The sequence below is a fragment of the Gilliamella apicola genome, assembly GCF_000599985.1.
Lineage (GTDB): Bacteria > Pseudomonadota > Gammaproteobacteria > Enterobacterales > Orbaceae > Gilliamella > Gilliamella apicola.
In genome coordinates this window covers 1,267,536-1,498,221 of the sequence record NZ_CP007445.1, presented here as the reverse complement: position 1 = coordinate 1,498,221, position 230,686 = coordinate 1,267,536, and the positions used below count along the sequence as shown (strand labels likewise).

The window sequence follows — 230,686 nt, the reverse complement described above, 5'->3', positions numbered from 1 at the left end:
ACTCAATTGAAACGGGTGGAGAAACTATCCTTCAAGAGGTCGGTGAAATTCCTGATGGTTTTACTGAATTAAAACCAGCCAGTGAATTTGATAGCTGGGATGGGAAAAAATGGCAATTTGATAAAAATAAACAACATCAATATGAAGTCAATCAAGCTTTAACTAAGAAAAATCAATTTTTTGCTGAGGTAGCTTCACAACTCAGTTATCTACAAGATGCTGTTGATTCACAAATTGCTAGTGAGCAAGAAGCACAATTACTCGTTGAATGGAAAAAATATCGAGTGCTAATAAATCGCATTGATATCGAACTAGCGCCAAATATTGAATGGCCAAACCAACCAAAATAAAGTAACTAAAAAGCAAAAACCTTAGTAATTGAAGTGTCCAACTTTATGGGGCACTTCAATTTAACTAAGGTTTTTTATTTACATCTTATATTTATAACGTTTTTTTATCTCAGCTGTTTGTAATAATTTTTCTTACAAATCCATCCATTAACTAACTTTTTTATACTGTGTCATTATCTTTAGCAAGCCATTTTATAAAATGCAAATCTAATGCATTTTATAAGGTATTCGTAATCTAGACATTTAAAATAAACACAATCAGCTCATTCGCTCGCCCTATAGGCGATTTGAATTTAGTTTATAGAGTAAAAATATGAGTCAAAAATTTTATACGTTAATTACCCAACAAGGGCAGTATTACTAGCCAATGCTACCGCTTTAGGTATTCCACTCAAATTAAATACGAAAACCATTTTGGCACAACTATCCATTTAATCGATACTATGAGAATAATACTATGAATCAAGCATACAATACAATTTTAACACAAAAAGGAGTAGCATTGTTAGATAGTGCTACGTCACAGGGCTTTCAACTTAAAATAACTCAAATGGCTGTGGGTGATGGCAACGGTAATATTACTACACCTGATGCAACTCAAACCGAATTAGTTCATGAAGTTAGACGTGCAGCTATCGACAAATTATTTATCGACAGTGAAAACCCTTGTCAAATTATTGCAGAACAAGTTATACCTGAAACGGATGGTGGCTGGTTTATTCAAGAAATTGGCTTATTTGATGATGAAAATAATCTGATCGCCGTAGGTAACTACCCTGCTACTTATAAGCCCAACTTCATTGAAGACAGTAGCCGAACACAAGTGATTAGAATGGAGTTCATTGTCGATAACACAGAAGCTATTGAGCTGAAAAACGAAACAATCGAAGTGTTTGCTGCGCGGAAATACATTGAACCAAGAGCCGACGCTACTCAAACGACTGCAACTCAAAAATATGTTAATGATACAATTACAGCAAAAATCACTGCTCATGAAAAATCAACCAATCACCCAGATGCCACCACTAGTGCCAAAGGTTTTGTGCAACTGAATTCAGCAATTAATTCTAAGCTCGAAACTCAAGCCGCAACACCACGAGCGGTCAAAAAAGTGTATGATAAGGCAGTAAAACGTGCTGGTGACACAATGACGGGTCAATTAACATTATCAAGTAAAGGATTGAAAATAAACAATGATAACAATGATTCAATGACATTGATGACTTCAAGCGATAGATATTCACATGTGTTTTATAATGCTAAAACTAACAGATCGGAAAGAAAATTAGACTACGATTCAACCGAAAACATTTGGCAATTTAAAAATGTAAAAGATGTAACTATTAACGATAAATCAGTTCTAAAAGCAGGTGATTATGGGATTGGTGAAAATTTCGGTGCTCCATTGAGTGATCCAGAAAAACCATTGTTAACCGGTTTCTATGGTATATACACACCTGATTACGAAAGTACGTCTAAAATAACACCAAGTGGTGGTCCTGGAACGCTGGCAGCGTATCGTAGTAGCTATCATTTCAGTCCTTACATTGAGCAATTATACGTTGTTGGGTATTATAAACCAAAACTATTCAGTCGTTGTAAATACTGGACTCGTCCTCCAACGGATTGGTATGAGACTGTCACAGAAGCTAATATAGATCGTTTTGTAATGCCAGTTGGCGCACCAATACTGTGGCCTAGATCCTTTGCCCCAGAAGGCTATTTAAAGTGCAACGGAGCTAGTTTTGATACAAAAAAATATCCGAAACTAAGTTATGCGTATTATGATGGAAAATTACCAGATTTACGAAACTGGGATAACTCTAGAAATAAAGATCGTCCTGATAGTGAAGATATTTCATTTATCTATATAGTAAAAGCAGAATAATTAGGATAAAAATAATGAAATATCAAATACAACCAAAATCAGCAGTATTAGATAATTGAAGTGACCCCATAAAGTTGGACACTTTTATTAAGCGGCTTGTAAGGCCTGATTTCGATATTCAACCGGAGTCAGGCCTTTTAATTTGGCTTTAATCCGTTTGGTGTTGTAGTATTCTATATATTCTTCTATTTTTTCAATCAATTCATCTGCATCTTGAAAGCATTGTCCATGATACATTTCTGATTTTAATAGACCAAAAAAGTTTTCAGCTACCGCATTATCTAAACAATTTCCTTTTCTGGACATACTTTGTTTGATGCCATTATTAGCTAGTAGCTTCTGATAATGGCAATTTCTATATTGCCAGCCTTGGTCACTATGTAGTAACGGTTTTTCATACTGTTTTAATCGTGATATCCCTTTTTGAAGCATATCTGTCACCAACGTTAAACGTGCATTTTTAGCCACTTTATAAGCGATTACTTCTTGATTATACAAATCGATAATGGGGGATAGGTAAATTTTCTGTTCATTTACCTTAAATTCTGTGACATCCGTTACCCATTTTTCATTCGGTCTCGATGATTTAAAATCTCTTTTAAGATAATTAGCTGCTGTTTTACCTGTCTCTCCACGATAAGAACGATATTTTTTAGGTCTTACTGTCGATTTGAGATTAAGCTGACCCATTAATCGTTGTACCGTTTTATGATTGAGCTTAATTCCTTCATTTATCAACGCTAAATGAATTCGCCGATAACCATAGCGCCCTTTATGTTCATGGTAAATCGATTCTATACGTTTTAACTCATTTTCATAAGCAGACGGAGTTTTCAACCTATTAACATGATAATAAAAAACACTTTTTGCCAGTTTTGTTGCTGATAGCAAATGTTTTAAGGAATACTGATATTTAAGAGCTAAAACAACTAACGTTTTTTCTTTGTTTGTTGACGTTTTGCTTGCTTCAGCTCTTCCAACTTTTTTAGAACAGCATTTTCTGCTCGTAGATAAGCAATTTCCTCTTTTAATGCTTCAATTGTTTTTTCATCATCACAGTGAGTGGGTTCAATACGGGGTTTCTTCATACATGGTCTTCCTCTGGAATGATATTCAAGCCCTCGGAAACCTTTTTTATGATATCTATCAAGCCAAACAAATAGAAGCCCGGGGGAACTTAAATTAAGCATAGCACTAGTGTGCCCGAGAGACCAATCATTTGTCCACATTAATTTTAGTGCTTGTAATCTTGCTTCGGCATGACGTAAATGAGGTGTTGGTTGAAAGGCGCTATCACCATGAATTGCAACCACTTGGGACCAATATCGAATCTGACGAGAAGATATCGCATATTTTTTTGAAAGAATTTCCGATGATTCTCCTGATAAGAATTCATTAGCTATGATAATTTTTAAATCTCGACTATATTTTGACATAAAAAGACCCCCTGTAATTGGTTGTCCAACTATTGGGGGTCACTTCATAATAGCGGTTTAACAATTTCAGCTGGTTGGGCTGTTATTTATCTCGTTGACGCTAAAGGTGAATTTTTACAAGCAACCTATCAATATTTACCAATTGGTGTTGGTTTACCGGCTAATGCTTATTTAGAAGCACCACAAAGCGTTAAAGATAATCAGGCAATCATTCATGATGGTCAACAATGGACTTATCCTAAAGATTTACGTGGCACTAAGATTTACTCAATTGAAACAGGTGCAGAAACTATCCTTCAAGAGGTGGGTGAAATTCCTGATGGTTTTACTGAATTAAAACCAGCCAGTGAATTTGATAGTTGGGATGGGAAAAAATGGCAATTTGATAAAAATAAACAACATCAATATGAAGTCAATCAAGCTTTAACTAAGAAAAATCAAATTCTTGCTGAAGCAGCTTCACAACTCAGTTATCTACAAGATGCGATTGATTCACAAATTGCTAGTGAGCAAGAAGCACAATTACTCGTTGAATGGAAAAAATATCGAGTGCTAATAAATCGCATTGATATCGAACTAGCGCCAAATATTGAATGGCCAAACCAACCAAAGTAAAGTAACTAAAAAGCAAAAACCTTAGTAATTTTTTACAAATCCATTAACTAACTTAGTTGAATTATTTAACTATTTTTAGCTAGATAATGAGAATTCTAACTAAAAAATAAATTTACCCATAAGAGTGGCTAAACTAGAAATTACGATTGATTAGTCAACTAACAACCTAAATATCATTACAAATAATAAACATAAGGTTATAGTGAAAGCAAACATAAAAAATAATTTAACATCACTAAAGTTGCTCATTCTGGTGCATCAGATATCATAGCTATTAGAGGAACTGTTGTCGATATATTCTAAGAATTAATAGATACTCAACAAGAACAAATGTATAACAATATTACTATTGATAGTTTAGTATCGACTATTACTAAAAGAAATAATTTCTATCATTGCTCTAAAGAATTCGGTTTTATACGCATATCCCACATTCACCAAACGAAAAAATCAAATAGAGCCTTTGTTACTCAAATAATTGATAGTAAATCAAACTACAGCTTAACCAAAAATTACAGTCATTTAATAAAAAACAATACAAAATTAAATAAAATTAAAATAGAAAAATGCTGAATTTAAGTTTAAATTAATATAAAATTAATCTACACTTAATAAAAGAGGTTCACTACATGAAATGTCCACATTGCCGGAATAAAACATTTATAAGATCGAGTGAAGAAATTAGTAACTTAACCCGCAAACAGTATTACCAATGTTCCAACATATTTTGCGGACATACTTTCACTGCAATGCAATCAATATCTGAAACTATTGTACCAAGCGCAATCCCAGATCCAAAAGTTAACATACCAATATCACCATACAGCCGTCACGCCAAAAAAGCCTAAAACATTACCAGGTTGAATCACAAACCAACCTGGTCCCCTATACCTAGTACAACTATTAACAGTTTATTTTTACAATCTACTATCTCTATTTTGCAAGATAAAAAGATTAAATTAAAAAAATATCAATCGCCATTTTATCGCCACAGTCAAAATCACATGATAAATTAAACGTTATAAAAAAGAATAGTCAATTGAATTTAAAGAATTTTGATGGTGGCCCCTACTGGACTTGAACCAGTGACCAATCGATTATGAGTCGACTGCTCTGACCAACTGAGCTAAGGGGCCATTTAGATGTGCTACTGACTTAGTAGGATTGCGATTATAATAGAGTTAGAGGAAATTTGCTATAGTTAAATTATTAAAATAAGTTGGTTTGCTTGTTTATTAAACTGTATTTTATTGGATTTTATTCAATTATAAGATCTTATATTATTTGTTTAATTATCCTGATACAATAATAAGAGCTATTTTTATGCTTCATTGGTTGAGGGAATATTATGTCTTTAAAAAAATTATTAATTATTAGTACAACCATTTCAACAGCATTATTTTTAAATGCCTGTAGTGGTTCTAACTATCAACCTACGGCTGGTGGTAGTCAAGTTCAGTTTATTGACACTAAGCCTGCCGATAACTGTCAATTTTTAGGAAAAGCAGAAGGTCGTCGTGGTACTTTCTTTTCTGGTTTGAAGACACACAGTGAGCTTATTCGCGATGCGGCATCAGAACTTAGGAATAATGCTGCTGCAATGGGTGGCAACGTAATTTATAATGCACAAGATACTTCACAACAATATATTTCTGATATTGCACCTACGGATGCGGTAATGGTTGGCGAAGTTTATAGTTGTAAATAAGTTTTTTAATAAAAAAGGGAGATCCTATTCTCTCCCTTGTTTGAAATAGATTTAAACTTTATTTAACCATTTTGTTTTTCAAAATGTTTCATAAAATTAATTAAGTAATTTATTCCTTCAATATCCATAGCATTGTAGATCGATGCCCGCATACCGCCTGCAATTCTGTGACCTTTAATACCAATGATGTTTGCTTTGGTTGCTTCGCTAACAAATTTTTTATCGAGTTCTTCATTTGGCGATAAAAAAGTAACATTCATTATCGATCTGTTAGCTGTAGCAATAGTATTTCGATAAAAATCAGATTGATCGATAAATTGATAGAGCAATTGCGCTTTAGCTTCATTACGCTCTTGCATTGCGTTCAAACCACCAAGACTTTTAATCCATTTAAAAACTAATCCTGACATATACCAAGCAAACGTTGGAGGAGTGTTAAACATAGAATCATGATCTTGCAAAATTTTGTAATTTAAAACCGATGGTAAGATATTTTGTGCATAACCAATAAGATCCTCACGAACAATAACAATTGTAATACCCGATGGACCAATATTTTTTTGTGCTCCAGCATAGATTATGCCATATTTACTTACTTCAATTGGTTGCGACAATATGCAAGATGAAAAATCAGCAACGACTGTTTTATCACCAAAATTTGGTTCTTCAAATATTTCAATTCCGTCGATAGTTTCATTTGGGCAATAGTGAACATAAGCAGAATCATCGCTTAATTCCCATTCAGACATAGGTTTAACAGAGGTTAAACCGTTTTCCTTTATAACAATATTTTGTTCCTTTATTTGACAGTATTTGCTTGCTTCTTTGGCGGCACATTGGCTCCAGTAACCGCTATTTATATAATCGGCGGTAGTGTTATTACCTAGGATATTTAATGGTACAGCGGCAAATTGTGCACGAGCACCTCCTTGGCAAAACAAAATTTTATAATTTTGTGGTACGTTTAGTATCTCACGTAGATCATTAGTTGCTTCAATAGCACATGCATCAAAATCTTTGCCTCTATGGCTTAATTCCATCACAGAAGCATCGGTATTATGCCAATTTAAAAGTTCATTTTGTACTTGCTTTAATACATCACTTGGTAATTTAGCTGGGCCAGCACTAAAGTTATAACTTTTACTCATTATAATTCACTTCAATCCATTAAAAAAAGAATTCTATTTTTACACTCTCTTAAAAGATATACAATCATATTATTTGTAAAAATATTTGTTTAATAGCTAGATTTGCATAAATATGCCGACTGGTTGTCGGCAGGATATGAGATAATTAAAAAAATAATTCGGATGATTAGACTAACTGCTTTTTTGCGTTTTCAATAGCAATTTTAACTTGTAGTGGCGATACACCACCTTTAGCTGAACGTTTGGCTAAACAAGATTCTAAAGATAGCACTTCGTAAACATCATTATCTATAACTGGGCTAAATAATTTTAATTCTTCTAATGAAAGTTCTTCTAATGCTTTTTGTTTAGCGATTGCACCAACAACTGCTTCACCTACAATATGATGAGCTTCGCGGAAAGGTATGCCTTTTGCGACTAAATAATCAGCAAGTTCAGTTGCATTTGAGTAACCTTGTTTTGCTGCTTCTTGGCAATTCTTATAATTGATTTTGATGCCTTCTAAAACTAAAGCTGCCATATCTAAACATTCTTGCCAAGTATCGATAGCATCAAATAAATGTTCTTTATCTTCTTGTAGATCTTTATTGTAAGCCAAAGGTAGACCTTTAAACGTCATCATAGCCCCAGCTAATGCTCCAGCCACACGCCCTACTTTACCGCGAATCAGTTCTAATGCGTCAGGATTTTTCTTTTGTGGCATAAGCGACGAACCAGAAGTTACTCGATCGGATAATTCAACAAAATTTGCTTCACCACTATTGAAAATAATAAGGTCTTCTGCAAAGCGCGATAAATGTACCATACCAATTGAAGCATTATTAAGTAATTCTAGAATATGGTCACGATCGGATACAGAATCTAAACTATTATTGGTTGCTTGTGCAAAACCGAGCCAATGTGCCAATTCTTCGCGATCCATTGGATATGCAGTACCAGCTAATGCCCCAGAACCTAAAGGGCTGACATCTAAACGTTTTAATGTATCTTGTAATCGACTTATATCACGGGTTAACATTTCAAAATAGGCTAAGCACCAATGTGCAAAAGTTATCGGTTGAGCACGTTGTAAATGTGTATAGCCAGGCATAACGGCATCTTGATGTTGTTCAGCGGTTGTCAATAGTGCTTGGCGTAGATGATTAATTGCATTAATTAATTGTGATATTTCAGCTTTGCACCATAACTTAAGATCCGTGGTTGATTGATCATTACGACTTCGACCTGTATGTAATTTTTTACCTAAATCACCAACTCTTTCAATTAATTTTTGTTCTACCCAGCTATGAATATCTTCCGCATCACTCTGTAAAATTTGCTGCGGGTCTTGTTGAACTGAATGAAGCAATTCATTTAAAGCTTTTTCTAATTTTTTCTGTTCATCATAAGATAAGACGTTAACAGTAACCAATGCTTTAGACCAAGCAATTGATCCAATGATATCTTGCTCTGCAAGACGATAATCAAAACGCAATGAATCATTAAATTTTTTAAATCGCTGATCTGCTGCTTGGCTAAAACGCCCACCCCATAATGCCATAATTACCTCAATACTATCTTTAATTATTTGTACTACGATTTTTATTTATCGTTGTTAACTAGTTATAGTTTTATAATAAATCTAAATTTAATCAACAGTAAAAGCAATATATACAGGACATTGCCTGTATATATTGGTTACTTTATTTAATTTAACTACGAATCAGAAATTACTTTTTCGCTTTGGATTTAGTTTTGACTTTAGTTGTCGCTTTTTCCTTATCTTCTGCTTTAGTTACAGTTTTTTTAGCCTTTTTGGCTGGTTGTTTTTGCTTTTCTTCATTTAAAGCACGAATTCGTGACGATAATGAGAATAGACGAATAAATCCACCAGCATGGCTGTGATCATAAACTTCATCTTCACCAAATGTAGCAAATTCTTCATTGTATAAGCTATTTGGAGATTTCTTTTGTACAGCAGTTGCACTGCCTTTATAAAGTTTTACCACAACTTCACCAGTCATATCTTCAGCTAAAACTTCAGCAGCAGCTTGGATTGAGCGACGATATGGGGCAAACCAGCGACCATCATAAACAACATAAGCCATTTCTAAACCTAATTGTTCACGCCATTTAAAGCTGTCACGATCTAAAATTAATTGCTCTAAACCACGTAATGCGGTCATCATGATAGTTCCACCTGGAGTTTCATAACAACCTCGAGATTTGATACCTACTAAACGGTTTTCAATGATATCAACACGACCTACACCATGTTTTGCACCAATTTTATTTAATGTTGCAACGCAGTTATAAGGAGATAATTTTTTTCCATTGACAGAAACAACTTCACCTTTTTCAATTCCGATAGTAACAAGTTCTGGTTGATTTGGCGCATCTTCTGGTGAGACAGTCCAAGCCCAGCAATCAGCATTAGATTGATTCCAAGTACTTTCAAGAACACCACCTTCTGTAGAAATATGCCATGCATTTTCATCACGACTGTAGATCTTTTCAACGGTTGCTGTGGTAGGAATTTTACGAACTTTTAAATAATCAATTAAAGCTTCACGCGAACGTAAATCCCATTCACGCCAAGGGGCGATTACTTTAAGTTGTGGGGCAAGAGCTGTATAGGTTGTTTCAAAACGAACTTGGTCATTACCCTTACCTGTTGCGCCATGACAAAGCGTGTCTGCACCAACTTCTAAAGCATATTCCACTTGAGCTTTAGCAATAATTGGTCGAGCCATTGAGGTACCTAAATAATAAGTACCTTCATATAAAGCCCCTGTTTTTAATACTGGATAAACATAATCTTTAACAAATTCTTCTCGTAAATCGACGACTTTACAAGCTACCGCACCCGATGCTTTAGCCTTTTTTTCGACATCTTTTAATTCTTTCGGATCTTGACCAACATTAGCCACAAACGCATAAACTTCACATCCGCCATAATTCTCTTTCAACCAAGGAATAATCGCTGATGTATCCAAACCACCTGAATAAGCCAATACAACCTTTTTTGTTTTACTCTTTTTCATGCTATACCCTTTCTAAATTAACTTACGATAAGTAAATGAGCTAAAGTTTATATGTTTTCAATATTTTAAATAATGGTAACTAGCCTAATATATTGTTTGTATTTTATTTAAGCAATAATTCTTGTGCCAGTTACAACTGATTTTCCATTAAATAATTCAATTAATTTATCTGATTGTTTCCAACTTGCAATATCAATAGGTCGTCCTAATGCTGTTGCTGCTTCGAAAGCTGAATTAACTTTGACAACCATACCATCGGTAATAACGCCATTTGCAATAAGCTGATCGGCTTGTGCTCTTGTTAAAGATTCAATTAATTGTTTGTTTTCATCAAGAACACCAGCCACATCAGAAAGCAAAATCAAATCTGCATTTAAAGTTTTGGCTAAAGCTACCGCAGCATGGTCGGCATTGACATTCATCATTTGTCCATCCACAGTAATACCAATTGAACTGACAATTGGTAAGTAACCTGCATTTATCAATAAATTGATTAAAGTCGGATCACCTGCTTTAGCTTCACCTACATAACCCAAGTCTTCAGAAATTTGTTTAACTTCAACGCTATTTCCATCGGCTAAGCAAAGTCCAACAACAGCTATTTGTAGTTTTTTTGCTTCTGATAATAATCGGGTATTAGCACTACCAGCGAGACTACCAACAATAACATCAATCTGGTCTGCAGGCGTAACACGTAAACCATTACGACGAACAACCGGCATGGATAGGCGATCCATTAATGAGTCAACGAGACTACCGCCGCCATGAACTATGATTAATGGACGACGGAAATTTTTTTTATATTCATTAATAATAACAAATAGATTACTTAAAGCATCTTTGTTATCAAGTAATACACCGCCTAGTTTTATAATTAATGGTTTCATTTTTGCTTCCTATTAGTTTTAAATTAATTATCCAATAATTATATTTATTTACCTAAACTTCAAAATAGTAATTAAATATTATATATCTTTTATAATAACGATAAAGTTTGTTCGTAACCAAAGCGAATATTCATACATTGCACAGCCTGAGCTGCAGCACCTTTTAGTAAATTATCTTCAACTGAAATTAGAATCAAATGACGATCTTTTAAAGCAAAACCAATATCACAATAAGGCAGATTTACCACTGCTTTTAAAGAAGGCCAATCTTTTTCATACACTCGAATTAATGGTTTATCTTTATAATATTTATTCAACGCATTAAGGATATCTTGAGCAGTTACATCCTCTTTAACTCGACATGTAATGGTTGCATGAATACCCTGTTTAAAACAGCCTAAATGTGGTGTAAAGATAACCTGCTGCCCTAAATGTTTTACAATTTCGGGTTGATGGCGATGAGTAAATAGCCCATAAGCATGTAAACTTACCTCACAAAAACTATTGTTATGTGTTGATTTTCGCCCCGCACCACTCACACCACTAACCGCATTGATGACTGGCCACTGAGTATTATCTAATAAATTTTCTTCAATTAAAGGTTTAAGCGGTAATTGTGCAGCTGTAGGGTAACAACCGGGAACTGCAATTAATTGAGCTTGTTTAATCTTTTCATAATTCCATTCAGCTAGACCATAAACAGCTTTATTTAGCCATTTTTGATGTTGATGGGTAAAACCATAATAATCGGTATAAAACTCTGGTGAATTAACACGATAAGCACCAGACAAATCAAAAACAGTACAACCTTGTTCTAAAAAATAAGGAGCAATGTCATGACTAACGGAATGTTCCGTTGCTAAAAAAACAATATCAACATCATTGATATAAGAAGAGTAATCAGACGTGGCAATAAGTGGTAGGTCAATCACCCCTTTTAATTGAGGGTGTAAATTATTATCAGAAATAAGTTTACCGCCGTCTTTACTATTTTCCGATACAGTTAAAGCGATTAATTCAATATGTGGATGCTTATTTAAATAATAAGCTAACTTTGCACCTGCATAACCACTCGCTCCAATAATAATTGCCTTTAACATGTCTGTCCTAATTTATTTCAGTGCAACAATGTTATATATAGTAGGTTATTTATCAAATTAACTCAAGCAAAAAAAATGAATTTTTATTCACTTTTTATGAATTTATTTTCAATAAATATTGTTTGTATTAAAGCTAATACAAAGTAAAAAATTAAAACAGAAAAATAAGTTAAATTTGCCTGCTATTAAATATTAGCAGGCATATAAAATGAATAGTTTATTTCAATTGAGCCGCAGATTTTAATATCGCTATAAGTAACTCCCAATATCGAATAACACTTTGAATATTTACTTTTTCATCTGGAGAATGAGGCGATACAATTGTTGGGCCGATTGATATCATATCCATATTAGGATAAGTTTGCTTAAACAATCCACATTCAAGTCCTGCATGAATCACCATAATCTTAGCCTTTTGTGAAAATATTTCGTAATATTTATCTTTAGCTAATTGTAAAAGACTCGAATTCAAGTTTGGTTCCCAGCCAGAATACCCACCACTGATTTCATAATTGGCATTGGTTAACTGACTAAGCGATATTAAAGTTGAAACAACTGCATCTTTTGCACTATCAACTTGTGAACGAATTAAATAATGAGTATTTAATTGATTTTCTAAAATATTAACAATGCCTAAGTTAAGTGAAGTTTCCACAACACCATGTAACTGATCGCTCATACGAACAACACCATTAGGTGCAGAATGCAAATAGTTAATTATTTTATTTTGATGTTCAATCGTCAAAACACGTTTAACTTTATCTGAAGTTACTTCTGATAAAGTTATCTGTATCGAAGGTTCAACGTGACCTAATTCATTATTTAAAGTTGTTTGATATTGCTTAACTATAGATTTCAATTGAGGTAAATCTTGTTTATTTAAAGTCATTTCAGCAAAAGCTTCTCTAGGGATGGCATTACGTAACGAACCACCTTTTATATCAGCTAATCTAAATGAAATATCTTGTGCATATTCAGCTAAAAAACGAGCCATTAATTTAATTGCATTACCACGACCTAAATGAATATCGCAACCAGAATGCCCGCCTTTAAGGCCTTTAAGCGAAACACTAATATAACAATCATGCTTTTCAGGAATGACAGCATAAGCAACTGCAAAAGTTGAAGTAAAATCAACGCCACCCGCACAACCCGTAAATATTTCCCCCTCATCTTCTGAATCGGTATTAATAAGATAATGACTTTTTAACCAATTAGATTGAAGACCGAATGCTCCATGCATCCCTGTTTCTTCTGATGTAGTAACTAAAACTTCAATAGGACCATGTTCAATAGTGGGATCTATTAAAACTGCTAATGCTGAAGCCAATCCTATACCATTGTCCGCACCTAAAGTTGTACCTTTAGCTTTTACCCATTCACCATCAACATAAGGTTGAATTGGGTCGGTAGTAAAATTGTGAACGGTCTCTTCATTTTTTTGTGGCACCATATCCATATGAGCTTGTAGAGCAATAGATGGGCAGTTTTCCATTCCTTTAGTAGCAGGTTTGGTTAATAAAATATTACCAACTTTATCAAGCTCACAATGAATGTGATGAGTATTTGCAAAATCAACGATATATTTAGTAATCATTTGTTCATGATGAGATGGGTGTGGAATTTTACAAATATCATTAAAAATCTGCCAAATAGATTTTGGCTTTAAAGTAGAAAGCATAATTTAACCTCAATATTGTGTCAGTAATAAATTAATGAGTAGTTTTTTTCGTGTAATCGCTTTATAATAAGGTGCAATTTTACATCTATTTTTAGTCCATTAATATTAATTTATTATATTCGTATATTCGATTAAAATTGCAGGTTACTCATGTCAATAGAACAAACTTTAACAGAAGAAGAAATCAAAGCCCAAAAACAGCATAAAGCAGAACTTATCGCTGAAAAAGAAAAATTCAATGTCACTTGGGAAATGTTACAATCTTACGGGCGTCAACTATCCAAACGTTTATTACCTGCAAACCAATGGAAAGGTATTATTGCTGTTAGCCGTGGTGGATTAGTTCCAGCTGCTATTCTAGCTCGTGAATTAAGTATTCGTTACGTCGATACGGTTTGCATTTCAAGTTATGATCATGATCATCAACGTGAAAAGTTAATCTTAAAACAAGCAAATGGCGATGGCGAAGGCTTTATTGTTGTTGATGATTTAGTCGACACTGGCAACACCGCACATACTATTCGTGAAATGTATCCAAAAGCTCGATTTGTTACCATTTTTGCTAAACCAGCAGGTAAACCGCTTGTTGATGACTATATTGTTGACATTGAGCAAGACACTTGGATTGAGCAGCCTTGGGATACAGGTGTAATGTTTGTTAAACCTATTAGCGATCATCAATAAGGATATTAAACACAATTATGACTACTACCGAAAATTTATCTGCTCAGATTTTTAAACCACAATACGATTATCCTGAAACATCAGCGCTTATTAATCGTGTTGATAGTAGCGACGGTAGTAGTATAAGTCCTTTGGATGGTGAAATTGATTCAAGATGGTATCGGATCATTAATCCTTTTTTATGGATTTGGCGAGGATTACCTAAATTAGAGGTTGAAGAACTTCTATCTAAAATTGCCGCCTCAACAAAACATCATACCAATGAAAAATGGTTAGATACCGTTATCGGTTATCAATCAGGTAATTGGGTTTATGAATTTTTAAATCAAGCTGCATTGTGGCAATCTAAAGCTGATTCAATTGGTCAAGAAAACCTAAGTGATGAAGATAAAACAAATTTACACAATTATTTTCTTATCGCTAGCGAATATTCAAGCATTGCTAGTTATCCACATTTTAAAAATGATGAACTAGCTATGTATGCACAAACTTGTGCTTATCAAGCTTATATGAAAGCGCTCAAATATTCTCCTTTTACAGTCAAAGAGCTGGAATTTAAAGTTGATAATCGTAATGTTAAAACGTTTTTGCACTTACCAAAGACGGACAACACTTGTCCTGTTGTATTAATATGTAATGCGTTGGGCAGTTTACAAATTGATTATTATCGTTATTTTAAAGAATATTTGGCTCCTCGTGGATTTGCTATGTTAACCGTTGATCTACCAACTGTGGGATATAGCCGTAATTTTGCTTTAACTCAAAATAGCAGCCAGATTCATCAAGCAATATTGGAACAACTTTCATCAGTTCCATGGGTTGATAATAGTCGCGTTATTTTAGCTGGATTTCGATTTGGCTCTCATCTTGCAACACGGTTAGCTTATTTGATGCCAAATAAGATTAAAGGTTTATTCAATTTTACACCTTTTGTTCATCAAATATTTGTAGATAAAGATTTGCAAAAAAATCTACCAACTAGCTACAAAGATATGTTGGCTAGTCGTCTTGGTTTACCTTCCATATCTAATTTACAATTAGCAGCAGAATTAAATTACTTTTCACTTAAAAATCAAGGATTATTAACTCATGGTTGCCCAGTGCCTGTAATGAATATTATTTTTGAAGAAGATATCTTAAGTAATTTAAATGAAGTAAAATTGATTCGTTCAATTAAACAAAATAAATTAGTAACCATACCTAAAACACCATTACAAAAAAGCTTGCATGATGCGTTAACTCAGTCTGTAAATTGGATGGAGTCGGTTTTGTAAGATCTGATTTAAAATAAGAGTATGTTATGACCATAAAAAAACAACAAACTGTCGTTGTTAAATTAGGTACCAGTGTATTGACCAGTGGCACCAAACAGTTAGATCGAGCACAAATCGTAGAACTGATTAGACAATGTGCTATTTTACATCAAGATGGACATAAAATTATTATTGTTACATCTGGCGCGATTGCCGCAGGTCATGAATATCTTAACTACCCTACTCTTCCCAATACCGTTGCATCAAAACAGCTACTTGCATCAGTTGGTCAAAGTAAACTAATACAACTTTGGGAACAACTCTTTTCAATCTACAAAATTTACATTGGTCAAATGTTGTTAACACGTGCTGATCTTGAAGATCGCGAAAGATTTTTAAATGCGCAAGACGTTTTAAAAGCCATGTTAGACAATCACATTATTCCCGTTATCAACGAAAATGATGCAGTAGCAACTGCTGAAATTAAAGTGGGTGATAATGATAATTTATCCGCCTTAGCGGCTATTTTAGCTCAAGCCGATAAATTAATTTTATTAACAGATATTGCAGGTTTATATACAGCCGATCCAAGATCAGATAAAAATGCTAAATTAATTCATGAAATCGACCATATTGACGATAAGTTACGTAGTATTGCTGGAGACAGTGTTTCTGGACTTGGTACTGGTGGCATGGGCACCAAAGTACAAGCGGCTGAAGTAGCAGGAAGTGCAGGGATTGAAGTTATTATTGCGGCAGGTAATAAGCCTAATGTCATTATTGATTCTGTAAATAATCAATCAGTTGGCACACGTTTTATTCCACCAAAAACACCCTTAGAGCACCGTAAACATTGGTTATTCGGCGCACCTAAAGCAGGCAAAGTTTTGTTGGATGATGGCGCAGTAAATGCCATTTTAAATAATGGCAGTTCACTTTTACCCAAAGGTATTTTACAAGTTGAACAAAATTTCTCACGTGGTGAGGTCATTGATATTTGTGATAAAACAGGTAAGAGTATAGCTCGTGGAGTAAGCCGTTATAATAGCGACGCATTAAAACAAATTGCAGGACATCACTCACAAGAAATTAATCAAATCATCGGCTATGAATACGGCTCTGTCGCCGTACATCGTAATGATATGATTATTAAATGATCACTTAAGGATAATAAAGATAAAAATGAAATTGGAAAAACCAAAAAAAATTTATGCCCGTCGTTTTGTGATTTTACGACTCATTATTTTAATTGTTGCGGCAATATTTCTTTATGAGATTGATCCAGATTTATGGATTAATTTTGTTGTTTTTATATTTGTAATATCCGTATTAATTATCAGATATTTCATGGTATATGTCACAATATATGAAAATTCTATTACATTCAGACCAATAATGATAGATAGCAATATAAATGTACCATTTGATTTAATAAAATCGATAAAATATGAACCCAAAAAAGTTTTTATAAACTACATTGATGAGTTAGATGGAAAAGAATCAACCTTAACAATATCTTTAGAAAAGTTAGATGGAAATTCTAAAACAGAATTGCTAGATATTTTGAAAACAGTTTTGAAAGATAAAACTTTATTATAGATTAATAATTTTTAACGTAATGAAGAATAGACTTATAAAAATACAATTTAGAGACAATAACAATACTTTGGATTATATAGTGTTTTTTATATCGAGTTATCACCATTAACAAAAAATAGAATTAGGGTTATATTATAGTAATAATTTTACACTAATATATTATACTGGATTCAATTAATAAATCTTTATTAAGAAAGTCCAATTTATTCAGAGCGATTTGTGAATCAAATTAATAAAGGTCTAAAATGATAAACCAGATTGGAAAAGAAGCAAAACTTGCTTCTTATCAATTAGCACAATGCCCTACTACAACTAAAAATAAAGTTTTAGCTGTTATTGCTGATTTATTAGAAAAACACAGCGCAACAATTCTTACCGCTAATGAAAAAGATATCCAAGCAGCCAAAGAACAGGGATTAAATGAAGCGATTTTAGATCGTTTATTATTAACACCTGAACGATTGTTATCAATTGCCAATGATGTGCGAAAAGTGATTTCATTAACCGATCCTGTTGGCCAAATTATTGATGGAGCTACTTTAGAAAATGCTTTAAAGTTACAACGTCACAGAGTGCCATTAGGTGTAATAGGTGTAATATATGAAGCTCGTCCTAATGTGACGATTGATATTGCCACACTTTGCCTTAAAACGGGTAATGCAGCTATATTAAGAGGTGGTAAAGAAACCATCCATACCAATCGTGCAACCGTAACCATTATCCAGCAAGCACTTGAGCAAGCTGGTTTGCCTAAAACAGCAATACAATTTATTGATAATCCTGATCGAAAATACATCAATGAACTACTAAAACTTGATAAATATGTTGATATGATTATTCCTCGTGGAGGTGCAGCTTTACACAAACTTTGCCGTGAACATTCAACCATACCTGTTATTACCGGCGGAATTGGTGTTTGTCATATTTTTGTCGATGAAAGTGCCGATTTTGATAAAGCATATCCAATTATTTTAAATGCTAAAACTCAAAGACCAAGTACGTGTAATACTCTGGAAACATTGCTTGTACATACTAAAATTGCTAAAACATTTTTACCCAAACTTAGTCAAATTATGGCTGATAACCAGGTTATATTACATGCCGATACAGAAGCGTTTAAAATTTTAGAAACAGGAGTAGCAAATGTGTTCCCTGTTGAAGATCAAGAATTACGTCAAGAGTGGCTATCTAAAGATTTAAATATAGTTATTGTTGACTCACTTGAGCTAGCGGTTGAACACATTCGTGAATACGGCAGCGGTCATTCTGAAGCAATATTAACACGTGATTTAACAAACGCTGAAAAGTTTGTCAATTTAGTCGATGCAGCGGCTGTTTATGTCAATGCATCTACTCGCTTTACCGATGGTGGACAATTTGGTTTAGGTGCTGAAGTCGCTGTTAGCACACAAAAACTACACGCACGTGGACCGATGGGACTTGAAGCATTAACAACGTATAAATGGATCGGTTATGGTGATGATTTGATTCGTCAATAATAACAATTAAAGTAACTGTTCGGTGAAGCCGAACAGTTTTAATTAATTTCTAGACTAATCGAAGTTCCTCATCAATAAGGCATAATTCAAATCAATCTCTTCAGGAATTGGAATATAAACAATATGCCCATCCCCGAGTCCTGCTGGCACAGGTTGTCCTTTCTTATTTTCCATACGTTCAATAATAAAAGTCGTATTACCTTTAGGTGTCATCATCTCTACACTGTCACCTACTGAAAACTTGTTTTTAACAATAATTTCAGCCAAACCATTTAAACGTTTTCCACTAAACTCACCAACAAACTGCTGTCTGTCTGATACTGAATGGCTATGCACATAATTTTGCATATCTTCATGTTTGTGACGACGTAAAAATCCTTCGGTATAACCACGGTGGGCTAAAGATTCAAGCTCAGTTAACAAACGAGGATCAAAAGGTTTCCCCTCACTTGCTGCATCGATTGCTTGACGATAAACTTGAGCCGTTCGAGCACAATAATAAAAAGATTTAGTACGGCCTTCTATTTTTAATGAATGTACCCCAATTTTGGTTAAATCACCAACTAATTCAACCGCTCTTAAATCTTTAGAGTTCATTATATAAGTACCGTGTTCATCTTCAAAAGCCTGCATATATTCGCCAGGACGTCCTGATTCTTCTAACATGAACACTTTATCCGTAGTGGAACCTATACCTAAAGTTGGCTCCACTTGCTGAACGGGAATCGGTTCACACTTGTGTACAATTTGCCCTACTTCGTCTTCTTTGCCTTCCGCAATTTTATATTCCCAACGGCAAGCATTAGTACACGTACCTTGGTTTGAATCACGTTTATTGATATAACCTGAAAGTAAACAACGTCCAGAATATGCCATGCAAAGCGCACCGTGAATAAAGACTTCTAGCTCCATTTCTGGTACTTTTTCTCGAATTTCAGCAATTTCATCCAATGACAATTCACGCGACAAGACCACTCGAGTTAATCCGATTTTGTGCCAAAATTTTACAGTAGCCCAGTTAACGGCATTCGACTGTACGGATAAGTGAATTTCCATTTTTGGAAAATGTTCACGGACTAACATAATTAAACCAGGATCGGACATGATAAAGGCGTCTGGTTTCATGTTGACAATAGGCTCTAAATCTCGAATAAAGGTCTTTAATTTTGAATTATGTGGAGCAATATTAACAACAACATAAAACTTTTTACCTTGCGCATGGGCTTCGTTAATACCAATAGCTAGATTTTCATGATTAAATTCGTTATTACGAACACGTAAGCTATATCGAGGTTGTCCAGCATAAACTGCATCCGCACCATAAGCAAACGCATAGCGCATATTTTTAAGGGAACCAGCAGGAGAAAGTAACTCTGGTTTTGCATATAAAAGTGTCATTAAAAAATGCCTCTGATTTCAAGTCAGTATTACAGTATTGTAATAGGTTAAGCAAAAATAGGCTGGCATTTTACGCTTAAGCCTAGCGATTGGCAAATTTATTGTATCAACAATGTAAGTCATACAAAGCTTTATTGCATCAATTGAACATTAATGTTGCATAATGTGATTAATTTATTATAAGTTTGAAGTAATGCGTGATTAAAAATTTTTATAATTACCAATTTATATAATCTAATCACTCAAAAAATCATTTAGAAACCAATTTAGTTGTATTGGTAAAAACGAGATAAATAGAATTTTTTTTAGCGGTATTGTTTGTTTAATTAACATTTAATAATCTAAAAATTTTCACTCTTCTTTAGCGCTATTTAGTAATGGCAAATATTCTTGCCAGCGATATTCTCGAATCGGCATAGGATTTGCTTCATCAAAATAAAGGACTAATGCTGGCTTTATGCCATTCCAATTATCTACAAACTCATACCCAACCAAATGACCATCCTTAATTAATCTTTTTGCTTTCGCATGATAATTAAAATAACTCATAATAGGCCTTAATAAAAAATTTAAGAATTAAATGAAATCAAGTTATAAGTTGCTTAGTACTTGTGCTTTTTCCTTCTTTCTTATAAAAACTCAGCAATCATTATCCACAAAATCCCTGAATAAATTTGTGGATAAAAAAGGTAAATCATTAAAAAAATTTATTTTATTTGACAGATCAATCTCTAACCAGCTTTCACTAAAAGTAAATTATTCATCTCTTTTCTTACGTCCTTTTAGATAACTACACTATGGTTCATTCTAAAATAACATCATCGATTATGAATAAATTCACTTTAATTGAGCATTCACATTGATTAGTCCATGTTTATAATTAATCAAAATAGTAATATCTTACTTTAAAATATGTGCAATAGTATTTACATAAAGAACGATTGAAATGCTAGTAACAAAATTAATTATTAATCAATATGATTTTCAATTGAGAATTGAACTTTTCATTTTCATTTTACATTAGAAAAGCATAAAGTAATCTAACTATTTTAAGCATTATTAAATATGTGAACTCACCAAAATTCACCTATTACCATAGCCACATACTTATTCAAATAGTTATCAGCAAAATTTGCATTTTTGGTGCGTAAAATGATTACAACACTAGTTCCCAATAAAATAGTCAAGAGGCAATTTTCATAACTCTTATACCATATCATCACTTTATCAAAATGTAAGTTCGTTGAATTAAAACACTAAAGAATTTTGTTTATACTTTTGCTAAGGTTTTAATAACATTTATCATAACTACAGATTAACTAAAATTTTAAGTATTTTTGTAAAAAATATTCAGAAGTCTATATCATTTCATAAGAATTAAAATGATATAAGAATATGCTATCATTAATAAATAAAATCAAATAATTTATCCGTAAAAACTTTTTGTATATCCATATTTTCTTTCTTATTCAATAATCAGTATTCATTTAGGAGCAGTTTCCGTAATCAACATATTTTCCGGTTTTTTCATCCAAAACGCACCACTCTAATCGGCTTTCTAAAATGTCTTTTTGTACGGAAAAAAGGATAGCTATTCTTTGCGCTCATCTTCAAGATTATCATCCAGTTCAGTATCAATCTTGGTAAGATTATCTGGTTCAGCTAATAAATCATCATTATTTTTTTTACAAAACATTTCTGGATCATAATAGAAGAAATACCAACCCGCTCCCGATTTCTGCGGTCTAATATATAAATTGGTGTTATCTTTACAGTCAAGCGAATATTTATCCTCATCAATCAATTTTTTTACTTGCATTTTACTGATTGAAATTAAATCAATATTCCGAATATTTTGCCAATTCAATGTGCTAAAAATTTGCTCGGCTAATTTTACGTGAGTGTTTATTGAGTTTTTGTATAAAATTAAAATTGCAGGTAAATATAGTACCCCTACACCAAAATAAGCAGAAATTAAATTATCTAAAGTAAAATCACCAAAAAAATAGACCAACCCCATAGTAAATAGTATGTATGTTAGTAATAGTGGTATATGGTAGCGTTTTAAAGCGTGTTTACGTCCGGCATAACAAGGAGGAATAATAGAGATAATTTGTTCACTGGGTTTAAGCATAGCATACACTTCATAGTGATCAGCATGTTTTTCGGCTATTACTTCAACATGATCGCCATCGTTAAATTTATAAAATCCCAACCAACCTTTTAATATAACGTCATTATTTAATTTGGCAGTTATATATTGCGCCTGAAAATAATTACTACGATGAATACTATCACCATGTCCTAATGCCGCTAACCCTGCTGTACTATTACCAGATAAAGTGGCAAGCGCCGCTCCACTTCTTACTTTAGCTTTCTGCTTTTTTCTCTCTTCTTTACTCATATAAGCGCCATCAAATAATGGCGCATTACAAAAAATCCCTTTAAATTCTGAAAGTGTACCAGTTAATTTTATTAAATTTTTAGCTGGTAAAATGGGATCTGTAATATTGATACCTGTTTTTTTTAATAACTCTTCTTTATCATTATAAATAATATCTGTTCCATCGTATTTTGCGTAGGGCATAATTGACCTTCTTAATTTTTATTATTACTTCTTTTCTCGCTTTCATATTCAATAATCAGTATTCATTTAGGATCAGTTTCCGTAATCAACCTATTTTCCGGTTTTTTCATCCAAAACGCACCACTCTAATCAGCTTTCTAAAATGTCTTTTTGTACGGAAAAAAGGATAGCTATTCTTTGCGCTCATCTTCAAGATTATCATCCAGTTCGGTATCAATCTTGGTAATATTATCTGGTTCAGCTAATAAATCATCATTATTTTTTTTACAAAACATTTCTGGATCATAATAGAAAAACCCAAAACCATATCCTCCTTTATGAGGTCTTATAAAACGATCAACATTATTATTCCACTCTAATGAATATTTACCTTGCGCAATTAATTTTTTCACCTGCTTCTTACTTATATCAATTAAATCAATGTTAGTAACATCTTGCCAACCCAATACCGAAAAAATTTGTTCTACCAATTTAATATTGGTAGTTATCATTTTATGATATAAAATTAAAATTGTAGGTATAACAAGTACAGCACTTCCAGTATAAGCTGGAATTAGATTATCCAAAGTAAAATCACTAAATAGATACACTAAGCCTGCTACAAATAATAAATAAATTAACAATATTGGGATAAAATCGCGTTTTAAAGCGTGTTTACGTCCGGCATAACAAGGAGGAATAATAGAAATAATTTGCTCACTCGGTTTAAGCATAGCATACACTTCATAATGGTCAGAATGCTTTTCGGCTACAACTTCAACCAAATCACCTTCATTGAATTTATAATAACCCAGCCAACCTTTTAATTTAATTGTATTATTTAGTTTAGCTGTAAAATATTGTGCTGGAAAATAATTACTTACATGTATACTATCATCATGCCCTAATGCTGCTAAACCAGCACTGTTATTTCCAGTTAATGTTGCAAGCGCCGCTCCACTTCGTATTTTAGCACTCCGTTTTTTCCGCTCTTCTTTACTCATATAAGCATCATCACCCACAGGTGCATAACAAAATATTCCTTTAAACTCCGAAAGTGTACCCGTTATTTTTACTAAATTTTTAGCTGGTAAAATGGGATCAGTAATACTGACCCCCGTTTTTTTTAATAACTCTTCTTTATTATTATAAACAACATCTTTTCCATCGTATTTTGCGTAGGGCATAATAGACCTCTTATCTAATTTGATTAATTCAAAAAGTATGAGTGAAAATGGTTCCCCACTCACCAGAAGTAAATACTGGTTTATTTTTTTCCATCTCTCTTTGTTGTCGCTCTTGTTGAGCTTCTTCCCACTCTTTTTCGTATTTCATAAAAATCGCCTTTAATGCTTCAACTTCTTCTTGCTGAGATTTATAGCGATAGTATCTTTTTTCATGTAAACCGCCTTGAAATTCGCCAAAACGGCTGCGTTCTAACCATTCTTCTATTTCATCAGGTTTATTAAATTCATATATTGCTTGGCAGATAAATAGTCCTAAACTTACCCATGGATTTAGTGCTAATATAAATAATAGCATTACACTTCTACCAACAATGAATACTAGTCTATTTAAAATAAGGTTTTCAACAACAGCTAAAGTTATTAATTTAAGGCTGGTATCAGTAATTTGAAGTAAACTTTTCTTACCTAATTGCAAGAATATATCAACGACACTAATAATAGATGTAGTAAACCCTATTATATAAAAATCTTTTTCTATTTTTGTTTTATTTGACGTATCCTCATTCCAACTTATCGCAAGTTGGGTGATACTTGAAATCAAGCCAAAAATGTTACCAAAAAAGCCAAAATTCTTAAGTGTTTTTTCATTTAGCCGATTATTTTCACCATGAACAATAGCAAATTTAAAACCTAACGAGATTATTCCGGTTGCCGCCATTACGAGTTTATAATTCGCTTCAGATTGTTGTGCTTGAGTTTTATAACGATCATCTGAAATTATTTCATATAAAGTTTTTAGTTGATAGAACGCCATAAAACCAATTAATCCCTTGCCGGCTGTTGTGGTACTTAATATACTGGTTATTTTTTGATTGATATTTTGATAAGCAATACTTAACTTTGTGCCTGCATTATTAAAATCATTAGCTACTGATTTTTTAATGCGATTTGACCAATCATAATATGCTTCCATTTTTCTTTTTAAAGCCGATTTAGATATCTGAGGAGATGGATTACTAGCAATAAAAAAAGCTTCAGCAAAAGCAGACGAAATTTTACCGCCTTTGAGTTGCAAATATTTTAGTAAAACCACAGATGTAGAAAATATATTTTCTTTAATAGGTTTTATATAAGCAGCCGTAATTTGGGCATCGGTTGAATTGTCATCTAATAAAAAATCACGTTGACTATCAAATAAGCTTGCTAATTCTTTACTTAAATCAAGTGAATAAGATTCATTTTCTTCGTCTAAAATGCTAACATCGAAGTTAGTCATCGCATTAGCCCAAGCTTCAAATATTTTGCCTTCTTCAGATTCTTCTTGAGAAAAGCTCAAAACTGTTGCCAATTTATCTAATAATTGCCCATAATCTTCTCGATGCATTGGTGTTGTTTTATCTAAGCTATGCATCAGATTAATGTATTTTTGTTGTTGCTCTTTAGTTAATTTTCGTTTGGCAAATACTGCTGACCAGACTATATTATGTGCATCTAAGGTTTCATCAGTAACGAATTGTGTAAATAGATCAACAACTCTATCATTATTAATATGTGATCCTAAAGTCATTAAAATATCGTTTGCAAATGCAAGATAATCATCACTATCTTGTGCAAAATCATCGGCAGCTAATGATATTGGGTGTTTTTCCTTTTGTTTAAAGCAATCGATCCATTTAATTAAATCTTCAATCAGTCTTTGAACATAATTTCCACTTTCTTGTAAAAATTGATTATATTTTTTTTTGTAATTGTCATAAGCTACTGAGCCAGAGTTATATTGTAATAACCTTTTTTTATACTTACGCCAACGTTTTTCACCCGATTCCTCAGTTTTGTTTTTTGCATGCCAACTTGCTTCATAACCTTTAGCCTTTACTTCAAACTCATTTCGAATTAAGCTGCATTGATTACTTAATTTTTCAATTTCATTTCTATGTGATGTATTATTTAATTTAAATATATCTTCAATAATACTTGCATACCTATCCTCGCCCAACTCTTTTAATAAGTAGTTTTCCTCTGTAAAATTTACCAATGCTTTTGCATCCCATTTACAGAAATTTACATGTTTCTCTAAATCAGATAAATAGGGGTTTTGATAAGGACTGTTGGGATCATAGGCAGTAAAATTTTTTGCCTGATTGACAATTCTAACTACTCTTTCCCCTTTTATTTTATCTGCACTAGACCATCCAGGTATTCGTCTTGTAGAAGACGGTAAACCAAGTACGCTTGGAGAATTTATTGGCTGTCTATAATATTCAACATCCGAAAGATAATCTCTATTTTTTTGTTGAATATGTTTTTTAAAATTTTGCTGATTATTAACCAAATCATTATTTTTAATAAATTGTTCAAATAATTCAATACTACTACATGTGGAGTTTTCCCATTGTCTTTCTGTAATAACTTTTTTAAATGCTGCAAGAGCGCTATTACCCCAACTACTTAATTCAGCAGCAATTCCAATACTATCCATCAAGGCTACCATCATTGCTGGACATTTGGTACTATTACGTTGGCTTGATTCCATTTTACGATATATATAAGACGAGTAATTTTCTTTAAATTGATATGATTCTTTAGGATAGTTTGATAAATTCAGCCAAGGAGTTAATGTTGTTCTTATTTTGAACAAAGATTTATTATATTCAAATACTCTATTCTCATCGACTGTACCAATTGGACTTGTTGAAATCGGCGAATCTTTAACAGGTTGACTATATAGATAAGGAAATGTTACAGGATATTTACCATGAAATATGCCAGTTATATTTTGTTCTAATAAATAATCATTATATTGACCTTCCATTGTACTGGCTATCGCTTCTTTAGTTGCGCATGTGATACCATTTGCACTTTCTTGTTTTTGTATCCACTCTTTAGGTTTTATAACTTGCATACGAATATCACGTTTATCTTCTTCATAAAGATACTTTCTTAAAGTATTTAGACTCCATTTATGTTCGCTATAAGCTAACCATGCTTTATCGCATTTATCAGGTTTGGCAAGCACAATAAATGCAATATTGCTTGATTGATGTGCGCCGTTACTGCAACTGGTTTCAATTTCATTTAATGGAATGGTCTGTTGCTCATTGTTTGCATTTTTTACATTATCTCCAAATCTTAATAAATCTAGCTCTTTGCTAATATCTTGCTGCCAAAATCCACCTTTTTCATCTACTTTATATACTGAAACGTCTAAATCTAATCCATTATCTTCATATTGACAAAAAAGATATAGATAACCTTTTCTAGTTGTTCTTAGTACATATTTACTATCTTTATTTAAGGATAGAAGTTCTTCTTTTTCTGCCCATTGTGGTAAATTAGCACCCATCTGTTCAGGAGATACAGCATAACGAACAGGATAAATAGGTAACCCACAGGAACGACATTTTTCACACAGACTCATTTTTTCTTCCCTTTTTATTCATATTTAAATCATCTTTAACTTTATTCCATTGTGACGAGGTAACATTTTTTAGTTGTGCAACCAATGATCGATTATCATTTTGTTTAATAACTTGAGAAATACTATCATGGTCTATAAATTGAGGATGGATGATTAAACTGTAATAAGCGTATTCTGATAGATCATTTTTATTTTTATATCCTCTTCTTTCAGCATTTTCAAAAGCTTCCAATATAATTGGATCTGCTTCATTTTCTAATATCGTATATTGAGGATGAAAAAAATGGTAACGAGCAAGTGTTTGATTACGACTTTCAATCCAACCAATTTGCTTCCATTGCTGTTCACTAATAATACAATTAAAAATTGTATGTCGACTAATATTTCTAGGATTTTTTTCGATAATTAATTGTCTATCACTATTTATATATAACCAAAAATAGAGGAATTTAACTAGCATGTTTTTTTGATTATCAGAAAAAATATTCAATAATACAGGTAGTACTGCTGGATCGTAATAACGTAACAGCTCAGTACTTTCATTATTCTGCTGAATAGCCACACTACCCATATCTCTGACTAACATCTCAATCTTCAATGGTGAAAAAATCCAACCATATACACAGCGAGGTTTGGCAAATAACGTATTTTGAGGAGCTACTTCTAAATAAAATTGCTCAATGCTTTGTCGTAATATAATTCGATCTTGTTCTTTAGCTAAATTAAGTTTAATTAATCCAGGTGTAGGTTTAATGTTGTAATTTATATATTGAAATAATACTAACCCTTTTTTTGCGATTTTATCTTCAAAGTCTGTTTTTTTATTATTAGATTGATAGATAAGATAAAAATATCCATCAGTTTGTGATGATAAATCTATAATCTTCTGAAAAATTTCCTTAATTCTTTCAGAGTCATCTGTTGTTATTACTTGATTATTACTATTCATTATTTATCCCAATGTTACGTTACCTTTTTGTAAATTACTTGCTTCTTGAATAGATATTTCACACCCAGTAGGTAACTTAGGATTTATTTGTTCACTTGCCGGTCCCATTTTCTGCATAGCATTACTTTTTATATAAACATTATCAGCCGTGCCCAACTCTATCCCTTCACTACTGATTTTGATGTATGAACCACCACACATTAAGATGATCTCTTTTGCCGCTGACCAATCAATACTGCCATCTACACTGTCTATTTTAATATCTTGCTTGGCGGCCATATTCAGGTTGGCATTTTGCGCCTGCACCTCAACATCACCTTGGTTGGCAAAGACTTTCATTCCTGATTTATGGGCAAATAGACCGATGGATTCACCTGATGAGACGGTAATGTTTTTTAACGCATTGATGTCAGTTTGGTTTTCACTGGTTACTGAAACGCTATTTGACGTTGACAGTTGGATGTTTTCAGGACTGGTTAAAGCAATGCCTTCTTGTGCATAAGCAAGAATACCACTTTGAGCTAACTCAGTTAATGTTGTTTTAAGTTGTTCTTGACTGTCGGTATCTGCACCATGAGCTTCAGAGGCAGTTGCCGCATTTTGCAGTGCTTTGGCAATTGATAACGCATTTTCAAGCTGGGTAATGGCAGCTTGCATATCAAGCTGTTTGCCCTGTGCTTTAGGCTCGGTCTGACTGGTTAGGTATAAGCCTTTATTGGCAGCAATTGCGCCCCACTCATCAGTGCGCAGTTCAAACCCTTCACCTCGCTGGGTTTTATTTTGGTCAACTAAATGCCCAATGTTAAGCTGGGTTTTACCATATTCGGTCGCTAACTTGATGTGCTCTTGTCCGCGTTTATCATCCATCCGTAACTTATTATTCGCCGGTGTGCGAATTACATTACGGTGTTTGTTTATGGTGGTCACATGGTCAGGGTGTTGACTGTCATGCATCGCATGCGCAATATAAGGTCGGTCTGGATTACCATTAGTAAAGGCAACTGCAACTTCTGTGCCGTCAATCAGTGGAAAGTGAAAACCATAGGTACTGCCGGCATACGGTTTAGCCAGCCTTAGCCATAAGCTCTCTTCACCGTTTCGCCACTCTTTTAAATCAAAGTTAAATTTAACCCGATAGCGCCCTTGTGTATCAATATAACCATAGGTGTCATTATCCGGACTGGTTACCCGTGCCGGTAACGTGCCATCAATGGTTGGGAAAGGAATCGGCTCCGGGCGGTAAGGTTTTAATGGCTGGTAAGGTATCGCGGTAAAACTCAGTTCATAAGCATCACTGCGGTTTCCCTGACCTTGCACCGTTAATATCATTATGCCTTCATCTATTCCAGCAATTATGCTACCTTTTATGCGGATATGTTGACCCGGGGCTAAATTGGCCTGATTGCTTTTACCTCGGATAAGGATTTGACGGCTAATCGCTCGCTCATGACGAATACGGGCATACCATTCACCACTTTCAACACCATTACCCGCATTACCAGAGTTAGTACTAATATCATTGTTGTTATCGCGACTATTATCGTTATTATTGCCGTTACTGTCGTCGGTATCGATATCGTCACGATTGCTATCATGATTATTTGTGTCACTATCAATATCGTCATCATTATTACTGTTGTAATTATTTATATCATTGTTATTGACATTACTACCATTACTATTTAACCCTTTATAGTGCTCATCATAACGGTAATCAGTGCCATAAGTAGTGTTATCTTTCTGTTGGCTATTAACTTCACCCAGTAAATTCGCCTGCGCATCTCGGTAGTTATAATCTTGTACTGTTACTGAAGCTTCCACCATTTGACTGTGCAAGGTCATATCCCAGACACTTTCAACGCCGTTATCCAGTGTGCCACTCGGTTGTTTGTAGACAATATCAGCCACCTGATGATAACCTTGTTCATAATCACTGATGACCATCACATCACAATTGTGTTCGCCATGGGTTTCAAATCGGAAATAGACACCTACATCAGCAAGCAGTCTTTGAATAAACTCAAGGTCACTTTCTTGCCACTGGGTGATAAATTCACGTTCAGGGTATTGCTCTTTAAGTGCTAAACGATAATCAATCCCTGTATAACCATGACCGCGCAATACCTCTTCAACCACACTGATAACGCTCTGATTTTGAAAAATAGCACAGTTATGACTTAATGCCAGTTTGGCTAATTGCGATGACAAAACCACCTGATAACGAGCTTCGTCATTACTCACCGATAACTGACTGAACTGGGTTATCACACCATAAAGAGTGCGTGAGCCACCTTGAGATAATAATGAGTTTAACGGATTAAGCGGATTAAACTGGGTTAAAGAGTTAAGTGAATCAAGTGGATTAGATTGTGTAAACTTATCTAACTGTTTTAATGGCTCGGACTGTTTTAATGCTTGTAAAGGATTGGCGGAGGTTAAAGAATTGAGCGCATCAAGTCCTTTCGTTGCAATATTACTTAAATGGTTAGAATTAGCCGGGTTAAAACTCAAACGGGCATTTTGATTAAGAAATGACTCAACAAGAAGATGTTTATTCGAGCTGGTAAAAGTAATCGTATAGTGCCAAGGCTGGTTAAGTTGCTCATTACCCTCAACCTGTAAAATTGAAATCTCAGCAGGCAAACCGTCCATATTTAATGTATAGCGATTGTGACCCGCGCCATTAACCAAACCATTCTTTAAACCACGACTTAAATCATTGCCCAACTGACTAATCAGATTAGTTAGTCCTTTATCCATGTTATCCTCGATATATTTCATATATATAGCAAATACAACTTTGCTTTATTGAACTGTGTTTATTGTTATTAATAATTATTTAGTGTTATTTTTTACTAATGATTTTATTATTTTATAATTTATTATCATAAGTAAAACGCTTTAATGAATTCACGTTAAAAAACAACCTAAAAAAGAGTATAAAAATACCCTATTTTGCGCATTTTGCAACCTTTTTTTGAAATTTTCTTAAACTTGAATTAGATAGGTAACTTACTGATATCATTGGTTAATTAACAAAATATAATTAAAATATATTGCTTAAGAATTATCAAAAAAGGATTTATATAATTTAGATTTTTCAGATTTTTTTATTGAGTATTTTGCAAAGAATTTTTATTAATAGTCATATCTAAAAAATTCTTTTGATTGAAACATAGCCACAACCTCAAACTTTTTGACAAAATGACTGACTGTACAACGATAAAAATTATTTTTTAAACTATCGATAAAATAGTGAATAGAATTTTAGTGTGATATAAATAATATAATTAACTTAAGTTTAAAAAATTAATTATATTAATGAGTTATAATTTATTTTGTAAAAAATATTCAGGAGTCTATATCATTTCATTAAATATATACTATAAATCGTGTTAATGAATGGTTGCTGGGTTTAAGAATATTACTGAAAGTCGTCTTTTTTGATTCATTTGCGGTTAAACATTCTTATTTAACAAAGTTAAGACAAAACTAGTTTTTGATTAAAAAACGACTCAATGACAGAAATTTATCATTACTAGTAAAAGTAATGGTATAGTGTCATAATAGCAATGTCACATAATCAATATTGAGTAGTTGGCTTAAAATTAAATTAGTTATTTTGCTAGAAATTTAACTTATTGTATCAAATATAGAAAAATGAAACAGAAGCATATTCAGCAAATATTAGCTGTCTTACCTAACAATATTACCTTAGTTGATGAAAAAATAGATTATTTAGATTATCAAACAATTGCCATAGCAAAAAATATTACGGCACTTGATGCTTATAAAATAATGACATCTTATCAGCCTAAATGGTTAGAGTTTCTATTTAAAATAAGAGATTTTTTAGTTAGATTAGTTGGAATTAAACCTGTTCATGGATTTAATAAGCCTGAGCTACACCATCACAATCTTGAAACTTCAAATACCCTCCATTTTTTTACAATTATTGAACAGACTCCAGATAAACTCACATTACAGGTAAAAGATTCGCATCTTGATGTTTGTCTATGTTTACGGATTATTAATAATAGTGAGGATTCAAATATGTTGTATCTTATTGCTTCAGTTAATAATCATAACTTTTGGGGAAAATTATATATGATGCCAGTTTCTGTTCTTCATCCTTTTATAGTTAGACAATTATTTCGCAATTTTAAATAACAAAATGATTATATTTAATTTTCGTCATTTAGTGTTGTCCTTTTAGTTTTAGTCACAAATAAACTAAAAAATTCTGACCACATTTATAATGTATTTTATTTTTAATAAATAACTTAACGATATGAATAAAAATATAAATAAAATTAAGAAATAGCAATTTTTAGTAATGATAAAATCAATAAAAAAGCCCCATTTAGACGAGCTAAATGAGGCGGTTCGGATCGATTATAAATGCTTATTGCACACCTGGAATGGTATATTCCATGATAAGTAATAATGTTGGTAATATAAAAATTGATAATACTGTTGAAGCAAAGAAAATGCTTGATGCATGTTCTTGTTCAACATTCCAGTTATAAGCCAAAATAACCGCTGTTGATGCCGTTGGCATTGCAAGTAAGAAGACTAACTCTTCTGCTTCCATTCCTGTGATACCAAATAAATGTACAGCAATTAACGCAACAACTGGCGTAAAGAAGCTTTTTAAAACTACGTTAATCATAAGTGGTTTTGACATTTTTAATTTAACACCGTAAATGCCCACACCTACTGCAATTAACGAGATGAAGTTACAAGCATTAGACATTATATCAAAAGTGTTAAATATGAAGTGTGGCATCCAAGTAGTACCATCAGTCACACTCACCACTAAACCAAGGATAACGCCTAAGAACATTGGTTTCATAAGTGAACTTTTTACTGCACTAAAGACCATTGCACCCGTTACTTTACCTCCTGATATTTTGGTGTCACATAATTCTAATAGAAAAATAGTCATAGGAATTAACGACAATGCCACAACAAAGTTAGCAACTGCAACAGAAATTGTGGATGAGGCACCTAACATTAAAGTTAAGAATGGAACACCCATTCCGCCCATATTTGGGAAACAGCATAGCATTGAACTCATGGCTGTTGATTTTAGATCTTTATGTAGAACGTATTTATTCACTAAAAAGCAAACGATCCATAAAAATGACATCGTGCAGAAAAAGGCAATCATCCAAATACCATTGAATATTTGCGATGGTTTAGCATGTGATGTATGCACAAATAGTAATGCTGGGAATACAAAGTTAGATACAAGTCCAGATAATAATTTTTTAGAATCTTTCGTAAATATTCCTTGCTGTACACACAGCCAACCAAGAAAAATAAGTAAAAAAACCGGAAGACAAGAACTTACTACTTGTCCAACTGCAGACCAGATTAGATTCATTTTTTTAAAACTCCTAAAATAATATTACTTGAAATACAAATTCGGTAATTGTTCGGTAATTTTTGATTAGATATTTTTTAGACCGAGCTAAAGCGGATAACAAAGTTGAATATATTTATTACATGTAAAAAGGCATGTTTGTTTGTTGAAATTCTATATTGCTAAATGTTGTTTTACATGATGTAAGCTTAACTGAATACATTGTTAATATGTCAACCTTTGTTATTTCAAATGGAAAATTCTGTAAATTGCGCGGTATTATACTTATTCTTTTTTAACTTGTGTTAAGCAAGGTCTGCAACCTATCTTAAAAAGAATAAAAAATCATTCAATTTTGATTTGATGGGTCTAAATAAAGAATTTTTATTTTATAAAAATCAATAAATAAAGTCATGAAGAAAATGCGTGTTAAATTATGGTAAAAGTTAATTTACCCATTAATCCTTTTGTTTTGCTGCTTTTTATAACACTTTATTAACAATAAAAAGCTACTAATTTTATAGTTAAAAAACTGATTTAATTTGTTTATATAAAAGCATGACAACAACACATGATTACTGCTCTTTATATTATCAAGATAAATAATTAACATAATAGATAGTGAATTATGTTTTTAAACTATAAATGAATAATTAATTCAATGTAAGCAATCTATGTGACATGACAAAATCAATAATGTCATTTTGACTATTGTTAAGTTAAAAACTGCTTATCTTTGCCCTACTATTTTTAATCCCATAAAAATTGGAAATTCCAAAAATGTTAGCGGTGGCTTAATATCAATTGCGTTTTTTTGCTCAATTTCTATTTTTTTACAATCAAAAATTTTTGAATCAGCTATTTTATACTGTATATTTATACATATATTGGTTTTTTAATATCTCTATAACCCTATGTCCATAACACAACGAAGTAGATTTATATGTTAATTTTAAGGAGAACGTACTTGCGTAATAATTGTATGGTACTTGGCATGGTTAATACTGCCGATAAAAATTACTTAACTTTAATTGATACACCAGTAAGAGCTGGATTTCCTTCCCCTGCGGATGACTATTTGGAAACTAAACTTGATTTGACTGAACACTTAGTAAAGCATCCTAGCGCAACATATTATATTAAAGCCGTAGGCGATTCTATGATCGATTATGGTATTTTTAGTGGTGATTTATTAGTTGTTGATCGTTCTTTGGAGCCTAAAATTGGTGATATTGTAGTAGCCGCAGTTGATGGTGAGTTAACATGTAAATGTCTTGGAATATTTGACAACCAACATCATTTATTGTCAGGTAATTCTCTTTATCCACCAATTCCCTTAGTGGGTAAAGATGTTCATATTTGGGGAATTGTTATACATACCATTCATTCACTACGAAAAAGAGCACATGTATGATTGGCCTAATTGATTGTAATAATTTCTATGCTTCGTGTGAACGCGTTTTTAATCCCAAATTAGAAGGAAAACCCATTGGGATCTTGTCCAATAATGATGGCTGTATTATTGCCCGTTCAAACGAACTGAAACCATTAATACCTATGGGAATGCCTGCTTATCAGATCCCATCTAAAATTCGTAAACAAATTATTTTGCTAAGTTCAAATTATGAACTTTATGGTGATATGAGTCAGCGAGTATTTGATACAGTACAAAACCATACCCCTAATATTGAACTCTATTCTATTGATGAAGCTTTTATTAGATTAGATGGATTTGCAGATATAACAGCACATTGCTTAAAAATAAAAAATGTTGTAAAACGAGATACGGGTATTCCTGTTAGTATCGGTATTGCACCAACGCGAACCTTAGCAAAGTTAGCTAATCATATAGCCAAAAAACAAGCCATTTATCAAAATATTTATTGCTTACCCACGGATGAAAAATCACTAAAAAATATATTAGAAACATTTTCAATTAATAATATTTGGGGCGTGGGTCGACATATTGCAAACAAATTAAACAGAATCAATATTCATACTGCATGGGACCTGCGTCAAGCTAATCTAAAATATATTAGGAATAACTTTTCGGTAACATTAGAACGAACAGTATTAGAATTACAAGGTATTAATTGTATTAAGTTAGATGACCTATCCACTGCAAAGAAAAATATCATGATATCACGCAGTTTTGGTCGTTTAACTAGTAAATTATTTGATTTACAAGAAGCGATTCGTCTGCATGCGAGCCGTGCAACTGAAAAGCTTAGACAACAACAATCTGTCGCTAGTGCTATTCTGGTTTTTTTAAAAACTAATCGCTTTAGTGACAATTCAAACCAATATCATCCATCAATTGTAGTACCACTTTCTTTTCCAACCGATGACTCACGATTAATTATTAGAGCAGCACAAAAAGGTTTGTTGGCAATATATAAGCAAGATTTTCTATTTATGAAATCAGGGGTAATGTTGCTGGATCTTAAAATAAAAAACCGCTATTCTCAATTAGACTGTTTTGCTACTCCATTAGCAAATCCATCACTGCATAAAAATGACAAACTTATGAAAACACTTGATACCATCAATCAAAAAATGGGTAAAAATACGATCCAATTAGGAGGAATACAAAAGTCAGCTCCTTGGCAAATAAAACGTCAATTATTGAGTAAGCGTTATACTACTGATTGGAATGAATTACCATTAGTGAAATAAATAACTAAAAATAATAACAGTTATTATATATAATACGAGCAAGAGTAACATATATTCTAGCATTGGATATTGAATATCCTCAATAATTGACCATAACATAAGAACGGATTGATTAGGATGAAAAATACAGAATTAGAAATAGAAAGACTCAAAACTTTAAGTACTACATTGGATGATAAAAAATGTGTTTCAACTTATAAATCAAGGCTACAACAGGATCTGTCTAATATACCAATATTAAAACCACTGCTTGTTGTAGTATTAAATGGTTGTAAAATCGTTGGTAACGAAACTAAAGTCGCGTGCAATGTTGGTAATTTTGTTTTTTTTACTGATGTACAAACAATGAATATGCGAAATATTCCTGCCAATACCAATTATCTTGCGGTACTCGTTGAATTTGAATTTTCTGATTTTGATAATAATTCAATAAATAATAATACTAACAAATCTGAAACATACACATTCGGTAACGCTAATAGTTCTTTATACAAATGCATATCTCAACTTATTGAATGCTTAGATTGGGCGACAGAAGATATAATAGAAAACCGAAGAAAAGAGATCATCAACTTATTAGTTAGTTCGGGTTATCAAAACTTAGCTCACCTGCCTAATCAAAAGGAAACAACCCAAAAAGTTATCGAGATATTTAAAAAAAATGACAATAAAAAAATTACAATAGATGACGTGAGTAAAGAAATCTGCATGAGTAAAGCGACGTTATATCGCAAATTAAAATTTGAAGGGGAAAACATCCAAAAAATAAAAGAAAAAGTGCTAATGGGACGTGCGCTTCACTTATTACAAACATCAAGTCTTTCAACAGAACATGTTGCCACAATGGTTGGCTATTCATCTACTGCTCGATTTTCTCAACGATTTAGAGCTTATTTTGGATTATCACCAAAAGAGTTAAAAAATACTAAGCGGCATTAATCGTTTATTAATATAAAAATACTTATTAAATTGGTAATTTTTTTAAAATGGTATACTGTTTTGTTGGATAAAGTTAGACCAATTAAAAATTTGTATCATTTTAAAAAATTAATATTTTTGAGATAAATTTTCAAATACACATTGATAAATGTAACACAGTTATCAATAAATTAGTCTATTAAAGTAAGATTTTGAGGATTTATTTTAAGAATAATTAATATTAGAGTTCTATACAAAAAGCATCAGTGGAATCAAGACCTGGACAAGAAAAATTAATAACGTTAAAACAGCTAAGTTGGAGTTTGCAATAATGCCTTCCATGGCAAAATTGCAAAGGTTTTTAGTGATACCAAATCTTCCATGAGTAATAAGCCAAAAATGACCTTTACTTTGATTCCACCTAAATCAGATATTTTTTATTAGAACTATTTCCCTTTAGAACTAATTCTTTTTAGAACTAATTCCTTTTAGAACTAAAAAGATCAATACTGATTTTTTTTAACTATCAAAATATCCATAAAATGATAGTATTACTGTAAATACCTAATCTCAAACTACTATGTTGGTATTATTTAATACTCACCTCGTTTGTGGTATGTGGCAAATTATAACAATTAATTTTACAAAAAAAATCACAATTAAATTCATTTTATTAACAAATCATTTCAATTTACTTACATAACTTTAATAATTAAATTTAACAAGATAGTATTAGAGCTTGAAATTATGTTAGGATTTGTACCATATCCTTAATTATAATTAATTGATAAATAAAAAATAATGTGTAAATCCATTTATTTGAGTGATACCAGAGATTGTCCTTTTCATTTCTAATTTATAAAAATAAGTAACATTTCTATTCACATAATGATTCATTTTTTCAAAATAAACATAAATGATCTATTTATATTGAATATTATTGTCTAGCTCTAAAAGATTATATTTTGGTTTTTTATTAAAGATATTGTACGTGTTGTTATGAAAAATTCCTGCGTTATATTTATATAACCATATAACTTAATGTGATTTTTTATTATATTATGAAATGAATAGCTGATTTTATAATTTTATAAATCGAATGGGTTACTTTAACATTGCCGAAATCTTATTCAGTGTAGATACTTTTAATTTAAATAAAAAAGATGTGTCTATTACAAAAATAAAGATGAAAAAGAATAACAAGTCAAAAAGATACAAAATGAATCATTTTGTCATATTATGAAAATATGGGATCTTATGATCCCATATTAACAATTGAACTACGGAAACGTTTAAGGGCAATAAGAAAGAACACACAACCAATGGCTAATAACCAAGCATAAGAAGTCCAAACTACACTTAAGCCCGCACCGCGGTATAAAATAGCTTGCCCTAATTCAACAAAGTGAGTAGTAGGCGCAAACAACATAATATTTTGAACCATTTCAGGCATACTTTCACGTGGCGTACTACCACCAGAAAGCATCTGTAATGGCAAAAGAATCAAAATGAATAACATTGCAAACTGTGCTGTTGATTTGGCGACAGTAGCCATAAAGATACCAAGTGACGTTGTTACAAACAAATGCAGAGCAGCACCAATCAAAAATAGTGTTATAGAACCCTCAATTGGTACATTCAACAAACCCTGAACAACAACTAAAAGTGCGCCCCACGTTGAAACAAGAACGACAAGCCCCATAGACCAAACTTTAGATATCATAATTTGAAACGGTGTAACAGGCATTGAAAGCAAGTGATCGATAGTTCCATGCTCGCGTTCTTTCATTAATGCTGCACCAGTCAAAATAATCGACAAAGTAGTGACAATATTAATAATTTCAACAACCGAACCAAACCAAGATCGAGTTAAATTTGGATTAAACGCAGCGTGAACTTCAATATTAACTGGCAAACTGGTCGGTTTATCTATTTGATTAAAATATTTTGTTATTTCGTTATTCACAATTTGAGTAATGTAGCCATTTCCAACAAATGCCTGTGCCATTCGTGTTGCATCAACATTAAGTTGAATTTCAGGACTTTGATTATTTAATACATCGCGTTGAAAATTAGGCGGTATATTTAACGCGAAGGTATAAGTGTCGGTATCCATACCACGGTCAACAACATCCATTGAATTTAATTTGATGGGTTTGTTAAACATTGGAGGATAAAACGCTGCAATAATTTGTCTTGATAAAGGTGAATCATCTTCATCAACCACAGCAATCGAAGCATGATGAAGCGAATCAGAAGTCGCTGTTGCAGCAGAATAAATATCAACCGAAAAACAGTAGGCGATTAAAAACAGCATGATTGGATCACGAATTAATCCCCATAATTCTTTAATACCTAAGCGATAAATATTAATAAAACCTTGCATAATATCTATCCTTCTTGTTTCTTAAGGAGGAATATACTTGCACCAAGTATAATCGGAATAGTAATGAGTAATATAAATATCGAATTATGTAAATCAAAAAGTCCTAATGCTTTATTAAAAACGCCTCGCGCAATAACAAGCATATGACTTGTTGGATAAACTTCTCCTATATATCGCCCAATACCCTCTAAGGATGCTACTGGATTAAGTAATCCTGAAAACTGTATTGCAGGTAACATGGTACCAACCGTGGTCAAAAATATAACCGCAACTTGACTACGTGTTACTGTCGAGGCAAGCAATCCAAACCCTGTTGCAATAATGCAATAAGCTAATCCAGCTAAACATAATGTCAGGAAGCTTCCTTTTATCGGTACATCAAATATAGTGACAGCCATAATCAAGAGTAATAAGAAGCTAAGCATAGAGATAACAATATAAGGAACTTGTTTACCTAATAAAAACTCAGTTCTTGTTACAGGAGTAACATATAAATTGATGATTGAGCCCATCTCTTTTTCGCGAACAACGGATAATGCCGCTAACATGGATGGAATCATTAATAATAAAATTGGAATTACAGCCGGAACCATTGCTTGTAAACTTTTAACATCTGGATTATAACGATATCGAGTTTCAATGTTTGCCAATGAGCTCGATTCCGTTCCAGTTGTTGTTTTTATCTTTTCACTTAACCAAGCAAGATGCATACCTTGCACATATCCTTTAACCGTATCTGCTCTAGACGGCATAGCACCATCAATCCAAATTCCGATATTAACGGGATCTCCACGTTGTATATCACGTCCAAAATTAGGTGGTATCTCGATAGCTAAAGAGATCTCATTACTTTTCATCCTTCGATCCATATCATCATAATCAAGGATCGGCGGTTTTTCGATAAAATAGCGCTTAGAGCCTGAAAGATTAAGGGTATAATTTTGACTGGTAATACTTTGGTCACGATCTAACACAGCAAATCTTAAATCCTGTACATCCATGGTGATACCATAACCCATAACCAACATTAAAATGGCCGAACCTAAAAAGGCTAATAAAGCACGCAAAGGATCTCGTGATAATTCTAATGTTTCGCGCCACAAACAGCCAACCATACGAGTTAAGCTAAATCCTTGTAAATGATGGGTATCTTGTTGGGTTACCTTAACTTGTTCATTAGGGACAGTTTTGGATGTTTCACTTTCTTTTTCATCCATATTTGTATCATCTGCACCGGCATCAACTAAATAACGGATAAACGCTTCTTCAAGAGTGTTGGCATTTTTGGAATGAATAATATTGTCAGGCGTATCGCTGGCTAATACTTTACCAGCGTGCATTAATGAAATTCTATCGCAACGAGCGGCCTCATTCATAAAGTGGGTGGTAATAAATACGGTTACTTTATCTTTTCGAGAAAGCTCAATAATCAAACGCCAAAAGTCATCACGAGCAATAGGATCGACTCCTGATGTAGGTTCATCCAGAATAAGAATTTCAGGATTATGAACCACTGCAACTGATAAAGAAAGTCTTTGCTTAACACCTAAAGGTAGGCTTTCTGGTAAACTTTTTACGTCATTTTCTAAACCAAAACGCTTGAGTAATTCATTCACTCTCGCTGGTATTTTACTTTCTTCAATACCAAATAGGCGAGCATGTAAAATTAGATTTTGTTCAACGGTTAATTCACTATAAAGCGAAAACGCTTGAGACATATAACCTAAATGACGTCTAACATTAATATCACTGGCATCGACCGGTTTACCAAACAACCACGCTTCACCTGATGATATTGGTAATAATCCAGTTAACATCTTCATGGTTGTTGATTTACCGCAACCATTTGATCCTAAAAAGCCAAATATCTCACCTTGTTTTATTGAAAAATTAACATGATCAACTGCAATAAAATCGCCAAATTGTTTGGTTAGGTCTTTAGCTTCAATCGCTACTTGCAAATCTTGATTTAAATTCAATGGAGGGATTTCGACAGCTTCATAACCTTCTCTCGCATCTTCGGGCATTAACTGAATAAAGGCATCATCTAAATTATCTTTACCCGTTTTGGCTAATAATGCTTGTGGCGTGCCCGTTTCAAGGATTTTACCGCCATACATTGCCACCAACCAATCAAAGTTTTGCGCTTCATCCATATAGGCTGTTGCGACAATCACGCTCATTTGTGGTCGTTGTTCACGAATCTTATTAATCAATTGCCAAAATTGCGCGCGAGAAAGTGGATCGACACCCGTTGTCGGTTCATCAAGAATAAGCAAATCAGGGTCGTGAATCAGAGCAGAACATAAGCTAACCTTTTGTTTCATACCACCAGAAAGACGACCTGCTGGTCTGGATAAAAAAGGATATAAGCCTGTACTTTTAGTTAAATCATCAATACGGCGTCGTCTTTCTGCTGCATCATTACCAAATAAACGAGCAAAAAATTGTAAATTTTCTTCAACCGAAAGTGTAGGATATAGATTTTTACCTAATCCTTGTGGCATATAAGCAATACGTGTACAAACGTTTTTTCGATGTGATTTATCTTTCATATCACCATCGAGAACGTACACTAATCCTTCTTGGATAACATGTGCCCCAGAAATTAATGATAATAGACTGGATTTACCAACCCCATCCGGCCCAATCAATCCCACCATACATCTTGGTGGGATTGCAATACTGATATCATTTAGTGCACAGGTATTTTTATACTTTAATGTTACATTACTAACATTTACTACAGCATCATCAAGGGTTTTACCTTCAGCTAGTAAGGCTAAATCCTTTTTATCAGATTCTGACATTTGCTATCTCCAATTATTGTGTTTGGCATTTCGCAACATCAGATAACTTTGAAGGCCACTCCGTATTAGGATCAAGTCTTACCCAAGCAACACCAGGAAGACCTGTTTTAACGTAGGTAATATAACATCTTAAAAGTTCAGGGCTTAATTGTGCTTTTACTCTAAACATCAATTTTTGACGTTCATCTTTTGTTTCTACCGTTTTAGGAGTAAATTGTGCAACACTTGATACAAATGAAATTTTGGCAGAAATAGCTTTATCTGGTAAAGCATCAAGAACTAATCGAACTTCATCACCAATACCGACTTTACCTACAATAGTTTCAGGTAAAAAGAATGTTAAATAAACATCTGATAAATTTACCAAGTTCAAAACTTTACCACCTGAAGGCAAAACTTCGCCAAGTTGGGCTATACGATATTGAATACGTCCATCAACAGGTGCGGTCAAAGTACTGTCATCTATATCCGCTTGAATTTGTTTAATATTTGCTAAAGCAACGTTTATTTCTGATTGAGCACTTTCAACACCCGCTTGCGCAGCTTCTATTGCTGCATCGGCAGCCGCTACTTGGGATTTAGCAGAATCTAAAGCGGCTTTCGCGCTATTGACTTTGGCGGTATCATCATCAAATTGTTGAACCGAAATAGCGCCTTTTTGGTAAAGAGTAGCTGTTCGTTGTAAATGTTTATTCGCAATATCTAAATCACTTTCTTTTTGAGTAACACCTGCTAACGCAGCTACTTTGTCACTCATTTTTAAGGCAACTTGAGCTTTTGAAGTGGATTCATTACTCATTGCTTGACGATGTTGAGCTTGAGCTTCATTTAACTTAGCTTGCAAAGTATCAGTTTGCATGATAACTAGAGGCTGACCTGCTGTGACAAATTCACCTTCATCAACATTTATTTTTTCAATTCTACCTGCTAGTTTGGTAGATATGTTGATTTCGGTTGCTTCTATACGCCCATTACCACTTATGAAATCGGCTCCATAACCATCGGTTTTGAATTGTTGCCACAAAACAAACCCAAGTACGACAACGATAAGGGCGATAATGATCCATTTCTTGCTAATTTTTTTCATGAAGAATGCCTTGTTTGAATATAATTAATTTTATAAAGACTAAATGAATAATAAATTTTTGCAAACTATATCCATATGGTTTAAATAATAACAAAAGTTTTTTATAAATAAAATAAACGCAATTGCTAACAGCAAGAAATGTTAAAAATTTGAATTTAAATTATTATTTTAAATACCTTGATATGCAATTAATCATCTAAGTGCTATTCTTATAAAATCATTAAAGGACATATTGACTATTTTTTAAAGGTGATTTTTATGGCTCTTCCATCTTTTTTAACACTTTATAATGAACTTATCTCAACCCCGACAATTAGCAATGTTACTAATGAAAAATTAGATTACTCCAATAAGCTACTCATCGATAAATTAGCATCGTGGTTTTCGGATTTGGGCTTTACTATTGATATACAACCTGTTCCAAATACTCGTGATAAATATAATATGCTGGCGACATACACAAATGATGAAAATAGCACACAAGGTGGATTATTACTCAGTGGCCATAGTGACACTGTCCCTTTTGACGAGGGACAATGGACAAAAGATCCTTTCAAATTAACCGAAGAAAATAACAATTTATACGGGCTTGGTACGGCTGATATGAAAGGATTTTTTGCTTTTATTTTAGATGCATTACGAGATATAGACCTAAAAAAACTGACTAAACCAATTTATGTACTTGCCACTGCCGATGAAGAAACTTCGATGGCGGGCGCATCGTTTTTTGCCCAACAAACACAATTACAACCCGATTGCACCATCATTGGAGAACCAACTTCATTAATTCCCATTCGTGCCCATAAAGGATTTTTATCTAATTCGATTAAAGTTATTGGTAAGTCTGGGCACTCAAGCGATCCAGACAAAGGCATTAACGCTATCGAAATTATGAATTTAGTCATTGAACGTTTATTACTGCTTAAACAAAAATTTAAAGAACAATATCATAATGAAGGATTTAGTGTGCCCTACCCAACTCTAAATTTAGGTGTAATTCATGGTGGTGATGCAGCCAATCGTATATGCGGATGTTGTGAATTGATTATTGATATACGCGTATTACCAGATAATGATGTTGGTTCGATTCATAATGCATTATGCGAAGCATTACAGCCGGTTATGGATAAGTACCCTAATCGTATTGCTATAGAGTATGAAGTATCACCAATTCCAGGCTATGAGTGTAAAAAAGATCATCCAGCATTACAACACATTGAAAAATTAGTCGGTCATCAAGCACAAACTGTCAATTACAGTACTGAAGCCCCCTATTTAAATCAAATTGCTCCAACCATTGTTTTAGGACCAGGATCGATTGAACAAGCTCATCAACCTGACGAATTTATTTCGATGGATTTTATAAAACCAACAAAATTAACTATTGAAAATTTAATTAAAGATTTCTGTCTTTAGTCATATAAATACGCCGACCATGTCGGCGGATAAAGTTTTTTCAGATTATGATAATGGGTCATCTTTATGATTATTTCCCCATTGGCAAAGCATATCTAAAATAGGAACTAAAGATTTACCTCGTTCTAATAACCCATATTCCACTTTAGGTGGAATTTGCGGATATTCTTTTCTAAAAATTAATTTATCTTTTTCCATCTCTTTTAGGGTATTACTCAGTGTTTTAAAAGAAATATTATTAATGCTTCGTTTAAGTTCATTGAATCGCATTGTTGGCTGATTCTCGTTTAACCAATAAAGAATCACAATTTTATACTTACCTCGAATCATTGAGAGTGTGTAATTAAATCCACTATTCTCAAAATGCTCTTCGGCACAATGATGATTTTCCATGTTGACACTTTCCATAAAGATAGTACATAACAGTAATTACCGTACTTCAAAATTAATCGTATTAATATTAGTATGACTGAATTATTGATAATAATATAGAAGGAATATTTCACAATGAAACGCACTTTAGTGATTGTTGCCCATCCACATTTAGCCTCTTCAAGTGTTAACCGATGCTGGGTTAAAAGATTAAATCAGTATCACGAACAAGTAACCATACATGATCTATATTCTTATTACCCTTCTTATAAAATAGACCCTAGTTTCGAACAAAACTTAATTGAAAATCATCAAAATTTGGTAATTCAATTTCCGATATATTGGTTTAATTGTCCGCCATTATTAAAACAATGGTTGGATGAAGTTTTCACTTATGGATGGGCATTTGGTGCCTTAGGTGATAAATTAAGAAGTAAAAAGGTAGGTTTAGCTGTTTCCGCAGGTATAAAGAAAGCAGACTATTCGCAAACAGGACATTATAAATATACCCTTGAGCAAATTCTAAAACCTTTCGAATTAACAATAAATTACGTTCAGGCTGATTATCAGCCCATTTTTGCAATTTATGGTGCAAATAATGAGCCAGACTATCCAGATAAAATTACACAAACAGATATAGATAAAAGTGCAGATGATTATGTGAATTGGATGAAAAAATTGGGAATGCTAATTTAAAATAGGTCATTAAAGTTCATTCATGCTTATTACTAAATAAATCTACTGTGGACTGTGGACTAAAAACTTAATAAATATACTGCATATTTATTAAGTTTTTCTAATGTAATTGGTATTTAATGATTTTATTCTTAATAAAAAATTAAACAGTATAGACTCCTGAATAATTTTTACAAATTTCTATAATTCTTAGGCTCAATTACCTTTTCTTGCGAAATTTCATTACTAATTGAAACACCAGCAAACTAGCCGATAATGTCGGCATACTTTTCTATACTTGGAACGAGGCAAAATCAGTCGCGATTTCAGTATGGCTAAAAATACCCTTAGCTTCATTAACTAATTTGGCATTGTCATTGAGGGAATATCGAGGGCTTATATGCGTCATAATCAATCTTTTAGCATTGGCTTGTTTAGCAATCATAGCCGCATGAACGGTGGTAGAATGACCGCGTTCAATTGCTTTTTGTTCTAATGCATCTTCTTGTGTTGCTTCATGCACAAGTACATCAACCTCTTTAGCTAGTTCAATAGAAGCATCACAAGGTATTGTATCGCCTAAAATAGCCAATTTTTTCCCTTGTTTAAAATCACCAAGATAATTACGACCATCAATGACACGACCATCGGCGAGTGTTACTGTTTTACCTTCTTTTAAATAGGCATAATGTGAACCAGTATTAATATTATCTTTGTGTAATTTTTTGATATTTAAGGTAGGTGGCAAATCCTTTTCAATAACACGATAACCAAAAGATGGTACTCGATGCGCTAATAATTTAGTTTCGACTTGAAATTTAGTATCTTCAAATACTAAACCATCTTGCTCAAGTTCAATGATATTTAAAGGATAAGTTAGACAAGAATAACTAATATCAATCACAGTTTGAATAAATTGTTTGATGCCTTTAGGGCCAACCAAAGTTAGTTCCGATTGATTTTGGATTAATGAACGTGTAGTTAAAACACCTGGTAAACCAAATAGATGATCGCCATGCAAATGTGTTATAAAAATCATCTCTAATTTGGATAAACTAAAGTTTGCCTTTTGCATTTGAGTCGCCTCACCGCAATCAAAAAGCCACAATCGCCCTCTTTCTTGTCTGACATCAAGCATAATACTACTTACATTACGCTCATCTGTTGGTTTACCTGCGCTTGTTCCTAAAAAAGTTAATTTCATAATTATTTCAATCTTTTGTTGCATGCTTCACTATAGCGAGAATAAGCTACATAACTTTTGGTCATTCAGTTATAACAATGATTAACTCAGACCGATATAGATCAAGTAGTTTTGCTCGTTGAAAATTTAGTTCAGTTAGGCAAGAATACGTGATTTTATTTAAACCAATTGCTCCTCCCCCTAACGAATGAGCAAAATCACACTCTCTATCACGATATTTAATAAATTCTTTGTGAGACTTTTTAAGTTTATTTTTAGCACGTACAATGTAATCTCGACCTTCATCCCATTTAGAAAGTTCATTAAAAAGTTTCCATTGCGATTTATCTAACTCAGCTTCACTTATATAAAAAATCTTTTCTAAACAATAAGCTACATCTACTTGTGAAAAAACTTTTTCACCACAGTATCTACGTAATTCAGATTGATTTAAATTAGCATATTTCAAATTAGCAAAAACAGATAATGGTGTAATAATAATAAATAAAGTGATTAATTTCATTATTTTCATAAAACCTTAACATCCTATAGATAACACAAAATTTATTTAATCCTTAAAAAATTAATTTTATAACTAAATCAATCTTTCGTTACATGTCTCAGTAAATAGCGAGAATAAAAATACATAAGCTTTAATTATTCATTTATAACAATGCTTAATTGTGAACAATAAAGATCAAGTAGTTTTACTCGTTGAAAATTTAGTTCGGCCAGACAAGAGAATTTAAACATATTTAAATAAAGCACTATCAATTGCTCCACCACCTGACGAATAAGCAAAGTCACACTGTAAATCACGATATTTAATAAATTCTTTATTAGATTTTTTGGGTCTATTTTTAGCAATTACGATGTGCTCTTTGTCTTCATCCCAATTTGAAAGTGCATTAAAAAAAATTCCTGCTGTGATTTATCAAACTCGCTTGACTAGTATGAAAAAACTCTTCTAAACATTCAGTCAGCTCGCTTTCTAAAAGGAGTATTGTTACCACAGTAAAGGTGTAATTCAAATTGGTTTAAATCAGCTTATTTTGAATTAGCAAAAGCTAGTAGCGGCATAGAAATAATAAATATAGTCATTAATTTTATTATTTTCATAAAACCTTAATATCCTATAGATAACAGAAAATTTATTTAAATTCGTGATTTATGTGATAAATCAAACGTTTTTACGTTCGATAGTTTGCTCACCCCAAAAGAGCTTATCTGCTTTGGTTTTAGCAAAAGCGAGTTTTAATACTTCATCGCTACCTTCTTCCCAAATCTGTTCTGCTAGTTTTTCATCATCATTAGCTAATTCAAAAATAGCTTCGGCAATCTCAATAGAAGTTTCACGAACACTAGCCCAAGAACGAATATCATGTATATCTTTTTTGGTTGGATTCATTTTATCACTCCTCTTTTGGTTGATTAGGTGTAAAATAACCCCAAACTATGCAAATTACAATAGGCAATCGCTTATGCTAACGATTATTTCTCCTTCTAAAACGCTTGATTATCAAAGACCATTAATAACTCAAAAACATACTTTGCCACAATTTATTTCGTATTCAGAAAAACTCATCACTGACTGTAAAAAATTAACAGTTGATGATTTAGCGAAATTGATGTCTATTAGTCCTAAATTAGCTGAAATAAATCATGAACGTTTCCAAAATTGGCATTCTGATTTTAATTTAAATAATGCAAGGCAAGCGATATTAGCTTTTAAAGGAGATGTTTATGAAGGGCTTGATGTAGAAGATTTTAATGATAATGATCTTCAATTTGCTCAATCACATTTACGAATACTGTCTGGACTCTATGGTGTATTAAGACCGCTTGACCTAATACAACCTTACCGTTTAGAAATGGGCATACGTTTAAAAAATGGCAATAACAGCAACCTTTATCAATTTTGGGGCGATCATCTAACCGATCATCTTAATAAGGAACTCAGCAAATCCACTCATCCAACCTTAATCAATTTAGCGTCAAATGAATATTTTAAAGTTATTAAACCCAAACAGTTGAAAGCTACAATTATTCAACCCATTTTTTTAGATCAAAGCAAAGGCGAATATAAGGTGATTAGCTTTTACGCCAAAAAAGCACGTGGGCTTATGAGCCGTTATATTATAAAAAATGGCATTGATAAGAGTAATGATATTAAAGATTTTAATCTTTCTGGTTATCAATTTGACTCGAAACGGTCAACTGAATTAGATTGGTACTTTATTCGTAATCACCAATAAAATAATCTCTATGAATTTTTTGATAACATTATGGGCACAGTTTTTATCTACTCTGCCCTTATTTATTTTAATATTGCTTGGATTTTTAGCTGTAAAGTTAGGCCGATGGCAAAAAACGGTAACTGACAGTTTAACTAAATTTACCTTTTATATTGCATTTCCGATAATGTTATTTCAGATAATGAGTCACTTTTCTGAACAGTCAGAAATTGATATTAAACTGTTATTGGTATTTTTTGGTGGTTCGTTTATCGTATTTGCTATTGGTTGCTTAATTGCATCGAAAGTATTTAAACTAAATGGTTCTCAAAGCACATTATTTGCAATGGGAGGCATATACACAAATACTGTCTTTGTTGGTATCCCAATTATAAAAATGTTACTCGGCGATCAAGCTATCCCCATTGTCGCCATCATTGTTATATTCAATGCATTAATATTATGGACGTTAGCGACGGTATCAATTGAGTTTGTACAAATGGGTAAACTCTCTGGGCGCAGTTTTATAAAGGCACTAAAAAATGTATCAAAAAACCCGATTATTATTGGTATTTTCACAGGAATTGTAGTTAATTATATCGGTTTACCAATACCTAATTTTATCAATCAATCAACGAAAATGGTTAGTGATATGACTGCACCTTTATCACTTATTGTATTAGGTATGGGACTTGCGGAATATAAAATACGTGACCAGTTTTTGATCACTGGTTCGATCTGTATTTTAAAATTAGCGATTTTACCAATTGTAACCTATATTGTTGGTAAACTTTTAGGATTACCGACTTTAGAGTTACAAGTTGTCGTATTATTAAGTTCGGTATCCATTGCCATTAATTGTTATATGATGGCAAGGCAGTTTGAGGTATTGCAAGGTCCTATTGCATCAAGTTTATTAATATCAACGGCATTATCATCTGTGACAACTCCGTTGATATTATCCATTATGACCCATTTACCTTAGTTTGAAGAACGATTTTTAATTTTGTAGTGTAGGATTAATGCTAAAATAATAACTACACTACCTAATATAAAACGCCCCCAATCAAGTGACTGATGCCAAATCACTACATTAACTAAAATGCCAGTTGGAATGACAACATTATTCATAATTGCTAATGTTCCGGAATCGACTTTAGTCGCACCATAATTCCATAAAAAATAACACAATCCCGAAGCAATTACGCCAAGCCAAATAATAATGCCCCATTGTACATTAGTAGTTGGCAATTTAGATGCATCACCAAATAATAGCCAGCCAATTGTTGCAACAATAACCGCACCTAAATAGACCCACGCAAAAGCTTGATGTTGTGGTAATGGGTAAACTTCTATAATTCTTTTATAACCAACCTGCCCTAAAGCAAAAACGATATTGGCTCCCTGAATTAATAAAAATCCAATGATAAAATTTGTACTAATATGGTCATAACGAATAATAGCCGCTCCGATTACGGCTATAATGGCAGTAAAAAGATAACTCAACCGTAACGGATGATGTTGCAATAAATCATAGATAACTGTGACATAAATCGGTGTGAAAATAGTAAACAGTAACACTTCAGGTACAGAAATATATTGGAAGGAATTATAATAAAAAAAGTACATAATTCCTAATTGACAAGCACCAACGCCCATTAAAAGTAACATCGTTTTTAGTTGAATGTTTCTGAAGCGTAAAAAAGGCAGAAAAGTAATAAACGCAAGTAAAACACGCATTACGACCGCAAACCAAGTATCAACTTGACCACTTAAATAAACCGCTATAAAACTAAACGAGAATGACCAAACCAAAGTCACAAAGATAAGATAAAACATAATAAAATGAGTTAAATAGTAATAAATAGGCACGCATCGTAACAATTCATCTATCAGTTGTAAACCTTTTGAAATATAAATTGATTACAATGACTAAAAGGATTAATCATTCTATCCATATATTGATTCATTATTTTTTAAATATAGATATTAATAATTTGTAATATAAATAAACCTTAAGACATAATCGCCTAACTGATAACTTATGCAGTTAAAAAAATCAAAGTTCCTCAAAAAAGCTATTTTATGGCATAATGTGCGCCAAATCACATTTCAACGATTTTGCTTAAAGAGATAAATTTCTTTAAAGCAAAATATATTTAAAGCGAGAGAAAAGTTTAGTGTTAAGTACAAATAACATCACAATGCAATTTGGCAGTAAACCTTTATTTGAAAACATATCTGTTAAATTTGGCAATGGTAATCGTTATGGATTAATTGGCGCCAATGGAAGTGGCAAATCGACTTTTATGAAGATTCTTGGTGGTGATTTAGTACCAACATCAGGAAATGTTGCATTAGATCCACATGAAAGATTAGGTAAATTACGCCAAGACCAATTTGCTTTTGAGGAATATACTGTTCTTGATACTGTGATAATGGGGCATACTGAATTATGGCAAATCAAACAAGAACGTGATCGCATCTATGGACTTCCAGAAATGAGCGAAGAGGATGGTTTTAAAGTCGCCGATTTAGAAACTCAATACGCCGAAATGGATGGTTACAGTGCTGAAGCCCGTGCGGGTGAATTACTGCTGGGAGTCGGTATTTCAATTGAGCAACATTATGGATTAATGAGCGAAATCGCGCCAGGTTGGAAATTGCGAGTACTTTTAGCCCAAGCTCTGTTTTCTAATCCGGATATCTTATTATTAGATGAACCAACCAATAACTTGGATATTGATACCATTCGTTGGTTAGAAGATACCTTAAATGAACGTGAAAGCACAATGATCATCATTTCACATGACAGACACTTTTTAAATATGGTCTGTACTCATATGGCGGATATGGATTATGGCGAGCTTCGAATCTATCCAGGTAACTACGATGACTATATGACTGCATCCACGCAAGCTAGAGAACGTTTATTAGCCGATAATGCCAAGAAAAAGGCTCAAATTAGTGAACTGCAATCTTTTGTCAGTCGTTTTAGTGCGAATGCATCAAAATCTAAACAAGCGACTTCTCGGGCAAGACAAATTGAAAAAATTAAACTTGAAGAAGTTAAAGCGTCAAGCCGACAAAATCCATTTATTCGTTTTGAGCAGGACAAAAAATTATTCCGTAATGCTCTAGTTGTTGAAAACTTAACTAAAGGCTTTGATAACGGACCACTATTTAAAAATCTAAATTTAATGGTCGAAGTCGGTGAAAAAGTGGCTATTTTAGGGACGAATGGTATTGGGAAAACAACTTTACTAAAAACACTAATGGGTGAACTAACGCCAGAACAAGGTGATATTAAATGGTCTGAAAATGCCAATATTGGTTATTATGCCCAAGATCACGAATATGAATTTGAACAAGATCTAACTGTGTTTGATTGGATGAGTCAATGGAAACAACCAACCGATGATGAGCAAGCTGTACGCAGTATTTTAGGTCGCTTATTATTTTCACAAGATGACATTAAAAAACAAGTTAAAGTCCTATCTGGTGGTGAAAAAGGACGTATGCTCTTTGGTAAATTAATGATGCAACGTCCAAATATTATTGTGATGGATGAACCAACTAACCATTTAGATATGGAGTCAATTGAATCATTAAATATGGCATTAGAGCTTTATCAAGGAACACTATTTTTTGTATCACACGACCGTGAATTTGTTAGTTCGCTTGCTTCGAGAATTGTCGAAATCACGCCAGAAAAAGTGATTGATTATACGGGTAATTATGAGGATTACTTGCGTAGTCAAGGAATTGAGTAAAGCAAAGGTATCTTTCAATAAAAATAGCCACATTTGTGGCTATTTTTAATTTAACGTTTAAAAATTAGAAATCTAATTCATCCCACCAAATATCAATTAATTCGCTAGTTTTGACATTTTTTAAGCCGTGGCTTTCAAGCCATTTAGTGACAACGTCACGGTTTTCTTCTGTGCAATTACCTAGTTTTTGAGTACAGACGATCCCTTTCCAGCTTAAATATCCACTTCCTTCATAAGCCAAGCCATTTGCTTGTATCGCTTCAATAATAAATTGATCGACAACATTATCAATGACTTCTTCACTAGTACCCTCGTCAAATGACCAACTCACAGTGAAACCTAACTCTTTAAACTCATCAATATGTAATTTTTTTCTTAAACGACGACTGCGATTTACCTTAGCCATAATAATATCCTTCTACTTTAGATAATTTAGTTAGTTTTAGAATATGTATGATGGCTAGATTGCTTCATACTATTCTGATTATTTTTGGAAGTCCGCGTTTTATCAACACGTCTTCTTTTTGCTGGAGCACCCTTTGCTATCGCTTTTTTTACCGGCTCCGCTTTAATTCGAGGATCGACTTCAAATCCTTGAGTAAAAATTTCTGGAATCGGTTTTTTAATCAATTTTTCAATTGATTTTAATTGAGCAAGCTCATCAATACAAACTAATGATATCGCTTGCCCCTGATTTTGAGCTCGCCCTGTTCTACCAATACGATGCACATAATCTTCTGCCACCTGTGGTAGCTCATAATTGACAACGTAAGGCAATAGTTCAATATCTAAACCTCTGGCAGCAATATCAGTTGCCACCAATGCCCTAATTTGACCATTTTTAAAGTCCGCCAAAGCTTTAGTTCTAGCGCCTTGACTTTTATTACCATGAATCGCTGAAGCTTTAATACCATCTTTGGTTAGCTGTTCAGCGAGATGGTTAGCTCCATATTTGGTTCTGGTAAAAATTAATACCTGTTGCCATTGGTTTTTACCAATCAAATAAGAGAGCAATTCACGTTTACGACGCTTATCTACCCGATGCACATACTGGGTAATTTGTTCTGATGCACTATTCGTTTTTGCCACAGCAACAGATTCAGGTGATTTTAAAATGGTTTGCGCTAAAGCTTTTATCTCATCTGAAAAAGTCGCCGAAAACATTAAATTTTGACGTTTTTTAGGTAATTTTGCAATCACGCGCCGAATATCGTGAATAAAACCCATATCTAACATACGATCGGCTTCATCCAATACTAACACTTTAACCGATGACAAATCTACTGCGTTTTGATGCACTAAATCGAGTAAACGACCAGGAGTTGCAATTAAAATGTCGACGCCACCGCGTAGTTTCATCATTTGAGGATTAATGCTTACGCCACCAAACACGATTAAAGAACGAATCGGTAAATATCGGCTGTAGTCACGAATATTTTCTCCAATTTGAGCTGCTAATTCACGTGTTGGAGCTAAGATCAAAGCATATAATGGACGTTTGCCTTTTTTAGGTTGAGAATGATTATTTGCTTTTGCTTGTTGTTCAACTAACTTCTGTAAAATTGGTAAGCCAAAGCCAGCTGTTTTGCCCGTCCCTGTTTGAGCACTGGCCATTAGATCTTTACCTGATAAAATAACTGGGATAGCTTGTTGTTGAATGGGTGTGGGTTCGGTGTAGTTTTGTTCGTGGATTGCTTTTAAAATCTCGGCATCTAAGCCAAGAGAGTCAAATGACATGTATTGATTCCTAAAATAAACGAAAAATGAATAATCCTAAGCATTATAAAGTAATTTGATAATAATTGTTTTATTATTTTTTTAAACGCTAGTTTTTATAAATGTTAATTTTTAGTAAGATTAACCACACAAAATGTGTTATTATTTACTTAAGATAAATTTACTACTCTGTTTGTTTTTAAATCACCTTGTTTTAAATGATATTGATTATCATTATCATTTGTTATATTATTCGCCCTCCTAAGAATAATTGTTTAATGGAATAGGTATGTTTTTCAATTTCTCTCATTTAAAAAAAATACTTATCGTTCTGATTTTTAGCTGCTGTAGTTTTAACAGTTTTGCTAAAGATGATATTACTTTCGCAAATTTTCGTGATATTCGTGATTTGAATCCGCATTTATACTCTGGTGAAATGTGGGCGCAAAATATGTTGTATGAATCATTAGTTCACTATAACGAAGACGGTACTTTTTCGCCTTGGCTCGCGGAAAGCTGGACTATTAGTAACGACGGTAAAACTTACACGTTTAAACTCAGAAAAGATGTTACATTTAGTGACGGCGTAAAATTTGATGCGCACAGTGCAAAACTAAACTGGGATGCCGTGTTATCAAATAAAGTCCGTCACACTTGGTTAGAAATGGTACGCTTAATTACGGAAGTGAAAGCGGTAGATGATTACACGCTACAAGTTAACCTTTCTGAACCTTACTACCCTTTCATGATTGAGATTGCCGTAACTCGTCCAATGCGGTTTATTTCACCTAACTCAATGATCGACGGTGAAACTAAAAATGGTGTTAAGTCTTACATTGGTACCGGTCCGTATGTTTTAGGTGATCATAAGAAAGATCAATATGCGGTATTTAACGCAAATCCAACTTATTGGGGAGCTAAACCAATACTAAAAAAAGTGACTATGAAAGTTATCGCGGATAATCAAAGCCGACTAATGGCATTGGAAAAAGGCGAAATCGATCTGATTTATGGTAAAAATATGGTTGATGCTGATTCGTTTGAACGTTTTTCTGCCATGGATAAGTTTCAAACCTTAATGTCTAAGCCAGTTTCAAGCCGAATTGTTCTAATGAATACAACTCGAAGCCAACTTAGTGATGTTAATGTGCGCCAAGCAATTGAACATATCATCAGTAAAAAAGATATCTCAGAGGGTATTTTCAATAACAGTGAAGCTCCTGCTGATACATTAATGGCAACCAATATTCCTTATGCTAATCTTAGTTTAAAACCTTATGTATATGACACTAAATTAGCAGAAACCCTACTTGATAAAGCGGGCTGGGTGAAAGTTAAAGGTCAAGATTATCGTCAAAAAGACGGTAAACCTTTTGAAATTACTTTATATTACGACAGTAATACCGCCTCTCAAAAAACAATTGCCCAATATATGCAAGATGAATTTGAACAAGTTGGATTAAAACTTAATATACACGGTGAAGAAGAACAAGGTTATCGTGATCGCCAAAAAGCCGGTGATTTTGATATGGTGTTTGATATCTCATGGGGTACGCCATATGATCCACAATCATTTTTATCAGGGATGAAATTACCTGTATATGGTGATTACATGGCGCAACAAGGCTTAAAAGAAAAACCACAAATTGATGCAAATATCAGTAAAGCATTAATATCAACTGATGAAAAAGAGCGACAAGATCTATTTCGTTACGTGCTAGAAACCTTGCATAATGAAGCAGTTTATATTCCGCTAACTTATGAGCGTAATCGTGCGATTGCGGTTAAATCTTTAAAAGGAATTGAGTTTGCTCCGTCTCAGTTTGATATTCCATTTGAGAAAATGCATTTTTAAAAGACTAATATTATTAACCAATAATGTTAAATTATATTATTAAACGTTTAACGATGATGATACCGATATTATTCGGTATCTCGTTTATCGCTTTTTTGCTTATCAATCTAGCGCCTTCTGATCCTGCTGAAGTTGCATTACGTTTAAACGAAATCATGCCAACCCCTGATGCTATTGAAAGTATGCGCCAAGAGCTAGGGTTAAATAAGCCTTTTTTTGAACGATATTTTATTTGGCTCTATGATGTTTTACATCTTGATTTTGGTCGTTCTTTTATTCATCGAGACAGACTCGTTTGGGATGAGATGATTCGCAGCTTAATTCCTACATTAGTTTTAGCAATGTCGTCATTTGCATTTACCCTCATCATCAGTTTAATTTTAGGCGTATTATGTGCAATTTTTGCTAATTCAGCTTTCGATCATATCGTTCGTATTATTATTTTTCTTGGCACGGCAATGCCGAGTTATTGGTTAGGTTTACTATTTATTTGGCTGTTTGCCAATTATTTAGATTTACTGCCTACCAATGGTTATGGCTCATTGCAAAATCTGATTTTACCAACTTTAACTTTATCGTTTGTTTATATCTCAACTTATATCCGTTTTATTCGCAATAATATGCTTGAAAATATGCATAATTATTCGGTCTTTTATGCTCGTTGTCGAGGTTTGAAAGAAAAAACTATTATAGTTAAACATGTGCTTGTTAATTCACTGCATACAACTATCACCGCCTTAGGCATGACCATTCCGCAATTAATTGCTGGCTCTTTTGTTGTCGAATATATATTTTCTTGGCCGGGGTTGGGTCGTTTGTGTATCGCAGCGATTATGAATCGCGATTATCCCGTCATTCAAGCTTATATATTGATTATGGCTATTTTATTTGTGGTATGTAACTTTATTGTAGATGTTATTCATCAATGGTTAGATCCCCGATTACGTGATAATGGTGGTGCTATATGAATCTAACTAAGAAACTTATTAACAATAAAACGGCGTTAATTTGCCTGATCATTATCATCACAATGATTATTTTAGGGATATTAGCACCTTATATTGCACCGTTTGATCCCAATAAAGTTCGCATCGTTCGTAAATATGCTGCGATATCGAGCGAACATTGGCTTGGTTGCGATCATCTTGGTCGTGATATTTTTTCACGACTCCTGTACGGTATTCGCTCAACCCTATTCTTATCACTGTTAACTATGATCATTACAATAATCGTTGGTAGTGTCATCGGCCTTATTTCTGGTTATCGGCGAGGTAAACTTGACGAATGTATAATGCGTCTTTGCGACATCATGCTCTCATTCCCTAGCCAAGTGATGATTTTAGCTATTGTTGGTGTGTTAGGCGTAGGTATCGAAAACGTCATTATTGCTAATATTGTAGTTAAATGGGCTTGGTACAGTCGGATGATTCGAAGTTCAGTGATAAAGTATAGCCGCAAAAATTATATTCTTTTTTCACGAGCCATTGGCGCACCACATTCTTTTATCATTTGTCGTCATTTATTGCCTAATATAATGGCAGAACTGGTTGTATTAGCAACGTTAGATACGGGTTGGGTAATCTTAAATATCTCGGCTTTATCTTTTATTGGATTAGGCGTCCAAGCTCCTACCGCTGAATGGGGATTAATGTTAAGTGAAGCAAAAAATGTAATGACGCAGCACCCGATGCAAATGGTCTTCCCGGGTATAGCCATTTTAATCGTTGTAGCAGCATTTAATATGTTGGGTGATTGTTTACGAGATATTTTAGATCCAAAGGAAAAAACTGCATGAGTAGCCCATTGTTAGCCGTAAAACAACTGACCATTACCCTTGATAATGGTAACAAGCTACTCGATGATATTTCGTTTACAGTCAATCATCATCAATGTTTAGGTATTGTTGGGGAAAGTGGCAGTGGCAAAAGTTTAACATGTAAAGCTATCATCGGCTTATTAGAATCTTATTTTAGTGTGACTGGGCAAATACTGTTTAAACCGCAAAATGCTAATTTAGCGTTCGATCTATTAAAACAGAATAAAAAGACGTTGAATCAAATGCGTGGTAGTGTCATTTCGATAATTTTACAACACCCAATGAGTGCATTTGATCCACTTTATTGCATTGGTAAGCAAGTGGTCGAAACCCTGCAAGCGCATCTCATTATTAACAAAAACGATGCTATTGCTAAAACGATAGCGATGATTGAAAATATAGGGCTCGAAAAACCCAAAGAGATTTATAAAAAGTACCCGCATCAGTTAAGTGGTGGCATGCTACAACGAATAATGATTGGTATGGCGTTAATGCTTGAGCCTGAACTTATTATCGCCGATGAACCGACAACGGCATTAGATTCGATTAGCCAGTTTCATATTCTAAAAATGCTTGGAAAGATCAAATCCAAAACGACCATGATCTTTATTTCTCATGATCTAGGCGTCATTCATCATATTGCCGATGAAATTATAGTGATGAACAAAGGTAAGATTGTTGAATCGGGGAGTCGTGATCAGATTTTTTATCATCCCAAACATGAATATACTCGTTACCTAATCAATACTCGCAAACAATTATTGAATAAATTTAATGCGGTTACTTATGCCAATCATCCAAACTTAATATTGGAGACAATTTAATGCCACCGTTATTACAAGTTGCTAATGTGAAAAAATCTTTTCTACAACCTAACCAACGTTTGTTTAGTAATAAAAAAACGACAGTTATTAAAGGGGTATCGTTTGATTTAAAACAAGGAGAGTGTCTCGGTATTATTGGTGAAAGTGGTAGTGGGAAAAGTACATTAGGAAAGCTAATTTTAGGCTTAGAAAAACCTGACAGTGGCAAAATTTATTTTAATGGACAAGATATGAGTACTCGCACATGGAAAAAATCAGCCATGCGTAAAAATATCAGCGCGGTATTTCAAGATTATAATGCTTCTGTTAACCCCTATTTTACTGCCGCACAGATTATTGCTGAACCGCTTGATATTTATGAAAAGTTAACTAAAAATGATCGAAAGAAGCGTATCAATGTTTTATTAGAACAAGTAGGATTAGATAGCTCTTTTTATGAGCGGCTTCCACACGAAATGAGTGGTGGTCAATTGCAACGCGTCTGCATTGCAAGAGCGATAGCCTGCACTCCTCAATTTATTTTATTTGATGAAGCAGTAAGTTCATTAGATATTTCGGTCCAAACCCAAATTTTAGAACTACTTGCCGATTTGCAAAAACAGCTAAAATTAACCAGTATTTTTATTACGCATGATCTAACCACAATCACTTACCTTTGTGATAAAATTGCTTTTTTTTATAAAGGTGAAATCGTTGAATTCATTGATAAAATAGAACAATTAAGTCAAGTTAAAAATCCTTATTCTAAACAGTTACTTGAATCAATTTTAGGTTTTTAAAAATGACCCATTCATCAACTACGAATCATCAATATCAGTTTAAAGATTATCTTAAGTTAGTTATTCCGTTTATTCTCTCAACTATTACCACCCCTTTACTTGGAGTGGTCGATACGGCTTTAGTTGGTCATTTGCCTAATCCTACCTTTATTGCTGGTATTGCCATAGGGACAGTAATATTTAATACCATTTATTGGTTATTTGGATTTTTAAGAGTCAGTACTACTGGTTTTGCCGCGCAAGCTTTGGATGATTGTTTATTATTAAGATCTTCTCTTATCAGACCTTTATTTATTGCTATCTTTTTAGGTTTGATATTTATTATTTTTCAAAAATTGATTTTTTGCGCCTCAATGCACATTATCCAACCTAGTCAAGATGTACAGCATTATGCGGATCTCTATTTTTCGATTTTAATTTTTGGAGCCCCTTTTGTTCTGATTAATTATGTCCTAGTGGGTTGGTTAATGGGGATATCAAAAGTTAAAGCCGTGCTATTTTTACAAGTCTTTATCAATCTATTGAATATTATAATGGCAATGCTTTTTGTTTGGTGGATGCATTGGGACATTCAAGGAGTGGCTTTTGCGACACTGATTGCCCAAATATGTTGTACTTTGGTCGGTATTTGGTTTATCTACCGATACTTACCCAAAACTAAGCAAAAAATAGATATAAAATCTATTTTGTCATGGCAATCATTAAAAGGGGTCATTTTAGTTAATACTAATTTAATGATCCGCACCATCTGTTTATTAACGGTAACTAATCACTTTATTTCGATTGGTTCAACATTCAATACCGAAGTATTAGCCGCTAATGCCGTTTTATTTCAGATTCATTATATGATGGCTTACCTATTTGACGGTTTTGCTAATGCTTCAAGCGTCTTTAGTGGTCGAGCTAAAGGAACTAAAAATATTCAACTTTATAATCAAACTTTACGATGGTCACTACAAGCTTGCATTATTTGCCCAATAATTTTGATTGCAATTTGGTTAGCCTTTGATACTGCAATTATAAAACTATTAACGAATCAAACTGAGATTATAACCCTATCGCTTCAGTATCAATCTTGGTTAATGATATTCCCTATTGTTGCAGCTGGAGGATTAATCTATTATGGCGTATTTTCAGGTATTAGCTACACCTCATCTATACGCGACTCAATGCTATTAGCGTTGTTAGTTTGGTTTATAGCACAATACTTTGCCGTACCAGTCTTTGGAAATAATGGATTATGGTTTTCTTATATTTTATTTAGTTTAGGCCGAACCCTGTTTTTAGTTATATGGATTAAACAATCCAAACGCTATGTTTTACTGTAATTTTATAGAGATAAATTGTATTAAAAATAAGATTTGAAAATTAATAATACTAAAAAGAACATTTTCAAGATTCATAAAATTGCATATAAATTACCAATTGATATAATATAACATATTGATTGAAATAGGAAAAATGGAAGTATGGCATACGATCTAACATCAAGACTGGTTATAGGTTTGGCATCTAGCGCTCTTTTTGATCTAGAAGAATCTGATAAAATTTTTAGAGAACAAGGAGAACAAAAATACCGGGAATTTCAAAGAGAACATGAAGACATCCCATTGGAAAAAGGTGTTGCTTTCCCATTCATTAAAAGACTTTTAACATTAAATAAATTATCTCCCAATGATCCGCTGGTGGAAGTTATTTTATTATCAAGAAATGATCCTGATACAGGATTAAGAGTAATGAAGTCAATAGAAAATTATCAATTAAATATTACTAGATCTGTATTTTTACAAGGTTCATCACCTTTAAAATACATTCCCGCTTTTGATATTGAATTATTTTTATCTGCAAATATGGATGATGTTACTAAAGCCATAAATGATAATTATCCAGCAGGAAAAGTACTTAAAGGGAATATTGAGGATGATCCAAATGATAATGAACTTCGTATCGCATTTGATTTTGACGGTGTGATAATCGATGATGAGCCAGAGAGTATATATCAAGCATCCAAAAATCTAAATGATTTTCATGAAAATGAAAAAACTAAAAAAGAAATACTTCACAACCCTGGACCATTAATTAATTTTATTCATCGTTTAGTTCAAATACAAAAAATTGAACATGAAAGAATAAAAATGGATTCTACATATAAAGCAATTTTAAAAATTGCTCTTGTAACAGCCAGAAATGCCCCTTCTCATGAAAGAGCTATAAGAACTCTAAGGGAATTAGGTATTGAAATTAATGAAGCTTTCTTTTTAGGGGGAATTGACAAAAATAAAGTTTTGGAAATTATGAAACCACATATTTTCTTTGATGATCAAGAGTTACATTTAGAAAAATGCTCCAAAATATTACCATCAGTACATATTCCATTTGGGATTACTAACAAAAAATAGAAATTCTTTTGTTTAGGTTTAGTAATATCATTAACTATAAAAAAATTAATCCAAATAAATTTATCATATTCCACTTTATTATTCAGTGGAATATGAACTAACAACTAGAATCGATATGAAAAACTAGCTTTAAAGTTACGCGCTAATCCATAGGTATTTTCACCTAAATAGAGTCTATAATCTTTATTAAATAGATTATCAACAGCTAACTTAACTTCCGCTTTCGGTAAAAATGTTGGTTGCCATGTTGCAAATAAATTGTGAATTGAATAGCCTGATGAACGCCCTAAACCATAAGCGCCCAGATCTTTAATACCATCATGATTTCTATCTTCAAGACCTGTGCGATCTTGTTTTCTCACAAATTGAGCATTCCAACCTGCCCGAACATTCCATTCAGGTATTTTAAAACCAGTAGTTAAGGTTGCTGTGCGCGGAGCAATCGTTGCCACATAAGTTTTGTTATGCATCCATGTTGCTTGCGGTGTTGAATCTCGTTCTCCTTTTTGGATAGAGTAAGTGGCACTGGCAAACCAATATCGGCTATCATAGAAAGCCTCTAATTCAAAGCCATGTATTACTAATTTCCCCGGAACATTATGATAATTGGATTGACCAAGCGGGCATGAATTACCAGGTCCACAAATTGAACCATTAAAGCCCCGTGTAACAAAAATTTCGTTCTTAACTTGCTGCCTAAATAAAGTATTTCTAATTTGTAATTTATCATTTTCTAATAATATATTACTAAAATCGAGGATATTACCTGCCCGAATTGATAAGTTACGCTCTTTTTCTAAATTACGACTCGTGGCACTGATTTTACCTGAACCACCATTTTTAGGGGTAAATTGCACTTCATATGTTTCATCAATTGTCGGAGCTTGCCAAGCATAACTAATATCACTAAAAAATCCGATATTTTGTGTTGTTTGCCAATAAGCTCCAAATCTTGGTGTCCAACCAGAATAATTCACGGGTGAATAGTCATGACCAAAGCGAGGATCTGGATCGTTGTAAGCTGAAGCATAATTTTGCTTACCATGATTACGAACATAATCATAACGAAGCGACGGCGTTAGAACAAATGTATCAATAGAAAGCTCATCTTGGATATAAAAACTATAATTTTGTTGTTTACCAGATGGCATATAAGCGGGTTGAAAATAACCATTATTATAGTTAGGTTTCTTTTCATAACCCTTATAATACATCAGGGTATCACGGTCGTGTAAATGTACTTGTGCACCTATTTTTAAAGCATTATCAATTGGTCCTGTAGAAAAGATACTGATATTTTCAAGTTCAACGGTTTTGTCTGTATAACTTACCCAACTTTCATTACCCATAGTACCCAAAGATGAAACGGGATTATATTTACTCGGACGCGTATCATGTTGTTTGGTTTTAGAATAAGTAGTATGTAAAGTAAAATTAATAAATGGATTATAGGTTGGTTGGTAATTCCATTTAAATTGTGCTGATTCATCAGTTTGATCGCGTTTGACTAATTTTCTTAACCACGCAGCTTTATAGCCATACTTTTTGATTTGATCAGCTGTTGGTGGTGTCATTTTTTCAACATATTTAGCTGCCCAGGGTTGCCATGAATCACGCTTAGAACGAATACCCGAAACAGTAAACGTGTGTTCTTCATTAGGCCTGAAATTTAACTTAGCCATATATGTATCCATATCGTCCTCTGAAAAGACGAATCTGGAACCGTCAGGTCGCTTAAAATTACCACTATTGCGATTGGTATAATAAACCAATCCATCGAACATATCATCTTGTGTTCGCCCGTAAACGGCACTTGTCACCATATTTTGATGATTATTAGAATGGAAGCTGTACTTCACCAAAGCACCAACATATTGATCAGGATCGAGCAAATCTATCGCATCTTTAGTTTCCATTTTAACCACACCGCCAAAGCCTCCATTACCAAACTTTACATCGTGTGGGCCTTTATTAACTTCAACTTGTTTAAGTAATTCAGGCTCAACAAACACAGAACCTTGCTGATACTTTTGAAAGCCTTTTTGCGCACCATCAACAATAATTTTGACATCTTCAACTTTGCCAAATCCCCAAATATTTAAAGTTTGTCCGCCTGGTCTTACTGAACCAGCAGAACTTACACCAGGTAATGTATTGAGTAATTCTGCCACATTGTCGGCTTGTTTTTGTTCAATTAGTCTTGAAGATAATGTAGAACGACCAGCAATAACACTATTAATCTTTTTCAGTTCATCTTGAGAATCCGACCGAGCAATAACGGTTATAACATCCTCAATATCATCATTTTGAATATTATTGTTAGCTGAATTAGGCGAACGAGATTTATTGGTTACTTGTTGTTTATCATCCTTATCAGGCGTAGGGTTCTTACCTATCAATGATTCCGCGTGGAGAGAGCAACTCATAAAGAGCAATAATAGACCTGTCTTTTTACATTTCATATTTAATTCCTTACATAACATTAATTGATATTTAAATGATAGATAATTATTTAATATTAACCACGCAATTAGTAATGATAATTATTATCAATTAATAGGCTGGCAAGTATATTGGGTTTAGTAAAAAATGAAAAGAAAAATATAGCGGCTCTCACTATTGTTGTTTCAGTCTGTTACATGAGTAGGGAGAATGTTTTTTATAAATCTAGCAAATAATTTGTATTTTCTATTTACGCTAAAAATGTTAAATAGTGAAAATTGAGGTAGTTGAAACAATTAAATATTGAAAGAATAATAAATAAAAGCACTAATTAAGTGCTTTTATTTAAATTGGACATTTATTAAGACGCCGTATTAATTAACACATCGTATCTTTTAAAATAATATTGGTTAAAGGCGAATACTCGTTAAAACATGGTATTAGAATTTACAGCATTTGCAGGCACATTTTGAATTACATCCCAGTGTTCAACAATTTTACCGTCCTTGACACGAAATATATCAAGTACCGCTTTACCAAGATCTTCTTCATTTTCTTTAGAATGAACGTGAAGCCAAACAAGATCTCCATCTACAGAGCTACGAACAATGCGCGCACTGGATTGAGGATGTTCTTTGAAAAATGCGGTAAAGTAGGTAACAACTGCCTCTCGACCATCTGGAACATAAGGATTATGCTGTTTATAATCCTCAGTAAGACTATTTATTGCTTCGCTTATTTGATGTTTATTAAAGAAATCATTATAAAAATTAACAACCAATGTTTTGTTCTTTTCTTCTTGGGCTATATCACGAGTTGCTTTGTCATTAGCAATTGCACCAGTTGCTATGAATAATAATGATATTGCTACAAAACTGTTTTTTAAAATACTCATATTCACTCCTAAATAGTCAATAAAACTCGAAAATCCGTGCAATCAATTTATATTAATCTATAATGTAGACTTATTAAATGGTAACAATAAAATTCAACCAAAACAATAAGTAACCATAGCGTAACTAGGTCACATCAATGTTACTTTTTTAAATATTATCAGAAAAATAGAGTTAAAATGACTAAACAATTTGATGATACTTCAAGCCAATTTGATCATCACTGCCCAATCCGTGATGTGCTTGATAGAATTGGTGATCAATGGAGTTTATTAATTTTAAAAACACTTGAAAACCGAACGATACGTTTTACTGCATTACATAAAGAAATTGGTGACATTTCTCGGCAAATGCTTTCGCGCACATTAAAAAAACTAGAAAAAGATGGTTATATTGTTAGAACCATCTATGCCGAAGCCCCACCACGTGTTGAATATGCTTTATCAGATTTAGGACAATCATTTTTAAAACCCATGAATGCTCTTATTACTTGGGCTAATGATAATCATAAAGCTATCAACCTTGCCAGAAGAAAAAGTTAACTTACATCATCTGCTAACTAAACGGTCGGATAGTGAATCTTTTATCTAATACTCTTTTCAAACTAAACCTTTTCAATAGAGTACTAATTTTGAAAAAGATGCTATTTAAATCTATTAATAAATTATTTTAAAAACACTACATAGCTAAACTTGGTGATTAAATTCATTATTCCTTAAATGATAAAAAATGGGCATACCGCCCATTTTTTATTGTTCTAATAATTTTAACTTAGCAATAACAGGTATATGGTCACTGACTAATGCCATTTGATGCCGTTCCATTCATTACCATCATTAGGTATAGTTAATTGCTCTACACTTGATTAGGACTGGTAAATATGTGATCAAGATCTAATCCTGGATTGCCTGCTGGCCAAGTACGAGTATCAACACCATCCTTTTTAACCCGATTCCAATATTTATCAAGTTCTTTAATCACTCTGTCACTTTCAACAGAATTAAAGTTACCTAACAAAATCATAATTCCCGTTGCTAAATTAGGAAACTCATCAGCTAAATCAAGATCATCAAAAACGATACTATTAATAAATCGAGCTTGTCTATTGAGAATGTTAACAGCACCATGAAAATGCTTATCAATACAGGTTTTTTGATTTTAAAAACTATTTTCGTATACCAAACATATACCTAAAAAGAAAAGTGACCGCTAAAATTGGGTGTTTTTAGTACTCGCTTATTTTTGATTTAAAGTTATTTTTCGCAGGTGTAAAAATCTGGTCAATTAGGCAGTACCCAAATTTGAGTGGTAAAGAAATTCCCCCATTAAAATAAAATTTTATAAAAAACTGTACATACTATACATGATTTATTATAAGCCATTATTGTATAATGGTTTGCGCTATGTATGGTCTACATTTTAACTATACATAACTCTACATTCGAACTATACATAAAAACAACATACCTCTTTCCTATAACTTAATTATTGTTATACTTTTTAAGCATAAAAAATAGTTGTATGTGAGGTGATTTTGGATATTAAAGTATTACGTTATTTTTTAGCTCTTGCTAGAGAGGAAAGTATCACTGCGGCTGCTGAGTATTTACATCTGACTCAGCCAACATTATCTCGTCAACTGGCTGAATTAGAGCAAGAATTTGGTAAAACCTTATTTATTCGAGGCAGTCGTAAAATTACCTTAACCGATGAAGGTATGCATTTACGCAAACGTGCTGAAGAAATTTTAGAATTAGTGCAAAAAACTGAATTAGAGTTTCAAACCTCAGCTGAGGAAGTCAGTGGCGATATCTATATTGGCTGTGGCGAAACCCATGCCATGGGATTAATTGCTGAGGTTGTTAAGGCATTACAACACGACTATCCGCAAATTCATGTGCATATTTATAGTGGTGATGCTGATGAAGTAACAGAACGTATCGATAAAGGCTTACTCGATTTTGGATTATTAATTGGTGCGGAAAATATCAGCAAATATGAGTCGTTACTATTGCCCGAAAAAGATACTTGGGGAGTGTTAATGCGTAAAGATAGTCCACTTGCGCATCAAGATGTGATTAGACCTAGCGATTTATGGAACTTGCCACTTATTATCTCTAAACAGAAAGAAGTTGATAACCGAATTACGCGCTGGTTAAAACGTGATTTAGATAAACTCAATGTGATTGGCTCATATAACCTACTTTACAATGCCTCACTGATGGTTGAAAAAAACATGGGTTATGCATTAAGTATTGATAAGCTGATTAACACAACTGGTAATAGTCATCTTTGCTTTAAACCTTTAGAGCCACAATTAATGGTAGATATTCACTTAGTTTGGAAACGTTATCAAATTTTTTCAAAAGCAGCTGAAATCTGTTTACAGCGAATGAAACAGGCTTTTTCTCAATAAATCCCTCTGAATATAGAAGTGAGCAAAATGATCCTCCTATTTTGCTGAGCTTATTCTTATGACTTCTTTTTATTGATATTAATGATATTAAATACAGCTTAACCTATGCTTTTAAGGCATAAATAACCATAAGATATAAGTAATTTACATATCTTTAGCTGCTATTTAAACTATGACCCATTCCATAACCATTCAATTCATTGGTCTTTAATATAATAATGGGATTAACCATGTCAGATAACTTATTAAATTCCCCAAGTACGGCGTATTGGGGAGCAATATTCTCGCTATTTATTGGGGTAACAAGTTTGATTGCCGCGGAATTTATTCCCATTAGCTTATTAACACCTATCGCACAAGATTTAAATATTACTGAAGGTCAAGCAGGCCAAAGCGTCACAATGGTGGGGATTTTTGCGGTAGTCACCAGTTTGGTTCTCGCACCCATGACCCAAAATATTAATCGTCGAGTAGTATTATTTACTTTTTCTATTTTATTAGTATTATCCAATTTGTTCATTGCTGTTGCGCCTAATTATTTCATTATGCTGATTGGTCGAGCGCTATTAGGGATTTGTGTTGGCGGATTTTGGTCAATGGCATCTGCTGTAGTATTACAATTAGCGCCGAGTAAAGATATTCCTCGAGCATTAAGTATTGTCTATGCCGGAGTGTCGGTTGCAACGATTATTTCACTGCCTCTTGCCAGTTATTTAGGTCATTTAGTCGGTTGGCGTAATGTGTTTTTTATTGCTGCGGCGTTAAGTTTTATCGCGCTAGTTTGGCAACGGCTTACCCTACCATCTTTACCACCGTGTGAAAGCAGTAATTTTAAAAATATGTTTGCCCTATTTAAGCAAAATTGGTGTTTTTTTGGCATTATCGGTACAATTTTTAGTTATGGAGGTTATCACCTCTTTTTTACTTATCTGCGACCGTTTTTAGAGCACAATTTAGCACTACAAGCCGGTCCATTAACCCTTATTTTATTGGTGTTTGGTATCGCTAATTGCATCGGAACCTTTGTTGCGGGTTTACTACTTGGCCGATTTTTTAGACCTGTGATGATCGCCATTCATTTAGTCTTAGCTGCTATAGCCATGCTCTTATTTATTAAATATAGGTTTTTAAGTTCTGATAATGTGACTATGGATACTACATTAGTGATTGCTTGGGGATTTATGTTTGGATTTATCCCTGTTGGTTGGTCAACGTGGATCACTCGAACGCTTGCTGATAAAGCTGAACTGGTTGGTGGATTATCGGTTGCCGCGATTCAATTTTCCATTGGTTTAGCGGCTGGTGTTGGTGGAATGACCTTTGACCAATTAGGGGTTAGTGGCATTTTTATCACGGCCACGATTATTTGTATTATGGGTGCCGTCATTACCGCCTTGTGTTTTAGTTTATATAAAAAAGTAACAGGCAACCTTGCTTAATCAATCTTATATAGATAAAAAGGATCACAAATGAAATTCAAGTTTACGACTTTAGTGTTTATGCTAACTTTTGTACAAACAACACTTGCGAACACGGCAGAAGTGGCTGTGCAACATTATCCAAATCTATCAACAGTGAATCAGTCATTACAACCTTTAGTCTCTGGCGCCCCCCCTTTTTGGAATGATCATCCTAAAATTAATGCCGAATGGCATCAATGGGTCGATACGATTGCTTCCCAAACATTAAAAACACTTCCTACGTTAAAAGAACGAATGCAAGTCAGTGTTACAGCTACGCAGCTTGGTAATGTTACTGCCTTTATGGTCACACCTAAAACGATTGCACCATATAATCAAAATCGTATCTTATTACATTATAATTCTCACTCTAGGCGATATCATCATGATAAATAGACATCTATTACGACAATTAAACTTGTTTATAACCGCATTTATTACACTTTTGATGAGTTTCTCGGCGTTTAGTCAAAAAACTGAAAGTACAACATTAGCAAAAATAAAACTGACTATTGACGATCAGCAAGTGATAGTCAATTTGCTCGGTACTCCTGCCAGTCATCAGCTACTGGCACTACTACCTTTAACACTGACTTTTAGTGATTATGTTGGTGCCGAGAAGATCGCTTATCTGCCACAACGCTTAATTACTCAAGGTATGGCAAGTGCCGCTCATATTTCTGGAGATTTTACTTATTATGCGCCTTGGGGCAATTTGGCTCTGTTTTATCAAGGTGTAGGAACAAATTCACAATTGTATACATTGGGTCATATTGAGTCTGGCCGATCGGTATTAGCAAATTTAAAACAGGATTTTGTGGCAACAATAAGTCGTGTGGAGTAAATTAAATAAGGCATTAAAATATGAAAAGTGGATTTATAAAATGGTGGTAATATTATTACTTTTATCCGTTGCACTGGCAATCACGGCATGGATTATTTTACGCGCTCCCAAATTTGGTCAATCGCCACAAGACGAACTGTTGGCACAAATCACAAGTTCCCCCCTAATTATACGAATGGTCAATTTCATAATCTTATTCCAACACAAAAATTAGCAAATGATTCCTACATCTTTTCCATTTTGTGGAATGATTTTTTTTATGGTAATAAAGAAACCGTCCGCAGTCAGAATTTGCCTGCAATAAAAACAGATCTTAATGCTTTAGCAAGTAACGAAGATTTGCTTATATGGCTTGGTCACTCCTATTATTATGTACAATTACATGGTAAACGTATCTTAATCGATCTGGTATTAAGTGATTATGCACCTCATTCTCTTTTTTTAAATAAAGCCTTTAGTGGCACAACATCATATCGTGTAATAGATTTGCCAGAGATTGATTATTTACTGATATTACATGATCACTGGGATCATCTCGATTATCCAACCGTGACTGGTTTATATAATAAAGTCAAACAAGCAATTGTTCCATTGGGTGTTGGAGCCCATTTACATTATTGGAGATATTCGAAAAATCGTATGACAGGTATAGCGAATTAACATTAGACAATGATTTTACGCATTATGTTTTACCTGCCCGCCACTATGGACCGCACTTTAAACAGATAGCGAATCTAATTAATGGCTTTGATTTGGTATTTTAGATAGTGGTCAATACGATGCGCGTTGAGCGGATATTCACATGACTCCTAAACAAGCCATACTTGCGGCTAAAGATTTACAGGCCAATGCGTTAATGCCTGCGCATGTAGGGCGTTTCTCAATCTCAAATCATCCTTGATATGAGCCATTTAAACGCATTACCGATAACAGTCAAGATCCTTAGTTTGACTTATTTACCCCCGATCATTGTCCAACCCATTTGGCTAGACGGACGAGAAAAGCATTTTACTCACTGGTGGAAACAGGAGTAATTCTTTAATTATGTTGATATTTAGTCATAAATAAAATGTTTAAAAACTTTTAAATAACTTATCGTAAAAACACAAAAGCCTCCAAATTTTGGTGGCTTTTTACAATGTGAATAAGCTAAATTGATTAAGTATGATTATTTCAAATTGTCTTTAAAGAACTGTTCAAATTTATCAAATGGAATTTTGTTAGTTCTATTGTCATATAAGTCAGTATGGCTAGCATCAGGAACAATGACTAATTCTTTATTTTGGCTACCAACCGCTTTAAAAGCATCTTCCGAGAAGTAACGAGAATGGGCTTTTTCACCCGCTACAATTAATGTTGCTGCACTGATTTCATTGGCATAGCTTAATAGTGGCATATTGGCAAATGAAAGCGGCATTGTTAATACCCAAGAACCATCGGGATTAGAATTAGCCGCTCGAATATGGAATCCACGTTCAGTGGTATAAAAACGGGAATAATCAGCCATAAATTTAGGTGTTTCATCGGTTATTTGATCTGCCGGAATGTTATTTCTCGGATTTTTAGTGGCATAACCATTTTTTGCATCATCCCAACGGCTATCATTTAAGGCTTGTTTCATAGCTAATCGTTGTTCTTTAGTCATGCTATCATTATAACCTTTTGATATAACACGACTCATATCATACATAACACTGGTGGCTACGGCTTTAATTCGAGTATCAATTGCTGCTGCATTTAACGCCATTCCACCCCAACCACATCCCCCTAAAATACCGATTCTGTTTTGATCAACATTATCGAGGGAGCCAAGATAATCAATTGCAGCACTAAAATCTTCAGTATTGATATCACCAGAGGCTTGATTACGTGGCAAGCCACTACTTTCCCCCGTAAATGACGGGTCAAATGCTACAGTAATAAATCCACGTTCAGCTAGCGTTTGTGCGTATAAACCTGATGATTGCTCTTTTACTGCGCCAAATGGACCACTCACTGCAACCGCCGGTAATTTGCCAATAACGTCCTTAGGAATATATAAGTCAGCGGCAAGTGTAATACCATAGCGGTTTTTGAAGGTAACTTTATGGTGTTCAACTTTATCGCTTTTAGGGAAAATTTTATCCCAATTTTGTTCCAATTGAATCGTTTGTGTCGGAATTTCAATAACAGTTTGTGAATGAATATCTGCCATAGCGGTTGCTCCAAATAAAGTTGTACTAAATAATAACGCTGAAGTAATGACTTTTAGTTTCATTTATGTTTCCTTTAGAAAAGAATGTGTTACCCATTTTGTTGCTAGACATAAATTATATCGGTTAATAATATAATGATAATATGCAAAAAAGTTCATATACTATTAACTTGGAGTTATTAGTAAATTTTACTACTGACTAATATCAAATGACGTCATTAATTACGATTTTTATGCTTAAACGTGAAAACTATAATGATCTACTTGCCTTCTTAAAGGTTGCACAAGAAAAAAATTTTAATAAAGCATCACAAAAACTGGGGATCTCTTCCCCTGCACTAAGTAAAAAAATTCATCAATTGGAACAGCGTTTAGGGGTACAGTTATTTAATCGTACGACAAGAAGCGTTTCGCTTACCCAAGTTGGCGAGCAGCTATTTCGCACTGTTGAAACAAGTTTTGCTAAAATAGATAACGAACTTCAACTGATTGAACACTATCGAAATTCACCATCTGGCTTAGTGCGTATTAACTGTGGACTACAAGTGATTGAAACGCTACTACTCCCTAAATTAGCCCATTTTAAGGACAAATATCCTGATATTCAGTTTGAGTTTATTAGTGATAATCGTTTTGTTGATATTGTTGCAAAAGGATTTGATGCGGGTATTCGTTTTGGTAGTGATGTTGCCGAGGATATGGTCGCTGTTTGCATTAGTCAACCTATGAAAATGGCGGTGGTAGCAACGGCTGATTATTTTCAAAAAAAGGGATTTCCTAGCACGATACAAGAGTTAACACAACATCAGTGTATTGGTTATCGTTTATCCAACGGACATCTTTTTCAGTGGGAATTTAAGTACTCAGGTCAAATTATTAAAATCACCCCACAAGGACAATGGATTTTAAATGATGATTATCCAACGCTCGTTGCCGCAAAAATGGGATTAGGGATTGCTTATTTACCCGAAGAACTGATTGCAAAGGAACTGGCTAATGGTCAACTCATCCGCATTTTTAATGAGTATAGCTATACTTTTCCACCTTTATACCTCTACTATCCACATCGCAATATATCATCCGCATTACGGGTTGTGGTGAATACGTTGAGGGTTTAAATTTTAATACGAAGATTTAGAGGATTGTTCAATTTTTAAGAAATAAAATTATAATCGTTATTAAGGCAAAGTTATAAAATCTATTTTTCTAGCCCTGTTATAGGACTCGAATAACTTAACTAATATGTTGAATAAAAAATAAAAAATTTAGTTAATGTCTTTTTCTGTATCCTGTTTGGTATCCGATTTAATGCTAGATTTGGGGTAATTTCATTGGATCAGCATTATTCTTTCTGAACATTTATCAGATAAAGAAATATTCGATTTACTTACCGAAAGTTATCACTTAACTCCAAAGTAATTTTAGCCTTAGCTTTAATATATTTGTTTATTTCCTTAAGTATCTATTTTGTATAATACAAAAAACCGCCAATCAAGGCGGTTAGAATACTCATAAAAAAAATTAAGCAGGCTTATCTGCTTTAGGTAACCAATTTATACAGCCTATTATGATTTCTAACTTTGTTCACATTCACCAAATTTTTTAATACAAAAATCAATAAAACATCTTAGTTTAGGTAAAACATGGCGATTAGATGCATAAAGAATATGCATGGGTCGGGTTGGTACATGATAGTCAGGTAAAAGATGAACTAACAGTCCTTTTTCTATTGCTGGTGTCACCATTTCGGCTGATTGTAACATAATACCTAATCCAGCAATGGCTGCTGGTAATAGTGCATCACCACTGTCGGTCATGAATCGCCCTGATACAGGCACAGAAAAATGCCCCTCAGCTCCCTCAAATTGCCAATGAGTTTGTAATGTTGTGTGAGAAAAACCTAAACATTCGTGATATTTAAGATCTTTTGGCGAATTAATCGGTGGCGAGGATTTTAGATATAAAGGAGCTGCACACAAAATCAATTGATAAGGTTTTAATTTTCTTGCAATTAGTCCACTATCAGGTAATTCGCCAACTCTGAAAACTAAATCAAATCCTTCATCAATTAAATCAACAATACGATTAGTAAGTGATAAATCAATGGAAATTTCTGGATAAGTGCTTAAAAACTCGGGTAACAGAGGTGCTAATGCATGAGTGCCAAATGTTGTTGGTGCACTAATCTTAATTCGCCCTCGAGGTGTGGCATTAATCTGTGCTGCAATCGCTTCTGACTCTTCAACTTCGGCAAGAATATTTTTGGCTCGTTCATAAAATGCACGTCCTACTTCGGTTAAGCTCTGGTGACGAGTTGTTCTATTTAATAAACGAACATTTAGGTGTTCTTCAAGCATGCGGACATGTTTACCAACTAATTGTGGTGACATATTAAATACGTTTGCTGTAGCCGAAAATGAGCCTAATTCAACGGCTTTCACAAAAACAGACATAGAAGTTAATCTATCCATTAGAAACAATTTGTTTTTAAATATGAAATATAACTGAAATTTATCACTTTTTATTTCTATTGTATAGTTTTATCAATTCATTCATAAACAGGAGATAAAAATGAAAATTGCTATTATTGGAACAGGAAATATGGGGACAGGACTTGCAAATGTACTTGCCACAACAAAACATGATATTGTAATTGCAAGCAGAAACTCAGCAAAAGCTCAGACTCTCGCAAAAAATATAGGCGCTGAAAGTGGTTGTATTGAAACCGCGGTAAAATCAGCCGAAATGGTGATTTTAGCACTACCTTATCAAGCCGTAAAAGAGGTATTACTCTCTTGTGGTGATTTAACCGATAAAATATTAATTGATATAACTAACCCAGTTACGGAAGACTTTAAAGAGTTACTGATTGGTCATGTCACATCAGGCGCAGAAGAAATTCAAGCATTGGCACCAAAGGCGAAAATCGTAAAAGCATTTAATACTATCTTTGCTCAATTATTACCTACATCAGCACGAACAAAACAAACTTTGCAAGTTTTTATTGCTTCTGATGATGATAACGCGAAAACCGTTGTATCAAACATTGCTAATTCAATTGGATTTGAACCGATTGACGCTGGTCCTTTGTGTAATAGTCGTTTTATTGAACCTATTGGTGCAATGAATATTCATTTTGCCTTTTTCCTTGGGCAAGGACCAACAGTAGCCCCGATTTGGGTCAAAGCATAAATACGAAAATAACAGCCAATTTTGTTATTTAATTTATAATGAACAAAATGATATTAAAATTAAAATTTATATTGCTAAATAATCGCCATGTACGGTCTATATTTTAACTCTTCATTCGTACTGTACATAAAAACAAAAAACCGCCAATTGAAGTGACCACATAAAGTTGGACACTTTTATTAAGCGGTTTGTAAGGCCTGATTTCGATATTCAACCGGAGTCAGGCCTTTTAATTTGGCTTTAATAGCATTAGCGACTAAATCTAGATCCATCTTGTGCTTTCTAAGTCCACCAGCAATATTGTAGTTAGCCACCGTTATTTGCGGTTGTTTACCTTCGGCATAGACTTAATTAGCCGAACTTTGATATTGTGTTTTTACCAGATCTTCATCTGCATAGACATTAAAACAGAGTGAAAACAGACCTATCAAACTAACTACAAAAAAATTTTTTCATCGTTATTTATCCTTTAAAAAGATTTAGCGAATTAAGATTACTAATTAATAATATTATTTTAAATCCTATTTTGTTTTTGAGAGTCCTATCACAGCCTGTCACTTTTAGCATTAAAACTGATGAATATAAAAAAAGCCATGCTATTGCAACATGGCTTACTTATTAAGTAGTTAAGTTGTTAAGTAGTTAAGTAGTTAAGTAGTTAAGTTATTAAGTTATTAAGTTATTAAGTTATTAAGTTATTAAGTTATTAAGTTGTATTGATATTATTTATTATGAATGATCATTTGCACTGGATAATGATCAGAATAGGTATCAGTAAATTCATCTTTCAAAACTTTAACATCAACGACATTATCTTTAAGTTTTGGAGAAACATAAATATAGTCGTAGCGCAATGGTGTTGATGCCTGATCATAAAATACTTTAGTCGGTGCTGTTGAAATAAATTGTTTGTTTTTCAGTTTTAAAGCATCAATATAACCCGCATCCAGCAAATTTTGTTGAACAGTATAACTTAATTGACCATTTACAAGATTATCTAAGATTGGACGTTTCTTTTGTTTATCTTTGATATCTTCCAATAATTTGCTATTGTCATATTCACTTTTGTCTGCTGGAGAGAACGAATTTAAATCACCGGCAATAATCCATTTTCCTTGTGGATCTGAACTATATTTAATTGAATCAATAATCAAGTTGATTTCGTCTATTCTTTTTGACGTCCAAAATGGATTCATATGGGTTATGACAAAATGATATTTACCCACATCCGCATATAATGCGCCATGCCACAGATTATCAACAACTTTATTTACATTAACGATCGGATACTTTGAAGTGATCGCAACAGGGAAAGAAGCGGGATCATCTGGTGCCTCTTTTAATAATACTGCATAATTGTGACCATAACTTGCTGCAAATTTTTCAAGTTTTTCACGAGTAAAAAAATTCATTTCTTGCCAAGCAATAATATCAGCATCTTGCATTTTCGCCCAATCAATAAATTTTTGCTTTCCTTCTGACTCATCCAATTTCATGCCATTGTAAACATTATAACTAATAATTTTTAAATCTTTTGCATCCTCAAGTGAAGCAAAAGCTGTCGAAGAGCTAAGAATTACAGCACCAATAATAGCGGCTAATTTTAATTTAGTTTTACCCATACGATATTCCTTTCATTTATTCTTTTGATAAATATTATCTTGAATGATTTATAAATAAACCTTTTTTTATAATTTGTGTGATATAGCTCAATAATTTTATTCGAATTACGTATGATTGGTTGTTTTACTGAACCTTCACTTAAGGTATTAAATTGCAAAATAACTTGTAAAGTAAAAAATGAATAAACGATTTTATCGTTATATAAGATTAAATAGGACTAGAAATACGGGCATAAAATTAAACTGATTTTATGCCCACTTAGTAAGTTTTTATGAAGCGTTATTAGGCTTCAATAATCCCTTTGGTCTATTAGGTAAAGATTCACCTATTCGGTAACATAGAAATTTATTTGTCTTAAACCATCCATTACGTCTTCAATTTCTCTGGTCGCCCATTGGTAAGTATGATTTGGGTCTTGGCCAGAACATAGTGAATGTTTTTTCTTGAAAGTTTCGTGTGAAGTCAACTGGTTATAAGTATCACCTGATTCACTGCCCTTAGTGGTAAAAAATTTATTCCAGTCTTGAAGTTGTGATGCCAGAAACTCGCGTCCCTCTTGGCATTCAATTTTATCTAAATCAATGGTTGGTAATACATATTTCGTGATTTCAGAAAATTTTTTAGGAGTATAAGGAAGACTCACTTTTTCATCGATATCTTCTGAATTTATGGTATCAAGAAAATCACTTTCGCGATACATTTTACGCTTGTGTGCTTGATATTGGTTTTCACCTCGAACCGTTACAGAATCAGGTAGTTCTTCATCGACTGAATAATCCCAAGAATTGCCATTTTTTTCGATAAATACATCATTAATAATTTTTACTGGTAATTCCATCTCAGCGGGTTCGCCGTTTACGGAAACTTGAATAATTTTGAGATAAGGTTTAATCATTTCTTCATAAACTTTATCACTGTTGGTATAGAAGGTGGTTAACAAAATATAATTACTTTGTGTTGGATTAATAAATCCAGTATTGTTTGATATTGAAGGTTTAGCCATAAAAGTAAGCGAATCACCATTATATTTTAAAGTGTGTTTGCCATACTCAAAGGCATATTTAATGCCAGATTTTGCAGGAATGGTGAGTTCTTTATCATCGATAGTTACTTTTATTTCGTTTGCAGTAGGATTGTCAATCCAGCGATCAACAGAGCTATTGCTAAAAGTAGAGTCGAAACAGCCAACTAAAGTTAAACTACAAATTAGAGTTAAAGTAGGTTTAAGTTTTTTCATCACATTCATTTGTTAATCTTGTTAAAATAAGGTGTAAATAATAACATGATCACTTACAAAGTTATAATGTTACTTAATGGTTTTAGAATAAAGAGCAAATATTCATCATACTATTATCTGATTGTTGATTGATTGTCTTGAATTTTTTTATCGTTTTTTAGATAACAAATTTTTAATGTTTAGTGGGTAAAATAGTTAATTTAATTAGTTGTCGGGTTATCTATCCAACGATCAAGTGAACTACTTTCAAAGCAGCCCACTAAACTTAAACTACAAGTAAAAAGTAAAGTATATTTTATTTTTTTCATAGCATTAAATTTTCAAATTATCAATGAGTTATTTAAATTTTATCATTAATATATATCTATTTTAAATGACTACTTTTTAATTACTACAGATATAAATAACTCGATACAAGCATTATATAATAAATATAAAACTCATTGATTAATAAATAGATATTTTTCTATTAATAATAATGTTATCACTTCAAAAAATTTCAATACAGCAATCTACTGTTGAGGCCAAATAAATCGACCTTTAGCATCTGGATCTTCGTTAATAAATCTTTTTAAAGCATCCGACTGATAAAGCACTTTGACATCTTTAGCCCATGCGGTATTTAAATTCTCTTTTTTTACAACGACCATTAATTCCAAATTAGTGGATAACTGTTCTTGAAATAAAACATTATCAGCGGGTATCTTGCTTAACCATGCTACACCTCCCGGCATAATGGCATAATCCACTTCGCCTAAAGTTCTGGGTATGATTTCTGATAATAATAATCTGAATTTTAAGTCATACTTATTTTCAGCAATATCATTGATATTTGCCGTACCAGATTTTGTATCTGGTTTAAGGGTGATCCAATTTAATTTTTGCAACAATAACAGCGCTCTAGCGGTATTAGAGGGATCATTAGGAATAGCAATTGTTTGATTTGGTGCGATCTCATTAACGGACCGATGCGACTGTGAAAACAGAGCAGCCGAAATGGATGGAATATGCACTAATGAGACTAAATCGTTATTCGTTTCTTTATTATAAACATCTAAATAGGCTTGATGCTGAGCCGCATTCATGTCAATACTACCTTCAACTAATGCAGTATTCGAATCTCTTAAAGAACTAAAATTAACCAATTTTACTGTGTAACCTTTTTGTTCTAATTCAGGTTTTACCACTCGCTCCATCAAAATATTGTGCATACTCGGCGGTAAACCAACAACGATCTCTTTTTTGTCAGTTTTATTGGCTGCTTCACTATCTGTTTTTTGCTCACAACCAAATAAAAATAGGCCGCTCAATATTAAAATAGTTAAATTAAAAATCCTTCGCATCATTAATCCTTAAATTTGAGTATATTAAATATATCTATACAATATTTATTATTTTTACCAATAACATTATAGTGACTAAGGTAGCAATCGTTTAATACAAAAAAATTATATCATTATGCAAATTGGATATATGCAAATAAGATTAATTAAAAAGTATTTTAGTATCAATAAAATCGAAATAGTACATAATCAATTGATTACTAATTACAAAAAAGTAGAACAAAAATTTTCACTGTTCATAACAGAAGCTAAAATACATAAATTATTCAATATGTTTTCGATTTGTTAGTACTAGGTTTCAAATTGAATTTTATAATTTGCCTTCCTTAAACTTAATATTAAATTAGATTTTATCTCTTATTAATTTTATTAAAATTAAATTAGAATTAACCTTAAAGGCTGTATATTACGAACTATGTATTAAGGATAATTTATTAATATCTTGTCATTAAGGATTATTAATAATAAGATTAATGGTTGTCATTAAATCAATTTTAATTGTATCCAATTCAACATCCTTTTGATTTTTCCCCATAACTACCCATATGCCTTCAAGCAAACTTACAATAATCAATGCTCTTCGTTGTATAGTATTACTATTTAATGTTGGATTTTGTAGCTTAATTATATGGGAGATTTTTTCGATGTAGTGTTGATAAAACAGATCAATAGCATTACGAGCTTCTGGCGTTCTTTCAGATAATGCCCAAATTTCCCACATTAATTGACAGTTATAGACGTTATCAAGCTCAGAGCAAACAATATCAATCAGTATTTTTAATGTTTCATCACTATAAGTCATAGCCTGATCTAATTTATCTTCAACCAACAGCAAAATGTTTGTTACTATTGCACTATACAATGTGTCTAGCGTAGGAAAATAGTATTGTAAATTACTTAATCGAATACCTAGTTCATCAGCCAATGTGCGCATGCTAAAGTTTATCCCTCCTTGTTTCACAAGTAAATTCGCGGCTGTAGTAAGTATTTTGTTTTTCTTTTGACTAATTTTAGCTGTCATAATTTTTTCTCAAATAGGTCACTTGACCAAAATTATTAAATTTCATATATTATATATCGTTTTATAAATTTAAAAGAGGAACTCTTCATGAACAACCAACTAATGGTATTATTAATTGGTGGTTATGGCATTGTCGGTAAACAAGTTGCAGTACTGCTAAATCAATATTACCCTGAAATAAATCTTATCATTGGAGGACGAAATTTAACCGCCGCGACACAATTTGCTAACTCGTTATCAAATGCAACTGCAATTAACTTTGATATTCACTCACCACAGCTACCGTCAAATGTTCAACCACAAATAATAGTAACATTGGCCAACGATCCTGATAATAAAGTATTACATTTTGCAATAGAAAATCAAATTGCTTATCTTGATATCACTCGCTGGACAGATAAATTAAAAACCGCGATTACCCATACGCATTCGTCCAGTCAACTGCATGCCCCTATAGTTTTTTCATCTTCATGGATGGCCGGAATCATTGACAATATAATTATCCAATATGCAACTAAATTTAGTCATGTGGAAAATATAGATATCAATATTCTTTATTCAATGCAGGATAAAGCAGGAATTAACTCGGTTGAGTATATGGACAGAATGTTGATTCCTTTTGAAGTGATAATTGACGGACATACACAAAGTTTTATGCCTTTTTCGGATGGTAAACAAGTAACTTTTAAAAAAGACAAACATTTTTGGGTGTATCGATTTGATACTCCTGATCAGTTAATATTACCACTGTTTATTAAAGCTAAGTCAGTATCCACACGAATTGGTTTCAATAATAATATGATAAATAGGTTTTTCCATTTTTTAATCAGGAGTGGTATCTGGCATCTAATATCTGGTAAAAGTTTCAACTCATTTCGCCAAAAACTCCTTTATAGTCCAGGGAAAGGTGATGAACACAATATTTTAATTGAGATTAATGGGTTAGATTCACTTAACAATCCAATCAAATCTACCTTATCAATTACTTCGCCTAAAGGTCAGTCTCATCTTACTGCTATTGGCACATTTATACAAATCCATTCAATACTTAACATGAGATTAACCAATCAGGTTTATTTTGGCGAAACACTGCCTAATAAAGATTTTGTTATCAAAATACTTAAAACAGAAGGGATAAACATCGATTTTAATTATGGTAGTGTTTAATTAAGGATTGTGGCAATGAAATTATATTTAAATGGTTATTAATGATATTAGACAATTAACTATTTCGCAGTTTAACTTTGATCGATCAATATTAAAGCTTTATCTGCCAATTTAGTTATTTTATCTATTAATTAGTTAAATTCTTGCCACCCTCTTGTTCGATCGTTATGTAACGATAACACTTGCCTAAAATACTATTACATAAAAAACAATGAACTAAAAAATGATATAAAAATAATATTAATCTAAAATTAACATTATCAATAATTCTATTATTACCACTAGTTTTAAAGAAGAAGATGTGATTGTACAATTGCCTCTTTTATGATGCATTTTAAATTAATATCTTTGCTAGTTTTCGCTATTATAACGTTCAACCATTGAACCAATATTTTCCTATCTATTTCAAGTTTTTTGATAATTACCCTTAAAAGGTTATTAGGCCATTTTAAGGGTAATAATTTTAATCACTCAATTTGAGTTATAAAGCGCCCACAATACGATGTGGCATGTAAAGTTGCTCAAGATAAGTAACATCTTCTTGCGTTAATTTAACCTTCAATGCCCCTACTGCATCGTCGAGATATTGAGTTTTAGTTGCACCAATTATAGGTGAAGCAACCCCTTTAGCAAACTGCCATGCTAAAGCCACTTGTGTCATAGTTACATTATATTTTTCGGCAATTTCATGAACTCTTTTTACAATATTAATATCGGTATTTTGGGTTCTGTCGTATTTAGAGATAGCGACCTTATCGGTTTTACTGCGTAATGTATCAGCTTTCCACTCTAAACGAGACAATCTACCTGCCGCTAAAGGGCTATATGGCGTTAATGAAACATTAAATTGCTTGCAAACTGGAATGAGCTCACGTTCATCTTCCCGATACAATAAATTATAATGATTTTGCATCGATACAAATTGTGTCCAGTGATTTTGCTGGGCAGCTAATTGCATATTATGAAATTGATAACCATACATTGCTGACGCACCTAATGCACGGACTTTTCCTGCTTTAACCAAATTATGTAATGCTTCCATTGTTTCGTCTATCGGCGTGCTAGAGTCAAAACGGTGGATAATATATAAATCCACATAATCAGTGCCAAGGCGTTTAAGTGATCCGTTTATTTCTGTTTCGATCGCTTTTTTGGATAGATGGCCTTCATTAAAGTAAACTTTAGTTGCAATAACAACTTTATCGCGGGCAATGTTTCTTTTTATTGCTCGTCCTACATATTCTTCACTGGTACCCGCCGAATAAGTATTCGCGGTATCAATAAAATTAATGCCTAAATCAAGAGCGTGTTTGATAATCGCTTCACTTTGATCAGGATCAAGTGTCCATGCATGCATTTGACTGGCTGGATCGCCAAAACTCATACACCCTAAACAAAATCGCGACACTTCAATGTTCGACGTGCCAAGTTTAATGTAATCCATAACTTCCTCCTTTCTTGCTGCTAAATTGACTTAGGTAAACGATTGCTTCAAAAAAACCGATCACAGTGTTTTTATATACTGATTTTAAACAGTAATTTTATTGAGATAAACAGGGTATTGATTTATAGTATGATGAATAAAATTCATTAATCCAACTCGATATGTATAACTTTAATGAACTAAATTACTTTATAACGATAGCCCAAGCGGGCAGTTTTGTAAAAGCGGCCAAATCTTTACAAATTTCACCCTCGGCACTGAGCCATAGTATGCGTAATTTAGAGAGCCGTCTTGATTTACGATTATTTAATCGTACCACCCGCAGTATGTCATTAACCGAAGCTGGCGAACAGTTATTTAAACAAGTTGCCCCCTTATTCAAATCGATTAATGACGAAGTTAATGCCTTAGCAAACTTTCTTGAAACACCGTCGGGAACAATCAGAATTAATTCGACCAGTCTTGCGGTAGAAATGATTCTCTATCCTAAATTGCGCGATTTTTTAACTCAATATCCTCAAATAAAAGTTGAAATTCAAGCTGACAATAGCTGGGTCGATATTGTTGAACAAGGTTTTGATATGGGCTGCCGTATCGGTGACGATCTCGCTAAAGATATGGTTGCAGTAAAAATATCAGAGCCGTTAAAAATGGCATTGGTTGCCAGCCCAGATTATTTAAAAAATACCACAAAACCTAAGCATATTAATGATTTAGATCATCATAAATTAATAGGATTAAGGATCTCTTCTCATCATGGTGCAGAATTATCATGGGAATTTAGCGATAATGGTAACACCCTAGTTTATCATCCTTCATCACAATTAATTTTTAATAATCACCTCCGTAAACAGGCAGCATTAGACGGTTTAGGTATTACTTGGGTGGGTCGGTTAGAAGTAGAAGAAGAATTAGCAGAAGGAACATTAGTTGAATTATTAGAGGATTTTGCCATGACCTATGAACCATTTTATATCTATTACCCAAGCCGAAAAGGTCATTCAAATGTATTTAAATTGATTTTAGAAGCGTTGAAATACTAATTTATTCAAGTTGAACAAAGAATATACTGTTTTACTTAACTCTATTTTTTTCTGAACTCCAAACATAAACTGACACTTTTTGACAAATACCCTTTTATCGATTCCGAAAAGTTCATTTTATTAAATCCAGTAAACAGTAAATAAGGCTTAATTAATCATAAATAGATAAACGGAAGTTAAATAATAAATCTTTTAATATTAACTAATTAATATTAAACATGTAAAAATTATTCAGATGTCTATATCATTTTATTTTTATAGCATTCCGATAGACAGTAAATAAGGTTTAATTACTGTTAAAAAGATAAATGGATGTTGAATGATAAATTTGATTAATTAAATAATTAACCTTAAACCTGTAAAAAATTATTGATGAATGTGATGCATCTCTTATCGTTATAGTTAATAGACTATCACCCAATTTTCCTCGCCATATCAAGTAAAAGTTTATAAGAACAAGATGGGTTAAAAATTAGAGCTGACTAGAGCCAATTTTTTGATAATTAGCATGTTTAATAAGTGACCACTTCCCTCTCAATGGTACTAAGGATTGGTTGTTCGTTTACATCATTTAAATCAAATTTTAGATTTTACGATTTTTATTAATTATTTTGTACTCAATTTATATCAAGTAATTGTGGCCTAAAATCGATTTTCTACTGAAACACATGCATGACTTAAAACTTTTTTACAAGAAAAATGCATCATTTTAAATCAATTTATTATGACTGCTGTAATTATAGTCTATTAAGCCTTGACGATTAATAAAGCCAATGCTACTATTTGCCACCTGTTGAGACAGAGCACTACGGCGCGTTGGCAGAGTGGCCATGCTGCGGATTGCAAATCCGTCTACCTCGGTTCGACTCCGGGACGCGCCTCCATAAACTTCTCAAAATAACCCATCGTTAATATCCACTCCCTTTTAAGTTATCGTTTATTTTCTCTATTCAAAATAATTAACCAATTAAATTTTAGATAAGCATTAATCTATTTTATTATTTAAACTATCACTGTTTTAAATAATAGGTTCAATGTTGATTTGTGCCTTCTTTAGATGCAATTTAAAATATTTTTCAATTTTTGAACTTATTTACTATACTGATGTTTAAGTATTTAAATTTAGAGGTAAGTTATGATTAACTTGAAACTCAGAGAAGTGAAAAATGATCTATCGATAAAAGAATTAGAGGTTGCGCAGTACATTATAAGCCATTCTCAAGCGGTAAAAAATATGAGTATTCAAACATTAGCTAAGCTTAATTATGTTAGTACTAGTACAATTTTAAGATTATGCAATAAACTCGGTTATAGTGGATTTAGCGATTTTAAAGTTGATCTTATTTCATCATCACCACAAAAATTTAGTACCGATATCTTACAAGATGATATTAACCTTAATGATACCTTGGAAGATGTAAATAGAAAAGTTCAGGCTATGGAAAAATCCTCTATCGATGAGACTCATTCTATCGTCAACCTTAAAGCATTGGATAACGCTATTGATTTGATTATAACGAGTAATAAGATCGTTATTTTTGGGGTGGGCAGTAGCGGTTTAGTTGGAAAAGAGTTGGAGTATCAACTCATTAAAATTAAAAAAGATGTTAACTGCCATTTTGATGCTCACATCAGTCGAAGTATTGTTAGCACACTCGGTAAAAATGATTTAATCATTATTATTTCACATTCAGGTGAAACGCCAGAATGTGTAGAGTTATTAAAACTTGCCGAAAGTTTAAAAGTTCCCTCTATTGCAATCACAAAAATGGGGCAAAGTCAGATATCTCTATTAGCAAACATTGTGTTACATACTACCTCGATGGAGCATGCTTCACGACTGATTCCAATTCGTTCTAAAATTTCACAAATATCGGTTATGAATATGTTACTGACAAATTTATTTATCAGAAAATATGATAAACATTTGCTTGAGCAAACTCAAAATCGTGAAAAACGTAAATACCCTCATCATAAATAATGACTCAAAGAATATTTTCATAATTTTTCTTAAAGATACATTATTGATTTTTACTCATTAGTCTTTAATGTTGTCGCATTTTTCTTGTCACTAAATTGTTTAAACCTCTCACATTATTAATACAATATCATGTTATTTAATGACTTTTTAAATTAAACATGATCCAGTTCACAAATTCCTAAAAATCTAAAAAAAAAAGATGACTTAATTTTCACTTAGATGTAATTTTATTACTAAATAATTTTTAATTTAAAGTAACATTATTACATTTAGTGATAATCTAGTTTGATAAAGGAAATTGAATATGGAACAACAATTACCCATTATTTTAGCCAGTCATGGGCCTTTTGCTCAAGGTGCGCTTGAGTGTGCGCAGATGCTTATGGGACAACAACAAGATATCAAAGTAATATCGGTTTTAGTGGATAGCAATATCGATAATCTACGCCAGCAGATGTCTGAAAGTTATCAGAGTCTGAATAAAGGTGACGGTGTCATTATTCTCGTTGATATTATGGGTGGTACACCGTGTAATCTTGCCGGTGAATTATTAATACAACATAGTGATGTATTGCTATTTAGTGGGTTTAATATTCCTGTATTGCTTGAAGTTTTAAATAATCGAGAAGGATCACTTAACGACGTTAAAGCTGCCATTGAAGAAGTTTTTCCGCAAAGCTGTGTTGACGTTGCACAAGTACTAAATTCTCAACGTGAACAATCTACTGATTTGTAAGGAGAACAATATGCCAATTAATGTAGCTAGAATTGACGATCGTCTTATTCATGGACAAGTTATCACCACTTGGGTAAAAAATTATAATATTGAACAAGTCCTAGTAATTAACGATAAAGTTGCCAACGATAAAGTTCAACAATCGGTATTAACCATGTCTGCCCCACCTGAATTAAAAGTTTTAGTATTTGGCGTTCAACAATTTATTGAAATTCTCAAAAAAACACCTATCAAAAAACGCACTATGTTGTTATTTACCAACAGTATTGATGTCGATGCTCTTGTAACAGGAGGATTAGAGCTAGAAAAACTCAACGTTGGAGGAATGCGTATGCAGGAAGGACGTCATCAATTATCACGGGCTGTTTCTGTCACGCCTGAAGAAGAACAAGCATTCAAAAATCTGATTGAAAAAAATGTGGTTGTTGAGGTTCAAATGGTTCCCAAAGATCCTGTTGTTTTACTCAAAACACTAATTAATTAGTCTTAATTAACTATTTATTAATTATATTTGGAGGTTAACCTATGTTAACACAGGCTATTCTTGTCGCCATTTGGGCGGGAATCTGTTCATTAGATGATGTTGGTCCACAAATGTTACGTAGACCATTATTAACAGGAACTATAGCTGGCATTATTATGGGCGATCTAGTTCAAGGACTTGCAATAAGTGCCACACTTGAGCTTATGTGGATGGGCATTGGTAATGTGGGAGCTTATTCCGCACCGGATATTGTTGCGGGTTCAATAATTGGCGTATCGTTAGGCATTGCCACTGAAGGAGGAATTGCTGCTGGTGTCGCATTAGCCCTTCCTGTTTCAATACTTTGCCAACAACTATTAATAATTTGGCGATCTTTTGCCTGTTTCTTAAATCCATTGGCTGAAAAAAGTATTCAAAATGGGAGTTATAAAGGATTAGTCAAAGTTCATTACTTTTCTACACCTGTTTGGTTTCTGATTCGTGCTGTACCTTGTTTCTTAGCAATCTATTTTGGTAGTGATCTTATCAAAACTATCTTAGATGCTATTCCAAAAGATATTATTACAGGAATGGGAGTTGCATCAAAATTAATACCTGCTGTGGGTATCTGTATTTTATTACTCATGCTTTTAAAAGGTACCATGTGGTTTTTCTTTTTACTCGGTTTTGTATTAACCAGTTATCTTAAATTACCGATTATCCCAATTACCTTCATTGCACTGGCATTTGCGGTTTTATATGACATGGCGTTTATGGCTGGTAAAAAGAATGAAAATTCAAATGGTAATACAGAGGACAAATCTACAGTGAATAATAATAGTGCAGTTGAAGAGGAGTATGATCTATGAATAACGAAAAGAAAATTACCAAAAAAGATCTAAATAGTGTCTTTTGGCGTATACAAACCATACCTTTTTCTTTTAATTATGAAAAATTACAAACCATCGGTTTTGCGCATTGCATGATCCCTATTTTAGATCGACTTTATAAAGATGCGGATAAAGAAACACGCATCCGTGCGATGAAACGTCACTTTGAGTTTTTTAACACCCAAGTTAACGCTGGTGCATTAGTATTAGGTGTAACTGCTGCAATGGAGGAAAAAACCACAGAAGAAGAAAAAGATGCAGTAATTTCTTTAAAAGCTGGATTAATGGGACCTTTTGCTGGATTAGGCGATAGCTTATTAAAATTCACTTGGATGCCAATTTGCGGGAGTATCGGTGCTGCTTTTGCTTTACAAGGTAATGTGATTGGACCGATATTGATGTTCTTTATTTATAACTTAGTCAATATTTTCACCAAATATTTCTTTGTTCATTATGGCTATAATAAAGGAGTTGATCTAATTGAACAATCTAAAAATTCAAATATTATTCAAAGAATTAGTAATTTAGCCAATGTTGTGGGTGTTATGGTGCTCGGTTCCTTAATTGCCACGACTGTAAAAGTTTCAACGCCCCTATTAATAGAAGTTGGTGAACAATCAATCAAAGTGCAAGATATGTTCGATAAAGTCATGCCAAATTTATTAACTATCCTTTTTGCTTTGGGGGTGTTTTATTTAGTCAAAAAATTCCAAGGGAAATATACCGTTTCATTAATTATAGCGGTAATGGTAATTGGAGTCATTTTTTCGATGTTGGGTATATTACATTAATTAGGTAAAAAACAATGGAAAAACAAAATAAAGAAGTTGTAACAGCGGTACGTAATAATCAAGGACAAATTGTCATAACATTTGATCCATTCGATCAACAATCTGTTGATCTTTATTGGACTCAAGAGGCTAATGCCCATACCCAAAATAAAACATTGATCGGCAAAGATGTACAAAGTCCGGTGATTTTTGATGATCCGTTACAAGCGAAAAAACGTATTTATTTCATTTTACACAAGGAAGGAAAACCACCATTAATATTTGGTGAAAGAACACTTCCAATACCAGGTTTGAATAATTTCCGTGATTTTGGTGGTTATGTTGGTGCTAACGGTAAACGTGTCAAATGGGGACAATTATACCGTTCCAATCACCTACATGGTTTAAAACCAGACGCACAACAATACATTACTTCATTGAATATTAAAACAATTATTGATTATCGTAGTGCTAACGAAATTAAAACCAATCCTAATTCATCAATTGGGGAAAATCAGACTTTTCATTTAGATGCATCAGCTCAAACCGCTGAACTTGCAGCTCAATTTGCAGCAGATCCAAGTAATGAAGATCAAGCATTAATTGAAAGTGTATTAAGAGATATTCCTCGGGAATTAGTTAATGGCGAAGGAATACAAGTCCTTGAACAATATCGTAACTTTGTTTTGAGTGAAAAATCTAAGAATGCTTATCGGCAAATGTTAAAAGTCGTTTTAGATGGCAATAATAGCCCAAGTCTTCAACATTGTCGTGGTGGTAAAGATAGAACGGGATATGGTGTATTATTGATCCAAATTATGTTAGGTGTATCTGAATCCGATATTATTTATGATTATATGCTGACTCATGAAAATCGTTTAGAGCGAAATAAAATCAAAATGGCAGCCTATCGTAAGATTACCGATGATGAAGATGTACTCGGTTATTTATTGAGTTTGATCGATACCCGAGTCAGTTTTATGATTGAAATTCTAGATACTATGAAAAAAGTTGCTGGCTCACCAGCGAATTATATTAAGCAAGAGTTAGGTTTTACCGATCAAGACTTTAAAACCATGCAAAATCTTTATTTAGAATAACAATTTACAGTGATCATTCTTTCAAAAGCGCAAATAAATTTGCGCTTTTTTTTAAATTAATCTAATTTTGTTTCAGTTGATTATTAACAATTCACTTGAATCATTCCTAGTAATGCTTGGATCGGATGTTTCATAATAAATTTATCAAATCGTTTAACCTGACTACGACAAGAATACCCAGTTGTCAAACAACGTTCTTTTGGATAGTTGGTCAATGCTTTTTGCCAAGATAACTCATACAACTGTTTTGATGTAGCAAGATTATTAACCTCATGTCCATAAGTACCCGCCATACCACAACACCCTACTCGAATTGGTTGTAAGTCAGTGCCAAACTGTTTAAAAATCTGTTGCCACTGCTGATTACTAGCAGGTAATTGCGTCGTTTCGCTACAATGCCCAAGCAAGTACCATTTTTCTCTATCTATTGTTTTTAATTGCGTGCTGTTTGGTAGATGGTCAGCTATATTAGTTAACCATTCATGTGAAAGTAATACTTTAAAATCACTGACTTTATCTTGAAGTATAAGTTTATATTCATCTCGATAGCAAAGTACCAATGCGGGATCAACTCCTACCATGGGTATACCCAATTGAGCAATTTGTGATAATACTTGTGAAGCTGTATGTGCTGTTTTGGCAAATTGCTTTAAAAAACCTTTTATATGTTGAGCTTTACCGTTTGGTACAAATGGTAAGACCACAGGTTTATATCCTAACGTTTCAATTAGGCAGACAAAATCATAGACTACTTTGGCATCATAATAACTCGTAAAAGGATCTTGAACGACTAAAACATATTGCGAACGTTCTTGTTCTGAAAATTTTTGTAATTGTTCAAGTTTGATATTCGCACTATTATGACCGACTAACTGTTTTTTTAATGTTGGCACGGACAACATAGGTAAACTAGCCATACCCACGGTTTTATTAGTAATATATTCTGTGACGGGCATCTTCATAAAAAAATTAAAAAAGCGTGGCGCTTTTGCCATTAAAGGTAGGTATGACTCTATATTTCCCACCAAGTAATCACGCACTGGCCTTAAATAACGGGTGTGATATAGCTGCAAAAAACGGGCTTTGAAATCTGGCACATCGATCTTAATTGGACATTGTGTTGAACACGCTTTACATGACAAGCAATGATTCATCGAATCTTTTACATCATGTGAAAAGTCATATTCTCCAAATTTTGCTTTGACGGTGTTAGCTATTTTTTTAGCAAAGGCAACTAAAGTACTGTGTTTTGTTGGTAATAGCGAATTAAGTTCTTGCTCCGTCACACCTGATTCAATCATTAAACGTAGCCATTCGCGCACTAAGGTTGCTCGACCTTTTGGCGAATAAACTCGATTACCTGATAACTTCATCGATGGGCACATGGGACTATTCACATCAAAATTGAAACAGAGGCCATTACCATTACATTCAGTTGCTCCGTGAAAAACTTCTTTAATACTCAATGGAATTTGGCGATCATAAAAGCCCCGTGTAGTAGAATTAACTGATAACATACCATCATCAACACCTAAAGGTGGACAAATTTTTCCTGGATTTAAACGATTATGAGGGTCAAAAGCAGTTTTGATTGTCCTTAACCCCTGATATAACTCTTCACCAAAAAAAGCAGGACTATATTCACTACGAAAACCTTTACCATGTTCACCCCATAGCAGTCCGCCATATTTAGCGGTTAAACCGACAACTTGATCAGAAATAGTTTTCATCAGTTTTTCTTGTTCAGGATCGCACATATCCAAAGCTGGGCGAACATGCAATACTCCTGAATCAACATGACCAAACATACCATAAGTTAAATGATAACTATCAAGCAAAGCACGAAATTCAGTTATATAATCCGCTAAATGCTCAGGAGGCACACAAGTATCTTCAACAAAAGGAATCGGTTTACGCGTTCCTTTAGCATTACCAAGTAATCCAACCGCTTTTTTTCGCATAGCATAGATCTTTTCAATTTCATCTAAATTTTCACACGTTTGATAGCCTATGATACCTAAGCAATGATTCATCATGAGTTTATCGATTTGCTTACTTAAGTTATCGAGTTTACCTTTAGTCAATTCATAATCGTTACCTGCAAACTCAACAATATTGATACCTTGCATATCATGCCCACTAACATTGGTAATTAACTCTTTAATTGATTGCCAAATAATATCTTCTTTAGCCAATCCTAAAACCTTTGAATCGACAGTTTCAACAGACAATGCTTCAGCTTTTACTAAAAAAGGGGCGTTAGACAATGCGGATTGAAAAGAATCGTATTTAATATTCATTAAAAAACGATACTTTGGCTTGGGAATAATATTTAATTTAGCTTCGGTAATGAAGGCTAATGAACCTTCACTACCAGTAAGAATACGCGTTAAGTCAAATTCGGTTAAATTATCATTAAATACATTTTTTAAATCATAACCAGTTAAAAAGCGATTTAATTTTGGGAATTTATTTAGAATGAGTTGGCGGTGATTTTTACAATATTCATATGTAGTTCGGTAACTTATTGAATTGTTTGCTATATTTTCAACTTCTGCAATGCTTTTTTTGCTCGTTTCAAGGATCTCACCATTAATTAATACAGCTTTAACACTTAAAACATGATCGGATGTTTTTCCATAAACCATTGAGCCTTGTCCAGAGGCATCGGTATTTATCATACCACCAATCGTGGCTCGATTACTGGTAGATAATTCGGGTGCAAAAAAGTAATCGTACTGTTTTAAATATTCATTAAGTTGATCTTTAATCACTCCGGCTTCAACTTTGACCCAGCCCTCTTCAATATTGACAGCTAAAATTCGATTCATATAACGAGAAAGATCAACTACGATACCACGATTTAAAGATTGTCCATTTGTTCCTGTGCCACCACCACGTGGCGTAAACTTTAAAGTTTGAAACGTGTCTTGATTGGCTAAATGCGTTATCAATTGGATATCCTCAGTTGAACGAGGAAACAATATTGCTTGAGGCATTAACTGATAAATACTGTTATCAGTTGCCATCGTCAAACACGAAGCATAATCACTTGCTATATCACCCGTAAAGCCAGAATCTTTTAGTGTATTTAAATATGTTTTTGTAACCTCATCAAGTTGAGGCGAATTTGATAGTCGAGGTATCATAATGAATCTAGTAAGTAATAAATCTTTTTCTTAGTGTAATCCAAGTGTTAAGCACGGTCAAAGTTTATTCGATTAATATTCAATGAGTTGTGATCTTATTTTGTTTAATAAACAATGCATCAATTTAATGTTGGATAATGATAGATCCAAGTAATATCAGGATGATTGGCAAAAGCACTCGGGAATAGATAGTCACCAGTAAAGAAAGGGAAATGGGTACGCTGCCATTGAACTGTAAAGTCTGGCTGGTACTTTATAATCGCGTCATAAAGCAATGTAGTACAATATAAATGAGGTTCCTCACGAGAAGCTAAAACAAAAGCTTGTCCTTGTTTAGTTAAAAGCTCATTAACGATTTGCTGGTTTTGAATTTCAGATAAAAAATTGGGTCTTGCTATCGCATATTTTTCAGCGAGTTCTGGTGTGATGAATTCATCAAAACTTGAAATAATGACTTGATTAGGGTAATTGTCATCATCGCTAGTAGTGGCATGAATAATTTTGATATCTGGGTTGATTGATAACACCATCCCAATATGGGAAAATTCACCTCCACTAAATTGATGAGCAATTAGGCTATCTACTTGTACTCCTTTTCTAAAAATCCAATCTCCGACTTTGATGCTATAAGATAAATTATCGTGTTGATGCGTAAATTGCTCCCTTTCATCAGCCCAAACTAAATTGACTAACAGAACAAAAATAATAGGAATAAAACGATAAGCTTTCATTAAAGTAATTTCCAAAATATAAAAGGGCAAAACTATTTTGCCCTTTTATTATCAATTATATCAATCAATATTATTCAAATATACTATCTATTTAAATTTTAAATGCTATTAGCCATTTACCATTAACTTTAACAAGAGTTGTTGCACCTCGTCCTTCATCTTTAGTACCATCTTTGAAATAAGTAGTAGCTTGAACTTTTGCTTCTGTTTTTTCTTCATTGGTATAGTTAACAAGAGTACATTCAATTTTATCAACCCCACCATGCCCTTTGCCATAATCTACGGCTTGATCTATAGCCATTTTCATTTTGCTTTTTACCATACCTTCCACTGATATCATATCAGAAGCACCCTTCTCTTCAGGAAAATAAAGCAAACCAGTAACTTTATCAATATCACCTTTATACATAGCAGAAATAAATTCTTTGGCGGCGGCTTCTGGACTTTCTTCTTGCGAAGAGCATGCTGTTATCATAAGTGCTAATAAAAAAACACTAAAAAATTTCATTAATAATTTCATTTTTATTTCCAATCGTGTTGTTATAAATTCATGTAATAGCTTACTCTCCCTTCAATAGAGATATCAAAAAGAAAGCGTTAGAATAATACTATGTATAAAAATATTTGCAAGCTAACTTTTATACAAATTCGATTTTATTAAATAAATTTCAAGAGGATATCTTGCCATTGCTGATCTAAATTAGCTTCTATGATAATTGGATCATGATTAATTGGATGAGTGATTTGTAACTTGCTCGCATGCAACATCAGTCGCTTTATAGAGAAGAACTCGGCAAATGCACGATTTTGATGTAAATCGCCATGTTTACTGTCGCCTAAGATAGGATGGAAAATGTGTTTCATATGTCGACGTAACTGATGTTTACGGCCAGTTTTAGGTTTTAATTCAACAAAGCTATATCGGGCGGTATCAAATTTGCCCACTTTTATTGGGATTTCAATTTTACTAATCCCTCGATAAGTAGTTACTGCGTCTTGAGCAGGTTTATTATTGTCAGAAAATTTATCCGCGATTTTATCAAGCTCTTCAACTAATGGATAATCAATGGTGGCTTCACCTTCAACATAACCACGCACAATGGCATGATATGTTTTTTCAATCTGCTTTGTAGCAAACTGTTCAGACATTAAACGAGCAATTTCACTCGATAGTGCAAAGAGTAATACACCAGAAGTAGGTCTATCAAGCCTATGTACTGGAAACACATGTTGACCAATTTGATCACGCAACGTTTGCATCACCACCACAGTTTCATGTTTATCTAACCAACTGCGATGCACAAGCCAACCACTTGGCTTGTTTATAGCAATTAAGTCATTATCTTGATATAGGATTTCAAACACAGCGTATTAATTATAAAAACAGTTTTTCAAGTTCTGCTGCAATACTCGGACTATTATTGTCACCTATTGCATAATTGGCTTGAGCTTTGACTTCTTCATCGGCATTACCCATCGCAATCCCTAATCCAGCAATTGATAACATACTAATATCGTTATAGCTATCGCCAAAAGCAACGATTTCACTCAATTTGATGTTTTCAAGATCAGCCCAATGACTTAGACCATTACCTTTAGTATTACCTTTTATTGCAACATCAGCACGGTTAAACCAAGACCATTCACATGAAAAACAACCTAGTGCATCAACCGACTTAGAAAATTCTTTTAACAAAGGAATGTTGTCACTACTGGTTGCAAATTTGTATACGGCTTTAGCTTCTTCAATAATGTTTTCAAAGCTCTCTACTTTACCAATTTTTGGCTGTAAAAAATCTGGTAATGAATGAACCCATTTAAAAAATCCTTCAAGATGATCGTCAAGCACTTCATATGTCATCATTCTATCGGTATAAATTAAGGTATTAATACCAAATTGATGAACTAAATTAAGTAGAGTTCTAGCTTGATCTTTGGTCATTGGTTTGGCCGCTAATGATTGTTGCTTTTCGAAATCATATAGATAAGTTCCATTACAACAGATCGCGGGTGTTGATAATTGAAGTTGATAATAATAAGGATAAATAGCACTATGGTGGCGACCAGATACTAATATAACTTTAACTCCTTTCGAACTGATTTTTTTTATCATTTCGACGGTTTCAGGTAATAAAAGCCGATCAGTTGTTAATAATGTACCATCCATATCGAACGCAACAGCTTTATACTTCATATAATCCCTCTTCTATCTTTTATATCGAACCAGCTAAACACATTATTGATAATTATTTAAACAATGCAAAAAGTTATCTTATTAATTATCGGGTTAAAATTCAATTTTTTGGCGACCAACAAATGAGTGTGATAAAGTTGTACCATCAACCATTTCAAGCTCACCGCCAACAGGTACGCCATGAGCAATTCTTGTTGCCACAACGTTAAATTCACCACACATTTGCGCGATATAATTAGCTGTAGCATCACCTTCAACAGTCGGGTTAGTAGCCAAAATCACTTCGTTAATCGCTTCTGACGCTAATTTTTTTTTCAATAAATCTAGCCCTATATCACTAGGACCAATGCCATCTAATGGTGATAGGTGCCCTAACAAAACAAAGTAACGTCCACTATACTGACCTGTTTGCTCAATAGCAACAATATCTGCAGGTGTTTCAACCACACAAAGTTGTCCACTGCTTTGACGTCGAACATTGGTACAAATCGTACAGGTTTCTTGTTCAGTAAAGGTTCGACATTCATTACAATGACCAATATTAATCATCGCTTCATGAAGTTCATGAGCTAATTTAATACCACCTTGACGATTGCGTTGTAATAAATGAAAGGCCATTCTTTGTGCGGATTTGGGTCCAACCCCAGGTAAACAGCGTAGTGCTTCCATAAGGGAGTCTAATAATGGGCTAATTTGCATGAATCTATTTTGTTACCATCTATTTTATTTAATATTAATGATACCTTGTTTCAATAATCTATAAAACAAGAAATACGTTATTATTTCAATTTAATTATGATTTTTTATAAAAAACCATTGAGATAAAATTATAAAAATTAAGTTGACCGTTAATCGCAAAATAACAAAAATAAAAAAACGTTACTAATGCTTATTAGAAATGATTTAACTATTTATTTTTTCTTTTGAAATGCAAACTTTTCGGTTCCTGCCCTCTAAAAAGTCGTATAACATTGCTACTATGACGAATTAAAATAACACAAGAGAGCATTGTAACAGGCAAAGTCAATTCTGGTTTAAACAGCCAAACAAACAATGGCGTAAAAAGAAAAGCAACAATTGATGCAACCGATGAATACCCCGTTACTAACACTGTCAATAACCATGTTAAAATAAAGCAGCCTGTGAAATCCAAACCTATTGGTATCATCATGCCCAATGCTGTTGCGACCCCCTTACCACCATGAAAATCAAAAAAACAAGGGAAAATATGCCCAAGGCATGCTGCAATTCCAACAATGCCAAGGAAAAAAGGTGAAATACCCATTTGATAAGCGATATAAACAGGTATTGCGCCTTTTAACATATCAAACACTAGCACCATAATAGCTGGAAGCTTACCATTAATTCGTAACATATTAGTTGCCCCAGGATTATGTGAACCATACTTCGATGGATTGGGCAAATGCATTATTCGACTGATAATTAGAGCGCCTGAAAGTGAACCAGTGAAATAGGCAATGATGATCATCAATAAAACTAGTAATGTCAAAATGTCCTCCTATAGTTCACTTATTTTATAATAATATTAAAGTTGATTTATATTATAGTTTCTCAAGTAACGGTTTTAAATATTGTCCAGTATAAGATTGTTTTGATTTTGCAACCTCTTCAGGTGTACCTTCTGCAATGATCTCACCACCACCATTTCCACCTTCAGGACCTAAATCGACAATCCAATCTGCTGTTTTAACCACATCCAAATTATGTTCAATCACAACGATAGTATTGCCTTTATCTCGTAGCGAGTGAAGTTGTGCAAGCAATTGTTTTACATCAGCAAAATGTAAGCCTGTGGTCGGTTCATCTAAAATATACAAAGTGCTACCAGTATCGCGCTTAGATAGCTCTTTGGCAAGTTTTACTCGCTGAGCTTCACCACCCGATAATGTTGTGGCAGATTGACCAATTGTAATATAAGCCAATCCTACATCAATCAACGTCTGCAATTTGCGGGCAATCATTGGTACAGCATCGAAGAATTCTCGACCTTCTTCAACTGTCATATTTAAAATTTCATTAATTGATTTGCCTTTATATTTAATTTCAAGCGTTTCACGATTATAGCGTGCACCATGACACTGATCACAAGGAACATAAATATCTGGTAAAAAATGCATTTCAACTTTTATTAAACCATCACCTTGGCAAGCTTCACAGCGCCCTCCTTTAACATTAAAGCTAAAGCGTCCTGGGTTGTAACCTCGAGCTCGGGCTTCGGGTACACCAGCATAAAGCTCACGAATAGAAGTAAAGAATCCCGTATAAGTGGCTGGATTTGAGCGAGGTGTACGCCCAATAGGACTTTGATCAATCGCAATAACTTTATCAAAATAATTCAACCCTTCAATAGCTTTATAAGGTGCTATGTCACTTTTTTCTGCGCCATTGAGTTCATTCTGTGCTAATGGATATAAAGTATCATTAATTAATGTTGATTTACCCGACCCTGATACTCCAGTAATACAGGTGAATAATCCAACGGGAATATTTAATGTCACATCTTTAAGATTATTACCCGTTGCACCAATAAGAGATAATATTTTTGTCTTATCGACTTTTGTACGATTAGCAGGAATTTCAATTTTTTGTTTTCCTGACAAATACTGCCCCGTCAACGATGATTTACACGCCATAATCTGTTTAGGGGTACCTTGTGCAACTACTTCACCACCATGTACACCAGCCCCAGGCCCAATATCGATAACATAATCTGCCGCTAAAATGGCCTCTTCATCGTGTTCAACTACAATAACTGTATTACCTAAATCACGTAAATGCGTTAATGTATCAATAAGTCGGGTATTATCTCGTTGATGTAAACCGATAGAAGGTTCATCAAGCACATACATCACCCCAACTAAACCCGCTCCAATTTGACTAGCTAATCGTATACGTTGCGCTTCACCACCTGATAATGTTTCAGCTGAACGTGAAAGTGTTAAATAATTGAGTCCAACATTAATTAAAAACTGTAAACGGTCGTTAATCTCTTTTAAGATTTTTTCAGCTATTTGTGCACGCTGTCCTGTTAATGATAACTTATCAAAAAAGTCTTTTGCCTGTTGAGTGCTTAAATCACTAATAGTTGGCAAATTGGTGTCATTAATAAATACATGTCTTGCCGTTGTACATAATCTCGATCCATGACAACAAGGACAAGGACGATTACTGATATATTTAGCTAACTCTTCACGAATGGTCTGTGATTCAGTTTCTTTGTAACGTCGTGCTAGATTATTAATAATTCCTTCAAATGGGTGAACGCGTTTGACAACATCGCCACGGTCATTTGAATAAGTAAATTGGATTTCAGTTTTACCTGATCCATTCAATAGAATATCTTTCACTTTTTCAGGTAATTTTTCGTATGGTTGATCGATATCGAATTTATAGTGATCAGCCAGCGATGTTAACATCTGAAAATAGTAAAAATTACGGCGATCCCAGCCTTTAATCGCACCTGCGGCTAACGAAACTTCAGGCATTTGAACGATGCGTTTGGCATCAAAATATTGTTGCACACCAAGACCATCACATTCTGGACAAGCTCCAGCTGGATTATTAAATGAAAATAATCGTGGCTCTAGTTCTGAAATACTGTAACCACAAATTGGACAAGCAAAATTAGCCGAAAAAAGATGCTCTTCAGCTTGTGGATCATCCAAATTAGCAACTTTAACAATCCCGTTGGTAATAGAAAGTACGGTTTCAATTGATTCAGCAAGGCGCAGTTTTAAATCATCACGAATACGAAAACGGTCAACAACAACTTCAATAGTATGCTTTTTTTGCAGTTCTAATGTCGGCGGATCAGACAGGTCATAGACATCACCATCGACCCTAACTCGAATATAACCACTCGCTGATAATTGCTCAAACAACTTAACAAATTCACCTTTACGTTCCGTCACGACAGGTGCAAGTAGCATATAACGGTTTTCGACAGGTAATTCCATGATGCTATCAACCATTTGTGATACTGTTTGAGCCGCTAAAGGTAAATCATGTTTCGGACAGCGTGGCTCGCCAATTCGAGCGAAAAGCAGACGTAAATAATCATAAATTTCAGTAATCGTTCCAACTGTTGAACGTGGATTGTGTGAAGTTGATTTTTGCTCGATCGAAATCGCTGGCGATAAACCTTCAATATGATCAACATCGGGTTTTTCCATCAATGATAAAAATTGACGTGCATACGCCGATAATGACTCAACATAACGTCGTTGCCCTTCAGCATAGAGAGTATCAAATGCTAACGAAGATTTACCTGATCCAGAAAGTCCAGTTATTACAACTAGTTTATCTCTTGGAATAATGACATTAATATTTTTTAGATTGTGCGTTCGCGCACCACGAATATCGATATCTTTGATTGACATAGATCTCTTCTTGTGTGTTTTAAACGAAATAAATTGGAAATAAACTGTATATTATACCAGTAATAATCGATTAAATATACCACATATATAATTGAACAAGCTATTTACTATTATATACTCAAACGTATAGTTAACCTGAAACTTTTTAACAAGATTATTTTAAAATAAAAACGGTCTTTAATGACCGTTTTAATCGTTGATATTAATCAATTAATTTCGGAGTTGCATCTAAAGGAATAATCGCACCACGGTATTGAATCACCGTACCAGCAACTAAATGGCCTTGTAATGCTGATTGTGATGGATTGCGCCCACTTAAGCGTGCACCAAGATATCCGGCACTAAATGAATCGCCAGCTGCTGTTGTATCGATGACTTTATCTTTGGCGATTTTATTAGCGGGTACTTCAAAGCGACCATCAGCACAATCAACAATACAGCTATCGCTACCACGTTTGATGATGATTTCAGTCACACCAAAGTTTTTAGTGCGCTCAATCACTTGCTCATAAGGCAATTTACCCCATAGTAAATCTTCATCATCTAGTGTTAAAAATGCAATATCGGTAAAACTAAGAATATCACTGTAAACACTTCGTGCTAAATCAAGACTACTCCATAAACGTGGTCGGAAATTATTATCGAAAATAACTTTACCACCGTTAGCTTTAACTCGTTTTAAAAGATCTAACAATTTATCAATACTTTCCGCATCTAAAATTGCAATACTGATACCACTTAAATAGACATAATCACATTGAGCAATCCGTTCGGCTACCTTGTCTGTTTCGGCTGTTTTTAACCAAAACTTAGCCGCAGCATCATTACGCCAATAATAGAAAGAACGTTCCCCCTGATCATCTGTAACAATTGTATACAGTCCTGGCATCTTATCCGACATTCTTTGTACTAAATCAGTTTTAATATGCTCTTTTTGCCAACTCTCCAACATCTCTTGGCTGAAAGGATCGGTGCCTAATCCAGTTACATAGTGAATTGCGAAATCTTTACCTTGTAATAAACGTGATAAATAGACAGAAGTATTAAGTGTATCACCACCAAAACTGCGTGTTGTCGAATCTTGCTTCATCGACAATTCAATCATACATTCGCCAATAATAGCGATATTTATAGTCATATTGTACCTATATCCTTGACTTAATTATAAATAATCCAATGCAATTTTAACCACAACTTTGTGAACCGTTGTAATCTTATTATTTATAGAACATAGCGGTTTATGGACCTCGTTGGGTAAAAATACGATAAAATCGTTCGACTGCAATATTAGCATAGTTTCTTCTGAGGGTGTTTCGATAAAAGCGATATCATTATCTGCTAATTTATCATCTAACACCTTAGTATGGGGTGGTAATGTGCTTACTGCCATCCCCTCTTGCCCTTCCAATACAACTTGTACATCAAGGTATTTTTTATGAAATTCAGGATTAGCTTCGTGAATATGACGCAAAGTACTATCAGATACCATAAAAAACATATTATCACCGTCAATATCATGGCGTCCTACTGGTGTATTGCTATTAACGTTATCTTTAATATATTCTATTGATTGCTTAATTTTGGCGGGTAAATATGGGACTAAATCCAAATGATTAATATTACCTAAAATCATACTCAATGATCCTTTACAAATTGATGAAAACAAATACGGGTAATTGAATTACTCACAACAAAAAAATGCTACGGTAAACCAATTAAATTGATAAATAGTATATACTTAAGTAGGTACTTTTTGTAGATCTTAAAGAATAAAAAAGCGTTTATAACCTTTTAGGGTTATATCTACAGTTCTATTTTAATAAATGAATAGTTCATCAACAGACGATAAAACGCACATGCCATTTCAGATAAGATGTGGTTAGTCTACTATAAGATTGAGAATATATGATACAAATTGCATATAAATTGAAACATTTTATTTCTCAAATAAGACATCAAAATTAGCTAAAAAACGTTTTTTGATAGACTCCAGCAAGTTTTAATATTTTTTATTAATAACTTTTTCAATTGATGTTTAATTATTTGAAGATAGTTTATTGCTTTTATTACAAATTCAGATACAACAATAAGAAATATAATTACAATAACAAATTATTTATAAAATGAATTCGTTTAATGTGATGAGGTTGTAAAAATTAAATATGAAAAAAGAATCACGCTTTTTTGCTACTACTATAAACTGTTATACCGAGAATGACGTCTTGATTGTTGGTATTGGCAACCATCCCATATCACCCGATCGTTATTTAATTATTTCGCGCTTTGATGATGGTGTAATTGATGATGCAATAGGTATACAAACTAATAATTCAACGATGGAAGTTGCTAATGCAATTAGTAATCTGTTTTTACGAAAAAATTCTCTAACAGTAGAAATTAAAGCGGATAAACAACATTTAGTGGGTGAGCAAAGGTTGACAGCTGAATTTACTGATCAAAACATTACATTGTTAACTGAATATATCAAAAAAATTTTTTTAGATAGTTCAGTCAATCTCTCGATTGATGTATAAAATGATGTATCAGTTTCGATTAACGAAAACATTTATCCATAATTAAAATATTCTAAATTATATTATTCAAGATGAAAGTATGGCCAAGATTTTCTTTTGGATAATCTAGCCAACATGAGAGGACTATCATCTATTTAGAATCATTAGACTACAATCAAGAAATGTAAAATGCGATAAATTTCATTAGCCTCAGTAAATTATACTACAAAATATAATTAATCATTAAATCATAACTTATATCACAAACGTTTATAATTTATGAGATATTAAAGCACTATAAAACATATCATTAATCAAAATTTGCTTAGCAACCGATAAACCAGATGAGTATGGTTTTATGTTTAATGGTCAGGTGATAATGAACATGGCATAAGAGTTAATTAAAATAACTCTCTGTGATTTAAGTGAACATGGATAAAATTTCTTTTTTATAAAAAAGAAATGTGTTTACCTCATGAAATTCAGATACTAAAATAAAGCGCTTTTTGCCTAAATCTTGCATCACTTTATGTGAAAAATTTAGATAAACAATAATGTTGAGTCATAATTATGAATGAATTAGAAAAACTGTGCCAAGATTTAAAAGTACCACTTGGTAATGGACAGGATTGGGAATATGAATTAGCGAACGAATATCGAACACCGCAATGGTTAGCTAAATATTTGTCTGCATATCTTCATAATAATTACTCAACATTTCAAAAACACATATTAATGAATTTATGTATCGATATTTGTAATGATTTATTCACCGCTGATCCTAATCAAAATCAATCTATTATTCGCCAAGTATTAAATATCCTTTATAACAATTATGCTCAGCATTGGCAACTTATTGATTATTGGGCATTACCCGATGAACCACTAGAGGATTGCTTTGAGATAACGTCAGAAATAAGAAAACTGAGGCAAAAATATCTTGCAAATGCCCATGAATGGCTTGCTTTAAATCAGGCTCAACAAAATTTATTGATTGCGAAACAGAATTTTCGACAATGTCCTGATTTTTTTATACAACTACAAATCGCTCTCAATTCTTCATCACAACAAACATACGCATTAACATTAATCCATGATGATGGATTGAATGATGATCAATTAAGCCAGTTACTATCCACTCTTATCAATATTGCTTTAGAAGGCAATGACGAACAGAGTGTTATTGCACATAAAATTTTAGTGAAAAACAAAAATAATCAATCTATTAATCAAAAAATCGCTAATTTATTACAAATTAATTATATTGATGATCTCAATTATTACGATGAGATTATCTATCGTAGAATGACTGAATTGTTGCATGATTTAAATAATTCTTTTTTGATCGAACAGTTTATAAATCAATGTAAAAACATTGATGATCCAGAAGTTGCTCAAAACTATCCTGTGTTTGCTGAGCAATTAATACCACAAATTAGCACTTTGTCAGAAGATGAACTAAAGCAAATTCAAAAAAGGAGTGACAATGTAACCTTTGCTCCATTGCAAGTGGATTTGGCGGCTCATGAGCATATTAGTAACAATTTTATTAGCCTTAGGTCAGAACAACAACGAAACAAAGATATCAAACTGATTGATGCAACAGATGCCGAGTATGATTTTATTGTACATGCATGCCAAGATATTCCTAAGTTGCTTAATGAAATAAGACGATTAAAAACAGTTATCAATAAAAAATAAATGGACTTAAAGATAAAAGGCTTTTAGAAATGCTTTAACTCTGAACAATAAATAAGATAAATGGCAATTTTGCGTTCGGACAGTTAAAAAAATAAATCAATTTAAATAAAAATTAAAAAACTCTATTTTAAATTTCGTCATTATAATAAACAACGAACCTATACTTTCAGTTTTTTAATATTTAATACAATTCGATTTAAAGAAAAGTTTATTATGAATCCTGTGTTGCCTTTTTCAGAATAAAAAAGGCAGTTTTCCACGAAAACAATTAAAGTAAATATCCTAATTTTTTATCCTACGCAAGTCGAAATACTTATATTACCAATATGAAATAATTGGCCGAATAATTTTACGAAATAAAGAGATCCAAACTAAGTAATGTGTCTTTTAACGAATATTTTTTATATTTTAATGCCCTGCTACTTTCGAAAAAAGATTAATGATGACAACGCCAAACATAATAAATCCCATCCCTATTAAAGCAGCAAGATCTAAAGTCTGTTTCATAAAAATCCAAGCAATTAAACTAATAAGCACAATTCCGATGCCAGACCAGATCGCATAGGCTATTCCAACAGGAATAGTTTTTAATGCTAATGAAAGTACATAAAAAGAAGCGCTGTATCCAATGATAGTAATGATTGAAAAAAACAAATGAGTAAAGCCATTAGATAGCTTCAATGAAGAAGTTGCAATCACCTCACAAATAATAGCTAGAAAAAGAAGTAAATATGAATTCATGCTAATACCCACAATTGTTTAAAACGATAGTCTTATTCCTAACTTTCAATAAATCAGGTTTAAAAGCTTGAATTGTTTAATTTGGTAAGCTTATAAGGTATAACATTAAAACCTGCTAGAGTTTTATATCTATATTATTTTTAATATGATTAGTAAAGTAGATAGCTGCTAACTCTTGAATATTACTGAAAAGGATGAATTTAATGGTGGGTTGTGAGGGAATCGAATTATAATGATAACATATTGATATGTAATGATATTATAAAAACAATATGCTAAACATATAACATAATGTATAACATTAAATATTGATGACCCACTCAACTTATCACCGATATGTAATATATCATCTATTAACAATAAAGTAAAAAGTTAAAAGAAAACTTCTTTTTTGTGATTTTATGACACTAACAACACTAATAAAATTTGTTATTAATAATCAATAAATTAATCTCGTGTTATTATAGTGTTGTATGTTGTTAATGACATAGTAAAATAAAATGATTATTTTTGATATAAGGAATGAAAAATGATAAAACCATTTAAAGAACAAATAAAAGGGTTACCTAAAATATGTTCAGACATTGTTGAAATAGTAAATAGTTCAACTGGAAGTATAGCTCTTACAATTATGTTTTACTACTTTACATTTAAACAAGTAGGATTTAGCAGCATTCCTATTTTTATCATTGAAATTCTTACTGTTTGGGGGATATGGGGATTTCATGCTTATAATAAAATTACATCAAGAAATCATGTGAAAAAAGAAGCTATTTCTATAGGATTGTTAATTATAGTATATGTATCTATTATTTTTATATTTACTTATGAATCTACAAAACAATCCCTTTAAAATTGTCTAATACTTGTTTTTGTTCATCTGATAGGTTGATATCTATCTCGCCATATTCAAGTAAGTAGGTACCGAATGACATGAGGAAAGCAACTGCAGGGTCTATCTTGTTGGCTGCTTTCTTTTTATTGGGCTTGATGTTGGCATTTGCATCTGTTTCCATTACTACATTACCTATAGCCCAAGCCAAAACAGGATCGCCATTATGTTTAATCCGTTTACGACTAATAAATACCTCAGCAGTTTTCGATGTTGGGCTATAACGTGCGTATGTTTGTGGGAACGGCTCAACGTCTAAGCCGATATTTTGTAACTGCGTTCTCAATTGTGTGGCGTTCCACACATCAAAGCCAATTAATTTGATATTAAATTGCTCACTGTCTTTTAAAATATCATCACGAATTTGGTCATAATCGATACAGTCGCCTTTAGTTACTCGTATCCAGCCCTGATTAACCCACTTACGGTACATTTCCCTATTTTTGTTAGCCACGTTAGTAAGCTGATATTCAGGAATGTAATGCCGTGTTAATAATCTTACCTCGGTTTCAAAAGGAAACGAATAACAGACGCTAGTAATATCACTAGTAGATGATAAATCTAATCCAGCATAGCAATCTAACCCTTTTAAATCATCTTCTGCATAATCAGCCTTACACGCAACCCAGCTACCAGTATTTACCCAAGGCGTAGCTCCATTACACCAAATATTGAAGCGTTTAGTGAGCATTTCGACCCACTGGGAGGGTATACCTCTGGCTTTCTTAATCGTGTCCTCTAAGGCGACCCTATCAACCGATATATCAAGGTTAGGATTCGCTTTTATCCATAAATCAGGGTTATCAATTTCATTTTCATCGTCCAATTCGTAAATAAGCACAAATTGCGATTCGTTAACTTCGTCACCTGCTAAAATCTGGCAACAATAATCGTAATGCTGTTTACAGGCTGATATGGTATTACTGCCAGCGGTGGTGATAGCAAATAAAATGCCCTCTGGTCTTGCTCCCATTCCTAATTCAAGAGCTGAATAAACGCCATTATCAGGGTGTAAGTGGTATTCATCTACAATTGATAAACTAGGATTAGTTCCCTCTATCGTTGAAGCTTTTGAGGCAAGTGGTCTTAATATACTATTACTTTTAGGATTAATGATTTTATGTTGTTGAATGGTGACTCTTTTCTTTATTGGCTTGCTAAGTATCGCCATTTGTCTAGCATCATCAAACACAATTCGAGCTTGATCACGGCTAACAGCTGCAGTATAGATATCTTGTTGACCTTTTTCCATGACTAAAAACCAGTTAGCAAGAATTGCTGCTGTAGTCGATTTTGCGTTCTTTCTCGGTACTTGCACATAAGCACTACGGTATTTGCGTAATCCTGTTTTAATGTGCTTAAATCCCAGCAGATTAGCAAATAAGAATTGCTGCCACGGCTCAAGCACAATAGGTTTAGCTCTTAAATGACCTTTAACGTGTGGACAGACTTTTGAGAATGAAACAAATTTAGTGACAATTTCACTATCAAAATAATAATTAGGATTATCCAAATCAATAAAATAGCGGTTTACTGCCTGTTTTAAGCGTTTACAAGCAGGAATATCACCATTTTTAACCGATAATGCGTAATTATGCCAATCGGTCAAGCTCATCTTCCTCATTCGCTTCAACTGGATTCTTACGACGACTTACAGGATCAAAGCCAAGCAATGAAGCCATTTTAATCATGATTTTTTCAGCTTCTGACTTTGCACTAAGTGCAGGATTGCGACTTTCAGTACCTTGTGAGTTAACAATTGAAAATCCACGCTTTGCAATATCTTCCATTGCTTTACGGTACATAGAATAATTAACACAAAACAATTCTAAATTAGTCCAATCGGCAGGCTGAATATCATCACGACTAGCTAACTGGTCTGCTCTAAGTTTCCATTGCTCCTTTGCCAATTTATCCAAATATTTAGGTGCTTTCATATTATTGTTTTCTCTCTACTTTCTAAAAAATCACTGTGCATAAAAATTTGAGGAGGGTGGTGGTCTTTTAGCTTTTTGAATTTCTTTGAACATTCCCCCCTACCCACTCATCATATCTGAGGACTGCTATCAGTTGTCTTTATTATGAAGATGACCCAAATCCTCGTTTATCGATTACTCTTGTCTTATAGCTATGACAATCACGGCATAATGGTTGATGATTACTTGCTTGCCAAAAGAGAGGATCACTTTGTCCATCCTCAATCGGTTTGATATGGTCTATCACAGTAGCAGGAGTGAGTAATCCTTTATCATTACACATCTTGCATAGTGGGTTATGCCTAAGGTACTCAGCTCGATATATTTGCCATCGATGATTATAGCCTCGTTGTGCTGCTGTTCCTCGTGCTTTATCTTGCTGTTTATCTCTTCTATGCTCATTACATCGCCCTGATTTAACACGGTTACGACAATTAGGATATGAACATCTCTTTAATGGTTGTATTGGCATCATTCACCTAATAGATAGCTGGGTCACGGTAGATACTCCACAATGAAGAAATAGCTAACGGCACTTCGCTTACGGTGTTAGTACTAACCATTTCTCGGTTCTCATATAGATGAGCTATATACATAAGACAACCTGCTTTGATTGCTGGCGTGAATTCCTGTATATCAAATGATTTTCCTATATGCTTTTGACAAACTTCAAGAGCAGCATCTATATAGATTTGAAGTAAGCTATCTTCTAAGGTGTCACTGTCATCAATACGGCAATGTAACTTAACTTCTTGTAAGGTAATATTAGCCATCGTTTAAACCAGCCTCACATAACAATTCTAAATAAGTTCTTTTGGCGTCAGGTAATACAGCTTTAATATTTAAATATTGTGAGCCAGCTATCAGGTACTTAATCCGCCAAGTGGTATCAATATCCTTACGGTAGCGAATATAAACCCTTATAGTGGTACCGCTCATCTCTTGCTGTGATAACATAAGCTCTTTACCAGTTACTGCTTTAACCTCAGCCCATACGTTTGCAATATCTTTCCATCCTTTAATAATTTGACCAAATGGATCTCGGTAGCTCTCAAATTTCTGTAAGATAATGCGCTGTCTTAATCGCCCTATAATCATTCAGCATTATCCTTTTTAACTTCTACTGTTTGCTTCCACGCTTGGCTAAATTCTTCTCCGCCCTCATAAGGTAGTAAACCCTCTCTTAATCTTGCTTCATTAGGATTCATTACTCCTGATTTAATCGCTATGTTATAGCTGTTAAAGCGATCTATTGGGCTGGTACGCATCAAGTCCGATGTATCAAACTCAATTAGATAACGGCTTTTATCATTGTTAATATCAATCATTAATGCGTCTTTTAATTGCTGTTCAAAATTGGTAAGCCATGGTCTAAGCGTTAAAGTTAAAAATGAACGTGTAGCTTCTGAAAAGTTACTATATGAACTATGGGAATATTCTTGTAGAAACATCGGGCTAATGTTAAATATTCGAGCTATGTCCTCAATAGTAAACCGTCTACTTTGCAGCCACTCGGCATCTTGATTGCTCATGCCTAACTGCTCGTATTTCATTCCTCCTTCAAGTATTGGTGTTTTACCTGCATTTTTTGCACCTTTGTAACGTTCTAATGCATTTAAGGCTTTTTTCCCTTTTGCATCATCCATCCATTCAGCCATAGAGACATAACCACTTGCCATTAGTCCGTTTTTCATGATAGATGAGCCATGGCGTTGCTGGGCAAGTCCTAATCCTATCGCTTCCCGACAAATAGTAACAGGAGAACGTCCGAGAAAACCGTCATCACTCGCATAACGTAAATGTAATACCTCATCTTGTAAGTAATTTGTGATATTACCATCCTCATCAATAATGGAGTAAGCATAACGCCCATTACCCAATCGTTTTGGAGTAACAGCATAAGGTGGGAAGCTTTCAAGCCCACTAGGTCGCCCGTCATTACCCCAGTGAATGACCGCATAAGCATTACCACCTAATAAACAGTGGCGCATCATCGTGCGTTTAAACTGGTAAGGTGTCTGTTTGGTGTTTGGCATCTCATTTAGCAAATATTCAACAGGATGGCTTGATATGCGTTCACGTTCGCCTTTTTTGTTGAGCTTGTAGAGATAACACGGCATTGAGGCAACAGCTTCACTGATTACCGTGACCGCATTCATCACGGCAGGTAATGCCTCGGCTGAGCTAGGCGATACATATTCGCCCGAATTTGTATTAGACAAGCCAAGGTAAGAGATTAACTCGTCCACCGTCATGCTTCGTTGCTCTTTCTTCTTACGGCTAAATAATCCCATGTTTATAACTCCATAAGGTCAAGCCATGCTTTACTTAAATCAGGCTGAAATTTGGCTTTAGCTTCAAGCATAGGACGTTTGGCTATTTGTATATCACTTTCTTGGTATGCCGGCATACTCGTGACAGTTATTTCAAATAGTTCAGCAGTATTTACCGTTCTTAAACATGGCTCTTGATTAAAATCCCATGATTCAGCTGTGGCTATAAAACCAAATGACATACCACGAATATCACCACGATCCACGCTAACGAGCAAATCACGCCCTAATTGAGTGTCTGGCGGTGTTAATTCAAATCGCAAACCAATATCATCCTCAGCCAGAATTAAGGTATTAGAGATAGTCCGACCTAATAGGGCTTTGTGGTCATGTTCAAATAAAGCGCGAATATCAGGATTATTACTCAATGATTGGCTAAATGCTTTTGGTGCGAACTGCTCATAAAATTCACCCCATATCAATTGTGAACGGCTATTCCACTTCACCACATAACCGACCAGCTTAGTATCGTCCCTAACGACTTCGGTACTTCTGATTTCATATTTTTTCTTATCCATATCAACCTCAAAAGGGCATATAGCCCTGTTATTATTTACCAGCAGATACTTCTAAGATTTTGATAGCGTTAGAATCGACTAAACCACCACCGAGATATTTATCAGTATGGACTTTATAGAATCCTGGTTCGGTGATGTTATCTGGGCGAGTTCTTACACCTGTTTCATGATCAACAATATAGTAACCGCGTTTAAAATCACCAACTGCAACAACAGCACCTTTATCATTCATATTTTCTAAATAATGAACAGGTTTACCTAAAAGCATATCGGGATCGCCAGCTTTCAAGCCATCACGCCAAATATAATCGCCATTACCATTTTTAAGTTTTTGTAATGTTGCTGCAGTATTTGAGTTCATTGTCCATACAGCATTTTTACGATATTTCTTTTTAAGTTTAAAAAGTAAATCAATTAAACTGTCTGCGGTGATAGCTGTTACTGTCATTTTTTCTAAAGTGCCAAATGGACGCTCTTTATCAGATTGTACCGCTTGTGGATATGATAAAAATCCCTTAGCTTTCTTGGTTCCATTACCACTAATAAGATCAATTTCTTCTGTTTCGACAAAAGTATCTTTGATTTCATCCGTTAACCAACTCAAAACATCTAAATCACTAAAATCTAGAATTTCTTGGGTAGTCTTAGGATAAGCGTAAATTGGATATAACTTAATTGATACTTCTTCAAGATTAGGTGTAGCCGTTTCTGTTCGTGCCGTTGCCTCTTCGCCGTGATTAACTATCGCACCACCAACTGATACCAACTTTTTATATTCATTTGAGCCGATTTTTTTAACGGTACAAATTGCACGCATTTCTGATTCATCAGATAACTGACGCATAATTTCTTTGTCTAATTCAGGTATTACTGTATAACCACCATCAGCAGGTACAGCAGTAGACAATGAACGAGCCTCACCAGTACGGATATAGTTGCGTAATTCTTCGTTAGTAAGCTTTTTATCTACTGGTTTGCTCTTATCTGCTAAACTTCGCTCTTCATTGGCTAAAGTTTCATAGTTAGAAATTTCAGTGTTCAACTCTTCAACTTTTGCTTTTATAGTATCAAATTGTGTCTTTTCTTCTGGTGTCATACTGCGGTTTTCTTGCTCTGCTTTGTCAAGCATTGAGCGCATTTCTGCTACTTTGGTCGCTTTTAATTGACGTAATTCAATAAGTTTTTTCATATCGTTATTATTTACCTTTATTTATTCTTTATTTACAGCGAGATATGAAAGGCTTTAAGTGGGAATAGCGATTAGGCTATGAAAGATGCTGCGCTTAGGTTTTAGACTGCCATATCTGCGCTAATTCGTGGTTATACTATTAACCCAAACTGCAGTCTAACAAAACAAAATAATATTGTTAATTCAATGAATTAGGTAAAATTAATCAGAAAGCATCAGAACAGAATTATTTTATTTGTATTAGCCAATAATCAATTCTACTTGGTATATCACTAACAATTCTCTTCATTTCGCCACTAGGTCTGGCGTTACTTTTTAGGCTATCTAATAAATAAAAATAAGCATCATCTAAAGCGGGGAAGATAAAATATTCCTCTAATTCAGTTAACTCATTATTAGTTCGTTTCCTATCCAAAATTTTACGCTGGTTTTGCACATACTTTTTTAGATTGCTAAATTCGTTTGTTATTTGATTTATTTTAATAGGATCATGCAACATTTCATCTAATGCAATCGCCATAATTTTAGTATCAATTAGTCTTTTCATTTTGTTACCTTTTATTATAGTTAATATTACTTTCTTCTAACGCAGCATCAGGGAACCAGTCATTACACTTGTCATAATCAAGATGTAAGTTAGTCCTACGTCCCTCACCATGCCTTGCCCTTATAATGACTTCCAAGCCGTACTCTTTCATTGCAGCAGGTAGAGCATTAACAAAGTTCCTAAGTGATAACGGATTTTTTAGATTATTGTTTTCGATAAATGTAATATAGGCATGATATAGAAATCTCTTAAATTGTACTGGCGTTGAGTATTTTCCTATCATCATGCCGTCAGGTTTATCGGTTGCAAAGAGATAACTACAAAAATCAATAAGTGGATTGGTTAATCGCTTAACTTCAATTGCCTCAGATGATTTTTGTTGCTCAATTAACAGTAATTTAGCTTTGTTATCATCTTCAAAATAATTGAATAAATGACGGATTATCACAGACAATTCACCACGTATTTTATCTTTTAGGATTGGGTCGCGTTCATTAGCAGGAACTGGCTCGCCAAAGTGAAAGATTACCCTCCGCCTAGATATTCCCCCGTCATCATTGCTAAATGTCATCGGGTTATTGTTAATCGCTAATATAACCCCCTGTATCTTAGTTGAATAAGGTTTCTTGTATTTTTCATCTATCGCCACATCGTCACCACCCGTAATTGCCTTAATACCGTTACCCTCACCAATATATTTTGCTTGATCCGGTAAAATAATTAACGACTGCCCAACAATAAGCGACCGTTCTCTTGGTTTTTCTAAGGCTTCCATATTGGCGGATACTGTATTGTTTTTACCAGCTAACATTGTGGCAATATCAGCAAAGACACTTTTACCGCTACCACCTGCGCCTGTTACTTCTAAAAATAATTGCCAGTCATAACGATTAGCCAATATCATATATAATGCTGCTTTTATAGCATCCATCTTGATAGTGTCTTTTTTAGCGGAACGTGACAACCATTGATAAAAATTAGGCGCATGATGCTCTAAATTTTCATTCGATACACTATCAATAAAATTAACATTGTTAATTGATTGTAACCAGTGATTTTTTGAATGAGATTTAAAAGTCCGAGTATCAAGATCAAATACACCGTTTTTAAAACCTATTAAATTTCTCGCTGGTTCGTTTTTTAATGGTATTTGAAGCTTCATTGTATCAATGGTCGATTTAATGCCTTTTTCTGAATAATGAGCATTTGATTGTCGAAACAACTGGACTAGTTCACGTTTAAGATCCATTTCAGAAATCATTTGCCAAACATTATCTTTATAGATATATACCTCATTTGTCACCATATCTAAGGATAGATTATTCTCATAATGCTCTATGAGTACATCAGCTTTCTGACTGGCTTGCATCTGTGATAAGTCGGGTATAGATTTTAGTTTAATTTCGGAAAAACTTCCCTTAAGTGAATTTTTGATATTGCTATCAAAATATTGCTTAACTTTTTCAAGTCCAAATTGTTGCCTATAATCATCCCAATCACATTTATAATCTGTATCAGGAACGGAGTAATAACCATTTACCGCTTGAGACGCTTCTATTGCTTTAGCTAAGCCCGTATTAGGGCTTTGACCAATATCGTTATCACCTGCGATAATGATTTTAGCAGTAGGATTTAACTCACGAATGCCTTTAGCTACATGAATAAGGTTGCCTGCATCAATGGCGGATATAACAATAGACTGCAGGCGGAATTCTGCTATTGATATCCCTGTAGCCAACCCCTCACAGATAATAATTTCATTATGTGCGAGCAAATTTGCGCACACCTCGGCAGGTCTGCTCAAAACTGAGCGCACTAATATAAAAGCACTTTTCTTATTTGAACCTTTCATTAAGTGCTTACTGCCGTCAGGTTCGATAAATTGACCACCTGCGTATTCATTATGAAGATTCAGCATAGGCGCAAAAATGCGCCCGTTATCTAACAAGGGTAAATCAAAGGTTAACCCTTTTTCAGTGAGGTAATCCGATTGACCTAATATTGCTTTAGATAGCAAATACTTAACCTTTTTACATACAGGATTCTCTGGTATGTTGTCTTGTAGGTCGGATTTCAAATCCGAGTTTGTGGAAGTGTTTCTTAAATTTAAGCATTCCGCTACTTTACTACTAGCTTCTTTAGCATCACAATGATAATAGTTTTTGATAAGATTTAAGCCGTCACCGCTACCGCATTGATTGCAGATATAAGTACCGCGCCCATTTTTATTATCAAACCTAAATCTATCTTTACCACCGCAGACAGGGCAAGGACAATGCTTACCATTGCCCACCACAATACCTAATGAATTAAAAATTGATTGCCATTTATCTACTGCTTGGGTTGTAATTTCATTGATTTTCATTTTTTCGACCTTTAGATTCAGTTTCACTACTAAATAGTTTCTTAGAATCAGTTATTAAGTCTGATATAGACCAAAGCACATATGAGCGTAACTCATTACTTAATTTGGTATCTTCATTACATTCACATATTAATAGGGTTGCAATAGCGTTAGCTTGATCGAGTTTAGAGTTGATAGTATCAACTGCATCTAAAGAAATATTAGGCATTATTCTCATCTCCCTTGAAATCGATATTTAATAGTTCCTTGTAAGCATCTTCGATTAAGTCACCAGCTGCCCAAAGTAAATTACCTGTATCGCAATGATCAATAAAAGGCTCATCTAATCCCTCATCTTTATAATTGTGATTATCCAAAATTACCTTAATCATGCTTTGTGCTTGTGCTAGTTTAGTTTCAATATTATTTATTAATCGGTGGTTATGAGCATTATTCATGACTGTAACCTCCCCAAGTTCTGACTCGTTCAATGATTGGCGTTATTTGAATTCTGGCAATAAAAATAAGAGATTGCTTGCCTAAATTTTTCCGTGCTTGGCGTTCGGTTGTTGCTGTAGTTTGGATAACTTGAGCGGTTGAAAGGTCATAGAATTTATATAGTTTGGATTGTCTTGCACGTAGGTGTGCGCTATCATAGCGGTTAGCCATAATCATTACCTCATTTAATGTTATTGTGGTTAGATCCCTCGATAGTGTTCCACCACTTCGAGGGATTGCTTTTTTGGTCGTTACCATTATAATGGTCGTTACCATGTAATTATAATAATATAGGGTAAGTACCATGTCAACACCAAAGGGAAAAAGATCACCACAATACCAAATGCGGTTAACTGAAGAATTTAGGCAACAACTAGAAGAAGAAGCTGCAAAAGATGGCGATACAAATTTAGCAACTTGGATAAAAAGAGTTTTAAGAAAAGAATTGCAATCAAGAGGAATCACTCCAAAAGCATAACTAAAATGCTCTCGAACGCTTCCGAAATCTACCCATTTTTTTAACACTGCGTTATTATAAGAACGTGCTTTAAACGTGTTACGCTTTGGCACAAGTTCAATGCTTTTGATTAGTTCTATTGACATTAATATACCTTAATTAATTGATTTTAGTGATTGAATATGGGCAACTGTGATAAGTTGCCTTTTTTATTAAATCAATTCTGGTTGATATTTTTTCCATAGTGCTTGCTCTTCTGCTATCAAATTAGCTTTCCATTTTTTACAAGCTTCTAAATTACGTCCTCTTTTGCTTGATTCAATAAGATATTCTTTTTCACGTTTAGCATGATCATTCAAGAAAGCCCAAGGCACACCATAAGCACCAGTTTTGCGAATTGCTGGAATAACTTCACCAAATACCCAGTTACTAAATCGATAAGCAAATGTTCCTTGTTGAATTGCTTTTCTGCTTCTAGCGATCAACTTGTAAAATCCTGATTCAGATACAGCTAACAATTTTCTTGCCCCGCCTCTTTTGCCTGAATGACTATAACTTAAAGTTAGGGTCATTAATTCAAGGCTATTTAATGATTTAATTGCTTTGGTTGGATTGCTATGCTCTAACGCCAAACACACATCGTTAGCAATAAACCAAGGTTCACCCAAATGAGTAATGATTCTTACATCGATGCCATCAAATTTAATTACACTCAATTCATCTTGTTTAACAATCATCTTAGTAGCTCCCATTAGCAAACCCTCGGCGTTTAGTCGGTTGATTTATCTTTTCAACTGTTGGCGGATTGTCGATCCAGTGAAGTAATTCCACTAATGACCAACCGCATGAGTTAGCACCTAATGATTTTCTTAATGGATATTTACCGTCTTTCTCAAGTTGCCATGCTGTTGAACGGGCGATACTAGTAATTTTGTATCTCTCATTTTCACGAACAAGGCGATCATATTGGATACCGTATTTATCCCTAATGGCTTTGTGTTGTTCAGGTGTGATTGAATATGACATTGAAAGCCTCCTACTGTACTCGGTTGCTTTCTAAGTAGGTTTTAACCTCAGCCATATCATAAACGACACGACGTTTACCTACTTTTAAACCTTTTGGGAAGTTTGGGTCATAGCGTAATGTGTTCTTAGCACAGCCTAAGATTAACGCCAGTTCATCAAGAGAATAGTATTTTGGAGTGTTTAATTGCATTGTTTACCTCATTAAGTTCGTTTGTGTTTAACTTAATGAGGAGTTTAGAATTTAAATCTTTTTATTTCAAATAGATAAACTCTTAATAAGACTATTTATCTCTTATTAAGACTATACCTACTTATCCATCCTGAAACTGTTTTTTCATTAAAAATTTTTTCACCAAAACCATGCTTGGAAGCAAGAAAATTTAATTCGTTTGTTAATGTTGTCGAATTTGAATTATTCCACATAAGAGTAAAGTGCTCTTTTAAATAAATTTGCCATAATATTCTTTCAGGATTCTGTATTCTTTCTTGTTTTTCAGCCATTATAGTTAATGGTATCGTTTTTTCATCGGTATTATTAGGTTTATCGTCAAATTCATCTTGTTTTATCCAATTAGGTAAATTTTGTGAATTTTTATTTATTTCGGGATTCAAGCGATCAATATGTCTTTTTGTAATGATTAAATCTTCGACATTTATTTCGAGTCCTTCCTCTGTATCAATTTCGTCGAATATTAAATAAAAATTATCAACATCATGGGATAAGAGAGCTACACCCTCTTTTCTTTCACTATTTTTAAAATGATATTCAGAAATTAATCTTATTTTTCTTTCTTTCAATTCTCTGGTAACTGAGCTAGGCAAAACTTTCCACAAACCATATGCAATACAATGATAACAGCGATTTGAAGGATATCTACTATAATCAAATGATTTCATCTTGTATAATTTTGATAATTTAGATGATGTGATATCTCCCGTTTCCTTAAACATTTTTTCAAAAGCCTCAGCAATAGGTAAAGGTTTATCACTTTTGTTTTGTCCAACCAAAATAGATTTTTTGCCATCCAAGCATATATGTAATTCTATAGTTCCGATTAACCACCAGTGAATTAAATCATCAATTTCACATCCTAATAACCGACTAGCTCTAGTTAAATTACAATACTCTAATGCTGGTAATGCCATTCGTCTCCCTCAAACAATAACCCTAATGAAGAAGTTACGCCAATTCGTTAGGGTTACGAATGTTCAGGAGCTACCCTAGACGTAACTAATTTAGTCAGTTAAACATTATTGAGCATTATTATATCATATACTGTATAAAAAAACATTAACCTAAATCCCACTAAATGGTGGTATTTAGCTAGCCAAAGGAAAGGCTCTTATTTAGAAATCAGCACGGATTTGAAATCCGACCTAATGACATGTTTTAATGTTATATATGTTATTACTTTCTTTTAATAACACTTAAAAAAATATATATAAATCAATTATATTATGTTATTAGTGTTGTTAGTGTTATTAAAATATATATATAAAGTATTTATTAAATAATAGGTAATAAAAAACCAGTCTAATTGACTGGCTTAAATCTGGTTCTATGAATAAAATCAAGAGGCTCATTTTTGAGCTGCTGACAGTGATAAATTTCCTTGGCTAGCTTGCTCTACAAAATCACCCCACCATTGCATCATGTCACGGCGTTTATCTAAATAGGTTGCTCTATTGTAAATTGCTCTTACTGCATTCCTATCGACGTGGGCAAGCGAGACTTCAATTAAATCATAATCAAAGCCATGTTCATTTAATGCTGTAGATGCTAATGATCTAAAGCCATGAGCAACTAACTCACCTTTAAAGCCCATTCGTTTTAATGCTGTATTGACTGTTTCTTTATTCATATGTTTATTGAAAGGTGCTTTTAATGTTGGAAAAACATGTTCACCATGACCGCTAATAGGCTTCATAATCTCAATTATCCTTATCGCCTGTTTATTTAGTGGGATAGTATGATCTCTTCTCATTTTCATTTTGTCTGCTGGTATCGTCCATAATTCATTTTTTAGGTCTATTTCGCTCCATAATGCAGATACTGCCTCAATTGGTCTTGTTATGGTAAGTAGTTGCCACTCAATCAAGCATCTTGTTTGTAATTCAATACTAGCCAAAGAAATGGCTTTCATTATTCTTGGTAACTCTGAAGGTGGTAAAGAGGGCATATTTTGCTTATGGGCAACTTTAAACACAGCTCCTATTTTACCAGCTGGATTATATTCAATCAGATCATTGTTAACAGCATAAGTCATTACTCTATTAATTCGTTGTGATATCCTCTTAACTGTATCTAGTTTACCGGCACATTCAAGAGGTTTTAAAGCTTCAATAAAATCTTTTGCTTTTAGCTGTGAGATGGGTATATCGCCAAGGCTAGGATAAATATAATTAACAAATGAATTTTTTATTCGCCTAATTGTTCCACTAGTGATATCTCTTGAGTTCTGTTGCTCAAGCCATCTTTCAGCCACTTTATAAAATGTATTATCTTTCTCTTTTTTTGATTGGTTTTGTATAGATTGTTTATGCTGTTGTGGATCTACTCCTTGAGATACTAAAGAACGATATTCATCTCTTTTTTGTCTTGCGTTAAATAATGTGATTTCTGGATAGCTTCCAAAGCTAACTAATGTGCGTTTTTTTGAATCAGGACTAATATAATTAAATCGCCAAATTTTAGAACCATTAGATTTAATTAATAAATATAAACCGTTGCCATCTGATAAAGTAAAATCCTTTCCCTTTGGCTTGGCTGACTTGATTTGAGTATCATTTAGAGGTTTTATAATCTTTGCCATGTTATACGAATTTAAGTTATATTTGAGCGTATAACATAATATATAACATAAAAGTTTGAATTTCGCTAAATCTTCTTGAACTTAGATAAACAGTAAATTAGTTAGAAAGCTTGTTATATAAAGGTTTTTTGAACGTTTTTGAATTTGGATGGATTAATGAATGGTGGGTTGTGAGGGGATCGAACCCGCGACAAATTGATTAAGAGTCAACTGCTCTACCGACTGAGCTAACAACCCACTAAAATATTTCCTATATTGTATCTAAGCTATAAGGTTAATGCAAGCTTTATATTTTATATTAATTTTGACCTATATCTCAGATTTATCAAATTTTTTGTGATATTATTAAAAAATTAAATGAGTTATAATCATCCTACAAATTCTTTAATTAGCTTAATATAACATCAACAAAAGTATGAATGGACAATTAGTTAATAAAAATTAATTAACGTCATATTCAATAATCATTCAATTATAGGTTATAAGGTAAAATCAGGAGGCAAAAAATGAAGATATCATCAGTTGCAATGCTTATTTCAATGGGGTTAGCTAGTTCAATGGCTTATGCACATCAAGCGAATGAAATAATAGTTCGTGGTGGGCCTGTATATGTTCATCCAAAAGATAAAAGTGATCATGTAAAAGTTGGTGGAGCAAAAAGTGATTTAAGAGCCAAAGCCGATAATGAAACTCAACTTGGTCTCAATTTTCAATATATGATAACGGATAATATTGGTATAGAGCTGTTAGGTGCAACACCATTTAGTCATCAAGTTAAACTCGGCGGTGGTAATTCAACTGGTTTGGCTGGCGCTCATCTTGGTAAAATTAAACATTTACCACCTACATTAAGTGCTGTTTGGTATCCACTTGATTCGAAATTTGAATTTCAACCGTATGTTGGTGTTGGGGTGAACTATACATTCTTCTTTGATGAAAAACTTAGCGGTGAGGCTAAAAAAGCAGGATTCCATGGTTTAGATTTAGACAGTTCTTGGGGCTTAGCTGCACAAATTGGTGCTGACTATTCCATTAATGAAAATTGGCTCTTAAATGCACAGTTACGTTATATAAATATTGAAACTAAAGCAACAACGCATTTAGGAAACACTAAAGTAACGGCTAATTATAAGTTAGACCCATGGGTTGCAATGATTGGTGTAGGTTATAAATTCTAGACTTTTGCTGAATAAAAAAATCTCTCGCTAATAAAATTAACGAGAGATTTTATATATCAATCTTATAGATTCTTGATTGCTACATACTGCTCTTGCAGTTTTGCTTTATCATCAATGTAACCTTGCTGTTTTTCTTTTTCTTTAGCAACCACTGCGGCTGGTGCTTTGTCAACAAAACTAGCGTTTGATAATTTATTTGTAATACGAGTTATTTCGCTATCAATCCGAGCAATCTCTTTTTCAAGACGAGCTAATTCATCTTCTTTATTGATTAATCCCGCCATTGGTATGAGTAACTCTGCACCATCAACCAATTTAGTTACAGACAATGGACTATTTTCACCTTCATCAAGTAAGACAATTTCAGAAAGTTTAGCCAAAGTTTTAATAAAAGTAATATTATCACTTACAATACGATGAACCGTAGGTGAAGCTTGACGAATTAATAATTGTAATGGTTTACTCGGTGCAATGTTCATTTCAGCACGGATATTACGCACAGCAATAACAGCATCTTTAATCCAATTAATATCAGCAACCGCTTCTTCATTAATATATTTTTCATCAAATTCTGGCATTGGTTGTAGCATAATTGTGTCAGCTTTAATATTCATTAGTCCTTTCACATTTTGCCAAATTGCTTCAGTGATAAACGGAATAATTGGATGAGCAAGGCGCAATAATGCTTCCAAAACTGTCACCAGTGTATGACGAGCTGCACGTTGTGCAGATTGTTCACCATTAGCTAATACAGATTTAGTAAGTTCTAAATACCAGTCACAAAATTGATTCCAAGTAAACTCATATAAAATATTAGCAGCTAAATCGAAACGATAAGTATCAAATGCTTCACGATAGGCTTTAACGGTTTGGTTAAATTCCGCTAAGATCCATTTGTCTGATAGTGAATAATCTAAATCTCCGCCTTTAAAGCCACAATCATGTTCTTCGGTATTCATTAATACGTAACGGCTTGCATTCCATAATTTGTTACAGAAGTTACGATAACCCTCTAAGCGTTTTAAATCCCAGTTAATATCACGTCCAGTTGAAGCCAGTGCCGCTAAAGTAAAGCGTAGTGCATCCGTACCGTGGGCTTCAATTCCATTTGGAAATTGCTTTTCAGTCCGTTTGGCAATTTTTTCAGCCAACTGTGGTTGCATCATATTGCCAGTACGTTTTTCTAACAAATCAGCTAATGAAATACCATCAATCATATCTAAAGGATCAATTACGTTACCTTTAGATTTAGACATTTTTTGCCCTTCTTCATCACGAATCAACCCTGTAACATACACAGTTTTAAATGGTACTTGAGGTTTACCATGCTCATCTTTGATGAAGTGCATCGTCATCATAATCATTCTGGCCACCCAGAAGAAAATAATATCAAACCCTGTTACTAATACATTAGTTGGATGAAAGGTCGCTAAATCATCGGTATTTTCTGGCCATCCTAAGGTTGAAAATGTCCATAGCGCTGATGAGAACCAAGTATCAAGTACATCTTCATCTTGTGATAATTCAATGTCGTCAGATAGGTTATTTTCACGTCGCACTTCTGCTTCATTACGACCTACATAAACATTACCTTGATTGTCATACCAAGCAGGAATTCGATGCCCCCACCATAATTGACGAGAAATACACCAATCTTGAATATCATTCATCCAAGAAAAATACATATTTTCGTACTGTTTTGGTACAAATTGGATGTCACCATTTTTTACTGCATCAATAGCAGGTTCAGCAAGTACTTTGGCACGAACATACCATTGGTCAGTCAACATAGGTTCAATAACCACTCCGCCACGATCGCCATAAGGAATAGTAAGATCATGTGGTTCAATTTTTTCGAGTATATCTAATGCTTCACATTGAGCAACAATGGCTTTACGCGCTGCAAAGCGTTCTAAATTTTGGAATTGTTCTGGAATCTCTGTCGTATAAATAGTGCATGCCTCGCCATTGGTATCAAATACTTCCGCTTGTGTACGAATATCACCGTCAAAAGTGAAAATATTGATCATCGGTAATTGATGACGACGCCCTACTTCATAGTCATTAAAATCATGAGCTGGTGTGATTTTTACACAACCTGTTCCTTTAGTCATATCGGCATGTTCATCACCAATAATCGGAATACAACGATTTACAAATGGTAATATTATATGTTTACCAATTAAATCTTTATAACGCGGATCTTCCGGATTTACTGCAACCCCCGTATCGCCTAAAAGTGTTTCTGGTCGAGTTGTGGCAACAACTAAATAATCTTTACCTTCTGCTGTTTTAGCGCCATCAGCAAGTGGATAGCGTAAATACCACATTGAGCCTTTAACTTCTCGGTTTTCGACCTCAAGATCTGATATGGCAGTACGAAGTTTAGGATCCCAGTTTACTAGACGTTTTCCTCGATAAATCAAATCTTCTTGATATAATCTTACAAACACTTCCTTCACGGCATTGGATAGACCTTCGTCCATGGTGAATCGCTCGCGATCCCAATCAACAGAATCACCTAGTCGACGCATTTGTTTAGTGATACTACCACCTGACTCTGCTTTCCATTGCCAAATTTTATCAATAAATGCTTCACGACCGTAATCATGACGAGTTTTGTTTTCCTCAGCGGCAATTTTACGTTCAACAACCATTTGAGTAGCAATACCAGCATGATCTGTACCCGATTGCCATAGGGTATTGTTACCCTGCATACGATGATAACGAATTAATGCATCCATGATGGTTTGTTGAAATGCATGCCCCATATGTAAACTACCGGTTACATTCGGAGGTGGAATGGCAATACAGTAACTTGGTTGAGATTTGTCACCATTGGGTTTGAAATAACCGCATTCTTCCCAATGTTTATAAATAGGTTGTTCAATTTCTTGTGGATTGTAAGTCGTGTTTTTCATAATTGATGAATAAATCCTAATTCAAGGCATAAAAATACCCTATATTCTACAGGAAAATAGCCAAACAATAAATTAGCAGATTAATAAACTCATTGATTTAATATATGATTAAAACTTTATTAGATTGATAATTGATATAAAAACCGCTTGTTAAAAAGCGGTATTAATTTATAAAGTTTGAATTTATAGTTAAATCAATCATGTTGATAAATAAAATTATCGATTAATCGTGTTTTACCAATATAAATAGCTAAAGCACATAAACTGTCTTGTGCAAGTAAATCAACTGATTTTAATGTAGCTAAATCTACAAACTCAATATAATCAACTTTTGCCAAAGGTTGTTTACTGATCAACTCTTGCATGGCTTGGGTGATCACATTAACTGACTTTTCACCTTTATGAATCATAGCTTTTGCACATTCAATTGCTTGGTAAAGACAAACCGCAGCCACCCGTTCACTTTCAGACAAATAACTATTACGAGAACTTTTAGCCAGTCCATCTGATTCACGTACAATAGGACATCCGATGATTTCAATATTAAAATTCAGATCCGTTACCATACGTTTAATTACCGCTAATTGTTGGGCATCTTTTTGCCCAAAGTAGGCACGATCTGGTTGAGCAATATTGAATAGTTTTGTAACAACCGTACAAACGCCTTTAAAATGACCTGGGCGTCTTTTGCCACATAAAGCTTCTGTTAACTCATTTACATCAACATAACTATTAAAATTAGGTGAATACATTTCACTGGCGTCTGGGCAGAAAATCAGATCGACACCCACTTGTTCGCAGGCGATTTTATCACGTTCTAAATCTCGTGGATAACTGGCAAGATCTTCCGAAGGACCAAATTGAATAGGATTGACAAAAATCGTTACAATAACTTTTTGATTATCTTGTTTAGCGGCTTGCATCAAACTTTGATGACCTTCATGCAAAAATCCCATTGTCGGTACTAAACCGATGCTATTATCAGCTTGTCGCCAAGCGTTAACTTGCTCACGCACCTCTCTAATCGTTGTTACTACTTTCATTATTTCATCCTTTTTTGTTATTCAAAAATTCACTTTTCAGATTTTGCATAATTTCATCATCCATCGCAAATTCATGAATCGATGCAGGGTACTGTTGTTGTTTGACTTCTTGGCAATAATCACCAAACGCTTTTTTCATTTGTTCCCCGACTGGTGCAAAAGATTTAACAAATTTTGAAGATACGCCATCATACATTGACAGCATGTCTTGATAAACCAATACTTGTCCATCACAACCAGCGCCAGCCCCAATACCTATAGTTGGAATATTGACAAGCTCAGTAATAAATTTAGCCAGTTTGGCAGGGACGCATTCTAATAAAATTGCAGCTGCACCAGCTTGTTCGACAGCTAAGGCATCAAGCACAATATTTTTAGCATTTTGATAATCTTTACCTTGAACTTTATAACCGCCTAAAGCTAAAACAGATTGCGGCATTAAACCGATATGAGCAACAACGGGAATTGAAGCTTGAGCAATCATTTTAATATGTTCACAAAATGCTTGCCCTCCTTCAAGTTTTACAGCTTGCGCTTGCCCTTCTTTAATTAATCGTCCGGCATTATAAACAGCATTATAGACGGAGGTATGATAAGACATGAATGGTAAATCAGTGATAACAAAAGCTGTTTTAGCTGCTTTTGCCACTGCTTTCGAGTGATGAATCATATCCTCCATAGTAACAAACACTGTACTTTCATAGCCTAGCATGACCATTCCTAAAGAGTCACCAACAAGTAAACAATCGACCCCACTTTCATCCATAAGCTTGGCAGTTGTATAATCATACGCCGTTAGCATAGTGATTTTTTGTTGATTTTCTTTACGTTGTTGTAAGGTTAAAATAGTTTTTTTCACGAAGACAGCTCCAATTCCAGTTGTCGATAATTTTTGTTCGGATGTTTTTTTCGACTAATATTAAGTAAAATAGTTGATAATTGTTTATAAATCGGTCTTAATTCATCTGGCATAACCATTATATGTTGTTTGATAGTATCAATATCACCGCGTTCAATCGGCCCTGTTAAAGCATTAATCACCCCTAGTTTACAAGTATTGTTGGCATTACCTAAAAATAACGGATGCCATGCTTGTTCACTAAACTCACTGTTTAAATCACATTGATTCAATAATTCTATTCCTATTTGTACTAAAGCAATCACTTGGTTACTAAGCATGACACAGGCTGCATGATAAAGAGGCTTTTTACTAGCTGAAAGGACTGCCAAAGGGTTTTTTAAAGATGTAAACACAGCTTGCAATTGGCAAATAACTTTAGGATTGGCTTCAAGCGTGAAAGAGACACCAGGCATGGCAGAATAGCAACCAAACCGATCATAAATGGCATATAGAGGATGTAAAGAAAAAGCTAAAGGATGAACAACCTTATTTTGGCTAAAGATATGAGATGTTAATAAACCACTACAGTGACCTATCCATTTATTCGCAATAGGTAGCTGGCACAGTTCTTGCCAAACAACTAATATTTGACTATCAGATACAGTAACAAATATGCAATCACAATCGTTAACTAAATCACCAAGTGATGAATAAGCTTTGCTTTGCGTAAAATCACTTGCTTCTTGTGCATGTTCATAAGTTCGACTAAAAAAACCAGCAATACGAAAACCACTCAATGAAAAGTACTTCGCTAACGTACAACCAACTTTACCCGCACCTATAAAACCGATAATCATAACTATTATATCTTTTTAAAAAAGATCGCATTATAGCCTAATCCGATTGATATTCAATTAGATTAATTCTGATAAAATTAACAATATTTATAATTTATCGGCGATTATTACTCTGTTGAGTAAAAATAAAATTTACCATTATTAAATAATGTTAGATCTTTTCTGTAGACTCCAATAGCGAATAAACTTGCTTTGCTTATAACCAATACAATATTTTTTTAGCTTGTCATCACCGCATTAACCCTGCGTAATATCGATCCATCACCAAATCTAAAAAGTTTATACCATTGCCTTTATATTATTTCGCAATGGTATAAATTTACTCGCAAGTCACGGGTATGGTTTTTAAATTGAATCCAGCTTCTTTATATAATTTATACCTTGTTCTTGCCAACTCTTTTAATCTTTCGTCTACTGGTACAAAATCAACAATATCAGAATACACTGCGGCAAATTCAGGAAACTGCTCTTGTAGATTAATCAATACATGCCGATTGCCATTACTGCGTTTTTGTGGCCAACAAATTTCGACGGGCGAACCACCTTTCATACCTTCACCAGCTAAATTATGTGGTACAAAATGGTCGGTATCAAGCTGCCAAAGGTATTCATCTATACGTTCAGCTTGTTGTTGATCTTGGCAAGCAACTAAGATTCTTTTATTTGCTTGCCAGATTTCAACAATTTTTTCACAAGCGAGTTTCTCATGGTATAAAACACCTGATTCATTCGCCGGTTTTTGGTTTTCTAAAAGATAAAAAATCACTTTTTTCATATAAATGAATGATCAACCTATTGTGTTAATAAGTATTCAATCAACATCGCAACTGGGCGACCTGTCGCGCCTTTTTTAGCGCCTGATTGCCAAGCTGTACCAGCAATGTCTAAATGCGCCCAGTGATATTTTTCGGTAAACCGTGATAAAAAACACGCTGCAGTAATTGTTCCACCATCACGACCGCCAGCATTGACAATATCTGCACAAGTTGACTTAATCTGCTCTTGGAAATCATTATCAATCGGTAATTCCCATGCTTTATCGCCAGCTTTATTGGATGCTAACATTAATTCATTAACTAAATTTTTGTTGTTACCCATCACCCCTGTATAGTGGTGACCTAATGCAACAATGCAGGCACCAGTTAAGGTTGCTATATCAATAACAGTTTTTGGTTTATAACGTTCAACATAAGTTAAAGCATCGCATAATACCAAGCGCCCTTCCGCATCGGTATTAATTACTTCGACTGTAGTTCCAGACATGGTTGTTAAGATATCACCTGGTCGATAGCTATTGCCATCAGGCATGTTTTCACAACCTGCCATAACCCCAACGACATTAATAGGTAGTTTAAGCTCTGCGACTGCCTGCATAACACCATAAACGGTTGCGGCTCCGCACATATCATATTTCATTTCATCCATACCCGCTGAAGGTTTAATTGAAATACCACCTGAATCGAATGTTAAACCTTTACCTACAAGCACATAAGGCTGGGCTTTTTTATCTTTTGCACCATGATATTCAATGATCGTCATTATCGATTCATTTGCAGAACCACGCCCTACCGCTAAATAGGCATTCATATTTAGTTTAGCTAATTCTTTCTCACCTAAGCATGAAATTTTTAAAGATGAGTGCTTTTTACCTAATTGTTTAGCCTGATCCGCTAGATATTGTGCATTGCAAACATTTGAAGGCATATTGGCAATTGTTTTTGTGGTACTAATTGCATCGGCAATAATTTGACCTTGTAATAATCCGTTTGTTAAAGATTCGCTTTGCTTTTTGTCATTGCAAATTAAGGTAATTTTATCCAAATTTGGAGTTGGCGATTTTTGGGTTTTGAATTGATCAAAACAATAGGTCATCTTATTGATAATTTGTGGAAGTTGCTTAACAATTTCAATATTTGCCGTTGATTTAACCGTTAATAAATCCCAATTCACACTTTTGACTTTTTTTGCCAATAATTCTTTGACTACCGCTTGGATAATTTGTTTGGATTGGTTGCTGTCAAATTCTTTCAACTTTCCACAACCAACAAATAATAGTTCTTGGTTTAATTTAGATGAACAGGAATATAAAAAAGTGGTTTTACCAAGTTCAGTACTAATGTCACCAGATTTGATCAGTTGACTGACCAACCCATTAGTCGCTTCATCAATTTCCTTTACTATATCTGACTGATTTTTATCTGAATTTACGGTAATAACTAAACATTCTGATTTTGGTTTTGTAATTGAATTACTGTTTTTGATTAAAATTTCCATAGATATTCTCTTTTTATGAAATTTATGATGATGAGTAACATTCTATCTGTTCATTTAGCGATAGCAACAAAAAGATAACTAAACAAAGCAAATCCTATTATAATAGTCCCATTTATAAAAATTGAAGATAGGTAAAATGTGATAATCCGTCGATATTTAGTGAAAGAAACATTAAAAACACAAGGTGCAATATTATTTATATTATTGCTAATTTTCTTTTCTCAAAAGTTAATTAGAATTTTATCTAGTGCGATAGAGGGAAATATTCCACGTGATTTAATCATGCCTTTGCTAGTATTAGGCGTATCAAATATGGCGGATTTGATTTTGCCATTAAGCTTATTTTTGGGCGTTTTAGTAACTTTTGGTCGTTTATATTCTGATAGTGAAATGGTAGCCATGCATGCCTGTGGTGTAAAAAAGAATTTGAATTACCAAGTAGTTTTTTTTCTTTGTATTCTCACTTGCGCATTAACGACAATCAATTGTATTTGGTTTGGACCTTGGTCAAGCTTAAAACAAGACCAGTTAGTTGAAAATGCCAAAATCAATCCAAGTTTAGCAGGTCTATTAGCGGGTCAATTTCAGCAAACACCAGATGGAAATTCAGTGATTTATATTAGTAATGTTGATAAAAATAATTTAGAAAATGTCTTTATTGCTAAAATTAATCCTAAGGACAATCAACGACCTTCAATCATTATTGCCAACAAGGGAAAGACTGGAAATGATGCACAAGGCAATCAAATTATCACACTTGATGATGCTAATCGCTATGAAGGGACTGCACAACTAAAAGATTTTCGCATAACTAACTTTCATAATTATATGGGTATTATTAAACCTAAAGAACTCGACTCAAATAATGATGAAATAAATGATGTTCAACAACTCGGTTTAACGGATTTGTATGAAACAAAAACAATCAAATCAGAAGCTGAGTTTTATTGGCGGTTAACCCTTATTATCTCTGTTCCTCTCATGGCATTTTTGGTTATTCCTCTTAGCGTGTCGAATCCTAGACAAGGACGATTGGCGCAAATTCTCCCTGCATTGTTGCTCTATTTGGTCTATTTTTTATTAGCCAGTTCGATTAAAGCCAATGCAGGCAAGGGGCGTTTAGATCCAGCTTTATGGTTTTATGTAATCAATCTAGGATATTTTATTCTTGCCATAATTTTAAATTGTTGGGATAACTTATTTATGCGTAAAATTCGTTTGAAATATATTGCATCATAAAGGAGAAAAGGATGTTTTCGATTTTAGATCGCTATATTGGTAAAACTATTATAAGTACTATTGGAATTAGCCTGTTTTTATTAATCAGCTTATCAGGCATTATCCGTTTCATTGATCAACTTAGAAAAATAAAAGTTGACTACGATGCTTTTGCTGTCGGTATCTATTCTTTATTAATGGTGCCGAAAGATTTAGAAGTTTTTTTTCCAATGGCAGCTTTACTTGGTGCTTTAATTGGATTAGGTATGTTAGCATCCCGTAGTGAACTGATAGTAATGGAAACGGCTGGATTCAGCCGTTTTAAAATTGCTTTAGCCGTAATGAAAACAGCATTACCGCTTGTGTTTCTTACTATGGCTATTGGCGAATGGATTGCGCCTATTAGTGAGCAAACTGCTCGAAATATGCGCTCAGAAAAACTCTACGGCAGTTCTTTAATGGCACAACAAGGTAGCTTATGGGCAAAAGATGGCAATGATTATGTCTATATCGGCCATGTTAATGGTGATAGTTCAATATCTAACATTGATATCTATTCGGTAGACAACAATAAATTATTGTCAATAACGCATGCCGATAATGGTATATTCAAAGATAATGTTTGGACGTTATCACAAATTGAAAAAAGTGATTTAACTCAAATTGATAAAATTCAAAGTAGTAATACTCTTACAATGGAGTGGAAAACAAATATTACCCCTGACAAGTTAAGCATTGTAGCATTTGATCCAGATTCTCTATCTGCTTCTGGATTATACAAATATTCACAATATTTAAAAAGCTCAGGTCAAGACACTAAAAATTATGATTTACTTTTTTGGAAGAAATTAATCAAGCCACTTTCCGTGGCTGTCATGATGCTTCTCGCGTTGTCTTTTATTTTTGGACCACTACGCAGCGTATCAATGGGAGTGAGAGTGATTATTGGTATCAGTTTTGGATTTATCTTCTATATTGCTGATAACCTTTTTGCTCAAGCCAGCATTGTAGTCGGGGTATATCCTATATTGGGCTCTATGGTAACTAGTCTGGTATTTCTTTTAATTAGCTATATTTTGTTTAAAAGAAAAAATTAAGTATATCATTGCATGCTGATGTTCTTTAAATAAATAGACAGTTAAAAATTTGAAATCATATACAGGCGTTCTTAATTAAATAATTAAGAATGCTTAATTGATAATAGCAGTAGTATTAGCCTAATTAAAATAGCTATGATCGGTTTATTTGAACGGCAAATATTTAAATAAATAATAATTAATGCATCCTAAACAATTTTTGGTATTGAGCAGATGAATTAAGTATTTTTAAAAAGTTTTAAATATTGACCATAACCGGCAGATTCAAGTTCTTCTCTAGGTATAAAACGTAAGGCTGCTGAGTTAATACAATAACGTAAACCACCCAACGCTTTTGGACCATCATTAAATACATGACCAAGATGAGAATCAGCTTTTGTTGAACGTACTTCAACACGGCTCATACCATGACTATGGTCAGCTTTTTCGATTATGTTGCCATTATTTATTGATTTAGAAAAACTTGGCCAACCACATCCTGAATCAAATTTATCAAATGAAGCAAATAATGGTTCACCAGATACAACATCCACATACAACCCTTCTTGATGATTATCATTGAATTCATTTTCATGTGGTGGTTCGGTACCATTTTGTTGCGTTACATAGTATTGCATGGGTGTTAATCGTGATATCGCTTTTTCTTTCAACGTATTATTCATAAATCACCTAACCTTTTTAATTTATTTAAGAGTCATCAATAAAACTAATTTCCTTTTAACATTGATTGTAAAACTTTATCTTTCATCCAAAAAAAATGATATGAAACACCTACTATATGTAAAATAAATAAAGTAGCTAATAAATATGAACTCATTTCGTGCACAAGATGAAATAATTGATGCATTGTATTTGTCATATCAATTGCTGGTATCGAAATAATGCCAAATACATTGAGTGAACGGCTACTCATTAAGTAGCCTGATAAAGGTATAATTATCAATAGGATATATATAAATCCTTGCACAGATTTTGACAAAATGCGCTGAAATTTTCGATCTTTCGGTAAAACATCAGGTACACCATATTCCTTGATTACAATAAAGCGCAAGATCGTTAACATTAAGATCACTATTCCAAATGATTTATGAAAAAGATAAATCATAAACATCCCACCCAAATAATGTGACAACCTCACTTCAAATGTCAACAAGATAATTTCTAAAAACACTAGTATAATAGTTAACCAGTGTAACCATTTTTGTTTGCTACAATACTCTGGGTAGTTTTCCATAAACAATATATCCTATTTATTTTTGGGCCAATGCTGAGCAATAAACTGGCTTCGCCCTGATCGTTGGTAATACTCATTATAATGCAAAGGCTTTTTTGTGTAATAATTTTGATGATAATCCTCTGCTGGATAAAAAGTCAACACAGGTTCAATTGAAACTTCTATTGATTTGTTAAATCGTCCGCTTTCTTGTAGTGCTTGCTTTGACGCCATAGCTTGCTTATGTTGAAATTCGTTATGATAAAATATAGCAGGTCGATAAGAATCCCCCCGATCAGCGAACTGCCCTTTACCATCAGTAGGATCGATTTGTTGCCAAAAGATATCGAGCAATTTTTTGTAGCTGATGACTTTAGGGTCAAACGTTATTTGTACAGCTTCGGTATGCCCTGTTGTGCCCGAACAAACTTGTCGATAAGTTGGATTTTCAACATGTCCGCCTGTATAGCCAGATACCACATTTATCACGCCTTCATACTGATCAAAAGGTTTTACCATACACCAAAAACAGCCACCGGCAAATGTTGCTTGTTCATATTGTTGCATAATAATCTCCTGATTAAATGATTTTTGACAAATTCATTCACTTTTAACCTGTATCAACACGATTAAGTCATGTTTTTAATTATACGTTAGTCATATTACTTGAAATAGATTAAAAAAACACCATATTTTCGATATAGTGTTACAGTTTTAGGAGGTCTATTTTATGGCAAGTGGATGGGCATCTGACGATGCTGTTAATCAACAAATTGAAGGCACTATTGCAGATGCCATTGAAATGGCTAGACGGCAATTAAATCATGGCACTATAAGTGCTCATTTTTGTGTTGAGTGTGGCGACTCCATTGCGCAAGCAAGACGAGAGGCGCTACCTGGCGTACAATATTGTTTGTCATGCCAACAAGAAATTGATAAACAATTAGCCAAATCAGCGAATCTATATAACCGTCGTGGTAGCAAAGATAGTCAACTTCGATGATTTTAATCAGAGGGAAATGTCTGTTCCCTCTTCTTTTCTTTTATGAAATAATTTTTTATGATTGGTGAGCTTTACTTTTTTTGCGAACATCGTCATAAGGATAAACCAGTAATTTATTATCAAACCATTCAGCACAAAAAATATCCTTGATATCATCATATCCTTGTTTTTTGATTTCATGCTTAAGCCATGTCTCGCTTTTATGTAACTGTTCAAGATTATCTTCACTAATCGCCCCATTTTCAATCACCAGCACAGCAATATCTTTATCCCCTTTTTTGATAATTGTTAATGAACCGTTCAATTCATACCAAACTTGCTTTAATTCGCTAAAGGCGCAAATACCTTGAATATTAATGAGCGTCTCAAAATCCCTGACGGGTAAATTAGCTTTAATAAAGTTGTCACTAATTAAGTGGCCATTTTTAACAAGTTGAATCGGTTCTCCATCAATGGCATCTCTTAATCGTGAGTTTTTAGATTTAATGAATCGAACTAATAAAAGTAGCCCTGCCCAAATAATAACTAAACCCGCAGATTGCCATGCTGAAACATTAGAATTAAGAAGCGCTCCCCCAACTAATGCACCAATAACCATACTACCAACTTGATCCAATTGTGACATAGGTGCTATTTGGCTTTTGCCCGATAATTTGACGTAAATAAGTAAAATAATAAGAGCAACTAAAAATTTTGGTGCCATTTCAAGTAAATACATTTCTAACCTCCAAGAATATATCCGTTTAAAATCTATAAAAAGTTTTGCAACAAGGTATAAGCAGATAAATGACAGTTAAAAAATAAGTATCACAAACGAACTAAATTTTTATCTATATGAAATCAATGATCATTAATTTTTGGATAGTGACTTGAACTTTGATGAAAGCAGTATTAATTTACTCTAAAACTGATTTTAAAAAATGTGAATAGTAAATGATATAGACTATTTAAATGATAAATAAACATTTGGAGACTTTATTTAATCACTTTATTATTAATAAACAATTTAATAATATCAATTAATCATAAATATTAATCGAAAACGAAACTATATCAATCAATAAAATTATTATCAATAATTGTTTTTTCTATCGAATCTAATATTAAAGTTATTTTATTGATTACTGATAAAATTGTTAAAAAAAATAATTAATTCTAATAATCTTCGTAAAACGCTCCAAAAGACATTATTGTACGTTCAAGAACTTTTAACCTAAGTGTACAAGATATCAATACAATTGACTGTAAAAATTAATACTATTTAATTGTAACATTATCAAAAATATTTTGAATTAAAGTGGTAAATTAAAGTAATTTTATGGTAAGCAACCATTGCATACCATAAATATTTTATTATTTGTGTATCAATCAAAAATTATTTGAATTTATATAGCAAATATTAATTACAATTTAATCATTATACCAGCACAGACAGATTAAGGTTCTTTTTTGCTATCAAATAAAGCCAACCAATAAATAGGCCAATGAGTTTTATTAAAAAGATTATTAACTAAATAAGCAATCATAACCAATATTACTGAGCCAGATAATACTGGAAATAATAGAAAACTAAAACCGTAATCTATTTTATCTGCGGTTAATAAAATGACTAAAGGATTAGCACCCGCAGGTGGATGCAGTGCTCGAAAATATTGCATAGAAACAATTGCAACACCGACAGCTAATGCAACAACAATAATATTAGTACCAAATAGTTTAAGAAAAACTAATCCAACAAAAGCAGCAATTAAATGCCCAAAAATGACATTCCTAGGTTGAGCTAATGGCGATTGAGATACCGCAAACAAAATTACGCAACTTGCCCCAAAAGGCGCCATTATAAAAGTGTAATGAGTAAACTGACTAAAACAAATAAGAAACAATATAGAAACAAAACCACCGACTAGGCTTTGCAATAATTCAATATTTCTGGGTTTTGGTGGCAACTTTTCCTTACTGAAAAAAAATGATTTCATTATTCTTTATCCTATTCGATGAGTGAAAGTATGAGTAAAAAACCAAAAGTGAACAATTCTGTTCACTTTTTATGTTAGTACAGATCTGTCCACATATCAAACACTTTAGATAAAAAATGTAAAAAACCTCTATATTAATAACAGATACCGCTAAGCAACTCTTTTATCAAAAAGGATTTTGTAATGTTAGGGATGATAAAATTAGAGATCAATTGGGATGTACTAAAACAACGTTATATAAATAGTTTGATAATAAAAGATTCACTTTCTAAACGGAAATTTACTGAAGTAATTGCTGATCTTGATCACTATGCGTCAATTATACAAATAGCATCTTGATTATTTCATCAAGTGGATTTTGATAGCTACTTATCGGTATAAGCAAAAGAAGAAATTCATAACAATTAGGCTGTGCTACAACTGTTGATTGAACATAAAAAATTCATATAATTATGACCTCTCAATAATTATTTAGTATGCATACTATTAAATTAGTTTAATAACTGAACATTGATATTTTTATCAAAATATCGAAATTATAAAGTCTAAATTTATAAGCCAAAATATTATGAATTTATTTCGCATCACATAAATTCTTTATCCAAAAATTATTTTATTTCACTTTTTAGATAACATTGTTTTATATGAACCTGTAGCAAGGATTACACCACAGATGACAATTAATGCTCCACTAATTTGTAGCAGATTAGGCACTGATCCAGTAAATAATGCTAAAATCATAGTAAATACAGGTACTAGGTTGAAAAATACGGCTGTATTGGCTGCCCCTATTTCTTTTATACCAAAATTCCAAAATAAATACGCCAGTACCGTACCACAAACGGCCATATATACTAATATTAAATGATTTTTTATTGTTATATTATTGAGCGATATAAGTAAATTGTTGTTATAAACAGTAAATAATAAGATCCCTATGGTACCAAATAACATTGTATAAGTTGTAGTTTGTAAAGGTGTCGAGTTAGAAATATATTTTCTTGAACCAACAGTGTAAGTTGCCCATGCGAGATTACCCAACATAATAATTAGATCGCCTGAACTGAAATTAAGCGAAATTAAATTCATTATTGAACCATTACTTACGACAATAACCACACCAAATAAGCTAATTAGCATACCGACAGTTTGGATTAGAGAAATTTTATGTTTATCGATCATTGCCGCCAACAATGCTGTTGTTATCGGAGATGTAGCCATTATCAATGATCCATTGATAGCCGACGTAGTTTTTAAACCAATAAAAAACGCTAAATTAAAGCCGGTTATACCTAATAAACCTAGAGCTATAAATGCAATCCAGTTCTTTTGTAACGCTATAATACTAGTACGATCTTTTAATAACATGAAAATCATTATAATTATCGTCGCAAAAACAAACCTTTCGGTTGCAACAACATAAGGAGATGCATCCGCAACGACTGATGCGCCAGCATTAAAATTAGATCCCCAAAAAAATGTGGAAAGAGTGACTGCTAGTAACACTAAATATCTATTGTTAGACATGAACTCTATCTCCATAAAAATGCATTAAGAATTGTCAAAAATAGATGATCTCTTTCTTGTAATAATCTAAAAGCCTTTTTATTACCAATCTCAATTTCAGTGCCTACTGTAAATACATTCATAATTAATATCCTTATGTTGATAGTATGATTGGTTTAAAATAATATTATTATCTCATTTATAGTACAATGAACATATTTTCAATACAGAATTCCAAAAATGAAAAAATCAATTTCTTTAAATGACCTCAATCTTTTTATAAATGTTGTTCAGGCAGGTAGCCTTACTAAAGCCTCAGAAAATCTTTCAATTCCTATGGCCACTATTAGTCGGCGCTTAACTCAATTAGAAGAATCAATAGGTGAACATCTGTTAAACCGCACTACCAGATCTGTATCATTAACTACATTAGGGCAAAAGTATTTTGACCAATGTATTAATCCTCTAACAGAATGTGTAATGGCCGTAAAACACTTAAATGACAGCCACTATCAGTTATCAGGAACGATAAAAGTAACAGCACCGAGTAATTTAACTCACAAATGGTTAGCGAATTGTATTTTTTCTTTTATGAAGCAATATCCAGATATCAAGATTGATTTAATGGTAACTAACCGTATTGTTGACCTAACTGCATTGAACATTGATATTGCAATTCGAGTAGGAAATTTAGATGATAGCAATTGGGTAGCAAAAAAATTGTTTCTATCAAAAAATATTTTATGTGCATCTCCTAAATATTTAGAATCGAATTCGATCCCTTTACATCCAGTAGATTTGAAGAATCACAAACTAATATGTTCTACCATTAGTAATGGATGGACACTGAAAAACACTAAGACACAAGAGTTGTATGTTACAGATATGACGTTTCACTTTGTTGTTGATGACACTCAGTTAATGATAAATGCATCTAAGCAGGATTTAGGCATTTGCTTTGTCCCTGAGCAATTCGTTTATTCTGACATTCAAGATGGGAAGTTAATCCCAATTTTACCAGAGTGGATTGGTAACTCAAGTCCAGTTTATATGATGGTTAGAGATAGAAGCTACATTCCTAATAGAGTGAAAATATTTAAAGAATACATAGAGCAATACATTCGAGATGAAAATCTAATTAATTATTAAACAACGAGCGTCGATACAGCTTTGTAGCATTATGTCGATGTCATTTATTAAGAAATTAAAGGTATATCCTTTTAAAGGATGATCTTGGATGATTGGTTAGGTTTTATTCCCTGTCACACTTTATATAGGTTTACAATATACGACCTCATTAAATGCTGCTATTTATTTGTCTGCGACGCCGGGTATGGTACTGGCGATTAATAAACTGATATTTAATAATCATATTTCAAAGAATAATATTTTTTGTATGTTACTAAGCACCTTAGGGGTTATTTATTTAATCTTTAAGGGCGATTTTACCAATATAGAAACACTAAAGAATCTCAATCAGGGAGATCTGTGGGCAATGGGTTCAGCGATTAATTGGGCTTTTTATTGTACTTTTTTAGGATAAAAGATAAGGTTATTTCGGGGAATGTGTTTGTAACAGTAAGTTCTGTATTAGGAGCATTGATATTATTACCCATTTCTATTATTTATTTTTTCTATTTCCTGTCACCGATTTTACTCCTTATCTACAATCAGATTTTATTTTAGGATTGTTATATTTAGTTTTGTTTCCATCATGGCTAGCTTATTTATTTTGGAATAAAGGTATCATGGAAATTGGAGCTACACGTGGTGAAATTTATACTCACCTAATCCCTCTATCCGGAGGATTATTTAGTATAGTATTTTTAAATGTAGAAATTAATTGGTTTCATATTGTTAGTGCTTTTTTAATCATTATTGGCGAAGTCCTCTGTTCTAAAAAATAATATCAATTAAGTTATTTAGTTATACAAAACTATCTTGTATATCAACATTATTGGTAAATTAGATAAAAAATACTAGTCTTTAACTATTAGGAATGATAATCAAATAATTATTTCAGCCATTATTCCGAAGTAGTAGAAAATTAATTAGAGCTAGCAAGTGATATTGATTTAACATAAATGTAAAAATAAAGTTGTTGGATATAAACAGTAAAATGTACTAGTTTAAGTTTTTTTAAGTAATTCTCGATAAGAAAAACTAAATCTGACAGCCAGATTTGAGCGCAGTACGTACATTTTATTTTTCTACATATAGAATGTAATTATCAAATAGCAAGATTCAGATTGTAATAGATAATAAAGTTTGTAAAATCAGATCATGAGAGAAAAAATTCGCAAAGAACTTCAAATAATAGCTGAAGAAAATTATCGAATCTTTGCTGCAAAGCTTATTCCCAACATTGATAATTTATTAGGTGTGAGATTACCTAAGCTGCGTAAAATAGCAAAAAAATAGTACAGCTTGATTATGAATACTACCTTGCAATGGATAATCATTTATACTTCGAGGAAGTGATGTTACAAGGTATGATTATAGGTGAAATTAAATTGCCATGGACTGAGCGTTCACGTTATGTGAAACAATTTATCTCTAAAATTGATAACTGGTCAGTCTGTGATAGTTTTTGTTGTGGTTTAAAGTTTGAGGTTTCAGAAAAAGAGCTTGTATGGCAATTTCTACAGCCCTATTTTGCATCGGATAAACCATATGATATTCGCTTTGCTGTGGTCATGTTGCTTTTTTATTTTGTAGATGATGAGTATGCGCAGAAAGCATTCACTTTGTTTGATCAAATAAAAAACGATGATTACTATGTTAAGATGGCTGTTGCATGGGCAATTTCTATTTACTTTCGTGACTTGCCTACGTTAACAATGTCATACTTGCAGAAAAATCAGCTAGATGATTGGATTTATAATAAAGCATTACAAAAAATAACCGAATCATTGAAAGTGGATTCTAGTACAAAAATCATCATTCGATCTATGAAACGTAAAATAAATAAATTATGATTATCAGTGCCAGCCGTAGAACAGATATTCCAGCTTTTTACTCTTCATGGTTTTTTAACCGACTAAAAGATGGGTTTGTTCTGGTTCCTAATCCAAGGAATTCAAAGCAATTAAGTCGCATTTTTCTATCACCCGATATAATTGATTGTATTGTATTTTGGACTAAAAACCCACTTCCCATGTTAAATAAACTGCCAAAGCTTTCTTGTTATCCTTTTTATTTTCAGTTTACATTAACAGCTTATCAAGCCGACATTGAAAAACATCTTCCCTCTTTGCAAAAACGAATCGCAATATTCAAGCAATTAGCTGAGCAAGTTGGACAAGATCGTGTTATTTGGCGATATGATCCTATATTAATAAATACACACTATACAGTTGACTATCACATCGATTTTTTTAATCAAATTGCTTCCTCTCTTCGCGGTTACACAGATACCTGTATCATTAGTTTTATTGATGATTATCCACACATACGACAGTCTTTAATTAAAGAACGAATCATACAATTAGAGTTAGCTGACATATTAAATCTATGCAGTTCACTATCTGAAATTGCTAGATTTAATCAACTAACTTTACAAACATGTGCTGAGGAAATAGAGTTATTGAATTGCAATATTTCTCATGGAGCTTGTATCGATAAAACACGCATTGAAAAGTTGACTGGTCGCTTATTGTTGGCTAAGAAAGATAAAAATCAGCGACCAACCTGTCAATGTATAGAAAGTATTGATATTGGAACATATGATACCTGCTCTTTTGGATGTGTATACTGTTATGCAACATCATCAAAGAGAAAAGTCCTAGCTAATAGACACCTACACAATAAATGTTCGCCTAAATTAATAGGTGATCTTCTTGAAACCGACATAATCAAAGATAAGACAATGCACTCATTATTTACTTTGCAAAATGAACTATTTTAATAGCAATATTCGGGTTTTTAATTGTTGAGATTTTAAATATTATAGGTTCTATCATTAATTATAATAAAAAAAGCATGAAAAGTTATCCAAAAGTGATTATTTAAAACTAGTTGATAGTGGTGCTAAAAAGCCAAATACTAATAAACAAATTCAAGTAACTTACATTGAAAAATTTAAGAAAAGAGATTGATTCTGATACGAATTTAAGTACTGATACGCTTGTTTTTTGTGAATATAATTTATTATTCCGAGGATTAAAACAGATTAGTCAATATTCAAATAAACAAGAACATTCCTACATTGCTTCACTGGCTAGTTGAAACGGAGTATTCATGATACAAAGACAAAAACAGATAGACTTTGCTCGAATAAGAAAAGCTATCGGATATTTGAGTGAAAACTATAAATCTCAACCGACACTTGAACAAGCAGCAGAGCATGTAAATTTAAGTTCTTATCATTTTCAACGTATGTTTTCTAACTGGGCGGGTGTTAGTCCTAAACAATTCCTAAGATACATCAATATAACTCATGCTAAAAAACTTCTAAAAGAGGATAAAGCTTCATTATTGGATACCACCTATGAGTTGGGATTGTCAAGTACGAGCCGATTACACGATTTATTTATTGATATTGAAGGTATGACTCCTGGAGAATATAAAAATGGCGGTGAAAACTTATCAATTAACTACAGTTTTGTTGAAAGTCCTTTTGGAAGGGCCATTGTTGCATCAACAATAAAAGGAATTTGTTATATCGCTTTTGTTGATAATGAAGAATCATCACTTAAATTATTGAAAAACCAATATCCTAATGCTCAGTACCAAAAACACAGAGATCAGATTCAACAAAATGCAATAATTGTATTTACACAAGATTGGTCAAGACTAGATAAAATAAAGCTACATATCAAAGGTACTGATTTTCAACTTAAGGTATGGCAGGCTTTATTGACAATCCCTATGGGCAAACTCTCAACCTATAGCAACATAGCAAACAAAATAAATAATCCAAAAGCTAGCCGTGCGGTTGGATCTGCTATTAGTGATAACCCAGTAGCATTTTTAATTCCTTGCCATAGAGTTATAAAATCAACAGGATTACTGGGGCAATATCATTGGGGTTGCGATCGGAAAGCCGCGATGATTGGTTGGGAAGGCGCTAAAACAGATGATTGACTACAATAAACTAGTAATAATTAAAGTGAGCTTTATAAAGAAGAAATAACTGAGGGTTTTGCAAGCACACCCTTTTAGCGTTACGATTATTTTGATCAGTATATAAACCAGTCGTTTGGTACTAAATTATACATTTTTTGGCGCTAATTTAGTTAGGTCATAATTATCAACAATCTCAACTCACTTCTTTCCATTTTAATTCAGTATTACTACCTACTTTAAAACTCGTTTGTAAGACTGTTTTTTTACAAGGTTAATTAATTACCATTGTTCTCACCTTATTTATTTTTTTCATAACAATGATCTAATAAAACCAATATTAATTAGTGCTACCTACCCAATTTTTTACATTATTGACAACAGTCATTTGAAACTTTAGCAAGATTCGGATTGTTAACAATGCTGAATGAATTTTACTATAACTTAAAAATAAACAATCGAGTAAACACAAAGAAAGGATAAATGGAAAGTGTTAAAAATAAAATTCAAAAACGCAGAAATTATAATATTTATGCAGTCAATTTTTCTATTGTAAAAGATAGACATGAATCTTTAATAGAAAATAAAAATGTATGGAAGCGATCATTAAGGTACCTATCCTTCCATACATAGATCTAATTAAAAGCTTACTTGCATATAGATGAACACGCGATTAACAGTAATATTGGCGATCGCAAATAATACATTTTTACTAAAATTTCTTATGGTAATTTACTAATAAATAATGGGAAGAGAAGATGAACAAATTGCTAATTCATAAGATTTCTTATTCAAATTTATGCGCGCAATTCTCTGAACAAATAATAATAGCCGTGCTGCCGATTATAGCAGTGCTATCTATGAGTGCTTCAGCAGCTGAAACCGCTTTTATACAAATGATAAATACTTTGCCTTTTCTATTACTATCGATTCCGATGGGAGTAATTGCAGATAGAGTATCTAGAAAAAAACTAATGATCATAATAGAAATAGTTCGAGCAACGGCTATATTTATATTATTTTATTTGACGTTCTCAGGGAGTCTATCAATCAATAAAATTGCATTATTCGGTTTTTTTATAGCCATGGGTACAGTTATTTACAGTGTAGCAAGTCCGGCTTTAGTGGCATCTTTTGTCATAAAAGAGCAACTTATTAATGCCAATAGATCAATAGAAATTGCCAAAAGTGTGGCTTTTACAGCTGGGCCAGCTTTAGGTGGTATTCTTGCTAGTTGTTTATCTGGCGGGTTAGCGTTCATCTTGGCTTTTTCGCTCTCAATAGTAAGCGCTGTTTTTCTAATATGTTTACCTAAAGAGCCACTTATAGAAAAATCTGGAAGAAATGTTATTCAAGAACTCTGTGATGGTTTGATTTTTTTAATAAAAAATAAATATCTTATGCCAATAACCATAACTGCCTTTGTGTTTAATCTATCGCAATACTTGTTATTATCTATTTTTGCTTATTATGTTATCAATAATCTATACTTTACTTCTTTTGAAGTTGGAGCTTCATTAAGTTTAATTGGTTTAGGAATGTTAATAGGATCATTTTTATACAAAATTATATCTAAAAAAATTAATTTTGGTTTGCAACTGTCTTTAGGGCCTATATCTGCTTTTATGGCTTCAATTTTGATGTTCTTAACTCTTATATATTCTGCCAAAATATTAGTTTTTGTAGCCTTTTTCTTTTTTGGATTTGGACCTATTATATGGACTATATCAACAGTATCATTAAGACAGCTAATCACGCCTAGTAATATGATAGCTAAAGTATCGTCGGTGATAATGACTGTTACATTTGGGGCTCGACCTTTGGGAGCAGCCATAGGAGTGTACATAAGTGCAAATTTTGGTGTGAAAAGTTGTATTCTTGCAGTGTTATGAAGTGACCCCCAATAGTTGGACAACCAATTACAGGGGGTCTTTTTATGTCAAAATATAGTCGAGATTTAAAAATTATCATAGCTAATGAATTCTTATCAGGAGAATCATCGGAAATTCTTTCAAAAAAATATGCGATATCTTCTCGTCAGATTCGATATTGGTCCCAAGTGGTTGCAATTCATGGTGATAGCGCCTTTCAACCAACACCTCATTTACGTCATGCCGAAGCAAGATTACAAGCACTAAAATTAATGTGGACAAATGATTGGTCTCTCGGGCACACTAGTGCTATGCTTAATTTAAGTTCCCCCGGGCTTCTATTTGTTTGGCTTGATAGATATCATAAAAAAGGTTTCCGAGGGCTTGAATATCATTCCAGAGGAAGACCATGTATGAAGAAACCCCGTATTGAACCCACTCACTGTGATGATGAAAAAACAATTGAAGCATTAAAAGAGGAAATTGCTTATCTACGAGCAGAAAATGCTGTTCTAAAAAAGTTGGAAGAGCTGAAGCAAGCAAAACGTCAACAAACAAAGAAAAAACGTTAGTTGTTTTAGCTCTTAAATATCAGTATTCCTTAAAACATTTGCTATCAGCAACAAAACTGGCAAAAAGTGTTTTTTATTATCATGTTAATAGGTTGAAAACTCCGTCTGCTTATGAAAATGAGTTAAAACGTATAGAATCGATTTACCATGAACATAAAGGGCGCTATGGTTATCGGCGAATTCATTTAGCGTTGATAAATGAAGGAATTAAGCTCAATCATAAAACGGTACAACGATTAATGGGTCAGCTTAATCTCAAATCGACAGTAAGACCTAAAAAATATCGTTCTTATCGTGGAGAGACAGGTAAAACAGCAGCTAATTATCTTAAAAGAGATTTTAAATCATCGAGACCGAATGAAAAATGGGTAACGGATGTCACAGAATTTAAGGTAAATGAACAGAAAATTTACCTATCCCCCATTATCGATTTGTATAATCAAGAAGTAATCGCTTATAAAGTGGCTAAAAATGCACGTTTAACGTTGGTGACAGATATGCTTCAAAAAGGGATATCACGATTAAAACAGTATGAAAAACCGTTACTACATAGTGACCAAGGCTGGCAATATAGAAATTGCCATTATCAGAAGCTACTAGCTAATAATGGCATCAAACAAAGTATGTCCAGAAAAGGAAATTGTTTAGATAATGCGGTAGCTGAAAACTTTTTTGGTCTATTAAAATCAGAAATGTATCATGGACAATGCTTTCAAGATGCAGATGAATTGATTGAAAAAATAGAAGAATATATAGAATACTACAACACCAAACGGATTAAAGCCAAATTAAAAGGCCTGACTCCGGTTGAATATCGAAATCAGGCCTTACAAGCCGCTTAATAAAAGTGTCCAACTTTATGGGGTCACTTCATTAATCGGTTTTTTAATTCAATTAATCATAATTCTTCTTTCAAAACCAGCCAAATTAAAAAATTTATCGGATGCTGAAGAATAAAAATAATATCATTTAAATAACAATATTATAAAGGTGAGCACTATCTAATATTTTGGCTAGGCTCACCATTCTGCCTTTAGATTTAATTATATCCTTAGGACTCAAGTTATAAATAAAAATACAAAACTACCTATTATTTAACTTATCCCATAAACTTGATTAATATTTTTTCTCAAACATAGCCATTAAAGTTATTGATACTTGAGTTAGAACTTCTTACCCACTGTAACCTTGTTTTAGGTATTGATCTATTTAGTCTTGGATGAAAACTAACGTAAACTATAAAGTGAAATATGTCCTTATTAACTTAATCGATAAGTACTTTTTTGCAAGTAGTTCAGGGTGTGTTTTAATTAGGTTTATCAATATTATTACTATCAATATTTTCAAAGACAATAGCAGTACCTGTTGCGAGCAATGTATATTTGATTGTGCCAGCAACTGCTAATGTGACAATAATGGTAGTACAACCAAATAGTTTAAAAAATTAATTCAACTAAAGCGACAATTAAATGAAAAAAATAACATTTCTGGGTGAGCTAATTGTGACAGGGATACTGCAAATAAAATTACACAATTTGCTCCAAAAGGTGGCATCATAAATGGTGTAATTTATAAAATGGCTAAAACCATTAAAAAAATATAGAACAAAAACTGCCAACTAAACTTTGCAATAATTCACTATTTTTTGATTTTGTTAGCAACTTTTCCTTGCTGAAAAGAATTGATTTCATTATTCTTTATTATACTAAATGAGTGAAAGTATGAGTGTAAACCTAAGAATGGACAACTATGTTCATTTTTGTATTAGTACGAATTTGTTCATATATCAAACACTTTGGATCAAAAATGAAAAAAACCTCTAAATTAATAGCTGATACAGCCGAGCAACTCTTTTATCAAAAAGGATTTGGCAATGTCGGGGTTGATGAAATCAGAGATCAATCGGGTTGTTCTAAAACAACGTTATATAAATATTTTGGTAATAAAGATAATCTGATTTTTGAAATTTTGAAAATAAGGGATTTACGCTTTAGACAAAAACTTACTGAAACAATTGCTAATCTTGATCATTATGAGTCAATTATGCAAATATTCAAATGGCATCTTGACTGGTTTAATCAAGTCGATTTTAATGGCTGCTTATTTGTAAGAGCAAAAGAAGAAATTCATAACGATCAGGCTGTACAACAACTGGTGATTGAACATAAAGAGTTTATCCGAAAACTGATTTATAAGCAGCTGCCTCATAGTCCACAACAGACAATTTTAACCAACCAATTAATGGTGATATTAGAGGGATTAATCAATATCAGCGTTGTTTATAAAGAAAATAAATCACTTTATAATGAACTGATTAATAATAATCTTGATTTAGTTTTAAAAATATTATCACAGCAGGACTGAATTTTATTGATAAATAATCACTATTACATTTAGTTTGTTAATGCATATTTAATGCTAAAATATAAGCCATTAGTTAAACTGCTTAGTTCCATCATATAAAGTAATTATTCTAATCATCTATTTAATACTCCAAGGAGTCATTATGAAAAGGGAAACGTTATTAAACTATGCCAAAAAGCAATTTCATGCAGAACCTAATTATCTTTGGAACAATTTTCCTAGGTATGCTGTATTACGGCATCACGATGATGGAGATAAGTGGTTTGCTATTGTGATGAATGTGCCTGGTACAAAATTAGGTCTCAAAGATGATAAAGAAGTGGATATATTAAATGTCAAACTCAGACCAGAATATATTGGATCGTTAAGAAAAAAACAAGGTATTTTGCCAGCTTATCATATGAATAAAGAACATTGGATTAGTATTGTTCTTTCTGGACCACTAACCGATAAAGAAATATTTGATTTTCTGACTGAAAGTTATAATTTAACTTCTCGTTAACCACTGCATCATTAACCTAATATAGAGATATAATACTCATTTTTATTAATAAAATAGTATGTTTTTATGACGAATAAAGAGCTAATTAAACAATTTTATCAGCACGTATTTATTAAACGGTGAAATTGATAAAATCCCTGAATATGTTATCGAAGATTATATCCAACACAACCCTAAAGTTGAAACAAGTCGTGAAGCTGTTATTAACTTTTTTAAAAATTTTCTTCAATTAAAACCTAAATTTGAAATTATTAATATGTGTAGTGAAGGCGATATGGTTTATCTATTTCATAAATGCACCCTCGCTGATGGCAGTGTGCATAAAGCATGTGATATTTTCCGCGTTGAAAATCATAAAATAGTCGAACATTGGGACGTAATTGAAAGAGGTGTAGAAAAAATTCAATCTATTAATAAAAATGGAATTTTTTAATAATTTTAATTAGGTTTTATAAAGATAGTAATTTACAGTTATTAACATCAATCATATAAATCTATAAAAAATTATTTTTAGCATATTTTTTTATAGATTTTGAATTTTCTTCTAGTTATTTCATTAAAGATGATGTTTAAAACTATCATTTAAAAATTTATGCAACTAACAAGATAAAATTTGAGTGATATGATTACATTTAGATTAAATATAAAAGAGAACTCGTTTTGAGTTCTCTTTTAATCATTTATTGTGAAATAAACAAGTTGAAAAACTAAATAGCATAATTAACATCTACACCACGAATATTATGTGCTCGGCTTCTTTCTATAGATTGAATTGCAGCGATGACATCACGGCCTTCTCGCATTCCATCAATTAATTTTCTTGCTTGTTTGCAATCACCAATTTGTTGGAATTGATAGTGGTTTTTATCTGCATGTTGTCGGAATTGTTCAGTAAATTCTGACACAGGGGTTAAACCTAAGCAGACAAAACCATAGTCGAAATCGAGCTCTTCAATTTGACCATTTCGAGAAACAATAAAGCGGTCTTCTTTAACTTCTTGTAATGTAGTTTCTAACATTACGTTGACGTGATTATCATCAATCATTCTCATCATTGATAAACGGCCAATCATATCTAAATCTTTTGCTAATGCCGACTGCATTTCAACAATAGTGGTGCTTTTAGCTTTATTTTCAGAGAAATATTCAACCACATCTAAACCGACAGCTCCGCCACCGATTACAACAATTTTTTTATTAGGAATATCAGTAAAGTATTCGAAATTATCCATCAGATCAAAAATTGAGAAGACGTTGCGATTCTCTTTTGCTAACTGTTCATGTAATCCTTTAATAGGAGGTAATAGAGCCTTAGCACCTGTGGCTGCGACAACCAGATCAGGGTGATGACTTGCTACCATCTCTGGTGTTGCTTTTGTATTTAAATGGATTGTGACATTGTCTAATTTGTTGATACGGTTGATCAAAAATTTTGGTAGATCCGCTATACGTCGTTTATAAGGAAAACGTGAAATAATGGATGATAATCCACCAAGAAATGGTTTTTCTTCATATAGGGTTACGTTACAACCAACTTCGGCTGCGGTGGCTGCAGCTTCAAGCCCAGCAGTCCCTCCACCTATTACCACTACATTAAGTGGTTCAGTTATTTGATAGCGTTTATAATCTTCATAACTGATAATATCAGGATTTACTGTGCAGCGTATTGGTTTAGATTTGGCAATTCGATGATCTGCACACCCGATATTACATGATATACAACGTCTTAATGTATCAATTTCGTTATTTTTAACTTTTTCAACCCAATAAGGTTCTGCAATTAATCCTCGCCCCATTACAACAAAATCGGAAACACCGTTTGCTATCGTATCAGCAATAATTTTTGGATCACGGAAATTTCCTGAGGCAATGGTTGGTTTGTTGAATTTGTCTTTCACTGCTTTCGCCATATATGATCGCCAACCATCGGGTAAGTTCATCTGATCGATTTGCATGAATAAAGTGTCATTTTGAGCCGCTGATACATCAAAAATATCAACGCCTTCGTTTAAATATTCTAGAATTTCTAGCGTATCTTCTAAGCTATTGCCACCTTCAATAAAGTCATCAGCACTAAAACGCAACATTATTAGAAAATTTGGTCCAACATGTTTGCGAATTTCGTCAATGACCATGCGAACTATTCGCGCACGGTTTTCAACGCTCCCACCAAATTCGTCAGTACGTTTGTTAAATATTGGAGATAAGAATTGACTAAGTAAGTAGGAGTGTCCTGCATGAATTTCGACAGCATCAAATCCTGCTCGTTGTACTCTTGATGCGGCTAATCCATATTGTTTCACAACATAATATATTTCATCAACTGACATAGGTCTTGGAGCATTGCCACCCGTTTTTGATGGAATATTTGATGCAGAAATAGGCTGCAAGCCATTCAGTCGTCCAAAATAAGCAGATGCACCTGCATGATTAATTTGTACAGCGACAGTGGCACCATGTTTATGCATACGTTCTGTGAATTTAAATAATCCAGGTATATACTGGTCATTATCAATCCGTAGTTGTGTTGTCCCATTAGTTCCATATGGGTAATCAATACAGACGTTTTCAAGAATAATTAATCCAGTTCCACCCTTAGCTCGTTGTTCATAATACTGTATGTGGTCATCAACAAATTCACCACTTAAGGTTGCAAAGTTAGTTCCAATCGGTGGCATTACAATTCGATTTTTAATCGTGGTGCGTTTAATTGTGATAGGTTGAAAAATTGAAGAGAAATCGCTCATGTTACTCCCTCATACCATCACACAACTCTGAAGTTGTGCTACTTTTAAATTTTAAATTGATATTCGATTAACTCTATTATACACAATTTATCAATAAATATATTCTTTATTTTCTCATTTATTCATTTATTTTTTCTATAAATTCTTATCATTTACCATTAATATATAAATGTTATAAATAAACATATTAAATATATTTAACAATGATAATACAGTATTAAATTAGTTTTATTTATTACTTTATTATAAATAATTAAATTTTAAATTTGAAAAATAATAATTATTAATAAATTAATTATTAAATTGATTTTAAAAGGAATTATTATTTATATATTATTTAAATTTTAGATGTTTATTATATTTTTAATTCATTTTTTAAATAAAAAAATACCACGTCTAAGTGGTATTTTGGTTGAAATGCGATCTGATTTTAATCTAGAAACAGACTTATTGATCGATTTTAGCTTTTATTTGCTTTACGTGAATTAATTGCAAACTGACGACGTCCACCTGGTCTTGGTACTAAGTCACCCAACATAACCTCATAACCACCGTCAACAACTAATTCAGTACCATTAGAATAATCTGAACGTTTACTGGCTAAATATAAAACAGCATTAGCGATATCAATTGTTTCACCAATACGATGGCTTGCAATCATTCGCGTACGACCTTCTTCTACTTCTTTATCTTCATAGAATTTTTTCGATAATGGTGTTTTAACAAAACAAGGGCAAACAGCATTACTACGTATACCAAATTGTCCCCATTCAGCGGCAATTTGTTTTGATAGCATTGAAATAGCAGCTTTTGTCGGACTATATGCACCACTATAGGTTTCTGGTGTATGCGAAGCAACAGTTGAGATATGGACCATGCGACCTGATTTCTGTTCGATCATCATACGACCAAAACGTTGAGACATTAGGAAATAACCTGTCATGTTGACATTAATAGTTAGTTGCCATTCATCAAGCGGTAAATCTTCTAACGGACAGAATTTTAAAATTGCCGCAGTATTGACTAAAACATCACAGCGACCAAATTGTTTTTTGACTAAAGCAACAGCATCGTCAACACTTTTTTCATCAGTTGTATTACAAGCCAACCCTATCGCTTTAATACCATATTCTTTGGCTAATTCAGCAGCATAATCTTGGCATTTGGTTTCATCAAGATCGATGAGTACTAAATTTGCTTTTTGTTTAGCAAATTCTCGGCAAATTTCGGCGCCCATGCCACCTACCGCACCCGTGATAACACAGACATCGCCTTCTAAACCTAACCAATTGTTATTCATACAGACTCCTAATATTATTTTTTATACTAATCGCTGATTATTTACGATTAATATTTTCAAATTAATAGTTTATATATTTGACTTTCACTGATTTAATTTGTATTCAATTTGAATTTTTATAAGAAAATTATAATTTTCAAGCTAAACTTTTATGTAATATATTTAAAATGTACCGCAGATCTTTTACATCAAGTTGACCAGGTGCAGATGCATGTTTTGCTGCGCCAAATGTGAGGTCAGATCCAAAAGTTTCGCCCGCAACCCGACTAATCGCGCCTTTTCCTGCCATTGACATAGTAATTAAAGGTGTATGCGCATATTTATCTTTCATTACAGCGGTTGCAGCAAGTAAGTTAATCACGTCTTCACGTGAACGTGGCATTACAGCGATTTTTGGAATATCTACGCCAAGATCCTGCATTTTGCGTAATCTTGCTATAATTTCATCTTTTGGCGGTGTTTTATCAAAATCATGGTTTGAGGCAATAACTAAAACCTTATTTTGATGAGCTAACTCGACAATTTCTTCTACATATTTGTCGCCTGTGAAAACTTCAATATCAACAAGATCAATCAATCCACTTTTAATCATCTGTTTATTCAGATTAATATAAAATTCTACCGAAGCAGGATAAACGCCCCCTTCATTAGCGGTACGAAATGTGAATAAAATTGGTTTGTGACCAATGATTGAGTTTAATTTGTTTGCTGTTTGTTTTACTTTTTCAATATCATCAACATGTTGAAAATGATCTACTCGCCATTCGACCATATCAAAGTCGATTTGAGTCAAAAATTCAGCTTCATTTACTAATTCTTGTTCTGTTTTACCCACAATTGGAACGATAATTTTAGGCGCTCCAACACCAATATCTAAATTTTTCACTGTAATTTTTGTCATCTAGTCACCAATAAATTTATTTTTTTATCCTCTCGATCAAAATTGAGAAAGAGGATAATTGATACTGTTATAAATATTAATATTTATATTAATTACAATATGTTAAATAAATATTTAGTCATTAAAACCCATTTTTTCTTTAACATAATCAATAGGAGCATCTTGTCCTGTCCAAATTTTAATTTGTGCATGACCTTGCCATAACATCATTCCGATACCGTTTAATATTTTACAACCTTGTGCTTCAGCTATTTCTAGTAATTTAGTTTTACGCGGACTATAAATACAATCGGTTACAACAAGATCTTTTCTTAACATACTAGGATCGGTAATTAAACTTTGTCCTTCTAAAGGCTTCATACCAACACCTGTTGCATTACATAATACTGTACTTTCAGCGATTTCTTGACGCAATTTGGCTTTATCTGCTAAATCATAAACTGTTGCTTTACAATTTGTTTTATCATTGATTCGTTTAGCTATTTCTACAATTTTATCAAAGCATTCGTCTTGTTGATTGAAAATAGAAATCTCTTTAACACCATCTAGAGCGGCTTGTACGGCAATAGCACTTGCAGCGCCACCACCACCAAGTAATGTCATTTTTTTTCCAATAATATCAACACCAGCCTCTTTTAATGAGCGCATGTATCCCATACCATCAGTGTTATATCCAGTCAGTACACCATCATCATTAGAAATGGTATTACATGCTCCAATAAGCTCAACTGCTGGAGTTAATTTATCTAAATATTGGCATACAAGTTGTTTATTTGGCATTGATACTGCACTACCACGTAAACCTAGTGCTCGTAAACCTTTTATAGCATCAGGTAATTTTTCTTGTGTCACTTCAAAAGCTAAATAGACATAAGGAACGTCTAGTTTAGAATAGATAATATTTTGCATCTTCGGTGATAAACTGTGTCGAATTGGATATGCCATTAGTCCAATTAATAAAAAATGACCATCAATATTTGCTCTCATACTTCTCTCCAATTTTTAATCATTAAGTTCAGCTACTTGTTTAAGTAATTGTTTTGTATCTTCTAAATACATTTTTGCTCGTTCAATTGGAGAATGACTCAATGCAAACTCATCATTACAACATTCAATTGAAATTGGCATTTCTGGTAAAGCTTTCAATAATGAAACTAAATCAATTCCACCACGTCCCGGTGATAAGCGATAATTTCTTGCTTGGTAAAGTAATCCTTCGGTATCTTTAGGTTTTTCTTTAGTTCCATCGCATAATTGCATATAACGCCAACAATCCTTAGGTACATTTTTCAAGTCTTCCAGTGTATTAGCGCCTCGATCAAAATGTAATGGATCAATAATCATACCTTGGTTATTTTGATTCGCGGCTTTAAGTAGTTCTACACCTGAATTGACGGTAGGAATATCAGTCCAAGGCATCGGTTCAATATTGATTGCGATACCTAATGGTGCTGCAATTTCACATAATTGTGCAAAATTGTCAGCCAAACGATTTCTATCAGGATCATTACCTGCTAACAATACTTGACTAGCACCTAAACGGGCTCCCGTTTCTAATACAGGTAAAAAATTGATGACACGTGTATCTGGTTTAAGTCGGAAAATTTCAATATCTAAAACTTTGATACCAGTCTCTTTTAATCGCCTCTCTACTTCCCTGATTAGTGGAGTGTCACCTACTGTCGCATAAACAGGTTCAGTAGGTGTGGCTGGAATAAGTCTTAAACCAACATGGGTATAACCAGCTTCAGCTGCCACAATGATTTGGTTTGCTGGAGATACATCTAATACTGTCAAGGCAGCAAGCCCAATAGGACGTTCAATTGCCATACAATCCTCCTGAAATTTTAAAAATTTATCTGAAATAAAAAAAATAAGTTGCTAATAATGTAAAACAATAAAATAATTTTATCTATAGATTTTGTTATTTTAATTTATTTTTTTAATAAATTTATTCATAATAAGCCAAATAGTCATAAAAATTATTTACGAATAATTCTTAATTTAAATAGCAAAAATGAACGTATTATTTTGATTTATAGATAAAAATAACTAATGCGAATTTGATACTAATAGATTTGATATAAATTAAATGACCTGTAAATAAAAAATATGATCAAAAAAATTTAGCCGATTTTAATAATTGGAATGAAATACAAAATTAAATTGTTTAACAAAGGATGCACTATGAAAAATAAATATATTCCTACCTCGATATGCTTATATATGAACTACTTTGTTCATGGTATGGGAGCAATCATTCTAGCCCAAAATATGGACTATTTGGCTAATCAATTAAATACCGACAGTGCGGGGATTGCTTATGTGATCTCTGGTTTGGGGATTGGACGATTAATTGTTTTGTTTGTTATGGGCGCACTATCAGATAAATTTGGTCGTAAACCTTTCGTATTTTTAGGTGGTCTATTTTATATAGGATTTTTGCTTGGCATTTTGATTAGCCCAAATCTACAAATTGCATTTATATTTGCTGTTTTAGGTGGTATTGCTAACTCAACACTGGATGCTGGTACTTATCCTGCATTAATGGAGTCATTTCCTAAGGCAACAGGTACAGCTTCAATTTTAACTAAAGCAGCCATTGCTGGTGGGCAATTTATATTACCGATTGTGATGACTATGATTATCGCCTCTAAAGCTTATTATGGTTGGTCATTCTTATTCTGTGTTGCTATTTTAGCTCTTAATGCATTAGCTGTGTTAAAAATGCCATTCCCAAATCATAAACAACCAGCAGCAGAAGAAATTGCAGATGAATCTATTGAGAAAGATACAAAGCCATTACCAAAATTAAAACAAAAAGCAAACTTTTGGATCGAAGGAATTTGCTTTATTATTATTGGTTATACATCAACAGCAACATTTTATTTAGTGTCAATTTGGTTACCTAAATTTTCCGAATCAGTTGCAATGATGAGCCCTTCTGCATCAGCTCAAACTATAAGTTATTATGCAATTGGTACATTAACAAGTGTTATTCTAACTTCAATATTAGTTAAAAGCTGGATTCGTCCTGTTTATGTTGTGTTCGTTTATCCTTGTTTATCAGCAATTATGCTGTTCGTTTTATTCTTATTCCCTTCACCAATGTTGTGTATGGCGGGTGGTTTTATCTTAGGATTTACAGCAGCTGGTGGTGTTCTTCAATTAGCTTTAACAACAATGTCAGAATTTTATCCGGAAGGTAAAGGTAAAGTTCTTGGTATTTTCTTCACTTCGTCTAGTATAGCAACTTTCTCTATACCGGTTATAACTGGAATTATTTCAAAAACCAGTATCGCTAATATCATTTTATTAGATGCATTTATTGCTGTATTAGGGTCAGTTTTAGCATTGGTAATTATTGCTAGATATCATAAAATTTTTGAACTACCGAATCGTAAATTAAGTTAAGTAATATTACTAAAGATAATTAATCAATAAAAAGCCACAAAAGTGATAAATTTCTTTTGTGGCAAATCTCTCTAAACTTTCCAAACATAATCTATTAAATAAAATACTATAAATATACAAATCGATAGATGATTCGTATTGATAACATAACAATTCCAAATGTTCAAACATAATAATCCGATGTATTAGTGTAGAATTGAGGTAAAAGTATCTTTTAGGTTTTTAGTTTGAGGTAATCGTTGCCCTAAGAAATTAGAAAAATAGCCATAAGTTTTTTTTAAAATCTAGTGTTAATACAAGACAAATATGAATATTCCATAAATTATCTTATAAGATCGGCATAAAAAAATAGGAACCAATTTTGGCATGCGAGCTATCAATAGGTTTGAAATCGGAATACTATTAGAGAGTATCCTTAGCATTACTGCCGAAACTAGATAGCTATCTAATAAAATATAAGGTTTTAATAATCAGAAGATTAGTAACGACTCTAATAATTATTTCACAGTGAATTAATTATGAATACTAAAGCATCTTATTGCAATAAGATGCTTTTTTATGCGGATAGTTATTAAATTTTCTTCATATCAATGACTTTCTTGAAACGTGAATAAACAATTAAGCCTAATATTACACTTGATAATGCAACGACAAGATCGACTAAAATTGCATAGCTAACATTTGTCATGGCTAATTTTGGTACTATTAGTGGGATTACAATAAATGATAAGCCACTTAAAGTATACATCGTTCCGACTGCAAAGCCTTTACGGTCAGGGAATAGCTGTTGCATAACAACCAAGGTAAGTTGTAATACACCACCTGCGGCAGTTAATCCCATTCCAATTGCCGCAATTAAACTCATGGTAGGATTAAGATTAAAGAGAAAAACCAACAAAGTTAACACTGAAAGTAAAGGCAATATAATAATACAAAAAATAGGTTTTATGAATTTTTTAACAATATAGGCTGTTGTAAAAACAGAAATTATTGAAGCCGTGCTGTAATAACTGATTAACTGTTTGGCCTCCATTTGATCCATCCCTATACCCTTTTCTGCAATTGCCGGTAACCATTGTAAAATGATCACGAAAGTTGCTGTAGTGGTAAAGCCCATAATGATTAATAAAATACCTTCAAAGAAAATATTAGGTTTACCAATAAAATAGTCATTATTCCCTTCATTACCACAGATAACTGTATTTTTAGAAGGAAATTTTCTTGGCGCGAGTAGTAACAAATTAAGAATGATACAAGCAATAAAGAATAGGAAAGCATAACCATACCACAAATGATAAGTATGAAATACAGTAACAATAAATGGTAAAACCAAGGTTCCCATTGAGATAAATGCTTTAATTAAAACGCTTGCTGTACCTGCTGATCTAGGAAAGCATTCGGTCAATGCTGGCATTGAGCCAGTGTCTAAAAAAGAGTTTCCTGCACCAATAAACATTGCTAAGTAAAAGGCGAAAGTTATATTGTGACAAAAAAGAATCCCAGAAAAAAAGATAATATAACAAAACATTCCCATTAAAATAAATGGTTTACGGCCAAACTTATCGGATAATATGCCACCGGCAAACATCAGCAATATTTTGCCAAATCCTATTCCTGAAGCCACAAAACCAACGCCAACTAGGTCAGTGTTAAGTTGAGCTGATATTTCCTCAGAAAATTGCATAATCACGATTAAAGCGATACTTTCAATAATATAATTCGCATAGATAGATCCTGCTATCGAATAAGAGTTATTATTATTATTGTTCATTAGTTAATACTCCATTATAAATTTAAAACCTTACAAAACTAACTGATTTAATATTAGCGGTAAAAGTCTCGGAATAAAAGAAAAATAACCTTACAAATAGCATCACTAATAACTTACTATTAATAAACAATAAGTTATTTGTCTACTATATTAGATTAGAATAGATGAAAATCATCATTTTGGAGATGACAAAAAATTTATAATGTAAAAAATTACAAATTCATTAATCAATATTGAGTACTTCTAAAAACTGTCCTAATATTTGCATCTCCTGACAATCTACATTTATTACATGACTTGCAGAATCCATATAAAGATGATGACGCTCTTCAAGTATTTTATCCATCTCATCAACAATTGATAATCCTGTTAATGAAGGGCGTTGTGCCATATTGGGATCTTTCATTAATCGTTCAGCAAGAATCTTTGCAGGAGCGGATAAGAAGAATACAATACCCATTTTTTGCATATGTAGGCGATTTTGGTCAGCTAGAATCATTCCACCACCTGTTGCAATAACTCGACACGGCTGTGTGACATCGATTAAAACTTGGCTTTCTTGTCTTCTAAAACCTTCCCATCCTTCTTTTTCAACTATTTCAGCAACTGTCCTTTTGGTGGTTTCATATAAGTAAACATCAGTATCAATAAATGAGTAATTTAATTTTTCAGCAAGTAAACGCCCCATTGTTGTTTTTCCTGACGCTCGGGCTCCAACAAGAAAGATTGTTTTATTCATTTTTATAATCTCACATCAATAACATAATACACTTATATGTTATTCTTAATATACACAAATGCAACAAATATTTACACATAATTAAAAATTTTTATAAATTATAAATATATCAAATAGTTAAATATCAAACGCATGTAAATATTTTTTTACATTAAAAACTATCTTATTAATAATTGTTTGCAATACATTTGAAATAAAAGTAATCTTAGCTTTCAATATCTAAAAAAATAGAAATTGACTAGATTAACTAGTAATGTAGTTATGAGAAATGATTTATAGGATAGGATTTTCTAGCAATAAGAGCGAAAAGAGTATGTAATCTATTATTAATAAATAGAATATCACTATTAATATTATTCTAAAAAATAATGCCTTATAGATTACACATCTAAAATTTTAAAAACCATTTTTCTGATAAACATTATCAGGGTTTGGCCCAGTTCTAAAATCTTCATTTAAACTATCAATTTGCTGCATTTCGGTGTCGGTTAATTCAAAATCAAAAATTTGCATATTTTCAGCGATACGTAGAGGATTAACCGATTTAGGAATGACAATAAGATCTTTTTGAACATGCCAACGTAAGGTTACTTGTGAAGATGATTTTTGATATTTTTGACCAATATCTATCAATAATGGTTCTTCAACAACACGCCCACGAGCCAGAGGACTCCAAGCTTCGATCGCAATTTGTTCTTTGTTTAAATATTCTATTAATTCTTTTTGTACTAAATAAGGGTGAATCTCAATTTGATTAATCATTGGTTTGATATTTGCACGAGTTTTCAACAATTCAAAATGGGATTGATGAAAGTTACAAACGCCAATTGCGCGAACCATTTTATTTTCATATAGTTGTTCAATGGCTTTCCATGTATCAAAGAAGTGATTTTTCAATGGCCAATGGACTAGGAAAAGATCTAAATAATCCGTTTGTAAATCTTTTAAGGATTGTTCAAAGGATTTTAACGTTTGCTCATAACCTTGATTAAGGTTACTTACTTTAGTCGTTAGAAATAGTTCTTGCCTTGCAACACCTGAATTGACAAAAGCTTCACCAAGTACTTTTTCGTTATTATAAAGCTGAGCAGTATCAAATGAACGATAACCATTACTTAAGGCTGTCATGACAGCGTTATTAGCTTCTTGCTGATCAACAATTTTAAAAGTGCCGAAACCTAACTGTTCGATTGATACACAATTGCTTAAGCTAATTTTTTTAATTAAAGATGCCATTTTTTTCTCATCAAATTATTTTAGCGACAGATATTAATCAATTTTTAAAACAATATATGTTGTTTTAAGTAGTTTATCATTTAACAAATATATTTAAATTATCTATACAAATAACAATATTTATTAAATAATCGTATGAATAGTAACATAAAATTAATTATTAAAAAAACTATCTCCACAATATTGGGTTAAAAATCGATAAAATTTTTGAGCGACAGGCATTAGCGGTCTATTTTTAACCGTTGCCACATAGATTTCTCGTTTTTGGCGATTTTTATTCATCGGTATTAATGAAACATTGGCTTGTTCTGGAACGGATACATTAATCATCATACCAATACCATAATTGATAGATACTAAACCAATCATTGCATTTTCACTTTCAACCCGACTAACAACATTAGTTAATTTAACACCTGATTCATTGATGATGTTGTCCAAATAACCTTTCATTCCACTACGTTCGGTATATAAAATTACCGGTTCATTAGCTATATCTTTTAAGTCCAGTTTTTTTCGCTTAGATAATGGATTCTCATTAGAAATAATAAATACAATTTCTTGCTTAGCTAAACGAGTGAATTCAATTTCTGGGTCATCATGCAAATAAGAGCATAATCCGATATCATAACGTTTACTTTTAAGTTCTTGAACAATATTTGCACTCAAATCTTCATAAAAGGAAAATGAAATATTTTTATATTCAGGTAAGCTAGTAAAAGCTTTAATAATCTTTGGTATATATCCCATACTTAATGAATAAACAAAAGCTAATCGAATATGTCCATGCGATATGCTAGTTAATTCTTTAATAAATTGTTCACCTTCATTTAGTGATTGTAATGCTTGATTAACGTAGATGAGATACTGTTCGCCTTCTTTAGTTAGTTCTACATTACGTCCCTTTTTTTGAAATAATTTGATACCAATCTCTTTCTCTAATTCTGCAATCGCATGACTAAGACTTGGTTGACTAATGGAAAAATATTCTGAAGTATAAGTGTAGTGTTGATTTTTAGCGAGTATCTGAAAGTATTTAAGTTGTTTGATATTCATGAATGCATTACTCTCTAATCAATAATTTGTTGATATTATAAAGTATTTATTACTAAAATGGAAAACAATAGGATTTCTAAAATTAAATTGCTTACTCTATGATTATTAATATTTTTATCTACAATATTAATTATAAATAGTAAAACATTGTCTCGTAAAAGAAAGAGACACTGAAAAAATATGATTTCTCAATAAAAACAAAATTTTTGATGACTTTTGTTTATTTTTAAAAAAAATATGACTGAATTAAACTTAACAGTATAACAACCAATTGCCGTACGATTTTTATTCAGATTAAAAAGTTAGTTAAGTTAGATAAAAACCCATAATTAGAATATTCAACTAGTAATATCTATATTAACTTCTTTAAAAGAAAAAACTAATACAATTCCAATTCATCAAAATGTTAATAAATTTATCCCTTTTATAAATTAATTTTGAAAATAAATTACATTTAGAATTAACATTGAAATGACATAGACTCCTGAATAATTTTTACAAAAATATTAAGTAAGTATTAAAAATATTTCTTATTCGTTTTATATTGAGTTTAAAAAATAATCAAATAAACCAGATGAAAAATTTTTATGTTTAAATCAAATTTAAATAATTAACCTATATGAAAAATTAGAATAAATAACTGATTATTTATTAAATTAAAAATAAGCTAAGACCCACTGTATAACGGTATTCTATGTTTATGTTTAGCTAAAAGACTTAACTTATAATATCAATTAAACTGTTATTTAAGGGCAAGTGGACTAATATCAAAAATTTTTCTCGAAAGCTATCAATGTTTATGGAATATATCTCTTTCATTTTATGACGTTTATTTAATTACCCTGTAATCGGGCTTTAATATATCTCCTAATCATGAGTTGCCTTATTATAGTTAGAATTATATTTGAATGGTCAGGCTTTTTTAAGTCGTCATCATCACTGAACCATTATTCTATAGTCTGTTGGTACTTTATTTATTACAAAGCTATAAAATTGGACAAAAGTCTGAAATCTCTTATAAAAAAATTACTTCATAAGTTTTTTTGCATTGGTTTTATTGAAAAATTTTATTGAATACAATTAATGAAATGGCTATAGGTGTTTTATTATGATGGTTATTTATATAAATAGAGTTGAATAACTTTTTAACATAATACTTATGTACAAAAGCCATTAACAACATTGCGTCAACATTTTATTGAGATATGGAATTTGAGACAATCAAAACAAAAATTATCATCATGTTATTGTCATTTATAATTATCTTCTTTTTTCGATAAAAGGATTGTATAAGTTAATATTTTTTAAATGCTGTTCACATTTATACCATTAATAATCTATTAAATTTCAGAATAACTAGGTAAAATAATTAAATTAATTTGCTATAAAATGAAGTAATACCACTATTTCAACTATTCAGGTAAAACGACAAATAGGAAAAGAAGTAGATTCAAGATCTGAAATAAGAATATAAAATGAAAAATAATTGCCAATTTAATACTGCTAAATTTTATCAATATGACTGCATTCCTCATGAAACTACTAATTGTTATCGTATTATTACTGATAACGGAGTATATTTTTTTTATGAATACCAATTTATTGATGTTAACATCTTAGATAATTTGGAAGAAGGTGATGTTATCCATATTGGCTCTCATGCACTTAATGATGGCACTTTTTGGCTTCACTGGCTAGTTTCATGGAAAGGGGACTTGGCTATTCGAGATAAATTACATTATTGTATTCCACACCGCTATACATTACTTATACCATTTTTTATCTTGGTAGGATTTTGGTTTGATCTTCAGTTAATAACAATACTTTTATCCTTTGGGCTAATTTTTATTTTGATGTGGTGTATTTGTAGAACTTTATTTCGTTTAATAAATTTGTTTTTACCTAAACAAATTTTTTTACGGAAGCGTTATCATAGACTAAAACAAAGTGATCTAAGTTTTATGAAAAGTCCGCTTTCAAAAAATCGCAAAACCTTAAGTTGTTCATTAACAGACTTACCTGTATATGAAGGAATTGCTACTAATATAGACTCATCATTAATTTCTCGAGGAACAAGGTTATCATTTGATTTCAACGGTGTTAGATTATCATTCAATGAATATGATTTAACTAATTATTTTATACCTGTTATTTATTATTTTTGCCATCCGACTTTTATTGCATCAGGAGATAAACTCAGCTTAATATTTGAAAATAACAAAATTCAAGGAATTTTCAATCATACCGACGGTTCAAGCTATTTAATTACTCATTGTGTTTGGATAAGTAAACAAAAAGCAAAAACTTTATTACGTTATTGGTATTTTTATAGCATCTCTGCACCAATTGCATTTATATTATTAGTAATACTACCATCTCAAAAACTTGATTCAATAATAAATGGTTTTTTATGGATATTACCGTTAGCACAGATTATTCCATTACTCTTTCTACTATTCTATACACTATTTTCATATCTTAATGATCGCTCCTATACTAAACGTGTTTTAAAGTGGTTATGTGAAACTACTGGGCATTGGCCAAAAGAGATCTGAATTATAACATGCTGTTATGGAGTAAATATTTTCAATAGTGTATTAATAGCTAAGTAGAAATAGGAATCATCTTGCAATCCTTTTGCTATAATATAAGCACCTTGCGAAGTAGACATAATAAGTGTAACGGCCTCTAACGGAGCGAGAATATTAGAGATAGTACCTTCAGAAATCCCAACTTTTATGATGCTTTCTAAAGTTTGTTTCATTGACTCAAATCCACGATTAACTTCCGCAGCTAAACCTTTATTTTCCATAATCGCTCTATCCCGAGCAAGTTGACCAACTAAACACCCTCTATCAATATTACGGGATTTTAATAAAAGATCTGAAAGTTTATCATATGCATTTTTATCAGAACTTAAAACTAACGTATTGAAATTAACTAATTGCTCTACATTATATTTTATTGCTGCTAGTGATAAATCTTCTTTACCCTGAAAATAATGATACAGGCTACCTTGACCAACTTCTGCTCGAGTCAAAATATCATTTGGGCTTGTATTGGCTAGACCTTTCTCTAACAAGAGAACAGCCATAGCTTTGATTAGTTTTTCTTTTGAATTTCGTTTTGTATTCATTTTTGCGACAGAATGACATACCACCCTAAGATGGTATGATCATATTAAATAATTATTTCATTTGCAATATTGTATCCACTAAACGATTTGAAAACCCCCATTCATTATCATACCAACTAACAACTTTGAGTAATTTACCATCTATAACTTTAGTCAGTTTAGAGTCAAAAATGGAAGAAGCTGGATTTTGAATAATATCAGATGAAACAATTTCATCTTCGGTGTAAACAAGAATACCCTCCATTTCTTCGGATCTAACAGCGTCCTTAATAGTATTATTTACTAATTGTGCTGTCACTTCTTTCTCTAGTTCTACTGTCAAATCTATCATTGAGCCTGTGATAACTGGAACTCGTATCGAACCACCATCTAGTTTTCCATTTAATTCAGGTATAACTATACCAATTGATTGTGCTGCACCCGTTGACGTCGGGACGATATTTTGAGCTGCACTACGTGCTCGCCTCATATCTCGATGTGGACCATCCTGAAGATTCTGATCTTGAGTATAAGCATGAATAGTAGTCATAAACCCTGATTTAATAACAAAATTTTCATGTATTACTTTTACTAAAGGTGCTAAACAATTTGTAGTACATGAAGCATTTGAAATGATGTGATGTTCATTCCTATTGTACATATGGTTATTCACGCCTTGTACAATAGTCAAATCAACATTTGAGGCTGGTGCGGAAATCAGAACCTTTTTAGCCCCAGCTTTTATGTGTGCTTGTGCTTTTTTTCCATCATTAAATTTACCTGTCGATTCAAGAACAACATCAATTTTATGTTTAGCCCATGGAAGATTTTCAGGATAACGTTCTTGGTAAACAACAATTTCGTGACCATCAATAACTAAATAATCTTTTTTTACTTCAATACTTTTAGTAAAACGTCCAAAAGCTGTGTCATATTTTAAAAGATGAGCTAGTTGCTCAATTGAGCCTAAATCATTGATTGCAACGACTTTGATATCATTCGAACTCTCTTGCAATGCACGTATAAAACTTCGTCCAATACGACCAAAACCATTAATAGCTACATTTGTCATCATTATCTCCTTTTAAATTAAAACATACTTAATAGTATGTTATTAATTAAATTATTTAATTACATTAAACTTAAATTATTACTATTAATCAATGCATTAAAATTAGTTTAATTTAATAGTGTACAAGCCTTAGTAAATCCATTAACTATACATAATAGTATGTATTTTTATTATAATGAAAAATTGGAAATTGTAAAATGAAAAAAACATCAATTTTAGATACAACGTCAAATGATAAGGAACAAACATCACAAAATGTGATGAATCTAATACATAAACCACTAATAACTCTAAAGTTAAAGTCACTTGGAGTTAATCATATCGAATAAGGATTTTCAGCTTCATCTATATTTGATTTTGAAGCAATAAAATTGATTTGTCGGAGCGTTACTTGGTCTGAAATTACAAGATTTTCTAGAGCATTGAATAAAGATCTTGAGCTTGTATTTGATGCTATTAGTAGAAGTAAAAATGGCACTATTGAGATCGTGGCTACAGATAATGATATTTGCCTAGCAAATAAATATAACATCACTTGCTGACAATCTATTGAAGAAATGATTAAACAGTTCACTTTATTAATCAAAAGTGTGATTTTTCTACTTGAGCTAAAAGGCATAACGAGTCGAGCAATAAAATTGCGTCATCTATAAACAGAATCTAAAACACTAAATTTAAACTATTAATTAAGGAAATATAAATATATGAATAAAACAAATAATTATCGTTGGTTTGTGCTTGGAATCGGAGTGTTGGCACAAGCAACATTCGCAATGGGGTTTGCTGGCATTCCTATAACTGGAATTTTAATGCGAGAATCTTACAATTTTTCATTGCATGAACTTGGTTTTGTATTAGGTTCAATGGGACTTGGTGTTGCAGCTTCTGAGATAGTTTGGGGAATTATCACGGATAATTTAGGCGATAAGACAGTTCTAATTTTAGGACTATGGTCATCAACACTAGTATTTGTCGTTATAGCATTATGGCTTACACCAGGAAATTCAAATAGTGGGATTAAATATTTACACTTAGGAGCTGCTTTGGCAATGGCTGGAGCATGTGGCGGTAGTATTAACTCGTCATCAGGTCGAACAATAATGCAATGGTTCGATGATAGTGAGCGGGGCTTTGCTATGAGTGTTCGCCAAACTGCAATTCCAGTAGGTGGGGCAATTGGTACTGGTTTACTTCCTTGGCTAGCTTATTCATATGGTTTTGAAGTGACTTTTTTAGCCTTAGCTGTAATAGGTTTAACTGTCGGTTTTGCTGTTTTGTTTTTTATTAACTCTAAACAAAATGAATTCCAAAATGAAAGAACATCTACTATAACCGTGTCACCACTGAAAAGTGCTGACGTCTGGAAAGTTGTTATCGCCGCAGGCTTTCTAACTGTACCGCAAATGGCAGTACTTACCTTTGGAGGCGTTTATATGAGAGATGTTCTCGATATCAATTTAACTTTGATCTCTATCACTCTCATTGGTGTTCAAATAGGTGGTGGAATTCTCAGAATTTGGTCAGGTTTTTATACTGACCGGAAAAAGAATCGTATTTCTTTATTAAAGCATTATGCCGTACTAAGTGGAATTGCTTCTTTTATACTTTGTTTAATGGTGAATAACACTTACTTGGGTGTCACTTTTCTTGTATTAACGGGTTTATTTGGACATGCATGGCACGGTCTTGCTTATACAGAAGCAGCTGTAAAAGCTGGTGTTGAAAGAGCAGGAACTGCATTGGGTATGGTTGGTAGCACAGTATTTTTTGCTTATTTTTTAACACCTATTCTAGTATCCAATATTGCACATAGCTATGGATGGGGAGCAGTTTGGGCGGTTGTAGCTATTTTAACATTTGCATCTTTATTGTGTTTCATTTCGCTATCAAAAAAGAAAAGAACTTCGACTTCCATTGGTTAAATATGATAAATCCTAAAACTATAACTAATTAAGAAAATTTAAAATTATATGATGTTGATACTTTATTACTAAAAGAAGTCTTTAGGTAGGAAGATTTATATATCTTTATAAAATTAATACCCATCAGTATTTGATGGGTAGAAAAAGTATAAAGGTTCTAAGAACTAATAGAATATTATCAACTGGAGTTCATGTTCATCCAGACAAAGGGGAAAGTTTGATAGTCAATTACTCAATCGTTGTTTTGATGTATTTATTGTAACTCACTTGTTAAGAAATAAACTATTCCCTTATGATGTTGAGGTTGATGAAGCAACATTTATAACTGAATTTATAAAAAAATTAGCAATACAAATAAATTACACCAACGTTTTCCTGCCTATGTGTATTGGTACAACATATATGACTACCACTTAATTTTGTTGTATGAAAAAGTGGTGATATTTCAAAAAATATAATCTTGTCAAGCAGTAGTAAAGCGTAAGTCAATCAATCTATTTAGCGATTAATGATCTTGATGATAACAAAATAAAGCCTCTATATTTACTAATAGTTCAAGATAATAGATTTTAATATTATAGCAATCAATGAATTCATTTATATAAAATGTGCTCTTGCTTAAAATACAATGGCACATTTATATATAGAATAACAAAATTATAAGAAAATTTATGACCAATATTCAACCTAATAGGCAACTACAAAAAACGGTTGGTTATTAGTTAAGATTTGATTTAGTTTAACTCATCATGCTTTCAACTATTTGGAATGAAACAAGAACAGAAACCTGTCATTGTGCTCATAAATATTTATTTTTGTAATCTATTTTATTTAATGGGAACTTTTTCTTTTCAATAAAAATAAGCTGACCAAAGAGATCATTCCACTAATAACGGTCAACATAACTAAGGTAACATTGAAAGCATTATGATAACTTAAAATTATATCATCAAGCATTATTGAATGCATATTTGTAGCAACATTAGTCAGTGGTGCAGTTAGATTTCCACTAGCCACAGAATTTATCCACTCTTCCATTAACTCACTTGACAAACTATATTTTGTCAATAAGTTTGGTAAATTTCTATTAAGATTAGTAACTAATAATGAACCATATAAAGCAACAGCTATTGCTTCACTACCCAAACGCAATGTATTCAATAAGCCAGCGGCCATTCCTGTCTGATCAGGCTCAACACAACTTAATGCTAATCCATCAACAAGCCCAGCGGTCAGACCCATTCCCGTGCCGATCATAAATAATGCAATATTGATCAGATATAGCTGCCCATCAATACCTCCAACTAAAAATAATAGAATTCCACCTAAAATCATTAATACTAGACTAATCAAAATAATAACTATTGCTGATACACCAAGTGAAACAATTTTTCCTGCTAATAATGGGCAAAATAGCACAGGAAAAGTCAATGAGATCATGATAATACCTGCATAAGAAGGACTGTACTGCATCACTCCTGTTAAATAGCTTGGATAATAGGTTAGTAATGTAACAAAACTAAAACTTGCAACAACAGGAACAAGTGTTAAACCTACATATCTTTTATTTTTTAATAGTTCTAAATTCAAGACGGGATTAGTATTATATTTTTCATAAATCACAAATATAACACCAAAAAGACAACTGATACCTAAAAGTATTAACGTTTTTAAATTTGACCAACCCAATTGTGTACTTTCAGTAATTGAAAACATTAATAGGAATAAAGCTATGGTAAAAACTATTGAACCAATTTTATCAAAATGATATTGGCGTTTAATGGGATTATCATTTCTAATAGTTGAAATCATAAATATTACGATAGCTAAAACGATTGTATGCAATATGAAAATAGCTCTCCAATTGAATAAGTCTAACAAAAAACCCGATATTGTAGGTCCAAATGTAATACCAATACCCGCCGTTGTTCCAAAAAATGCAAACACTTTGGTTCTTTTATCCCCATCAAATGTTTTGATTAATATCGCACTTCCACATGAAAATATAGCTGCACCGCCAACTCCTGCAAAACTTCTGGCAATATCAAGCATTAAAGGGCTAATGGCAATAGCGGATAATAACGAAGCTATCGTATAAATTGTTGCACCAATTATAAATGCTCTTTTATGCCCAAACGTATCTGCAAAAGATCCCCATAACAAAGTAAAACAAGCAAAAGTTAAATTAAAACTATTAACTATCCATTGTAGTGAAGTTGCATTAGCAGAAAGATTTGCTCCTATAAATGGTAACGCAATTGCTGTTCCTGAGATAGATGTTGGAACCACAAATACAGCAAGTAGTATTGAGATTAATACAATAACTGATTTAGGATTTTCAATTTTTGTGTTCATTTGTAATTTCTCTTAATAAATATTTTACTGTGCGTAAAAAAAGTAAATAAGTACAAGTAATGTATTTAAATATCTCAAAACAATTTCTTTGCTCCAAGATATATTAGTAATGATATTTCGGGTCTAATATCCGTTAGGCTAACAATGAAAGTAGTGTTTTAATAACAATATAAATCTCAAGTCAAATTGATTCCTTTCAAATTGAGTTATGTATGCCGTATAAAAATTGCAGATATTACTTGTAAATTTTAAATAGCAACGACTAGTGAAATATTCATATTGTTCTAAAAAGATTATTTAATATTCTAAATCTCACCCTATTAAAGATAAAATTAGTGGGTAATTTATATTATAAGAACGATTTGTAACACCAATTGATACTTGACTGAAAAGCGCCAATAATATAGCAACATCATAGTATTTGTTTACTTCATCATAGAAGTTTATATGAGTATTTGGCAGTTGATCAGCAATAACATAGTAACTGTAAGATAGTTGATTAATATTAGTTAAAAACAGTTCATGTATAATTAAGCAGTGAACAAGTTGCTTTTTAAGTATCTGACTATTTTCTGAAAAGGTATTTTGGGTTTTGACAACGTTGGTAATATCCATATTTATTCCTTTACGTTTCTAATAATATATTAAAAAATTAAGTTTTTTATAACGTTATAGAACGATTAATAATATCGTTCTATTAACACATTACGTTCGATAATCATCGAACATTCTATTATTAATATATTTTTTTATGGATGTCAATTTTTTTGATAAAAACTGTTATCATTTACCATAAATAAATTTAAATTTAATGAAAGAATAAAATGAATTTAATTCAAGTATTTAAAGCACTAAGCGATCCAAACCGCTTATGGATAATACAAAGTTTAATACAAGATGAACCTGGAGCAGAGCGTCATTGTACATCGTTTGGGTTGCAACTAACGAAAGCTACACGTTCACATCATTTTAAAATTTTAAGGGAAGCTGGACTCATATCTCAGGTAGATAAGGGTAATTGCTCTCTGGCAACTTTAAGAAGAAGAGAAATTGAAAAAGAATTTCCTGGCTTACTAGAGCTGATTTCTACTAAATGGAAAACTTTGTAAAAAGTGGAAATATCCTTGATTTATTATTAAGAAAATGTCAAATATTCTACTTTTAAGTGGGAGATGATTTTTATATTTCCCACTTATTTTGTGTATCTTTATGTATGCAAAAAATTTCAAAATTAACAATGCAGCATTTTTGAACTATTTTCGGAATTTTATTACTACATTATGATAAAAATTCGCTATTTTAAACATAGAAAAAATGGATAAAAAAATTCATTTAATTCCATTAAACTTTTATACAACAAGTTATATACATTAAGTGAGAATAATCAATTAAGTTCAAACTAATGATTTCTTCTGAACCGATATAATTTTGAAATGATTAAAATAGAAAACAGCAAATGAGTCGTGTAATCCTTTAATGATATATAATTTATCCTTTAAAACAAAATGATCTATTTAAAACTAATTTGACCTATAAGGAATTTGTCCTTTGGGTGTTATTCTTTCTGAAAAGAATCATAAGTAAAATAAAAATGAGATGACGTGATCCTTCAAATAAATGTTTACAAACAAGTCCTGCCGTTTACCGAAGTACTTTGGTAACACCAAAAAATTCCAGTTTAATTATTGATATTAACTATATGACAGATAAAACAATTTTATATTATTTGCTAGACTATATTTTAAAATATTTGCCTAGTATTCACTATTTGATTCAGGGAGAGAAATCACTCAATAGGATTATAGTTTGTAAATCAGTTTGAGAAGAAGGTATCAGACATTTTCATCATGTGAATGATAATATTATTACAAGTGATACTATAGTTCCGACATTAATTCTTTCATAAATTATAATAGAGCAAAATACTGTGAATAGTTATTTTACCTTTTCAATTATTCGTGTTGTTGGACTGATGAGAAAAAGATATTTCATAGTCATAATTATATTTTTAGGCAGTTATTAGATTGGTCTGTTTTAGATTGTTTTTTCATTTTTTTACTGTTTTCTTCAAATTATAGATTATAAAATTTCATGATATACCTCTAATTGCCTCTTGATTGCTCAAATCCATTAATACTTTAGCTAAGGTCTATTGTTGGTTATAGCATGTTTTAAGTTATAGCCAAAGAATAAATAGATGATTTCTTATCAGGAATTTATACATTCAATAAAGAAAATACAGTTATCGAAGAACCGATATAAGTGAATACAAACCACAGGAAATATTTAATAAAAATATATAGCTTTTGTGTAACTCAGTTTATTTTAATTGACAATTAATTGTGATGAAAATTTTTTATAATGCAATAAATGATTGGAATTATACAGTTATAAAACTATTTGTTAGCATGAATTCAATTTAATCTACCCCAAAATTTATAATATGAGTGAATTACATGGAAAGAACAAATAATATATTTCCCACATTGAGTCTTTTAGCTTTAGCAACAGCACTGTTTATTTCTATTCTGACTGAAGCGTTACCTGCTGGTTTTTTACTGTTAATAAGTGAAGATCTAAGTGTTACAGAAGCTCAAGCAGGACAATTAGTGACCCTTTATGCATTAGGTTCCCTGCTATCTGCTATTCCATTAACAATTGCTACACAAAGTTGGAATAGAAAAAAATTATTAATTATAGTTATCCTTGGCTTTGGCATTACTAATTTTATGACAGCCTATTTTTTATCTTTTACTCTGATATTAATAGCTAGATTTTTAGCGGGTGTTTTCGCTGGTCTTTTGTGGGCAATGGTAGCTGGTTATGCAACAAGAATGGTTAGTGATGATAAAAAAGGTAGAGCAATAACTATAGTTATGCTAGGAGTTCCGATAGCTTTGTCTATAGGTATTCCATTGGGTACATCAATAGGACAATTAGTCGGTTGGAGATTAACTTTTCATATAATTACTATAGTCTCTTTATTGTTGGTTATTTTTATATGTTTAAAACTCCCTAATTTAGCAGCTTTAGAAGCAACGAAAAAGAATCCTATTTTTTCCGTATTATCGATACCTTACGTAAAATCTATATTAGCAATAAATTTTATTTTTGCTTTTGGACATAATATTTTTTATACCTATATATCACCATATTTGCAACTTTCAGGCAATGAAGAAAATATCGATATTGTTCTGTTTATTTTTGGTGTTTCATCAATTATTAGTATTACTATTGTTGGAATATTTATAGATAACTATTTACGTAAATTAATTATTTTATCTCTCAGTTTTTTCGCCATATCTGGATTATTATTTTATGCTTTTGATAACTTTTATTGGTTAATTTTAATCTCAATTGTAATATGGGGATTGTCTTTTGGTGGTGGAGCTACTTTATTTCAAACAGCATCAGCAAAAATAACAGGAGAATCTGCTGATATTGCACAGTCTTTACTTGTATCACTTTGGAATTTGGCAATAGCTGGCGGTGGTTTTTGTGGCGGAGTATTGCTAAATGTTTTCGATGCAGAAGTATTACCTATGATAATGTGTGTTTTGTTAACAGTAGCTCTTTGTATTGTTTTATGTGCTGGAAAACTTGGGGTTGAAAATACAAGCGGGGACGATAAAGTATCTAACTGATCTGCATGGTTACACTTTGGTAAACTGTTAAAAATAGAGTCCAGTATACAAACTTATAATAATTACTATAATACAAAAATGAAAGTCATCTGGTTTACTGCTCATAATAAAGAACCGGATGATTCTTCTCATTGAGGGTATTTCTAATATATGAATTCAATATCCGACAAAATTATTAATATCATCATGTTATAATTATTAAAATATAATGAAAAATTTATTTACTTTTCATTTCATTAACAAATGTAAGAACATCAGTACCTGCTCTTGCTTCATTCCAAGACACCCCTATTTTCCATTTTGAACCTTTTCCCATAAGTTTTTCACATTTGAGTGTTGATTTAATATTATGAACTAAACTATTAGGTAATATCGTTACATTCGAATGTAAATTGGCCATAGATATAATGTTGTAAATATTATTTGTATAATATACGTTTGGATAATTTAATGAGTTTCTTGAAAGATATTTTGAAATTTTTTGAGATAGATCGACATTGGTTTCACAGTCAGGCAAACAAAGCGTATTTTTATCTAACATATGATTAATGTCTCTAAAATCATTAATAGGAAAATTTTCTTTTGAATTTGATATAAATAATAAATAATCTGAGCCTATTTCTTCATATTTTATCTGTTTATTGACAGGCTTTTCCATAAAAGCGATATCTAACTCACCAGATAATAACCTTTTTTCCTGTTCTAATGAAGATAATTCATGTAGCTGAATTTTTATCATTGGGTGGTGTTCGGTATAATTATTTATTATTTCCGGTAATATATTTATAAAGGAAAACGTATAGCCAATGTTCAAAACACCTGTTGTACCATTTTTTATTTTTTTAACAACACATAATAATCTATCTAATTCGTTGGTTAAACTAAGTGCGTATTTATAGATTATTTTACCTTCATCGGTTAGGTAACAGCCATGATTATCCCTAACAAATAGTTTAAAGCCGAATACATCTTCAAGAAGTTGAATTTGTTTTGTAAGTGTTGGTTGGGTTATATTCAGTTTGTCAGCAGCATCGCGAAAACTATCACTTGTAGCTAATACAATAAATGATCTTATTTTCTTTACATACATAAGGAAATCCTTCTCGTTAGATGTTGAGTATTATACTTAATTATCAGATTTTAATGTTCTAATAATTACACTTGTTCTAACGAATAAAGAATTAAATAGATGGTTAAAATCTATTAATGATGGGATCTAATAATTTTTCTAATCATGGTTTAATAACATATAAACGAATATTATTTATATGACACATTAATATTTATCATGCCATTTTTTAATGAAAAAGAGTTTTTATATTTTTTCCCACAAAATTTATCCATTTAAGGATACTTTATTTAACGGTTTTACTATCTTTATAAGGCTGTGCTTCAATAGATAATACACTTCATTTTATAAATATCTTGTAAATACCCCATTGTTAGCACACAAACCAAGTAGAAAATTATACTATTTGCTTCATGTTTCTATATTCAATTGGTGTCATATTATTTAATGCTTCATGCGGTCTTTCTGTGTTATACATTTCTAACCACTCTTCGGTTATTTTTCTTACTTGTTCCAGATTTTTAAATAAATACAGATCTAATACCTCCGTTCGATATGTGCGGTTAAATCGTTCTATATAGCCGTTTTGATAAGGACTACCTGGTTTAATATAATCTAGGGTTATTCCATGTGATTTTGCCCAACTTGTAAATCTGTTTGAGGTAAATTCTGTGCCATTATCAACGCGTATTTTTAATGGATAACCGTGATATTGAGCCAGTCTGTCTAAATAACGGGTAATTCTACCTGCCGATAAACTGACCGCAATATCAATGCCTAATGCCTCTCGATTAAAGTCATCAATAACATTAAAGGTTCTAAATCGGCGGTGATTTTGAGAACTATCACTCATAAAATCCATTGACCAACATTCTCCCAAACGACTTGGTACTGATAATGGCTCTGGATAACGTTGGGGCAATCGTTTATTGCGTTTAGAACGAATATTGAGTTTTAACTGACAATAAACTCGATAAATCCGTTTATGATTCCACTTATATCCCAGTTTCCTGATTCGATGAAAACACTTAGGAAATCCCCAACGTAAATGCTTGTCTGTTATTGACTTAAGTAATGAAATAATCATAGTGTCATCTGCCGATTTAGGTTGATAGTAGTAAGCACAGCGACTTAAATTCACAATAGTGCAACTCATTTTAATTGTTATACTGTATTGTGACTGTAGTGTTTGTGCCCAACTCTTACGAACTGCCGTCGGCACTATAGCTTTTTTATTATTTCTTGCTGGAGCTGAGAAGTTAAACTTAATTCAGCATACATCTGTTTAAGTTTACGATTTTCAGCTTCCAGCTGTTTTAACCGCGTAATGTCCGATGATTGCATACCGCCATATTTATCTCGCCATTTATAAAAAGTAGAAACGGCCATACCATATTTACGGCAAAGCTCTTTAATAGGGATACCAACTTCAGCTTCTTTTAAAATGGAGACAATTTGGTGTTCCGATAATTTTTTCATATTGAAATTCTCCTTAAAATTCTAATTAAAAATATTATAGAGAATTTTCTACTTTTTTATGTACTATTTTAGGGGATAGTTACAAGTTTTTTCTAGCCAATATCACTACAGAATTAAAAATAGAGAATATAATTTTAGTAAGATTAATTTTTGAAATTAATATTATTTATTACTTGGTGTAATAAATGATATTACAGAGGTAATAATGATCTTTCGCTCAAAACATATTATAAAAGTCAATGAAATAGATAATAAGTAAAATAAGGCTGGCTTTTATGAAAGATATTCGAATAAAAAACTATAGATATACATTATATTTATTAGTTACTGTGTTTGGCTGGGGTATTATGTATCCCGCCTCAAAACATGCTGTATCATCTGGCATAGATGGCTATTATCTTACTTTTATTCGCTACGTTCTTGGTGCTTTTCTTGTAAGCTTTGTTTTGCTTATCATAGAGGGTAAAAAAAGTTATCAAACGGAAGGAAAAGCTTTTCAATTGTGGCTTTTTGGAACTATAGGTTTTGCTGGATTAAACTTTCTTACTTTTATCGGTATTGGCTTTTCTTCTGCTGAACATGCAACAATCATATTGGCGTTAATGCCGACGTTATCAATGATTTTATCATCTATCCTTGATCATAATATACCTGATATTAAAACGATTTTGTGCATAGTATTAGCTTTTGTGGGAATTATTTTGGTTATAACTAATGGAGATTTTAATAATTTGATAGCCTCATCAAGCTTTCTAGGCGACTTATTATTGTTGGCTGCTACAACTTGCTGGGTTATTTATACCTATTTTGCAAATATGATGATTACAAAACACAAGTGGAGTGCATTAAGAGTAACAGCATTAAGTTCTTCTCTTGGTGTATTAAGTATTATTGCTATTACTTTTATCGCGTCTTTTTTTCACTTAGCAAGTCCTCCAAGTATGAATGCATTAATCACTAGTGGATTTGATATTTTTATACTTGTTATCACAGCATTAGTGATCATTACTTGGAATGCAGGCATTAATGGTCTTGGCGCTATCAATGGAATTCTTTTTGTTAATTTAGTACCTGTCATTTCTTTTATTATTGGCATCCATCAAGGTCATTCTATTTCATATACCGAAACGGTAGGGGCAATAATCACTATTATTGCATTAGTTCTTAATAATATTTATATGAGAACAAATAAAAGTAGTAAATAAAAAATATAAATTAAAAAATAATAAATTCATTAATTTTAAAAACAAGGAACATTTAATGAGAAATATATGATTTGTTGTTATGTGCATTCATCATATTTCTGAAATATGATCATAATATTGAATTTTTAATTAGATGAGTTAAAAACTACTCTCAAAGCTATTATCAATAATGGGTGGAGTGCAAACATAATATCAATAAAAGAAGATTAGATTAAAATTATACATTCTCAAAGAGAGTATACAAAAACACCTTAATATTTTTTGAATAAACAACTTTAATATATTCCTTTTGACACATTATATTGATTAAAAATAAGTTTTTCTTGTGACCAATTAATCTAAAATATAAAATATTCAGGTATTGTTATTTTTAATAAATAAAAGTAATCCGATGAAAAAACAGTTTAAAACTATGCATATCGCTAGCCTTGAATTATTTTTAGTAGCGGCTGAAAATGAGAACTTCTCAGTTACTGCTGAATATTTAAATATTACTCCAGCAGCTGTCAGTCGTTCAATTAAAAGACTTGAAGAAAGAATCGGATTTGAATTATTCTCACGTAGTACACGTCAAGTTAAATTGACTCCCGAAGGGCGTATCTACTATAAAAAATGCTCCGAGATATTAGATATGCTAATTAATGCTGGATATTCTATTAAAACTGAAAAAAATGTAATAGAAGGTAAATTAAAAATAAGCGTCCCAGAAACCTTTTTTAATTACAAAATATCACCTTATCTAGCTAACTTTTCTCAAGAATACCCTAATCTAAAACTTGATTTTCATGTAACTAATAGAAATGTTGATTTCATTGCTGAAGATTTTGATCTATCAGTTAGGCTAGTACAAAAAAATACTAAACTGGAGGCTTTTCTTATCAAAAAAAAATTGTTTGTTGCCACTACTGGATTATATGCCAGCCCCAATTATCTAGCAAAAAATGGCATGATTGCTTGCCCTAATGAATTAATAAATCATAAGTGTATTAATTTTAGCTCTAGTCAAAATAATAAACGATTTCACTGGTCATTTTTGAATAAAAATCTATGTAAAGATAATATTGAAAATAGCCAAATACAAATCTTTGATAGTATTCAAGCAACTAAATTTTTAGCTTTAAATGATGGAGGTATAGTTCAGCTTTTTAGTTTCTCTGTACAAGAAGAGCTAAAGAGAAAAGAGTTAGTTGAAATTTTATCTGAGTATAATAAAGAAAATGCTTGGGAGTTTTGCTTTCTTTATCCTTCGGCATATAAAAATTCAATGAAACTAAAAGTATTCATCAATTATTTAACTAAAAAGATTAGCTGATAGCGCTTATTTTTACATCACAAAATATATTCTTTGTATTAGTGAAAAAAGTGGACAATGGCTATTATTGATTGTTAATTAAGATAATAAATGCTAGTCGATGGTAGCCATAAAATTCGGTTAAGTTATTACAATAAAAGATTATTTTAATTGAAATGAGATAACAAGATTTGTAAGACAAATGATTTGGAAACTATTTGTTGCAAATATATAGCTTAATATGATTCATCTAAGATATTTAAAGCCATTCTGGCTGATTCCTTAATATCTTAATCTAATTAGAATATAGATTATAATAATTATATAATCATAAAATTACTAAGAATAATTACTTAGTATAGTTTAACTATAAGATAATTTTTTCAGTTATATCTCTAATTTGTAAATAATAGTCTGAAACATCAGTGGCTGTGAGATCTTTACCGTAATTACTAATTGTAAACATATCATTTTCAACAAAATGAACAAAAAATAAATACAGTGTATGTTCAAAAATAGCAAGTAGACTCTTAACCACCTCATCATAGTTATCACTTTTACCAAATTCGTGATACTCTTTCGCCAAACTATTACAATTATTTAGCAATATAGAAAATTTTTCTTTATCAAAATAAAACTCGTAATTAAGTTGATACAGAAATGTCTGACTATCTTTCGCTTGATATTCCTTCAAAATATATCTTTCAAGCTTTATACGTTTATTCATAATGCTATTATTACCACTATTAGAGATAAGAACTATAAAAAATTTAATTTTTTTGTCTTTTAAATTATCAAAATTAATAATATATGAAATTCATAAGTAGCTGTCTCATTTATTATTTCACATTCCAAATCGTTTATTATATTCATCCCAATATTCAATATGTCGGTGTTCTCCTACCAGTTTACAAAACCATTTACATGGTCCGGAGTTAAATGTATTAGGAATAATATATCCTTCAAAAACTATATAATCCCCTTCACCGATATCTTCATATAAATATACATAATCTCCTTCTTTTAAGACGAATTTATCACCCCTAAGGTTTTTTACTTCATCCGTCTTAGATACCATAACAATACCATGATACAAACACTCATTAGAATAATCACAATATATTCTTTCATCTATAGACTTATAAATTGTTGTTTTCATAAATCAACTCTCTCTTCCTTGTTATTTAAGTACATAATTCTTTATTGGAGGATGGAATAAATTTTCGCCCCATTGTACTGTTAATGCATCAATAATAACATGGTTATCTTTCATTGTTCCATTAGGTGAATTTAACTTAGCATTTAAGGTTATTCAACCGCACACAATTACTATTTCACCAATAATTACAATACGATCATTAGTGGTATTCCAGTCAATAATTCTACTTTTACAATTTTAATAATAGTTGCTATAAACTTGTTAAACACTGATATTTGCTTTAAAAATTATATAGTGCAGTTATAGGTACCAATTCAGTAGCTCAATTTGTTAAACTAGTGCTAATTTAATACCTAACTACATAATATCCGTAAAATTATTACTATTTTGCAACGAAAAATTCATCTACATAGTTAAAATCAAGGTCAGTCAAGTGTTGGTAGTAACCTAAATAAAAATCATTTTCGTCATATATATAAAAACATAATTGAAAAACAGGCTCTGTATTAAATCCTGTTAAAATTATGCTAAGCTGTTCTTTAAAAGAAAGATTTTTAATATCTTTTTTATATTTAATACCTAACTCCGTATAGTGTTTATTAAGAATTTTTTTTAAGCTAATACTTGCAATATCTTTTAATCGATGTTGTATATACTCAATATTACTTTCTTTTATATAGTCAGGTAAATTAATCATTTTTTATTCCTTTAATTTTGTAAAAAACAATATCACGATTTGATAGTTGCTATCCATATATTCTCGATTCACCATCTTTACCTAAAATTAGGAATTTATGGCTTTAATCATATTATGCTAAAGTTTTTGTACATTACAGTTAGGTTATTGTTAGTTTATCTTAGAGTATTGTGATTATCCCTTTCTCTATTACTTATTGGAATTTTATTTAGAATACAACATATTTCATACATTTCTTTATATCCAACTAGTTGGTTTGATGTGGGTATGTAATAAAGGATCTATTGATAAGTAAGTAACAAGTTGAATTTTCAATAACGATTATATGTCTATTGTATTATTTCATTTTTATTAATATATCTCCTGAATATAAACTAATTTTATTATTTTCGTGTATATATTCTATCCACAATTCTTTGTTATCAGATTCACAATCGTTTATTATTCTATATTCAGAATATCCAGTATTCATTTCAGTAAGTGGTATAATTTTATCTACTGTACCTTCTATCGTATTTTCAGATAAAAATAAAGCAATTTTCTTCAAAAACTTTAATTGATTTCGCAATTCAGGGTTATTGTTTTTTAACAATTTAATCTCGTTATCGATATATTTAATTACATTTAACATTTTTATCTTCCTATATAGTTTATAACTTTCACTTCGTTTGGTGTTATCATGTAAAAATGAGGAGCGGTTTGGCGTGGATAATCATTTAGTAAGCTCAAATACCTATGTAAAATATTATCTTTATCAAAGTAAAGTCTTCATAATCATATGATGTAGTTACCTGTTTTCAAATATTTTAATTGCTGATTTATTTCCCACACAACTTACTTTATGCACATCTGTTAAGCACAATACAATAATTAATCTACTTTTTTAAATGAACTAGTTATACATCATTATTAAAATGTACGTCTTTAATTCTGTTATTTAGATTGATAGTCCAAATGAAAATAATAATGCTAAAACTGATGCTTTTTTATTTTCAGAATCAAATTGTGAAGTATCTATATCAAATTCATACAAAAGTTCATCTTTATTAAGTAAAATAAAATCATAAGAATATAATATATTTATCAAATCAGAAAATTCTTGATATAAAACATCATTACAGGTAATTACTTTGTCTCCATGACATAAAAAAGCATATGTTGACACCAAAGATAAATATAAAAAAGAAGTTTTTTTGCAATGTTCAATTTGAATGGATATGCAAACATCATAATTTAGATCAGTATGATCTGTAATATTAAATAAAGAAGAAATATCATTTAATACACTTTGATATTTTAATGAGCGATATGACTTCATTGCAAAATGAAAATCTGGTTTTTCTAAATCTCCATATGCATTAAGAAGATCATGAAAAATTTTATTGAATTGTACATACATTCTTACCGATATTCCTTTCTTGTTGGAGGAGTAATGTGTTTTACCTCAAGAATCGACATACACTCTGATTTTTGTCAGCACTCCGTAATTAGAACAAATTTTAATCAGAGCACCAATTTCCACATCAAATTTACTCAGTTTATTCGGTACACTTTTTTTGTGAGTAATTGTATCACATACTAATTTATCGGTATTATCTTTACTATCAAATGCTGAACTTAACTAGATTTGGTTTGGATTGAATCACATTATTTTATATAATTATTTTAATGAGATATACCCTAAATATACATAGTTTTTATTGAGTGAATTTTATCTGTTAAGCAGCTTCAGTTCTGGAAATAAAACATCCATTTTACCCATAAATTCCGCAAAATATTACAGATACCTTGTATCTTTGATCCACAATTTAGTAATATCACTCGATAATGTTTATTTTAGTTTCACAGAATTTAACATTTCCAACATTTCCGCTACTGTTTTTTCATATGGAGGTTTCCAAAAAGATATATCTTTTTCTATCCATTCATTATATTCATCAGGATCCATTCTAGATTCTAATTCTTGATATAAGTATTTTCTTATTTTGGCTAACTTATCTAATACATTACATTGATTAAAGAAAAGCAACAAAGCTGTTGCCGTTTTACTACTTTTATCAAATCCAGAACCTATCTTATCTATTACTACAACAATCTCTTCTAAAAATATTAAAATATCTTTTAGTTCTTCCGTATTTTTAGAGTTGCACTCATTCATAACATTTACATCTTTTATAAAAATCAGTTCTTTTATTATTTAATTCAATATCAACCAATATTTTATATTTTTTGGCACCTGTATAATTTTTCTTAAACTTAACCGACTGGTACCTATATTAAAGCCTATATAATTTTTGGCATGATATAGCTAATTAATACTTAATTTATAGTTTTATTGGATAAAGTCTAACATTATCAGGGGTGGTAAAAAAGGATACGAATTCATTTATTTCACATGTGGCGGACGATTCTATAAGGACAATATCATTTGCAAGAGATAAAATTAAAACACCATCATCTTCGCAGGATATGACTTTTGCGCTAAAAAAAATTTTATTATCAATATGATTAATTCTTGGTTCATTTCTTTCTTCAATAGTAATATTTTTTTCCCATTCAAAAAAATCATCAATATCTAATTCAATATTATAGTGAGTATTTAATATTGGCGGTTCATTACTTTTCCAATAGGCAGTTCCATAACCTAAATTAGATTCGAACTCTACTATATGATCATTCAATTTTGCTGTTAGAATAATTTCCATTTTTGTAATGGTACTCCCTAATTATCGTATTATCAGAACTGATCAGATCTTAAACAGGATCATAATTCAATATTTTCTTAAGATAACAAATATTTTTTCTATCATCCTAATCCATTCTATCTGTGTCTGGCTTTCCTGTTTTCAGATATTTATTTGAATCACACCCTAGTCCTAAAATTCATCAAATTCTTATACTAGATTTTCCGTGATAACCGATCTTTAAACATGAGTTTCTTAATCGCTTCCTTGTTTGGATGATTTTTTGATTTCATCAGCAAACTTTCCCATTTTCCATTAGCTAAAATTTACCAACGCTCTTTTCTGTTTTTAGAAATAAATTATCAGTAAAAATTTTAAGGGATCCATAATTAAATCTATTAAAATTTATGATATCTATTTTCAATATACCATTTTCTTTATTTTCTGTCGTTAATGAAATGGGGATTTATATTTAGAATATTAATTCAACTCTGGTTTTTTGTTATCTTATTATTGATTGTATTATCTTTCTTATGTTTCCATTTTGGAATTCATTATCAAAGTCATTTAAAGGTGTGTTCTTAAGAGATATTGATCTGTTTTTACATTTTGTACATGGGTGACCATTTCTTTAACATTTTTCTTGATAAAGACAAAAGTTTATATTTTAAAATTTTTATCAGAAGATCTAACGTACTACACGCTTCAATCCATATTAATGTATTAGGTTGATATTGACGCAGATTAAAACGACCTATTAAGCCAATCGTAGTGGGTTGAGTAAAATAGCCCGTGTCTGAGTATATATTATAATATTTTAAATGATTATATCTGTAGTTTCTTATATTGATTTACACCATAATTGGAATCTTGCATACATTCAATTTTACTATCTTCATTATTCTATTCTTTTAGTTTTCCATTGACGTTAGAATAGAAGTAAATTGTTTTTTATATACTTAATATACATTATATAAATAAAAAAATAATAATTAATATTACTTCATGCCTTCATATTCCCAATAAAACATATTAGCTAATTTATCGTATGCTTGCAGCCCTTCATTAGGATGAATACTAGCGAGTTTTTCATCTATTATATTTCTAATTTGATTCCAGTCATATTTATAGATTAATAATATTTTGTATAACTCTGCTTTTTTAATAATTGCTTTATTTAAATCAAGTATACCTTCAGGTGTTGCAACAATAACTGAATAAATATCTCCCTTATTTTCTCCTGTAATTCCAATTGTCATTTCCAATAAATAAAAAACAGAATTATTTTCTGGATTCCATGCCCAAGGATTATAAATATCAGGTGACCAGTAATCTTTTACTTCAAATTTTTTTTTTTAATTTTCATTCTTTACTCCATATCTAAGTAAACATTGTTCGACCAGCAGTCCCGAGTAATAACCCTACTTTTTAATTAACTAGCATACAGGTTTCATCAAGGTTATCAGGTATTTTTATTGATATATTATTTAACAGAGTACTGTCTATAATGTCTTAATCCATCTTCGAAATTTAAAAAACAGTAAATAACTTTAATAATTGCAAAAATATCAGGCAGTATTTTCCATTTATAATGCTTTAGGTAATACTGTCTTTAATATTGATACAGCAATACTTAGCGATTGGATGAATACACTAATGCATTATAATAGGTTTCAATCTAGTCAAATAGTGCTTTATCAGCTAATGCCCTCGTTTTGTAACTTCCATCATGAATATATGGGTTTTAAACTAGAAAAAAATCTTTTGGCTACCATGCTATCACAACCTTTTATTTTTCGACAAACCCTTTTCTTAATTAATATTGCAATAATAAACGTTTAATATTATTACGGTTGTACTGACTTCCAGGGTCACTGTGAACTAACACATCTTTATAAGAATGACACCTAAATAACGCACATTTTAATACACAACAGACTAAATGTAAGTCTTTATAACGACACTCATTTACTAACCAATTACATGTAGTCCATACAAATCAATGACATACAGAGATATTGGTTTTGATGTAAGTGATATCAGTTACCTAAGCAATATTAGAAGGATAAAGTATCACCTTTTCTATATCTAACTAAACAAGCAACCGGAGGATCTAATGTAAAAAGAAATCATCAGTTAACTAATCGTCTTAGCGAGGAAACTACCAACGTTAATAAATGGAGCAGGCAATTTATACCGAAGAGCGTGACTTTAGAAAAGGAAATAAGAGAGCTAAAAATGGCGAATGATATTCTGAAAAAGACGCATGTATACTTGATCTACAATCCTAGTCAATGAAGTACCGCTATATAGAAACACATTTATGCATTATCCAATAATATTTGTCCATCATTATCTAATGTGAGTCAGTCAGGTTATTATGCCTGGCTAAAGAAACCTACTCAACCAATCTAACTTAAAAAGTATATTAAAAAGCAGTACTGATTGCATAAAGATCTTTTAGGTTTACCGAGTTTAATACATAATGCCAGAGATAGATAATATAAGGAATCAGAAAGAAGAGTAAGCCGAGTACTTCAAGGGCTACGATATAAAACAGTGCATAAATTCAAGTATAATACAGATATTGATACGCACAGTCATGCTGTTCCCAATACATTAACTAGCTAATTCAATCCCAACAAATCAACTATTGCTGGATAACTAATATCACTTACATCAAAACAGTGAAGGTTAATTATATCTGTATATGATCCAAAATATTAAACGTATGAAAGTAATCGTTTTTGAAGATATTCTAAAAAGTTACTGGCATATAATTGGCGATTATTCCCAATAGATATGTAGACTTTTTCCATATCATTAGTATCAAAAAAGAACTCTTCGTCAAAATCTGTATTGGACAAAGCAATCTTGTTTGATTGCAAATTATTATTAGCTATTGTATTTTGATAAACTATATCTCCACCGACGGCTTCATTAAATGGAAGGCAATAAATACTATATATTTCTTCCCCACAAATATCCCCACCACCATAATTATTTAGAAACCATTTATAATCAGCAGGAAAACTTACTAACAATGCTTTTTCAGCTGCATTAATCCAGTCGTTACCAGGAGCATCATCAGCTGTTCCCATGTTTATTAAATCGGAATATTCTTCAAAGAGTTCTATCAATTTTTCTCTATCCATATAAGTAACCACTCATTTTGTTTATCCAATATTGCCTACAACATTCATCAAATGCAATACTATCATTTCTAAAGGGATTGTGTTCGAATTCATATGCATCAATTCACTATTAGTATTATGCAATGTCTGACCTACTCCTGCAATTGGCCATTTTGAAATTGCCATATATAGTGCAAACTAACCGTATTTTCATCATATTCAACAGGTACACACCCCGTAGCTATTCGCTCAATGTTAATATCACCTAATACTTTCCCCTTATCACGTCAGATTGTTATCAAGTTAGCATCAAATGTATCATTTCGTTAATAAACTTTGTTTCATGTAAATTCTATTGAATCGTTTTCTAGAACTTTTTATTTTGCACAAAAACATTAAAATATTTTATATCCTATCGGCTCGATCTAGCTTAACGAATTCGGCACATATTAATAAATATTTAGTTAATCCACCAGTTTTATCAGATCCTGCGTGGTAAAGCGATTTATATCTGAATCATAGTACACGAAAGTATCGCGGTGCAGTCCTTTTCTATATCTAAACACGATTAGAATATTCCATGTCACTAACTAATATCACTATTTTAAAATATTTCTGTAATTAGGCGTGAAGCATTATCAATAAACATATATTCACACATTTAATATTAACCGCTTTTCTTTTATTAATTTTACTATCGATATACAGGCATTAGTTACTTTTGGGTGTTTTCTCTGTGATTTGTTTTCCTAAGGCATGTTTATTAATGCGAATAAGCTCACCATCAGTGCTTTTTATTCAACTTTATCATTTTCATCATCAAGAATACTAATAAGAAAACCGCGTATCTTTTGACTGAAATTTGAACATTCAGGTTCTTCAGGTAATACAAGACAGTAGTAAAATAAGCTATTAAAACGCATATCTATAGCGTAAGTAAAATCATCATCAATAGGTTCATCGTCAAATTCAAATAAAGTAGCTCTTCCTCTAAATTGCGCCTTTTTGGCTTGTATCATAAAACAACCTTCACCATCCATATCAATGTTATAGCCTTCTTCTAAATGATGCTCAAACATTTCTTTATTTTTATAACAAAAGAGAGTTTCCCAAATATTTTCCTTGTTATCAAGGCTATAATCATATTGATAATTAATAATTGACATTTTTTTTCGCCATTCCGAAAATACGAAATCTATGGGTTTATTAGTATAAAATCCATACCAATAGCCGGTCCATTCCATATACACCTCCATAATTATTTCTTTTTATAACCAGTTTGGACATATTTTACATCTGTACATTGTTCATTACTTTTTATCGCTAAATTTAACATCTTTTTTATAAAAAAAATTTATCAATAAATTATTCACTATTTCAACTTTCAAACTACCTATTTCAAATGAAAAAATTTTCCTACCAACATATAGATATTAGTTACTTTTTAGGTATTGTGTGTACTGTTTATTAGCCTATGATATGTTTATTAGCCTATGATATGTTCATTAGTACAACTAAGCTCACCATCAGTGTTTTTTATTCAACTTTATCATTTTCATCATCAAGAATACTGATAAGAAAACCGCGTATCTTTTGACTGAAACTTGAACATTCAGGTTCTTCAGGTAATACAAAACAGTAGTAATATAAGCTATTAAAACGCAAATCTATATCGTAAGTAAAATCATCATCAATAGGTTTATCGTCAAATTCAAATAAAGTAGCTCTTCCTTTCAAGTTTGCTTTTTTGGCTTGTATCATAAAACAACCTTCACCATCCATATCAATGTTATAGCCTTCTTCTAAATGATGCTCAAACATTTCTTTATTTTTATAGCAAAAGAGAGTATTCCAAATATTTTCCTTATTATGATAATTTTTCTCGTCATTATAATTTTCAAGACGATAATCATATTGATAATTAATAATTGACATTTTTTTCGCCATTCTGAAAATACGAAATCTATGGGTTTATTAGAATAAAAGTTATACCAATAGCCTGTCCATTCCATATACACCTCCATAATTATTTCTTTTTACAACCTGTCTGACCATATTTTACATCTGTACATTGTTTATTATTTATTGTTTATACTGTTTGTTAGCCTATGATATGTTGATTAATGCGACTAGGCTCACCATCAGTGCTTTTTATTCAACTTTATCATTTTCATCATCTAGAATACTGATAAGAAAGCCACGTATCTTTTGACTGAAACTTGAACATTCAGGCTCCTCAGGTAATACAAGACAGTAGTAAAATAAGCTATTAAAACGCAAATCTATATCATGAGGAGCACATTTAATATTAGAATCATCTTCAACAACATCAAATAAATTAGCTCTTCCTCTAAATTGCGCCTTTTTGGCTTGTATCATAAAACAACCTTCACCATCCATATCAATGTTATAGCCTTCTTCTAAATGATGCTCAAACATTTCTTTATTTTTATAGCAAAAGAGAGTATTCCAAATATTTTCCTTATTATCATAATTTTTCTCGTCATTATAATTTTCAAGACGATAATCATATTGATAATTAATAATTGACATTTTTTTTCGCCATTCTGAAAATACGAAATCTATGGGTTTATTAGTATAAAATCCATACCAATAGCCGGTCCATTCCATATACACCTCCATAATTATTTCTTTTTATAACCAGTTTGGACATATTTTATATCTGTACATTATTCATTACTTTTTATCGCTAAATTTAACATCTTTTTTATAAAAAAAATTTATCAATAAATTATTCACTATTTCAACTTTCAAACTACCTATTTCAAATAAAAAAGAGTGACCCTCTTAACCCTCACTTTGATTTCTTTCCGTACTTTTTTATCATTAAAAAGGTAATACGCCTGAAATTCAATCGGATCTAGCTGGCTAAAATAACTTATATCATATGTCTAAAAGTATTCATGTACAGTCAAATTTCTCTGTCTAAATAAGCATATTTTCAATTTATTTCTTTCGATAATCCGAAGAGATAAATCGCCACCCAAATCGACTTATCCTCAAGTACTATATAATAATAAAAGTATAGAATTTCTCCAGTTAATGGAAGGTCAATTTTATCAGCTCTCAATTTCGTATCAGAATACTCCATTCCACCTAAGTTTGAATTACTAATTTGAAATGTCTCTACAAGTTTACGCAGACTATTATCAATAGACATACATTTTCATCTTCAACATTGATTTTCAACGCATATTGAATAATATAATTTTGGCAAAGGTTGACTTCTTTCTTGGCTTTATTTAGACAGATATCTCTCTAAGAGTTGTTTATCAAATGATTTGTTGCCTAAAATTCTTTTTCTCTTGCTGAACACCAATTCCATATCTTTATCTGATAAAGACATATTGTGTTTTTTGATTAGGTATAAAATTGTCAAAAAAGGATAAGCGTAATAGTCTGGAAATAATATGATATCTTTTATAGTTTCAGGTTTTAACTCAATAAGATTGATAACTCTTGGCAAATAAATATCTCTCACCTTAGTATAAATCCATTCGCAAGCTTTTTTTCTCTCTTCTTCATTTCTTGGTAAATCCACGGTACCACCAAAGTTGGGAGCGAATGATTTAAAACTACCCTCCATTGAAGTATTCATTGCATAAACGATGCCTTTAGGTAACTTTGAGCTGTAGGGTGGGTTTACTTCATAAAAAAAATTAATCAACTCAGGAGAATAAGCTCCTGTATTGAGAGTGTAGCCAAAGGCATTATTTAAGAATCTGAAACCTATGCGACCACTTGCTTCATTATCTTTGGTTTTTTTTATGGATATTTCCTTTTTTAAACATTTGATATTCGAAGCACATACAAGATTTGCCTTCAAATAATTATACAACTCATTTTCAAACAATTTTCTTAATTCCGCTGTCACCGACATTTTTTACTCCTTAATAACTTAATATATGCAAACTTGTATCATGCAATTCTACTACGATCATTCAATTCACCCGGTACAGTTGGATTTACAATAGCTCAAATTTATCTTTAGTTCTTGATAGAATAATTGTTCATCCTCCGGCGGTATTCGATGGGCTATTAATATCTAAAATAATGGATTCAGCTTGGCTTTTAGTTAGTTCGCTAATACCTGTTTAGCTTGAAAGATGTGATAATTTTATGTTTATCAACTGCTACAAAATCCGCTCTTATTCAACTTCCATTAACTAAGGTGAGTTGGATGCCTATTTCTTAAGTAAATCAGAAAGCTATAATAGATTATTAGAGTATAATTTTACATTTTTATATGGTCGATTATGCAAAGAAAAAAATATATAAATTTATCTACAAACAATTAGAAAAAAATTTTTGTTTAATTCCTTATCAATTCTTAATAAATATTCAAATAATCATTTAACTATTCAGAAAATATTTATATATTTTATCAGGTTAGAGTTTTTTTATTGGATTATAAGAAGCAGTTAATCAACCATTTTTTAAATATCCAGAATTATAATCAGCTATTTTTAAACATGAAAAATCAACAATACCTTTTCGAATACAAGCACATAATAATTTGATTAAAAATAGCTGCCCTAATCTCTTCTATTTAAATCTATTTTTTTTAAAAGGTTAATATGATATGTGCAATCATGTATTACCTTTGGTGCAATAATGTCTAAACGTTCAAAAAATTGTTTTGCATGATCCAACATTGCTGATAAGAAAGCTTTTTTATCAACAATAATTTTTTTTCTTCTGAACCAATTTTTACACTAACTAATATATTATGGTTACTTTGAATAGGTTTAAATTTGACTTCTATAGGCTGATCGGGATAAGTGGTTTTAAATTCTTCTCCATCATAAACTACTGATAATCCGTCTGATAAATAACACCAGAGATCTACAATATAATCCCACACTGACCTATCAATAAGTTTTTTTCCGTAAATTAATAATTCTATAGAGCCTTCAATATAATCACGCTTATCTATATGACCATTAAAATCAAAAATATTAATGAAATCGTCACCAATTTTGATATAGGTATTTACAATAATTTGAGGATATGCATACATAAAATTGCCCTGTTTTGTTATTTTTAAGATCTATAACATATCTTATATTATTTGATACACTTTCAATATGATTTATCAATATTCTTTTGTTTATTAATAGATTTATATTTCAATTCTATACATCATCAATTTAATTAATAATATAATTTATTAAGATATTTTAGATAAAAAACTTTTTTGAGTTTTAGCTGTTTCATTTAAATACTATATGAAGTGGCACACTGAAATATGATTTTTTTCAGCACGATTTAATTTGAAAACTTGGTTACCATAGTGAAAATTTTTACCTGAAAATCTTTTAGTATCATTAATGACTTTTATATTAACGACTTTAGAAGAGCAACTTAACTCATAGGGTTAAACTTACATTAGTGCATTAAGTACAAGAGTTGTTTCCTAATAGCGGTAAGTATGCTTCTGAGATGATTTCACCAGCTTCTTCCTTCAGTTCCTTCGGTATGAACTGTTCAACGATGTATGGAAATAGTAGATGTGTTCTTACTGATTACCAATTCAGTCTATCGGCGTTAGCAGTTTATAGCTGTACTCATCGGTATTTAATGTTCATAATTTTATCGTTTCAATTGGTTGAAAGTTTAATATTAATTTAACTGATTGGTTAATTAAATCATATCCAATCAACAATAATTAATTTAATTTTTTAGCCAATTCATCAACGCATTCCTTTGCTAATTTTTTGTATATTACAGCGATTTCATCAGAATATTTTTCATCAACCATTTTTTCAAAACTTTCAAGAGAACCGAAAAAACCAACTGTTTGAATGGAAAACATCCGATTAACCCAGCATGCAAAAATGATTTTTGAATTATCCTTACTATTTTCTCTATAAACTATATTTTGTATTTTATCTATATCTAAATATATTCCACTACCGACAGATAAATTTTGTGGTAATAGCGTAACTTGAGTTGATTCAATATTTAAATACTTTCCGACAAATAAATTCTCAGGTAAAAGTTGAATTTGTGTTTTGGCTAAACTTAGATTTTTCCCTATAGATAAATTATCTGGTAAAGATCTTATATCTGTACCACGTAAATTTAAAGAACCATTAATGCAGATTTTTTTAGGTAGTTCTCGAATATTGGTATATCTTAAATCTAGATCTCCGCCAATTGATAAATTTTCTGGTAATGCTTGAATATTAGAATTACTTAAATCTAAATCGCCACCAATTGACAAATTTTCAGACAATTTGTTAATTTCACTATTGATTAAATTTAAGTTTCCACCAATTAATAAATTTCGTGGTAAGGTGTTAATTTTTGTATTTGCTAAATTTAAATCCCCTCCAACCGATAAGTTGTCAGGCAATACTTCAAGCTCCGAATAGGTTAAATCCAAATTATTACCCACTGAAAAATTATCAGGTAATACCTTAACAGCTGAATATGCTAGATCTAGATTGCCATTGATTGATAAATCTTTTGGTAATGTTTGAATATAATATGCACTAGTTAAAGATAGATCTCCACCAACATATAAATTTTCTGGCAATTCATTGATAAGTGTACCTGTTAAATTTAAATTACCTTTTACTGATAAATTTTTAGGCAGCATTTTAATTTTACTACCAGCCAAATCTAAATCACCACCTATTAAGAAATTATCGGGTAATACTTGAATGTCAGAGAATGACAAATTTAAACTGCCAGTAACAACCAAATTTTCTGGAATTTTTTGTATTTTTGTTTCACTTAAATTTAAATCACCATTAATAAACAGATTATCAGGTAATACTTTAATCTTTTTTTTCAAATTTAAATTTGAATTAATTATAATTTTATTATTTTCAAAATAATAATTTATCTTTTTTTTATCTAGTAATTCCCAAAAGTTTTCCATACTAATATATATCTTACTAATAACAGCATCTGTGATTTGTAAATTGCTGGCGATTAATACGAGAGAATATAATCACATTACAATTGTTGCTTATTCATATAATTTGACTTTTAACCAAATAAATCGCTAACATTAGAGTATTAAAATATAATGTTCATGTAACTATCCCCTAAAATAGTACATAAAAAAGTAGAAAATTCTCTATAATATTTTTAAGGAGAATTTCAATATGAAAAAATTATCGGAACACCAAATTGTCTCCATTTTAAAAGAAGCTGAAGTTGGTATCCCTATTAAAGAGCTTTGCCGTAAATATGGTATGGCCGTTTCTACTTTTTATAAATGGCGAGATAAATATGGCGGTATGCAATCATCGGACATTAAGCGGTTAAAACAGCTGGAAGCTGAAAATCGTAAACTTAAACAGATGTATGCTGAATTAAGTTTAACTTCTCAGCTCCAGCAAGAAATAATAAAAAAGCTATAGTGCCGACGGCAGTTCGTAAGAGTTGGGCACAAACACTACAGTCACAATACTGTATAACAATTAAAATGAGTTGCACTATTGTGAATTTAAGTCGCTGTGCTTACTACTATCAACCTAAATCGGCAGATGACACTATGATTATTTCATTACTTAAGTCAATAACAGACAAGCATTTACGTTGGGGATTTCCTAAGTGTTTTCATCGAATCAGGAAACTGGGATATACGTGGAATCATAAACGGATTTATCGAGTTTATTGTCAGTTAAAACTCAATATTCGTTCTAAACGCAATAAACGATTGCCCCAACGTTATCCAGAGCCATTATCAGTACCAAGTCGTTTGGGAGAATGTTGGTCAATGGATTTTATGAGTGATAGTTCTCAAAATCACCGCCGATTTAGAACCTTTAATGTTATTGATGACTTTAATCGAGAGGCATTAGGCATTGATATTGCGGTCAGTTTATCGGCAGGTAGAATTACCCGTTATTTAGACAGACTGGCTCAATATCACGGTTATCCATTAAAAATACGCGTTGATAATGGCACAGAATTTACCTCAAACAGATTTACAAGTTGGGCAAAATCACATGGAATAACCCTAGATTATATTAAACCAGGTAGTCCTTATCAAAACGGCTATATAGAACGATTTAACCGCACATATCGAACGGAGGTATTAGATCTGTATTTATTTAAAAATCTGGAACAAGTAAGAAAAATAACCGAAGAGTGGTTAGAAATGTATAACACAGAAAGACCGCATGAAGCATTAAATAATATGACACCAATTGAATATAGAAACATGAAGCAAATAGCATGATTTTCTACTTGATTTGTGTGCTAACAATGGGGTATTTACATTCATAAAAGCAATGTTGGCTTTCTCTATGTGAAATTTCTTTATTATATCCAAAAAAAAATATACCAAAGAGCTTAATATTGTTCCTCGACTGTAATTTAAAAATATTCACTACAGATGTGTTCTAAATCACGTAATAAATCTTTTGCATCTACAACTGGAGTATCACATAAGGTAGGAACAGGAAAAATGCCTACCAAAATTTGTTCCTTTGATAAATCAGGCAAGAATTCATTCATTAAATAATCAAGAGATAATGCTTTTGGTTTGTAATCTTTCCAATCATCAAAAGCACAATTTGCAGCATATTCGCGCGCTGACCATAACATGATTACTTCTTTGTCACTACCATTTTGACCACATAATGCGAAACCGTCATCATCTAATACCCAAGCCTGTTCTGAATCGACAATTCTTTTTATACAATAGATATATCTATCTTTACTTCCTTTTTTAGACATTGCTTCTATTTCTTTAGCTTGTAATTCCATAAATAATTATTCCTCAAATTTTTTGCTTAAGTGCTGTATATTCTTTCGACTAGAATTATTATATTTATATAGTTGTCTTTGTAAATCAGAATTCTATAATTCAGCACATTGATATCCTTAGCTTTTTGGTGATTTATAAGCACGAATATGTGCTACATCATAACCTATAGATTTCTATTTGTTTTTCTATTTTAATATATTTTTTGTCAGTGTTTAATTTTTAACAAACCTTTGATAAAATTAGGAAGCCTTGGATTATTCGCTCAAATTACCTCTGTTATTAGATTTACTAATTTTAGTATTCAAGCTGATATAATAAATATACTATTTAAAAATAGTAAGTCATTTTTTATTGATTTTTACTTTTAATTGAGTGAGTTCTAAATTTATAAAATCAATCTATTAAATTTTATATATAAATTATTCATACTGTTCTAACTCATTCTCTAGTAGATCTTTTAACTCTAAAGGAGTAATGATGATGCTCTCTTTTCCCATTACAGGGAAAATTGCTATATTAATTTTATCTTTTGTTAATCCATTTATCCATTTATCTAAAAAAGAATATAAATCCATTTTTTTGGGAAAATATTCATATTGATGAGTTACATTGTATTCATTAACAAATTCTTTTTCTGGCCAAAAAGGTACTATTTTTCTACCATTTTTATCAGATAATAGTAACCAACCACTCTCTCCATAACTACCCCAAATTACTTCACAATCCGTTACCTTTCTGATGAAGTAATCAAGTCTTTTAACTTGATTGAGTGATTGTACATTTAATATTTTCATATTATTCATAGTTTATTTATAACCTTTATACTTGTGCTCTAAAAGGTAGATATTATGGGTTTGCAGAACAGGATGTTCATAGGAATACTCATTTTTTGCTATTTTTCCTTTCATATGAGCTAATACTTTTTGGGAGTTTAGAAATTCTTGAATTCTCAGGCATTCGTATAATTTTCTATTGCCATATTTTATATGTCACATTTCATTATTTGGCAAACTTTTTATATGATTAGGTTGTTTTGGATACTTTACTAATTCAAACAATCTTATTTGTTCCCTATATGACCAGATATTAATCTCCGCTGTTCAATCCTATTTAATTCATTTGGCGCAAACAGAAAAAGATTAAAACTACTCAGCGATACCATTAAGTCTGGATGAGTAAAGCGACTTATATCAGAATCGTATTATTTAAAGTATTGTTGTGTAGCCCTGTTTCTCCGTAAACATACTCCCTTGAGACTATTTTTATATACTCAGACCATAATTTACTTATTGTATCAACAGCAATATCATTATAAATTTTGCAGGATTTGACATTAAAAATTACTGTTCTGTAATTAGAATCATCTGATAGCTTTGATTTTAATACAAACGATTTAATCCACTTCAATGTATTGCAACACACATAATAGGTATAATTTAAATGTGGTCAAATAACGTCAGTAATCATTCTAAATTTAACTGATTAAAATCACCTTTTTATAAAATATAAATTTGAATCAACTTATCATTTAGTAAAGTCTTGAATACGAGCGTGGTTCAATATCGCGTTTGCCAAGTTTGTCCACCTTTTCTAAAATTAGATCATAACAATAGGAAATTTCATCGTTTTGTTTTAGATGCACTCCTTCTAAACAAACCCTATATATCCCTTTAGGAATGTTAGAATTATGCCAACCAGTATATTCTTCCCATTCCCAAAAAGCTGCCATATCGGCAATATATAAACTACCTGTAACATTAAGAAAAAAATATTTATCACTGAATACAACATTTCGATTGTCATTACTAGGAATTTCATTTAAAAACAACCTAACTGTATACCCACCATCATCAATACCCATGATAGGTAGCGCAATACCCTTATCTAAAACCAAGTCTCCTTTATCTGTAGTTGTAAATTGTTGAAGTATATTCTCTCCATCATTTATTTTTCCATCAAAAAGACTCAGTATACCTGGATAATCAAAAATAATTATGCCATTAAAATCAACATCAACATCTATAGTTTTAACCACATTCACCACCCTGATTTCTTTACTTTTTGTTTATTATTAAACCATTCTAATAATTTATTATGAGCTTCCTTAGAAGTTTGTTTCTTGGACGATTTCACCTATTTCTTTCGTCAATCCAATCTTCCCTCTATATTTTATGGTTTTCAACTGGTATGGAGGTACAGTAAAATCATAAATTGCTTCGACTTTACCTTGAATAGCATCATCACCCGTTTTCTAGGATGATCAGCTAGAATAACTCCTATTCCCTTTATTGCATTATATCCTGCTTTACTCATATTAGATTGAGTAAACTAACCACTATCAGGAATGTAGTATCTGATAACACTTAAAAAGTGGTTTATATGGTTAGTAGTAGTTAAATTATTATAGTAGGTTTTGAAATTTATCTAACAAAAAAAGCCTAAATAATAAAATTCAGGTTTATATGGCATATTATTGCAAACTTTATTGCTATAGGAGTTCTTTTGTATTGTAGATATAGTACATAATGTAACATCGTATTGTTGAGTATTTCAGGAAACATGATTTCTATAGCTTTTAATACGACAGGTGACACCTTAGAAGCATTTACTATTGATTTTCTTTCTATTTTAATAATTGAAATATACTCAAGCTATCATAATGATATAGTCATATAGTTAAAACAATTATATTTAAGCTGAATATTTTTAAATAACCAATATTCTTTAATACTGCTAATCTTACTAACTATATAGATATACTATTTTCTTACATATATATCTTTAAATTGCTTTATTTTTTCTTTACACGAAGAAGTATTTTTGTAATTACTTAAATAGGCTTTATTTAATCTACTATATCCATGTTCATCCAGTGTATCTGTTTGCCAATAACAAACTGGGCATATTTCAAAAATAGAATCATCAAAATTTTCGTATACAATGTATCTACATGAGATACAAGAAATACCAGTAATTTCGCTGTCTGGATGATCAATTATTTTTATATCATTACCTGTAATTTCTTTAATTTTACTTTCTAAGTATATATTTTTAATTAAAGGAGAAATTTGATAGGAATACAAAATTTCTTTATTAAATATTTGCTTCTTAGACAATTCTGTAGATTCTTCATCGATGAATCCATCCTCATATAATGTAATTGTTCTATCTTCTAAATTTAAAGTAAATAGAGAGTTATAATTTAAAAAATTTACTACTTCACTATGAAGAAATTCTATACACATAATTTTTCTCGCGCTGAGTTAATTGCATCTTAGAACGGAACTATACTTCGCTTATCGTCGATAATAAGTTAAAATCTCACATTGTTTTAAATGACTTATAAAAATTTCACCACTATTTTTTATCATATTTGATTACATGATTACCAACTTTTTTTCCTGCATTGTCGAAGTTAAAGGTTTGGTAGCAAATTCTTTTGGTTTTATTAAATATTCATTTTAAGTAATATTACCAAACTCGTGTCCGTATTTCTCAAAATGTGTTTATAATCCTTTTTTTCTTGTTGATGATTTTTTCTTGAATTTAAATCTTTCCAATTTACAAAATTGATAAGACTATAACTTCTCCATGGATCAATCCAAGTCGATACATTTAGCGCAAATTGATAAAATTTAATACCGACCAGAAATCCGATCAAATCTGGCTGAATAAAGCGATCTATATCCCGATCGAAGTACCTGAAAATATTGTAGTGCAGTTCGATTTTTCTGTCCAAATACTATCCTTGATACCTCAGTTTATGTTGTATCTGTGTATGGGCAATTTTCTGTATCGGTTTGTCCCATAGCTGGTATGAGCATTCTCACACGATTTCACTGGCTTCGTTCGTCAGATCCTCTGGTATACAATTTAGGTTTATACGGAAGTGGTAGATCTGTTCTTCCTGATTGCCGCCCCGGTCTAGTCGGTGTTTTTTAATCCGCTGGTAGAGAGCATCGTAGACATAGCTGTAGCATTCGCTATGGTTCAACTGTTCGATGCAAACTTTGGTCATGCGATGGTTAGCATAACAAATTGTAATACTTATATCGCTGACGATATACCTATGGATATCGACCTAGTTAGAAGATGGCAATCGTTATGAAAATAAAAGATGTGCAGTGACGGATTGTTTATAATGTTAAATAATAAATCATTGAATTTCATTTTATTATTTTAATTAACTTTATTATATAAATTCCTTATTTTTTAATATAATATAAATAAATATCATACTCATTATCACTTAAGACAATTACTCTATCAGGAGACGTAAGTGCTAATGAAAAGTCATACGTCCTGTTTATCGAAAACAAGCTTAATAGAAAATCAGAAAAATTTTCAATATAAAAGGATATGCAAACATCCCCATAATAGAACATATTACAAATAGTATCTTTTTTTACATTCAATATAGTTTCTACTTCTCTCATCAGTACATTTCTATTTATAGGTAAATTAAAAACCTTTTTTTTGATATTATTATCAATTTTATTTATTTCCATTAGCATTTTCCGATGCCATATGAATTCATTCTCATTAAAAAATGATATATTAAAAGAACTAATACCATTCAGTTTGGTTACATAATTCTTTCCTTTAGTTAAATTTAATTTTTCTTTTAAACTAATTTTCATAATATATATGATGATCGTTGGTTACAGGATCATCGATTTCCAGATATCTATAATTTTTGAAATCGAGTGCTTTAGCATCAGAATTTGCTTTAGGCTGTCCTGCATGTACGTAAAATCTTGATGCTTTAGGATCTGTAGTGTGCTTTGCAATAATTTTCTATGTCCATAGGCATCTGTAAATTTATAATTTAATCAATAAAAACCTAAATCCTTTGAATATTTGTAATTTGCTTGTACTGTACTTTTTGGGCATTTCCAACTTTCCATTGCCAATTAGGTTGCTGTGAACGACTATGTCAACAAAATATTTCGCTTTATTAAGCACCTGGCGACAATTTTTTTATTCTACTACATTTAAGACTAAAAGGATTGATCCATGAGAGCAAATTAGGTAGGTACTGATATAGCTTTAATCAACTAGCTATTCTAATCGACTCAGTCTGGTTAACTGACCTATATCAGGAGTTTTGTAACTAAAAGTATTTAAGTCAGCCCATGTTCTATGTCCAAATTTTGTTACTTATATGTCAAGATCAGATTTATCAAAATATGTGCTGTTTCCATATTATTTTCCACAATAACTTGAAACCTGCTTACTATATCAATTTCTTCACAATATAAAGCGCGCTCATTTAATGAGTACAGTTATACAGATAATTAAACTACAAAAAATTATTTAAATTATTAGATAGTTCATGTTAAAGAAATATAAATAGTATATTAGTCTTCTTCACCATCCAAAAAATGATAGTGTTCCATTGAAGCACTTGTAAAAGAACCAATAAATGCTGGAAGTTTTTGTTTCTCATGATTTGGACTAAAAAAATTATTTTGCACAGCCCAATCATATACTCCAATATCAATTGGATATTTCGTTAAAATACCTGATAACTTATTTTTCTCAATCCATTCTTTAGCATTTTCTAAAGAAGAAAATACGCCTGAAGGAAAATGAGCTTTGTTTCCATTAAATACCCATATATCTGACATAATTTTATAACTCAATCATCATAAATTTGTAATCTAAATCACCATTGAATATTATCAACGATTTTTCTATTTTTTGGATTATTTTTATTTATTACTTTTTATTGAATTAAGATAGACTTGAGGATCCTTCTATCACTTTACCTACTTGCCCTATTTTAGTTTCAGGGCATCCTTATTTAACATGTAAGTGTGTCGGTTCATTAATATCATACCGATAACGATGAATAATTTCAACATTACTTTGGCTAAAATCGACATTATCAGGTAATCTTGGTTCAGTATATTTTCTATTATTTTTAGTTGTGTAACTCAAACCAAATAGATCTACTCACATAAACGTATCCGGTGCATAATAAAGATTATATTCGCTGGTTAATCCAATCAAATCCAGTCGGATAAAGCGATCTTTATCATGATCTTAATTACTAAAATATTGTAGTGTAAACCAGTTTTCCTGTCTATAAATACTGCCACTGATACCTCAGATTCTGTTAAACGTTTGTATGTATAATTTCCTTTATTTTCTGCAATGGCTGGTATAAGCATTCTCACATGATTTCACCGACTTCATTCATAATATAGCCTCCAACATGCCTTTCAGTTGACATAGAAATAGTAAATTTGTTCTTCCTAACTATTGGTTTTGTCTATCAGTACCAGAGGTTCACAGCTAATTTCACCCGTTCAAAAATACAGGCTTTGCCATTTATCTGTGCCACTTTCCTAAATTATTTGTTGTCCGTCCTACAAGAAAGTGGTGCAGTTGCAAGACTGACTTCCTTAGTCTAACTTATATTTTTTTATTAGCACCAGCCGAACACATCGTATATATGTAGTTTTAATAGTTGCTATCGTTGAGTTGTTTGATGCAAATTTTTCACCATCATAATGGTAATACTGGGTACTGCTATGCAGATAAATTCATGTTCATCGTAGTTTTATTCCAGTTCACAGAGGTTAAGCTGTGGTAATTTAGAGAGACTTTATCCGCTTTTAATTCAGTAGGTTGAAGACAACTTCATATTGCATGTTTTATGGTAGGCTTCACTGCGTCAATTTGAAATACAACTAATCATGCTTACAGTCATTATTAGTCATAACAAAACACTTAACATCCATATAAATAATATAAATCTTCTGTTAAATATAAGACTTCTTTATTTTTACTTGTAGTAATTGGCGTAATTAGAAACTCTCTCATATCATCTGTATCAATTGATTTTTTAATAAAATCAACAAGTTCACCTTTAGAAACTTTAAACATGTCTCCTTTCAATATAGCTTCTTTCCCTTTATAAATAAGTAATTTATGAACAATATAGTATTTTTCATGCTTGAAAATAGAAATTAATTCAGAAAATGAATCTGTACATAATAATAAATCGCCTGTTCTAATTGTATTTAACATATTATGAAAAATAACATTCTTTTCATCAGAAGATATATTTTCTTTATTATTTAAATTTTCGAAAGAAAAATAATTTTTCATATTCTAATTAGGTATATCGTAAAAAAATATGATACCCATTCCTGCATAATAATTTGTATATCCGCCATTTAACCAAATCTGTTCCGGCTAAGTAAAGCGCTCAATATTTAAATATGTATCATAAAATAGATTATGTTTAAATACTTTATTTGATTATTCTTTTGTGCGATATTTATAAGGTAATCCATAAACACCAACTGTGTAAACTTATTACCATATGGATATTTCAATTCTATAAATAATATTAGTGCTACTAATTCAAAAGTTAACCAGTAATTTGATTTTTAATATTTGGTCAACAAATGGGTAATAGATAATTATTCTAAAATTACATTACAATACTCTTCTAATGTCCCTAATAGAAAATCAGATGCAGACATCTCACAGTTTACTGGTAGGGTATTATCGATCGCCTTAAATGATAGATCACTATCTTTCCAGATAACATTAATCTTTCTATCTTTTGAGCACAGGTCTTCTATAAGTTGTGATACATCATCTATACAACTTCCCATATATCCAAATTTACCGATGAAAGCATGACCCAGCTCACAAAAAAAAGCATAGTAATCTTGAATGTATTTTCCCTCAATTACAATTGTTTCTTTATCTAAAGTCCGTGGAATACCATTTTTTAAATAACTTGCTGAAATATATATTAATTTCAAACTTCCTTTCATATCAAGCCATACTCTTTCCTCAAGATCATCTGCTTCTTTAAGGAAAGATAATGCCCCTACTTTGTACATTTCTGAGTACATTTCAGTGCATATTCTCGAAGTAAGAGATAAACAGGCATATAATACATCTGGTGACTTTATAATTTTTTTCACTGTAAATTGACAATAAAATCTACCAGCAAATTGATCAGTTTTAATGGAGTAAATTTCGTCGTTCATTATTAAATTAACATTCTGCTCAGACACCCCTGTAAATGCAAACCAATAATTATTGTTTGTCTCCATAAAACTATAAAATTCAATCAAATCATTACAAGAGAAAATCAATTGATCTGAACTGTTTCTAATTTCATATTTATTTTCCATTGCATCAGCCTGTAAAATAATCAAAATATAACCTGTAATTATTCAATTATAATATCAAATATTTTTTTATACTGGTCAATATTAAAGCCTACTGAGGTTTTATCATCAAGAACTCTTTACATTTATAGTTAATAACTGATATTGAATGTAGCTAATTGAATACATAAACCAGTTAACCAAATCTTAATATTTAGTAAAAAATAGATAATTATTCTAATATCACATTACAATACTCTTTTAGTGTCATCACAATATCACTAGATACTGACTGATAACGGCTTTCTGGAACGGTATTTTCAATCGCTTTAAATGATAAATCACTATCTTTCCAGATAATATTAATTGTTCTATTTCGAGCAAGATCTAACAAAAGATCTGAAACTCCTGCCAGATTCCATCCCATATACCCAAAATTACCACGGAAAGCATAACCTAGCTCACAAAAAAAAGCATAGTAATCTTGAATATATTTTCCCTCAATGACAATTGTTTCTTTATCTAAAGTACGAGGAAAACCATTCTTTAAATAACTGGCTGAAATATATATTAATTTCAAACTTCCTTTCATATCAAGCCATACTCTTTCCTCAAATTCATTTGCTGTTTTAAGTAAAGATAATGCTCCTCTTTTATACATTCCTCCAGAAAGATATAAACCAGCATATAATATATTATGTGATTTTATTATTTTTTGTACTGTAAACTCACTATCAAGCCTACCAGCGAATTGGGAATTATTAATGGAATAAGTTTCCTCATCGATTATTAAGTTAACGTGTTGTTGAGACACCCCTACAAATGCGTACCAATAGTAACCACGTGTTCCCAAAAAATCATAACATTCAATGAAATCATTACAAGAGAAAATCAATTGATCTGAACTGTTTCTAATTTCATATTTATTTTCCATTGCATCAACCGGTAAAATAATCAAAATATAACCTGTAATTATTCAATTATAATATCAAATATTCTTTTATACTGGTCAATATTTAAGCCTACTTAGATTTTATCATCAAGAACTCTTTACATTTATAGTTAATAACCGATATTGAATGTAGCTAATTCAATACATAAACCAGTTAACCAAATCTTAATATTTAGTAAAAAAATAGATAATTATTCTAATATCACATTACAATACTCTTTTAGTGTCATCACAATATCACTAGATACTGACTGATAATGGTCTTCTGGAACGGTATTTTCAATCGCTTTAAATGATAAATCACTATCTTTCCAGATAATATTAATTGTTCTATTTCGAGCAAGATCTAACAAAAGATCTGAAACTCCTGCCAGATTCCATCCCATATACCCAAAATTACCACGGAAAGCATAACCTAGCTCACAAAAAAAAGCATAGTAATCTTGAATATATTTTCCCTCAATGACAATTGTTTCTTTATCTAAAGTACGAGGATAACCATTCTTTAAATAACTAGCTGAAATATATATATATTTCAAACTGCCTTTCATATCAAGCCATACTCTTTCTTCAAATTCATTTACTGTTTTAAGTAAAGATAATGCTCCACTTCTATACATTCCGCCTAAAATATATAATTTAGCATATAATACATTATGTGATTTTATTATTTTTTGTACTCTAAACCTAAAGTAATCAACAAACTTATCAGCAAATTGATCACTTTTAATGGAGTAAATTTCCTCATCCATTATTAAATTGATGTTTTGTTCAGACACTCCTATAAATGCGAACAAATAGCAAACACTTGCTCCTAAAAAATCATAACATTCAATAAAATCATCACAAGAAAAAATCAAATTCTCTGAACTGTCTCTAACTTCATATTTATTTTTCATCGTGCCTGCCTGTAAAATAATCGAAATATAATATGTAATTATTCCAAGATAACATAAAATATTTGCATATAATGATTATTACTAAAATCTATTTGAGTTTTACCGTTAGGGAAAAGATAAGTCATTAGTTGTTTATTTTAGTCCAAAATATATTTATTCATTTTTTTAGTTCAAAGGTTATTTAGTCTCAATTATTCACATATTCTTTTATTTTTTTCATATAAACTCAATATGGAAACGATGAATTAAATGGAAATAAGATAGTATGGTTGCTTGACCTACAAACACGTTACAGTTGACTGTTTTTTGACGTTATCTACATTTCTTATTGTTTTTATGGTAATTACAATTTAACTTTTCATTCAAAAATGCCGTCTGCCAAAAGTCCTTCTTCTTTTAATCTTGCTACTACTTCCTGCTGTTCTTCAGTAAGTGTCAATGTTTTGAATTTTGCTAATATTTTACGTCCTCTTTCAGAAGCTTCTAATTTTTCTATATATATCGGTATAAATAGTTCTGAGACTCTAAAAATCCTTTTAGGATTTTCTTCCCAAAGTTCTAATGCTTCTATCGGAAAAGTAATATCCGGTAGATTAAATTCATTTTCATTCTGAGTATAATTAGCTTTATTTTTTGTTCTAGTAATCATGGATAAAAATTGGTCAAATGAGTCTGCTACTGGCATTAAATATGTACATTGATCCAAATACCCGTATCTAACCATCATATCAAAATGTAAGTCATTGACTTTACGATCCCAATAATAAATTGGACCACTGTAACCCAAACAAAGTAAATCTCCATGATTTATTCTTGCTATAGCGAAGTAGCCCCTAGGTACTCTTTTTAAACACATCTCATTAAGAGCAATTAAATCTTCACCTGCTTTTTCTGAGAATCCCAGAATCACTTCCAGGGGCAATTTCTTCCCTTCAAGGTCAATATAATAACTATAATCTAAACCATAAAAATCAATTACGTTGTATTGTTTTAAAAAATTAGCGTAAGATTCGCATGCTTTTCTTTTTAATTTTAGTTGTGAAATCAGTTTATTAATATTTTTCGGCACAGGATATTTTGATTGAATCATTTTATCTTCTTTAATGTTACATGATTCAAAAATACAGGCTTGATTTTCTATTCTATCTGAGGTTAATGAATTGAGTTCTAGATCAGTGCTGTTGTCAAACTGATATTCATTCTCATCAGATTTATTGCTATTTATTTTTTTTCCTCTTCTGTAATTATCTAACTCCAATTCTTCCGGTGAAAGATCATCAATATATCCTATGACCGATATATGCGTTTTCTCCTCTACTTCTCTTAGCCAGTTACAAAAATTCTCAAATATAACATCATCACTTTCTTCTTCATATAAAAATCCGAAACCTAATGTATGACAATAAACTAAAGCATTTAGTGCGTTAATAAATTCGTCCTCATTTTTAATCAGCCAATCCATTGGTAACTTCATCATAATATCTATTAGTTTAAGTTCATCCTCATAATCAAGATAAGTTGGTCTATTTTTTAAAAAATTATCAAGTATATTTTCATTCTCATTCATACATTAATATCCTTATTGAATTAAAAAGGTATCGAAAAAATTAAGATATTTGTTAAGTTTTCACTAATTCCATCAGTTCGATAAATTTTTATACCTTCCTTATCAGTGCTTCTAGAAGTTAAGCCGAACTGCATTATTGACGAGTTAGTTTAGTACTTTTATACTTTTTTAAATTTATAAAACTAGTTTTTTGCTCTACAAAAATCGAAACAGTATTAATTTTGTAAATTATATTTTATTCATTAAAATACTCATTTAATAAATAAAATATAATTTGAAAAAGGTCGGAATCTCAAAAATAAAACTTCAACTATTTTTTACAATTTTTTCACTTTCCAAACTCTTGTTGCTGCAATAAACGATAATCCTTTAAACCAAGATGCAAACTCAATAACTTTATCCCAAGTATAAATACTTCTAGAGGTAAATTTTATAGATTCATCTTGATTCATTATTTCTATAAAATAAAACATAACAGGATTATGACGACTTCGACTAATGCGATCTTCCATTCTTGCCGGTCTAAATATCACCACACAGTCATCCATCAAATACATCTTTTTTCGTGTAATTGCTTCATTTTTATTCCAAGGATTAAAGCCTGCAACATCTTTCTTATATTTAAATTCATCTTCAGAAACATACCAAGTATGATTTTCATTATTTCGATTTTTCCATACTTCTGAACTGCACTCATATATAATTTTATCCATAGCTAATAATCCAAGTACAAATTATCCAATATACCTTTATTTTTATTCCAAACATCAATATGCGGTTGCACAGCCGACCGAGCTGGTGTTTTTCAATCCACCGGATGAATGCATCGTGTACATTACGTTTTGATGTTACCATCACTTCTTATTGTTCTTATGGTAATTAAAATTTAACTTTTCATTCAAAAATGCCGTCTGCCAACAGTCCTTCTTCTTTTAATCTTGCTACTACTTCCTGCTGTTCTTCAGTAAGTGTCAATGTTTTAAATTTTCCTATTATTGCACGCCCTCTTTCAGATGCTTCCAATTTTTCTATATAAATCGGTATATCTCCTTCTGACACTCTAAAAATCCTTTTAGGATTTTCTTCCCAAAGCTCTAATGCTTCTATCGGAAAAGTAATATCCGGTAGATTAAATTCATTTTCATTCTGATTATAATTAGCTTTATTTTTTGTTCTAGTAATCATGGATAAAAATTGGTCAAATGAGTCTGCTACTGGCATTAAATATGTACTTTGAGCCAAATACCCGTATCTAAACATCATATCAAAATGTAAATCATTGATTTTACGATCCCAATAATAAATTTTGCCACTGTAACCCAAACAAAGTAAATTTCCATGATTTAATCTTACTATTGCAAAATAGTTCTTTGGTATTCTGTTTAAGCACATCTCATTAAGAGCAATTAAATCTTCACCTGCTTTTTCTGAGAATCCCAGAATCACTTCCAGGGGCAATTTTTTCCCTTCAAGGTCAATATAATAACTATAATCTAATCCATAAAAATCAATTACGTTATATTGTTTTAAAAAATTAACATAAGACTGGTAAGGTCTTCTTTTTAATTTTAGTTGTGAAATCAGTTTATTAATGTTTTTTGGCACAGGATATTTTGATTGAATCATTTTATCTTCTTTAATGTTACATGATTCAAAAATACAGGCTTGATTTTCTATTCTATCTGAGGTTAATGAATTGAGTTCTAGATCAGTGCTGTTGTCAAACTGATATTCATTCTCATCAGGTTTATTGCTATTTATTTTTTTTCTTCTTCTGTAAATATCTAACTCCAATTCTTCCGGTGAAAGATCCTCAATATATCCTATGACCGATATATGCGTTTTCTCCTCTACTTCTCTTAGCCAGTTACAAAAATTCTCAAATATAACATCATCACTTTCTTCTACACTTAAAAATCCATAACCGCATGTATGAGAAATATCTAAGGTATTTAATGCTTCAATAAATTCGTCCTCATTTTTAATCAGCCAATCCATTGGTAACTTCATCATAATATCTATTAGTTTAAGTTCATCCTCATAAGCAAGATAAATTGGTTTGTTTTCCAAAAAATTATTAAGTATATTTTCATTCTCATTCATACGTTAATATCCTTATTGAATTACTAAAGTATCGAAAAAATTAAGATATTTGTTAAGTTTTCACTAATTCCATCAGTTCTATAAATATTTTTAACTTCCTAGCCAATGCTTCTAGCAGTTAAGCCAAACTGCATTATTGACGAGTTAGTTTAATTGTACTTTAGGATATATATATCATCATATCCATGCACTTAAAATCTATTACTTTCAATTAAAAAAGACCATCATCGGGAATTTGCTGCTCATTTGGCACAAAGGTGGTGTTATTGCCCAGTCTTCTCGTATAAGTTATTTTTTTCGATTCAATAAACGAGCGCATCGTATAGATAACCATAGCATTACTAGACTTAATCAAACTGAGGTTAAGGGAAGGAGTAAGTGAGTTATTTAGTAGATTAAATAGAACTTAAATCATAACAAATTGGGAAAATATAAATTTCTTTTACATTTTATTATATATTTTATTCATAATGTTTGAACTTTTGATAAACAATAGTTTCCTTTATCATAAATACAGCTAATTAAAACATTTCCTTCTGTTTGAATAGTTGCTACGCGATCACAGCAATATTGTTGATTAACAGACCACTCTATATTAGCAATATCAAGGTAATTTAGAATGCATTCAAAACTTGTTTCTGGATATATAATGATATTATTTAGTAGCGAAACAGGGTAACAAGTTAAATCAAATCCTAATGAATATATCTTGGAATTAATGATTTTTATTTGTAATGCATCTAAAAAATAAGAAAAACCTCTATTTTTATTCAATTTGTCAAAATAATGTTTCTTTCCTAAATCTTTTTTTTTAAAACAAGAATAAATCTCTTCTTCTGCTAATCCAACTTTTAACCCCAAATACATTCCCGTCTTAAGAAAATCAGTTAAGTCCATTAATTCTCCACAATATTATTGTATAGTTAAATTACCAATTTGGTTAATCATTTTATTTATAGTCACATACTGTTCATCTACATGTATTAAAAAAAGCCATTGTAGAGATCTTCAAACACTTGAAACTTTGATAATTTATAATCACCTTTATCGTATACACAACCAATGAAAATATTTTCTTCTGTTTTAATTGTGAGTTCACGACTATGACAATATCTTTGATAAAAAGACCATTTTATATCAGCGATATCAAGATATTTTATAATGAGTTCAAAACTCGTTTTGTGGGATATTATTATATTATTAAATAAGGTTAAGATATATGGATAACGAGCTGGATCAAATTGTAACGAATATATTTTAGAATCAATCACCATTATTTCAAGTGCACCATCACCATAGAAATAAGAGAATCCTTCATTTTTATCAAGTTTATTATAATAATATTTTTTACTTAAATCTTTCTTTTTAAAACAAGAATATATGTTTTCTTCTGATAATCCAACTTTTAATTTCAAATACGTTCCTGTTTTAAGAAAATTAGTTAAATCCATTAATTTTATCCAACATTTTTGAAAATTTATCCATATCTCGTGTAGCTAGTTCAGTCAGTTTTTTTTCACTTTTAGAATCATTTAATATATTTTTAAATATCTTTAACAAAATTATATAATTGAGTTTTAGCTTGTCCAATAATTTCTTGTAACCCTTTAAATTTTCTATAAAAGTTAATTATTGGGTTAATTGATTTTTACTTACTCCACCCAGATCATCATATCGTTACCATACTAAATTGCCGAAATTATCTAAATCTGATAAAGCATCCGCTATTTTCCTATTATCATTGAATATATTAATATGAGATCCTTTTACACCTACATCATCAAAGTTATATAATTGCATTTTTCCTAGACGCTTTAATCTCAATGAATCAATTCACATCAACATATTAAATGCATACTAATAGAGATAGAATCCGCTGACCAATTCAATTGAGTTTGGCAAGATAAAACCAATTTCATCAGGATTATAGTATCTTAAATTATTGAAGTACAGTTTCTCTGTGTATAAAACTGTCACTGAAATCTCAGATACTATTGTATCTTTGTATCTATAATTTCCTTTATCAGTTTTCCACACAGTTGATATAAGTATTCCTTTAAGATTTCATTGATTTTGTCAATTTTGAATTCAATCAGATCTTTTTTGTACTTACTGTCCAAATGAAAATTTATTATAACCGTTTGATTAAAATTATTATTCTATTTATTTGATTTCTTATTTAATTCTATATCTTCATTAATAATTGATTTATGAACAATATATACTCTCTTATAGTTTTCAAAACCACTTGAAATTAATACTATATAATCAAGTTCTTTAATGGAACACAGATATTCTCTAATAAGGTTTTCTTCTATAGTTTGTGAATGCTTCAATTTTAAGTGTGACAAAAGCCAATTTTTCTTACGAGATATATATATATTTGGAGTTAAACAATTTACATCCTCATAATTTTCCCAATCAGTTAAACTAACACAGATAAAATAGTCACTTATATTTTTATCATCAATATAATTTTTAGCATTCAATTTACATTTATTGATTAGTTCAATACATTTCTTTATTAAAATTTTGTTTTTTTCATTAAATGAAAGAGATGATAAAAATGAAATATGCTTAAATCTTGAAAATAAAGGAATTTCCTCAAATGTTTCATAATCAGAAAAAAACACTGAAAGATCGTCTAGACCTTCTTTTTCTATAAGAAATTGCATTTCTTTTTCTAACTTATTCATATTTAATATTACTGGATACCAATCTTGTTCTTTAAACCATTTGAGTATTTTAAGAGGATTTAGATTTCTATCAATATCAGCTACATCTGAATTGATATTATCAACATTCTTTCATGTGAAAAATTGATACATTTTAATCAGGTTAACTTACCCTTTTATCAATTTAACACTTTATTATTTATTAACTTTATTTTTTGCACTTTTAAGTGAAGTATTATGTAATCCATAAAGATTCACTTCATCAACGCACTTAGAGCATTCTAATTGAGATTGAGATTACTGCAACAAAAATATAATTTTATTCGACTAAGCAATTGGTTAATAGTATTAAAGATGTGTTTGTTTTATAGATTGAACTGTGACCAATTATAAAAAGCCGATAAAATTTAATTTTTTTTCGACTTTTTAAATTAAATAAACTAAGAATAAAATGAGTTTATAACTATCAGTATCAAATATTATTTTGTAAACCAAATCGTTAATTATATTCATCTAAATATTCGAAATATGGTTTATCTTTTACCAGCTTACAGCATCATTTATATGGTTTAAAATCGTATGGATTAGGAATAAAATAATTTTCAGAAAATATATAACTCACCTCATCGTTATTTTCTACTATATCTTTATATGAATATTCATAATCTCCTTAGTGAACAATAACCGAGTTATCAAAAAAATCTTTTACCTCGTCTGACTGAATTAAACCAACTATATCGTAGAGGCAAATTTATCTTTGCATAAAATATAAGTAAACTTTTAAATGCATATGGTATATTTTAATATATCAATTCTTTAGTCTGAGGAAATAAGCTTAACTCGTTTGTTTTATTTATTGCGACGCATAACAGAAATATATTCAGGTTTTTTTTTGCTTAAATTATCTGATAAATCTTTTTCATTATCTCTCCACCAATACTCTTCCCAAGTTGTAGGGTTTTTAAATTCATAAATACTAATTAAACCTAATAAAGCACATGGAGAGTCAGCCATAAAATCCCAACCATTTTTTTCGGCACAATACAAATCAACTTCATCATCATACCAAATTTGATATCCTTTTTTATCTAAAATATTAAAAGCAGTATTTGAAACATTTGAATACTCTGATAGCGTTGGCATAAATAACTCCTATTTAATAATTTTTAATTGCATCATGTAATATTTTTTACTGAAATTGATCTTCACTAGCTATTTTAACGTTTCCCTGTCGATTAAAGATCCTTTCAATTTATAGCTTGTTTAACATTCTGATATTTTAAACTATTTTTGCATACTTTAGTCACATCTATTTTTACCAGTCTTTTGTTTGAACTAAATTCAGCAGTTTCAAACATATTTTCAGAAACTGAAATATATTTTCTTGCTAGTACCTTCATTAATTTTACAAACTTTAAGGTATCTCATCATTTAGTAGATCAACCAAATTACTTTTCAATCTTCAATGATCAATTCCAAATAAAACCTCACACGCTAACCAATTGAAATAAATAAATTTTAAACTATTTAACCGACTATAATTTATTATTTAGGCATCACTATATCATTTGCAATTATAGTTATAACATCACCTGATTGCATTTCTATTTCTAGTTTTTTAAATGTGGTATCATCTTTAAGATTAAATGTATTTACGCTTATACTTTCCCCCCACTTATCCCATTTGGGTATGTTAATAAATTTAATACCTTGGCAAATAATATCCACAGAACATGATTTATTATTAAGAAATTTAATCAAAAAACTACTTTCTTCCCAATCAAGAATCATAGTTACTAATGTCCAATCATGCATATTTAAAACTCTTCTTTATTTAGTGTCTGATAACAGGTATGCATCAGTTAATTCCTTTTAAGAACTTTACCATCAATATCAAAAAGTTTCCCAACCACATCATTAACATAATAATATAAGCAATATATTTCAATATGAACTAATTTTGCTAAACCCAATCATAGTCTTGAAGAAAAGTAGTATAGATATCTACTATATTTTCATCAGCACTATTTTTACATTTATCTATCAACCTCTTTCTTAAATCATTGTAATTCAAAAAAATTAATAATTCTGAAAGCCTCATATATATCCAGTCATCCTCAGAGTTAAGAAAGTCATCAAACATGGATGTTAGTTTTTTTCTGACAATATCTTTACTGTTAAAAGCGTTATTAAATAAGACTTCTCTGGCATAAGGCAAGTGGTCTTGATTACCATCTACAGCTATATCAATGATTATAGGTATCAATCTTTCAAGTTCTAAGTCACTAAAATGCTCATCCCTTATCCATTCTAATGCAAGTTGCTGTTGCTCTTGATCATTCAATGCTAATAAAATTTGCTCAAAAAAATTATTTGTTTTTCTAAAGTTATGTTTGCTCGCCACAAGTCTACGGTCAGCTTCTATTACAGAGTTCCATTCTTTAGAATTAATAGGTTTTGTTGTCATTTTTTCTTAATTCTATTAAAAATCATATTGTTCAGTAAATTCAGTATAGATATTTACTATATTTTTATCTTTACTATTCTTACATTTTTCCATTAACCTTTTTCTTAAATCTCTATAATTTAAGAAAAACAATAATTCTGCAAGTCTTCTATATGTATATTGATTATCAGACTTAAGAAAATCATCAAACATAGATGTCAGTTTCTTCCTGATAGTGCGATTTTGATTAAAAGCGCTATTGACTAAACATTGTCTGGCAAGAATCGAGTTATCAGTATTTTCATTTACAGCCATATTAATGATTACTGGTGCTAATACTTCAAGTTCTGAGGCACTAGGACACTCATTTCTTAGAAATCTCAATGCAGTTGCCTGTTCAGCTGCATCATCATTAAGGGCCAATAAAATTTGCTCAAATAAATCATTAGTTTTTCTAAAGTAAAACTGACTAACCCTAACTTTTGTGTCATCCTCATTTACAGTTATCCATTCTTTAGAATAAATAGGTTTCATTGTCATTTTTTCTTATTTCCATTTCTTTTTATTTCTACCATATTTCAAGAGTAAAAAATCAAATAATTTTTAGAACTAATTTGTTAGCATTTTATATTGCATATAATACCGCGAGATCTGAGCCATTGATTACTGGGATGATTGAGCATAGGCAGACTGTAATAAAATGCAGAACTATATCAGCAACCTTATGGTAAACAGTGAGCTAATGAGATTAATAATATATCTGTTTATAGGACTAAATTGGGATTTAATGATAAAATCCGTGAAAATTTAATTTCTCCTTGATAGCTTTGTTTTACTAAAGCCAGCCACGGTTTTGAATAAAACTAGTATAGACATCTACTATATTCTCATCAGTACTATTTTTACATTTATCTATTAATCTCATTCTTAAATCATTGTAATTTAAAAAACACAATAATTCCATAAGTCTCATATATATCCAGTCGTCCTCAGACCTAAGAAAGCCATCAAACATGAATGTCAGTTTTTTCCTAACAATATCATTACTGTTAAAAGCGTTATTAAATAAGATTTCTCTGGCATAAGGTAAACGGTCTTGATTACCATCTACAGCTATATCAATGATTATAGGTATTAATATTTCAAGTTCTGGGTCACTAAAATGCTCATCCCTTATCCATTCCAATGCACGTTGCTGTTGTGATAAATCATTTAAAGCCAATAAAATTTGCTCTAAAAAATCACTTGTTTTTCTAAAGTTATGTCTACTAAGCATCAGTTCACGATCCGCTTCTCTAACAGAGTTCCATTCTCTAGAATAAATAGGTTTTGTTGTCATTTTTTCTTAATTCTATTAAAAATCATACTTTTCAGTAAATTCAGTATAGATATTTACTATTTCTATATCTTTATCTTTACTATCCTTACATTTTTCCATTAATCTTTTTCTTAAATCTTTGTAATCTAAAAAAAACAGCAATTCTGCAAGTCTTTTATATATATATTGATCCTCAGACTGAAGAAAATCATCAAACATAGATGTCAATTTCTCTCTGATAATGTGATCATGATTAAAAGCTTTTTTGACTAAGCATTTTCTGGCAAGAATCGAGTTATCAGTATTTTTATTTACAGCTATATTAATGATTACCGGCGCTAATATTTCAAGTTCTAAAGCTGTAAAAGCCTCATCCCTAATAAGTCTCAATACTGTTGCCTGTTCAGCTAAATCATTATTATGAATAGCCAATAAAAGTTGATCAAACAAATCTTTTAAATCATTTGTCTCTTTAAAGCGATACTGAATACCCATAAGTTCTACACAAGCTTTTTCTAAAGAGATCCATTCTCTAGAATTAGTACATTCCTTTATCATGTTTATTTTTTCCTATTGTATTTCTTATTTAAAGAATCAAATAACTCTTGTAATTTAGTTGTTAGTATATCTTGTATTGCATAAAATACTTTATTATTTGAATCACTGATTATCTGAATCCTTGAAAATAGTCAGACTGTAATAAAATGCAGAACTATATAAGTAACCATAGGTTAAACAGTGAGCTAATGAAATTAATAATATATCTGTTTATTGGACTATAACAGAGAATGAATAAAAATTTAATTCCTCCTTTGTAGCTTTGTTTTGCTAAAGCCAGCCATAGTCTTGAAGAAAAGTAGTATAGACGTCTAGTATGTTCTCATCAGTACTATTTTTACATTTATCTATTAATCTCTTTCTTAAATCATTGTAATTTAGGAAAATTAATAATTCTGAAAGTCTCATATATATCCAGTCGTCTTCAGAACTAAGAAAGTCATCAAACATGGATGTCAATTTTTTCCTGACAATATCATTACTGTTTAAAGCGTTATTAAATAAGACTTCTCTGGCAGAAGGCAAGTTATCTATATTACCATCTACAGCTATATTAATGATTATAGGTATTAATATTTCAAGTTCTGAGTCACTAAAATGCTCATCTCTTATCATTTTTAATGCAATTCTCTGTTGATCTATACCTTTTTCATAATTAAGAGCCGATAAAATTTGCTTAAAAAAATCATCTGTTTTTCTAAAGTTATGTTTGCTGATCATAAATTTATGGTCAGCCTTTTTTAAAGAGTTCCATTTTATAGAACAAATAGGTTTTGTTGTCATTTTTTCTCAATTCTATTAAAAACTATATTCATCAATAAAATAAGTATAGATTTTTACTATACCTTTACTATCCTTACGTTCTTTCACTAACCTCTTTCTTAAATCTCTATAATTTAAGAAAAACAATAATTCTGCAAGTCTTCTATATATTGATCCGCTCCTATTGGATCAAGCGGTGTAAAGTTACCAGTATCCAGACCATAGTACCTCAAGGTATTATAGTAAAGCTTGGTTTATCTGCCTATATACTGCCATTGATACTGTTGGTTCAGATGTATATCTGTATGGGCTATCTCCTGTATCGGCTTACCCACAGCTGGTATGAATATTCCCAGACGATTTGTCTTCATCTGTCATCTCCCCCAGCATGCTATTCATGTGAGTATGGAAGTAGTAGATATGCTTTTGTTGATATTGCCGGTTCGGTCTCGTCACACCATCGGTTCATAGCTAACTTTATCGGTATACATATACAGACTCTGGCGTTTGTCTGTGCTGCTTTCTTGAATCATTTACACCACACAGAAAAGTGGTACAGTTGTATGGTTTCCTGTCACGTTCTTGCCAGTGTTTTTCTATGCGCTGGTCAGTCTTGTCGTATAGATAGCTGTAGTTTACTACGATCAAATCAAACTGAAGGGATTAAGGCAAATTTGTGTTAGTTTAAAGATACAGATTATTTTTTTTGGTTGGAGCGATCTAGTTTACTCTATTATTTTTATACCATCCGATAGATAGTATAGTTTAATAATAAAAATAGTATTATAAAGTCCAATATTACCAAGCTTTAATTTCATCAATCGAACTCAGTTCGACGAAATTCACTTTATAATAAGTAGCATTTTTTTTTAATTCTAATAAGATTTTTCTTTCAAACATTATTAATGTTAAACCTGCTTCAGGCATATAATGATGACAAAAAATTAGACCTATATTCGAATTTACTAATTTTTTAATAGTATCATTTTGAGTTTGATGCTTATTCAACAATGACATAATCAAAGGCTCGGTGGGTAAAGATATTGGGACCATAGATTTTTTAAATTTAATTTCATTTTTCTTTTTTTCAATATAATAATTTTTTAATTCAATTTTCAATGATTCTAATTTTACAGAATTGCCATATAAATAGATGCCAAACTGTTGAACAATTTTAGTATCTTTTAAAGATATAAAACCCTCATTGTCTTTTTCTAAAAACATCAAATTGGGAAATGTAGTACTTATTATTTTTTCAGCTTGCTCGGTATTAAATCCATAAGGTCCAAAACCATTTGAATCAATACCGTATTGATAGCATATACAATATGCCATTGAATCAAGTTCAGAACTAATTATTCTATTCCAATTAGGAACAGGGAATACAATCAATTTCTCATTACTTATCATGTAAATACTTTCTTCTCACCTTTCGATTTTACTATATGACCTGACTCATAAAGCTTAGGTATGCCCGAAGAGCCTGCACCAAGATGAGGTCGGATGTTCAAGCCAATAATTTTTACTTTTAGGATTTTTTCTACCTAAATTTTCTACGCCAGTAGATCTCATTTGTAACCAATTTTTACTTCTATTAGTAGGATTCAAATCATTGATAAAAATATTTTTGTCTCCTTTCGATAATTTCGGTACTTTTGCATGGTCTTTAACATAACTCAAGTCCTTTCTTCAACTTTTAACTTTAAGAGTAAGATATGTCCAACCTCTCGGAGAGGTCCAAGTAAGCGCATTAGGCGCATATTGATGAAAATTAAATCCCCCATCAGACCAATCGGATCCGGCTGTGAAAAGCAACCAGTATTGGAATTTAGTGATTATTTAAAATTCATCACAACTTTAATTACTAGATTTATTAGTTCATCTGTCTTGAGTCAAACTTTATAGATTTACTATAATTCATTAAACTTAATTAAAGGAATATATTTATATATTTTATCTTTTGGAATCATATAATTTACTAATTTTGAAATGAATATTAAGTTATTTTTATACTAAAATAGCTCCATTGATTTCTGGTATGAAAAATTCAGGCCATATAGTATATTTATCATAAACTGCATTTATAAAACTAGCTTCTTCTATTCTTGCTGTTTGTAAATTCACACCTTTTAAATTAGTACAATTAAAATTTGTGCCAAACAAATCTGCACCAAATAAATTAGCATTTTTCAAATCAGCATTTAATAAAAATGCCCCGATTAATTTGCTTCTAGTCATATTTACATTAACTAGTGAACAATTCATTAAATTGCAATTTATTAAAGATGCATCCGTAAAATTTGAGTAATTTAAGTTACAATATGCAAAGTTTACATTACGTAAATCTGTATAATTAAAATTTACATTGCACATAGAATATCCTTCAAATATAGCTGTATGAAGTTTTAAATTACTTAGATCAGAACCATCAAATGTAGTTAAATTAAACTCCTTAGATTCACCAGATTCAAATTTAATTTTGATCATTAATAATTTCCTTAATCAACTGTATCAATTAATATTTCAGATGTAGGTTTACCCCTTGAACGATTATAATCTGAAAGTGTCCCAAGTGTTGTAGAAGGTATTTTGCTAGAATAATCAAAATTTTTATCTAATAATACTTTTTTAAGCATTTTATTCACATCTTTCATAAATGGCTTATTAAATGAATTTAGGCGCAAATAGCCGGAAGGAGCAGAGGAAGATCTTTCCGGCTATTTTTTAGTTACTAATATATACTGATGGTCCCATAAATTGAATATGAGCACATTTTAGATATAAATAAATCGTAGAGCCGTTAATTGAAACTTCATTGTAATGATCATTCTTATCTATTTTTATTTTAGCAGGCATATTGATTGATATGCCTTCTATTTTAATTGCACTAACACATCCGCAATTAATACCGCATCGACATCTGTTATAGCCCTTAATCCACTTTGGTAATGGATTGTCTGGCAATTCGTCAATTAGATCAAAAGTTATTATTACGGTAGCTCCTTCGCGGTCTATTCTTATATCAAAAATATCAATTTCATTTATCTTTACAGGATTAGAAAAAACCTTATTAAATAAAATGCTGCCATCAAGTTCATTCCAATACATATTAATGCCCTTAAAATTTATGATTATAAAATCTACAGGCACGGTTCCTGTTCGAATATTTTCAATAGGTCTTATATTAAAATGCGGACATTGATTATCTGAGTCATCGGTGTTATTGGTGCCCTGGAGAATAATCTTGAATAACAATTTAAATTCCATCTGCTTTTGTAAATTGATTTTCTCTTGTCCAAATCTGATTTCCATTCTTGTCAAATATTGGATTATTCTTTGAGTTGGTCATTCGTACATTTCTATGATCACCATAAAAGCCAGATTTAGATTTATAAATATCATCTATTGATTAAATCATTTGAATTCCGCATTACATAATCCCAGTCCATAAGGATCAATCCAAGTAAGTAAATTAGCACATACTGGTAAAGATTTATTTCCACCAGACCAATTGGGTTTTGTTGGATAAATCGACCACTACTTGGATCATAATAACGCAGCGTGTTACTATGTATAACCGTTTCTGGGTTATAATATTGCCACGCAAAGCGCAATTTTTGCTCTTTCTTATCTGAATTATACCACCAATCTCAGTTGCGATGGTGTTTCAATTGCCCATAGAAAGCATATTCTCCCAACCAAATTAACTCACTATCCTAAATTATTAAATTGCCATCTTAATTGTCAAAATAATCAAAATTTTTATCTAATAATACTTTTTTAAATACTTTATTCACTTCTTTCGTAAATGGTTTATTAAATAAATTTAGGTGTAAATGTAGAAAAAATAGACGGAAGAATCAAAGGAAGATCTTTCCGATTATTTTTTTAACTTAGAGTACTTAAATATTTATAAATTTGCTCACGAGTAACCTCAGGAAGAATGACAGCATCTTCATCCCTAAAAAAACCATATTCTTCAAGATCAGATTTAGCATCCTGAGTAAATCTTACAATGTCATAAAAATTAAATTTCATCTTAACTCCGTTTAAGTTGATATTAAAGTTCAACGCACATCCCTTTGATTTACACTCCATTTCTAATAATTCATCATAAAATTCAGGAAAAACAATATTCATCATTAATATACCTTTATTTTTGTTAGTTCATTAATATAATCAACCTAATGGCATTAGCTGAGAGAAACAATTTAGAAATTTTTCAAATCATTGCCTCTGTGTTTTTAGTATATCACTAACGGTACTCATATCTATTTTATGAGGCTCAAAGCATTTACTAATAACACTACATCATGTGTTGTTTTTACATTACCAGTAACTTTATCAATTAACTATTCGTTAGGTTTAGGTATAAAAGTTAGCTGTTACTCCCTTTCTTTAAACCTCAACGAAAAGAAAGTAATCCCCACCTGTCAATTCAAGAGAGTTTATTAGTCACATACAGATTAAAATTGCATCCTACTCTTAGTTTAATCGAGGCTTTGGAACGATTAAAATGCCATCATATTTTTAAACACACTATTACCTGCCGCATCTCTTCTCACTTTCTGATGCCTAAGTGGTAGCAACTTATTGCAAAAATAGACTGTTTATCTAACAAAAAGCAGAAAATGATTTCAGCTAGATAAGCAACTTGATTATTCAGGCGTGTAACCACCTGACATTTAACACGGAAGATAAGGTTAGCAACTCTTTACCACTGTTCACCTAAAGCAATTATGTGAGTTAGTAAATCATCGCTAAGTGGTTAAGTAGATCAAGGAAGGCATGGTTTGTTTTGTTTACTGAACGAGAATTAAATAATAAAAAAGCCAGGAAGATTCAATTTCTCGCCCGGCTCTTAAAATTAATTAAATAGCTAATCCAAATCCTCTTCGGTAACTAATTTGTCCATAAACTCTTTGAAGGAAGAAGCTAGTTTTTTCTGTACTAACACATGATTTTTATCCATAGAAAGATTTGGATCAAATGAATCTGTTGCATAAAAGATCACACTACCATCATTCTTATCTAAACAAAAATAATTACCACCCCAATCATTTCCAAAAGGTATGATATTTATCGGAATCACGTTCTTTGTGATCATCTCATGATAACAACCATCAATTAAAGATTTCGGGTCATCATTAGTTGATTTGTTATATTTAAATGGTTTCAAAAAAGCAATTTCTAATGGTTCAAAATCATCATTGCTTTCCCACCAAGCTCTGGACGGTATCCCACCATTAAAGGACAGATAATGTAATATAAATTCCTCAGGAAAACAATATGATAAAACTTTCTCTACAGATTTAATATCTGAAAGAACAATATTTTTTTCGCAATCTTTGCACGGATTATCCATTATGAACACCTCTTTTTAACGCTTTTGTAATACGGCCAGCTAATCATACTTTAGTATGAGATATAGCAATAGCATATGAACTTCCATAAGATCCAGAAAGCAGGTTGAATGTTTTTCAAACAAAGAAACCAATCCAGCATAAGGGAAAGTACCTTCATAAGCTGAAATTTCAACTAACTCTATAGCTGTTTTACCTGTTATAGGATCAAAATCATCCAAATGATGCCATGTATAATCTGTAAATTCTGCTTTCGTTATATCAGCTTGTTTAAACGCTTCAGTCAAACTCTCCAACCAGAACCTCGCATCGTTATTTCAACAATATTTTACTGATTACCTTTACCTGGGAATAAATCAGTACTTCTCGTAAAATCAACACAGGTAAGAACTAATCCTAGCGGATCAATCCAACTTAACGGATTTGGCACATATGGATATAAACCACCAAGTAGCTCTATCAGGTCTGGCTGGGTAAATCGGCCTATATCCGGATTGTAGTACTTAAAAGTATTGTAATGCATTCCGGTTTCTCTGTCTAAATATTGTCCCTGATACCTCTGGTTTTGTTGTATCAGTGGATGAGTAATTTCCTGTATCGGTTTGCCTCACAGCTGGTATGAGCACTCCCTGACGATTCCACCAGCTTCATCCTTCAGCACCTCCGGCATGCCGTCTACATAGGTATGGAGGTAGTAGATGTGCTGTTCTTGATTAGCATTTCTGTCTATTTGCGCCAGCGATTCATAGCTGTTGGTGTCACTATACAGGTACAGGATTTGCGCTGGGTCAGTTTGATTCCCTCAATCATTCTTAAACCATCAAACATAAAGCGAGTACGGTTATAAGGTTGGCTGTCTTTGTCCAGCGGGTGTTTTTCAAAACGTCGTCCTAATGAATCAAAAACATAGCCCCATAACGATGGGTATAATCCAGTTCTTCGATACATAATTTGATGAGATAGTGTTCGGCATCGTTGTGGTAGTAACTAAGTGCTACCGGCAGTTTGTTTGCTGCTGATGCTGCCATGAGCATCGTACTGGTATTTATATCCTCTAAAGCACAGTAACTTGTTACAGCGAATCAGATTTTAGAAGAGTAAAGGCTATGTAGTGCGGTTTAGCAAGCTTTCTAAATTTTAAAAATTAATTAAATTATCAGTTATTTTGCAAAACCATATCCATCCATCATGATGAAAAAAGAAAGCAATTTTTTTGTCTGGGCAAATTAAAAGACTATCATCATGGATATCATGAAAATCATCTACTTTTAATTCTAATTTATTTGAATAAAAATCATAATAATATCCAGATTTGATATTATATTTCTTAATAATCTCTTTAAATTTCTCTAAGGCATTATTCTCAATTCTATCACAATTACTGTTCAGATGTTTATCAAGATCTTTGATTTTATCAGCGAATTTTTCCCATTTCCCATTTGCTAGATATTGCCAACGTTCTTTTCTGTTTTTAGAAATAAAATTATCAATAAAAAAATTTAAAGGATTCATAATTACTCTCATTAAAAAGTATGATGCGTATTTGGAATATTATTATTCCCGATGGTATCTATATCTGGTTTCTGTCCTTCATAAAAATGCAGTTCAGGATGTTTAGAATAGGGATGTAATTCTGGCTTTTTATAATTTTGTTGTTGCTGATACGTTCTTTCTTTGCTTTTCATTTCTTATATTCACTATCAGAGGCATTATGAGGTGGATGCTTAGGTAGTATTGATTTTTTCCTTCCATAATGTGCGTGTGTGGCTACTTCTTTAGTTTTTTTCTTGATGAATAACGAACTGCGCTAGTGGTTCATAACTGTGCAGGTCTGTATACAGATACAGGCTCTGCTGTTTGTCTGCGCCACTTTCCTGAATCATTTGCAGCCTGTCAACTTATCAAGCAATACGCTTAAAATATATAGTTTAATATAATTTATTATCAATTTTTCCATTTGTTTTCTCTAACATACGCTATTAGATCGTTTTCATCTAACGGTTCACCAGGAATCTTTAAGAAACAAGAATGACAGCAATATCCAATGATTGATGTTTCTATATCACTCAAATAATCAATAGCTTTTTCGGGTATCATATCATAGTCCAAATTAGATAAATTATTTCTTACATATATAAATATAAAATTGTAAATTCTATTTCTATCCCATTTAGAATATATTAATTGTTCTATAAAATAATCCATCGAATTCTTGGACTTTTCACTATCAGCATCATTCCAAGAAATCAAAATTTTTTTAATTTCTCAAATGCTTCTGTAAATACCCCATTGTTAGCACACAAATCAAGTAGAAAATCATGCTATTTGCTTCATGTTTCTATATTCAATTGGTGTCATATTATTTAATGCTTCATGCGGTCTTTCTGTGTTATACATTTCTAACCACTCTTCGGTTATTTTTCTTACTTGTTCCAGATTTTTAAATAAATACAGATCTAATACCTCCGTTCGATATGTGCGGTTAAATCGTTCTATATAGCCGTTTTGATAAGGACTACCTGGTTTAATATAATCTAGGGTTATTCCATGTGATTTTGCCCAACTTGTAAATCTGTTTGAGGTAAATTCTGTGCCATTATCAACGCGTATTTTTAATGGATAACCGTGATATTGAGCCAGTCTGTCTAAATAACGGGTAATTCTACCTGCCGATAAACTGACCGCAATATCAATGCCTAATGCCTCTCGATTAAAGTCATCAATAACATTAAAGGTTCTAAATCGGCGGTGATTTTGAGAACTATCACTCATAAAATCCATTGACCAACATTCTCCCAAACGACTTGGTACTGATAATGGCTCTGGATAACGTTGGGGCAATCGTTTATTGCGTTTAGAACGAATATTGAGTTTTAACTGACAATAAACTCGATAAATCCGTTTATGATTCCACGTATATCCCAGTTTCCTGATTCGATGAAAACACTTAGGAAATCCCCAACGTAAATGCTTGTCTGTTATTGACTTAAGTAATGAAATAATCATAGTGTCATCTGCCGATTTAGGTTGATAGTAGTAAGCACAGCGACTTAAATTCACAATAGTGCAACTCATTTTAATTGTTATACAGTATTGTGACTGTAGTGTTTGTGCCCAACTCTTACGAACTGCCGTCGGCACTATAGCTTTTTTATTATTTCTTGCTGGAGCTGAGAAGTTAAACTTAATTCAGCATACATCTGTTTAAGTTTACGATTTTCAGCTTCCAGCTGTTTTAACCGCTTAATGTCCGATGATTGCATACCGCCATATTTATCTCGCCATTTATAAAAAGTAGAAACGGCCATACCATATTTACGGCAAAGCTCTTTAATAGGGATACCAACTTCAGCTTCTTTTAAAATGGAGACAATTTGGTGTTCCGATAATTTTTTCATATTGAAATTCTCCTTAAAAATATTATAGAGAATTTTCTACTTTTTTATGTACTATTTTAGGGGATAGTTACACTTCATTTTCATTAATAATAACTTTCATAATATTTATAAGGCAATTCCATTCAATTTGATTAAGTAATTTTTGGTATTCACCAAAAGTCATATCACTTGCTGGATATTTAGATATGTGGGTATTTTAGTTATTTTTAGTATTTCTTATATTGAAGATAACACGTTTATTTTTTAATAACATACAGAGTAATTACTAGTTCATAGGTTTTATTTAGTTTGTAAAAAATAATTACAATTTAATTAATATCAAACCTTGAAAAACGAATTAATTAAATCATAAAAAAATAAAAAATCGAATTTTTGGCTCATAAATTTCCCAATTTAAACGAAAGATAATTATACAAATTCTCTGCTAAAAAGTTTGCATGCTCCCTTTTTACGATTAAATTAAAAAAATAATATTGATCATACAAATCATGTATTAATGTATCCGACAACATACAAAATTCAATATACGCTGAATATAATTTTTTTATGTCATCAGAGATCTCTTCTAAAGAAATATTATAATTTGTTATATCGAAAAAAATATTGATATATTCTTTATTAATATTACTTAATTGTATAAATGGAACATGATTTTTTTCACAAAAATCCCAATGAGCATCTTTAACTTTATCATCACTATAAATATATTTCATTATCAGTCATTTATTTTATTAAGCTATAACATACGTCATTTTACCATTTTTATGTATTCTCGCCATATAATGGGCTGTCTCACCGTTAATTTTTGTTCAATTTTTATAATGTCGTTATACATGTTGATAAGCAAAAAATTGAATCCGTCGGAAAGTATTGTAGTGCAGTCTGGTTTCTCTGCCTGAATACTGTCCCTGATACCTCAGGTTCTGTTGTATCTCTGTATGAGCAATCTCCTGTATCGGTTTGCCCCACAGCTGGTATGAGCATTCCCAGACGATTTCACCGGCTTCATCCGTCAGTTATTCCGGTATGCCGTTCAGGTCGGTATGGAAGTAGTAGATGTGCTCTTGCTGATTACCGTTTCTGTCTATTCGCGCCAGCGGTTCATAGCTGTACTGGTCTGTATACAGATACAGGCTCGGCCGTTTGTCTGCGCTGCTTTCCTGTCCCCGCAGATGGCTCATTGCGAGTTTTATTTTTACATCGACTGCGGTTCGCTTCGTTTACATGGCGACTGGATAACGCAGGCGGTTTTTATTAACGGGATGCCCGTCAAGGTGCGGGTAATGAGGGACTGCATCGTGATCACACCGCAGCACACCCGCGAACTCTTTGGCTGTATTGAAGGGATGAGCGTGGCGTATATTAATCAAAAGAAGTTGAAAGCGTGGCTGAAGACCTTTCCGGGGGCACTGAACGATACCGGGGATATTCCGGTGATTAAGCGTAGCAGGAGCGAAGGCGGGATTTAAATAATAAAAAGCCGGGAAGAAATAAAATATCTTCTCGGCTATATTCGTTATTTATCCAAGAAAATCAACAGCATTAAATTCGAATGATAGTTTTTCATCTTCAATATCTTCTATTATATATTTGTTACGGTCATTAAAAATATCAATAATTGATATTTTCAGATGCATAAACTGCGTTAACCCACCACCTATATCTTTCATTTTGACACTGCTGACATCATAAAAATAAAAAGATACTTTATCTCTGGAATTTTCGTCATCACTTAATGAAAGCAGTAGATTATATTTAAATGAAATAGGCTCAATATCCATATGCATTGTATGCAATACGTTGTTTTCTATAATTATTCTATTAATTTCATCAAGTTTCATACTAGTTACCACCTATATTAACTCTGGTTTCTTTTCCTTTTGGACTATATCCCGGACCGTATTCATAATTATGTGTATGAGGATTGGAATGATAGTCTGGCGCTGATGGATTACCATATCCATGACTAGTGTAATCAACTCGTTCTATCTGTCTACCATATTGATCATACCTGACGGTAAAATATTCTAACTCATCTGTTTTAGGATTGAATTTGAAATGCTCCAATTCTTTTGTGCCGGGTGTGACCTAATTAGGAGCATTTTTATACCATGCTGAAGCAGGTAATGATGGGCCATCGTTCTTTATGTCTGTTTTACATAACCTAAGCGGGTCTATATATTTCAGCGGATTCGGTACATACGCATATAAATTTAACCCACCCTTAGCCCTATCGGATCCGGCATAGTAAAACGACCTGTATCCGGATCGTAGTATCTGAAAGTATTGTAGTGCAGTCCGGTTTCTCTGTCTGAATACTGTCCCTGATACCTCAGGTTCTGTTGTATCTCTGTATGGGCAGTCTCCTGTATCGGTTTGCCCCACAGCTAGTATGAGCATTCCCAGACGATTTCACTGCCTTCATCCGTCAGTTCCTCCAGCATGCCGTTCAGGTCGGTATGGAAGTAGTAGATGTGCTCTTCCTGATTACCGTTTCTGTCTATCCGCGCCAGCGGTTCATAGCTGCCTTCGTCAGTATACAGATACAGGCTCTGCCGTTTGTCTGCGCTGCTTTCCTGAATCATCTGCAGCCCGTCCCACAGGAAGGTGGTTCGGTTGCAGCACGGTTTGCCGTCTCAGTCCAGCCGGTGTTTTTCAATCCGCCGGCCGAGGGCATCGTAGACGTAGCCATAACGACGTGTGTTGTTTAGTTCTTCTATTGAATTTTTACTAAATTAATGGCTTAAAAGTAGTCGAAGGAATCATATAATCTTTTCGACCTTAATTTTTTACTTTAATAATAAAAAAGCACTATAAACCTCTTTAGTTTTAATCAAGTCTCACCCTGTTTTTTTATTACATCATCACGTAACTTATTAATAACAAACATGTTTTAGGATAAAAATCCAGGTCACTACAACAAAACTTTTTATAATAAATTTTTAAAAAAATGGTATATTTCTGTTTCTCAGCTCTTTTAGCCTTATGAGATAAATTTAACTGTTTGATTTCTTTTCTTTCTGATATATAACAGAAATATATTTAGGCTTTTTTCTGCTCAGATTATCTAATAAATCTTTTTCATTATCTCTCCACCAATATTCCTTATAAATTTCAGGTTTTTTAAATTCATAGATATTGACTAAACCTAATAAACCACATGGTGAATACGCCATAAAATCCCAACCATTTTTTTGGGCACAATACATATCTACTTCATCATCATACCAAATTTGATATCCTTTTTTTTCCAAAATATTAAAAACTGTATTTGAGACATTTGCATATTCTGATAACGCTGGCATAAATTACTCCTATTTAATAATTTCAATTGCTTCGTAGGGTATTTATCCTTGAAATAAACCCTCATTAGCACTTTTAACATTTTTTCTATCGGTCTAAGATCCCTTTGTATTTACAATTTGTTGAACATTTTTATGAGGTATATATTTTGCACCATTTTGCGTAGCTTTAGTTACATCTATTTTTGCTAAGCCGTTATTTGAACTATATTGCTTAGTTTCAGATATATTTTCAGTAACTGATATATATCCTGTATCTTTCCCTTTAACATGGTTTACTATTGTACCTTTCTTTCCTTTAGGTAGAATACTTAAACCCGAATCTACTCTTATTCTATCACTTGGATTTAACTCGCTATACACATATTTTTTGGAAGCTTTTTTAGAAGATTTACACCAGCCCCATGGATCAATCTATATAAGCGCATTCGGCGCATACTGATATAAATTAAAGCCACCGGCCAACCCAATCGGATCCGGCTGGGTAAAGCGGCCTATATCCGGATAGTAGTATCTGAAAATATTGTAGTGCAGTCCGGTTTCTCTGTCTAAATACTGTACCTGATAACCCAGATTTTTATTGGGTCGGGATATGTCTGTTTTCCTGTACCTGTTTCATACAGTTAGAAGCTTACTCTATTTACAATTTAATTAATTTTGTCAATTAGAAAAAGGAGATATCCGATTCTTAATTAATATTATATTTTAGATGATAAATCGAAATAAATCTGTCCTATCTCACGAACATCTTCATCATCACTTTCTAAAGCTAGAATAGCAAGCTTTTGGGATAACTCATCGCTTATAGAATTAAATAAATACATACATAAATATTCCAAAGCTTTGATAATCTTGATCATCGAAGACATATTTAGAATATGACCAAATATTTTTTTTTAACCACTCTCTATTCATAGATAAAATGATATCTTGACATAACTTAGTTTTTCCATCTAAGTTTTTCATTATTTCTATAATATTTGGTAGTAAACTAATTTTTATTTCTTCTGGTAATTGTTTGATAATATATAATAAAGATGCATTTATATCACCTATTAAATTTTTTTCTATTAATGTTACTAGATTAGGACATTTCGATAATAAAAATATATTATCTAATAAGTTATCTTGTAATTTTATACATTCATCAAAAAGAATTTGCATTTGATTTACACATTTTATTTTTTCCAATATGTTCCCAAGGTAAGGAATTATAAAATTCAACCAAAGTTTGAGGCTTCATTGGTTTAGTGGGATATATTGTTGCATGACCAGTTGACATTGTTCAACCTACATCTTGAGCATCAAATTTGTCAGCTAACCCATTAGGTGAAGTAGTTCTTTCTGGGAGTTTGTGGTAATTTCCAGTTAATGGTGATTGTTCTGGAGTTTTAAATGTTAAAGCATCGCATTGATTTGGTATAGTTAATCCATTTTTGTCTAAATATAAATCTGATTTTTGTCCAGGATTTAAATTGTACTCATCAATTCAAGGTGCTCTCGACTTTGATTTATTGCCCGTAACATATAAATTTGAATTTATAATACAAATTAAACCATATGGATACACCCAAATTAGCGCATTGGGCGCATACTGATACAGATTGAGTCCAGGGAAATACTGTTATGGTAAGACACCTTGGCAAACTTGGGTAGAGACAAAAGGACTGGCTAAAGAAAAGCAGCTAGAGAATTTATTTTACTCATCAGACAGTCATTGTGTTAGAACGAATGCCGATGAGTAGGTAGTATTTGTCAGATTAAGTTTGAGCTAGTACACATAAGTATAAATAGTCATAGAACTTCAACTGTACCAACTAGTTTAGGTCCTTCATAAATATTCATCATAAATCCTTTCTTAAGTAAAAAGCTTGGTGCATCTTCCATTAAAAAATAGGCTTCTCCTAAACCTATTCTTTGAGTGGATTCTACTAGCTCGTAACTTTTAACATTTAATACTAATGACCAAGATGAAATATCGCCATTTTTACCTTCCATTGGTT

223 protein-coding genes, 3 tRNA genes and 6 pseudogenes (2 of these 232 only partly in view) are annotated in these 230,686 nt (G+C 32.0%); 74 read left to right on the top strand and 158 right to left on the bottom strand.

The window, feature by feature from the left end; all coding sequences use genetic code 11:
- Both GAPWK_RS15575 and GAPWK_RS15570 read left to right on the top strand, forming a co-directional pair.
- Positions 1-350, top strand: the 3' portion of a protein-coding gene (locus GAPWK_RS15575; protein ID WP_080692531.1) for a tail fiber assembly protein. It extends 142 nt beyond the left edge of the window; the window shows 350 of its 492 coding nt (coding positions 143-492); the start codon falls outside the window, past its left edge; it ends in the stop codon at positions 348-350.
- A gap of 457 nt (positions 351-807) precedes the next feature.
- A complete protein-coding gene (locus GAPWK_RS15570) occupies positions 808-2,238 on the top strand; it encodes a phage tail protein (protein WP_025315526.1) in 1,431 nt (476 codons plus the stop codon).
- Positions 2,239-2,325: 87 nt separating this feature from the next.
- Here the strand turns inward: GAPWK_RS15570 and GAPWK_RS06930 are convergent, their stop codons facing one another.
- Together GAPWK_RS06930 and GAPWK_RS06925 are read right to left on the bottom strand one after the other, a co-directional pair.
- On the bottom strand, positions 2,326-3,270 hold the full coding sequence (locus GAPWK_RS06930; protein WP_148296399.1) for an IS3 family transposase: 945 nt from the start codon (positions 3,268-3,270) through the stop codon (positions 2,326-2,328).
- Entirely contained in the window at positions 3,168-3,674 is a 507-nt protein-coding gene (locus GAPWK_RS06925; protein WP_025315404.1) for a helix-turn-helix domain-containing protein, read from the bottom strand. The genes GAPWK_RS06930 and GAPWK_RS06925 overlap by 103 nt, the downstream gene beginning before the upstream one ends.
- Positions 3,675-3,695: 21 nt before the next feature.
- Between GAPWK_RS06925 and GAPWK_RS06920 the strand changes: the two genes are divergently transcribed.
- Together GAPWK_RS06920 and GAPWK_RS15330 are read left to right on the top strand one after the other, a co-directional pair.
- Positions 3,696-4,289 carry a tail fiber assembly protein gene (locus GAPWK_RS06920; protein ID WP_025315525.1) on the top strand — a complete coding sequence of 198 codons (594 nt, stop codon included), beginning with the start codon at positions 3,696-3,698 and terminating at the stop codon, positions 4,287-4,289.
- Between the two features lie 629 nt (positions 4,290-4,918).
- Positions 4,919-5,137 carry an ogr/Delta-like zinc finger family protein gene (locus GAPWK_RS15330; RefSeq protein ID WP_080692454.1) on the top strand — a complete coding sequence of 73 codons (219 nt, stop codon included), beginning with the start codon at positions 4,919-4,921 and terminating at the stop codon, positions 5,135-5,137.
- A 211-nt stretch (positions 5,138-5,348) separates the two neighbouring features.
- On the opposite strand, the gene GAPWK_RS06915 is transcribed toward GAPWK_RS15330, so the two are convergent.
- Positions 5,349-5,425: transfer RNA gene (locus GAPWK_RS06915), tRNA-Ile, on the bottom strand.
- 212 nt (positions 5,426-5,637) lie between these two features.
- On the opposite strand from GAPWK_RS06915, the gene GAPWK_RS06910 reads away from it, so the two are divergent.
- On the top strand, positions 5,638-5,997 hold the full coding sequence (locus tag GAPWK_RS06910) for a DUF4156 domain-containing protein (protein ID WP_025315524.1): 360 nt from the start codon (positions 5,638-5,640) through the stop codon (positions 5,995-5,997).
- A gap of 62 nt (positions 5,998-6,059) precedes the next feature.
- Here GAPWK_RS06910 and serC read toward each other — a convergent pair whose 3' ends face one another.
- From serC to GAPWK_RS06880, 6 genes and pseudogenes are all read right to left on the bottom strand, one after another.
- A complete protein-coding gene (gene serC / locus GAPWK_RS06905) occupies positions 6,060-7,145 on the bottom strand; it encodes a 3-phosphoserine/phosphohydroxythreonine transaminase (protein ID WP_025315523.1) in 1,086 nt (361 codons plus the stop codon).
- Positions 7,146-7,311: 166 nt separating this feature from the next.
- Complete coding sequence (gene argH, locus GAPWK_RS06900; RefSeq protein ID WP_025315522.1) at positions 7,312-8,685, bottom strand: argininosuccinate lyase; 1,374 nt, start codon at positions 8,683-8,685, stop codon at positions 7,312-7,314.
- 265 nt (positions 8,686-8,950) lie between these two features.
- Positions 8,951-10,168 (bottom strand): annotated as a pseudogene (locus tag GAPWK_RS06895) (argininosuccinate synthase); the annotation flags it as partial.
- 107 nt (positions 10,169-10,275) lie between these two features.
- Positions 10,276-11,055: an acetylglutamate kinase gene (gene argB / locus GAPWK_RS06890; RefSeq protein WP_025315520.1), complete on the bottom strand. Its 780-nt coding sequence runs from the start codon at positions 11,053-11,055 to the stop codon at positions 10,276-10,278.
- A gap of 89 nt (positions 11,056-11,144) precedes the next feature.
- Positions 11,145-12,155: an N-acetyl-gamma-glutamyl-phosphate reductase gene (argC, locus tag GAPWK_RS06885; RefSeq protein WP_025315519.1), complete on the bottom strand. Its 1,011-nt coding sequence runs from the start codon at positions 12,153-12,155 to the stop codon at positions 11,145-11,147.
- Between the two features lie 217 nt (positions 12,156-12,372).
- Positions 12,373-13,836, bottom strand: coding sequence for an aminoacyl-histidine dipeptidase (locus GAPWK_RS06880; RefSeq protein WP_025315518.1), 1,464 nt, complete (start codon positions 13,834-13,836; stop codon positions 12,373-12,375).
- Between the two features lie 150 nt (positions 13,837-13,986).
- Here GAPWK_RS06880 and gpt point away from each other — a divergent pair, with 150 nt between their 5' ends.
- From gpt to proA, 5 genes are all read left to right on the top strand, one after another.
- Positions 13,987-14,520 (top strand): xanthine phosphoribosyltransferase, encoded by a 534-nt coding sequence (gene gpt / locus GAPWK_RS06875; protein WP_025315517.1) that lies wholly within the window; start codon positions 13,987-13,989, stop codon positions 14,518-14,520.
- Positions 14,521-14,537: 17 nt separating this feature from the next.
- Positions 14,538-15,794 (top strand): esterase FrsA, encoded by a 1,257-nt coding sequence (gene frsA / locus GAPWK_RS06870; RefSeq protein WP_038517319.1) that lies wholly within the window; start codon positions 14,538-14,540, stop codon positions 15,792-15,794.
- Positions 15,795-15,820: 26 nt separating this feature from the next.
- On the top strand, positions 15,821-16,930 hold the full coding sequence (gene proB, locus GAPWK_RS06865) for a glutamate 5-kinase (RefSeq protein WP_038517316.1): 1,110 nt from the start codon (positions 15,821-15,823) through the stop codon (positions 16,928-16,930).
- A gap of 25 nt (positions 16,931-16,955) precedes the next feature.
- Positions 16,956-17,372, top strand: a complete 417-nt coding sequence (locus GAPWK_RS06860) for a hypothetical protein (RefSeq protein ID WP_025315515.1) — start codon at positions 16,956-16,958, stop codon at positions 17,370-17,372.
- Positions 17,373-17,617: 245 nt separating this feature from the next.
- Positions 17,618-18,871, top strand: coding sequence for a glutamate-5-semialdehyde dehydrogenase (gene proA / locus GAPWK_RS06855; RefSeq protein ID WP_025315514.1), 1,254 nt, complete (start codon positions 17,618-17,620; stop codon positions 18,869-18,871).
- Positions 18,872-18,925: 54 nt separating this feature from the next.
- Here proA and trhP read toward each other — a convergent pair whose 3' ends face one another.
- The 7 genes from trhP to GAPWK_RS06820 form a co-directional block, all read right to left on the bottom strand.
- Complete coding sequence (trhP, locus tag GAPWK_RS06850) at positions 18,926-20,269, bottom strand: prephenate-dependent tRNA uridine(34) hydroxylase TrhP (protein WP_038517313.1); 1,344 nt, start codon at positions 20,267-20,269, stop codon at positions 18,926-18,928.
- Between the two features lie 351 nt (positions 20,270-20,620).
- On the bottom strand, positions 20,621-20,818 hold the full coding sequence (locus GAPWK_RS06845; RefSeq protein ID WP_025315513.1) for a hypothetical protein: 198 nt from the start codon (positions 20,816-20,818) through the stop codon (positions 20,621-20,623).
- 1,042 nt (positions 20,819-21,860) lie between these two features.
- Positions 21,861-22,856, bottom strand: a complete 996-nt coding sequence (locus GAPWK_RS06840) for a putative type VI secretion system effector (RefSeq protein ID WP_025315512.1) — start codon at positions 22,854-22,856, stop codon at positions 21,861-21,863.
- Between the two features lie 170 nt (positions 22,857-23,026).
- The gene (locus GAPWK_RS06835; RefSeq protein WP_025315511.1) at positions 23,027-24,022 is read right to left on the bottom strand and encodes a putative type VI secretion system effector; all 996 of its coding nucleotides are present in this window, start codon (positions 24,020-24,022) and stop codon (positions 23,027-23,029) included.
- Positions 24,023-24,050: 28 nt separating this feature from the next.
- Positions 24,051-27,440 carry a T6SS effector BTH_I2691 family protein gene (locus GAPWK_RS06830; protein ID WP_025315510.1) on the bottom strand — a complete coding sequence of 1,130 codons (3,390 nt, stop codon included), beginning with the start codon at positions 27,438-27,440 and terminating at the stop codon, positions 24,051-24,053.
- Positions 27,427-28,389: a DUF4123 domain-containing protein gene (locus GAPWK_RS06825; protein ID WP_025315509.1), complete on the bottom strand. Its 963-nt coding sequence runs from the start codon at positions 28,387-28,389 to the stop codon at positions 27,427-27,429. Before GAPWK_RS06825 ends, GAPWK_RS06830 begins: the two co-directional genes overlap by 14 nt.
- 3 nt (positions 28,390-28,392) lie before the next feature.
- Entirely contained in the window at positions 28,393-31,170 is a 2,778-nt protein-coding gene (locus GAPWK_RS06820; protein WP_080692453.1) for a type VI secretion system Vgr family protein, read from the bottom strand.
- Positions 31,171-32,049: 879 nt separating this feature from the next.
- Between GAPWK_RS06820 and GAPWK_RS06815 the strand changes: the two genes are divergently transcribed.
- Positions 32,050-32,559 (top strand): DUF2867 domain-containing protein, encoded by a 510-nt coding sequence (locus tag GAPWK_RS06815; protein ID WP_025315507.1) that lies wholly within the window; start codon positions 32,050-32,052, stop codon positions 32,557-32,559.
- Positions 32,560-32,794: 235 nt separating this feature from the next.
- Here the strand turns inward: GAPWK_RS06815 and GAPWK_RS06810 are convergent, their stop codons facing one another.
- The gene (locus tag GAPWK_RS06810; protein ID WP_025315506.1) at positions 32,795-33,778 is read right to left on the bottom strand and encodes an AEC family transporter; all 984 of its coding nucleotides are present in this window, start codon (positions 33,776-33,778) and stop codon (positions 32,795-32,797) included.
- A 946-nt stretch (positions 33,779-34,724) separates the two neighbouring features.
- Here GAPWK_RS06810 and GAPWK_RS06805 point away from each other — a divergent pair.
- The 3 genes from GAPWK_RS06805 (at position 34,725) to GAPWK_RS06795 (ending at position 37,372) form a co-directional block, all read left to right on the top strand.
- The gene (locus tag GAPWK_RS06805; protein WP_025315505.1) at positions 34,725-35,171 is read left to right on the top strand and encodes a LexA family protein; all 447 of its coding nucleotides are present in this window, start codon (positions 34,725-34,727) and stop codon (positions 35,169-35,171) included.
- Complete coding sequence (locus GAPWK_RS06800) at positions 35,168-36,433, top strand: Y-family DNA polymerase (RefSeq protein WP_038517306.1); 1,266 nt, start codon at positions 35,168-35,170, stop codon at positions 36,431-36,433. Before GAPWK_RS06805 ends, GAPWK_RS06800 begins: the two co-directional genes overlap by 4 nt.
- A 117-nt stretch (positions 36,434-36,550) precedes the next feature.
- A complete protein-coding gene (locus GAPWK_RS06795) occupies positions 36,551-37,372 on the top strand; it encodes a helix-turn-helix transcriptional regulator (RefSeq protein WP_025315504.1) in 822 nt (273 codons plus the stop codon).
- Between the two features lie 1,234 nt (positions 37,373-38,606).
- Here GAPWK_RS06795 and GAPWK_RS06790 read toward each other — a convergent pair.
- The 3 genes from GAPWK_RS06790 to GAPWK_RS06780 are packed head-to-tail and all read right to left on the bottom strand — an operon-like array spanning position 38,607 to position 43,634.
- A complete protein-coding gene (locus tag GAPWK_RS06790) occupies positions 38,607-39,737 on the bottom strand; it encodes an ABC transporter permease (protein WP_025315503.1) in 1,131 nt (376 codons plus the stop codon).
- Between the two features lie 5 nt (positions 39,738-39,742).
- A complete protein-coding gene (rbbA, locus tag GAPWK_RS06785) occupies positions 39,743-42,547 on the bottom strand; it encodes a ribosome-associated ATPase/putative transporter RbbA (protein ID WP_025315502.1) in 2,805 nt (934 codons plus the stop codon).
- 13 nt (positions 42,548-42,560) lie between these two features.
- Positions 42,561-43,634 (bottom strand): HlyD family secretion protein, encoded by a 1,074-nt coding sequence (locus tag GAPWK_RS06780; RefSeq protein WP_025315501.1) that lies wholly within the window; start codon positions 43,632-43,634, stop codon positions 42,561-42,563.
- Between the two features lie 258 nt (positions 43,635-43,892).
- On the opposite strand from GAPWK_RS06780, the gene argE reads away from it, so the two are divergent.
- Entirely contained in the window at positions 43,893-45,050 is a 1,158-nt protein-coding gene (argE, locus tag GAPWK_RS06775; protein ID WP_025315500.1) for an acetylornithine deacetylase, read from the top strand.
- 45 nt (positions 45,051-45,095) lie between these two features.
- Here argE and GAPWK_RS06770 read toward each other — a convergent pair whose 3' ends face one another.
- Positions 45,096-45,443 carry a winged helix-turn-helix transcriptional regulator gene (locus GAPWK_RS06770; protein ID WP_025315499.1) on the bottom strand — a complete coding sequence of 116 codons (348 nt, stop codon included), beginning with the start codon at positions 45,441-45,443 and terminating at the stop codon, positions 45,096-45,098.
- A gap of 114 nt (positions 45,444-45,557) precedes the next feature.
- On the opposite strand from GAPWK_RS06770, the gene GAPWK_RS06765 reads away from it, so the two are divergent.
- Positions 45,558-46,118, top strand: coding sequence for an NAD(P)H-dependent oxidoreductase (locus GAPWK_RS06765; protein WP_025315498.1), 561 nt, complete (start codon positions 45,558-45,560; stop codon positions 46,116-46,118).
- Positions 46,119-46,389: 271 nt separating this feature from the next.
- Here GAPWK_RS06765 and rnz read toward each other — a convergent pair whose 3' ends face one another.
- The 3 genes from rnz to GAPWK_RS06750 form a co-directional block, all read right to left on the bottom strand.
- The gene (gene rnz, locus GAPWK_RS06760) at positions 46,390-47,301 is read right to left on the bottom strand and encodes a ribonuclease Z (RefSeq protein WP_025315497.1); all 912 of its coding nucleotides are present in this window, start codon (positions 47,299-47,301) and stop codon (positions 46,390-46,392) included.
- A 61-nt stretch (positions 47,302-47,362) separates the two neighbouring features.
- Positions 47,363-47,812, bottom strand: a complete 450-nt coding sequence (locus GAPWK_RS14215; protein WP_025315496.1) for a lysozyme inhibitor LprI family protein — start codon at positions 47,810-47,812, stop codon at positions 47,363-47,365.
- Between the two features lie 648 nt (positions 47,813-48,460).
- Positions 48,461-48,688 carry a YccJ family protein gene (locus tag GAPWK_RS06750; protein WP_025315495.1) on the bottom strand — a complete coding sequence of 76 codons (228 nt, stop codon included), beginning with the start codon at positions 48,686-48,688 and terminating at the stop codon, positions 48,461-48,463.
- 73 nt (positions 48,689-48,761) lie between these two features.
- Between GAPWK_RS06750 and yaaA the strand changes: the two genes are divergently transcribed.
- Positions 48,762-49,535, top strand: coding sequence for a peroxide stress protein YaaA (gene yaaA / locus GAPWK_RS06745; protein ID WP_025315494.1), 774 nt, complete (start codon positions 48,762-48,764; stop codon positions 49,533-49,535).
- A gap of 10 nt (positions 49,536-49,545) precedes the next feature.
- Complete coding sequence (locus GAPWK_RS06740; protein WP_025315493.1) at positions 49,546-50,499, top strand: AEC family transporter; 954 nt, start codon at positions 49,546-49,548, stop codon at positions 50,497-50,499.
- Here the strand turns inward: GAPWK_RS06740 and GAPWK_RS06735 are convergent.
- A complete protein-coding gene (locus GAPWK_RS06735) occupies positions 50,496-51,353 on the bottom strand; it encodes a carboxylate/amino acid/amine transporter (RefSeq protein ID WP_025315492.1) in 858 nt (285 codons plus the stop codon). The two genes, GAPWK_RS06740 and GAPWK_RS06735, sit on opposite strands and share 4 nt — an antisense overlap.
- A 341-nt stretch (positions 51,354-51,694) precedes the next feature.
- On the opposite strand from GAPWK_RS06735, the gene GAPWK_RS06730 reads away from it, so the two are divergent.
- Complete coding sequence (locus GAPWK_RS06730; RefSeq protein ID WP_025315491.1) at positions 51,695-53,287, top strand: ABC-F family ATPase; 1,593 nt, start codon at positions 51,695-51,697, stop codon at positions 53,285-53,287.
- 64 nt (positions 53,288-53,351) lie between these two features.
- Here the strand turns inward: GAPWK_RS06730 and GAPWK_RS06725 are convergent, their stop codons facing one another.
- The gene (locus tag GAPWK_RS06725) at positions 53,352-53,693 is read right to left on the bottom strand and encodes a YggL family protein (protein WP_025315490.1); all 342 of its coding nucleotides are present in this window, start codon (positions 53,691-53,693) and stop codon (positions 53,352-53,354) included.
- Positions 53,694-53,764: 71 nt separating this feature from the next.
- Positions 53,765-55,024 (bottom strand): annotated as a pseudogene (rhlE, locus tag GAPWK_RS06720) (ATP-dependent RNA helicase RhlE); the annotation flags it as partial.
- A 268-nt stretch (positions 55,025-55,292) separates the two neighbouring features.
- Here rhlE and nikA point away from each other — a divergent pair.
- The 7 genes from nikA to GAPWK_RS06685 all read left to right on the top strand — a co-directional run bounded on the left by nikA (position 55,293) and on the right by GAPWK_RS06685 (position 62,676).
- Entirely contained in the window at positions 55,293-56,858 is a 1,566-nt protein-coding gene (gene nikA / locus GAPWK_RS06715; protein WP_025315488.1) for a nickel ABC transporter substrate-binding protein, read from the top strand.
- Positions 56,859-56,881: 23 nt separating this feature from the next.
- On the top strand, positions 56,882-57,826 hold the full coding sequence (opp1B, locus tag GAPWK_RS06710; protein WP_025315487.1) for a nickel/cobalt ABC transporter permease: 945 nt from the start codon (positions 56,882-56,884) through the stop codon (positions 57,824-57,826).
- The gene (gene opp1C, locus GAPWK_RS06705) at positions 57,823-58,653 is read left to right on the top strand and encodes a nickel/cobalt ABC transporter permease (RefSeq protein ID WP_025315486.1); all 831 of its coding nucleotides are present in this window, start codon (positions 57,823-57,825) and stop codon (positions 58,651-58,653) included. The genes opp1B and opp1C overlap by 4 nt, the downstream gene beginning before the upstream one ends.
- Positions 58,650-59,498 (top strand): ABC transporter ATP-binding protein, encoded by an 849-nt coding sequence (locus GAPWK_RS06700; RefSeq protein WP_051516249.1) that lies wholly within the window; start codon positions 58,650-58,652, stop codon positions 59,496-59,498. The genes opp1C and GAPWK_RS06700 overlap by 4 nt, the downstream gene beginning before the upstream one ends.
- Positions 59,498-60,277 (top strand): ABC transporter ATP-binding protein, encoded by a 780-nt coding sequence (locus tag GAPWK_RS06695; protein ID WP_025315484.1) that lies wholly within the window; start codon positions 59,498-59,500, stop codon positions 60,275-60,277. Before GAPWK_RS06700 ends, GAPWK_RS06695 begins: the two co-directional genes overlap by 1 nt.
- Before the next feature lie 2 nt (positions 60,278-60,279).
- The gene (locus tag GAPWK_RS06690) at positions 60,280-61,605 is read left to right on the top strand and encodes an MATE family efflux transporter (protein ID WP_025315483.1); all 1,326 of its coding nucleotides are present in this window, start codon (positions 60,280-60,282) and stop codon (positions 61,603-61,605) included.
- A 141-nt stretch (positions 61,606-61,746) separates the two neighbouring features.
- Positions 61,747-62,676: a 5'-nucleotidase gene (locus tag GAPWK_RS06685; protein ID WP_025315482.1), complete on the top strand. Its 930-nt coding sequence runs from the start codon at positions 61,747-61,749 to the stop codon at positions 62,674-62,676.
- Between the two features lie 104 nt (positions 62,677-62,780).
- On the opposite strand, the gene GAPWK_RS06680 is transcribed toward GAPWK_RS06685, so the two are convergent.
- The gene (locus GAPWK_RS06680; RefSeq protein ID WP_025315481.1) at positions 62,781-65,138 is read right to left on the bottom strand and encodes a TonB-dependent hemoglobin/transferrin/lactoferrin family receptor; all 2,358 of its coding nucleotides are present in this window, start codon (positions 65,136-65,138) and stop codon (positions 62,781-62,783) included.
- 407 nt (positions 65,139-65,545) lie between these two features.
- On the bottom strand, positions 65,546-66,013 hold the full coding sequence (locus tag GAPWK_RS06675; RefSeq protein WP_025315480.1) for a nuclear transport factor 2 family protein: 468 nt from the start codon (positions 66,011-66,013) through the stop codon (positions 65,546-65,548).
- Between the two features lie 177 nt (positions 66,014-66,190).
- Here GAPWK_RS06675 and GAPWK_RS06670 point away from each other — a divergent pair, with 177 nt between their 5' ends.
- Positions 66,191-66,553, top strand: coding sequence for a winged helix-turn-helix transcriptional regulator (locus GAPWK_RS06670; protein ID WP_025315479.1), 363 nt, complete (start codon positions 66,191-66,193; stop codon positions 66,551-66,553).
- Positions 66,554-66,866: 313 nt separating this feature from the next.
- On the opposite strand, the gene GAPWK_RS14880 is transcribed toward GAPWK_RS06670, so the two are convergent.
- Positions 66,867-67,034 (bottom strand): hypothetical protein, encoded by a 168-nt coding sequence (locus GAPWK_RS14880; RefSeq protein WP_158413585.1) that lies wholly within the window; start codon positions 67,032-67,034, stop codon positions 66,867-66,869.
- 511 nt (positions 67,035-67,545) lie between these two features.
- Here GAPWK_RS14880 and GAPWK_RS06660 point away from each other — a divergent pair.
- The 5 genes from GAPWK_RS06660 to GAPWK_RS06640 all read left to right on the top strand — a co-directional run bounded on the left by GAPWK_RS06660 (position 67,546) and on the right by GAPWK_RS06640 (position 71,391).
- Entirely contained in the window at positions 67,546-68,427 is an 882-nt protein-coding gene (locus GAPWK_RS06660) for a LysR family transcriptional regulator (protein ID WP_025315478.1), read from the top strand.
- Positions 68,428-68,657: 230 nt separating this feature from the next.
- Entirely contained in the window at positions 68,658-69,866 is a 1,209-nt protein-coding gene (locus GAPWK_RS06655) for an MFS transporter (protein WP_025315477.1), read from the top strand.
- 30 nt (positions 69,867-69,896) lie between these two features.
- A complete protein-coding gene (locus tag GAPWK_RS06650) occupies positions 69,897-70,283 on the top strand; it encodes a hypothetical protein (RefSeq protein ID WP_025315476.1) in 387 nt (128 codons plus the stop codon).
- Positions 70,273-70,731, top strand: coding sequence for a cyclophilin-like fold protein (locus tag GAPWK_RS06645; RefSeq protein ID WP_025315475.1), 459 nt, complete (start codon positions 70,273-70,275; stop codon positions 70,729-70,731). The genes GAPWK_RS06650 and GAPWK_RS06645 overlap by 11 nt, the downstream gene beginning before the upstream one ends.
- 87 nt (positions 70,732-70,818) lie before the next feature.
- Complete coding sequence (locus GAPWK_RS06640) at positions 70,819-71,391, top strand: MBL fold metallo-hydrolase (protein WP_051516248.1); 573 nt, start codon at positions 70,819-70,821, stop codon at positions 71,389-71,391.
- Positions 71,392-71,899: 508 nt separating this feature from the next.
- Here the strand turns inward: GAPWK_RS06640 and GAPWK_RS06635 are convergent.
- Entirely contained in the window at positions 71,900-72,988 is a 1,089-nt protein-coding gene (locus GAPWK_RS06635) for an alpha/beta hydrolase (protein WP_025315474.1), read from the bottom strand.
- Between the two features lie 170 nt (positions 72,989-73,158).
- Between GAPWK_RS06635 and GAPWK_RS06630 the strand changes: the two genes are divergently transcribed.
- Entirely contained in the window at positions 73,159-74,043 is an 885-nt protein-coding gene (locus GAPWK_RS06630) for a LysR family transcriptional regulator (RefSeq protein WP_025315473.1), read from the top strand.
- Positions 74,044-74,499: 456 nt separating this feature from the next.
- On the opposite strand, the gene GAPWK_RS06625 is transcribed toward GAPWK_RS06630, so the two are convergent.
- Positions 74,500-75,396 carry a LysR family transcriptional regulator gene (locus tag GAPWK_RS06625; protein ID WP_025315472.1) on the bottom strand — a complete coding sequence of 299 codons (897 nt, stop codon included), beginning with the start codon at positions 75,394-75,396 and terminating at the stop codon, positions 74,500-74,502.
- 100 nt (positions 75,397-75,496) lie between these two features.
- Between GAPWK_RS06625 and GAPWK_RS06620 the strand changes: the two genes are divergently transcribed.
- On the top strand, positions 75,497-76,117 hold the full coding sequence (locus tag GAPWK_RS06620; RefSeq protein WP_025315471.1) for an NADPH-dependent F420 reductase: 621 nt from the start codon (positions 75,497-75,499) through the stop codon (positions 76,115-76,117).
- Between the two features lie 179 nt (positions 76,118-76,296).
- Here the strand turns inward: GAPWK_RS06620 and GAPWK_RS15240 are convergent, their stop codons facing one another.
- From GAPWK_RS15240 to GAPWK_RS06600, 5 genes are all read right to left on the bottom strand, one after another.
- On the bottom strand, positions 76,297-76,431 hold the full coding sequence (locus GAPWK_RS15240; protein ID WP_216355336.1) for an integrase core domain-containing protein: 135 nt from the start codon (positions 76,429-76,431) through the stop codon (positions 76,297-76,299).
- A gap of 408 nt (positions 76,432-76,839) precedes the next feature.
- Positions 76,840-77,739 carry an endonuclease/exonuclease/phosphatase family protein gene (locus GAPWK_RS06615; RefSeq protein WP_025315470.1) on the bottom strand — a complete coding sequence of 300 codons (900 nt, stop codon included), beginning with the start codon at positions 77,737-77,739 and terminating at the stop codon, positions 76,840-76,842.
- Positions 77,740-78,065: 326 nt separating this feature from the next.
- Positions 78,066-78,977 (bottom strand): hypothetical protein, encoded by a 912-nt coding sequence (locus tag GAPWK_RS06610; protein ID WP_038517300.1) that lies wholly within the window; start codon positions 78,975-78,977, stop codon positions 78,066-78,068.
- Between the two features lie 512 nt (positions 78,978-79,489).
- Positions 79,490-80,320 carry a MetQ/NlpA family ABC transporter substrate-binding protein gene (locus GAPWK_RS06605; RefSeq protein WP_051516247.1) on the bottom strand — a complete coding sequence of 277 codons (831 nt, stop codon included), beginning with the start codon at positions 80,318-80,320 and terminating at the stop codon, positions 79,490-79,492.
- A 448-nt stretch (positions 80,321-80,768) separates the two neighbouring features.
- The gene (locus GAPWK_RS06600; protein WP_025315467.1) at positions 80,769-81,341 is read right to left on the bottom strand and encodes a TetR/AcrR family transcriptional regulator; all 573 of its coding nucleotides are present in this window, start codon (positions 81,339-81,341) and stop codon (positions 80,769-80,771) included.
- A gap of 87 nt (positions 81,342-81,428) precedes the next feature.
- Here GAPWK_RS06600 and GAPWK_RS06595 point away from each other — a divergent pair, with 87 nt between their 5' ends.
- Positions 81,429-82,508 (top strand): saccharopine dehydrogenase family protein, encoded by a 1,080-nt coding sequence (locus GAPWK_RS06595; protein WP_025315466.1) that lies wholly within the window; start codon positions 81,429-81,431, stop codon positions 82,506-82,508.
- A gap of 481 nt (positions 82,509-82,989) precedes the next feature.
- Here GAPWK_RS06595 and GAPWK_RS06590 read toward each other — a convergent pair whose 3' ends face one another.
- The gene (locus tag GAPWK_RS06590; RefSeq protein ID WP_025315465.1) at positions 82,990-83,952 is read right to left on the bottom strand and encodes an aldo/keto reductase; all 963 of its coding nucleotides are present in this window, start codon (positions 83,950-83,952) and stop codon (positions 82,990-82,992) included.
- 161 nt (positions 83,953-84,113) lie between these two features.
- On the opposite strand from GAPWK_RS06590, the gene GAPWK_RS06585 reads away from it, so the two are divergent.
- From GAPWK_RS06585 to GAPWK_RS06550, 8 genes are all read left to right on the top strand, one after another.
- On the top strand, positions 84,114-84,995 hold the full coding sequence (locus GAPWK_RS06585; RefSeq protein WP_025315464.1) for a LysR family transcriptional regulator: 882 nt from the start codon (positions 84,114-84,116) through the stop codon (positions 84,993-84,995).
- 810 nt (positions 84,996-85,805) lie between these two features.
- Positions 85,806-85,879, top strand: a tRNA-Cys gene (locus GAPWK_RS06580).
- 251 nt (positions 85,880-86,130) lie between these two features.
- Positions 86,131-86,976: a MurR/RpiR family transcriptional regulator gene (locus GAPWK_RS06575; RefSeq protein WP_025315463.1), complete on the top strand. Its 846-nt coding sequence runs from the start codon at positions 86,131-86,133 to the stop codon at positions 86,974-86,976.
- 304 nt (positions 86,977-87,280) lie between these two features.
- A complete protein-coding gene (locus tag GAPWK_RS06570) occupies positions 87,281-87,712 on the top strand; it encodes a PTS sugar transporter subunit IIA (RefSeq protein WP_025315462.1) in 432 nt (143 codons plus the stop codon).
- 10 nt (positions 87,713-87,722) lie between these two features.
- Positions 87,723-88,196 carry a PTS system mannose/fructose/N-acetylgalactosamine-transporter subunit IIB gene (locus tag GAPWK_RS06565; protein WP_025315461.1) on the top strand — a complete coding sequence of 158 codons (474 nt, stop codon included), beginning with the start codon at positions 87,723-87,725 and terminating at the stop codon, positions 88,194-88,196.
- A 41-nt stretch (positions 88,197-88,237) separates the two neighbouring features.
- Positions 88,238-89,044 (top strand): PTS mannose/fructose/sorbose/N-acetylgalactosamine transporter subunit IIC, encoded by an 807-nt coding sequence (locus tag GAPWK_RS06560; RefSeq protein ID WP_025315460.1) that lies wholly within the window; start codon positions 88,238-88,240, stop codon positions 89,042-89,044.
- Positions 89,041-89,856 (top strand): PTS system mannose/fructose/sorbose family transporter subunit IID, encoded by an 816-nt coding sequence (locus GAPWK_RS06555; protein ID WP_025315459.1) that lies wholly within the window; start codon positions 89,041-89,043, stop codon positions 89,854-89,856. Before GAPWK_RS06560 ends, GAPWK_RS06555 begins: the two co-directional genes overlap by 4 nt.
- Positions 89,857-89,870: 14 nt before the next feature.
- Complete coding sequence (locus GAPWK_RS06550) at positions 89,871-90,935, top strand: tyrosine-protein phosphatase (RefSeq protein ID WP_025315458.1); 1,065 nt, start codon at positions 89,871-89,873, stop codon at positions 90,933-90,935.
- Between the two features lie 83 nt (positions 90,936-91,018).
- Here GAPWK_RS06550 and ydiJ read toward each other — a convergent pair whose 3' ends face one another.
- The 10 genes from ydiJ to GAPWK_RS06500 form a co-directional block, all read right to left on the bottom strand.
- On the bottom strand, positions 91,019-94,084 hold the full coding sequence (ydiJ, locus tag GAPWK_RS06545; RefSeq protein ID WP_025315457.1) for a D-2-hydroxyglutarate dehydrogenase YdiJ: 3,066 nt from the start codon (positions 94,082-94,084) through the stop codon (positions 91,019-91,021).
- 119 nt (positions 94,085-94,203) lie between these two features.
- Positions 94,204-94,815 carry a YiiX/YebB-like N1pC/P60 family cysteine hydrolase gene (locus tag GAPWK_RS06540; protein ID WP_025315456.1) on the bottom strand — a complete coding sequence of 204 codons (612 nt, stop codon included), beginning with the start codon at positions 94,813-94,815 and terminating at the stop codon, positions 94,204-94,206.
- A gap of 91 nt (positions 94,816-94,906) precedes the next feature.
- Positions 94,907-95,323, bottom strand: coding sequence for a DUF4878 domain-containing protein (locus GAPWK_RS06535; protein ID WP_158413584.1), 417 nt, complete (start codon positions 95,321-95,323; stop codon positions 94,907-94,909).
- 149 nt (positions 95,324-95,472) lie between these two features.
- Positions 95,473-96,180 carry a tRNA pseudouridine(65) synthase TruC gene (gene truC / locus GAPWK_RS06530; protein ID WP_025315454.1) on the bottom strand — a complete coding sequence of 236 codons (708 nt, stop codon included), beginning with the start codon at positions 96,178-96,180 and terminating at the stop codon, positions 95,473-95,475.
- A gap of 10 nt (positions 96,181-96,190) precedes the next feature.
- Positions 96,191-97,009 carry a pyridoxal phosphatase gene (locus GAPWK_RS06525; RefSeq protein WP_025315453.1) on the bottom strand — a complete coding sequence of 273 codons (819 nt, stop codon included), beginning with the start codon at positions 97,007-97,009 and terminating at the stop codon, positions 96,191-96,193.
- A 93-nt stretch (positions 97,010-97,102) separates the two neighbouring features.
- A complete protein-coding gene (gene recR, locus GAPWK_RS06520; RefSeq protein WP_025315452.1) occupies positions 97,103-97,708 on the bottom strand; it encodes a recombination mediator RecR in 606 nt (201 codons plus the stop codon).
- 208 nt (positions 97,709-97,916) lie between these two features.
- Positions 97,917-98,519 carry a glycerol-3-phosphate 1-O-acyltransferase PlsY gene (plsY, locus tag GAPWK_RS06515; RefSeq protein ID WP_025315451.1) on the bottom strand — a complete coding sequence of 201 codons (603 nt, stop codon included), beginning with the start codon at positions 98,517-98,519 and terminating at the stop codon, positions 97,917-97,919.
- Positions 98,520-98,571: 52 nt separating this feature from the next.
- Positions 98,572-101,409 carry an excinuclease ABC subunit UvrA gene (uvrA, locus tag GAPWK_RS06510; protein WP_038517295.1) on the bottom strand — a complete coding sequence of 946 codons (2,838 nt, stop codon included), beginning with the start codon at positions 101,407-101,409 and terminating at the stop codon, positions 98,572-98,574.
- Positions 101,410-101,611: 202 nt separating this feature from the next.
- Positions 101,612-102,547, bottom strand: coding sequence for a 2-dehydro-3-deoxygluconokinase (gene kdgK / locus GAPWK_RS06505; protein WP_025315449.1), 936 nt, complete (start codon positions 102,545-102,547; stop codon positions 101,612-101,614).
- Between the two features lie 24 nt (positions 102,548-102,571).
- The gene (locus GAPWK_RS06500; protein WP_025315448.1) at positions 102,572-103,042 is read right to left on the bottom strand and encodes a YhcH/YjgK/YiaL family protein; all 471 of its coding nucleotides are present in this window, start codon (positions 103,040-103,042) and stop codon (positions 102,572-102,574) included.
- A gap of 529 nt (positions 103,043-103,571) precedes the next feature.
- Between GAPWK_RS06500 and GAPWK_RS06495 the strand changes: the two genes are divergently transcribed.
- Positions 103,572-103,943, top strand: a complete 372-nt coding sequence (locus GAPWK_RS06495; RefSeq protein WP_025315447.1) for a hypothetical protein — start codon at positions 103,572-103,574, stop codon at positions 103,941-103,943.
- A 549-nt stretch (positions 103,944-104,492) separates the two neighbouring features.
- Positions 104,493-105,623 (top strand): hypothetical protein, encoded by a 1,131-nt coding sequence (locus GAPWK_RS15015; protein ID WP_025315446.1) that lies wholly within the window; start codon positions 104,493-104,495, stop codon positions 105,621-105,623.
- Positions 105,624-106,031: 408 nt separating this feature from the next.
- On the opposite strand, the gene GAPWK_RS06485 is transcribed toward GAPWK_RS15015, so the two are convergent.
- Positions 106,032-106,364: a DMT family transporter gene (locus GAPWK_RS06485; RefSeq protein WP_025315445.1), complete on the bottom strand. Its 333-nt coding sequence runs from the start codon at positions 106,362-106,364 to the stop codon at positions 106,032-106,034.
- A 529-nt stretch (positions 106,365-106,893) separates the two neighbouring features.
- Here GAPWK_RS06485 and GAPWK_RS06480 point away from each other — a divergent pair.
- Positions 106,894-107,217, top strand: coding sequence for a hypothetical protein (locus tag GAPWK_RS06480; RefSeq protein ID WP_025315444.1), 324 nt, complete (start codon positions 106,894-106,896; stop codon positions 107,215-107,217).
- Here GAPWK_RS06480 and GAPWK_RS06475 read toward each other — a convergent pair.
- The 19 genes from GAPWK_RS06475 to GAPWK_RS06385 form a co-directional block, all read right to left on the bottom strand.
- Positions 107,198-108,865: a terminase large subunit gene (locus GAPWK_RS06475; RefSeq protein ID WP_025315443.1), complete on the bottom strand. Its 1,668-nt coding sequence runs from the start codon at positions 108,863-108,865 to the stop codon at positions 107,198-107,200. The genes GAPWK_RS06480 and GAPWK_RS06475 overlap by 20 nt on opposite strands.
- Positions 108,849-109,193: a phage terminase small subunit P27 family gene (locus tag GAPWK_RS06470; RefSeq protein ID WP_025315442.1), complete on the bottom strand. Its 345-nt coding sequence runs from the start codon at positions 109,191-109,193 to the stop codon at positions 108,849-108,851. Before GAPWK_RS06470 ends, GAPWK_RS06475 begins: the two co-directional genes overlap by 17 nt.
- 142 nt (positions 109,194-109,335) lie before the next feature.
- A complete protein-coding gene (locus GAPWK_RS06465) occupies positions 109,336-109,704 on the bottom strand; it encodes an HNH endonuclease signature motif containing protein (protein WP_025315441.1) in 369 nt (122 codons plus the stop codon).
- Positions 109,705-109,711: 7 nt separating this feature from the next.
- Complete coding sequence (locus tag GAPWK_RS06460; protein ID WP_025315440.1) at positions 109,712-110,005, bottom strand: head-tail connector protein; 294 nt, start codon at positions 110,003-110,005, stop codon at positions 109,712-109,714.
- Positions 109,998-110,330: a phage head closure protein gene (locus tag GAPWK_RS06455; protein WP_025315439.1), complete on the bottom strand. Its 333-nt coding sequence runs from the start codon at positions 110,328-110,330 to the stop codon at positions 109,998-110,000. The genes GAPWK_RS06460 and GAPWK_RS06455 overlap by 8 nt, the downstream gene beginning before the upstream one ends.
- Positions 110,327-111,526 (bottom strand): phage portal protein, encoded by a 1,200-nt coding sequence (locus GAPWK_RS06450; protein WP_025315438.1) that lies wholly within the window; start codon positions 111,524-111,526, stop codon positions 110,327-110,329. The genes GAPWK_RS06455 and GAPWK_RS06450 overlap by 4 nt, the downstream gene beginning before the upstream one ends.
- 2 nt (positions 111,527-111,528) lie before the next feature.
- Positions 111,529-112,083, bottom strand: a complete 555-nt coding sequence (locus GAPWK_RS06445; RefSeq protein WP_025315437.1) for an HK97 family phage prohead protease — start codon at positions 112,081-112,083, stop codon at positions 111,529-111,531.
- A 31-nt stretch (positions 112,084-112,114) separates the two neighbouring features.
- On the bottom strand, positions 112,115-113,272 hold the full coding sequence (locus GAPWK_RS06440; RefSeq protein WP_025315436.1) for a phage major capsid protein: 1,158 nt from the start codon (positions 113,270-113,272) through the stop codon (positions 112,115-112,117).
- A 226-nt stretch (positions 113,273-113,498) separates the two neighbouring features.
- A complete protein-coding gene (locus GAPWK_RS06435) occupies positions 113,499-113,819 on the bottom strand; it encodes a hypothetical protein (protein WP_025315435.1) in 321 nt (106 codons plus the stop codon).
- A 4-nt stretch (positions 113,820-113,823) separates the two neighbouring features.
- Positions 113,824-116,184, bottom strand: coding sequence for a primase-helicase zinc-binding domain-containing protein (locus GAPWK_RS06430; RefSeq protein WP_025315434.1), 2,361 nt, complete (start codon positions 116,182-116,184; stop codon positions 113,824-113,826).
- A complete protein-coding gene (locus GAPWK_RS06425; protein WP_025315433.1) occupies positions 116,171-116,392 on the bottom strand; it encodes a hypothetical protein in 222 nt (73 codons plus the stop codon). Before GAPWK_RS06425 ends, GAPWK_RS06430 begins: the two co-directional genes overlap by 14 nt.
- The gene (locus GAPWK_RS06420) at positions 116,385-116,621 is read right to left on the bottom strand and encodes a hypothetical protein (protein WP_025315432.1); all 237 of its coding nucleotides are present in this window, start codon (positions 116,619-116,621) and stop codon (positions 116,385-116,387) included. Before GAPWK_RS06420 ends, GAPWK_RS06425 begins: the two co-directional genes overlap by 8 nt.
- Complete coding sequence (locus GAPWK_RS15565; RefSeq protein WP_407919855.1) at positions 116,614-116,832, bottom strand: host cell division inhibitor Icd-like protein; 219 nt, start codon at positions 116,830-116,832, stop codon at positions 116,614-116,616. Before GAPWK_RS15565 ends, GAPWK_RS06420 begins: the two co-directional genes overlap by 8 nt.
- 498 nt (positions 116,833-117,330) lie before the next feature.
- Positions 117,331-117,870: a BRO-N domain-containing protein gene (locus GAPWK_RS06410; RefSeq protein ID WP_025315430.1), complete on the bottom strand. Its 540-nt coding sequence runs from the start codon at positions 117,868-117,870 to the stop codon at positions 117,331-117,333.
- Complete coding sequence (locus GAPWK_RS06405) at positions 117,857-118,144, bottom strand: helix-turn-helix transcriptional regulator (protein WP_025315429.1); 288 nt, start codon at positions 118,142-118,144, stop codon at positions 117,857-117,859. The genes GAPWK_RS06410 and GAPWK_RS06405 overlap by 14 nt, the downstream gene beginning before the upstream one ends.
- A gap of 10 nt (positions 118,145-118,154) precedes the next feature.
- The gene (locus GAPWK_RS06400; protein WP_025315428.1) at positions 118,155-118,334 is read right to left on the bottom strand and encodes a helix-turn-helix transcriptional regulator; all 180 of its coding nucleotides are present in this window, start codon (positions 118,332-118,334) and stop codon (positions 118,155-118,157) included.
- 95 nt (positions 118,335-118,429) lie between these two features.
- Complete coding sequence (locus tag GAPWK_RS06395; protein WP_025315427.1) at positions 118,430-119,290, bottom strand: hypothetical protein; 861 nt, start codon at positions 119,288-119,290, stop codon at positions 118,430-118,432.
- Between the two features lie 434 nt (positions 119,291-119,724).
- On the bottom strand, positions 119,725-120,957 hold the full coding sequence (locus GAPWK_RS06390; protein WP_025315426.1) for an integrase domain-containing protein: 1,233 nt from the start codon (positions 120,955-120,957) through the stop codon (positions 119,725-119,727).
- Between the two features lie 161 nt (positions 120,958-121,118).
- Positions 121,119-121,194, bottom strand: a tRNA-Lys gene (locus GAPWK_RS06385).
- A gap of 269 nt (positions 121,195-121,463) precedes the next feature.
- Between GAPWK_RS06385 and GAPWK_RS06380 the strand changes: the two genes are divergently transcribed.
- On the top strand, positions 121,464-122,135 hold the full coding sequence (locus GAPWK_RS06380; protein ID WP_025315425.1) for an OmpW/AlkL family protein: 672 nt from the start codon (positions 121,464-121,466) through the stop codon (positions 122,133-122,135).
- Between the two features lie 62 nt (positions 122,136-122,197).
- On the opposite strand, the gene GAPWK_RS06375 is transcribed toward GAPWK_RS06380, so the two are convergent.
- The 6 genes from GAPWK_RS06375 to GAPWK_RS06350 form a co-directional block, all read right to left on the bottom strand.
- The gene (locus GAPWK_RS06375; RefSeq protein ID WP_025315424.1) at positions 122,198-125,056 is read right to left on the bottom strand and encodes a valine--tRNA ligase; all 2,859 of its coding nucleotides are present in this window, start codon (positions 125,054-125,056) and stop codon (positions 122,198-122,200) included.
- Positions 125,057-125,250: 194 nt separating this feature from the next.
- Positions 125,251-126,099, bottom strand: a complete 849-nt coding sequence (panC, locus tag GAPWK_RS06370; protein WP_025315423.1) for a pantoate--beta-alanine ligase — start codon at positions 126,097-126,099, stop codon at positions 125,251-125,253.
- 4 nt (positions 126,100-126,103) lie between these two features.
- Positions 126,104-126,958, bottom strand: coding sequence for a 3-methyl-2-oxobutanoate hydroxymethyltransferase (gene panB / locus GAPWK_RS06365; protein ID WP_025315422.1), 855 nt, complete (start codon positions 126,956-126,958; stop codon positions 126,104-126,106).
- Complete coding sequence (locus GAPWK_RS06360; RefSeq protein ID WP_025315421.1) at positions 126,955-127,797, bottom strand: Rossmann-like and DUF2520 domain-containing protein; 843 nt, start codon at positions 127,795-127,797, stop codon at positions 126,955-126,957. Before GAPWK_RS06360 ends, panB begins: the two co-directional genes overlap by 4 nt.
- Positions 127,798-128,116: 319 nt before the next feature.
- Positions 128,117-128,572 carry a DNA polymerase III subunit chi gene (locus GAPWK_RS06355; RefSeq protein WP_025315420.1) on the bottom strand — a complete coding sequence of 152 codons (456 nt, stop codon included), beginning with the start codon at positions 128,570-128,572 and terminating at the stop codon, positions 128,117-128,119.
- A gap of 17 nt (positions 128,573-128,589) precedes the next feature.
- Positions 128,590-130,071 carry a leucyl aminopeptidase gene (locus GAPWK_RS06350; RefSeq protein WP_038517287.1) on the bottom strand — a complete coding sequence of 494 codons (1,482 nt, stop codon included), beginning with the start codon at positions 130,069-130,071 and terminating at the stop codon, positions 128,590-128,592.
- 138 nt (positions 130,072-130,209) lie between these two features.
- Between GAPWK_RS06350 and lptF the strand changes: the two genes are divergently transcribed.
- Both lptF and lptG read left to right on the top strand, forming a co-directional pair.
- Entirely contained in the window at positions 130,210-131,310 is a 1,101-nt protein-coding gene (gene lptF / locus GAPWK_RS06345; RefSeq protein WP_025315419.1) for an LPS export ABC transporter permease LptF, read from the top strand.
- An 11-nt stretch (positions 131,311-131,321) separates the two neighbouring features.
- Entirely contained in the window at positions 131,322-132,386 is a 1,065-nt protein-coding gene (lptG, locus tag GAPWK_RS06340) for an LPS export ABC transporter permease LptG (protein WP_025315418.1), read from the top strand.
- Between the two features lie 218 nt (positions 132,387-132,604).
- Here lptG and msrB read toward each other — a convergent pair whose 3' ends face one another.
- From msrB to msrA, 3 genes are read right to left on the bottom strand one after another with little or no spacing between them, the layout of a single operon-like run.
- Complete coding sequence (gene msrB, locus GAPWK_RS06335; RefSeq protein WP_025315417.1) at positions 132,605-133,048, bottom strand: peptide-methionine (R)-S-oxide reductase MsrB; 444 nt, start codon at positions 133,046-133,048, stop codon at positions 132,605-132,607.
- A 44-nt stretch (positions 133,049-133,092) separates the two neighbouring features.
- Positions 133,093-133,620: a cytochrome b gene (locus tag GAPWK_RS06330; RefSeq protein WP_025315416.1), complete on the bottom strand. Its 528-nt coding sequence runs from the start codon at positions 133,618-133,620 to the stop codon at positions 133,093-133,095.
- Between the two features lie 12 nt (positions 133,621-133,632).
- The gene (gene msrA, locus GAPWK_RS06325; protein WP_025315415.1) at positions 133,633-134,166 is read right to left on the bottom strand and encodes a peptide-methionine (S)-S-oxide reductase MsrA; all 534 of its coding nucleotides are present in this window, start codon (positions 134,164-134,166) and stop codon (positions 133,633-133,635) included.
- Between the two features lie 163 nt (positions 134,167-134,329).
- On the opposite strand from msrA, the gene GAPWK_RS06320 reads away from it, so the two are divergent.
- Entirely contained in the window at positions 134,330-134,602 is a 273-nt protein-coding gene (locus tag GAPWK_RS06320) for a DksA/TraR family C4-type zinc finger protein (protein ID WP_025315414.1), read from the top strand.
- A gap of 55 nt (positions 134,603-134,657) precedes the next feature.
- On the opposite strand, the gene GAPWK_RS06315 is transcribed toward GAPWK_RS06320, so the two are convergent.
- Entirely contained in the window at positions 134,658-135,320 is a 663-nt protein-coding gene (locus GAPWK_RS06315) for a DUF421 domain-containing protein (protein ID WP_025315413.1), read from the bottom strand.
- A 718-nt stretch (positions 135,321-136,038) separates the two neighbouring features.
- Positions 136,039-136,578, bottom strand: a complete 540-nt coding sequence (locus GAPWK_RS06310) for an HPP family protein (RefSeq protein ID WP_025315412.1) — start codon at positions 136,576-136,578, stop codon at positions 136,039-136,041.
- A 183-nt stretch (positions 136,579-136,761) separates the two neighbouring features.
- On the opposite strand from GAPWK_RS06310, the gene GAPWK_RS15230 reads away from it, so the two are divergent.
- Entirely contained in the window at positions 136,762-136,917 is a 156-nt protein-coding gene (locus GAPWK_RS15230) for a hypothetical protein (protein WP_238551152.1), read from the top strand.
- 279 nt (positions 136,918-137,196) lie between these two features.
- Here GAPWK_RS15230 and GAPWK_RS06305 read toward each other — a convergent pair whose 3' ends face one another.
- Positions 137,197-138,105, bottom strand: coding sequence for a DMT family transporter (locus tag GAPWK_RS06305; protein WP_025315411.1), 909 nt, complete (start codon positions 138,103-138,105; stop codon positions 137,197-137,199).
- A gap of 219 nt (positions 138,106-138,324) precedes the next feature.
- Between GAPWK_RS06305 and GAPWK_RS14210 the strand changes: the two genes are divergently transcribed.
- The 9 genes and pseudogenes from GAPWK_RS14210 to GAPWK_RS06265 all read left to right on the top strand — a co-directional run bounded on the left by GAPWK_RS14210 (position 138,325) and on the right by GAPWK_RS06265 (position 146,433).
- On the top strand, positions 138,325-139,233 hold the full coding sequence (locus GAPWK_RS14210) for a LysR family transcriptional regulator (RefSeq protein WP_025315410.1): 909 nt from the start codon (positions 138,325-138,327) through the stop codon (positions 139,231-139,233).
- 440 nt (positions 139,234-139,673) lie between these two features.
- Positions 139,674-139,991, top strand: coding sequence for an EamA family transporter (locus tag GAPWK_RS15005; protein ID WP_080692449.1), 318 nt, complete (start codon positions 139,674-139,676; stop codon positions 139,989-139,991).
- 376 nt (positions 139,992-140,367) lie between these two features.
- Positions 140,368-141,062: pseudogene (locus tag GAPWK_RS06290) on the top strand (DNA alkylation repair protein).
- A complete protein-coding gene (locus GAPWK_RS06285; RefSeq protein WP_025315407.1) occupies positions 141,059-141,991 on the top strand; it encodes a DUF1848 domain-containing protein in 933 nt (310 codons plus the stop codon). Before GAPWK_RS06290 ends, GAPWK_RS06285 begins: the two are co-directional and overlap by 4 nt.
- 164 nt (positions 141,992-142,155) lie before the next feature.
- A complete protein-coding gene (locus GAPWK_RS14875) occupies positions 142,156-142,311 on the top strand; it encodes a hypothetical protein (RefSeq protein WP_158413583.1) in 156 nt (51 codons plus the stop codon).
- A gap of 15 nt (positions 142,312-142,326) precedes the next feature.
- Positions 142,327-143,169 (top strand): methylated-DNA--[protein]-cysteine S-methyltransferase, encoded by an 843-nt coding sequence (locus GAPWK_RS06280; RefSeq protein WP_025315406.1) that lies wholly within the window; start codon positions 142,327-142,329, stop codon positions 143,167-143,169.
- A gap of 737 nt (positions 143,170-143,906) precedes the next feature.
- Positions 143,907-145,040 (top strand): MFS transporter, encoded by a 1,134-nt coding sequence (locus tag GAPWK_RS06275; RefSeq protein ID WP_025315405.1) that lies wholly within the window; start codon positions 143,907-143,909, stop codon positions 145,038-145,040.
- Positions 145,041-145,084: 44 nt separating this feature from the next.
- Positions 145,085-145,591, top strand: a complete 507-nt coding sequence (locus GAPWK_RS06270; protein ID WP_025315404.1) for a helix-turn-helix domain-containing protein — start codon at positions 145,085-145,087, stop codon at positions 145,589-145,591.
- Positions 145,489-146,433, top strand: a complete 945-nt coding sequence (locus GAPWK_RS06265) for an IS3 family transposase (RefSeq protein ID WP_148296399.1) — start codon at positions 145,489-145,491, stop codon at positions 146,431-146,433. The genes GAPWK_RS06270 and GAPWK_RS06265 overlap by 103 nt, the downstream gene beginning before the upstream one ends.
- Before the next feature lie 607 nt (positions 146,434-147,040).
- On the opposite strand, the gene GAPWK_RS15665 is transcribed toward GAPWK_RS06265, so the two are convergent.
- On the bottom strand, positions 147,041-147,145 hold the full coding sequence (locus tag GAPWK_RS15665) for a hypothetical protein (RefSeq protein ID WP_456318658.1): 105 nt from the start codon (positions 147,143-147,145) through the stop codon (positions 147,041-147,043).
- 252 nt (positions 147,146-147,397) lie between these two features.
- Here GAPWK_RS15665 and GAPWK_RS06260 point away from each other — a divergent pair, with 252 nt between their 5' ends.
- The 3 genes from GAPWK_RS06260 to GAPWK_RS14565 all read left to right on the top strand — a co-directional run bounded on the left by GAPWK_RS06260 (position 147,398) and on the right by GAPWK_RS14565 (position 148,890).
- Entirely contained in the window at positions 147,398-147,955 is a 558-nt protein-coding gene (locus GAPWK_RS06260; RefSeq protein ID WP_025315402.1) for a TetR/AcrR family transcriptional regulator, read from the top strand.
- A gap of 142 nt (positions 147,956-148,097) precedes the next feature.
- Positions 148,098-148,457: an MmcQ/YjbR family DNA-binding protein gene (locus tag GAPWK_RS06255; protein WP_025315401.1), complete on the top strand. Its 360-nt coding sequence runs from the start codon at positions 148,098-148,100 to the stop codon at positions 148,455-148,457.
- Between the two features lie 97 nt (positions 148,458-148,554).
- Positions 148,555-148,890 carry a nuclear transport factor 2 family protein gene (locus GAPWK_RS14565; RefSeq protein ID WP_080692445.1) on the top strand — a complete coding sequence of 112 codons (336 nt, stop codon included), beginning with the start codon at positions 148,555-148,557 and terminating at the stop codon, positions 148,888-148,890.
- A 274-nt stretch (positions 148,891-149,164) separates the two neighbouring features.
- Here GAPWK_RS14565 and GAPWK_RS06245 read toward each other — a convergent pair whose 3' ends face one another.
- The 5 genes from GAPWK_RS06245 to GAPWK_RS06225 all read right to left on the bottom strand — a co-directional run bounded on the left by GAPWK_RS06245 (position 149,165) and on the right by GAPWK_RS06225 (position 155,235).
- The gene (locus GAPWK_RS06245; protein WP_025315400.1) at positions 149,165-151,204 is read right to left on the bottom strand and encodes an oxidoreductase; all 2,040 of its coding nucleotides are present in this window, start codon (positions 151,202-151,204) and stop codon (positions 149,165-149,167) included.
- A 460-nt stretch (positions 151,205-151,664) separates the two neighbouring features.
- Positions 151,665-152,504, bottom strand: a complete 840-nt coding sequence (locus tag GAPWK_RS06240) for an SDR family NAD(P)-dependent oxidoreductase (protein WP_025315399.1) — start codon at positions 152,502-152,504, stop codon at positions 151,665-151,667.
- A 136-nt stretch (positions 152,505-152,640) separates the two neighbouring features.
- Positions 152,641-153,405, bottom strand: a complete 765-nt coding sequence (aroD, locus tag GAPWK_RS06235) for a type I 3-dehydroquinate dehydratase (protein WP_025315398.1) — start codon at positions 153,403-153,405, stop codon at positions 152,641-152,643.
- A 114-nt stretch (positions 153,406-153,519) separates the two neighbouring features.
- Positions 153,520-154,392 (bottom strand): shikimate dehydrogenase, encoded by an 873-nt coding sequence (locus GAPWK_RS06230; protein WP_025315397.1) that lies wholly within the window; start codon positions 154,390-154,392, stop codon positions 153,520-153,522.
- Between the two features lie 15 nt (positions 154,393-154,407).
- The gene (locus GAPWK_RS06225; RefSeq protein ID WP_038517279.1) at positions 154,408-155,235 is read right to left on the bottom strand and encodes a sugar phosphate isomerase/epimerase family protein; all 828 of its coding nucleotides are present in this window, start codon (positions 155,233-155,235) and stop codon (positions 154,408-154,410) included.
- A gap of 357 nt (positions 155,236-155,592) precedes the next feature.
- On the opposite strand from GAPWK_RS06225, the gene GAPWK_RS06220 reads away from it, so the two are divergent.
- On the top strand, positions 155,593-156,819 hold the full coding sequence (locus GAPWK_RS06220) for an MFS transporter (protein ID WP_025315395.1): 1,227 nt from the start codon (positions 155,593-155,595) through the stop codon (positions 156,817-156,819).
- Between the two features lie 571 nt (positions 156,820-157,390).
- Here the strand turns inward: GAPWK_RS06220 and GAPWK_RS06215 are convergent.
- The 4 genes from GAPWK_RS06215 to GAPWK_RS06200 form a co-directional block, all read right to left on the bottom strand.
- The gene (locus tag GAPWK_RS06215) at positions 157,391-158,590 is read right to left on the bottom strand and encodes an MFS transporter (RefSeq protein WP_025315394.1); all 1,200 of its coding nucleotides are present in this window, start codon (positions 158,588-158,590) and stop codon (positions 157,391-157,393) included.
- Positions 158,591-158,813: 223 nt separating this feature from the next.
- On the bottom strand, positions 158,814-159,329 hold the full coding sequence (gene aroL / locus GAPWK_RS06210; protein ID WP_025315393.1) for a shikimate kinase AroL: 516 nt from the start codon (positions 159,327-159,329) through the stop codon (positions 158,814-158,816).
- A 396-nt stretch (positions 159,330-159,725) separates the two neighbouring features.
- Positions 159,726-160,565, bottom strand: a complete 840-nt coding sequence (locus tag GAPWK_RS06205; protein WP_025315392.1) for an aldo/keto reductase — start codon at positions 160,563-160,565, stop codon at positions 159,726-159,728.
- Between the two features lie 153 nt (positions 160,566-160,718).
- Positions 160,719-161,621 carry a LysR family transcriptional regulator gene (locus tag GAPWK_RS06200; protein ID WP_025315391.1) on the bottom strand — a complete coding sequence of 301 codons (903 nt, stop codon included), beginning with the start codon at positions 161,619-161,621 and terminating at the stop codon, positions 160,719-160,721.
- A gap of 1,475 nt (positions 161,622-163,096) precedes the next feature.
- Between GAPWK_RS06200 and GAPWK_RS06195 the strand changes: the two genes are divergently transcribed.
- Positions 163,097-164,176, top strand: a complete 1,080-nt coding sequence (locus GAPWK_RS06195; protein ID WP_025315390.1) for a hypothetical protein — start codon at positions 163,097-163,099, stop codon at positions 164,174-164,176.
- Between the two features lie 14 nt (positions 164,177-164,190).
- Here the strand turns inward: GAPWK_RS06195 and GAPWK_RS06190 are convergent, their stop codons facing one another.
- Together GAPWK_RS06190 and gap are read right to left on the bottom strand one after the other, a co-directional pair.
- Positions 164,191-164,757 (bottom strand): TetR/AcrR family transcriptional regulator, encoded by a 567-nt coding sequence (locus GAPWK_RS06190; RefSeq protein WP_025315389.1) that lies wholly within the window; start codon positions 164,755-164,757, stop codon positions 164,191-164,193.
- A 52-nt stretch (positions 164,758-164,809) separates the two neighbouring features.
- On the bottom strand, positions 164,810-165,811 hold the full coding sequence (gene gap / locus GAPWK_RS06185) for a type I glyceraldehyde-3-phosphate dehydrogenase (protein ID WP_025315388.1): 1,002 nt from the start codon (positions 165,809-165,811) through the stop codon (positions 164,810-164,812).
- 701 nt (positions 165,812-166,512) lie between these two features.
- Here gap and GAPWK_RS06180 point away from each other — a divergent pair.
- The gene (locus tag GAPWK_RS06180) at positions 166,513-167,730 is read left to right on the top strand and encodes an MFS transporter (RefSeq protein WP_025315387.1); all 1,218 of its coding nucleotides are present in this window, start codon (positions 166,513-166,515) and stop codon (positions 167,728-167,730) included.
- A gap of 831 nt (positions 167,731-168,561) precedes the next feature.
- Here the strand turns inward: GAPWK_RS06180 and GAPWK_RS06175 are convergent.
- Together GAPWK_RS06175 and GAPWK_RS06170 are read right to left on the bottom strand one after the other, a co-directional pair.
- Positions 168,562-170,085: an MFS transporter gene (locus GAPWK_RS06175; protein ID WP_025315386.1), complete on the bottom strand. Its 1,524-nt coding sequence runs from the start codon at positions 170,083-170,085 to the stop codon at positions 168,562-168,564.
- A 312-nt stretch (positions 170,086-170,397) separates the two neighbouring features.
- Positions 170,398-170,700, bottom strand: a complete 303-nt coding sequence (locus GAPWK_RS06170; protein ID WP_025315385.1) for a hypothetical protein — start codon at positions 170,698-170,700, stop codon at positions 170,398-170,400.
- 209 nt (positions 170,701-170,909) lie between these two features.
- Here GAPWK_RS06170 and GAPWK_RS06165 point away from each other — a divergent pair, with 209 nt between their 5' ends.
- Together GAPWK_RS06165 and GAPWK_RS06160 are read left to right on the top strand one after the other, a co-directional pair.
- Positions 170,910-171,194 (top strand): ArsR/SmtB family transcription factor, encoded by a 285-nt coding sequence (locus GAPWK_RS06165; protein WP_025315384.1) that lies wholly within the window; start codon positions 170,910-170,912, stop codon positions 171,192-171,194.
- Between the two features lie 1,347 nt (positions 171,195-172,541).
- Positions 172,542-173,729 (top strand): MFS transporter, encoded by a 1,188-nt coding sequence (locus GAPWK_RS06160; protein ID WP_025315383.1) that lies wholly within the window; start codon positions 172,542-172,544, stop codon positions 173,727-173,729.
- 217 nt (positions 173,730-173,946) lie between these two features.
- On the opposite strand, the gene GAPWK_RS06155 is transcribed toward GAPWK_RS06160, so the two are convergent.
- Both GAPWK_RS06155 and GAPWK_RS06150 read right to left on the bottom strand, forming a co-directional pair.
- Positions 173,947-174,819: a LysR family transcriptional regulator gene (locus tag GAPWK_RS06155; RefSeq protein WP_025315382.1), complete on the bottom strand. Its 873-nt coding sequence runs from the start codon at positions 174,817-174,819 to the stop codon at positions 173,947-173,949.
- Between the two features lie 376 nt (positions 174,820-175,195).
- A protein-coding gene (locus tag GAPWK_RS06150) for an IS3 family transposase (RefSeq protein ID WP_407919848.1) occupies positions 175,196-176,277 on the bottom strand; the annotation gives its coding sequence in 2 pieces (ribosomal slippage) (positions 175,196-176,022 and positions 176,022-176,277; 1,083 coding nt in all).
- Positions 176,278-176,552: 275 nt separating this feature from the next.
- Between GAPWK_RS06150 and GAPWK_RS06140 the strand changes: the two genes are divergently transcribed.
- Together GAPWK_RS06140 and GAPWK_RS06135 are read left to right on the top strand one after the other, a co-directional pair.
- Positions 176,553-177,482, top strand: a complete 930-nt coding sequence (locus GAPWK_RS06140; protein ID WP_025315379.1) for a DMT family transporter — start codon at positions 176,553-176,555, stop codon at positions 177,480-177,482.
- Between the two features lie 391 nt (positions 177,483-177,873).
- On the top strand, positions 177,874-178,794 hold the full coding sequence (locus tag GAPWK_RS06135) for a LysR family transcriptional regulator (protein ID WP_025315378.1): 921 nt from the start codon (positions 177,874-177,876) through the stop codon (positions 178,792-178,794).
- A gap of 346 nt (positions 178,795-179,140) precedes the next feature.
- Here the strand turns inward: GAPWK_RS06135 and GAPWK_RS06130 are convergent, their stop codons facing one another.
- From GAPWK_RS06130 to GAPWK_RS14200, 15 genes and pseudogenes are all read right to left on the bottom strand, one after another.
- The gene (locus GAPWK_RS06130) at positions 179,141-179,500 is read right to left on the bottom strand and encodes a hypothetical protein (protein ID WP_025315377.1); all 360 of its coding nucleotides are present in this window, start codon (positions 179,498-179,500) and stop codon (positions 179,141-179,143) included.
- Between the two features lie 117 nt (positions 179,501-179,617).
- A complete protein-coding gene (locus tag GAPWK_RS06125; protein ID WP_025315376.1) occupies positions 179,618-179,932 on the bottom strand; it encodes a hypothetical protein in 315 nt (104 codons plus the stop codon).
- A gap of 382 nt (positions 179,933-180,314) precedes the next feature.
- Positions 180,315-180,629 carry a hypothetical protein gene (locus GAPWK_RS06120; protein WP_025315375.1) on the bottom strand — a complete coding sequence of 105 codons (315 nt, stop codon included), beginning with the start codon at positions 180,627-180,629 and terminating at the stop codon, positions 180,315-180,317.
- 337 nt (positions 180,630-180,966) lie between these two features.
- Positions 180,967-181,260 (bottom strand): hypothetical protein, encoded by a 294-nt coding sequence (locus GAPWK_RS06115; RefSeq protein WP_025315374.1) that lies wholly within the window; start codon positions 181,258-181,260, stop codon positions 180,967-180,969.
- A gap of 306 nt (positions 181,261-181,566) precedes the next feature.
- Positions 181,567-182,028: a hypothetical protein gene (locus GAPWK_RS06110; RefSeq protein ID WP_025315373.1), complete on the bottom strand. Its 462-nt coding sequence runs from the start codon at positions 182,026-182,028 to the stop codon at positions 181,567-181,569.
- A 432-nt stretch (positions 182,029-182,460) separates the two neighbouring features.
- A complete protein-coding gene (locus GAPWK_RS06105; protein WP_202961699.1) occupies positions 182,461-182,787 on the bottom strand; it encodes a hypothetical protein in 327 nt (108 codons plus the stop codon).
- Positions 182,788-182,953: 166 nt separating this feature from the next.
- A complete protein-coding gene (locus GAPWK_RS06100; RefSeq protein WP_025315371.1) occupies positions 182,954-183,334 on the bottom strand; it encodes a hypothetical protein in 381 nt (126 codons plus the stop codon).
- A 977-nt stretch (positions 183,335-184,311) separates the two neighbouring features.
- Positions 184,312-184,644: pseudogene (locus tag GAPWK_RS06095) on the bottom strand (Imm8 family immunity protein); the annotation flags it as partial.
- 1,392 nt (positions 184,645-186,036) lie between these two features.
- On the bottom strand, positions 186,037-186,468 hold the full coding sequence (locus GAPWK_RS06090) for an SMI1/KNR4 family protein (protein WP_025315369.1): 432 nt from the start codon (positions 186,466-186,468) through the stop codon (positions 186,037-186,039).
- A 773-nt stretch (positions 186,469-187,241) separates the two neighbouring features.
- The gene (locus tag GAPWK_RS06085) at positions 187,242-187,691 is read right to left on the bottom strand and encodes a hypothetical protein (RefSeq protein WP_025315368.1); all 450 of its coding nucleotides are present in this window, start codon (positions 187,689-187,691) and stop codon (positions 187,242-187,244) included.
- A 292-nt stretch (positions 187,692-187,983) separates the two neighbouring features.
- Positions 187,984-188,382: a hypothetical protein gene (locus GAPWK_RS06080; protein WP_025315367.1), complete on the bottom strand. Its 399-nt coding sequence runs from the start codon at positions 188,380-188,382 to the stop codon at positions 187,984-187,986.
- A gap of 216 nt (positions 188,383-188,598) precedes the next feature.
- Positions 188,599-189,078 (bottom strand): hypothetical protein, encoded by a 480-nt coding sequence (locus GAPWK_RS06075; RefSeq protein WP_025315366.1) that lies wholly within the window; start codon positions 189,076-189,078, stop codon positions 188,599-188,601.
- A gap of 628 nt (positions 189,079-189,706) precedes the next feature.
- Positions 189,707-190,348, bottom strand: coding sequence for a protein-tyrosine phosphatase family protein (locus GAPWK_RS06065; RefSeq protein WP_025315364.1), 642 nt, complete (start codon positions 190,346-190,348; stop codon positions 189,707-189,709).
- Positions 190,349-191,086: 738 nt separating this feature from the next.
- On the bottom strand, positions 191,087-191,488 hold the full coding sequence (locus tag GAPWK_RS06060; RefSeq protein WP_025315363.1) for a hypothetical protein: 402 nt from the start codon (positions 191,486-191,488) through the stop codon (positions 191,087-191,089).
- Positions 191,489-192,136: 648 nt separating this feature from the next.
- Positions 192,137-193,357: a leucine-rich repeat domain-containing protein gene (locus GAPWK_RS14200; RefSeq protein ID WP_025315362.1), complete on the bottom strand. Its 1,221-nt coding sequence runs from the start codon at positions 193,355-193,357 to the stop codon at positions 192,137-192,139.
- A 229-nt stretch (positions 193,358-193,586) separates the two neighbouring features.
- On the opposite strand from GAPWK_RS14200, the gene GAPWK_RS06045 reads away from it, so the two are divergent.
- Positions 193,587-194,668, top strand: a protein-coding gene (locus GAPWK_RS06045; RefSeq protein WP_407919837.1) for an IS3 family transposase whose coding sequence is annotated in 2 segments (ribosomal slippage) — positions 193,587-193,842 and positions 193,842-194,668 — 1,083 coding nt in all. Because the reading frame shifts where the segments join, the coding sequence is not laid out codon by codon here.
- Positions 194,669-194,805: 137 nt separating this feature from the next.
- Here GAPWK_RS06045 and GAPWK_RS06040 read toward each other — a convergent pair.
- The 5 genes from GAPWK_RS06040 to GAPWK_RS06020 form a co-directional block, all read right to left on the bottom strand.
- Positions 194,806-195,198 carry a DUF2750 domain-containing protein gene (locus GAPWK_RS06040; RefSeq protein ID WP_025315361.1) on the bottom strand — a complete coding sequence of 131 codons (393 nt, stop codon included), beginning with the start codon at positions 195,196-195,198 and terminating at the stop codon, positions 194,806-194,808.
- 420 nt (positions 195,199-195,618) lie between these two features.
- Positions 195,619-196,002: a DUF2750 domain-containing protein gene (locus GAPWK_RS06035; protein WP_025315360.1), complete on the bottom strand. Its 384-nt coding sequence runs from the start codon at positions 196,000-196,002 to the stop codon at positions 195,619-195,621.
- Positions 196,003-196,727: 725 nt separating this feature from the next.
- Positions 196,728-197,234, bottom strand: coding sequence for a hypothetical protein (locus GAPWK_RS06030; RefSeq protein ID WP_025315359.1), 507 nt, complete (start codon positions 197,232-197,234; stop codon positions 196,728-196,730).
- 724 nt (positions 197,235-197,958) lie between these two features.
- Positions 197,959-198,444 carry a CPCC family cysteine-rich protein gene (locus GAPWK_RS06025; protein ID WP_025315358.1) on the bottom strand — a complete coding sequence of 162 codons (486 nt, stop codon included), beginning with the start codon at positions 198,442-198,444 and terminating at the stop codon, positions 197,959-197,961.
- 203 nt (positions 198,445-198,647) lie between these two features.
- A complete protein-coding gene (locus GAPWK_RS06020; RefSeq protein ID WP_025315357.1) occupies positions 198,648-198,938 on the bottom strand; it encodes an RHS repeat-associated core domain-containing protein in 291 nt (96 codons plus the stop codon).
- Positions 198,939-199,184: 246 nt separating this feature from the next.
- Between GAPWK_RS06020 and GAPWK_RS15325 the strand changes: the two genes are divergently transcribed.
- Positions 199,185-199,307, top strand: a complete 123-nt coding sequence (locus GAPWK_RS15325) for a hypothetical protein (protein WP_269147122.1) — start codon at positions 199,185-199,187, stop codon at positions 199,305-199,307.
- 1,252 nt (positions 199,308-200,559) lie between these two features.
- Here the strand turns inward: GAPWK_RS15325 and GAPWK_RS06010 are convergent.
- The 34 genes from GAPWK_RS06010 to GAPWK_RS05885 all read right to left on the bottom strand — a co-directional run bounded on the left by GAPWK_RS06010 (position 200,560) and on the right by GAPWK_RS05885 (position 225,381).
- On the bottom strand, positions 200,560-200,829 hold the full coding sequence (locus GAPWK_RS06010) for a DUF7710 domain-containing protein (protein WP_025315355.1): 270 nt from the start codon (positions 200,827-200,829) through the stop codon (positions 200,560-200,562).
- Positions 200,830-201,001: 172 nt separating this feature from the next.
- Positions 201,002-201,142 carry a hypothetical protein gene (locus tag GAPWK_RS14870; RefSeq protein WP_158413582.1) on the bottom strand — a complete coding sequence of 47 codons (141 nt, stop codon included), beginning with the start codon at positions 201,140-201,142 and terminating at the stop codon, positions 201,002-201,004.
- A gap of 795 nt (positions 201,143-201,937) precedes the next feature.
- Positions 201,938-202,318 (bottom strand): hypothetical protein, encoded by a 381-nt coding sequence (locus GAPWK_RS06005; RefSeq protein ID WP_025315354.1) that lies wholly within the window; start codon positions 202,316-202,318, stop codon positions 201,938-201,940.
- Positions 202,319-202,635: 317 nt separating this feature from the next.
- Complete coding sequence (locus GAPWK_RS06000) at positions 202,636-203,388, bottom strand: hypothetical protein (RefSeq protein ID WP_025315353.1); 753 nt, start codon at positions 203,386-203,388, stop codon at positions 202,636-202,638.
- Between the two features lie 184 nt (positions 203,389-203,572).
- On the bottom strand, positions 203,573-204,298 hold the full coding sequence (locus GAPWK_RS05995; RefSeq protein WP_025315352.1) for a hypothetical protein: 726 nt from the start codon (positions 204,296-204,298) through the stop codon (positions 203,573-203,575).
- 185 nt (positions 204,299-204,483) lie between these two features.
- Positions 204,484-205,191, bottom strand: a complete 708-nt coding sequence (locus tag GAPWK_RS05990; protein WP_025315351.1) for a hypothetical protein — start codon at positions 205,189-205,191, stop codon at positions 204,484-204,486.
- Between the two features lie 358 nt (positions 205,192-205,549).
- Entirely contained in the window at positions 205,550-206,758 is a 1,209-nt protein-coding gene (locus tag GAPWK_RS14775; protein ID WP_025315350.1) for an SMI1/KNR4 family protein, read from the bottom strand.
- A 317-nt stretch (positions 206,759-207,075) separates the two neighbouring features.
- The gene (locus tag GAPWK_RS05980; protein ID WP_025315349.1) at positions 207,076-207,471 is read right to left on the bottom strand and encodes a hypothetical protein; all 396 of its coding nucleotides are present in this window, start codon (positions 207,469-207,471) and stop codon (positions 207,076-207,078) included.
- A 181-nt stretch (positions 207,472-207,652) separates the two neighbouring features.
- Positions 207,653-208,861 (bottom strand): SMI1/KNR4 family protein, encoded by a 1,209-nt coding sequence (locus GAPWK_RS15000; RefSeq protein WP_025315348.1) that lies wholly within the window; start codon positions 208,859-208,861, stop codon positions 207,653-207,655.
- A 211-nt stretch (positions 208,862-209,072) separates the two neighbouring features.
- Positions 209,073-209,195, bottom strand: coding sequence for a hypothetical protein (locus tag GAPWK_RS15320; protein WP_269147121.1), 123 nt, complete (start codon positions 209,193-209,195; stop codon positions 209,073-209,075).
- Positions 209,196-209,326: 131 nt separating this feature from the next.
- On the bottom strand, positions 209,327-209,758 hold the full coding sequence (locus GAPWK_RS05970) for a hypothetical protein (RefSeq protein WP_025315347.1): 432 nt from the start codon (positions 209,756-209,758) through the stop codon (positions 209,327-209,329).
- An 86-nt stretch (positions 209,759-209,844) separates the two neighbouring features.
- Positions 209,845-210,312, bottom strand: coding sequence for a hypothetical protein (locus GAPWK_RS05965; RefSeq protein ID WP_025315346.1), 468 nt, complete (start codon positions 210,310-210,312; stop codon positions 209,845-209,847).
- A 708-nt stretch (positions 210,313-211,020) separates the two neighbouring features.
- A complete protein-coding gene (locus GAPWK_RS05960; RefSeq protein ID WP_025315345.1) occupies positions 211,021-211,557 on the bottom strand; it encodes an Imm15 family immunity protein in 537 nt (178 codons plus the stop codon).
- Between the two features lie 828 nt (positions 211,558-212,385).
- Positions 212,386-212,679: a hypothetical protein gene (locus tag GAPWK_RS05955; RefSeq protein WP_025315344.1), complete on the bottom strand. Its 294-nt coding sequence runs from the start codon at positions 212,677-212,679 to the stop codon at positions 212,386-212,388.
- Positions 212,680-213,081: 402 nt separating this feature from the next.
- On the bottom strand, positions 213,082-213,351 hold the full coding sequence (locus GAPWK_RS05950; RefSeq protein ID WP_025315343.1) for a hypothetical protein: 270 nt from the start codon (positions 213,349-213,351) through the stop codon (positions 213,082-213,084).
- Positions 213,352-213,499: 148 nt separating this feature from the next.
- A complete protein-coding gene (locus GAPWK_RS05945) occupies positions 213,500-214,003 on the bottom strand; it encodes a hypothetical protein (RefSeq protein WP_025315342.1) in 504 nt (167 codons plus the stop codon).
- A gap of 15 nt (positions 214,004-214,018) precedes the next feature.
- Positions 214,019-214,522: a hypothetical protein gene (locus GAPWK_RS05940; RefSeq protein WP_025315341.1), complete on the bottom strand. Its 504-nt coding sequence runs from the start codon at positions 214,520-214,522 to the stop codon at positions 214,019-214,021.
- A 295-nt stretch (positions 214,523-214,817) separates the two neighbouring features.
- Complete coding sequence (locus GAPWK_RS05935; RefSeq protein ID WP_025315340.1) at positions 214,818-215,321, bottom strand: hypothetical protein; 504 nt, start codon at positions 215,319-215,321, stop codon at positions 214,818-214,820.
- Between the two features lie 15 nt (positions 215,322-215,336).
- Entirely contained in the window at positions 215,337-215,858 is a 522-nt protein-coding gene (locus GAPWK_RS05930; RefSeq protein ID WP_025315339.1) for a hypothetical protein, read from the bottom strand.
- A gap of 270 nt (positions 215,859-216,128) precedes the next feature.
- Positions 216,129-216,641 carry a hypothetical protein gene (locus GAPWK_RS05925; protein WP_025315338.1) on the bottom strand — a complete coding sequence of 171 codons (513 nt, stop codon included), beginning with the start codon at positions 216,639-216,641 and terminating at the stop codon, positions 216,129-216,131.
- A gap of 777 nt (positions 216,642-217,418) precedes the next feature.
- Positions 217,419-218,030, bottom strand: a complete 612-nt coding sequence (locus tag GAPWK_RS05920) for a hypothetical protein (RefSeq protein WP_025315337.1) — start codon at positions 218,028-218,030, stop codon at positions 217,419-217,421.
- Between the two features lie 54 nt (positions 218,031-218,084).
- Positions 218,085-218,300 (bottom strand): hypothetical protein, encoded by a 216-nt coding sequence (locus GAPWK_RS14770; protein ID WP_086317527.1) that lies wholly within the window; start codon positions 218,298-218,300, stop codon positions 218,085-218,087.
- A 327-nt stretch (positions 218,301-218,627) separates the two neighbouring features.
- Positions 218,628-219,107, bottom strand: a complete 480-nt coding sequence (locus tag GAPWK_RS05915; RefSeq protein ID WP_025315336.1) for a pentapeptide repeat-containing protein — start codon at positions 219,105-219,107, stop codon at positions 218,628-218,630.
- A gap of 11 nt (positions 219,108-219,118) precedes the next feature.
- The gene (locus GAPWK_RS14865) at positions 219,119-219,274 is read right to left on the bottom strand and encodes a hypothetical protein (RefSeq protein ID WP_158413581.1); all 156 of its coding nucleotides are present in this window, start codon (positions 219,272-219,274) and stop codon (positions 219,119-219,121) included.
- A gap of 70 nt (positions 219,275-219,344) precedes the next feature.
- Entirely contained in the window at positions 219,345-219,932 is a 588-nt protein-coding gene (locus tag GAPWK_RS15090; protein WP_238551158.1) for an Imm50 family immunity protein, read from the bottom strand.
- A gap of 86 nt (positions 219,933-220,018) precedes the next feature.
- Positions 220,019-220,234 carry an RHS repeat-associated core domain-containing protein gene (locus GAPWK_RS15560; RefSeq protein WP_080692443.1) on the bottom strand — a complete coding sequence of 72 codons (216 nt, stop codon included), beginning with the start codon at positions 220,232-220,234 and terminating at the stop codon, positions 220,019-220,021.
- Positions 220,235-220,508: 274 nt separating this feature from the next.
- A complete protein-coding gene (locus GAPWK_RS05905) occupies positions 220,509-220,760 on the bottom strand; it encodes a hypothetical protein (RefSeq protein WP_143421262.1) in 252 nt (83 codons plus the stop codon).
- A 739-nt stretch (positions 220,761-221,499) separates the two neighbouring features.
- Positions 221,500-221,985, bottom strand: coding sequence for an SMI1/KNR4 family protein (locus GAPWK_RS05900; protein ID WP_025315333.1), 486 nt, complete (start codon positions 221,983-221,985; stop codon positions 221,500-221,502).
- Between the two features lie 39 nt (positions 221,986-222,024).
- Positions 222,025-222,270 (bottom strand): HNH endonuclease family protein, encoded by a 246-nt coding sequence (locus GAPWK_RS15085; RefSeq protein WP_025315332.1) that lies wholly within the window; start codon positions 222,268-222,270, stop codon positions 222,025-222,027.
- A gap of 41 nt (positions 222,271-222,311) precedes the next feature.
- On the bottom strand, positions 222,312-222,506 hold the full coding sequence (locus tag GAPWK_RS15080; RefSeq protein ID WP_025315331.1) for an RHS repeat-associated core domain-containing protein: 195 nt from the start codon (positions 222,504-222,506) through the stop codon (positions 222,312-222,314).
- Between the two features lie 367 nt (positions 222,507-222,873).
- Positions 222,874-223,011: a hypothetical protein gene (locus tag GAPWK_RS15220; protein WP_238551150.1), complete on the bottom strand. Its 138-nt coding sequence runs from the start codon at positions 223,009-223,011 to the stop codon at positions 222,874-222,876.
- 109 nt (positions 223,012-223,120) lie between these two features.
- Positions 223,121-223,495, bottom strand: coding sequence for a hypothetical protein (locus tag GAPWK_RS14180; protein WP_051516245.1), 375 nt, complete (start codon positions 223,493-223,495; stop codon positions 223,121-223,123).
- An 11-nt stretch (positions 223,496-223,506) separates the two neighbouring features.
- Positions 223,507-223,668 (bottom strand): hypothetical protein, encoded by a 162-nt coding sequence (locus GAPWK_RS14860; RefSeq protein WP_158413580.1) that lies wholly within the window; start codon positions 223,666-223,668, stop codon positions 223,507-223,509.
- A gap of 631 nt (positions 223,669-224,299) precedes the next feature.
- A protein-coding gene (locus GAPWK_RS05885; protein ID WP_407919837.1) for an IS3 family transposase occupies positions 224,300-225,381 on the bottom strand; the annotation gives its coding sequence in 2 pieces (ribosomal slippage) (positions 224,300-225,126 and positions 225,126-225,381; 1,083 coding nt in all).
- A gap of 1,043 nt (positions 225,382-226,424) precedes the next feature.
- Here GAPWK_RS05885 and GAPWK_RS05870 point away from each other — a divergent pair.
- Positions 226,425-226,850 (top strand): SymE family type I addiction module toxin, encoded by a 426-nt coding sequence (locus tag GAPWK_RS05870; protein WP_202961697.1) that lies wholly within the window; start codon positions 226,425-226,427, stop codon positions 226,848-226,850.
- 51 nt (positions 226,851-226,901) lie between these two features.
- Here the strand turns inward: GAPWK_RS05870 and GAPWK_RS05865 are convergent, their stop codons facing one another.
- The 7 genes and pseudogenes from GAPWK_RS05865 to GAPWK_RS05840 all read right to left on the bottom strand — a co-directional run bounded on the left by GAPWK_RS05865 (position 226,902) and on the right by GAPWK_RS05840 (position 229,874).
- Entirely contained in the window at positions 226,902-227,222 is a 321-nt protein-coding gene (locus GAPWK_RS05865; RefSeq protein ID WP_025315323.1) for a hypothetical protein, read from the bottom strand.
- 1 nt (position 227,223) lies between these two features.
- A complete protein-coding gene (locus GAPWK_RS05860) occupies positions 227,224-227,448 on the bottom strand; it encodes a hypothetical protein (protein WP_038517269.1) in 225 nt (74 codons plus the stop codon).
- A gap of 72 nt (positions 227,449-227,520) precedes the next feature.
- A pseudogene (locus GAPWK_RS15555) lies at positions 227,521-228,074 on the bottom strand (RHS repeat domain-containing protein); the annotation flags it as partial.
- A 303-nt stretch (positions 228,075-228,377) separates the two neighbouring features.
- Positions 228,378-228,686, bottom strand: coding sequence for a hypothetical protein (locus GAPWK_RS05850; RefSeq protein WP_025315320.1), 309 nt, complete (start codon positions 228,684-228,686; stop codon positions 228,378-228,380).
- A 93-nt stretch (positions 228,687-228,779) separates the two neighbouring features.
- Entirely contained in the window at positions 228,780-229,046 is a 267-nt protein-coding gene (locus GAPWK_RS05845; protein WP_025315319.1) for a hypothetical protein, read from the bottom strand.
- Between the two features lie 57 nt (positions 229,047-229,103).
- Positions 229,104-229,259 (bottom strand): annotated as a pseudogene (locus GAPWK_RS14535) (RHS repeat-associated core domain-containing protein); the annotation flags it as partial.
- 234 nt (positions 229,260-229,493) lie between these two features.
- Entirely contained in the window at positions 229,494-229,874 is a 381-nt protein-coding gene (locus tag GAPWK_RS05840) for a hypothetical protein (RefSeq protein ID WP_148296398.1), read from the bottom strand.
- A gap of 413 nt (positions 229,875-230,287) precedes the next feature.
- Between GAPWK_RS05840 and GAPWK_RS14755 the strand changes: the two genes are divergently transcribed.
- Positions 230,288-230,428, top strand: a complete 141-nt coding sequence (locus GAPWK_RS14755; protein WP_179189189.1) for a hypothetical protein — start codon at positions 230,288-230,290, stop codon at positions 230,426-230,428.
- Positions 230,429-230,477: 49 nt separating this feature from the next.
- Here GAPWK_RS14755 and GAPWK_RS05835 read toward each other — a convergent pair whose 3' ends face one another.
- On the bottom strand, positions 230,478-230,686 hold the 3' portion of the coding sequence (locus GAPWK_RS05835; RefSeq protein ID WP_025315317.1) for a hypothetical protein. 100 nt of this gene lie beyond the right edge of the window; 209 of the gene's 309 nt are visible here — the last part of the coding sequence; its start codon lies off the right edge, out of view; the stop codon is at positions 230,478-230,480.

What these genes read in the sequence shown, in the direction of transcription:
- GAPWK_RS15570 (WP_025315526.1), top strand. Translation starts at nt 808, where the DNA reads ATGAATCAAGCATACAATACAATTTTAACACAAAAAGGAGTAGCATTG.
- GAPWK_RS06925 (WP_025315404.1), bottom strand. Translation starts at nt 3,674, where the DNA reads ATGTCAAAATATAGTCGAGATTTAAAAATTATCATAGCTAATGAATTC.
- GAPWK_RS15330 (WP_080692454.1), top strand. Translation starts at nt 4,919, where the DNA reads ATGAAATGTCCACATTGCCGGAATAAAACATTTATAAGATCGAGTGAA.
- GAPWK_RS06910 (WP_025315524.1), top strand. Translation starts at nt 5,638, where the DNA reads ATGTCTTTAAAAAAATTATTAATTATTAGTACAACCATTTCAACAGCA.
- serC (WP_025315523.1), bottom strand. Translation starts at nt 7,145, where the DNA reads ATGAGTAAAAGTTATAACTTTAGTGCTGGCCCAGCTAAATTACCAAGT.
- argH (WP_025315522.1), bottom strand. Translation starts at nt 8,685, where the DNA reads ATGGCATTATGGGGTGGGCGTTTTAGCCAAGCAGCAGATCAGCGATTT.
- argB (WP_025315520.1), bottom strand. Translation starts at nt 11,055, where the DNA reads ATGAAACCATTAATTATAAAACTAGGCGGTGTATTACTTGATAACAAA.
- argC (WP_025315519.1), bottom strand. Translation starts at nt 12,155, where the DNA reads ATGTTAAAGGCAATTATTATTGGAGCGAGTGGTTATGCAGGTGCAAAG.
- GAPWK_RS06880 (WP_025315518.1), bottom strand. Translation starts at nt 13,836, where the DNA reads ATGCTTTCTACTTTAAAGCCAAAATCTATTTGGCAGATTTTTAATGAT.
- gpt (WP_025315517.1), top strand. Translation starts at nt 13,987, where the DNA reads ATGTCAATAGAACAAACTTTAACAGAAGAAGAAATCAAAGCCCAAAAA.
- frsA (WP_038517319.1), top strand. Translation starts at nt 14,538, where the DNA reads ATGACTACTACCGAAAATTTATCTGCTCAGATTTTTAAACCACAATAC.
- proB (WP_038517316.1), top strand. Translation starts at nt 15,821, where the DNA reads ATGACCATAAAAAAACAACAAACTGTCGTTGTTAAATTAGGTACCAGT.
- GAPWK_RS06860 (WP_025315515.1), top strand. Translation starts at nt 16,956, where the DNA reads ATGAAATTGGAAAAACCAAAAAAAATTTATGCCCGTCGTTTTGTGATT.
- proA (WP_025315514.1), top strand. Translation starts at nt 17,618, where the DNA reads ATGATAAACCAGATTGGAAAAGAAGCAAAACTTGCTTCTTATCAATTA.
- trhP (WP_038517313.1), bottom strand. Translation starts at nt 20,269, where the DNA reads ATGACACTTTTATATGCAAAACCAGAGTTACTTTCTCCTGCTGGTTCC.
- GAPWK_RS06845 (WP_025315513.1), bottom strand. Translation starts at nt 20,818, where the DNA reads ATGAGTTATTTTAATTATCATGCGAAAGCAAAAAGATTAATTAAGGAT.
- GAPWK_RS06840 (WP_025315512.1), bottom strand. Translation starts at nt 22,856, where the DNA reads ATGCCCTACGCAAAATACGATGGAACAGATATTATTTATAATGATAAA.
- GAPWK_RS06835 (WP_025315511.1), bottom strand. Translation starts at nt 24,022, where the DNA reads ATGCCCTACGCAAAATACGATGGAAAAGATGTTGTTTATAATAATAAA.
- GAPWK_RS06830 (WP_025315510.1), bottom strand. Translation starts at nt 27,440, where the DNA reads ATGAGTCTGTGTGAAAAATGTCGTTCCTGTGGGTTACCTATTTATCCT.
- GAPWK_RS06825 (WP_025315509.1), bottom strand. Translation starts at nt 28,389, where the DNA reads ATGAATAGTAATAATCAAGTAATAACAACAGATGACTCTGAAAGAATT.
- GAPWK_RS06820 (WP_080692453.1), bottom strand. Translation starts at nt 31,170, where the DNA reads ATGAAATATATCGAGGATAACATGGATAAAGGACTAACTAATCTGATT.
- GAPWK_RS06815 (WP_025315507.1), top strand. Translation starts at nt 32,050, where the DNA reads ATGAAACAGAAGCATATTCAGCAAATATTAGCTGTCTTACCTAACAAT.
- GAPWK_RS06810 (WP_025315506.1), bottom strand. Translation starts at nt 33,778, where the DNA reads ATGAATCTAATCTGGTCTGCAGTTGGACAAGTAGTAAGTTCTTGTCTT.
- GAPWK_RS06800 (WP_038517306.1), top strand. Translation starts at nt 35,168, where the DNA reads ATGATTGGCCTAATTGATTGTAATAATTTCTATGCTTCGTGTGAACGC.
- GAPWK_RS06795 (WP_025315504.1), top strand. Translation starts at nt 36,551, where the DNA reads ATGAAAAATACAGAATTAGAAATAGAAAGACTCAAAACTTTAAGTACT.
- GAPWK_RS06790 (WP_025315503.1), bottom strand. Translation starts at nt 39,737, where the DNA reads ATGCAAGGTTTTATTAATATTTATCGCTTAGGTATTAAAGAATTATGG.
- rbbA (WP_025315502.1), bottom strand. Translation starts at nt 42,547, where the DNA reads ATGTCAGAATCTGATAAAAAGGATTTAGCCTTACTAGCTGAAGGTAAA.
- GAPWK_RS06780 (WP_025315501.1), bottom strand. Translation starts at nt 43,634, where the DNA reads ATGAAAAAAATTAGCAAGAAATGGATCATTATCGCCCTTATCGTTGTC.
- argE (WP_025315500.1), top strand. Translation starts at nt 43,893, where the DNA reads ATGGCTCTTCCATCTTTTTTAACACTTTATAATGAACTTATCTCAACC.
- GAPWK_RS06770 (WP_025315499.1), bottom strand. Translation starts at nt 45,443, where the DNA reads ATGGAAAATCATCATTGTGCCGAAGAGCATTTTGAGAATAGTGGATTT.
- GAPWK_RS06765 (WP_025315498.1), top strand. Translation starts at nt 45,558, where the DNA reads ATGAAACGCACTTTAGTGATTGTTGCCCATCCACATTTAGCCTCTTCA.
- rnz (WP_025315497.1), bottom strand. Translation starts at nt 47,301, where the DNA reads ATGAAATTAACTTTTTTAGGAACAAGCGCAGGTAAACCAACAGATGAG.
- GAPWK_RS14215 (WP_025315496.1), bottom strand. Translation starts at nt 47,812, where the DNA reads ATGAAAATAATGAAATTAATCACTTTATTTATTATTATTACACCATTA.
- GAPWK_RS06750 (WP_025315495.1), bottom strand. Translation starts at nt 48,688, where the DNA reads ATGAATCCAACCAAAAAAGATATACATGATATTCGTTCTTGGGCTAGT.
- yaaA (WP_025315494.1), top strand. Translation starts at nt 48,762, where the DNA reads ATGCTAACGATTATTTCTCCTTCTAAAACGCTTGATTATCAAAGACCA.
- GAPWK_RS06740 (WP_025315493.1), top strand. Translation starts at nt 49,546, where the DNA reads ATGAATTTTTTGATAACATTATGGGCACAGTTTTTATCTACTCTGCCC.
- GAPWK_RS06735 (WP_025315492.1), bottom strand. Translation starts at nt 51,353, where the DNA reads ATGTTTTATCTTATCTTTGTGACTTTGGTTTGGTCATTCTCGTTTAGT.
- GAPWK_RS06725 (WP_025315490.1), bottom strand. Translation starts at nt 53,693, where the DNA reads ATGGCTAAGGTAAATCGCAGTCGTCGTTTAAGAAAAAAATTACATATT.
- nikA (WP_025315488.1), top strand. Translation starts at nt 55,293, where the DNA reads ATGTTTTTCAATTTCTCTCATTTAAAAAAAATACTTATCGTTCTGATT.
- opp1B (WP_025315487.1), top strand. Translation starts at nt 56,882, where the DNA reads ATGTTAAATTATATTATTAAACGTTTAACGATGATGATACCGATATTA.
- opp1C (WP_025315486.1), top strand. Translation starts at nt 57,823, where the DNA reads ATGAATCTAACTAAGAAACTTATTAACAATAAAACGGCGTTAATTTGC.
- GAPWK_RS06700 (WP_051516249.1), top strand. Translation starts at nt 58,650, where the DNA reads ATGAGTAGCCCATTGTTAGCCGTAAAACAACTGACCATTACCCTTGAT.
- GAPWK_RS06695 (WP_025315484.1), top strand. Translation starts at nt 59,498, where the DNA reads ATGCCACCGTTATTACAAGTTGCTAATGTGAAAAAATCTTTTCTACAA.
- GAPWK_RS06690 (WP_025315483.1), top strand. Translation starts at nt 60,280, where the DNA reads ATGACCCATTCATCAACTACGAATCATCAATATCAGTTTAAAGATTAT.
- GAPWK_RS06685 (WP_025315482.1), top strand. Translation starts at nt 61,747, where the DNA reads ATGGCATACGATCTAACATCAAGACTGGTTATAGGTTTGGCATCTAGC.
- GAPWK_RS06680 (WP_025315481.1), bottom strand. Translation starts at nt 65,138, where the DNA reads ATGAAATGTAAAAAGACAGGTCTATTATTGCTCTTTATGAGTTGCTCT.
- GAPWK_RS06675 (WP_025315480.1), bottom strand. Translation starts at nt 66,013, where the DNA reads ATGAGTATTTTAAAAAACAGTTTTGTAGCAATATCATTATTATTCATA.
- GAPWK_RS06670 (WP_025315479.1), top strand. Translation starts at nt 66,191, where the DNA reads ATGACTAAACAATTTGATGATACTTCAAGCCAATTTGATCATCACTGC.
- GAPWK_RS14880 (WP_158413585.1), bottom strand. Translation starts at nt 67,034, where the DNA reads ATGATTTTGTTAGGTAACTTTAATTCTGTTGAAAGTGACAGAGTGATT.
- GAPWK_RS06655 (WP_025315477.1), top strand. Translation starts at nt 68,658, where the DNA reads ATGTCAGATAACTTATTAAATTCCCCAAGTACGGCGTATTGGGGAGCA.
- GAPWK_RS06650 (WP_025315476.1), top strand. Translation starts at nt 69,897, where the DNA reads ATGAAATTCAAGTTTACGACTTTAGTGTTTATGCTAACTTTTGTACAA.
- GAPWK_RS06645 (WP_025315475.1), top strand. Translation starts at nt 70,273, where the DNA reads ATGATAAATAGACATCTATTACGACAATTAAACTTGTTTATAACCGCA.
- GAPWK_RS06640 (WP_051516248.1), top strand. Translation starts at nt 70,819, where the DNA reads ATGGATTATTTTACGCGCTCCCAAATTTGGTCAATCGCCACAAGACGA.
- GAPWK_RS06635 (WP_025315474.1), bottom strand. Translation starts at nt 72,988, where the DNA reads ATGAAACTAAAAGTCATTACTTCAGCGTTATTATTTAGTACAACTTTA.
- GAPWK_RS06630 (WP_025315473.1), top strand. Translation starts at nt 73,159, where the DNA reads ATGCTTAAACGTGAAAACTATAATGATCTACTTGCCTTCTTAAAGGTT.
- GAPWK_RS06625 (WP_025315472.1), bottom strand. Translation starts at nt 75,396, where the DNA reads ATGGATAGATTAACTTCTATGTCTGTTTTTGTGAAAGCCGTTGAATTA.
- GAPWK_RS06620 (WP_025315471.1), top strand. Translation starts at nt 75,497, where the DNA reads ATGAAAATTGCTATTATTGGAACAGGAAATATGGGGACAGGACTTGCA.
- GAPWK_RS06615 (WP_025315470.1), bottom strand. Translation starts at nt 77,739, where the DNA reads ATGGGTAAAACTAAATTAAAATTAGCCGCTATTATTGGTGCTGTAATT.
- GAPWK_RS06610 (WP_038517300.1), bottom strand. Translation starts at nt 78,977, where the DNA reads ATGAAAAAACTTAAACCTACTTTAACTCTAATTTGTAGTTTAACTTTA.
- GAPWK_RS06605 (WP_051516247.1), bottom strand. Translation starts at nt 80,320, where the DNA reads ATGCGAAGGATTTTTAATTTAACTATTTTAATATTGAGCGGCCTATTT.
- GAPWK_RS06600 (WP_025315467.1), bottom strand. Translation starts at nt 81,341, where the DNA reads ATGACAGCTAAAATTAGTCAAAAGAAAAACAAAATACTTACTACAGCC.
- GAPWK_RS06595 (WP_025315466.1), top strand. Translation starts at nt 81,429, where the DNA reads ATGAACAACCAACTAATGGTATTATTAATTGGTGGTTATGGCATTGTC.
- GAPWK_RS06590 (WP_025315465.1), bottom strand. Translation starts at nt 83,952, where the DNA reads ATGGATTACATTAAACTTGGCACGTCGAACATTGAAGTGTCGCGATTT.
- GAPWK_RS06585 (WP_025315464.1), top strand. Translation starts at nt 84,114, where the DNA reads ATGTATAACTTTAATGAACTAAATTACTTTATAACGATAGCCCAAGCG.
- GAPWK_RS06575 (WP_025315463.1), top strand. Translation starts at nt 86,131, where the DNA reads ATGATTAACTTGAAACTCAGAGAAGTGAAAAATGATCTATCGATAAAA.
- GAPWK_RS06570 (WP_025315462.1), top strand. Translation starts at nt 87,281, where the DNA reads ATGGAACAACAATTACCCATTATTTTAGCCAGTCATGGGCCTTTTGCT.
- GAPWK_RS06565 (WP_025315461.1), top strand. Translation starts at nt 87,723, where the DNA reads ATGCCAATTAATGTAGCTAGAATTGACGATCGTCTTATTCATGGACAA.
- GAPWK_RS06560 (WP_025315460.1), top strand. Translation starts at nt 88,238, where the DNA reads ATGTTAACACAGGCTATTCTTGTCGCCATTTGGGCGGGAATCTGTTCA.
- GAPWK_RS06555 (WP_025315459.1), top strand. Translation starts at nt 89,041, where the DNA reads ATGAATAACGAAAAGAAAATTACCAAAAAAGATCTAAATAGTGTCTTT.
- GAPWK_RS06550 (WP_025315458.1), top strand. Translation starts at nt 89,871, where the DNA reads ATGGAAAAACAAAATAAAGAAGTTGTAACAGCGGTACGTAATAATCAA.
- ydiJ (WP_025315457.1), bottom strand. Translation starts at nt 94,084, where the DNA reads ATGATACCTCGACTATCAAATTCGCCTCAACTTGATGAGGTTACAAAA.
- GAPWK_RS06540 (WP_025315456.1), bottom strand. Translation starts at nt 94,815, where the DNA reads ATGAAAGCTTATCGTTTTATTCCTATTATTTTTGTTCTGTTAGTCAAT.
- GAPWK_RS06535 (WP_158413584.1), bottom strand. Translation starts at nt 95,323, where the DNA reads ATGAAATTTTTTAGTGTTTTTTTATTAGCACTTATGATAACAGCATGC.
- GAPWK_RS06525 (WP_025315453.1), bottom strand. Translation starts at nt 97,009, where the DNA reads ATGAAGTATAAAGCTGTTGCGTTCGATATGGATGGTACATTATTAACA.
- recR (WP_025315452.1), bottom strand. Translation starts at nt 97,708, where the DNA reads ATGCAAATTAGCCCATTATTAGACTCCCTTATGGAAGCACTACGCTGT.
- uvrA (WP_038517295.1), bottom strand. Translation starts at nt 101,409, where the DNA reads ATGTCAATCAAAGATATCGATATTCGTGGTGCGCGAACGCACAATCTA.
- kdgK (WP_025315449.1), bottom strand. Translation starts at nt 102,547, where the DNA reads ATGACTATAAATATCGCTATTATTGGCGAATGTATGATTGAATTGTCG.
- GAPWK_RS06500 (WP_025315448.1), bottom strand. Translation starts at nt 103,042, where the DNA reads ATGATTTTAGGTAATATTAATCATTTGGATTTAGTCCCATATTTACCC.
- GAPWK_RS06495 (WP_025315447.1), top strand. Translation starts at nt 103,572, where the DNA reads ATGAAAAAAGAATCACGCTTTTTTGCTACTACTATAAACTGTTATACC.
- GAPWK_RS15015 (WP_025315446.1), top strand. Translation starts at nt 104,493, where the DNA reads ATGAATGAATTAGAAAAACTGTGCCAAGATTTAAAAGTACCACTTGGT.
- GAPWK_RS06485 (WP_025315445.1), bottom strand. Translation starts at nt 106,364, where the DNA reads ATGAATTCATATTTACTTCTTTTTCTAGCTATTATTTGTGAGGTGATT.
- GAPWK_RS06480 (WP_025315444.1), top strand. Translation starts at nt 106,894, where the DNA reads ATGATAAAACCATTTAAAGAACAAATAAAAGGGTTACCTAAAATATGT.
- GAPWK_RS06470 (WP_025315442.1), bottom strand. Translation starts at nt 109,193, where the DNA reads ATGAAAGCACCTAAATATTTGGATAAATTGGCAAAGGAGCAATGGAAA.
- GAPWK_RS06465 (WP_025315441.1), bottom strand. Translation starts at nt 109,704, where the DNA reads ATGCCAATACAACCATTAAAGAGATGTTCATATCCTAATTGTCGTAAC.
- GAPWK_RS06460 (WP_025315440.1), bottom strand. Translation starts at nt 110,005, where the DNA reads ATGGCTAATATTACCTTACAAGAAGTTAAGTTACATTGCCGTATTGAT.
- GAPWK_RS06455 (WP_025315439.1), bottom strand. Translation starts at nt 110,330, where the DNA reads ATGATTATAGGGCGATTAAGACAGCGCATTATCTTACAGAAATTTGAG.
- GAPWK_RS06450 (WP_025315438.1), bottom strand. Translation starts at nt 111,526, where the DNA reads ATGGGATTATTTAGCCGTAAGAAGAAAGAGCAACGAAGCATGACGGTG.
- GAPWK_RS06445 (WP_025315437.1), bottom strand. Translation starts at nt 112,083, where the DNA reads ATGGATAAGAAAAAATATGAAATCAGAAGTACCGAAGTCGTTAGGGAC.
- GAPWK_RS06440 (WP_025315436.1), bottom strand. Translation starts at nt 113,272, where the DNA reads ATGAAAAAACTTATTGAATTACGTCAATTAAAAGCGACCAAAGTAGCA.
- GAPWK_RS06435 (WP_025315435.1), bottom strand. Translation starts at nt 113,819, where the DNA reads ATGAAAAGACTAATTGATACTAAAATTATGGCGATTGCATTAGATGAA.
- GAPWK_RS06430 (WP_025315434.1), bottom strand. Translation starts at nt 116,184, where the DNA reads ATGAAAATCAATGAAATTACAACCCAAGCAGTAGATAAATGGCAATCA.
- GAPWK_RS06425 (WP_025315433.1), bottom strand. Translation starts at nt 116,392, where the DNA reads ATGCCTAATATTTCTTTAGATGCAGTTGATACTATCAACTCTAAACTC.
- GAPWK_RS06420 (WP_025315432.1), bottom strand. Translation starts at nt 116,621, where the DNA reads ATGAATAATGCTCATAACCACCGATTAATAAATAATATTGAAACTAAA.
- GAPWK_RS15565 (WP_407919855.1), bottom strand. Translation starts at nt 116,832, where the DNA reads ATGGCTAACCGCTATGATAGCGCACACCTACGTGCAAGACAATCCAAA.
- GAPWK_RS06410 (WP_025315430.1), bottom strand. Translation starts at nt 117,870, where the DNA reads ATGGGAGCTACTAAGATGATTGTTAAACAAGATGAATTGAGTGTAATT.
- GAPWK_RS06405 (WP_025315429.1), bottom strand. Translation starts at nt 118,144, where the DNA reads ATGTCATATTCAATCACACCTGAACAACACAAAGCCATTAGGGATAAA.
- GAPWK_RS06400 (WP_025315428.1), bottom strand. Translation starts at nt 118,334, where the DNA reads ATGCAATTAAACACTCCAAAATACTATTCTCTTGATGAACTGGCGTTA.
- GAPWK_RS06395 (WP_025315427.1), bottom strand. Translation starts at nt 119,290, where the DNA reads ATGGCATTACCAGCATTAGAGTATTGTAATTTAACTAGAGCTAGTCGG.
- GAPWK_RS06390 (WP_025315426.1), bottom strand. Translation starts at nt 120,957, where the DNA reads ATGGCAAAGATTATAAAACCTCTAAATGATACTCAAATCAAGTCAGCC.
- GAPWK_RS06380 (WP_025315425.1), top strand. Translation starts at nt 121,464, where the DNA reads ATGAAGATATCATCAGTTGCAATGCTTATTTCAATGGGGTTAGCTAGT.
- GAPWK_RS06375 (WP_025315424.1), bottom strand. Translation starts at nt 125,056, where the DNA reads ATGAAAAACACGACTTACAATCCACAAGAAATTGAACAACCTATTTAT.
- panC (WP_025315423.1), bottom strand. Translation starts at nt 126,099, where the DNA reads ATGAAAGTAGTAACAACGATTAGAGAGGTGCGTGAGCAAGTTAACGCT.
- GAPWK_RS06360 (WP_025315421.1), bottom strand. Translation starts at nt 127,797, where the DNA reads ATGATTATCGGTTTTATAGGTGCGGGTAAAGTTGGTTGTACGTTAGCG.
- GAPWK_RS06355 (WP_025315420.1), bottom strand. Translation starts at nt 128,572, where the DNA reads ATGAAAAAAGTGATTTTTTATCTTTTAGAAAACCAAAAACCGGCGAAT.
- GAPWK_RS06350 (WP_038517287.1), bottom strand. Translation starts at nt 130,071, where the DNA reads ATGGAAATTTTAATCAAAAACAGTAATTCAATTACAAAACCAAAATCA.
- lptG (WP_025315418.1), top strand. Translation starts at nt 131,322, where the DNA reads ATGTTTTCGATTTTAGATCGCTATATTGGTAAAACTATTATAAGTACT.
- msrB (WP_025315417.1), bottom strand. Translation starts at nt 133,048, where the DNA reads ATGAATAATACGTTGAAAGAAAAAGCGATATCACGATTAACACCCATG.
- GAPWK_RS06330 (WP_025315416.1), bottom strand. Translation starts at nt 133,620, where the DNA reads ATGGAAAACTACCCAGAGTATTGTAGCAAACAAAAATGGTTACACTGG.
- msrA (WP_025315415.1), bottom strand. Translation starts at nt 134,166, where the DNA reads ATGCAACAATATGAACAAGCAACATTTGCCGGTGGCTGTTTTTGGTGT.
- GAPWK_RS06320 (WP_025315414.1), top strand. Translation starts at nt 134,330, where the DNA reads ATGGCAAGTGGATGGGCATCTGACGATGCTGTTAATCAACAAATTGAA.
- GAPWK_RS06315 (WP_025315413.1), bottom strand. Translation starts at nt 135,320, where the DNA reads ATGTATTTACTTGAAATGGCACCAAAATTTTTAGTTGCTCTTATTATT.
- GAPWK_RS06310 (WP_025315412.1), bottom strand. Translation starts at nt 136,578, where the DNA reads ATGAAATCATTTTTTTTCAGTAAGGAAAAGTTGCCACCAAAACCCAGA.
- GAPWK_RS15230 (WP_238551152.1), top strand. Translation starts at nt 136,762, where the DNA reads ATGTTAGGGATGATAAAATTAGAGATCAATTGGGATGTACTAAAACAA.
- GAPWK_RS06305 (WP_025315411.1), bottom strand. Translation starts at nt 138,105, where the DNA reads ATGTCTAACAATAGATATTTAGTGTTACTAGCAGTCACTCTTTCCACA.
- GAPWK_RS14210 (WP_025315410.1), top strand. Translation starts at nt 138,325, where the DNA reads ATGAAAAAATCAATTTCTTTAAATGACCTCAATCTTTTTATAAATGTT.
- GAPWK_RS06285 (WP_025315407.1), top strand. Translation starts at nt 141,059, where the DNA reads ATGATTATCAGTGCCAGCCGTAGAACAGATATTCCAGCTTTTTACTCT.
- GAPWK_RS06275 (WP_025315405.1), top strand. Translation starts at nt 143,907, where the DNA reads ATGAACAAATTGCTAATTCATAAGATTTCTTATTCAAATTTATGCGCG.
- GAPWK_RS06270 (WP_025315404.1), top strand. Translation starts at nt 145,085, where the DNA reads ATGTCAAAATATAGTCGAGATTTAAAAATTATCATAGCTAATGAATTC.
- GAPWK_RS15665 (WP_456318658.1), bottom strand. Translation starts at nt 147,145, where the DNA reads ATGCCACCTTTTGGAGCAAATTGTGTAATTTTATTTGCAGTATCCCTG.
- GAPWK_RS06260 (WP_025315402.1), top strand. Translation starts at nt 147,398, where the DNA reads ATGAAAAAAACCTCTAAATTAATAGCTGATACAGCCGAGCAACTCTTT.
- GAPWK_RS06255 (WP_025315401.1), top strand. Translation starts at nt 148,098, where the DNA reads ATGAAAAGGGAAACGTTATTAAACTATGCCAAAAAGCAATTTCATGCA.
- GAPWK_RS06245 (WP_025315400.1), bottom strand. Translation starts at nt 151,204, where the DNA reads ATGAGCGATTTCTCTTCAATTTTTCAACCTATCACAATTAAACGCACC.
- GAPWK_RS06240 (WP_025315399.1), bottom strand. Translation starts at nt 152,504, where the DNA reads ATGAATAACAATTGGTTAGGTTTAGAAGGCGATGTCTGTGTTATCACG.
- aroD (WP_025315398.1), bottom strand. Translation starts at nt 153,405, where the DNA reads ATGACAAAAATTACAGTGAAAAATTTAGATATTGGTGTTGGAGCGCCT.
- GAPWK_RS06230 (WP_025315397.1), bottom strand. Translation starts at nt 154,392, where the DNA reads ATGAGAGCAAATATTGATGGTCATTTTTTATTAATTGGACTAATGGCA.
- GAPWK_RS06225 (WP_038517279.1), bottom strand. Translation starts at nt 155,235, where the DNA reads ATGGCAATTGAACGTCCTATTGGGCTTGCTGCCTTGACAGTATTAGAT.
- GAPWK_RS06220 (WP_025315395.1), top strand. Translation starts at nt 155,593, where the DNA reads ATGAAAAATAAATATATTCCTACCTCGATATGCTTATATATGAACTAC.
- GAPWK_RS06215 (WP_025315394.1), bottom strand. Translation starts at nt 158,590, where the DNA reads ATGAACAATAATAATAATAACTCTTATTCGATAGCAGGATCTATCTAT.
- aroL (WP_025315393.1), bottom strand. Translation starts at nt 159,329, where the DNA reads ATGAATAAAACAATCTTTCTTGTTGGAGCCCGAGCGTCAGGAAAAACA.
- GAPWK_RS06205 (WP_025315392.1), bottom strand. Translation starts at nt 160,565, where the DNA reads ATGGCATCTTTAATTAAAAAAATTAGCTTAAGCAATTGTGTATCAATC.
- GAPWK_RS06200 (WP_025315391.1), bottom strand. Translation starts at nt 161,621, where the DNA reads ATGAATATCAAACAACTTAAATACTTTCAGATACTCGCTAAAAATCAA.
- GAPWK_RS06195 (WP_025315390.1), top strand. Translation starts at nt 163,097, where the DNA reads ATGAAAAATAATTGCCAATTTAATACTGCTAAATTTTATCAATATGAC.
- GAPWK_RS06190 (WP_025315389.1), bottom strand. Translation starts at nt 164,757, where the DNA reads ATGAATACAAAACGAAATTCAAAAGAAAAACTAATCAAAGCTATGGCT.
- gap (WP_025315388.1), bottom strand. Translation starts at nt 165,811, where the DNA reads ATGATGACAAATGTAGCTATTAATGGTTTTGGTCGTATTGGACGAAGT.
- GAPWK_RS06180 (WP_025315387.1), top strand. Translation starts at nt 166,513, where the DNA reads ATGAATAAAACAAATAATTATCGTTGGTTTGTGCTTGGAATCGGAGTG.
- GAPWK_RS06175 (WP_025315386.1), bottom strand. Translation starts at nt 170,085, where the DNA reads ATGAACACAAAAATTGAAAATCCTAAATCAGTTATTGTATTAATCTCA.
- GAPWK_RS06170 (WP_025315385.1), bottom strand. Translation starts at nt 170,700, where the DNA reads ATGGATATTACCAACGTTGTCAAAACCCAAAATACCTTTTCAGAAAAT.
- GAPWK_RS06165 (WP_025315384.1), top strand. Translation starts at nt 170,910, where the DNA reads ATGAATTTAATTCAAGTATTTAAAGCACTAAGCGATCCAAACCGCTTA.
- GAPWK_RS06160 (WP_025315383.1), top strand. Translation starts at nt 172,542, where the DNA reads ATGGAAAGAACAAATAATATATTTCCCACATTGAGTCTTTTAGCTTTA.
- GAPWK_RS06155 (WP_025315382.1), bottom strand. Translation starts at nt 174,819, where the DNA reads ATGTATGTAAAGAAAATAAGATCATTTATTGTATTAGCTACAAGTGAT.
- GAPWK_RS06140 (WP_025315379.1), top strand. Translation starts at nt 176,553, where the DNA reads ATGAAAGATATTCGAATAAAAAACTATAGATATACATTATATTTATTA.
- GAPWK_RS06135 (WP_025315378.1), top strand. Translation starts at nt 177,874, where the DNA reads ATGAAAAAACAGTTTAAAACTATGCATATCGCTAGCCTTGAATTATTT.
- GAPWK_RS06130 (WP_025315377.1), bottom strand. Translation starts at nt 179,500, where the DNA reads ATGAATAAACGTATAAAGCTTGAAAGATATATTTTGAAGGAATATCAA.
- GAPWK_RS06125 (WP_025315376.1), bottom strand. Translation starts at nt 179,932, where the DNA reads ATGAAAACAACAATTTATAAGTCTATAGATGAAAGAATATATTGTGAT.
- GAPWK_RS06120 (WP_025315375.1), bottom strand. Translation starts at nt 180,629, where the DNA reads ATGATTAATTTACCTGACTATATAAAAGAAAGTAATATTGAGTATATA.
- GAPWK_RS06115 (WP_025315374.1), bottom strand. Translation starts at nt 181,260, where the DNA reads ATGTTAAATGTAATTAAATATATCGATAACGAGATTAAATTGTTAAAA.
- GAPWK_RS06110 (WP_025315373.1), bottom strand. Translation starts at nt 182,028, where the DNA reads ATGTATGTACAATTCAATAAAATTTTTCATGATCTTCTTAATGCATAT.
- GAPWK_RS06105 (WP_202961699.1), bottom strand. Translation starts at nt 182,787, where the DNA reads ATGAATGAGTGCAACTCTAAAAATACGGAAGAACTAAAAGATATTTTA.
- GAPWK_RS06100 (WP_025315371.1), bottom strand. Translation starts at nt 183,334, where the DNA reads ATGGAAATTATTCTAACAGCAAAATTGAATGATCATATAGTAGAGTTC.
- GAPWK_RS06090 (WP_025315369.1), bottom strand. Translation starts at nt 186,468, where the DNA reads ATGGATAGAGAAAAATTGATAGAACTCTTTGAAGAATATTCCGATTTA.
- GAPWK_RS06085 (WP_025315368.1), bottom strand. Translation starts at nt 187,691, where the DNA reads ATGGAATGGACCGGCTATTGGTATGGATTTTATACTAATAAACCCATA.
- GAPWK_RS06080 (WP_025315367.1), bottom strand. Translation starts at nt 188,382, where the DNA reads ATGTCAATTATTAATTATCAATATGATTATCGTCTTGAAAATTATAAT.
- GAPWK_RS06075 (WP_025315366.1), bottom strand. Translation starts at nt 189,078, where the DNA reads ATGGAATGGACCGGCTATTGGTATGGATTTTATACTAATAAACCCATA.
- GAPWK_RS06065 (WP_025315364.1), bottom strand. Translation starts at nt 190,348, where the DNA reads ATGTCGGTGACAGCGGAATTAAGAAAATTGTTTGAAAATGAGTTGTAT.
- GAPWK_RS06060 (WP_025315363.1), bottom strand. Translation starts at nt 191,488, where the DNA reads ATGTATGCATATCCTCAAATTATTGTAAATACCTATATCAAAATTGGT.
- GAPWK_RS14200 (WP_025315362.1), bottom strand. Translation starts at nt 193,357, where the DNA reads ATGGAAAACTTTTGGGAATTACTAGATAAAAAAAAGATAAATTATTAT.
- GAPWK_RS06040 (WP_025315361.1), bottom strand. Translation starts at nt 195,198, where the DNA reads ATGGAATTACAAGCTAAAGAAATAGAAGCAATGTCTAAAAAAGGAAGT.
- GAPWK_RS06035 (WP_025315360.1), bottom strand. Translation starts at nt 196,002, where the DNA reads ATGAATAATATGAAAATATTAAATGTACAATCACTCAATCAAGTTAAA.
- GAPWK_RS06025 (WP_025315358.1), bottom strand. Translation starts at nt 198,444, where the DNA reads ATGTGTATAGAATTTCTTCATAGTGAAGTAGTAAATTTTTTAAATTAT.
- GAPWK_RS15325 (WP_269147122.1), top strand. Translation starts at nt 199,185, where the DNA reads ATGGTTCAACTGTTCGATGCAAACTTTGGTCATGCGATGGTTAGCATA.
- GAPWK_RS06010 (WP_025315355.1), bottom strand. Translation starts at nt 200,829, where the DNA reads ATGTCAGATATATGGGTATTTAATGGAAACAAAGCTCATTTTCCTTCA.
- GAPWK_RS06005 (WP_025315354.1), bottom strand. Translation starts at nt 202,318, where the DNA reads ATGAAAAATTATTTTTCTTTCGAAAATTTAAATAATAAAGAAAATATA.
- GAPWK_RS05990 (WP_025315351.1), bottom strand. Translation starts at nt 205,191, where the DNA reads ATGAAAAATAAATATGAAGTTAGAGACAGTTCAGAGAATTTGATTTTT.
- GAPWK_RS14775 (WP_025315350.1), bottom strand. Translation starts at nt 206,758, where the DNA reads ATGAATGAGAATGAAAATATACTTGATAATTTTTTAAAAAATAGACCA.
- GAPWK_RS05980 (WP_025315349.1), bottom strand. Translation starts at nt 207,471, where the DNA reads ATGGATAAAATTATATATGAGTGCAGTTCAGAAGTATGGAAAAATCGA.
- GAPWK_RS15000 (WP_025315348.1), bottom strand. Translation starts at nt 208,861, where the DNA reads ATGAATGAGAATGAAAATATACTTAATAATTTTTTGGAAAACAAACCA.
- GAPWK_RS15320 (WP_269147121.1), bottom strand. Translation starts at nt 209,195, where the DNA reads ATGGTTATCTATACGATGCGCTCGTTTATTGAATCGAAAAAAATAACT.
- GAPWK_RS05970 (WP_025315347.1), bottom strand. Translation starts at nt 209,758, where the DNA reads ATGGACTTAACTGATTTTCTTAAGACGGGAATGTATTTGGGGTTAAAA.
- GAPWK_RS05965 (WP_025315346.1), bottom strand. Translation starts at nt 210,312, where the DNA reads ATGGATTTAACTAATTTTCTTAAAACAGGAACGTATTTGAAATTAAAA.
- GAPWK_RS05960 (WP_025315345.1), bottom strand. Translation starts at nt 211,557, where the DNA reads ATGAATAAGTTAGAAAAAGAAATGCAATTTCTTATAGAAAAAGAAGGT.
- GAPWK_RS05955 (WP_025315344.1), bottom strand. Translation starts at nt 212,679, where the DNA reads ATGCCAACGCTATCAGAGTATTCAAATGTTTCAAATACTGCTTTTAAT.
- GAPWK_RS05950 (WP_025315343.1), bottom strand. Translation starts at nt 213,351, where the DNA reads ATGCATGATTGGACATTAGTAACTATGATTCTTGATTGGGAAGAAAGT.
- GAPWK_RS05945 (WP_025315342.1), bottom strand. Translation starts at nt 214,003, where the DNA reads ATGACAACAAAACCTATTAATTCTAAAGAATGGAACTCTGTAATAGAA.
- GAPWK_RS05940 (WP_025315341.1), bottom strand. Translation starts at nt 214,522, where the DNA reads ATGACAATGAAACCTATTTATTCTAAAGAATGGATAACTGTAAATGAG.
- GAPWK_RS05935 (WP_025315340.1), bottom strand. Translation starts at nt 215,321, where the DNA reads ATGACAACAAAACCTATTTATTCTAGAGAATGGAACTCTGTTAGAGAA.
- GAPWK_RS05930 (WP_025315339.1), bottom strand. Translation starts at nt 215,858, where the DNA reads ATGATAAAGGAATGTACTAATTCTAGAGAATGGATCTCTTTAGAAAAA.
- GAPWK_RS05925 (WP_025315338.1), bottom strand. Translation starts at nt 216,641, where the DNA reads ATGACAACAAAACCTATTTGTTCTATAAAATGGAACTCTTTAAAAAAG.
- GAPWK_RS05920 (WP_025315337.1), bottom strand. Translation starts at nt 218,030, where the DNA reads ATGATAAGTAATGAGAAATTGATTGTATTCCCTGTTCCTAATTGGAAT.
- GAPWK_RS05915 (WP_025315336.1), bottom strand. Translation starts at nt 219,107, where the DNA reads ATGATCAAAATTAAATTTGAATCTGGTGAATCTAAGGAGTTTAATTTA.
- GAPWK_RS14865 (WP_158413581.1), bottom strand. Translation starts at nt 219,274, where the DNA reads ATGAAAGATGTGAATAAAATGCTTAAAAAAGTATTATTAGATAAAAAT.
- GAPWK_RS15090 (WP_238551158.1), bottom strand. Translation starts at nt 219,932, where the DNA reads ATGGAAATCAGATTTGGACAAGAGAAAATCAATTTACAAAAGCAGATG.
- GAPWK_RS05905 (WP_143421262.1), bottom strand. Translation starts at nt 220,760, where the DNA reads ATGAATATTGTTTTTCCTGAATTTTATGATGAATTATTAGAAATGGAG.
- GAPWK_RS05900 (WP_025315333.1), bottom strand. Translation starts at nt 221,985, where the DNA reads ATGGATAATCCGTGCAAAGATTGCGAAAAAAATATTGTTCTTTCAGAT.
- GAPWK_RS15080 (WP_025315331.1), bottom strand. Translation starts at nt 222,506, where the DNA reads ATGCATTACAATACTTTTAAGTACTACAATCCGGATATAGGCCGATTT.
- GAPWK_RS15220 (WP_238551150.1), bottom strand. Translation starts at nt 223,011, where the DNA reads ATGGCAGCATCAGCAGCAAACAAACTGCCGGTAGCACTTAGTTACTAC.
- GAPWK_RS14180 (WP_051516245.1), bottom strand. Translation starts at nt 223,495, where the DNA reads ATGAATCCTTTAAATTTTTTTATTGATAATTTTATTTCTAAAAACAGA.
- GAPWK_RS14860 (WP_158413580.1), bottom strand. Translation starts at nt 223,668, where the DNA reads ATGAAAAGCAAAGAAAGAACGTATCAGCAACAACAAAATTATAAAAAG.
- GAPWK_RS05870 (WP_202961697.1), top strand. Translation starts at nt 226,425, where the DNA reads ATGGAAGTAGTAGATGTGCTCTTGCTGATTACCGTTTCTGTCTATTCG.
- GAPWK_RS05865 (WP_025315323.1), bottom strand. Translation starts at nt 227,222, where the DNA reads ATGAAACTTGATGAAATTAATAGAATAATTATAGAAAACAACGTATTG.
- GAPWK_RS05850 (WP_025315320.1), bottom strand. Translation starts at nt 228,686, where the DNA reads ATGCCAGCGTTATCAGAATATGCAAATGTCTCAAATACAGTTTTTAAT.